Genomic DNA, 227377 nt, shown 5'->3' on the forward strand with positions numbered 1-227377 from the left:
TCTCCGCTGCTTGCGCCGTGACGCTGTCGCGCAGCGCTTCCATCTCGGTCCGCAGAGCGGTCATGGCATCAGGTGTGACGGATTCGGGTGCCGTCCCGGGTGCCGCGCCGGTGAAGGCCGTGGCGCGCAGCGACAGGCCCAGTGCGGCATCCAGCAGCGGTGCGATCGCGGCCGCGGCGGCCGGCCGCATCAGCTGGTTGGCGATCACGAACTGGGGCAGGTTGGCAGTTTCCGCGGGGGACAACCGGTCCCGGCCGTTGCCGGCGCTGCCGGGCAGCATCATGCTTTCGGCCAGCGTGCTGAACTCCAGCGTCTTGCCGGTGCGCGCCAGCGCGGCGCGCAGCAGCCCGGTGGCGCTGGCAATGCGTTCGGGCTCGGCCAGCGCCGGGTTGAGCAGGTCGTTGGCGCGCTGGTAGGCGGCATTGGCCAGCTTGATGTCGGCGTTGTCGTGGTCGTCGTTGTTACCGGCCGCGGCCGCGGCCTCCGGCGCCATCCCCGCGCGCATCGCAAAGAATCCGGGCTGCGCGCCCGCCGTGGTGTCCTGCGGACGGTGTTCGGGCAGGATGCCGCCGATATCGAAGCAGCACAGCGTCTCCAGCAGCTGCCGCAGTTGCTTGCCGAAGGGCAGGATGCCCAGCCAGTATTGCAGCGCCGGGAACGTGGTGGCGAACTTGCGGTGCACGGTCCAGTTGCATACGCGCAGCACGCGGCACGACTGGGCGCTGCAGCCGCCGGCGACATGCAGCGATGCCAGCGGTACCCGCACTTCGCGCGAGGGCGGCGGGCAGGGCGGCAGCAGCGCCGAGCAGAAGCAGGAGAGCAGTGCGTCGAGCCATACGATCATCAGCAGCACCACCGCCAGGTAGATGGCGCCGGCGTTGGCGAGCGTGCCCGCGCCGGGGTAGGGGATGGCATTGAACTGCGCCATCAGGTCGCAGTTGTAGCTGCCGTGACTGGCGAAATAGCGTCGCAGTTGCATGCGCGCCGCGCTGACCCACTGGTACCACGCCTGCGCCTCGGCAGCGGTGGCGGGCACCTTGAGCACGCCGGGCAGCTTGGGCATCTGCGTGACCAATAGCTCGACGCAGCAGCGGAAGCGCTGCATCAGCTCGGCGTCCGGGTTGAAGGCCTGCTTGTTGTTGGCCGCGCCGCCGACGGTGCTGTCAGTGGTGCCAACCGGATCGGGGGCGTTTTCGGCAGGCTTGCGGTAGACCTCGAAGGCAAAGCCCTCGCAGATCACGGTGGGCTCGCACTGCACCGGGGCGCCGCGTGGCTTGGCCAGCGTGGCACCGTTGCAGCCGCACTTCATGCCGCCGCAGGCTCCGCCGCAGCCGCACTTGCCGCCATTGCCGCCGCAGGCGCAGCTATTGGCGGTGCAGTCCGGGGCCGGGCGCAGCGGCTTGACCCCGCGTGCCGGCGCTTCGGCATAGCGGATCGCCAGGATCCACTCCTCCTCGCTGGCGTCGCAGTGCTGAGGCGAAGGATGCTGCATCGGCTCGCACTGCTGCCACCTGTGCTCGGCGTCCTTGCAGCGGCGGATCAGCTCGCACACGTCGACACTGACCGCTTCGCACACCACGATGTCGTCGCCGCAGGGACTGAGCGCATAGCCGCAGCCGACCGCGACACCGTTGCCGCACGGATTGCAGGTGACTTCCAGGCCGTTGACCACGCCCCAGCCGTGCAACTGCCGGTTGTGCAGGCGGTGCTTGCCGCGGATATAGCCGTCGAGCCGGTTGAGGTCGTCAGCGGTGAGCACCTGGCCGGCGAAGAAGCGTGGCCGGCACAGGCATTCCAGCATGCCGCAGGTGCTGCAGACGCAGGGTTCGGGCGGGCAGGCGGTGGGGCTCTGGCCCTGGCGCCTGCGATAGAGGTCGTTCACGGTGTTCATCGCCTGGTGCTCCCTATCCTCGTACTACGGTGAACCAGCTCTCGAAGGTGCCGCCCTCGATGCCGTCGCCACTGACGCGGTCGTCCTGCGGCTGCAGCCACTCCGGCACCTTGCCAGGCTGCGGCGGATTGGGCGGCGAGGGCGGGATCAGCTTGGGGATGTGGTCGGCGTCGAGCGCGCGCAACTGCTTGGTGTCGTGGTGCAGTCCGCGGATAAAGTCGCCGTTGAGCAGCAGCCGCAGCTTGACCGGCTTGCCTTGCAGCGTCTCGAACACCTTGGGCAGGATCTGCTGGCCGATACGCACGGCGGTGGACATGCCATCGGCATCGATGCCCGGATCGAACTGTGCCTGTGCGTCGCAGTCGCGCTCCAGCTGGCCGGGCTCCAGGTCGTCGGGCGACAGCGGCAGGTCGCACCAGCAGCGCAGCGGCAGGTCGGTATCGCCCAGGCGCTCGTCGTGTTGCACCTGCAGGTGGATCGAATCGGCATGCAGGTCGGCCGCTACCACCGGCGCATCGAACGCCACCACCAGGCCGCGCGCGATGGCGTCGAAGGGCACGCGCTCGGCATGCCTCCAGTTGATGTCGCAGATATGGGGCAGGGCCCAGTCCAGGCCGTCGCCGGGGATACCCGGCTCGCCCTGCTGGCCGGGGTCGCCTTTGTCCCCTTTGTCCCCCTTGTCCCCTTTGTCGCCCTTATCGCCTTTATCACCCTTCTCCCCTTGCTCGCCCTGTTGCCCGGGCAGGCCAGGATCGCCCTGTTCGCCCTTGGCGCTGGTGCCGCCGCAGCAATGCTCAAGCAGGCAGCGCACCGCCAGCGCCAGGTCGCTGACGCTGGGTACGGTGGCGCGCCAGGTCAGCATGTCGATGCGGGCGATGTTCGCGGCGGCGTCGGCAAGCGGGTCGGTGGGCGGTTCGGCCGGGTCTTCCAGCTTGCGCTGCGGACGGTATTGCGTGATCGTGGCCAGCGTCACGCAGTCCGGCGACGGGCAGGCGGGGCACGGATGCGGGTCGAGAAAGTCTTCGCAATGGGTGGCTTCGATGGCCGCGATGGCGGCGCCGTCGTCGTAGACCGCCCACAGCCGCGCGCCGGTGAGCGCCAGCGCGTCGCCGCCCGGGCCGATCTCGAGCGCGTTGGACAGCAGCGCCGGCTGGCCCTGCTGCATGCGGCGCAAGTCCACTGCGACGATGCTGCTGTTGCCGGTGGCGGGTTGCATCAGCACGTAGCCGAAGCGGCCGGCGGGTTCGGCCACCAGCGCCACCGGCGGCGCCGGCAGCGCGTCCTGGTGCAGCAGCGTGCCGTCCGGCCTGGATAACGTGATGCGCTGGGCGCCCTGGTCGGTCCAGGCGAGCAGGTCGAGGGCATCGGTCTTTACCGCCGCCAGTGCGCTGACGTTGGTGCCGGACAGGCCGGGCGCAGCCGGTGTCAGCGCTGCCGCTGTCAGGTCCACCGACTGCATGGCGCCGTTGGCCTGCGCCAGATACAGCGTCTTGCCGTCGCTGCCCAACGCCCATGCGGTCGCGGCAAAACCGCTCAGCGTCGCGTCGAGCACGGCCGTCAGCGTGGCGGGCGCGACATCGACGGTAAACAGCAGGCTGTCGCCTCCGCTGACCACCAGCGCTGCCACGCGGTTGGCGCCGATGGTCATCATCCACCCGCGCGTGGCGCCTGCAGTCCCTGCCAGATCGAGGGCCGCGTCTTCCGGGCCGGCAAACGCGCCAGCTGAAGCCGTATCGAGCAGCGCCAGCCGCGCCGGGTCGGCCGCGCTCGCGCCGGCCACCAGTGCCACCAGCTGCGTGCCGTCGCCGTTCCCGGCAATGCCGAAGACCGCGGTGGTGAAGTTGTGCGTGGCGATATAGGCCTGGTTCGACAGCCACAACTGCTGCACGGTGCCACCTCCGCCGGCCAGGTCCGCCGCCAGATAGGCGCGCTGGCTGGCCTCTTGCAGCGCCACCGCGCGCGCGCCGTCCAGCGTGACGCTGGCCTGCCACGTCAGCGTGGGCGGCCGGGGCTGCGCGGGTGGCACCGCGGGCAGTTCCGGATCAACCAGCACGTCGAATTCATAGCTCTCCAGGATGCGGTTGGGCGCGCAGCGGTTATCGTCGCAACCGCATTCGTCGTACAGCACCGGCACTTCCTCGGTGGGGCACTCGCGGTAGCGGATGCACAGCAGCAGCAGATGGTCTTTGCCGTCGGGATCTTCGACCAGTGCGCGCACCGCCGGGAAGCAGGTGATGTCAAGGGTGTCCGCGTCGATCACGAGGATCTCGTTGCCGCAACAGTCGAGCGCCGCGCCCGGCTTCACCACCAGGTAGCGGTCGCGGCAGGCGGGGTTCTGGTGCGCCACCACCTCCAGCCCGCAGATCACGCCGGTGCCATGCAGCCGCGCGTGGTGGCGCCGGAACTTGTCCACCACATAGGCCTGCTCGACATCGAAGTCCGGCACGTCCATCAGCTTGCCGAAGAAGTAGTGGTTGCGCAGCGGGGTCTGCACCTCGCAGCTCAGGCAGGGTTCGTCGCAGCAGCCAGTGGGGGTATGCATTGCGTTGCCCATGGTTGAAACCTCTCGTCGTTCGTCCGCTGTTGTGGCCCACTACGGCAGCCGCTACTGCATGGTGGTGTCCATGCCCACGCGCCGCGTGCCCACGCGCAAGGCGCGCGCGCCGCCGTCGCGGTCGGCGCTGCCCAGCACGGTCGCGCGCCCGAGTTTCATCGCATCCAGCGTGACCGGCGCGGCACGGTAGCCGATCACGGCATCCAGCCCCAGCATGGCCTGCACGCCGATACGGAAGCGCGGCTCCACCGGCACCAGCGTGGCCTGCACATGCGCTGGCACGTCTGCCTTGAGCAGCTGCGCCAGCGCGCGTGCCAGCGCGGGTTCCCGCACGCAGGCCGCGGGCACGAATACCGACAGCTTGTGCGCATAGACATGGAAGGGATCGCGCCACGGGTCCTGCGCGGTCTTGAGCTGGGTCACGCCGATGCGCGCGCTCTCGTCGGGGCTGGCGGCGCCATGCCGGCCAGCATGGGACGCGCCGACGCAGGGCTCGCAGTCATCGGCGCCGGCACCGGCCGGCAGCGGGCAACCCGGCATTGCCGCGGGCGGCGCGCCCGTGCCCAGCCGGCCGCGGTTGACGATGCGCTCGCCCCACAGGCGCGCGTTGTCGGACAGCCGGCCGAACCCCAGGAACAGCCAGCGCCGCAGGAGGTAGTGCTCCAGCAGCAGGCGCGGCGGGCGCCAGCGGAAGCGCGCGGGAATGTCGGTGGCGCACGGCACGCAGGCCGCCGCGTCGGCGGCATAGCCGCACCAGCGCTGCAGGCCAAGGAACAGGTAAAGCGTATGCGTCAGCCCGCGCGGCGTGCCGCGCCAGGCAAACGCGCGCGCCGCATGCTTGATGAATGCACGCTGGCGTGCCAGCGGCAGGGCGGACAGGCCGTTGCCCAGCCCGAGCCAGCCGGCCAGGAAGCCGAGAAAGTCCTGGCGCCCGCCGGCAGGGGCCGAGAGCGGGTCGAACAGCCGCGCCTGCCGGTCGATCTGCTGCTCGATGTCGCGGAACTGGCGGTCGAACAGCGCCAGCCAGCGGTCGGTGAATTCGGCGCTGACCGGCTCGGCCCCGAACATCGCCGGCAGGTAGCGGCGCCAGCTGATACGCGGAAAATCAAGCGCCAGGCACGCCAGCGATGGCGTGCCGCTGCCGTTGCCATCCAGCCGCAGGCGCAGCCACAGGTAGCGGCCGGGCCGGGCCTGCAGCATGTAGTCGATGCCGTCGAAGGCGCTGCTGCCGTCGGGCTCGGGATGCAGTGCCAGCGCGGCCTGCCAGTCGCCGCTTTCGAACAGGCCGGATGGCGGCAGCTCGGTTTCCGCCGTGAGCACGTCGATGGCGAGCCGCGTGTGCGCGGGCAGGCTGGCGCCGAGCACGATGCGGTCCCATACGCATTCCGAGATGCCGCTGTCGAGCGCCTGCGAGTACCAGGTGCCGGTAGCCGGCCAGGCATCGGGCGGATCGTCAGGTGGCGTGTCCAGCAGGTTGCCGGACGGGTCGAACACGCACGGTGCGGCGCACGGCGGGCTGCACAGCGCGGACAGGTCGACCGAGCCATCGGCATGGACCGTCAGCGGCAGTGGCGCGAAGGCGTCGGCGAGGTCGGCCGGGCGCAGTGGCGCATCGAGCCGTCGGCGCGTAGACGGATCGTAGTACACGATGGCCGCGGCCCCATCTCCGGCGACCAGCAGCCTGCCGTCGCAGGTAGCGGCAAGCGCGGCGACGGCACCGAAACCGTGATGCCGCTCCACTACGCAACCTGTCGGGGAGAAGCGCAGCAGCAGGCCATTGATGCGGTCGCCGACCCAGATATCGCCGTTGGGCGCCACCGCCAGCGCAGCCGGTTGCCAGTCATCGAGCCCGCTGCCGGCGTCGCACGGCGGGGTGGACAGCGGCGCGCGCCAGACGCCGCGGGCGGCGCCAGTGGCGGCGTTGAGCACGATCACGCGGCGCCCGGCCGGATCGGCCAGGTAGAGGCGTCCGCAGCTGGCGGCCAGCGCGGCAGGGCCCGAGGGCAGGCGCGGATCCTGCGCGCGCAGGCAGAAGCTGGCAGCGAACACGCAGGCACAGGGGTCAAAGCGCAACAGGCGGCGATTCTTTGCATCGAACAGCAGCAATGCCTGCTGGCAGGGTCCGAGCGAAGCGAGCGCCATGTGCCGCGGCAGCACCAGCCCGCCGAAGCTGCCGCTGGCTTCCAGCAGCGTGCGGCCCGAGCCGGGCAGCGGCAGCAGCGTCAGCGCGCCGCATTCCCCCAGCGGGCCGATGGTGGCAGCGGGGACGGCTGGCGGTTTGCCGGGCAGCACGCGCCAGCCGAGCTGGCCGTTGAGCACCAGGGTCAGGGGATCGTGCGGGGGCCGCGGCACCGGCGGCAGGTAGGCCGCATGAGAGGCCGCATGAGAGGCCGGCCCGGCGTCCGGCAGACGGGCGGGCAGGGTACAGGGCTGGGGCTGGCTCATGCGTCCACCTCTCTGGTCTCGTAGCGCACGCTGAGCGCCAGGGAATCATCGGCCAGCCGCAGCAGGGCGCCGCCGCCGACCGGGACATTGGTGCAGGCCGGGTAGTCGGTGTCGTCGAGGCGGAACAGCAGGTCGTCGACGCTGACCACGCCGGGCAGCAGCAGCCGCTGCACCACGCGCGAATAGTGGATGTCCCCGCCGAACGGCCAGCCGCTGCCGTTGGCGTCAGGCTTGCTGTCCTCCCCGCCGGCCAGCGGATGGAAGTAGCGCCGCAGCGCCAGCAGCGCGGCCTGCCTGACCACGGCCAGGTCGGCATCGCCGGCCACGGTGAGCGTTGCGCAAAGCCTGAGCAGCCGGTAGGTGGGCGCCAGCACATAGAGTTCGGTGGTGGCAAGACGGCGCTGGTCCAGTTGCGCACAGACTTCGCGCAGCAGGCCCTCGGTCGGCTGCGGCGCGGGGTCGTCCAGCGGCCGCTGCGGGTCGCTGGCCTCGGAGACCACCACCACGCTGACCACGCCCGGCACCTCGACGTTGGGGAAGGCGGGATGGAACAGCGGCAGCGCCCGCGCGCGCGCCACGCCGCCGACCCGCCGCGCATGCAGCTCGAAGTCGTCGCGCGTCACGGCGCGCTCATGGCTCTTCAGCGTAGCCGCGGCGCGTTCGCGCGCGGCCTCAAGGGTCTCTTCATCGCCACCGCCGAAGGCCGGGAACAAATTGCCCACACCCTCGGTATCAATGCCCGGCAGGCTGCCGCGCAATGTCGCGATCAGGCCGGCGCCGACATTGCCGTGCGCGCCGCCGCCCACGCGGTAACGCCGCGCGACGATATTGGCGGGCCGGTTCGGGTTGGCTACCGGAATGCGGCCGCCGATGCCGTGGAAACGGATCTCGCCGGTGGTGCGGTTGAGCACGTAGTGCGCATCGTCCGGCCCCGAGGCCAGGAAGTCTGCCACCTCCTGCCATGACTGCAGCCCGTCGCCTTCATCGACTTCCAGCGCCAGGCTGCCGGCCAGCACCGGGTGCTGGGCAAGCTGGAACACCTGGTCGGGCATGCCGGTGCTGCGCCCGACGATCTCCGCATCGACCGACTGCGCGGCGATCGCGGGCACGGTATTGGTACGAACCGCCAGCAGCCGCGGCGGGCGCTGGTAGGCACCGCCGGCCAGACGCGCGCGCAGCCAGTAGCGCGGCGCGGCCACCTTGCCCAGCACCGCGCGTTGCGGGCCGTGGCGCGGCGCGGCGCCGAGCAGCACATGGCCGCTGCGGGTAAAGGCGGCGGTGTCGTCGCGCAGCGTGTCGAGCGGGTACCAGTCCTTGCCGTTCCAGTATTCCCAGGCCAGCGTGGCAGGCGGCGCGGTGGCTAGCGGGCTGTCGACATAAAGCGGTGCGCGTGCGTCGCGCCGGGCAACCCACACCGCCAGGTCGACCGCCACGCTCGGGAAGTCCAGCGCCGAATCGAAGCCCAACATCAATGCGTTGCCCACGCGCACCGCCGGCCCGAAGGCGAGGAAGCCGGCCTGCACTTCGGCATTGGCAGCACTGACGTCGGTGGCCTGCAGGCCCTGGTCGACCTGCACCTTGTCGAGCCTGGCGCTGAGCGCAATCAGTGCCTTCTCTGTCTCGAATACCACTGGCCGCTCTTCGCCCGGCACCTCGGCCGCCACCTGCGTGTGCAGCGGCACCATCAGCGTTGGCTCGGCGTAGGTCGCCTGCACCGGGAAGCTCAGCTCGGCACGCGCCGGGCGCGCCGGCAACAGTTCGATGCCGATCAGCTCCAGGAATTTCAGGTAGTTCAGCTTGGGCACCCGTCCCAGCCGTGCGATCAGCAGGTCGCTCATCCAGGCCATCAGCTGCACCACGGCCATGCCCGGCTCGTTGTCGTTGACGTCGTTCCACTCCGGCGTGTAGCGCGGGATGCGCGCGCGCGCCTCGGCCACCAGCTCCGCGTAGCGCCTGTCGTCGATCACCGGGTATTCGTTCCTGAGCGGCATGATCCTGACCCTACACGTAGGATTCGTTGATATAGAACGGGTACACCAGGTTGGCCAGCGCGTTGTTGGCGCGGATACGGTAGTCGATGCGGATCAGCAGCAGGCTGGGTTGCGCAGGGTCGAAATCGGCCGTCACGGCCAGTACGTCGATGCGCGCTTCCCACATGGCCAGCGCTTCGCGCACCGCGTCCACTGCCTCGGTTCGCGTGGTGGGATCGTTGGGTGCAAACAGCAGGTCGTGGATGGCGCAGCCGAACGCGGGCAGCATCACGCGCTCGCCCAGCCGCGTGCCCAGGATCAGGTAGATCGATTCTTCGATGCGCTGCCCGGCCCGCGCCAGCGCCATCTTGCCGCGCGGCGTGACGGAAAGCGGGAAGGCAAGGCCGGTGCCGAGGAATTCGGGTTTCATCTCAGCCTCCCAGGGCATCGGCCACCAGTTGCAGCGCCTTGGCCAGTTCGTCGAGGGTGCTCACTACGTTCTGCAGGCTCTCGATGTCTTCGGCCGAGCCGATGGCCGGCGTCTTGATGGGGTCCACGCCGGCGATGCCCATGAAGGGCTCGGCCAGCGCCAGCAGCACCAGCACCGGGTCGATCGCCGACATCATGTGCTGGGCCGAGGCATTGGCATTGGCCTGCGCGCATTCCAGCGCCGCCATCAGCTCGCTGTTGCCCTCGGCCTGTGCCGACGAGATCTGCAGTGCCAGGCCGCCCATCACCGCCAGGATGCTCTTGAGCTGGCCGACGATGCACCTGAGCAGCTTGATGATCAGCAGCAGAACGTCGCGCACGAAGGGGATCATCACCGCGGGCGTCGGCACGGCCAGGCAGGGCAGCACCGCCTCGGCCGCCTGCAGGAACTCCGGCACCACCTTGATCAGCGTGGGCGGGTCGGGCGGGCCGAGCGCCTTGACCACGTCGATCAGCGGCTTGATCAGCTTGAGCACCTTGACCAGGCACTCGATGCTCGCCATCACCGGCGCCAGCTGCAGCACCAGCGAGAAGTTCAGCGAGCAGTCGTCCGGAATGCCCTTGGTGATGTCGACGATGCCCTTGAGCGTGCCGCCGGTGGGCAGCTGGATCTGCGCCTTGCCGGGTTTTGGCAACGGGATGCAGATCGGTTTCTGCAGCGCCTTCTGCAGGGATTCGGGCAGCGGTACTTCGATCGGGACGTCCATGCTTGCCTCGCCGTGTCGTGTGCGTCGGATGTGCCGGCTGCTGCGCCAGCCTTCAGATCGGTCCGCCGGTGGGCCGCACCAGCCGGTCGTTGATGGTCACGCTGCCAACCGCGTTGATCGCCAGCGCGCCGCGCGTGTTGATGCTGATATGCGTATTGGTCATCACCACGGTATTGCCGTGCGCGTCCTCAATGATCAGCGCCCCCTTGTTGCCGGCAACCGGCGTCGAGTCGACCATGCGCAGCGCATGCCCGTTGCGTGAGCGGATCATGCGCTGGCGCTCGTCGGGCGACGGCGGGCGCTGCCGCGGGTTCCACAGGAAGCCGATCACGTAGGGGTGGTCCCACATGCCCTGGTCGAAAGCGAGGATCACTTCGTCGTCGACCTCGGGCATGAAGAAGGCGCCGCGGTCGCCGCCGGCCATCGGCGCGGCCACTGGCACCCAGCGCTGCTCAGGGCCTGAGAGCCAGGGGTAGCTGACCTGGATGCGGCCCAGGCGCTCAGGGTCGCGCACGGCGATCACCTTGCCGATGACGATGCCTGCGCTGCGTTCGCTGCGGTTCATGGCGTGCCTCCGGGCGGTAGCTGCAGGCCGGTGTCCGGGTCTTCCCGGCGCGCAGTGAAGCGGGTGACGTAGCCGCTGGCATTGATTGTGTGCGTGGTCTCAGTGACGAAGTACTCGCCCGACAGGCGCGCGCCGATGCCCTGGATGCTGACGTGAGAGCCGGCGCGCAGCCGCGGCAGCCCGACCACGGTGGCCTGGACCTTGACCAGCTCCTGTGCGTGGCCCGTGAGGATGTCGAGCGCGAGTTGCCGCGCCTCGGTGCGGGTCGAAACCGGGCGTGTCACCACGCGTTCCTCGCGCGGGTCGCACTGCCTGACGATTTCCAGCAGGCGCGGGTTGCGTCGCAGGAAGCGCGGGTCTTCCAGGTCAGCGGTTTCCTCGATCGCGCGCTGGCTGGCGCGGTCCCAGCCGCGCACCGTCACCTTCTTGACCTGGTTGGCTGTGGTCAGTGTTGCCTTCAGGTCCACCAGGCCGGCGCCCCAGTCGAGCCGGTAGGGCGTCGGGCCGCCCTTGGTGGATGGGCCGAAGTAAAGCCGGTCGCTGCCGTCGGCCGGGTCTTGCTCGATCGTCACGACGTAGCCACGGATGCGCGCGCGCCGCCACAGGAAGTCAATGTCGTACTCGTTCTTCTGGCCGACGAAGACCAGCTGCGGCTCTTGCTCCGGGTCGGTGCGGATCGGCATCGGGATGCGGCGCGCGTCCTGGCCGCTGTTGCGCCAGTCCGGGTCGGTAAGGCCCTCGAAGCTCCTGGCGATGGCGCTGTCGGTGGTGGCGTGCCAGTTGCCGTCGTAGCGCTTGCGGCGCAGCCGGTGCAGGCGGTTCAGCCCGCGCACCGCCAGCGTATGCGGGCCGCCGGTCGAAAAGGTCGGCTCCATGGTGGTGAAGTTGCCGGTCAGCATCTCCACCAGCTCGCTGCCGTAGCCCATCTTGATGCGGACCACCTTGGAGCAGGGCTCGAACAGCGTCTCCAGCTCATGCAGGGTGGCATCGGCTGCGGTCTTGCTGTCGTCCGAGCCAATGTACTTGTAGCGGCGCCGCGCCGGATCCCAGTTGCCGACGGTCAGTTCGAAGCCGTCGATCTGGTCGATGTTGTCGCGATAGGTGATGTCGACAATGTCCCGCAGCACGCTGTTCTCCGGCCTGGCGCCGTCGACGGTCAGCTCGAAGCGCGGTACGCGGAAACCCCCGATTTCGGCGCGGGCCGATTCGCGTGCGAGGGTCAGGTATTCGTCGGCGTCCACGGCGGCAGCTCGAAATGGTGGCTAGCGGATCGACGGCACGGTCAGCCGCAACCCCGCCGCGAGCCGGCGCGGGTCTTCGATGCCGTTCTCGTCGGCGATGGCGCGCCACTCGCCGGCGCGCTCGTAGTAGTCGCCGGCGACGGCGCTGAGTGTCTCGCCCCGCTGCAGCACATGGGCGTGGCTGCGGTCGGGCGAGCTCGGGTTCTGCTTGCCGAGCTGCTGTTCGATCGGCCGCCACTCGCGCAGCACCAGGTTGACCGTGGCGCGCAGCGGGATGCCCTCGGGGCTGAACAGCGTGAAGCGGCTGCGCACGCTCTCGGCCACGCCGGTGAAGCTGGTGCGCCGCTGGCTGCCGCCCCATGCCTTGCCGACCTCGTTGCCGGGAAACTGGTCGTTCCAGATAAATGTGACGATGGGCGGCGCGTGCAGCGTGGGGATCATCTTGACGAGCTGGTAGTACTTGTCGGTTTCCTTTGTTACTGACTGCGCGCCGATGCCCATGCCCTTGTCGGTGCTGTCGCAGAACAGCTCCAGCGTCAGCTTTTCGGCATTGCCGCGCACGAACTGCTGCAGCGGTGCATCCAGGCCCGGGATGCCGATCTCGGCCATCTGCACCTGCTTGTCGAACTGCAGTTCGGTCGGGTTGAACTGAACCGGATAGGTGATGGTGTTGGCGGGCTTGGGGCCTACCTGCACCCTGAACTTGCCCTTGGCGGGTATGGTCATGGCTTGCTCCGTCAGTCGCCGCTGCGCCCATCGGATCCGGTTTCGCCTTCCATCCAGTCCAGGTAGCCGTTGCGGGTGGAGGTCTCGCTGGCTACCTGGCGCTGGTGGGCCAGCATTTGCTGCACCGCCGGCAGGATCGCGGCAACGATGCTGCGCACGGTCTGCTCGGACAGGCCGCCGGCGCCGTCGACGATGCGCACGCGGCTGACCACGCTTTCGATGATGACGTCGCTCAAAACAGGCTCCCGATGGCTTCGGCGGCCTCGCCGATGGCGCCGGCCAGCGCTGCTGCGCCGCCCAGCTGGTAGAGGCCCTCGTGGGTGATGGTGACGGCTTCGACCGCCACCGCGCTTTGCTGGGCATTGAGCTGCGGCCCGCTGTACTTGGTCGGCAGGCCGCGGCGGAAGCCCCACACCGTGTGCGGCTTGTGGCGGGCGTCGCATAGCGTGATCAGCCCGTCCTTGCGCTTGCCGGCCCCCGCCGTGAAGGCATAGAACCAGTCGAACAGCTCGGTGCTCCTGGTCACGCCGTGGCGCAGCACGATCTCGGTATTGCGGATGCGCTTGGGGAACTTGAGCACGGTGCCGTTGAGCCCGCCTTCCATGTAGTCATCGGTTTCCATCGACATCTCCAGCCCGCTGCATTCGCTGAAGCCGGCCACCGGCGCCGGCATCAGCGGCGACAGTGCAATCCGCGTCACGGCCGAGCCGGTGGACGCGGTGGAGTCATACAGGGTGACCAGGAAATTGAAACCGAGCAGCGGGTCCCGGCGCGTGGCGAGGCTCATGCGAACTCCTTGCGTTCGAACAGCGAAAACACCGGCAGGTTGTCCTGGCGGCCCACGCGCAGCACGATGAATTCGGCCGGCGCCACCGGCGCGATGCCCACCAGTGCGATCAGCTGGCCATGCTCGCGCGCATCGGCACCAGTCGAATCTTCGTCACAGCGCACGAAGAACGATTCCGCCGCGGTGGCGCCGGCAAAGGCGCCACGCTGCCAGAACAGCGTCAGGATGGCGATCAGCGTGGAGGCGACGGCGGCGCGCGTGGGCGCGTCATTGGGCTCGAACACGGCCCAGCGCAGCGCGATGTCGCATGCACGCTTGAGCGCGATCAGCATGCGCACCGTGCTGACATAGCGCCATTCGGGCTCGTCGCTGATGGTGCGCGCGCCCAGCAGCACCGGCGCGCGGCCGAATTCGGCGCGCAGCACGTCGACACCGGCATGGTTGAGCTCGCCGTGCTGGGCATCATTGACCGCGCTGCGCACGTCGGCCACCCCCTGCACGGGCACATTGGCCGGGGCGCGCATCACACCCAGCGTCAGGTCGGTATTGGCGATGGCGCCGGCAACGTGGCCGCAGGCGGGCACCACCCTGACGCCGGCCACGCTGCCGGCAACCGGCGGCGCGGCGCCGTCGTCCTCGGCCACTGCCAGCCATGGCGCGTACAACGCGGCGGCGCGGGCAGGCTGCTGCCCGACCAGCATGCGCCGCCATTCGATCAGCGCGCGGATGCCGCGGCAGCGCCTGGTGGCGCGCTCGAACGGCGCGGACAGCACGGCAAAGCGATCGCCGCGCGCCTCGCAGTCGGCGATCAGCGCCGTCTGCACGCGCAGGATGTCGGCCTCGGCAAAGACCGGCGGCAGTTCGATGGTGGCGAGGGGCTGGTGCATCCAGCGCGGCGGCGCGGGCGACGGACAGGGACTGCAGGGATTGACGCTGTCCGGCGGCAGTGGCTCATAGCGGGGATCCGGCTGCGGGCGGATCAGGATGTCGGGGGCGGCCACCAGGGAGATCTCGTCGATCTCCGCCAGCGCCCGCAGGCCGCGGGCCTTGCGCAGGCGGGCAAAGTCGCTGTCGCGCGGCGAAAACGGCTCGCCGAGGAAGTCGCTTGCCGTGAGCGCGGCGAGTCCATCGGCGCCCTGCGCGAGCGGCAGTCGCCGGACTGGCATTGCCGCCAGCGGCAGCGGCGGCAGCTGCGGGGAAAGCGGGGCGATCTCGACCAGTCCCGGTGGCACGGGCAGGGCACCGGGGTTCACCGGCGGCACACGCAGCAGCTCGGCACCGTTGCGGTAGGGCGGCGCCAGCACGGTGCCGAAGTAGCGCGGGTGTTGCGGCGACGGATGCAGGTCGCGGTATTGCGCGGCGAAGGCGTCGCGCCTCCAGACGTCCAGCGCATACGCGACGCGTTCCACGGCAAGCGGCTGGGCGGGGTCCAGCGCGTTCCAGGCCATCTGGTCGGCGCTGCGCTGGCGTGGGTCTGGATGGACCCAGGAGAGCGTGCCGGCGGCGGCATCGACCTGTACCAGCACGCGATGCGCACTCGCCGCTGGCTGGGCCAGCCGCACCAGTTCGCCCGGCGCGAATCCGGCCACGGCCTCCAGCCGGGCGCCGCTAGCATCGGCGGACAACGCGCGCTGCGTCAGCGGCCGCTCGCGGCGCCAGGCCACGCTGAGTTCGTTGCCCCAGGTGCCGGGCGAGGTGGCCGACAGCCGCCAGCGCGGCACGCCGGCGATATCCGCCAGCAGCACGCAGGCGCTGCGCGCGCCGCCGCCGGGAGCGTCATCGCCATCGCCAAACTGCCGCGCCGCCACACGTACCACCCAGCAGCGCATGCCGCCGTTATCGAAGAAGCCGCGCACCGCCCACGCCAGGTAGGCACTGCCGAATGGCCGCCCGAAATGCGCCTGGAACTGCCGCCACGACTCCACCGCCACCGGCGTGTCGAGCGGGCCGCGTTCGGCCAGTCCGATGAACGCGGCGATGTCGGTGCGCAGCACCACCGGCTCGGTGCCGGCGGCGTCGGTCCGTTCGATGGTGACGGCGGGCATGCCGTGGTGCATGACGGTCTCCGGCTCTCGTTGGCGTGGCGCTCAGGGTGCGGTGCTGATGATCTCGATGGTCAGGCCTTCGTGGTGCAGTTCCATGCTTTCCACGGCCACCTGGTTGCCGGTGGCGGTCAGGCTGGGCCCTTCGATCTTGTTGATCCACGCGTTGACGAAGTTCCAGCTCAGCACGTCGCGGTGCGCCTCGTTCATCAGGATCACGCTGCCGTTGCGGCGCTCGTTGGCACCGTCGGCGATATGGCGGTACCACAGCCACAGCGTGTCATCCTGCACGTAGCCGCGCTTGAACATCAGCGGGGTGTACTTGCGCAGGCCCTGCAGCTTGCGCACGTTGTTGGTCGGATCCTTGCCTTCGCGATAGTCGATCGCATCGCCGTCGGCGGTGAGGCCGCTGACCTCGCTGAACGAGGCTACGACCAGCCCGTCGAGTTCAACGCGGAAATTGAAGACCGGGAAGGGATCGATGCGGATGTCGGTGGCAGCCATGGCTTCGCTCCTCAGCTTTCGGCGTCGGCCGTCCACAGGCCGATGCGGATGATCACGTACTCGGCAGGCTTGACCGGCGCTACCCCGATCACCACGATCAGGCGCCCGTTGTCGATGTCGTCGCGGGTCATGGTGGTGCGGTCGCACTTGACGAAGAAGCCCTGCTCGGGCGTGGTGCCTTCCAGCGCGCCGTTGCGCCACACCGTGGTGAGGAAGTTGGTGATGCTGCGCCGCACGCGCGCCCACAGCTCCTCGGCATTGGGCTCGAACACCACCCACTGCATGCCCCGGTCGATCGAGTCTTCCAGGAAGATCAGCAGGCGGCGCACGTTCAGGTACTTGAACTCATTCTCCGAGGTGATGCAGCGCGCGCCCCACACCCGCAGGCCGCGGTTGTTGGGGCGGAAATCGCGCACCACATTGATATTGACCGGATACGGGTTGAGGATGTCCTGCTCGCCCTTGCTGAAGTAGCGCGTCAGGCCGGTGATGCCGCGCACCACTTCATTGGCCGGCGCCTTGTGCACCCCGCGCTCGTTGTCGACCCGGGCATAGATGCCGAGCATGTGGCCGGACGGGGGAATCGGCACCTGCCGCAGGTTGGCCAGGCTTTGCGGGAACGGGTCGGGAATGGTCAGCCACGGGTGGTAGACCGCGGCATAGCGCGAGTCGTAGCGGCTGCGCAGGTCCTGCACGTCGGCCAGCGTATCGTTGTCGGGCGGTGGGCCGTCGAGCACCACGAAGCGGTAGCGCATGGCCTCGCACTGGTCGATGAGCGCCTGCTGCAGGGCCGCCGTGGTCTGGCCGGGGATCGCGACCAGCGAGATGTTCTGCGGGTTCTTCAGCGCCTGCAGGCCGGTGCGCAGGTCCGGCTCATTGCTGTCGGCGCCGGCGTACATCGGGTCGCCCATCAGCGAGACCGCATCGCTGCCGCCGGACAATGGCAGGCGCGCCGGACGTACCAGGCCGGAGGGCAGCACGTCCAGCAACGCCTCGGGCCCGAGCCGGATCGCGGTGCGGTTGGCCATCACCGGCTCCAGGTCGAGCACGCGGATATAGTGCGACGCCCCTTCGGAGCGGCGGTCCCAGCGCCGCAGCGGATTGCCGGCATCGTCGGTCGGCGATCCTGGCGTGAAGGTGACGCCGATCACGCGCTCGAAATAGCGGCTGTGGCGCGGGTCCATCGACAGCTGGCGGAAGCTTTCCTGGTCCAGCAGGTTGTCGCTGCGCGTGGGCACTGCGGGGTCGGGGCGCTGGCGCAGCAGCACCGTCAGGCTCCATTCGCGCGAGCGCACGCGCGCGTTGAGGCCCGCCATCAGCGCATTGTTGACCGCGTTCATGTGCGCGGCCTGCAGCCCGGGCGGATCGAGCAGCACCAGCCGGCTGGCGCGGTCGAGCGCGCGCGCCTTCAGCAGCGGCGCGCCGGCCACAGGCGAGCCGTCGGGCTCGAGCAGCTCCAGGATGCTGCCGGGCTCGATGCCGGTCAGCGTGGCCAGTTGCAGCGACGAGAACATGCCTGGCCCGGGCGGCGGGTTGGCGGCCAGCACATTGGCATTGGCTGCCAGGCTGCTGGCCTCGTCAGCGGCGGCGATCATCAGGCGGTCGCCCCAGGCGCCGGCGTCCAGCGCCTGCACCACGAACAGTGGATTGCGTTCCACCACCACCGCGCCCGCGGCGTGGCTGAAGCCGAGGCGGTCGTCGAGCTCGAGCTCCAGCGGGCTGGCATTGGCCGCGGCGCCGTCGAGGCGGTGGAAATAGGCGACGCCATCCGAAGTGGTGAAGCGGACCACTTCCGGCAGCACCGCGCCATAGGTCGTGCCATCGCCCACCAGCAACTGTTCGCTGCCGGCGGTGGGCGACAACACCAGGGTGGCCGGCTGGCGCGTGGTGTCGACGGCCACTTCCTGGCGCACGACCTCCACGCCGCTGGCATGGCCCGCGCTCAGCGGATGCGCGAGCTGGACCACGCCGGCGTCGGGCGAGACGCCGCGTTCACCCAGCACGCGCGCGATGGTGACGTATTCCTCGTCCGGCGATACGCCGATGCGCAGCACGTCGCCGGCATCGAGTCCGAGGCGGTTGTCCAGCGCCAGCGTCGCGGCGCCCGCGCCCGCGGCCTGGGTGGCGTGGCGCAGCGCGAAGCTGGCGCTGCTGCCCGCTGCCGGGGCCGCGGGCAGCGGCGCCTGCAGCGCGATCGCGCCCACCGTGGTGTTGACCGCGCTGATGGTGCCGGTATCGGCGCCGATGGTGATGGACATGCCGGGCGCCAGGCCGTCGACATCGTCCAGCGGAATCACGTCGGGGCGCAGCAGGGCCTGCGCGGTATTGGCATTGCCGCCGATCGTGACGGCGGTGCCGGGCGCGGGTGCGGCCGCCAGCGAGGTGGCCAGCACCACGGCGCGCAGATCATGCAGCACGGTGCCGACCAGCGCGGTATCGCCGGCGTTATCGAAGGTCATGCCGGTCTCGACGCCGTTGATGCTGGCAAGCGGCACCACGCGCGCAGTGGGATAGGCCACCACGTTGGCCGCCACGGCGCCCACTTGCACGGCATCGCCGGCAGCCAGCGCCGGGCCAGGCAGCGCAGCGGCGAGGCGCACCAGGCCAAGAGCCGGGTTGACCGCCGCCACCACCTGGCTGTTGGCGCCGAAGGTAAGGCTCATGCCGGCGCTCATGCCGGCCACCGTATCGAGCGGCACCACCACGTTGGTCGGCAGGTCCGCCACCATGCGCGCGTCGTCATCCAGCGTGACCAACTGGCCGACCGTGCCGGCCGGATAGGCGGCGTAGGCAGGCACGTCCAGCGGCAACTGCGCCAGCGTGCCGACGCGCTGCACTTCTTCCTGCGCGCTGCCGACGCCGACCACTACCAGCTTGCCCGCGGTGCTGAAGTTCGGACCAAACAGCAGCAGATCCCCGGCGCTGGCCGCCACCTCCAGGTTGACGTTGGCGCCGGCCGGGATGTCGAGGCCGTCGACCTGCGCGCCGCGCGCGTGCGGCAGCCGCAGCGGCGTTTCCAGCAGCACGCGGGCCTCTGTGGTGCCCAGTCCGACCACTGCGGCGGCGAACACATACTCGGCGCCATCGACCTGCAGAAGCCGGTGCGTCGACGGCAGCAGGCCGGTGATCAGCGCAGCGGTGCCGCTGACCACCAGTTCGGTGGCGCCGGCGCGCGCGTTGTCGCGCAGCGTGAAGGGGCTGAGCGCGGCGGCCACGGTGACAGCGATATCGCGCGTGGGCGCGCCGGCCGCGTGCGAGAAATAGAGCGGCAGCGTCAGCGAGGTATGGCTCGGGGCGGCGCCGAGCGCCTGCACCTGGCGGTAATCGGCCCGGCTGCCGTCGCCCACGCGCACCCAGTCGCCGATGCCGAAGTTGCCGGCATCGAGGACATGGAGCCGTGGCAGGTTGATGGCCGTGCCGGTGTCCTGCAGCGCCGGACGCAGCAGCACGCTGCCGCCCATGGCGGCATTGGCCAGGTCAAGGTGGAACATGTTGCGCCGCGCGCGCTCGGCCTGCGCGGGCAGCACGCGCGTCACGTAGGCGCGCTTGCCGCCGTTGAGGAAGAAGCCCTCGACCGCATGCGGCAGGTAGCTGTGCACGCGCCCACCCGGCCCGGTGAACTCGCCCGGCGGCAGCATGCCGCCGAACAGCCGCTGGAACTCGCCGAAGCTGGTGACCAGCTGCGGCACGTTCAGCGGGCCGCGCTCGGTCACGCCGACCAGGCCGGTGGTGCTGGTGCTGACCCCTTCGATCGGCTTGTTGCTCGCCTGGGTTTCTTCGACATAGACGCCGGGTGCGAGATATTCGGGCATGTTGGTTCCCCTATGCGGTTGCGGGACGGAACAGGAGCGCGGTTTTCATTCACGTCATTCGAAGGCCACCGTCAGGACCTGCTCGGCCAGCCCGTAGTCGGGCTCGATGGTGAGCCGCAGCGGTTGCGGCGGCGCGGGGTGGGTGGCGCGCAGCCGGAACAGGGCCAGCCGCGAGATGCGCGGCAGGCGGAAGTAGCCGTCGGCATCGGCGCTCGCGGCGTAGCGCGCGATCCGCTGGAATTCGGGCGGGCCGACCCCGTCGTCCACCTGCACCAGTGACAGCGCGGCCCACGGCGCGGCAGCGGTCAGGAAAGCGCAGGGATCGCCCGGCTGGGCCGCGCGCGACAGATTGCGCGGGTCGTGCGTAGCAGGGATGCTCGCCGGCACCACCCGTGCCAGCCGCCGGTGCAGGTGCTTGAGCGGATGGTCGAGCTCGATCCATGCGGGCTGATCGGCCGACAGGCTGGTATCGACGGCATGGATGCCGATCACTTCGCCGCGCGCGGCATCGTCGGCATCGATCCGCAGCGGCATGCCTGCGACCAGCGTGCCGCGGTTGTCCAGCCGCAGCCGGCGCGTGCCGGGCGCTGCGGTCAGCAGCAGGCGCTTTGCCTGCGGCAGGTCGTCGACCACGTCGCAGCGCGACAGCGTTGCCGTGGCATGGCTGCCATAGAAGCCGGGCGACAGCGCCACCACGTCGGCCGGCTCCATCACCGCGGCGGGCATCACGTTGGGCGGCGGGTAGGTCGGCCAGAGGCCATCGATCTCGACCGTGGCGCCCGCCAGTGGCAGGTTCTGCGGTGTGCCACGCTGCACCACGCGGCCCTTGAATGCCACCCCCGTGCGGTGCAGGAACACGTCGCCGTGGTCGAGCGCGGCGAAGTTCTCGGGAAAGCCGCCAAACGGCCCGAGCGTGCCGTCGAGGTCGAGCGGCAGGTAGCCGCGCGCGGTCACGTGCATGGGAACCGCCGCGGCGGCCAGCGCGAGCCCGGGGAACAGGCTCTCGGGCCGGCCGGCCAGCCCGATCATGCCGTCGCGCCCGATGCGCGGCGCCACGTGCAGGGCCAGGCGCAGGTCGGGGGTGGCGACGACGTCTGCGGTCACCGGCCCCAGCGAGATCTCGTCCACCAGCCGCGCCTGTACCAGCGCGCGCAGCCGGGCGCCCGGCACCTGCAGCGGGTCGGGGCACAGGTGCCAACTGGCGGCGCCGACATGTTCCGGGCGGCAGTCCATCATGCCGGCTCCTGCAGGCTGGCCGTGCCGTGCTCGGATAGCACCGAGTCCACCGGCGTGACTTGCTCCGCATCGTTGCCCGACGCGATCGGCACGATGCTCATGTCGAACGACACGCACAGCTGGTAAGGCTTGTCGAGCGCGTCCCAGACCCGGGTGATTTCTTCCAGCGACAGCGGCTCGAGCCGCATGAAGAACTCCAGCCCGGAGCCGGCCAGGGTGCCGGCCAGGCGCGCGCCGCTGAGGCTGGCGTCGTCGTGGAAGAGCTGCAGGATCTTGCCAAGGATCAGGTGTTCCAGGTCGGTCGCGTCGTCGCGCTCGTCGGCGACCTGGGGCGTGACCAGGAAATGGAGGCGCAGCGGCAGCGGGCGGCGCTCGAGGCGGTCGGCGGCACTGCGGCGCGGCGGACGGTTGAGCGTGAATTCCTCGCGCTGGACCAGGTAGAGCCACAGCGACAGGCCTTCGCGGTCGCGCTCCTCCAGCTCCTGCGGCGTGTCCAGCGAGACGATCATGGTGCCGATCGCATCCGGCATCGGATCGGCCGGGTCGAAGTAGGGCGAAAGGTCGGGGTCGTCGCGCAGCGCCTGCTCGATATGGCGGCGCAGGCTCTGGCAGGCATCACGTATCGCTGTCTTCATCGCTCAGTGCTCGTTCTGCTGCTCGCTGTCATGGTCCGGGCCGCCGGCGGCGCTGTACAGGAACTCGCCCGAGGGCAGGCGCCGCGCCTGCAGCACGCCGCCGCGCACCAGCGCTTCCAGCGCCCGCAACACCGCCGCGGGGTCGGCCTGAGGCCCTGCCGGCAGCCACCAGCGGGTGATGCCGATACAGGTGTCGGCCGCCCTGGGGTAGCGGCGCACATACCCGGCGACCTGCATCGCAACGGCGGCGGCGCGGGGGTCAAGGCCTGAGACCGAGGTGTCGACCATATCGGAAGCCGTCGCGGGTAGGGCTGGGTGCTGGGTTCAGGGTCTGTTGCGCAACAACCGGGCCAGGGCGGCGAAGCGTTGTGGCAGGCCGCGCCGCGCCGGACAAGGGCAAGGGGATGGGGCGCCACGGTCCCGGCGCCGGAGACGGAAGACGCGCAGAATCAGGGACTTGCGCGTGCGCGCCGGATGGGGGGCGCGGGTCCCGGGGTGCGGCAGCCATGCCCCGGTGCGCCGACGTGGGGAAGGGCGGCCGGCAACGCCGGCCGGATCAGGTGGATGAGGTGGGCCTAGCGCGCCAGCTGCAGCGTCAGGATCCCCGCCAGCACCAGCGCCGTGGCAATCAGCCGCCGCCGGTCAAAGGGCTCGCGCAGCAGGAAGTGCCCGAGCAGCGCGGCAAAGATCACGCTGGATTCACGCAGTGCCGCCAGCTTGGTGACCGGTGCCATCGTCATTGCCCACAGCATCAGGGCATACGACCCGACCCGATTGATGCCGCCGATCCAGGCCCGCTTCCATTCCGTGCGCATCAGCGTGACCAGCGCGGTGCCGCGCCGGCTGAAGGCGTAGGTCGGCATGAAGATGTGCGACATCGCCTGCAGCCAGACGATGTAGGTGAAGACCTCGCCGTAACGCTTGACCGCGGTGCCGTCGATCACGGTGCCGCCCGCCAGGCAGGCCCCGGCCAGCAGCGCAAAGCCGAGCAGGTCGGGCGCTTGCCGGCGCCACCGCACCAGGCTGACCAGCCCGCAGCAGATCAGCGCGATGCCGGCATAGCCGCCTGGCCCCAGCCGCTCGCTGCCGGCCAGCAACAGCAGGATGGCCACCATCATCGGCGCCGAGCCGCGCATCAGCGGATAGGCCTGGCTGAAGTCGCCGCGGTTGTAAGCGGCTACCAGCGACAGCTTGTAGCCGACCTCCAGCGCCACGGTGGCCAGCAGGAAGGGCCACACCTGCGGCGCGGGCAGCGGCACCAGGAACAGAAAGGGCAGGGCGACCAGCAGGCAGAAGGTGTCGATCAGCGCCATCGACGAGAGGCGGTCGCCGCCGATCTTGACGATGGCGTTCCACGACGCATGCATCAGCGCGGACAGCATCACGGCGGCAAAGGCCAAGCCGTGGAAATCTGGGGGGAGCGACATTAAGGGGTGGGTGGTTCTTGTGGTCTGGTCTTCGGACGTATTCGCGAACCCGCTGGTTTGCTCCCCTCTCCCGCTTGCGGGAGAGGGGAGCCTGCTGCGGGCGTTGGAGGAAAATGGCCTACGCCGCCTCGGCCAGAGGCGCCTGCGCCTTGATCCCCATCTCGCGCAGCACCTCGCCGATCGCCGTCACCACGTTGCGCATCTCGTTGTCGTCGATCGCACCAATGCAGCCCACGCGGAAGGTCTCCATCTGCGTCAGCTTGCCCGGATACAGGATGTAGCCGCGCTCGCGCACCTTGGCGTAGAAGGTCTTGAAGTCATAGCGCGCGTCGGCCGGCGCATGGAAGGTGACGATGATCGGCGCCTGCACCGCCGCCGGCAGGAAGGCGCGGAAGCCGAGTGTGGCCATGCCCTGCACCAGCGCGTCGCAGTTCCTGTGGTAGCGCGCGCCGCGCACCGGCTGGCCGCCTTCTTCCAGGAACTGGTCGAGCGCGGTGCGGAAGGCCGCCACCACATGCGTGGGCGGCGTGAAGCGCCACTGCGTGGTCTTCTGCATGTAGACGTACTGGTCGTACAGGTCCAGCGCCAGCGAGTGGCTGTTGCCCTGGCTGGCTTCCAGCACGTCCTTCTTCACCAGCACGAAGCCCATGCCCGGCACGCCCTCGATGCACTTGCCGGTGGCGGCCACCAGCGCATCGAACGGCATGGTGCGGGCGTCGATCTCGATCGCGCCGAACGAGCTCATGGCATCGACGATCAGCCCCTTGCCCAGCCGCTGGCACAGCGCGGCGATGTCCTGCAGCGGGTTGAGTACGCCGGCGCCCGTCTCGCAGTGCACCTGCGCCACGTGCGTGATTGACGGGTCGCGCCGGATGGCGTCTTCAATCAGCGCGGCGGTGGCGGGCTGGTCTTCGGGGATCGGCAGTTCCACGCAGGCGCGGCCCAGCACCTTGCAGATCTTGAGGATGCGCTGGCAATAGGCGCCGTTCTGCGGCACCAGCACCTTGCCGTCGCGCGGCACCACGTTGGCGATGGCGGCTTCCACCGAGAAGGTGCCGCTGCCCTGCATCGGCACGCACACATGGGTGCCTTCGCCGTGGACGATGCGCACGAGGTCGTCGCACAGGCTGCGCGTGATGGTGTTGAAGGCGGCGTCCCACGAACCCCAGTCGCGCAGCATGGCCTGCTTGGTCGCGAGCGAGGTGGTCAGGGGGCCGGGGGTCAGAAGGATCGGGTCGTTGCCGCGAATCATGGTGAGCTCCTGATTGGGAAGGCGTGGAAAAAGGGAAGGTCAGTCGTTGCCCTGGCGCCAGGCCTGGGTCTTGCGATCGAGCACGCGTTGCAGCAGGTAATAGAGCAGGCAGGCGAAGGCCGAGGTCAGCACCACCAGCGTTGCCATTGCAGCCGCGGGGCCGATGTCGCCGGACTCATCCAGGTTGACGATCTCGACCGAGGCCAGCTTGGTGTCGGCGCCGTACAGGAACACCACCGCCGAAACCGTGGTCATCGCATTGATGAAGAGGTAGCGCGAGATCTCCAGGGTGGCGGGCAGGCAGGCCGGCACCGTGACCTTGAAGAAGGTCTTGTAGAACGGCACCTTGAGCGACGCGGACACGGCCTCGAACTCGCTGTCAAGTTGCTTGAGCGCGGTCACGGCGGTCAGGTGGCAGGACGCGTAATAGTGGACGATGGTCACCAGCACCAGGATCCCCAGCGTCTGGTACAGCCCGTGCATCGGGTTGGCCTGCGGCACGAAAAAGAAGATGTAGCCCAGGCCCAGCACCAGCCCCGGCACGCCCATCGGCAGCACCGCCATCAGCCGCACAAAGCTGCGCAGCCAGTCCATGCCGCGGGTCTTCTCCAGCAGGTAGGCGGTGGCAAAGATGAACACCGGGCCGATCAGCGCGGCCAGGCCCGCCATGCGCAGGCTGTTCAGGTAGGAATCGACCACGCCGCCCTCGACCAGCCCCACGCGGTAGTGGTTCAGCGACAGCGAGAAGTTGTACGGCCACAGCTTGACGAAGGACGCATAGACCGCCATGCCCATCACCGCCAGCATCAGCGCGGCCATCAGCCAGCAGAACACCGCCATGGCCAGGTCGTAGCGGGGGCTGCGGCGCGGCACGTAGGGCACCGAGCGCGCCGACATCAGCGCCATCTGGCGGCGCTGCACGCGCGCATCGACATAGTAGGTGACGGCTACCGGCACCAGCAGCATCAGCGACACCACCGCGCCCTGCGAGAAGTCCTGCATGCCGATCACCAGCTTGTAGATGTCGGTGGCCAGCATATGGAAGTTGCCGCCGATCACCTTGGGAATGCCGAAGTCAGAGATCGCATAGGTGAACACCACCATCGCCGCGCTGACCAGGCCGTAGCGCGCGCCCGGCACGGTGATGGTGAAGAACTTGCGCACGGTCGAGGTGCCCAGCGCATCGGCCGCCTCATACAGCCGCGCGTCGGTCAGCGACAGGGCAGTGATCAGGATCATCAGCGCATGCGGGAAGGTGGCGAACACCAGCGAGGCCACGATGCCCAGCGGCCCGTAGATCTGCGTGCTGCCCATCCAGGGCTTGAACAGCCCCTGGTTGCCGAACCAGAAGATGAAGGAGATCGCCGCCAGCAGCGATGGCGCCAGCAGCGGGATCAGCGCGAGGTTGCGCAGCAGGCCCTTGCAGGCGATGCGGCTGCGCGTCAGCGCATAGGCAAAGCTGAACGCCAGCGGCACCGTGATGCAGGTGGCCAGGGCAGAGACCCACAGGCTGTTCCACACCGAGCGCAGCAGCGCGGGCGACTCAAAGTACGCGCGGAAGTGCGCGATGCCGGCCAGGCTGCCGTCGCGGTTCTGGACGCTCTTGGCCAGGATCATCACGATCGGCGCCAACACGAAGCACGCAAGCGCCAGCGCGGCCAGCGCCAGCAGCACATGGGCGAGACGGTCGGTCCAGTGCGCGCGCACGGAAGTGGTGACCAGCGCCGGCGGCGCGGGCTGCGCGCCAGGGTTGGCAGGCCCGGCCGGCGCGCTGGTGGCGGGGGCGGGGACGGTATCGGTGGCCGGCATGGTGGCAGACGTATTGGCCGGCGCCGCAGTGAGGCTCATGCGCATGCGTGACGGAAGATGCGGATACGGTCAGCGGGTATGGCCAGGCGCAGCCGGTCGCCGGTGTGCGGGCGCAGCTCGTGCAGGTCATTGAGGGAGAGGTCGGCATAAAGAGCACCCCCCGGGGCACCCCCCGGCGCGCCTGCGGCGGCGTCGGGCAGGCGCAGCGTCAGCCGCGAGAACGCGCCGAGGAACTCGATCTTGTCCACGGTGGCCTCCAGCACGTTGGGGCCATGCTGTTCGATGCCGCGCACGCATACGTCTTCGGGGCGGAAGAACACCTGCACGTCCTCGTCGGCGCAACAGCCCGGGGGCGCGGCGCAGCGCATGCGCACGCCGCCCAGGTGCAGCTCGCCGTCGCCGCAGACGCGCGCGCCCAGCATATTGGTCTTGCCGACGAAGTCCGCGGCGAACGGCGTGGCCGGGCGCTGGTAGATCTGCGCCGGCGTGCCCACCTGCTCGATCGCGCCCTGGTTCATCACCACGATGCGGTCGGCCATCGACAGCGCCTCTTCCTGGTCGTGCGTGACCAGGATGGTGGTGATGTTCAGCCGCTGCTGCAGCGCACGGATCTCGCTGCGCAGCCGTACCCGCACGCGCGCATCGAGCGCGGACAGCGGCTCATCCAGCAACAGCAGGCCGGGCGAGGTGGCCAGCGCGCGCGCAATCGCCACGCGCTGCTGCTGGCCGCCGGAAAGCTGCGCCGGGTACTGGTTGCCGCGCTCGGGCAGTCCTACCAGCGTCAGCAGCTCAGCCACGCGGGCGCGGCGCTGGTCGCGCGGCATGCGGCGGTTGACCAGGCCGTAGGCCACGTTGTCTGCCACCGTCAGGTTGGGGAACAGCGCATAAGACTGGAACACGATGCCGTAGTCCCGCTCCATCGGCGGCAGCGTGGAGATGTCGCGCCCGCCCTGGTGGATGGTGCCGGCGCTCTGCGATTCCAGCCCGGCGATGATGCGCAGCAGCGTGGTCTTGCCGCAGCCCGACGGGCCCAGGAAGCACAGCAGCTCGCCCTGGCGCACGTCCAGGTCGATGTTGTGGAGTGCCACGAAGGTGCCGCTGCTGCTGCCGAAGCGCTTGTGGATGCCTTTCAGGCTGAGGTAGGTCTCGGCCGTGGATGGGGAGGTCTGCATGGCGTGGGGCCCGGTGTGTTCTGTTGGGGGACCCGGCGTCCTCTGCCCCCGGGGGGGGGCGAGGGCGCCGGTACAGGACGGCGCTCAGGGCTGCTTCTCCGACTTGCTGGCATAGCGCTTCTGCCACTCGGTCAGGACGCGCTCGCGGTTCTTGGCGATATAGCTGAAGTCGTTCTTGACCAGCATCTGCTCGTAGTTGGCCGGAATGGTCTCGACCTTCCTCGCCACGCCTGGATAGGCGACGATGGCCCAGTCCCTGGCGAACAGCTGGTTGGCTTCCTTGCTGGCCAGCCAGTCCATATAGCGCTGCGCGGCCTCCATCTTTTTTGTGCCCTTGACGATGCCGGCGGCCTCGATGTCGTAGCCCAGGCCCTCCTTGGGGAAGATCATCTCGATGGGCGCGCCCGAGGCCAGCGTCTTGTGCGCGCGCAGTTCGAACGAAATGCCGATCGGGAACTCACCCGAGCCGGCCTGCTTGCATGGCTTTGAGCCGGAATGCGTGTATTGCGCGATGTTGTCGTGCAGCGCGTCCATGTACTTCCAGCCATCCTGCTCGCCATAGAGCTGCAGCCAGGCGGTCACGTCCAGGAAGCCGGTGCCGGAAGAGGCCGGGTTGGGCATCACGATGGTGCCCTTGTCGATGGGCTTGGCCAGGTCCTTCCAGGTCTCGGGGCGCGGCAGGTTGCGCTTCTTGGCTTCGATGGTGTTGAAGCAGATGGTGGCGCCCCAGACGTCGAGCCCCACCCAGGACGGCGGCGTGGCCTTGTCGCTGTAGTCGCGCGTCAGTTTCTCGAAGCCCTTGGGCGGATAGGGCGCCAGCATCCCTTCCTGCTTGAGCAGTTCCAGGCTGGACGCCGCCAGCCCGGCGATCACGTCGGCCTGCGGGTTGCCTTTTTCGGCCAGCGCCTTGGCGGTGATGACACCGGTGGAATCGCGCACGTACTTCAGTTCGATATCGGGCGCCACCTTGGCAAAGCCCTCGGCGTACGGCTTGAGGGTCTCGATCTCCCACGCCGTGTAGACGGTGAGGGTGGTCTTCTGGGCCAGCGCCGTACCGGAGGCAGCTAGCGCAAGCAGGGTGGCGGCGGCGCGCAGGGTGGATGTGAAGGACGGTTGCATGGGGACTCCTTCTGGCATTGTAGGTGGAGATATGTGTCGATTTGGTGAATATGTTGCATTGCCACGGGGCGTGCCGCACAACATTGAATCACCGTTAAACCCTTGTGCTACAACACTTTCAAGACATATGCCGGGTTTCTTGCGCTCCGTACGTCACCATCTGCGCCACACCGATGTCTAGATTGTTGACAATATACAAACCGCTTGCTTTAATGGCAACAAGGATTTTCGATATTGCTCAATCCGTCACAAACGGGAGTTTTCATGTCAGGCCAAGCGCCACTGGCGAGCGAAATCACCATCTTGCAGAGCCAATCCCTGGCCACCCTGGTGCAGCGCGAACTGGAACTGCGGATCATGTCGGGCGACCTGCCCCCCGGCGCCAAGCTCAATGAGATCGAGGTGGCAGGGCAGCTCAATGTGTCGCGCGGACCGGTGCGGGAAGCCTTCCGGGCGCTGGAGCAGGCTGGCCTGCTGCGCACCGAGAAGAACCGCGGTGTGTTCGTGCGTGCCATCTCGGTGGAAGAAGCCGATGAGATCTATGAGCTGCGAGCCGTGCTGGATGAGTTCATCGGCCGGCAGCTGGCCGCCCGCATCACGCCCGAGAGCCTGCGCGAACTGCGTGCGCTGGTGGAGTCGCTGGGTGCCGCCAGCCAGGCGCGCGATGTCGATGAATACACGCGGCTGAACCTGGCGTTCCATGACCGCATGGTCGAACTGGCCGGCAACCGCAAGCTGCTGGATACCTACCGGCGCCTGGTCAAGGAGCTGACGCTGTTCCGGCGCGAAGCGCTGTCCGGCAGCCACGCCGCCATGCCCGATTCCATCCGCGAGCACCGCGCTATCGTCTCGGCGATTGCCGCGCGCGACGGCGAACTGGCCGCGCGCCTGATGCGCGAGCACGTCGAGCGCGGCCGCGCCCGCATGCATGCCGCGGTGGACCCGGCCAGCGCCGACAACGGTGCTGCCGCCTGAATCCGACCGAATCCATTGAAGCTACCGACCCCGATCGCGCCTACGCACAGGAACCTCGCCATGCCCGACACCAATGCCCGCACCATTACCGTCAACCAGCGCACCTACCGCTGGATGCAGCAGCCCGTCGTGGTGGTCTGCGTCGACGGCTGCGAGTTCGACTACCTGGAAGCCGCCGCCGCCAGCGGCCGCGCGCCCTACCTGAAGCGGCTGCTGGAAGCCGGCTCCGCCTTCCGCGGCGCCTGCGTGGTGCCGACCTTCACCAACCCCAACAACCTGTCCATCGTCTGCGGCGCGCCGCCCGCGGTGCACGGCATCTGCGGCAACTACTTCTTTGACCGCAGCGCCAACGGCGGGCGCGGCGAGGAAGTGATGATGAACGACCCCAAGTACCTGCGCGCCGGCACCATCCTGGCCGCGTTTGCCGATGCCGGGGCCAGCGTCGCAGTGGTGACCGCCAAGGACAAGCTGCGCCGCCTGCTGGGCCACGGCATGCAGGGCATCTGCTTCTCGTCGGAGAAGGCCGACCAGGCCACGGTGGCAGAGAACGGCATCGACGGCGTGCTCGAGCTGGTCGGCATGCCGGTGCCTGACGTGTACAGCGCGGAGTTGTCGGAGTTCGTCTTCGCCGCCGGCGTGCGCCTGATGCAAACGCGCCGCCCGGACCTGATGTACCTGTCCACCACTGACTATATCCAGCACAAGTTCGCGCCCGGCTCGGACGGCGCCAACGCCTTCTACGCCATGATGGACAAATACCTGGCGCAACTGGACGCGCTCGGCTGCGTGGTCGCGCTGACCGCCGACCACGGCATGAACGCCAAGCACGACGACGCCACCAAGGCGCCCAACGTGATCTACCTGCAGGACCACCTGGACGCATGGCTGGGCCGCGGCGTGGAAGACGGCGGCGCGCGCGTGATCCTGCCGATCACCGATCCCTACGTGGTCCACCACGGCGCGCTCGGATCCTACGCCACCATCTATCTGCCCGACGATGCCGACCCGGCCGCGATCAAGGCCCGGCTGTCCGACCTGCAGGGCGTGGAAAGCGTGCTGACCAACGCCGAGGCCTGCGCGCGCTTCGAACTGCCGCCTGACCGCGTCGGCGACCTGGTGGTGACGAGCGACAAGCATGTGGTGCTGGGCACCAGCCGCAGCCGCCACGACCTGTCCGGGCTGGACGCGCCGCTGCGCTCGCACGGCGGCGTGTCGGAGCAGACCGTGCCGCTGGTATTCAACCGTGCCACGGCCGGCATTCCCGGCAAGGCCCTGCTGCGCAACTTCGACATCTTCGATGTCGCGCTGAACCATCTGCACTGAGTGCATTGGAGCCGTACCGAACTGTATTGACCGGAGGAGACTCATGAACGCCCCCCAATCCCCCGCTGGCGCCGTCAGCCCCCATTTCCGCGCCGAGGCCCTGCGCATCGACGGCCAGAAGATCGTGCGCGAGCGCGTGATCGAAGTGCGCAACCCGTATGACGGCGCGCTGGTGGGCACCGTGCCCAAGGCCACGCTGGACGACGTGCGCCGTGCCTTCGAAGTGGGCCAGGCCTACCGCTCCACGCTGACGCGCTACGAGCGCGCCGCCATCCTGAACCGCGCCGCCGCGCTGCTGCGCGAGCGCACTGAGGAAGCGTCGGACCTGATCACGCTGGAATCCGGCCTGTCCAAGAAGGATTCGCTGTATGAGATCGGCCGCGTCGCCGACGTGCTTGGCTTTGCCGCCACCGAGGCGCTGCGCGACGATGGCCAGTTGTTCTCGTGCGACCTGACCCCCCACGGCAAGAAGCGCCGCGTGATGACCCAGCGCGAGCCGCTGCTGGGCGTGATCTGCGCCATCACGCCGTTCAACCACCCGATGAACCAGGTGGCGCACAAGGTGGCGCCGTCGATCGCCACCAACAACTGCATGGTGCTCAAGCCGTCGGAAAAGGTGCCGTTGTCGGCGTTCTACCTGGCCGACCTGCTGTATGAAGCCGGCCTGCCGCCGCAGATGCTGCAGGTGATCACCGGCGACCCGCGCGAGATCGCCGACGAGCTGATCACGCACCCCGCCGTGGACCTGGTGACCTTTACCGGCGGGGTGGCGATCGGCAAGTACATTGCCAGCAAGGCCGGCTACAAGCGCGTGGTGCTGGAGCTGGGCGGCAACGATCCGCTGATCGTGCTGGACGACGCCGACCTGGACCGCGCCTCGGACCTGGCGGTGCAGGGCTCGTACAAGAACTCCGGCCAGCGCTGCACCGCGGTCAAGCGCATGCTGGTGCACCAAGCCGTGGCCGCGCGCTTTACCGAACTGGTGGTGGAGAAGACCCGCGCGTGGAAATACGGCGACCCGATGGACCGCGGCGTCGACATGGGCACCGTGATCGACGAGCAGGCCGCGCAGCTGTTCGAGGCACGCGTCAATGAGGCAGTGGCGCAGGGTGCGCGGCTGCTGGTGGGCAACCAGCGCAACGGCGCCAGCTATTCGCCCACGGTGCTGGACCGCGTGGACCCGTCGATGACCGTGGTGCGCGAGGAAACCTTCGGGCCGGTTTCGCCGATCATCACCTTCCGCGACGTGGACGATGCCATCCGGATTTCCAACGGCACCGCGTTCGGGCTGTCCTCTGGCGTCTGCACCAACCGTATCGAGGATTTCACGAAGATCGCCAATTCACTGCAGGTGGGCACGGTCAACCTGTGGGAAGTGCCGGGCTACCGTATTGAGCTGACGCCGTTCGGGGGGATCAAGGATTCGGGGCTGGGCTATAAGGAAGGGGTGCAGGAGGCGGCCAAGAGCTTTACCAATTTGAAGACGATTACGCTGCCGTGGGGGTGAAGGACTGAGGACATTGCACCTACCGCCGGTTTGCTCCCCTCTCCCGCTTGCGGGAGAGGGAGCGTGCAAGCGGTTGTTCATGGGGCATGGCGCCTTGGCACGCCAAGGAATGGCTGCGCTAGAATCAGCCCCCATCCCCTGACGCTCCCGGAGTCACCGTGCTCGCCGAACAACGGCAGAAATACATCCTCGACCAGCTGTCCGCCACCGGCGCGCTGGCCATCAGCGAACTGGTGACCGAGCTCGATGTCTCGCGCGAGACCATCCGGCGCGACCTGAACGCGCTGGCGGCACGTGGCCTGCTGGTGCTGACCCACGGCGGCGCGCTGGCCTCGGACCGCACCGAGCCTGATACCCAGACCCGCGCCGCAGTCAATGCCGAAGGCAAGCGCGCCATCGGCGTGCGCGCGGCGGAACTGGTGCGCGACGGCGCTTCGCTGATCCTGGACTACGGCACTACCACCCACGCGGTGGCGCAGGCGCTGCATGGCCACCACAACCTGCTGGTCTACACCAACGACCTTGCCATCGCCCAGCTGCTGGGCCGGCGCAACGGCAACCGGGTGATCGTGCTGGGCGGGGAGCTGCAGGACAACGAAGACGCCACACACGGCTGGGACACCATCGAACAGCTGTCGCGCTACCACACCGACTTTGCCTTTGTCGGCATCGGCGGCGTCACGCCGCGCGGCGAGATCTGCGACTTCTCCCGCGCCGCGGCGGAGCTGCGCAGCCGCATGCTGCTGGCCGCCGACGTGGCCTGCGTGGTCGCCGACCACACCAAGTTCGGCCGCAATACCGGGGTCAACATCAAGCATGGCGAACAGGCTGCCTGGCTGATCACGGACATGGCGCCGGAGCCGGAACTGGCGGCGGCGCTCAAGGAGCGGGGCGCCAGGCTGCTCATCGCCTGAAGGCCGGGAAGCCCACTCGCTGGACCCAACGCTGTCCGCTGATCGAACGGAAAACCCTGTCGCCTGCAATAAAATTGCGGCTTGCACGCCGCTGTCACAGGTGTTTTGACTGTTGCGTGCCCCACGCTGGTGCTAAAGTGCTGCGTTGTCAGACAGGCACGGCCCGCCGTGAATGTGCAGACAACCGGAGGTCACCCACCTTCCATCGGCGCAACGCCAGACGGCACCACAGACCGGCACCAAGCCGGCAAGGCTGCCGGATCCAGCCACTCCAGCACAGCAGAGACATCCGTGAATTCTCCGTCCCTTGACGCATTCCTGGCGGGGGTTGCCCGCCGCGACCCCAATCAACCTGAATTCCTCCAGGCCGTGAAGGAAGTGATGGTGACGCTCTGGCCCTTTGTCGAGCGCAATCCGCGCTACGCCGAGCAGGCCCTGCTTGAGCGGCTGGCGGAGCCCGAGCGCGTGATCCAGTTCCGCGTGGCCTGGACCGACGACCAGAACCGCGTGCAGGTCAACCGCGCCTTCCGCGTGCAGCACAGCTCGGCCATCGGCCCGTTCAAGGGCGGCATGCGCTTCCACCCGACCGTGAACCTGTCGGTGCTGAAGTTCCTGGGCTTTGAGCAGACCTTCAAGAACGCGCTGACCACGCTGCCCATGGGCGGCGGCAAGGGCGGCTCGGATTTTGATCCCAAGGGCAAGTCCGACGGCGAAGTGATGCGCTTCTGCCAGGCGCTGGTGACCGAGCTGTACCGCCACCTGGGCCCGGATACCGACATCCCGGCCGGCGACATCGGCGTGGGCGCGCGCGAAGTCGGCTTCATGGCCGGCATGATGAAAAAGCTGTCGAACCAGTCCGCGTGCGTCTTCACCGGCAAGGGCCTGGCCTACGGCGGCAGCCTGATGCGCCCGGAAGCGACCGGCTACGGCACGGTCTACTTCGCGCAGGAGATGCTGCACCGCCGCGGGCGCGCTTTCGACGGCCTGCGCGTGCTGATCTCCGGCTCGGGCAACGTGGCCCAGTACGCGGCCGAGAAGGCGATCGAGCTGGGCGCCACGGTGCTGACGCTGTCCGATTCCGGCGGCGTGCTGCACTACCCGCAAGGCATGACCACCGAGCAGCTGGCCGAAGTGATGGCCTTCAAGAATGAAGAGCGCGGCCGCCTGTCTGACTTCGCCGCCCGCCACCGCATGACCTTTGAAGCCGGCCGCACCCCGTGGCACGTGCCCGCCGACGTGGCCCTGCCGTGCGCCACCCAGAACGAACTGGACGGCAACGACGCCGAGGCCCTGCTCGGCAATGGCGTGATCTGCGTGGCCGAAGGCGCCAACATGCCGTCGACGCTGGAAGCCGTGGACCGCTTTGTCGATGCGAAGATCCTCTACGCCCCGGGCAAGGCCAGCAATGCCGGCGGCGTTGCCACTTCCGGCCTGGAAATGTCGCAGAACGCCATGCGCCTGTCCTGGCACCATGCCGAGGTCGACGAGAAGCTGCATGCAATCATGAAGGACATCCACCAGAACTGCATCCACCACGGGCAGAAGGCGGATGGCTATATCAACTACGTGGAAGGCGCGAACATCGCCGGCTTCGTCAAGGTGGCCGACGCCATGCTGGCGCAAGGCGTGATCTGACCTGAAGTTCCGGCCGGCGCAATGCCGGCCGTTGCCGGGCGGGTGCAGGCACGCACCCGTCTGGCGCATCTCCCCCGATTCCCCCTCAGGCAGTACCCATCCCGCAGCGCCGGCAGCACCCCCATGCCGTCGCCCGGCGCCACGGCCCGCCGACATCTCCCGATTATTCGCAAATCGCGAACACTGTCCTCGGACTTTGCCCCATAGTCAGTGCACGGCGCCTTGCCTACTATGCCCGCACACCTGGTGAATGCCACTGGTGAATGAATGCAGCAGTAGCAGTTACTAACTTGCAAGCCAGCCTATCCAGGCGCCCCTGACCGGAGATCATCATGACGAACCCCAAGCTCGAAGTCCTGACCCCGCAAAACAGCCAGCTCATCTTTATCGACCACCAGCCGCAGATGGCCTTCGGGGTGCAGTCGATGGACCGCCAGGCCCTGAAGAACAACACCGTTGGCCTGGCCAAGGCGGCGAAGATCTTCAATATCCCGACCACCATCACCACGGTGGAAACGGAGTCGTTCTCGGGCTTTACCTACCCGGAACTGCTGGATGTGTTCCCGGACCACAAGCTGCTGGAACGCACCTCGATGAACTCCTGGGACGACCAGAAGGTGCGCGATGCGCTCAAGGCTAATGGCCGCAAGAAGGTGGTGGTGTCCGGCCTGTGGACCGAGGTCTGCAACAACAGCTTTGCCCTTTGCGCGATGGCCGAGGGCGACTATGAGATCTACATGGTGGCCGATGCCTCCGGCGGCACCTCGAAGGAAGCCCACGACTACGCCATGCAGCGCATGGTCCAGGCCGGCGTGGTGCCGGTCACCTGGCAGCAGGTGCTGCTGGAATGGCAGCGCGACTGGGCCCACCGCGACACGTATGACGCGGTGATGAAACTGGTCAAGGAGCACTCGGGCGCCTACGGTATGGGAGTGGACTACGCCTACACCATGGTCCACAAGGCCGCGCAGCGCACCGCCACGCCGCACGAGGCACTGGCCGCCGTGCCTGCCCGCTGAGCCGGCACCGAACCCGCCGCAAGCTCGCCCGATCCCTTGATTGCATCCAGGAGCCCCATCATGAGCATCATCACGACGCAGGACGGCACGCAGATCTTCTACAAGGACTGGGGCAGTGGCCAGCCCGTGGTCTTCTCCCACGGCTGGCCCCTCAATGCCGACGCGTGGGACGCCCAGATGCTGTTCCTGGTGCAGCAGGGGTTCCGGGTGATCGCCCATGACCGCCGCGGCCATGGCCGCTCGGACAAGCCGGCGCAGGGCAACGACATGGACACCTATGCCGACGACCTGGCCGCGCTGCTGGACGCGCTGGACCTGCACGATGCCACGCTGGTGGGCCATTCCACAGGTGGCGGGGAGGTGGCGCACTACATCGGCCGCCATGGCACCGGCCGTGTCGCCAGGGCCGTGCTGATCGGCGCGGTGCCGCCGATCATGCTCAAGACCGCGGCCAACCCCGGCGGGCTGCCGATCGATGTGTTCGACGGCATCCGCAAGGGCGTGGCCGACAACCGCTCGCAGTTCTACCAGGACCTGGCGACGCCGTTCTTCGGCTTCAACCGTCCCGGCGCCAAGGTCTCGCAAGGCACCATCGATGCCTTCTGGGCGCAGGGCATGGCCGGCGGCATCGTGGGCCAGTTCGCCTGCATCAAGGAGTTCTCGGAAGTGGACTACACCGAGGACCTGAAGAAGTTCGACGTGCCCACGCTGATCCTGCATGGCGACGACGACCAGATCGTGCCCATCGACGCTTCGGCGAAGCGGTCGGTGGAACTGGTCAAGGGCGCGACCCTCAAGGTGTATCCGGGCGCTTCGCACGGCATGTGCGTGGTCAATGCCGACCAGGTCAACGCCGACCTGCTGGCCTTCCTGAAGGCCTGAGCCACGATGTCAGTCACCCGCCGGCAATTCATCGCCTCGGCCGCCGCGCTCGGCGCGGCGCCTCTCTCGGAGACCTTCGCCATGTCGCCTGGCAGCCAACCCAGCCTCATCCTCGTCAACGGCAAGTTCGCCACGCTCGACAAGTCCAGGCCGCAGGCGGACGCCGTTGCGATCCGCGACGGACGCTTCGTCGCCGTCGGCACGCGCCAGGACATCATGAAGCTGGCCGGCGCGCAGACGAAGGTGGTCGACCTGAATGGCCGGCGGGCCATTCCCGGGCTGATCGACAGCCATATGCATATCATCCGCGGCGGCCTGAACTACAACATGGAGCTGCGCTGGGACGGCGTGCGCTCGCTCGCCGACGCCATGCGCATGCTGAAGGACCAGGTCGCCCGCACGCCAGCGCCGCAATGGGTGCGGGTGGTGGGCGGCTTCACCGAGCACCAGTTCGCCGAGAAGCGGCTGCCCACCATCGAGGAACTGAATGCCGTGGCGCCCGACACCCCGGTCTTCATCCTGCACCTGTACGACCGCGCCATGCTGAATGGCGCCGCGCTGCGCGCGGTGGGCTATACGAAGGACACGCCCAACCCGCCGGGCGGCGAGATCGTGCGCGATGCGCGCGGTAATCCCACCGGGCTGCTGCTGGCCAAGCCAAATGCCACCATCCTCTACGCCACCCTGGCCAAGGGCCCCAAGCTGCCGCCCGAATATCAGAAGAACTCGACGCGCCATTTCATGCGCGAGGTCAACCGGCTGGGCGTGACCGGCGTAATCGATGCAGGCGGCGGGTACCAGAACTATCCCGAGGACTACAGCATCATCGAGGCGTTGCACAAGGAAGGACAGCTGACGGTGCGGCTCGCGTACAACTTGTTCACGCAGAAGCCCAAGGAAGAACTGAACGACTTCAAGACCTGGACCGCCAAGGTCAGTCCAGGCCAGGGCGACGATCTCTACCGCCACAACGGCGCCGGCGAGATGCTGGTCTACACCGCGGCCGACTTCGAGGACCCGCGTCGAGCGCCCCGACATGGCGCCGTCGATGGAGGCCGACCTGGAGCCGGTGATCCGCCTGCTCGCGGAAAAGCGCTGGCCGTGGCGGCTGCATGCCACCTACGACCAGACCATCTCTCGTGCGCTGGACGTCTATGAAAAGGTCGCCAAGGACATTCCGTTCGACGGGCTGAACTGGTTCTTCGACCACGCCGAGACCATCTCCGACCGCAATATCGACCGCATTGCCGCGCTCGGCGGCGGCATCGCGGTGCAACACCGGATGGCCTACCAGGGCGAGTACTTTGTCGAGCGCTACGGTGCGCGCGCGGCCGAGGCGACGCCGCCGGTGAAGAAGATGCTGGAGCGGGGCGTCAAGGTCGGAGCCGGCACCGACGCCACGCGCGTGGCCTCTTACAACCCGTGGGTGTCGCTGTACTGGCTGACCACCGGCAAGACCGTGGGCGGCATGTCGATGTACCCGCAGGCCAACCTGCTCGACCGTGAGACCGCGCTGCGGCTGTGGACCGAGGCCAATACCTGGTTCTCGTCCGAAACCGGCAAGAAGGGGCAGATCAAGGCGGGCCAGCTGGCCGACCTGGCGGTGCTGTCCGCGGATTACTTCAGCGTGCCGGGCGACGAGATCCAGGACATCACCTCGGTGCTGACCATCCTGGGCGGCGAGGTGGTCTATGGCGACGGCGACTTCGGCAAGCTGTCGCCCGCCATCCCGCCGGCCATGCCGGACTGGTCGCCGGTGCGCCACGCGGGCGGCTACCAGCCGCGCCCGCAAGCCCAAAAGCTGGCGCTGAACACGGCCTGCGGCTGTGCCAGTTCGTGCGGCGTGCATGGCCATGCGCATGCCAGGGCCTGGACGGCCGGCGTGCCCGCCTCGGACGAGAGTACGTTCTGGGGCGCGCTGGGTTGCTCATGCTGGGCGTTCTGATGCCGCTGCGTTGCCGATACGAGGAAACCCGACCATGACAGCCCATCCCATCCTCCCCGCGGCGGGCACAGCGACCACGCCCGGCGCGCCCCCCGCATGGCTGCGCTGGCTGGCGCTGCTGGCATTGTCCGCGCCCTACCTGCAGGGTGGACTGGTCAAGGCGGCTGGCTTTGGTGCCGCCATCGCCGAGATGCAGCACTTCGGCCTGGCACCGGCCGCACCGCTGGCGGCCGCCGTGATCGTGCTGGAACTGGGCGCGGCCGCACTGATGCTGAGCGGGCGGCTGCGGTGGCTGGGCGCGCTGGCGCTGGCCGTCTTCACCGTGCTGGCAACCTTGGTCGCCAACCGCTTCTGGCAGGCGCCGCCGGATGCCCGCTTCGGGCAGGCCAACGCCTTCTTCGAGCATATCGCGCTGGCCGGCGGCCTTTGCCTGGTGGCCTGGGAAGACCTGCGGCAACGCCGCGCGGCCAGGGGCCAGGCATGAGCCCGGCCGCCAAGCCCGCGCCGATCCCCGGTGCCGCCGCCCCGGCCGGCGGCAGCTTCGCGCCGCTGGCGCACGGCACCTTTGCCGTGCTGTGGGCGGCGACGGTGCTGGGCAATATCGGCAGCTTTATGCGCGATGTGGCCAGCGCCTGGCTGGCGACTGACCTGTCGGGCTCGCCCGCCGCGGTCGCCATGATCCAGGCGGCCGGCACGCTGCCGGTGTTCCTGCTGGCGATTCCCGCCGGCGTGCTGTCTGACATCCTCGACCGGCGCCGTTTCCTGATCGTGATCCAGCTGGGGCTGACAATGGTCAGCGGTTCGCTGATGCTGCTGGCATGGCGGGACGGGCTGACCATCGAGCTGCTGATCGGCCTGGCCTTTCTGGGCGGCATCGGCACGGCGATGATGGGGCCGACCTGGCAGTCGATCGTGCCGGAGCTGGTGCCGGCCAGCGAACTCACCTGAAGCCGCCGAGGTGGCGCACGACCGTGGCCCGGTGATGATCCTGATCGAATACCGCGTGCGCGCGGCCGACCGCGACAGCTTCCTGCACGCCATCCACAAGCTGTCCGAGGAACGGCTGCGCGACGGCGCCTTCAGCTGGGGCGTGATGGAAGACCTCGGCCGACGCCGAGGCCTACACCGAGTGGTTCCTGGTCGAATCCTGGGCCGAGCACCTGCGCCAGCACGAACGCGTGCCGCACGCGGACGCCGACCTGCAGCGCGAGGTCGCGCGCTTCCACACTGGCGAGGGGCCGCCGCGGGTGCGGCACTTGCTGGGCATTGGGCGGCCGCCGGCCACGCCGGGCTGAGGCCGCAAGCGACCTGTCCAGCCAACCACAAGACAACCAATGTCCCCTGGTTTGCTCCGCTTCCGATTGCGCAAGAGGGGCCGGGGAAGAGGGCAGGCGCTGGCTGACCACTACGCCTTGCTTTCCCCGCGCCCCGCGCCCCGCGCAAGCCACGGCCCGCCACCCCAAGGACCCCCATGCACAACCAGCTGTTTATCGATGGCCGCTTCGTCGACGCTCTCGACGGTGACACCCTTGACGTCGTCAATCCGCACGACGGCAGCCTGATCACGCGCGTGGCCGCGGGCGCGCAGCTCGATATTGACCGCGCCGTGGCCGCGGCGCGCCGCGCCTTTCCCGCATGGTCGCGCCTCGCCGCCGGCGAACGGGGCAGGCTGCTGGCGCGGCTGGCCGACGCCATCGAGGCGGACACGGGGCTGGCCGAACTAGAAAGCGCCGACACCGGCCATCCCATCCGCGATGTGCGCGGCCTGGACGTGCCGCGCACCGCGGCGTGTTTCCGCTATTTCGCCGGCATGGCCGACAAGATCGAAGGCACCGTGGTGCCGGTCGAACCCGGTTTTCTCAACTACGTGCAACGGATCCCGGTCGGCGTGGTGGGGCAGATCGTGCCGTGGAACTTTCCGCTGATGTTCGCCGGCTGGAAGCTGGGGCCCGCACTTGCGGCGGGCAACACGGTGGTGCTCAAGCCGTCGGAGCTGACGCCGCTGTCCGCGCTGCGCGTGGCGGCGCTGGCGGCTGACGCCGGTTTCCCGCCGGGCGTGATCAACGTCGTGCCCGGCTTCGGCAATGTGGCCGGGCAGCGGCTGGCCAACCATCCCGACGTCGGCAAGATTGCCTTCACGGGGTCCACCGCCACCGGGCGGCGCATCGTCGAGGCCTCGCGCGGCAACCTCAAGCGCATCCAGCTTGAGCTGGGCGGCAAGGGCGCCAATATCGTCTTTGCCGATGCCGACCTGGATGCCGCGGTGGCGGGCGCGGCCTGGGCCAGCTTCCACAACCAGGGCCAGGCCTGCATCGCCGGCTCGCGCCTGCTGCTGCATGAGGACATCGCGGATGCCTTCCTCGCGCGCTTCGTGGCGCTGGCGCAATCGATCCGCGTGGGTGATCCGGCAGACCCCGCCACCGAGATGGGGCCGCTGACCTCGGCCGCCCATCGCGACCGCGTGCTGGAGTCTGTGGAGATGGCGCGGGCCCAGGGCGGCACCGTGCTGGCCGGCGGCAAGGCGCCTGCCGACCCCCGCCTGCGCCACGGCTTCTATGTCGAGCCCACCGTGGTCGCGGCGCGCCCGCAGGACCGCATCGCCCAGGAAGAGGTCTTCGGCCCGGTCGTCGCGGTGCTGCGCTTTGCCAGCGACGAGCAGGCGCTGGCTATCGCCAACGCCACGCAATACGGGCTGGGCAACGGGCTATGGACGCGCGACCTGGCCCGCGCGCACCGCCTCGCGCGCGATATCCGCGGCGGCATGTGCTGGGTCAACTGCTACAAGCGCGTCCATCCGGGCAGCCCCTTCGGCGGCGTGGGCGAATCCGGCTACGGGCGCGACATGGGGTTCGAGGCGATGCACGGCTACACCGAGCCGCGTTCGGTGTGGATCAACGTGGATGCCGGCATTGCGCAGCACTTTGCGCGCTGAAGCCCGCGCGACATCACGGATCATTTCAGGGAGATGGCAATGAAGCTCTATCTGGTATCACTGGCGGCTGGCATCCTGGTCGGCATCATCTACGCGCTGTTGCAGGTGCGCTCGCCGGCGCCGCCGGTGGTGGCACTGATCGGCTTGCTGGGCATGCTGATCGGCGAGCAAGTGGTGCCGCCGGTCAAGCGCCTGCTGGCGGGCGAGCCGGTCACGGTGGCGTGGTTCCGCGGCGAGTGCGTGCCGAAAATCACGGGCGCACCAGCGGCGCCGACGGCATCACGCCCCGCGGCACAAACCGCGGACGACCAGCCGCAGGCGCACTAGCGCTGCGCTAGCCCAGCGCCAGCGTGCGTTGCCGCGCCAGTACCGCCCAGCGCGCCGCTTCGGATGCGACCAGCGCATTCATCGCATCGCGTCCGCCAGCCACCACTTCGAAGCCGTTGTCATGCAGCCGCTGCGTCACGGCCGGCTCGCGCAGCGACTGGCTGACGGCGGCGGCCAGCTGGTCTAGCTGCGTGGCCGGCGTGCCGGCCGGCGCAATCATGCCGACCCAGGAGTAGGTAACCAGGCCTGGCCAGGTTCCTGCCAGGATGGGCACCGTCGGCAGATGCGGATTGCGCGCCGAGGCGCTTACCGCCAGCGCCCGCAGCTTGCCGGCCTGCAGTTGCGCCAGTACCAGCGGCAGGCTGGCAAACATCGAATCGACATGGCCGCCCAGCAGGTCTTTCAGCGCCGGCGCGCCGCCGCGGAACGGCACATGCAGGCCATGGGTGCCCGCGGCCTGGTGGAACCATTCGGCGGTCAGGTGATTGGAACTGCCGACGCCCACGGATGCATAAGACACTTCGCGCGATTGCCGGCAGGCCCGCACGTAGTCCTGCAGCGTGTGCCAGGGCGAAGCGGCCGGTACCACCAGCGCCATCGGCGCGCGCACCATGTAGGCCACGCCGGTAAGGTCGCGCCCGGCACGGTAAGGCAGGTTCGGGTAGGCCAGCGGCTCGGTTGCATACGAGTCATAGACCAGGCCGATGGTGTGGCCGTCGGCCTTGCTGCGCGCCACGATGCCCGTGCCGATGGTGCCGCCGGCACCGTCGTGGTTCTCGATCACCACGGTGTGGCCGAGCCTTCGCCCAAGGCCGGCATGGACTTCGCGCGCGGTTTTGTCGACCACGCCGCCCGGCGCAAATGGCACGACCAGCACCAGCGGGCCGGTGCTGTGCGCCTGCGCGCCGGCGCGGCCGGCCAGCAGCATGGCGGCGGCGCCGCCCAGCACCAGGCGGCGGCGATGCAATGCACGGATCTGCATGACGGATCTGCCCCTCGTTCGCTATGATTGCCGCCAGGTGCCTTCTGGTCGCGGCTGAAATGGCGCCGCGCACCAACCTCGTGCAGCCAACCGCGGCATGTTGCCGGCCGCTCTCGTCGGCCCGGCGAGCGCCCGATGGTAGCACTGCCACATGTCAACTTCGATCCCCTCGCCCCAGGTTTGCCATGGACCGCTTTCTCAGCATCGAAGCCTTCGTCAGGGTCGCCGATACGCTCAGCTTTGCCGAGGCCGCACGCCAGCTCGGCGTGACCAATTCCGTCGTCAGCAATCGGGTGCAGCAGCTGGAGAAGTACATCAATGCGCCGCTGTTCCATCGCAGCACGCGGCACGTGCGCCTGTCGGAAGTCGGCGAGACCTATTACCGCCAATGCGCCGACGTGGTCGCCAACCTGGCCGACCTGACCGACCAGATGCGCGACCTGCGCGCCACCCCCGCCGGGCGCCTGCGCATCCAGGTGCTGCCCGGCTTTGCCATCGGGCACTTCGCCGATATCCTGGCCGGCTTCAGCGAGCAGTATCCGGATATCGAACTGGATATCGTCGTCAACGACCGTGTGATCGATCCCATTGAAGAAGGCTTCGACGTGGCCTTCCAGATCTTCGCGCCGCAAAACGATTCGCTGATCGCGCGGCGCCTGTTCAAGCTGCGCCGCATCTTCTGCGCGGCCCCTGCATTCATCGAACGCTGGGGCAAGCCGGAGCGGCCATCGGACCTGGTCTGCAGCAAGGTGGCGCTTTACTCCGCCTACCCGACCCGCAACAAGTGGACCTTCTCGCGCGATGCCGAATCGGTCGAGATCGACCTGGCCCCGCGCATGCGCACCAACTCCGTCCACCTGCTGCGCGACTACGCCGTCAGCGGCGCCGCCGTGGTCTGCCTGCCCACGCTGGTCGCCAGCGAAGACCTGCTGGACGGCCGGCTGGTGCCGGTGCTGCACGACTATGCGCTGTCATCGTTCGAGTTCGCCGCGGTGTACCCGGCCACGCAGCGGCAGGCGCTGAAGGTGCGGGTGCTGGTGGATTACCTGGCGGAAAGCCTGCAGGGTGAGCCGCCGTGGGATGTGCCGTTGATGGAAAGGGGGTGGGTGCGGTGAGTCGACCATATTCATTTCCGTCGCTGACAGATGGCTGATGTAGCGCCCGGAAACGGTATCTGCCCGCTCGATTTCTTCAAACGTCAGCGCCTTGGCCCAAGCGCCGCAGCAAAGGCTGGCCAGCACAAGCGTGGCCGCTGTCTTCCTTGCGTAATGCATTGGAGTTCTCCTTGAAGTCGAAGGTGGTTACTGCAAACGGTCCCTTTCGGGCATGGCGCCCAGCTTCACTACCGTTCCGGGCGCTATCTGCGCACCGCCTGGCTTGGCAAGCCTGCGCGAGCATCAGCGCGAGAAGGGGAATGACCTGGCGTTTCATGTCGGGGCGTCTGGAGCATGTCCTGCGAGGAGCGGGGCAGCGCTGAGATGAAATTCGTTCTCTGCTGTCGATGTGCTGCAGGTTAACGACGCCAGCGGGCTGGCGGAGACGGCCGATTCAGCGAAACCATGTAGCCATGGCTGCCTGTTGCAGCGAGATCTCCGAGGGGCGGGGGATTTTTCGCCGGTGCGAGATCGGTGCGCCTGTGGCTATGATTCGGAGATCAATCAGCGCAGCAGCGCGATGGCTACGGCCAGCAGGATGCCTGACATCACACCCAGCAGCACTACCCCTGCCACCGTCACCAGCGCGATGTCCTGCTCGACGCGGCTGTAACCAGAACTGCATCCACCGCGGACAGAAGGCGGGCGGGTATGTCAACTATGTCGAAGGCGCGAACATCGCGGACTTCGTCAAGGTGGCGGATGCCATGCTGGCGCAAGGGGTGATCTGGCGATCTGATCGGGCGGCCGGTGCAATGCCGGCCGGCGTAGTACCCGGTGTCAGGATCTGTCAGCCTGGCTCCTGGCCCTATGGCATATCGCAAACGACAGGCATAGGCTCAGGAACACGCCCGCGAAGGACTCATAGAATGGCACCCGCGGTCTTGTAGGCATCAGGAGGGTGAAGATGCAAAGGTTGATCAGCAAGACGCCGGCGGCTGCCCCGGCCGCCCAGCCATACTGGCGCCGAAGGATCGGTGGAACCAACAAGTACTTCGGCGCCAGGATGCCGAGCACGATGGCTATGTAGCAAAGCATGGCAATGCCGTAGCCGTTGACCTGGAAGTCTGAGAGTGTCAGCGTCCCTACCATCTGCGGCGAACCTCATTCTTGTAGTAGCCCGGATTGTCCTTCTCGATTTTGCTGCAGAGCAGCGCGAACCAGACGCTCATGACGGGGCCGTAGCATGCCTCGCAGAGCGTTGGCACTACCTCGCCTCCAAAGAAACGCGTGAGCACGAGATAGTTCGCGGCAAACACCGCGCACAACGTGATGACCGTCCGAAGATAACGCTCGCCATAGACGAGCGGAAACACCACGAGTCTCGGGACGAAGTAGAAGAAGACAAAGCAGGAATAGATTGCCTTGAGCTTCTCGTAGTCAGTGATGCCATATTCCATTGCCGCCTCTGCGATCGGCCGGCGACAGGTGTCGCCAGCCTTGTCATGGTTCAACGCTTCAGCAAGCGGCCAGTGTCAGTGCGAGGATAGAAATGAGCTGGCGTTTCATGTTGGGGCGTCTGGAGCAAGTCCGGCGAGGTGTGGTGCAGCACGGAAATGGGAATCGTTCGCGTTGATGTGGGTGTGCTGCAGGTTAGCGGCGCCAGTGGGTATGGCGAGACGGCCGGTTCTGCGAGTTGATGCAGCAGTGGCTGCCTGATGCGGCGACATGTCTTCGGACCGCGGAGAATCTTCGCGGTCGGGGCGCCTGTGCACGGGGGGGAGGGGCGCGAGTGGCAGGGCATTGTGCCGGCGGGCGCCGGCCGGCGCTCCAGCCAGGCGGTCAGCTGCGCGGTGCGTCCGGCGATGACCGGTTGCGTGCCGCTTGCGTACAGCTGCGCCCGCAGGTCGCGCATCACGGTGGCGCCGGTCAGGTCACGTGCGCGATGGAGATGGCATCGATCACGACCCAGCGCACCTCGTTCAGCGTGGCCAGGGCCAGGATGCGCCAGCGCAGGAAGTCGGCGTTGAAGAACGTCAGCGGCGATTCGAAGTGGTAGATCAACAGCCCAGGCAAGGGTCGGGCCTCGGGGTAGTGGGCCAGTTCGTAGAAGCCATCGTGGCCTTGCCAGAGGCCCAACTGTTGCTCACCGGGGCGGGTCAGCGGCGCCAGGAAGCGCAGGAGCGCGATGGCTGCGGCCAGCAGGCAGCGCCAGCGGCGACAGCGTGGCGGCGATCATCGCGCAGGTGGTGGCGCAGCAGCTCGGCGGCGCCGGGCATCAGGCGGGTCAGGGTGTTGCGCAGCATGTCGGGGGCGGCCGGGTGCCTGGCGGCGGCTTGCCTGGCACTATGCCGGTGCCGCGCGGGTGGCGCAACGGCCAGGCGGGGGCCGGCTGCGGTGGCGCGCTGGAACGGGCGAGCCCCGTCACCGGAAATGCGGCTACGATAGCGTGGATCCCCAATCGTTCACCCACACAGGAAGCAAGCGATATGCTGGAACTCAGACCGGGCTGCGAGCATTGCAACAAGCCCTTGCCACCCGCATCCACCGAAGCCCGCATCTGCTCGTACGAATGCACCTTCTGCGCGGACTGCGTGGCTACGCTCAGCAATGTCTGCCCGAACTGCGGGGGCGGGTTCGTGCCGCGCCCGGTGCGCCCGGCACGCGACTGGAAGAACGGCAACTGCCTCGGCAACGATCCGGCCAGTACCAAGGTGAAGCACCGGCCGGTGGACCTCGAGGCGCATGCCCGCTTTGCCGGGGCGATCGCCCCGGTCCCGCCTGAGCAGCGTTAGCGCTAGCCTTTGGATTTCGGCTGGAGCAACTCGCCGGCCTCCTTCACATTCTGCTCGGCGCGCTTGCTGATCACCGCAAGCGCTTCGGCCTGCGCCTTCTGCGTGGTCTCGGCCAGCGCGCGCATGTTCTCCAATGCCTGGTGCAGCTGCTGCTGCACGAATTCACTATGCTTGGCCATGGCTTCGGCCGGACTGCCCGCGGTGCTGTACTGCTGGGCGGCCGCCTGCAGCTGCTGCATGGTCTGGGCGAAGATCTCCTGCTGCTTCTTCATCACGGCCTGAATGCCCTCATAGGCCAGCTTGTTGGCCTCGGTCAGGGCCTCGATGTCCTTGCGGCGCGCTTCGATCACTGCGCTCATGTCCACGCCCGGCAGGCGGAACTGTTCCATCATCTTGGTGAAGTCTGCAAAGGGGTTGGGAGGCGTGGCCATACTCGATCTCTCTGAAAGGACTGGCAGGGTGGCCGGCGACGGGGGATGGAGCGCCCTTTGGCCGGGTTCCTGTCCACTATAGCCGCTATCCGCACACTTCTGGCCGTCAATCGAGAAAGACCCTAAAGTTTCCATCCCCCATGCCGTTGGCATCCATAGCCCGCAAGTGCGCCGGCCCGAGCGGCCCGCCCGCGGACGATGAGAGCGAAGAGCGCCGCGCCGACCAGCCGTGCGCGGCGGCACTTCGCCATAACCAGTGCTAATCAGGTAGAAGACATGAAGAATCTAGGCATCGGGGTCCGCCTCGGCATCGGCTTTGGGGTGGTATTGCTGCTTTCTGCGCTCATGACGGTATTCGGCATGATGCGCCTGCAACAGGTGGCTGAGCGCACGCACGCAATGATGCAGCAGCCGCTGACCAAGGAGCGGGTGGTCAGCGACTGGTACCGCCTCATGCACACCAGCGTGCGCCGCACCACGGCGGTGGCGCGCAGCGCCGACCCGTCGCTCGGCGCATTCTTCGCGGCCGAGACCAAGGCGTCGATCGAAGGCATCGCCGCGCTGCGCGACAAGATCCAGCCGATGCTCAGCTCGGCCGAGGAGAAGGCCGCATTCCAGAAGATCCTGAGCGTGCGCGACCCGTACAACAACGGCCGCGACAAGATCACCAGGCTCAAGCAAGAGGGGCTGACCGAAGAGGCCAACCAGGTGCTGGAGAAAGAGTTCGTCCCGGCCGGCGACGCCTACCTGGGCGAGATCCAGAAGCTGCTCGACATCCAGCGTGCCAGCATCGACGCCACCGCGCGCGAGATCAACGGCATCTACGTCAACGCCCGCAACAGCCTGATCGGGCTGGGCATGGTGGTGCTGGCCGTCGGCATCGCGTTCTCGGTATGGCTGACGGTGGGCATCACGCGGCCGCTGCACCGCGCCGTGGCGGTGGCGCGCACCGTGGCGTCGGGCGACCTGACCAGCCGCATCGACGTCGACAGCCGCGATGAAACCGGACAGCTGCTGCAGGCGCTGGCGGACATGAATGCCAATATCCTGCGCATCGTGCGCCAGGTGCGCGCGGGCACGGAGTCGATCGTGTCCGGCACCAGCCAGATCGCGGCTGGCAACACCGACCTGTCGCAGCGCACGGAAGAACAGGCCTCGTCGCTGCAGCAGACCGCGGCCAGCATGGAGGAGCTGACCAGCATCGTGCGCCAGAACGCCGACAACGCGCGCCAGGCCAGCACGCTGGCGGTCAATGCCTCGGACATCGCCGGGAAGGGCGGCGACGCGGCGGGCAAGGTTGCCGAAACCATGGAAGAGATCAACGGCGCGTCGAGGAAGGTGGTCGACATCATCGCCGTGATTGAAGGCATTGCTTTCCAGACCAATATCCTGGCGCTCAATGCCGCGGTGGAAGCGGCGCGTGCCGGCGAGCAGGGCCGCGGCTTCGCCGTGGTCGCGGGCGAGGTGCGCACGCTGGCGCAGCGCAGCGCTTCCGCCGCCAAGGAGATCAAGGCGCTGATCGGCGATTCGGTCGATCGCGTCGAGAAGGGTTCCATGCAGGTGACGCAGGCCGGCCAGACCATGGTGGAGATCGTTGCCGCGGTCAAGCGCGTGACCGACATCATGGGCGAGATCAGCGCGGCCTCGGCCGAGCAGAGCGCCGGCATCGAGCAGGTCAACCAGGCTGTGACGCAGATGGATACCGTGACGCAGCAGAACGCGGCGCTGGTGGAAGAAGCCGCAGCCGCAGCGGGCTCGCTGGAGGAGCAGGCGCAGCGGCTGAAAGAGGCGGTGTCGACGTTCAGGCTGGCGGCGTAAGCGTACCCTGCTTGTTTTCTCCCCTCCCCCTCTGGGAGAGGGGAGCACCCCCATCACGGCGGATTCTCACCGCGCCTTCAAGAACTCCCCCACCTCCAGCAACGCCAGCTCATTGTCGTCCGCCTGGTTCGGCTCGCGGCTGCTGCTGAAGGGCAGGTTGTTGTCGTTACCCACCACGATATGCGTGGCGTCGACCACGTCGACGTTTTCGAGGGTGAAGAAGGGGAACGCCAGCACGCCATCCGTCAACGGCTTGCGCGCAAGCTTGCCCGGATCGGCAATGCGCAGCAGGTCGATATAGCCGATCTTGCGCAGCGGCCCGCCGGCGTTGGCATCGCTCAGTTCGACCTTGTACACGCGCTTGAACTTTGCCACATCGTCAAAGCAGTCCGGGCGCTTCTGCCCGGCCGGGCAGGCCTTGTCCGGCGTGCCTTCGCCATTGTCGCGCTCGATGATGAGGCCGGTGGGGCATCGATCATGTTGAAGTCGCCGATGGCATGGCTGGCGCTTTCCAGCACGTACTTCCAGTGGCGGCCGGTCCAGGCCTGCTGCTTGACATCAAACTCCAGCACGCGCAGGTAGGGCTTGCCGCCTTCGTTCTCGTAGCCCTTGGCGGCGGCGTCCCACAGCGCGCCTTCCAGCAGCGCGTACAGTTTGCTGCCGTCGGGCGAGGACGCCATGCCCTCGAAGCCCTTGGAGCGCCGCACCTGGAACTTCACGCTGCCGTCCGGCGCGCCGGGCGCGGTGACGGCGGGATGGTCGGGCGAGCGCACCACCTTGCCGTCGACCATGGTGTCGAACACGGCCAGCACCTTGCCGTCCATGTCCGCCTTGATCAGGAACGGGCCGAATTCGTCGCCGATCCAGATCGCGCCATCGGCGAACTGGAAGCTTTCCGTATCGAAATCCGATCCCGTCAGGTAGCGCTGCCTGGTGCCCTCGTGGACGATGCGGAACGGCACCTTCTTGTCCAGGTCGTGCAGGAAGATGGTCTTCAGGCGCTGCAGGCGGCCGCTGCCGAAGTCCACCTTGTAGTGGTTCAGGTACAGCATGAAGTCCGGCGAGTTGGCCTTGGCGCCGGCGCCGTTGTCGGTCAGCACCCAGAAACTACCGTCGGCCATGCGCTTGATGCCGGAATGCCCCTGTGCCGGCTGGCCGCGGAACGGCAGCGACACGCCGGTGGGGCGGCCATTGGACTTGCCTTCGACCGTGCCCGGCCTCTCCACGCGCTGCGCGGTGGTGAACTTGCCGCTGACCTGCAGGTCAGCGGGCGCGTCCTTCGGCACGGCAAGCAGGGTCTGGGCCGGCAGCAGCGCGTGGCCGGCCAGCGTGGCGGGGTAGGCAGCAGGGGCCTGCGCCCATGCCTGCGCCGCGCCCAGGCAGGCCAGTACGATGGCCGCCGGGGCCAGCAGCAAATGACGAGACATTGTGGTTTTCCTTGGCGTTGAAGAGACAAAACCCTGCATTGTCGGCGCCAAGTTTGACAGAACTGTGATCCGCGGGGCGCACGGCCCCGGCCATGCTGCGCTGCAGCGTAGGCGTCATGCGGGCCACAGTGCCGGTGCAATCGGAGAGCGATCATGCTGCGCGGGCGGCGCAACGCGGCACCGGCGTCCGGATTTCTGCCGATAGCCGCGCAAAAAGCAGTGGGTTTTCAGGCCCATGAAAGCAAACTGAGGCAAAATTCTATTTTTCGCCTAGTATGCCGCCGCGCTGTGACCCAGCAGGCGGATGTCCCACCACCCGTTCGAGGATCTGAGAGAAGCAATGAGCACCCAGCAACCCACCATCATCTACACGCTGACCGACGAAGCTCCGCTGCTGGCGACCAGTGCGTTCCTCCCGATCATCCAGACCTTCACCAGGCCGGCCGGCATCAACGTGACCACCAGCGACATCTCGGTGGCGGGCCGCATCCTGGGCGAATTCCCCGAATTCCTGACCGAAGCACAGCGCGTGCCGGACAACCTGGCCGAGCTGGGCAAGCTGACGCAGCTGCCGGACACCAACATCATCAAGCTGCCGAACATCAGCGCCTCGGTGCACCAGCTGGTGAGCGCCATCCGTGAACTGCAAGGCAAGGGATACAAGGTGCCGGACTATCCGGAAGACCCGAAGACCGACGAAGAAAAGGCCATCCAGAAGCGCTATTCCAAGTGCCTGGGCAGCGCCGTGAACCCGGTCCTGCGCGAGGGCAACTCCGACCGCCGCGCACCGGCAGCGGTCAAGAACTTCGCGCGCAAGCACCCGCACAGCATGGGCGAGTGGAGCATGGCCTCGCGCACGCACGTGGCGCACATGAAGCATGGCGACTTCTACCACGGCGAAAAGTCCATGACCCTGGACAAGGCGCGTGACGTCAAGATGGAGCTGGTCACCAAGAGCGGCAAGACCATCGTGCTCAAGCCCAAGGTCTCGCTGCTGGACGGCGAAATCATCGACAGCATGTTCATGAGCAAGAAGGCGCTGTGCGACTTCTATGAAGAGCAGTTCGAAGACGCGCGCCAGACCGGCGTGATGCTGTCGCTGCACGTCAAGGCGACCATGATGAAGGTGTCGCACCCGATCGTGTTCGGCCACGCCGTCAAGATTTTCTACAAGGAAGCCTTTGCCAAGCACGGCGCGCTGTTCGATGAACTGGGCGTGAACGTCAACAACGGCCTGGTCAACCTGTACGAAAAGATCGAGGCGCTGCCCAGCTCCAAGCGTGAAGAGATCATCCGCGACCTGCACGCCTGCCACGAGCATCGCCCGGAACTGGCCATGGTGGATTCGGCCAAGGGTATCTCCAACCTGCACGCGCCCAACGACGTGATCGTCGATGCCTCGATGCCGGCCATGATCCGCATCGGCGGCAAGATGTGGGGCGCCGACGGCCGTCCGAAGGACACCAAGGCCGTGATCCCGGAAAGCACCTTCGCGCGCATCTACCAGGAGATCATCAACTTCTGCAAGACCAACGGCAACTTCGATCCGACCACCATGGGCACGGTGCCCAATGTGGGCCTGATGGCGCAGAAGGCCGAAGAGTACGGCTCGCACGACAAGACCTTCGAGATCGCCGAAGACGGCGTGGCCAACATCGTCGACCTGGCCACCGGTGAAGTGCTGCTGGCACAGGACGTCGAGCAGGGCGACATCTGGCGCATGTGCCAGGTCAAGGACGCGCCGATCCGCGACTGGGTCAAGCTGGCCGTCACGCGCGCGCGCAATTCGGGCATGCCGGCGGTGTTCTGGCTGGACCCGTACCGTCCGCACGAAGCCGAGCTGATCAAGAAGGTCGAGGCCTACCTGAAGGACTACGACACCAAGGGCCTGGACATCCAGATCATGTCGCAGGTGCGCGCCATGCGCTACACGCTGGAGCGCGTGATCCGCGGCCTGGACACCATCTCGGTGACCGGCAACATCCTGCGCGACTACCTGACCGACCTGTTCCCGATCATGGAACTGGGCACCAGCGCCAAGATGCTGTCGATCGTGCCGCTGATGGCGGGTGGCGGCATGTATGAGACCGGCGCCGGCGGTTCGGCGCCGAAGCACGTCAAGCAGTTGGTGGAAGAGAACCACCTGCGCTGGGATTCGCTGGGCGAGTTCCTGGCGCTGGCGGTGTCGCTGGAAGACGTCGGCATCAAGACCGGCAATGCGCGCGCCAAGATCCTGGCCAAGACGCTGGACGCGGCCACCGGCAAGCTGCTGGACAACAACAAGAGCCCGTCGCCCAAGACCGGCCAGCTGGACAACCGCGGCAGCCAGTTCTACCTGGCGATGTACTGGGCGCAGGAACTGGCAGGCCAGTCGGACGATGCGGAACTGGCCGCGAAGTTCGCGCCGCTGGCCAAGACGCTGACGGACAACGAGCAGAAGATCGTTGGCGAACTGGCCGCCGTGCAGGGCCAGCCGGTGGATATCGGCGGCTATTACATGCCGGAAGCCGACAAGCTCAGCGCCGCAATGCGCCCGAGCCAGACGCTGAACGCCGCGCTGTCGACCGTGACGGCCTGACCGGGCTGGCCCGCCTGGCGGGCCGGCAGGTGTCGCAACCCCGGGCCTTGGTCCGGGGTTTTTCTTTGCGCCGCAGAACGCGTTATGGCTGCTGCGCTTCCATATGGATGTCCCACCCCTGTTCGGGGCCGCTCTTCTGGTCCCGGTACGTCCAGAGCGCACCGCAGTCCTGGCAGACGAAGCTGCTGATGGTGATGGCAGCGGAACCGGCGGGCTTGATGCGTCGGGTATCGGTGATGCGCAGTGCCGCGTGCCCGGGGGCGCCGCGCACGTGGCGTTCAATGGCCTGGCAGGCAGTGCAGAGTGTCATCCGTGTCTGTTCCGTTCGATCGGCCACTGTAGCATGCCGGCGCCTTCGAGGCCCGAAGTGGACAGGTGCATGCGGCGCATACGGGTTTTCTCCGGGCGCGACGCTCAACCCGCACTTTCCATGTGATTTGTGGCCGATCCGGTGAAGTTCATTGACATGCCGGAGTGGGGCCTGTATAAGGATGAGTGCAGGATCTTTCAAGCAGCAACCTAGAAGTCCAGGTGCTTGCCCATACGGCGCCACTTTTTCTCCTTGTGTCTTCCTTGATCGTCATGCCTTGCCGGCGCTTTTGCCGGTGAGAAAAAAATTATTGAGGAATCCAACATGGAAACCGGTACCGTCAAGTGGTTCAACGATTCGAAGGGTTTTGGCTTCATTACGCCTGATGCAGGCGGCAACGACCTGTTCGCGCACTTCTCCGAAATCCAGGGCAACGGCTTCAAGTCGCTGCAAGAAGGCCAGAAGGTGCGTTACGTCGCTGGCGTCGGCCAAAAGGGCCCGGCCGCGACCAAGATCGAGCCGATCTGAATCGCACAGACCTGAGTTGAGCTGAGCGCCAAGGCGCCAGTCCAATGAAAAAAGCTCCGCCAACGCGGAGCTTTTTTATTTCCGTTGCCGCAATTCCCCGCAACGGTGAAATAAAGCCACTGCTGGCGCGGCAACAAGCGTAGAGTGGGGGCAGGATCACCAAACGGCGGAGGCTGCCATGGATATCTATCCGGCTGCAACTTACAAGGGATACGATCTCTATCCCCTCGTATACAAGCACGCCGCCGAGCGCGTGTGGCCCGAGCCGCGGCCCGACCGTTCCTTCGATGCCGCCGTGGTGATCTGCCTGGAAGGCGAGTCGCCTGAAGGGATGCAGGCGCGCACCTTCCGCCTGGAAGCCGCACCGTGGGATAACGTCGGTGGCGCGCGACGCGGTGCGTTGCGCTATGCCGAGGCCATCATCAATGGCGCGGTGCCGGGGGTGTCGGTAACAACGGCCGGCGCGCCGATGGCGTCCTGAAGGTCCGCGACGGGCCCTGGCGCCGCCGTGCATTCTGCGCCGCTGCCGCCCGCGCGGGGCCATGGCCCATGCCGTGCGCGTGATCCACATGAGTTCAGCAATCCTTCCCATCAGCGCGGCACGATGCCGCATGGAGATGTCGTGAGCGACAGCAGTCCCAGCCGCAGTCCCGGCAACACAGTTCCCGGCAGTACGCCCTTTGCCAGCTACAAGGGTTTCGATCTGTATCCCCTGGTTTATCGCCATCGGCCTGAGCAGGCCTGGCCGCGCATCAAGCCCGACAACAGCTTCCTCGCGTCGATCGTGATTTGCCGCGAGGGCTATCGCCCTGGCAGCGACCATGCGCGCGTATTCCCAATGAGCGAGTCGCGCTGGGAGAACATCGGCTCGGCGCGCCGCGGTGCGCTGCAGTTCGGCGAAGACATCATCAATGGCCTGGTCGCCGGCGAATCCGTGACGTCGATCTAGGAATCCGGTTCCGCAGCGGCCTGGTCACAGGCCAGTTGCGGAGCGGGGAGACAGGCGCGGCGCTATCCGTCAGACTGCAAGGAGTCCGTTCATGGACATGCGTTCGGGATCATCTGGTTTTCTGTGCACGTTGCCCGGTGAGGGCAAAGGCATCACCTATCACGTCGCAGTCTGCTTTATCGATGCGGAGCGTCCCACCGGGGTGCTGTTCACCAGCTTCGTGGGTGTGGGGCGGCGGTCGTTCGGCGTGCTGGCCGAGCCAGGGGCCCTGCAGGGTCAGCTTGCCGCCAGCGGCGAGGCGCTGTGCCGCCTGGCCATCGGCCAGGTGGTGCGCGACCAGCTGCACGACAAGGCGCGCGAGGGCGATGCGGTGCTGGACCTCGCCGCCTCGCCATGGGACGGCGAGCTGAGGCCGGTCGGCGCGGGGCTCAGGACGGCCCGGCCGCATGTGCGCGTGCTTGGCTGAGGCCGCACGCAATCGTCAGGTCAGATCTGGAATACCGGGTTGCCGTGGCGCTCCAGCAGCGCCTCGATCAGCGCCATGTCGGCGATCTCCGGAGTACGGTCTTCCACCGCGCGCGACGGCCCGCAATAGGTCGCCGTCACATGGCGCCTGACGGTCAGCACGCCGGACGCGGGCGGTGCGACTTCAACCGCCTGCCACGGTGCATGCCGGTAACTGCCTGCCTGCCAGCCTTCGGGCGTCAGGTGCACGGCTTCCCATTCTTCGATGACGGACATGATCGGTTCTCCTTGATTGAGGGATGAATCGTTAGCGGGACGGCACGCGCCGGCGCGGCGCATGCCATGACGAGGGGACGCTGGCCTACGACTTGTGCCGGTAGTTGATGCGTCCCTTGGTGAGGTCGTAGGGCGACATCTCCAGCGTGACGCGGTCGCCCGCCAGCACGCGGATGCGGTTCTTCTTCAGCCGCCCGGACGAATACGCCCAGACTTCGAAGCCGTTTTCCAGGATCACGCGGAAACGGTTGTCGGGCAGGACTTCCGAAACCTTGCCGCCAAATTCGACCAGTTCTTCTTTTGCCAAGGAGGCTCCTTGCTGTAGCCGCGCCGCTTGTGCGCGAGCTGTTGTGACGGCCAACTGGACACCAACTGGCCGATGGGATGGGGTTTGCGATGCCTGGCTTACGGCTGGCGCAGGCGCGCCGCGGCGCGTTCGCCGGCACGGCGGGCGGACTGCCTGGCGCGGGCTTCAGAGCGGTGCGTGTCGTGGCGCATTGCCACGTTGGCGACGATGCGTTCGGCGCCATTGCGGTATTCCGCAATCATGTAGGTCGCGAACCAGAGGCCGGGTTCCTGCTGGATGGGATAGACGGAAACGGTGTAAGGGGTAGGGTTGATTCGATTCAATGTGATGCCTGTTCATGGGCGCGGCCGCAGGTGGCGCGGTGCATCGGGTTGCCGATGCTGAGCGTCGCGCGGTGGCGGCCGTTCGCCGTTGCTGTGTGCCAGCGTCGGGCCCGCGCGGCAGCACGGGCGTTGAATCTGGCGTGAAGTGGACCATGCCTGCGCAAGCCGATGCGCCGGGTACAGGGGCGATCGTTGCGGAGCGGACATGCCGCCGGTCGGATAAGGGTGGTGGGCCGTTCGGCCCAAAGACGCATCGGGTGTACGCCCGATATGCCGCCGCTGAATGCTTTTGTGAGATTGTCTTGCGGCTGGCGCACGGACGTCGGGCGTTGCCGATCCGTGCATAGAATATCGAATGATACCACTTCCGGGCCAAACTTGCCTGCGTGACGGGCAGTGCCCCTGGTGCGGCCGCCTTGCGGTGCTCAGCGTTCGCTGATCTGCGCGAAGCGCAGCGACAGGAAGTCGATCAGTTCACGCACCGAAGGCAGCAGACCGCGCCGTGACGGGAACACGGCGTGGATCACGCCGCCCCTGACCGACCAGTCCGGCAGGACTTTCACCAGCCGGCCATCGCGTAGCTCGTCGGTCATCATCATGATCGGCAGCTGCACGATGCCGGCACCGGCCACGGCCGCGGTGCGCAGCATGATCATATCGTCGGTGACCATCCGGGGCTTGTGGTGCAGGTCAGCAGTGGCGCCATCGGGGCCGTACAGCGACCAGGTGTGCGAGGGCCGCGGCGGCCCCAGGTCCAGCGTTGGCAGCGCGTTGAGGTCCGCGGGCGACAGCAGCGGCCCATGGCCTGCCAGCAGCGCCGGGCTGGCCACGAAGCACCAGGCGCGCTCGGCCAGCACGCGCATCACCAGGTCGCTGTCTTCCAGTGGCGGCACGCGCACGCGGATGGCCAGGTCGATCCCCTCCGCCACCACGTCCACACGCCGGTTGGTGGCTTCCAGGTGCACGATGACCTTGGGGTTCGCCGCCATGAAATCCGCAATCATGTCGCCCACGCGCGCGTGCAGCAGCGCCACCGGGCAGCTCATGCGCACCAGGCCGCTGGGTTCGGCGCGGGTTTGCTCGATCGCGCTCTCGGCCGCTTCGGCCTCCACCAGCATGGCCTTACAGTGGGCGTAGTACGTCTGCCCCAGTTCTGTCACGGAGAAGCGCCGCGTCGAGCGCTGGATCAGGCGCACGCCCAGGCGTTCTTCCAGCATGGCCACGCGCCGGCTCAGCTTGGACTTGGGTATGCCGAGCACACGCCCGGCGGGCGCAAAGCCCTGATGGTCGACTACCTGCGCGAAGTAATACAGGTCATTAAGGTCGGGATGCAAGCGGGCGGCTCCTGTCGTCCTGCCAGTAGGACGCTGAGGGCAGATTTTCCATCCTACCGGCGTGATCCGCCAAGTCCTATGCTTCGGCCACACGGTCGGCTTGGCATTGCCCCGAGTCGCCGGTTTCGCCAACTGCATAGGAGAAAGCCAAATGACCACACCCGCGAATTTCAACGGCAAACGTCCGGTACTGGATCCCGCCGATACGGCCATGCTGCTGATCGACCACCAGAGTGGCCTGTTCCAGACCGTTGGCGACATGCCGATGCCTGAGCTGCGCGCCCGTGCGGCCGCGCTGGCCAAGATGGCGACGCTGTGCAAGCTGCCGGTGATCACCACGGCCTCCGTGCCGCAAGGCCCGAACGGCCCGCTGATCCCTGAAATCCACGAAAACGCCCCCCATGCCAAATACGTCGCGCGCAAGGGCGAGATCAACGCCTGGGACAACCCCGACTTCGTCGCCGCGGTGCGTGAGACCGGCAAGAAGACCCTGATCATCGCCGGCACCATCACCAGCGTGTGCATGGCATTCCCGTCGATCAGCGCGGTGGCGGACGGCTACAAGGTGTTCGCGGTGGTGGATGCCTCGGGCACCTATTCCAAGATGGCGCAGGAGATCACCCTGGCGCGCATTGTCCAGGCCGGCGTGGTGCCGATGGATACCGCCGCCGTGGCCTCTGAGCTGCAGCAGAGCTGGAACCGCCCCGACGCGCAGCAATGGGCCGAGGTCTACACGCAGATCTTCCCGGCGTACCGCCTGCTGATCGAAAGCTATCTCAAGGCCCAGGACGTCGAGAAGAACCACGAGGTCCTGGACTCCACCCGCTGACGCCAGGCCGGCAACGGCCTGTACACCCCGGCTGCGGAACCGCGAAGGCCGCGGGTCCGCGCCTTCTGTTCACAGGAGAACGTCATGAGCAAGCCCTACAAGCGCCTGGACAAGAGCCAGGCCGCCGTCCTGATGGTCGATCACCAGGCCGGCCTGCTGTCGCTGGTGCGGGATATCGAGCCCGACAAGTTCAAGAACAACGTGCTGGCACTGGCCGACCTGGCCAAGTACTTCAAGCTGCCAACGGTCCTGACCACCAGCTTCGAGGATGGCCCCAACGGACCGATGGTGCCTGAGCTCAAGGCCATGTTCCCCGACGCGCCGTTCATTCCGCGCCCGGGCCAGATCAACGCCTGGGACAACGAGGATTTCGTGGCCGCGGTGCGTGCCACCGGCAAGAAGCAGCTGCTGATCGCCGGCGTGGTCACCGAGGTGTGCGTGGCTTTCCCGGCGTTGTCGGCGATCGAAGAGGGTTTCGAAGTCTTTGTCGTGACCGATGCCTCGGGCACCTTCAACCAAATCACGCGCGATTCGGCCTGGCAACGGATGTCTGACGCTGGCGCGCAACTGATGACGTGGTTCGGCGTGGCTTGCGAACTGCATCGCGACTGGCGCAACGACATCGAGGGTCTGGGCACGCTGTTCTCGAACCATATTCCGGACTATCGGAATTTGATTACGGCTTATACGACGGTGAAGAGCAGCAAGTAAGCAACGTCCTTTAGCAACCTGTCGGTTGGCTCCCTCTCCCGCTTGCGGGAGAGGGAGCCAGCAAGTGGCAAGCAGAATCCCTCAGGCTTCTTTCACAACCCTTCCTACGGGCGCCGCAGCGACCTCCGCCTGCGCCGATGCCGACCTCCGGTGGTTGATCATCGACACCGCCCCCACCGCAATCACCGCCGGGATTGCCATCGCCATGAAGTTCTGCTGCAACGGCAACGACATGCCCACCAGCACGCCGATCACGATCGGTGCCAGGATGGCGCCGCTGCGTCCCACGCCCGAAGCCCAGCCGATGCCGGTGCCGCGCACCGCCATCGGATAGAACTGGCCCGCATAGGCATAGGTGACGATCTGCGTGCCGATGGTGGAAGCACCTGCCAGGCCCACCACGACGAACAGCGCTGCGCTGGGCATCGGGTAGCCCAGCAGCGTGATCGACACGGCCGCCAGCGTGTACATGCCGATCAGCACGTGCTTGATCGGCAGCCGGTCGGCGAGCCAGCCGCCGCCGATGGCGCCGAGCATCGCGCCGAAGTTCAGCACCAGCACGAAGGTCAGCGCCGAGCCCAGGCTGTAGCCCGCGCCCGCCATCAGCTTGGCCAGCCACGAGCTGAGCGCATACACCATGAACAGGCACATGAAGAACGCCACCCAGAACATCACCGTGCTGAAGCCGCGGCCATCCTGGAACAGGCGCCGGATCGGCGCGCTGCCGGCCTTGTCATCGGCGGGCAGGGTGAGCGAGTCGCCGGCTTGCGGGCGATGCGAGGGCACCAGGCGCGATACCACCGCCTGCAGCGCCGCGGTCTGGCCGGTGCGGACCAGGTAGGGCATCGACTCCGGCAGCGAGCGCAGCACCAGCGGGATCAGCACCGCCGGCACGCCGGCGGCAAGGAACACCGACTGCCAGCCGTAGCTCTCGATCAGCCCCTTGCCCAGCAGCGCCGCCAGCATGCCGCCCACCGAGTAGCCGCTGAACATCAGCGTCACCAGCGTGCCGCGCAGCTTGCGCGGCGCGTACTCGGTCATCTGCGCCACCACGTTGGGCATCACGCCGCCAATGCCCAGGCCCGCCAGGAAGCGCGTGACGCTGAACGTCACCGGGTCGCTGGTAAAGCCCGCCGCCGCGGTGAAGACACTGAACAGCAGGATGCAGATGGCGATGGCGCGCCTGCGGCCGATGCGGTCGGCCACGGTGCCGAGGAAGATCGCGCCGAACATCATGCCGAACAGCGCCGAGCTGACCATGAAGCCGGCGCTGGTTGCGGTCACGCCCATCTCTTTCATGATCGACGGCAGGGCGATGCCGGCCACGGCCAGGTCGTAGCCGTCGAAGATGATGATCAGTGCGCACCAGAACAGGATGAGCGCATGGAAGCGGTTGAAGCGGGCCTCGTCGGCCAGCTTGTGGACATCGATCTGACGCATGGTTTGTCTCCGGTATGGTGGGATGGCGGTAGGTTGCGATGAGGCGGCGTTGCCGCTCATGCCACCGCGACGGCGCGCTCTGCGGCGGCCTTCAGTTCGCGTTCGCGCAGCATGAAGCGCTGGATCTTGCCGGTGGCGGTCTTGGGCAGCGCATCGACGAACTCGATCGCGCGCGGGTACTTGTAGGCCGCCAGCCGCTCCTTGACGAAGGCCTTCAGTTCGCCGTCGCCCAGCTGCGCCCCGGCCTTCAGCACCACGAAGGCCTTGGTCTTGATCAGTCCTTCATGGTCAGGTACGCCGATCACCGCGGCCTCCAGCACCGCAGGGTGCTGCACCAGCGTGGCCTCGACCTCGAACGGCGATACGTAGATGCCGCTGACCTTGAGCATGTCGTCGCTGCGCCCGGCGTAGCTGTAGGTGCCATCCGCGTTGCGCACGTATTTGTCGCCGCTCTTGGTCCAGCCGCCGCGGAAGGTCTCGCGCGACTTCTCGCGGTTGGCCCAGTACATCATCGCGGCGCTGGGTCCCTGGATATAGAGGTCGCCGATCTCGCCGTCGGGCACCGGGCGGCCGTCTTCGTCGCGCAACTCGATGGCGTAGCCCGGCACCGGCCAGCCGGTGGTGCCGTACCGCACCTGGCCGGGACGATTGGACAGGAAGATATGCAGCATCTCGGTGGAGCCGATGCCGTCGATGATCTCGCAGCCGAAATGCGCGGTGAAGCGCTGGCCGATATCGGCGGGCAGCGCCTCGCCGGCGGACGAGCACAGCCGCAGTGCGACCTCGGCGCGCTGCGGCAGCGCCGGCGAGGCGAGCATGCCGGCGTAGCCTGTCGGCGCGCCGAAGAACACTGTTGGCTTGTGTTGCAGCCAGCGGCGGAAGGTGGCCTCGGGCGTGGGCCGCTCGGCCATCAGCACCACCGTGGCGCCGACGCTGAGCGGGAAGCTGAGGCCGTTGCCCAGCCCGTAGGCGAAATACAGCTTGGCCGCCGAGAAGCAGACATCCCGCTCCTGCAGGCCGAGCACCGGGCCGGCGTAGAGCGCCGCGGTCCAGTACGGGTTGCCGTGGCTGTGCACCACGCCCTTGGGCTGGCCGGTCGAGCCGGACGAGTAAAGCCAGAAGCCGGGATCGTCGCAGCTGGTGGCGGCAGGCGCTTGCAGCGGCGCCTGCGCGGCAAGCACCGCATCCAGCGCCGCCATGCCATCGGGCAGCGGCTCATGCGCACGCGATACCAGGACCCGCCCGACTTCATGCCCGGGACGCGCCAGCGCCTCCTGCAGCACGGGCAGCAGCGCGGCCGACACCAGCACCGCCTGCGCGCGGCTGTGCTGCAGCATGTAGCGATAGTCGTCGGCGGTCAGCAGCGTGTTGACGGCCACCGGGACGATGCCGGCGTACATCGCGCCCAGGAAGCAGACTGGCCAGTCGGTGCAGTCGTGCATCAGCAGCAGCACGCGCTCTTCGCGGCGGATGCCGGCGCCGAGCAGCGCGGCGGCCAGGCGCCGCACCTGCTGCGCCAGTTCGCCATAGGTGAGCTGGCCGTCGTCATCGATATAGGCCACCTTGCCGGCGCGTCCGGCATTGCAGCCGAGCAGGTGCTCGGCAAAGTTGAAGGACGTGCCGGGTGGCCGGACGGGTGTCTCTGCGGGCGTGGCGGTCATGGGTGTCTCCCCGTTGCTGGTGTACGGTGTGCCGCGCGCCGCCATGCGGGCGTGGCGGCGCGGTGAAGCGGGTTGGCTTGAACAGTCAGGCGAGCGCGTCGAGCACCGCGGTACTGGCCTGGATGGCGCTGCGCCGGTGATAGAAGTGCAGGGCGCGCAGGCCACCCAGTTCCTCGCCGCCGCCGGCGCGGCCGGGGCCGCCGTGCAGCGATTGCGGCATGACGTTGCCGTGGCCGGTGTGCAGCTGCGCCACGTCGGGCGAGATCACATGCACGCGGCCATGGCTGTCGGCCAGCTCGACGGCGGCGGCGCCGAGCGCGGCCGCGTCGCTGCCATAGAGCGATGCCACCAGCGAGCCCTGGCCACGGCGCACGAGTGCCAGTGCGTGGGCGGTATCCCGATAGGGCAGCAGCGTGGCCACTGGGCCGAACACTTCGGTGTCGTGCACCGCGGCGGCAGCATCCGCATCGGTCACGCCCAGCAGTGTCGGGCCGATGCAGCAGGCCACGGCCGGATCGGCATCCACCAGGTGCTGCGTGGCGTCATGCAGCACCTGTGCATGCTTGCGCAGGTAAGCCAGACCATCTTGCACGGCGTTGAACTGCGCACGGCTGACCAGCGCACCCATGCGCACGGTATCGTTGCGCGGGTTGCCCACGGTCACTTTCGACAGCCGTGCGCCGATGGCCTCGGCGGCCTGGCCATACAGCGCTTCAGGCACGAACACGCGCCGGATCGCGGTGCATTTCTGTCCGGACTTGACCGTCATCTCGCGCACGGCTTCCTTCACCAGCAGGTCGAAGGCGGCGGTATCGGGGCCGTCCTGCGGCAGCAGGACGGCGGAATTGACGCTGTCCGCTTCGATATTCACGCGGACAGAGCGTTGCGCGATGGCGGGATGCGAGCGGATCACCGCGGCCGTATCGGCCGAACCGGTGAACGACACCACGTCAAAGGGCTGCAACGGGTCCAGCAGCCCGGCCGGGCTGCCGCACACCACCGACAGCGCGCCGGCTGGCAGCACCCCGGCCTCGACCACGTCGCGCACCATGCGCTGGGTCAGCCAGGCGGTGGCGGTAGCGGGTTTGACGATCACCGGCACGCCGGCCAGCAATGCCGGTGCCGCCTTCTCCCACAGGCCCCAGCTCGGGAAGTTGAAGGCATTGATGAACAGCGCCACACCGCGCGTGGGCACCAGCACATGCTGCGACTGGAACAACGGGTCCTTGCCCAGTCGGGTGGCCTCGCCATCCGGCAGGTAATGCCGGTCGCCGAGCGTATCGCCCAGCTTTGCGTAAGTGCCCAGCGTGAAGATGCCGCCGTCGATGTCGACCGCGGAGTCGTTCCTGACGGTGCCGCTGTTGGCCGTGGCGATGTCGTAATAGGCATCGCGATTGGCCTGCAGCACCTTGACGATGTCAGCCAGCAGCGCGGCGCGCTTGCGATAGGTCAGCGCGCGCAGGGCAGCGCCGCCCTGTTCGCGGGCAAAGGCGAAGCCGGCAGCGAGGTCCAGTCCGGTGGCATCCACGCGCACCAGTTCGTCGCCCAGCACCGGATCGAACAAGGGCGTGCCGGCACCGCTGCCGGCCTGCCACTTGCCGCCGAGGTAGTTGGAAAGCAATTCAGTCATAGGGGATCTCAGCGCGTGAAGTCGATGCGGCCTTCTGGCAGCAGGTAGAGCACCAGCGCGCGGCCGTTGCTGACGGTGGGGCGGTGGGCGCTGCCCGGCGGGCATACCAGCCAGCCGGCGGGGCGGCCGTCGAACTGCGCCTCGCCCTCGAGCGGCATGATCAGGTCGATCTCGCCATCGGGATGGGTGTGATGCGGGCCGGCAATGTCCTGCATGTCGACCACGTCGACGGAAAAGCCGTGCAGGTCGTCAGCCGGCCTGAAGATGCGGCCGTAGCGGATGCCGCCGCCTTCGCGGTCGCACAGCCAGCCTTCGGCCACGCCGGCCTGGCATGCGTCCTTCAGTTGCTGGTAGGTGGTGCTGCCGGCGCCATGCTCGGCATTGAGCCAGGCATCGAGCGCGGTATCCAGCGGGCGGCCTGCCAGTTGCGCGGTGAGCTGCGCGATCTGGCTGCGGAATTCTGTGGGGGACATGGTGAGGGGCTCCGTCGGATTCGCCAGTTGCTATCACTGGCTTCATGCATTATTGTGCATGTATGAAAAATAGAGCCGCACCGAAATCATGTCAAGCACTATATTGCATGAATCTGGGTTAACCCCGGAAGCCGACCTGCATCATGATTCAGATTCAAGTGTTGCCAACGGCACTGAGAAGAACCCGTTCCTGGTCGCGCTGGGCGAGCGTGTGCGCGAGCTGCGCGCCTGCCGCGGCCTGACCCGAAAGGCCGCCGCGCAGGCGGCCGGCGTGTCGGAGCGGCACCTGGCCAACCTGGAATACGGCAGCGGCAACGCTTCCATCCTGGTGCTGCAGCATATTGCCGAGGCGCTGCAGTGCTCGCTGGCCGGCCTGCTGGGCGACGTCACCACGTCGTCGCCTGAATGGATCCTGTTGCGCGAGCTGCTGGAGCACCGCGACGAAGCCACGCTGCGGCGCGTGCGCATTGCCGTGGGCGAGATGCTCGGCACGGGTGGCGAGAACGCCGGCCAGGCCGCGCGCAGCCCGCGCGTGGCGCTGATCGGGCTGCGCGGCGCCGGCAAGACCACGCTGGGCGGGATGCTGGCCGAAGACCTGGATTTCCCCTTTGTCGAGCTGAGCCGCGAGATTGAGAAGTTTGCCGGCTGCAGCATCTCCGAGATCCAGGGCCTGTATGGCATGAACGCCTACCGCCGCTACGAGCGGCGCGCGCTGGAAGAGGCCATCCAGATCTATCCCGAAGCCGTGATCGCCACGCCCGGCGGCCTGGTATCGGACCCCGCCACCTTCAACCTGTTGCTGGCCCACTGCACTACGGTCTGGCTGCGGGCGGAGCCGGAAGACCATATGGAGCGGGTGCGCGAGCAGGGCGACTTCCGGCCGATGGCGGCCAGCAAGGAGGCCATGGAGGACTTGCGCCATATCCTGGCCGGGCGCGCGGCCTTCTATTCCAAGGCGGAGTTCTCGCTGGACACCAGCGCGCAACCGCTGGAGCCCACGTTTGCCGCGCTGCGCGAACTGGTGCGCCAGGCGTTGCGCATGCCGTTGTGACGGCTGGGGCGCAGTAACGCGGCATCGGGGGCAGTGAGCGGCGCCTCCTGAGAAAACTGCACAATAGTGCTTGCAGAAAATCTGCTTAATGAACTATAGTTCTTATCACCAGATTCCTGTCCATGCACGATAGTGCAGTTTCGCAGAGGAGACACCCGCCGTGACCACCGCCCCCCGCGTCGACTACCAGACCACCCCCGCCCAATACAAACACCTGAAGCTGACGTTCGACGGCCCCGTCGCCACGCTGGCGGTGGACATCGACGAGAACGCCGGCCTGCGCCCCGGCTACAAGCTCAAGCTCAACAGCTATGACCTCGGCGTCGACATCGAACTGAACGACGCGCTCAACCGCGTCCGCTTCGAGCACCCGGAAGTGCGCACCGTGGTCGTCACCAGCGGCAAGGACAAGGTGTTCTGCTCCGGCGCCAATATCTTCATGCTGGGCGTCAGCAGCCATGCGTGGAAGGTCAACTTCTGCAAGTTCACCAACGAGACCCGCAACGGCATCGAGGACTCCTCGGCGCACAGCGGCCTGAAGTTCCTGGCCGCGGTCAATGGCGCCTGCGCCGGCGGCGGCTATGAGCTGGCGCTGGCCTGTGACGAGATCCTGCTGGTGGACGACCGCTCGTCGGCCGTGAGCCTGCCGGAAGTGCCGCTGCTGGGCGTGCTGCCCGGCACTGGCGGCCTGACCCGCGTGACCGACAAGCGCCACGTGCGCCATGACCTGGCCGACATCTTCTGCACCACCACCGAAGGTGTGCGCGGCCAGCGCGCCAAGGACTGGCGCCTGGTCGACGACATCGCCAAGCCGGCCGTGTTCGCCCAGAAGGTGCAGGAGCGCGCGCTGGCGCTGGCCGCGCAGAGCGACCGCCCGGCCGATGCGCGCGGCGTGGCGCTCGAGCCGATCGAGCGCACCATCGAAGCCGATGCGCTGCGCTACACCCATGTGACGATCGAGATCGACCGCGCCGGCCGCACCGCCACCTTTACGGTCAAGGCGCCGACGGGCGCGCAGCCGCAGAACATCGATGAAATCGTGGAAGCCGGCGCTGCCTGGTACCCGCTGCAACTGGCGCGTGAACTGGAAGACGCGATCCTGTCGATGCGCACCAATGAACTGGACATCGGCACCTGGCTGATCAAGACCAGCGGCGATGCCGCCGCGGTGCTGGCCAGCGACGCCACGCTGCTGGCGCACCAGGACCATTGGCTGGTGCGCGAGACCATCGGCCTGCTGCGCCGCACGCTGAGTCGCCTGGACGTGTCTTCGCGCAGCCTGTTCGCGCTGATCGAGCCGCAATCGTGCTTTGCCGGCACCTTCCTGGAACTGGCGCTGGCCTGTGACCGCAGCTACCACCTGGCACTGCCGGACGACGAGGACCGCGCACCGAAGATCACGGTGGCGGAAGTCAACTTCGGCCTCTACCCGATGGCCACCGGCCAGAGCCGCCTGGGCCGCCGTTTCTATGACGAACAGCCCGCGCTGGACGCGGTGCGCGCCAGGGCCGGCCAGCCGCTCGATGCCGATGCGGCCTATGCGCTGGGCCTGGTCACCGCCAACCCCGACGACATCGACTGGACCGACGAAGTGCGCATCGCGCTGGAAGAGCGCGTGGCGATGTCGCCCGATGCGCTGACCGGCATGGAAGCCAACCTGCGCTTCAACGGCCAGGAAAACATGTTCACCCGCATCTTTGGCCGCCTGACCGCGTGGCAGAACTGGATCTTCCAGCGCCCCAACGCCGTGGGTGAAAAGGGTGCGCTCAAGGTCTACGGCAAGGGCGACAAGGCCGCCTTCGACTGGAACCGCGTCTGATCCAGCCTTACACGACAACCGAATCGTCCCCTGAAGGAGACCACCATGTCCGGCATCAACTACAGCGACAAGATCCCCAACAACGTCAACCTGAGCGAAGACCGCACCCTGCAGCGCGCGCTCGAGCAATGGCAGCCCAACTACCTGAGCTGGTGGAACGACATGGGCCCGGAAGGCTCGCACCAGCATGACATCTACCTGCGCACTGCGATCAGCGTCGATCCGCAGGGCTGGGCCCACTTCGGCCACGTCAAGATGCCGGACTACCGCTGGGGCATCTTCCTGAACCCGGCCGAGGCCAACCGCAAGATCCATTTCGGCGACCACAAGGGTGAGGACGCGTGGCAGGACGTGCCCGGCGAATACCGCGCCAACCTGCGCCGCATCATCGTGACGCAGGGCGATACCGAGCCGGCGTCGGTTGAGCAGCAGCGCCACCTGGGCCTGACCGCGCCCAGCATGTACGACCTGCGCAACCTGTTCCAGGTGAACGTGGAAGAGGGCCGCCACCTGTGGGCCATGGTCTACCTGCTGCACAAGTACTTCGGCCGCGACGGCCGCGAGGAGGGCGAGGCCCTGCTGGAGCGCCGCAGCGGCCAGCAGGACAACCCCCGCATCCTGCAGGCGTTCAACGAGCAGACGCCTGACTGGCTGTCGTTCTTCATGTTCACCTACTTCACCGACCGCGACGGCAAGTTCCAGCTGTGCGCGCTGGCCGAATCCTCCTTCGACCCGCTGGCGCGCACCACCAAGTTCATGCTGACCGAGGAAGCGCACCACATGTTCGTGGGCGAGTCCGGCGTGTCGCGCGTGATCCAGCGTACCTGCCAGGTGATGAACGAACTCAAGACCGACGATCCGGCAAAGCTGCGCGCGGCCGGCGTGATCGACCTGCCGACGCTGCAGCGCTACCTGAACTTCCACTACAGCGTGACGATCGACCTGTTTGGCGCCGATGAGTCCAGCAACGCTGCCACCTTCTACAGCACCGGCCTGAAGGGCCGCTACGAAGAAGGCAAGCGCATGGACGACCACGTGCTCAAGGGCCAGACCTACCGCATCCTGCAGGCGCAGAACGGCCAGCTGACCGAGAAGGAAGTGCCGCTGCTGAACGCGCTCAATGAAGTGCTGCGCGACGACTACATCAAGGACAGCATGGCCGGCATCGAACGTTGGAACAAGGTCATCGACAAGGCCGGCATCCCGTTCCGCCTGAAGGTGCCGCACAAGGCCTTCCACCGCAATATCGGCGCGCTGGCCGGGGTCAAGGTATCGCCGGACGGCCGCGTGATCTCCGACGCCGAATGGCGCGACTTCCGCGACCAGTGGCTGCCCAGCGAAGGCGACCGCGCCTTTGTCGCCAGCCTGATGGGCCGCGTGGTCGAGCCGGGCAAGTTCGCCAACTGGATCGCGCCGCCGGTGATGGGCATCAACCGCCAGCCGGTGGACTTCGAGTACGTGCGCTTCAACTAAGCCACGGACCTGTCAACCACTCCCTGTTTGCTCCCCTCTCCCGCGTGCGGGAGAGGGGCCGGGGGAGAGGGCAGGCGCCACGACAAGGCGCCGCCGCCGTCAACGACCCTCACCCCGGGCGCCCCTCATCCTGTGGAGACCGCCATGGACATGGCAGAAATTCAAATCATCAAGCAGCACCTGATCGATCCCGAGATCTGCATCCGCTGCAACACCTGCGAAGCCACCTGCCCGGTGGGCGCGATCACGCACGACGCGCGCAACTATGTAGTCGATGCCGACCAGTGCAACTTGTGCATGGCCTGCATTTCCCCGTGCCCGACGGGCTCGATCGACAACTGGCGCGCCATGCCGAAGCTGCGCGCCTACAGCATCGAAGAGCAACTCACCTGGGACACGCTGCCGGAAGAACTGACGCCCGAGCAACTGGCCGACCTGGCGCCCGGTGCCGAGATGCAGACCGCCGCGCCGGAGATTCCCGCCGCGTCGCCGCTGGCCGGCACCGGCGAGGACGCCGTCAACAGCGCCCGCTACGGCGCCACCGTGCCGCCGTGGTCCGCTGCGCATGCCTACACCAACCTGTACGGCGCCAAGTCCGCCAACAAGACCATCACCGCCACCGTGACCGGCAACGTGCGCGTGACCGAAGTCGGGCGTGAGTACGACACCCACCACATCGTGCTGGACTTTGGCGCGACGCCGTTTCCGGTGCTGGAAGGCCAGTCCATCGGCATCGTCCCGCCGGGCACCGACGCCGGCGGCCGCCCGCACCATGCGCGCCAGTATTCAATTGCCAGCCCGCGCAACGGCGAGCGCCCCGGCTACAACAACCTGTCGCTGACGATCAAGCGCGTGCTGCAGGACCATGACGGCAGCCCGGTGCGCGGCGTGGCATCCAACTACATGTGCGACCTGAAGGTCGGCGACAAGGTCGAAGTGATCGGACCGTTCGGCGCCAGCTTCCTGATGCCCAACCACCCGCGCTCCAACATCGTGATGATCTGCACAGGCACCGGCAGCGCACCGATGCGCGCCATGACCGAATGGCGCCGGCGCCTGCGCAAGGCCGGCAAGTTCGACGGCGGCAAGCTGATGCTGTTCTTCGGCGCGCGCACCCGCGAAGAGCTGCCTTACTTTGGCCCGTTGCAGAACCTGCCCAAGGATTTTATCGACATCAACCTGGCGTTTTCGCGCACGGCGGGGCAGCCGAAACGCTACGTGCAGGACCTGATGCGCGAACGCGCCGCCGATCTGGCCGCACTGCTGGCGAGCCCCGACACGCACTTCTATGTTTGCGGGCTCAAGAGCATGGAAGAGGGCGTGGTGCTGGCGCTGCGCGACGTTGCGCAGCAGGCGGGGTTGCAGTGGGAGACGCTGGCCGAGGGGCTCAAGCGCGATGGGCGGCTGCACCTGGAGACGTATTGAACTTGCTACGCCCAGGCTCACTGCCGGGTTGTTGCTCCCCTCTCCCGCACGCGGGAGAGGGGAGCACACCGGCGGCATTGCGTGCACACATCCTCGGCGCTATACCCTCAATCCGTATCCACCTGCGCCTTGTGCTTCGACGCCATCTTGTCCTGCTGCGCCGGCGGCACGTTGTCGTAGTGGCTGAACTGGATGGTGTAGCTGCCGTGGCCGCCCGTGATGCTGTTCAGCCGTGACTGGTAGTCGTTGAGCTCGGACAGCGGCACCTGGCCGGCGACGATCACGGCGTTGCCGGCCGCGGTGCGCGTGCCATGGACCTGGCCGCGCTTGGTGGAGAGGTCGCCGATGATGTCGCCCATGGCGGTGCCCGGCGCCGTCACCTCGATGTCGACGATCGGTTCCAGCACGCTGGGCCTGGCCTTGAGTACCGCGTCGATGAAGGCCTTGCGCCCGGCGGTCGCGAACGCGACTTCCTTGGAATCGACCGGATGGCTCTTGCCGTCGAACACAGTCACGCGCACGTCCTGCATCGGGAAGCCCGCCAGCGGGCCGCTGTCCAGCACCTGGCGGATGCCCTTTTCCACGGCGGGAATGAACTGGCCCGGAATCGCGCCGCCCTTGACCGCATCGACAAAGTCGAAGCCCTCGCCGCGCGACAGCGGCTCCACGCGCAGCATCACTTCGCCGAACTGCCCGGCGCCGCCGGTCTGCTTCTTGTGCCGGTGATGGCCCTCGGCCTTGCCGCCGATGGTCTCGCGATAGGCGATCTTGGGCGGGCGCGTCACCACCTCCAGCTTGTACTGCTCGGTCAGCCGCTCCAGCGCGCAGCGCAGGTGGAATTCGCCCAGGCCGAACACCACGGTCTCATTGGTGCCAACCGGATGCTCGACGCGCAGGCACGGGTCCTCGGCGCTGAGCTTGTGCAGCACCTCGGCCAGGCGCTGCTCGTTGCCGCGCCGCGCCGGCTCGATCGCCAGCCCGTAGATGGGGGTCGGGAACTCCAGCGGCGTCAGGTGGATATTGCCGTCCTCAGTGGCGTCGTGCAGCACGGCATCGAAGCCGAGTTCGTCCACCTTGGCCACCGCGCAGATATCGCCCGGGCCGGCGCGCGGGATCTCCTGAGTCTCCTTGCCCTGCAGCCGCAGCAGGTGCGCCACCTTGAACGGCTGGCGCCCGTCGCCGATATAGAGCTGGCTGTCGCGCGTGACCGTGCCCTGGTGGATGCGGAACACCGCCAGCTTGCCGACATAGGGATCGATCACCACCTTGAAGACATGGGCCAGCACGTGCTTGTCAGGCACGGGAACGGCCCGCACCGCCTTGCGGTGTTCGCCGCCTTCACCGCCACCTTCGCGTGTCTCGCGATAGAACAGGGGCGGATTGCCTTCAGTCGGGTTGGGCAGCAGTTGCACGAATACGTCGAGCAGCTCGGCGACGCCGGCGCCGGTGGCGGCCGAGGTAAAGCAGATCGGCACCAGGTGGCCCTCGCGCAGCGCGCGCTCGAATGGCGCGTGCAGCTGCTCCGGCGTGATCGCCTCGCCCTGCTCCAGGTACAGCTCCATCAGTTCGGGATCGATCTCGATCACCTGGTCGATCAGCGCATCGTGCGCGGCGGGCACAGATAAAAAATCCGACTCGCCGGCCGGATTGAAGAAGCAGTCCACCACCTGGCTGCCGTTGCCGGCCGGCAGGTTGATCGGCAGGCATTCCTTGCCAAAGGCCTCCTGGATATCCGCAAGCAGCGCGGGCAGGTCGACCTTGTCGCCGTCGATGCCGTTGACGATGATCATCCGGCACAGCTGGCGCGCCTGCGCCCACGCCATCGCGCGTCGCGTGGTCATCTCGATGCCGGTCTGGGCATTGATGACGATGGCGGCGGTTTCCACTGCCGCCAGCGCACTGATGGCCAGGCCGGAGAAGTCGGGGTAACCGGGGGTGTCAAGCAGGTAGACGCGGGTGTCGCGGTAGTGCAGGTGGGCGGCGGCGGTGGTGAGCGAGCGTTTGTACTTGCGCTCGAGCGGGTCGCTGTCGCACACCGTGGAACCGCGCTCGATGCTGCCGGGCGTGTGCAGCGCACCGCCCTTGTACAGCAGTGCCTCGACCAGCGAGGTCTTGCCGCTCCCTGCATGCCCAAGCAGGGCAACGGTGCGGATGGCATCGGGACTATCGTGCATGTTGGCTCTCGGTTCGTCCGGCAATGACTCTCAGGGCATTATTGGCGAAATTTCGCGGAAGCGACATATGTGCGTGCCCGGCACCGTGCCATGCCGGACATGGAATAGCTGCCAAGTGGCGCGACCGGCGCTCGACCGGCCTTGTCTGGGCGCCGCGCGGCTTGCCTGCGCTGCAGCAAGCCGCATGCTGGTGCGCTGCAGCAAACTCAGCGGCGCACGTCGTCGTGGTCGGTCGACACCGCCAGCGCCTGCCATGCGGCCAGTTCGCTTTCCACCCGGCGGTTCTTCTCGGTGATGCGGTGGACCGTGTCCGAGCCCAGCGGCAGGCGCACCGGCGGGTTGTCGCTGTCCGCCAGGGCCAGCAGCGCTGCCGCCAGCTTGGCCGGGTCGCCGGGCTGCTGGTGGTTCGCCGAAGCCATGTGCTCACGCATTGCACCGACCGTATCGGCATACGCGGCGATCTCCGTGCGCACGCGCACCAGCGAGCTGGCGTCGAGGAAGTCGGTGCGGAAGAAGCCCGGCTCGACCACGGTGGCACGGATGCCCAGCGGCGACAGTTCGGCATCGAGCGCTTCGGTCAGGCCCTCCACCGCGAACTTGGTCGCGCCATAGACGCCCCAGCCGGGATACGCGGCGTAGCCACCGATCGACGAGATGTTGAGGATGCGGCCGCTGCGCTGCCGGCGCATCTGCGGCAGCACGGCACGCGTCACGGTCAGCACGCCGAACACGTTGGTGGCGAACTGCTGCTCGACCTCGCGCGCGGAGGCTTCTTCGACCGCGCCCAGCAGGCCGTAGCCGGCGTTGTTGACCAGCACGTCGATGCGGCCGAAGCGGGCCACGGCGGCCTTGGAGGCGGCGATGGCCTGTGCTTCGTCGGTAACGTCCAGCGTTACGCCCAACAGGTTGTCGTGTCCGCCCAGTGCGGCGGTGATCGTCTCCGGGCGCCGCGCGGTGGCGACGACCCGATCGCCACGCGCCAGCGCGGCACGGGTCAGTTCCAGCCCGAAGCCGCGCGAAGCGCCGGTGATAAACCAGACCTTGCTGGTGGCGTTGATGGTGGTGTTGGCGGACATGGTGAATCTCCTTTAGCTGTCGCCGGCGGGCTGCGCGACAAACGATATTTCCGGCCGTTTCGCTTGAGAAAAAGTCAAGCGTATGGGCGAAATGGGGCGTCTGGAAAGGCGCTTATACGCGGGAGTCAGCCGTTCAGGACACGCTCAGGGCACGATCCCGACCAGGCGCGACAGCGACTGCTCCGCGCCCCGAGCCGCCTCCGCCACGAAGTCGATGAAGCGCCGGACCCGCACCGGCATCTGGCTGCGATGCGGGTAGTACCTGTACATGCCGACATTGCTGCTGCTGTAGCCCGGCAGGATCGCCTTCAGTCGCCCGCTCACGAGGTCGGCGTGGATCATGTAGGCGGGCAGCTGGCCGATGCCCATGCCGGCGCGCACCGCTTCGACCTCGGCTTCCACGTCATTGAAGCTCGCTACGGCAGGCACCTCCTGGTAGACCAGGGCGCCGTCCACCTGCAGTTCCCATGGCACCATGCGCCCGGTGGCGGGGCGGCGGAAGCCCGTGCACTGGTGCTGCGGCAAGTCGTCGATGATGGCCGGCTCGCCGTGCCGCGCCAGGTAATCCGGCGCCGCGCAGATGACCAGCGGCAGGTCGCACAGCCGCCGCGCCACCAGGTTCTGGCCGGGGCTGGTGCCGACGCGGAAGCCGACGTCGATCCTGGCTTCGACCAGGTCGGTGAAGAGATCGCTCAGCACCACATCGAAGGTGATGCCGGGATATTGTTCGCGAAAGCCGCGCACCAGCGGGACCAGCACGCGGCTGCCAAGCGACGGCGGCGCGGTCAGGCGGATCATGCCGTCGTCGTCGCTCCTGCTGCCGCGGACCTGCTCGAGCGCTTCGTCGAGCTGGCGCATGCCGGGGGCGGCCAGTTCGAACAGGCGTGTGCCTTCTTCGGTCAGACTGAGCTTGCGGGTGGTCCGGTGCAGCAGCCGCACGCCGAGATGGTCCTCCAGCGTGCGCACCGCCTTGCTGGCGGCCTGCGGGGTAACGCCGGCCTCCATCGCGGCGCGGTGGAAGCTGCCGGCGCGCACCACGCCGAGGAAGAGGGTGAGGACACGGGCTTTGTCCATGACTGGCAACTGATGGTGAAGAGTCCGGCCATCATAGTGCGGATTCGGAAACAGCCGGCGGCCGTGGGCACCACGGACCTCGTGCCTGTGAACTACTGACAGAGCGGATGGAGAGTGGCAGAGGCTGCTACTTCAGCTCGCAATGCATGCAAAGCCCTGGCGGTATGCCTGCAATTTTGAGCGTATGCGATGCACGGACTTCAGCGGGAAGCGTCTCCGCGGAGCACAGCTCGAAGCCATAGCGGGCAAAATGGCTCGGGCAATTGCCGGTCGCCAGTACGGCGCGACGCACGCCTTGCGCGCGTGCGCGCATCAATACCGCAGAGACCAGGTGAGTTGCCACCCCCAACTGGCGAAACTCGGGAAGCACGGCCACAGACCGGATGACGATGAGATCGTCGTATCGTTCGGCGCCGGCGCATCCAACCACGCGGCCTTCCAGCTCCGCGACATGGAAAGCGTCCAGATGCGCTTCGATTTCGTGCTCGTCCAAACCGCATTGTGCGAGGACCTTCGAAACAGCCGGCAGATCTTGCGTGCCCGCAGAACGAATGCGTAGATCTTTGATCATGATGAAGCCTGTCGGCGGCGGTCCCTGACGCGTGGGCGGATTCGGGGTGTTCAGGTGTTGGGGGGAGAAAAGTACCTTATCCATCCCCGGCAGCCTGGGTTTTCGTATGAAAAACCCTAGGGTTTCGGGTAAGCCCTGTAAAGAAATACATTGAAAAATTGCGTCGAAGCGGCGGATACCTGCCGACGCCGCGGTTGCAGGCGGCGTCGGCGGCATGCTTCTCACCCGCCGGACTAGTGCCCGATCAGGCTCGATGCGGATCGGCAGCTCCCGCACGTGCTTGCCGGTCCGCTGGCTGATGCATTGCCGCAAATCGCGCAGGCTCCCATGTCGCGCGTTTGTAATTAAGTCCCTGACTTTCCTTGTAATCCGTGGATTCGCAACGCCCGCAGCGGAGGCTGAAGCGCGCAAGGGCCGCTGGTGCGCAGCCCGAGGCCCCCGCGCCTACGGCACGAATGTTGCGGGAGGTCCTGGCAGCGATGGGCATATCGCTGGCCCGGGAGGTGACCGGGTCGACCATCCACCCGCCACAAGGCGTCCGTCGGGTTTGCGACCGCGCCGGGACCTTTCGACCAAGGAGAGTTGTCATGAATATCGTCTGGCTTGTTGGGGCCGTAGTCATCATTCTCGCGGTACTCAGCTTCTTCGGCTTGCGCTAGTCCGCGTCGCGCGCAGCGTGCCGGCACGGGGCTTGGTGCCCCGGCGTCCCAGTGCACGCGCGTACCGGTGGAGCCTTACGACGGCGCCGTTGTTGCATTGCGGCGTGGCTGCGCCACGCCCGCCGCCCTGTTTCCTGTTCCCCTCCGCAGCCCAATTTCATCTGTTCCGACGACGAGCTTTTTCGCCTGCCATGCCAACAATGTCCGGCCAAGACAGCGACAAACCACATCGGAGGAGACAGACATGAGCAAGCATCCGTTCGACCTGACCGGCAAGGCGGCATTGGTGACCGGCGGCAATGGCGGTATTGGCCTGGGCATTGCCGAAGGGCTGGCCGCGGCCGGCGCCGATATCGCGATCTGGGGCACCAATGCCGACAAGATCGCCGCCGCCGCGGACCGGCTGGCCCGGCATGGACGCAAGGTGCACGCGGAACTCTGCGACGTGGGCGACGAGCACGCGGTCGATGCCGCGATGGCGCGCACGGTGGCGGCGCTCGGCCGCATCGATGGCTGCTTTGCCAACGCCGGCGTCGGCAGCGGCAACAAGGGGCCGTTCGACCAGATGGCGACCGAGGCCTGGCGCCGGACCCTGCGCGTGAACCTGGACGGCGCCTTCTTCACGCTGCGCGCGGCGGTGCGCCAGATGCTGGTGCAGGGCGAGGGCGGCGTGCTGTGCAGCACGGCCTCGGTGGCGGCGATCGAAGGGGCGCCGCGCTCGGAACACTACGCCGCCACCAAGGGCGGCGTGATCTCGATGATGCGCGGGCTCGCCGTCGAGTACGCGCGCAAGGGCATCCGCGCCCATTCGATCCTGCCGGGCTGGATCAAGACCGAGATGACCAGCGTGGCGCAGGCCAATGACGCCTTCCAGGAGATGGTGCACAAGCGCGTGCCGATGCGCCGCTGGGGCGAAGGCAGCGACTTCGCCGGGATCGCGGTGTACCTGATGAGCCCGGCATCGGCCTACCACACCGGCGATACCTTCGTCATCGACGGCGGCTATACCCTGTTCTGAGGCGCCGGGCTTGCCGGCCAGACCTTGCCGCCGCCAACGACATAGGCGCGTTCATCGGCTTGCGGCCGCACCGTGGCATGGCCGGTGAAGGCGCCGAAGGCGGGCAGGATGGCGCCGCGCGGCCCGAACAGGAAGCACGGCAGGCGCAGGCTGTCGGCGCCGCTGCCGCGCAGGCGGCAGGCCGGATGCAGGTGGCCCGCCAGCACATAGCCCAGCGGCGACGCGCCGGGCATATGGCAGAGCGCGAACGGGCCCGCCACGGCGGGCTCGTCCTGCACGTCGATGTCGAGCGACGCGGGCGGGTCGCCGGCGCGCGCGTCGTGGTTGCCGCGCACCAGCGTGCAGCGCAACTGCGGCGGCAGGTCATGGCGCCAGTCATACAACGCCCGCAGCACCGACGGCGTGCGCGCGGCGCGCGCGTGCAGGAAGTCGCCCAGGAACACCAGTTCATCGACCGGCAGCTGCCGCACCAGCCGGGTCAGCAGCGCCAGGTTGTCGCCGGTGGTGCCGTGCGGCACCGGCTGCCCCAGCGCGCGGAAGGCCGCGGCCTTGCCGAAATGCACATCCGCCACCATCAGCATGCCGGCCGCCGGCCACCACAGCGCATGTTCGGGCAGCAGCCACACGGTTTCGCCTGCTGCCGACACGGCAAGCGCGCCGCCGTCCTGCAAGGTGCGGGCATCGACGTTCATAGCAGCGGCAACGGCCTGGACGGCTTGCGCTGGCGCCGCGGCCGGCGCGCGGTGCGGGCGGACGGGCCGGCATGGTCGGCCATGCCAAAGCGCGCGGCCTCGGCCACTGCCTCGGCCGGCATGCCGGCGGCTTCGCCAGGTTCAGGGCCGGCAGCCAGTTCCAGGTCGGCCAGCATCCGTGCGATGCGGTCGGCCAGTTTTTCGGTGCTGAGCTTCTCGCGCAGGAACTCCACCACCAGCGGGAACGACAGCGGCGTGGGCCGCTTCAGCGCGTGCAGGTCGAGCTTCAGCGCTGCCAGCCGCTCCAGCGTCGCGGCAAGCCGGTGCGCGTCCAGCTCCTGCATCAGGACTTCGCGTTCGGCCTGGCCCAGCAGCAGGTTGCCGGGATCATGCTTGCGGAAGACCTCGTAGAACAGGCTCGAAGACGCCTGCAACTGGCGCGCGCTCTTGGGCGCGCCAGGGTAGCCCTGGAAGATCAGCCCGGCCACGCGCGCAATCTCGCGAAAGCGCCGCAACGACAGCTCGCCTGCGTTCAGGCTGCCCAGCACGTCGGCGGCCAGGTCGCGCCGGCGCTCGTCGGCCAGCACCTGCGGCAGCCAGCGGGCCCAGTCCACCGGCGCCGACGCCAGCAGTTCCAGCCCGTAGTCGTTGACCGCGACCGAGAACGTGGCGGGCACCTGCTGCCCCAGCCGCCATGCCAGCAGGCTGCCCAGTCCCAGATGGACGGAACGGCCGGCGAACGGGTAGAGGAACAGGTGCCAGCCCTCGCGCGAGTGCAGCGATTCGGCCAGCAGCGTGCTGCGCGTAGGCAGTGCCGACCAACTCGCCTGCAGGTCCACCAGCGGCTGGATCAGCGGCAGCTCGGGCGTGGAGCGCGGATCCAGCTGCCCGGCCGCGGCGGCGGCGAGGGTGTCGATCACGGCTTCGGCCAGTTCGGTCGACATCGGCATCTTGCCGCCATTCCAGCGCGGCACCACCGGGCGCCTGCCGGTGGCGCGGCGCACGTAGGCAGTCATCTCCTGCACCCGCACCAGCTCCAGCAAGCGGCCGCCGAAGAGGAAGCAGTCGCCCGGTGCCAGCCGCGCGATAAAGCCTTCTTCCACCGTGCCCAGCGAGGCGCCGCCCGTGCCGGCGCGGCTCCAGTAGCGCACCTGCATGGTGGCATCGCTGACGATGGTGCCCACGCTCATGCGGTGGCGCCGCGCCAGCCCTGCGTCCGGCACGCGCCAGACGCCTTCGTCGTCGGGCACGGCGCGGCGGAAGTCCGGGTAGGCCGACAACGTGGCGCCACCCTGGCGCACGAAGTCCAGGCACCACTGCCATTCCTCGTCGGTCAGGCCGCGATAGGCCCAGGCGGAGCGCACTTCCGCCAGCAACGCTTCAGGCCGGAAGCCCCCGCCCAGCGCCACCGTCACCAGGTGCTGCACCAGCACGTCGAGCGGCTTGTCGGGCGACTCGCGCGCCTCGATCCGGCCGGCCCGCACCGCGTGGCGCGCCGCCACAGCCTCGACCAGTTCGAGGCTGTGCGTGGGCACCACCGTCACGCGCGAGGCGCGCCCCGGCGCATGGCCGGAACGGCCGGCGCGCTGCAGCAGGCGCGCCACGCCCTTGGGCGAGCCCACCTGCAGCACGCGCTCCACCGGCAGGAAGTCCACGCCCAGGTCCAGGCTGGAGGTGCACACCACGGCGCGCAAGGCACCGTTCTTCAGGTTCAGCTCGACCCATTCGCGCACTGCGCGGTCGAGCGAGCCGTGGTGCAGGGCGATCTCGCCGGCCCACTCCGGCCGCGCGTCGAGCAGCGCCTGGTACCACAGCTCGGCTTGCGAACGCGTATTGAGAAACACCAGCGTGGTGCTGCTGTGCGCCAGTTCTTCCACCACATGCGGCAGCATCGACAGCCCCAGGTGGCCGGCAAACGGGAAGCGGCTGACGTTGTCGGGCAGCAGCGTGTCGATCACCAGTTTCTTGGGGGTATGGCCATGCACCAGCACGCGCCGCTCGCCGGGCACGCCGCTCAGCAGCACGTCGGCCGCGTGCGGCAGGTTGCCCAGCGTGGCCGACAGGCCCCACACCATCAGCGCGGGCTGCCATTGCCGCAGCCGAGCCAGCGCCAGCTGCACCTGCACGCCGCGCTTGTTGCCGAGCAGCTCGTGCCATTCGTCGACCACCACCATGCGCACGCGCCGCAGGCTCTCGTGCGCGTCGGCGCGCGTGAGCATCAGCGTCAGGCTTTCTGGCGTGGTCACCAGTGCGGTCGGGAAGCGCCGCTGCTGCGCGGCGCGCTCGGCACTGCCGGTGTCGCCGGTGCGCAGCGCGACGGTCCAGTCGACATCAAGCTCGGCCAGCGGCGCCTGCAGCGCGCGCGTGGTGTCGGCCGCCAGCGCGCGCATCGGCGTGAGCCACAGCACAGACAGCGGCGGCGCGGGTTTGTCGTGCGCTGGCGCCGCGCGCGGCGTGGCGAACGCCATCAGCGCGCCGAGCCATGCCGCATAGGTCTTGCCGGTGCCGGTGGTGGCATGGAGCAGTCCGCTCTGGCCGCGCGCGATCGCGGTCCAGACTTCGCGCTGGAAAGCGAAGGGCTCCCAGCCGCGCGCGTCGAACAGCGCCTGCATGCCCTGGGCGACGGTCAGCGGTTGCGCGGCTGGTGTGGCGGGGTCGATGGAAGGCGCCGCCGGCTGGCGCGCGCTGCGGGGCGGGTTCATGCCGCATCCTCCCGCGGCGCGCCGGCAGCCGGCAGCATCGCTTCGAGCGTGGCCAGCGTGTCGGCCTCTTCGATCGGCTTGTCGGTACGCCAGCGCAGCATGCGCGGAAACCGTACCGCGATGCCGCTCTTGTGGCGCCCGCTGCGGGCAATGCCTTCGAAGCCCAGTTCGAAGACCTGCGTGGGCTCGACGCTGCGCACCGGCCCGAATTTCTCCACCGTGGTGCGGCGGATGATGGCGTCGACCGCGCGCATCTCGGCGTCGGTCAGGCCGGAATAGGCCTTGGCGAAGGGCACCAGCGCGCGGCCGGGCGTGCCCGCCGGGGCGTTCCAGACGGCGAAGGTGAAATCGGTATAGAGGCTGGCGCGGCGCCCATGGCCGCGCTGCGCATAGACCAGCACCGCATCGGCCGAATACGGGTCGATCTTCCACTTCCACCAGACCCCGACATCCTTGGTGCGGCCGGTGCCATACGCCGCGCTGGCTGCCTTCAGCATGAAGCCTTCGACACCCAGATCGCGCGAGGCATCGCGCAGGCGGGCATAGTGTTCCCAGTCGTCGGCCTCTACCAGCGGGCTCAGTTCCAGCGCGGGGTGGACGTGATCGGCCACCACCCGTTCCAGCCGCGCGCGGCGCTCGGCTTGCGGCCGGGTCCGCCAGTCTTCGCCTTGCCATTCGAGCAGGTCGTACGCCATCAGGATCGCCGGTGCCTCGCGCAGCAGCTTCGCGCCCAGCGTCTTGCGGCCGATGCGCTGCTGCAGCAGCGCGAACGGCTGCACGCGGCCCTGCTGCCAGATCACGATCTCGCCATCGAGCACGGTGCCATCCGGCAGCGGCGCGGCGGCCTGCTGCAGTTCCGGGAAGCGTTCCGTAATCAGTTCCTCGCCGCGCGACCACAGCCAGGTCTGGCCGCCGCGCCGCACCAGTTGCGCGCGGATGCCGTCCCACTTCCACTCGACCAGCCACGCGCCGGGCGCGCCCAGCACGGCGTCGAACTGCTCGACGGGTGCCTGCAGCGGGTGGGCCAGGAAGAATGGATACGGCTGGCCGCTGGCGCGCAGCGCGCGGTCGTCTTCGTCCTCGGGGGCCAGCAGGGCCAGGAAGCGCGCCGGGTCGGGCCGGGCCGACAGATCGGTGTAGCCGACCATGCGCTCGGCCACGCGCTTGGGATCGATGGTGGCCACCTCGCCCAGCGCGCGGGTCACCAGCAGCCGCGACACGCCCACGCGGAAAGCGCCGGTGATCAGCTTGAACAGCACCAGCCGGCCGTGCGCATCCAGCGGACGCCACAGGGCGTCGAGCCGCGGCAGCAGCGTTTCCGGCGGCAGCCCGCGCAGCGGCAGCAGGCGCTGCTCGACCCATTCGGCCAGGCCGGCGTGGTCGGCATCCTGTGGTTCCGGCAACAGCAGCGCGATGGTTTCGGCGAGATCGCCGACAGCCTGGTAGCTCTCTTCGAACAGCCAGTCGGGCAGATCCGCGGCCTGGCGCGCTAGGTCGCGCAGCAGCGACACCGGCACGATCTGGCGCGGCTTGCCGCCGGCCAGGAAATAGACCGCCCACGCGGCATCCTCGGGCGGCGCGGCGCGCAGGTAGTCGACCAGCGCGGCGAGCCGGGCCTTGGTGGAGGTGGTGCCGTCGAGCGCGGCGTAGAGGTCGGCGAAGGCCTTCATGTCGCGCCCTGTTTCTCGCCCGCGTCGGCGGACGCCGGCGCGTCCGGGCGCGCGGCTTCGTCGTCGTCGCCGTATTCGGTGTCGAAGGCCTGCGCCTGCCAGCCGCGCTCGCCGAGGTAGCGCACCATCACCGGCACGTTGCCGTGGGTCACGATGACGCGGCCGGCACCGGTGGCACCGATGGCGGCGAGCAGCCCGGGCCAGTCGGCATGGTCGGACAACGCAAAGCCACGGTCGACGCCGCGGCGCCGGCGCGTGCCGCGCAGCTGCATCCAGCCGCTGGCGAAGGCATCCGAGGCATCGCCGAAACGGCGCAGCCACGGCGAGCGCTGTGCCGACGGCGGCGCCACCACCAGCGCCTGGCGTAGCAGCGGGCTGCGCGGCGGCAATTCGGAGACCAGCGCTGTCGGCGGCAGCGCCACGCCGGCCTCGGCATAGGCCGCGTTGAGCTGCGTCAGCGCGCCATGCACGATCACCGGGCCGGGCATGCCATCGGCGCCGGCATGCCGCAGCAGGCCGTGCAGGATGCGCTGCGCCTTGCCGAAGGTATAGGCGTAGACGATGCTGGCGCGCCCGGCCCTGGCGTTGGCCTGCCACCAGTCGAAGATCTCGGCCATCAGCGCAGCCTGTGGCGGCCAGCGGTAGATCGGCAGGCCGAACGTGCTTTCGGTGATGAAGGTGTCGCAGCGCACCGGCTCGAACGCGTCGCAGGTGCCGTCGGCTTCGAGCTTGTAGTCGCCGGATGCAACCCAAACCTGCCCGCCATATTCCAGACGCACCTGGGCGGAGCCCAGCACATGCCCGGCCGGATGCAGGCTCAGCGTGACGCCGTGGTGGGTGATGCGTTCGCCGTAAGGCAGGGTGTCGAGGTGGATGCCGGGTAGCCGCGCCAGCAACACCCCGCGGCCAGGCTCGGCGCACAGATAGTGCGCGTGTCCGAAATGGGCGTGGTCGGAATGGGCATGGGTGATGACGGCGCGCTCGACCGGGCGCCACGGATCGATGTAGAAGTCGCCGGGCGGGCAATAGAGGCCTTCCGGCCGGGCGACGACCAGGTCGCCGGGGCGGGCGGATTCCGATGGTAGCTGCCGGATCGAGTCCAAGCGTGCCTCCTGATGCACTGCGGCCGGAGCGTGGCCGCGATGCTCCCGCGGAGGGAGACCTGGGCATCATACTGCGGCGTTGCGCAGGGCATGGAGGCGGTGAGGGCTGGTTCCAGTGTCGGTGGAATCCGACAAAAAAGGCAGACGGCGCAGCCGCCTGCCGCAGGCCTTACAGCACGTCATCCTTCAGGTGATACCAGTGGTACAGCACCCGCTGCCCCAGCCGCCGGAATGGCGCGAACATCTGCGATTCCACCATCTCGCGCACGTTCGGGAACGGCAGCGGCGAGCCGAAGATTGGCAGTTCCGGCAGCGCCGACGACTTGCCGGCGATCAGCGCAGCCAGGCGCTTGCCGGCCTGGGCTGAGTACATCACGCCGTTGCCGCCGTAGCCCATGGCGTAGTAGATCGACTGGGCCGGATCCGGCTGGGTGATGCGCGGCATCATGTCGTGGCTGACATCGACCCAGCCCCACCACGAGTAATCGACCTGGATCCCCTGCAGCGCAGGGAACTTGCGGTACATGTCGCCGATCAGCTTCTGCTTGTACTGCTCCTGCGGCGCGTCGTTGCCGGTGATGGCGCTGCGGCTCCCGATCTGCAGGCGGCCGTCGGGCATCAGGCGGTAGTAATGCCGCAGGATGCGCGTGTCGGTGATGACCTGCGTGGTGCGGAAGTTGCACGCGGCCAGTTCGTCCGCGGTGAGCGGGCGCGTGACGATGGAGTTCGACAGGATCGGGAACAGGCGGTTCTTGAGTTGGCGGTGCAGCGTCTGCGAGGTATAGCCGCCGGTGGCCACGCCCACGGCGCGGGCGCGCACGATGCCGCCGGGGGTGCGCAGGTAGTGCACGCCGTTGCGGGTTTCCCAGCCAGTCACCGGGCTGGACGGATGCACCTTGGCGCCCAGCTCGCGCGCGCGGCGCAGGTAGCCGAAGGCGAGCTTGCCGGCGTGGATGCCGATACCTTCGGGCTCATGCATGGCACCCGCGGCTTCCTTGTCGTCGACATACTCGCGCCGCACGGTGTCGGCATCCATGATTCGTGCGTCGTACTTGAAGACTTCGCGCAGGACTTTGGCTTCTTTTTCCAGCGCCGGCATCACCTTGGCGCGGTGCGCGATATACAGGTGGCCGCCAGGCTGCGGATCGCAATTGATATTCTGGATCAGGCCTTTGAAGGTCTCCATGCCGTCGCAGATTTCTTCATGCAGGCGCAGCGCGGTATCCAGGCCATAGCGCTGGATCCACTGCGAGCGCTTGAGCCGCCCGGACGCGCATTGCGCCTGGCCGCCGTTGCGCGTGCTGCAGCCCCAGCTGACACGGTTGGCTTCGAGCACGGTGGCCTTGATGCCATATTCCTGCGCCAGGAAGATGGCGCAGGTCAGGCCGGTGAAGCCCGAGCCGATGATGGCCACATCCACGTCGATGTCATGCGTGATCGGGCCGTCGTCGGCGGGCGGCTCGCCTGCGGTGCCGATCCAGTAGGTCGGGGCGTATTCGCGGCCATGGCCGGGCGTGGGGGTGTGCAGCGGGTCGTAGGCGGGGTCGTACGGCCGGGTGGGCGCGGTCGACTGCTCGCCGGCCAGGAGGCTGCTGCGGGGGACTACGGCTTGCATGGCGCGTCTCCTCGCTCAGGCTGCGGGTGCTACGACCGGCGGGCGGTCCTTGCGGTACGCGTTCTTCACCGCGATCTTGCCGTCGCGGAAGGTGAACACGTCCACCATACGCGCCTCGATGCGTGCGCCGTCGGCACGGGTGCCGCGGAAGGTGGATTCGCTCACGCCGCGGTCGCCCACGACAAAGTGGTCGCCATCGACCCACTGTGCGTCGGGGAAGGTCTGCCAGGCCAGCTGGAAGCCTTCGCGCACCGCCTCGCGGCCGATGAAGCTGCGGCCCAGCAGGTCGGGACCGGCGACGCCGTGGAAGGCACAGTCATCGGCCATGAAGCGCATCAGGGCTTCGATGTCGTGGCGGTTCCAGGCGTCGTTGAAGGCCTGCAGCAGTTCGATGCCGGCGGCGGTGGGTTGGTGCTGGGACATGGCTTGGTCTCCTGAGTGTTGTCTGCCGGCACCGTCAGCAGGTCCGGCCATGACTCGAGAATAGGGAAGCCGCGCGCGGCGCTGTAGCGCCAGTTCCGGACAATCGCTTGGGCCAGCGGCGGGAGACACCGCCGCGGGCCGGCTCAAGCCGCGGGACGGACCCGGGAAGGGGCCACGGCAATGGTCGTGGCGCCGCCGGCAGTGGCTTGCAGCTCACGCGCCACGCCCGCCAGCACGCGGATGCCGGGCTCGATGCGGTCCAGCGAGATCGACGAATAGCCCAGCCGGAAGCCGTTGCGCGGCGCGGGCTCGGCCATGAAGAAGACACTGCCGGGTTCGATCAGCACGCCCTGCAGCTCGGCCAGCCGCGCCAGCGCATCGGCATCGAGCCATGGTGGCCCCTCGATCCAGCATGAGGCGCCGCCGGCGATCGGCACCGCGCGGAAGTCAGGCATATGCGTGGCCAGCGCCGCCAGCACCGCTTCGGCGCGCTCGCGGTGCGCGGCCGCCAGCCGGCGCAGGTGCGCGTCATAGTGGCCCAGCGACAGGAACAGCGAGAACGCGCGCTGGATATACGCCGACGGATGCCGCAGCATCAGCCGCCGCGCGCCGCGCAGCTCGGCGATCAGTGCCGCCGGCCCGACGATATAGCCAATGCGCAGCCCCGGCGCCAGGCTCTTGGACAGGCTGCCGACATAGATCACGCGGTTGCTGCGGTCCAGGCTCTTGAGCGTGGGCGTGGGGTCGCCTTCGAAGCGGCTTTCGCTTTCGTAGTCGTCCTCGATCAGCACGAAGTCCGCTTCCTCTGCCTGGCGCAGCAGGGCCTGGCGGCGCGCCAGCGGCATGGTGACGGTGGTGGGGCACTGGTGGCCCGGGGTCACGTAGACGTAGTCGCAGGCGCGTTGCGCGTCAGACAGGGTCAGGCCGTCGCCGTCGACCGGCAGCGGCACCAGGTGGGAGGTGTGCGAGCCAAAGATATTGCGTGCGTCCGGATAGCCGGGGTCTTCGATGCCCACCGGCGTGTCGGGGCTGACCAGCAGGTCGGCCAGCAGGTAAAGCGCCTGCTGTGCGCCCACGGTCACCACGATCTCGTCGGCCCCGGCCCACACGCCGCGGCGCGGCAGCACGCGGGTGCGGATCTGCTGCACCAGTGATTCATCGTCGCGCAGGATCATGTCCTGGGCCCAGTCGTGGATGTCGAGCACGCTGAGCGCCTTCAGGCAGCATTCGCGCCAGTCCGCGGTGGGGAACAGCACCGGATCGTACTGGCCGTAGATGAAGGGGTAGGGGTAGTCGCGCCAGTTGGCGCGCTTGACGATATTGCGTTGCTGCGTGGGGCGGAACACAAAACGCCGCTCCCAGTTCGGCTCGCCCGAGCGGGCGGGCACCGGCTCGCCGCGCAGCGACGCCACGCCGCTCACGCGTGTGCCCAGGATCTCCGGGTTGACGAAGTAGCCGCTGCGCTCGCGCGCCACCAGATAGCCTTCATCGACCAGCTGCTGGTAGGCCAGCACCACCGTATTGCGCGCCACGCGCAGCTGCGCCGACAGCTCGCGGCTGCTGGGCAGCGGCTCGCCCTGCGGCAACTGCTCGTCAAGGATGGCCGAGACCAGCATCTGGCGGATCTTGCCCTGCAGGCTCAGGCCCGAGTGGGCATGCTGCTGGAACAGCTGGGACCAGAGGGTGGTGGGAGACTTCAGGCTCATAGGGCAGGGGCGTTGCCTTAATGGCGAAGCGCGCCAGCATACCGCGCCGGCGCGCCACGTCAGTCATGGTCAGTCATCAATACTCGTGCAGGTCCGGGCGCGGCATCTCTGCCAGCGGCACTACCGGATCCACGCTGCCTCGAAACAGTTGCCGCGCGGCGTAGGCCACCAGCAGGACGCCCAGGCTCACCACACCCAGCGCAAGCGGCGTGCGCTGGTCGGGGATGAAGGCCATCGCCACCACGATGCCGATCATGCCGGCGATCGCCAGGTAGGTGAGGTACGGGTAGCACCACATGCGCACGCGCAACTGGCCTGGCGCTTCGCGCTCCAGGCGGGAACGCAGGCGCAGCTGCGAGATCGCGATCAGGATGTAGACGAAGATCGCCACCGTGCCGTACGAGTTCACCAGGAAGGCAAACACCGTATCCGGCGAGACATAGGACATCACCACCGCACCGTAGCCGAACAGGGTCGCCACCAGGATGGCGCGCACCGGCACGCCGTTGCGGCTCACGCGGGCCAGCGACTTGGGTGCGTCGCCACGGCGGGTCAGCGCGAACAGCATGCGCGACGAGGCATACAGGCCCGAGTTGAGCGCCGACAGCACCGCGGTCAGCACGATTGCGTTCATGATCTGCGCAGCGGCCGGCACGCCCATCACGTTCAGCGCGCTGACGTACGGCGTGGCGATGCTGGAGGAGTTCCACGGCACCAGGCAGACGACCAGCAGGATCGAGCCCACATAGAACAACAGCACGCGCGTGATTACCGAGCTGGTGGCCTTGGCCACGGCCTTCTGCGGCTCGGAGGTCTCGGCGGCGGCAATGGTGACGATCTCGGCCCCGAAGTAGAAGCCTGTGGCGGCCACCGCGCCGGTCAGCACCGGCACGATGCCGTGCGGCATGAAGCCGCCGTTGACGGTCAGGTTGGCCACCTGCATGCCATGGGCGCCGGGGGCCAGGCCCAATACGTAGACGCCGGCGACGAACAGGAACACCATGATCGCGGCCACCTTGATCGACGCGAACCAGAACTCGAACTCACCGAAGGACTTGACCGACACCAGGTTGGTCAGCGTCAGCATCACCAGCAGCACCAGGCTGATGATCCAGTTGGGCACGTCTGGCAGCCAGTAGCGCACCAGGTCGGCGCCGGCCACGGCTTCCAGGGCCACCACGATGACCCAGAAATACCAGTACATCCAGCCGGTCAGGAAACCGGCCAGGTTGCCCACTGCCGGGCGGTCGCGCCAGGCTTCGCGTGCATACTCATAGAAACCGCCGGTGCCGGGCATGGCGCAGGCCATCTCGCCCAGCATGCGCATCACCAGCACCACCAGCAGGCCGGTGATCAGGAAGGAAAGGACCGCGGCGGGGCCGGCGGACTTGATGACGACGCCGCTGCCGACGAAGAGGCCTGCGCCGATCACGCCGCCGAGCGCGATCATGGTCATGTGGCGTTGCTTCAGGCCGTGGGATAGCCCGTTGCCGGACTCTGGTTGTTGGATCATGTTGTGTCTCCTGTGCTGCGCTTGCTGTCGGTACTGCGTTGCAGCCAGTACAGCGTTTAAGGCAGGTGCCACGGCTTCTCTTGGTATAGATGGCAGGGCAGTAATTGCCAGCCTGGGGCCGTGGTCGGTCAGTATTTGCAATCCCGGGGGAGGGATGGCCTATCCGTACATGTCGACTTGTCTCCGGTGATCGCTTAAAAAATGGAACTAGAAGTTCCGAAAAATTGTTCTTTCACTGGAATGTAGGCCGTTCGCAGGCGAAGGTCAACCAGAAGTTTCGATAATTGATATGATTTGACTCTGAAAATGAAACTTACCTATGATGGAGCCAGGCATGAACGATATGCGCCTCGCCAAAAGTGACGCCAAGCCGGATGGAGACACGCCGGCACTGCGTTTGTTCGGCCTGCTCGAAGTCATCGCGGAGAAGGACCAGTCCTTCAACCTGCAGGCGCTGGTGGAAGAAACGGGACTGCCCAAGCCCACGCTGCACCGCATGCTGCAGCAGCTCGAGGCCGCGGGCCTGATCCAGCGCAACGGCGACGGGCGGCAATACGGCACCGGCCTGCGGCTGCGCCGGCTGGCGGAGAACCTGTTGCTCAACAGCACCTCGCACGGTGCGCGCCACATGGTGCTGCGCCGGCTGGTGGAAGAGGTGGGCGAGAGCTGCAACCTGACCGCGTTCTCCGGCGGCGAGGTGCTGTACCTGGATCGCGTGGAGACGGCGGCGCCGCTGCGTTTCTACCTGCACCCGGGCTCGCGCGTGCCGGCGCACTGCTCGGCCACGGGCAAGCTGTTCCTGGCGCAGCTGGCGCCGGCGCAGCGCCAGCGGCTGCTGGCCAATGTGGAGCTGGAACGCTACACGCAGAACACGCTGACTGACCACGGGCAGCTGGAAGCCGAACTGGAGCGCGTGAAGCGCGACGGCTACGCGATGGACGATGAAGAGTTCCTGCCGGGGCTGGTCTGCATCGGCGTGCTGGTGCCGGCAGTGGACGGTGGCAAGTCCAACCTGGGGCTGGCGCTGCAGGCCCCGGTGATGCGCGTGACGCGCGACAAGGTGCTGCAATTGCTGCCCGCGCTGCAGCGTGCGGCAGGCGTGCTGGCGGCGATCGAGGCCGACAGCGCCGGCAACTGGCAGGGCGGCGCGGAAGAGGACGAATAGCGCGCACGGCGTCACGCGGACTGCTCCGCTTGCCGCAGTGCCGATGGCATGGCGACAAGCAACAAGGAGCATGAGGTGACGCAAGACCAGTTTGGCAAGCCGGACCGGATGATTCCGGTGCGCAGCGTGTTCGGCATTGATTCCGGCCTGATGGTGCCGGCCTTCAGCGAGCGCGACGACCACGTGCCGGAGATCGATCCGGCCTACCGCTTCCAGCCCGAGGTCACGCTGGCCATCCTGTCCGGCTTCATGCGCGACCGGCGCGTGATGGTGCAGGGCCTGCACGGCAGCGGCAAGTCGACCCATATCGAGCAAGTCGCCGCGCGGCTGAACTGGCCCTGCGTGCGCGTCAACCTGGACGGGCATATCAGCCGGCTGGACCTGGTCGGCAAGGATGCCATCGTGGTGCGCGACGGGCGCCAGGTCACCGAATTCCAGGAAGGCATCGTGCCGTGGGCGCTGCAGCGCCCGGTGGCGCTGATCTTCGACGAATACGACGCGGGCCGCCCCGATGTGATGTTCGTGATCCAGCGAATCCTGGAGCGCGACGGCAAGTTCACGCTGCTGGACCAGAACCGCGTGATCCGCCCGCATCCTTCCTTCCGCCTGTTTGCCACATCGAATACCGTGGGGCTGGGCAACGTCAACGGCCTCTATCACGGCACCCAGCTGCTCAACCACGCGCAGATCGACCGCTGGAACGTGGTAGCCACGCTGGACTACCTGCCGCATGAAGAGGAGGCCCGCATCGTGCTGGCGCGCGTGCCGGAACTGGACAACGACACCGGGCGCGCGCTGGTCGATGCGATGGTGGCGCTGGCCGGGCTCACGCGCCGCGGGTTTGCCGCCGGCGATGTGTCGGCGCTGATGTCGCCGCGCACGGTGATCAGCTGGGCCGAGAACTGCCAGATCTTCCGCGACCCCGCGCTCGCGTTCCGGCTGACTTTCCTGAACAAATGCGACGAAGCCGAGCGGCCGGTGGTGGCCGAGTACTACCAGCGCTGCTTCGGCCACCTGCCGGGTGAAGCCGCCGGCGTGAGCGCCGAGTCGGAGCCTGCGCGATGAGCGCGGCCACGGTCGCGCAGCAGTTGCGCCGGCGGCAGCGGCAGGATGCGCTGTCCGGCGCCGCGGTGCGCGCGATCACCGGCGATGCGGCGCTGCATTTCCGCGACGGCCAGCTCTGGCGCGCGATGCGCCCGGTGCCGCAGCACGCGCCGCACTTGCGCACGGACCTGGAAACCGACACGGCTACCTGCCTGCGCGGTGCGGCCGATGGTGCCGCCCTGCGCCAGGCGCATTCCGATGCCGCGCTGCATCGGCAGCTGTGCCCGGCAGATCCGGTCGAGCGCCTGGTCTTCGAGCTGCTGGAGCAGCTGCGTTGCGAGACCCGCCTGCCGCGCGGCATGGCCGGCGTGGCGGCCAACCTGCGCCACCGCTTCATGGCGTGGTCGCGGGCCTTCCATCGTTCCGGGCTGACCGAGGGGCACCTCGGCATCCTGCTCTATACCATGGCGCAGGTGTCGTGGTCGCGCCTGACGGGGGAGCCGGTGCTGGAAGAGACCGAAGACCTGATCGAAGCCACGCGCGCCGCCATCGTGCCGGTGCTGGGCACCGCGCTGGCCGGCCTGCGCGCGCAACGCCACGGCCAGGCCGCCTACGCCGCGCACGCACTGGCGCTGGCCCGCGCGGTGGCGCAGATGATCCGTACCGAAGCTCCGCTTGCCGGCGAAGACGACGACAACGCGGCCTCGGCAGCGCGCGCCGGGTTTGCGCTGTGGCTGGATTTCGACGAACCGCCGGCGGAAGAATTTGCGCTGGCCGACAGCGGCCACAGCCGCGTGCTGGCCGACGCCACCGACGGCTACCGCGTCTTCACCACCCGCTACGACCGCGAAGTGCGCGCCGCCACGCTGGTGCGCCGCGCCTTGCTGGACGAGTACCGCACGCGGCTCGACGCACGCATCGCGCGCGCGGGCGTGAACATCGCCCGGCTGGCGCGCCGGCTGCGCGCTGCGCTGTCGCAGCCGCGCGTGGACGGCTGGTCCTTCGGCGAGGAAAGCGGCCGCATCGACGGCCGCCGCCTGGCGCAGCTGGTCAGCTCGCCTGCCGAGCGCCGGCTTTTCCGCCAGGAAGCGCACAAGGCCCATGCCGACTGCGTGGTCGGCTTCCTGGTCGATTGCTCCGGCTCGATGAAGGCGCAGGCAGAGCCGCTCACGCTGCTGATCGACCTGCTTACCCGCGCGCTCGACCAGGCCGGCGTGGCCACCGAGGTGCTCGGCTTCACCACCAACACCTGGAATGGCGGCCGCGCCCGCGCCGACTGGCTCGCGCGCGGCCGCCCGCAGCACCCCGGCCGCCTCAACGAGACCTGCCACATGGTGTTCAAGGACGCGCAGCGCAGCTGGCGGCGCGCGCGCACCGACCTCACCGCCTTGCTCAAGGCCGACCTGTTCCGCGAAGGCGTGGACGGCGAGGCGGTGGACTGGGCCTGCGCGCGCCTGCACGCCAGCGGCAAGGCGCGCCGCATCCTGGTGGTGGTGTCGGACGGCAGCCCCATGGATACCGCGACCGGGCAGGCCAATGATGCGTGCTACCTGGACAACCACCTGAAAGCGGTGGTGGCGCGGCATGAGGCGCTGCGGGATGTGGAAGTGCTGGGGCTGGGAGTCGGGCTGGACCTGAGCCCCTACTACCGGCATACGTTGGCGCTGGACCTGTCGCAGCCGGTGGATATGGCGATGCTGGATGAGTTGGCGGGGCTGGTAGGGGCAAGGCGGCGCTAAAGGTACGGTTTCAGCTTCTCGCTTGTACGCGTTCCGCGTACAACGTCTGAAATTCGTACGGAATGGTCCGTTGATATGCCTCCACGAACGCAGGCGTTTCGGGCGGAGTTCTTGCCGCTAACTGGATTGGAGCCGTAGGTCCAATGCTCTGAGCAGCCGCTGCAGCCATCTCCGGCGGCCCCTCGCCCTCGCAATCACACCCGCACAGCTTCCCTTGGCTGCCACGACACCGCGATATCCCCATCGATAAAAGTCTGACAGGCCAGCCGGAACCCGGCGGCAAGCTCCGCCTCCGCCAGCAGCTTCTTTTCCTTCGGCTTGATCGCGTCGGTGTGTTCGTGGCCCTTTTCAATGCGGCATTTGCAGGTGCCGCACAGGCCGCCGCCGCACTTGAAGGGGATGCCGCCCTGCTCGCGCAGCGACACGCGCAGCAGGTTGCTGTTGGGCGGTGCGCTGACCGTCTTGCCGTGGTTGGTAAGAAAGGTGATCTGGATCATGGCGATGAATGCGTTGCGGAATGCGTCAGGTGCCAGCGTGGGGGCCGGGACGTCAGGATCGCCCGCCCACGGCGAGCGGCGTGGGCACCAGGGCGATGTCCATGCTGCCGAAGCTGGCCAGCTTGCGTAGCGCGGCGCGGGCGGCCTCCAGCGTGGCGTACTTGTCGAGGAACTTGGTCGACACCAGGTTGACGATGCCAGGCGGCGTTTCTTCCAGCACCCGCACCTTGGTGTCGGCGGCCAGTTCGGCGATGACAAAGCGCGCGGTGCGCTTGCCGTAGAAGACATAGTCGTACGCCTCGACCGCAGTCATGCCCGCGGTCGGCTCGGTGCGGAACTGGCCCGGGCGGCTGGTGAGAAGGACGAACATGTCAGGCGTCCACGCTGACCGTGGCCAGGCTGGCGCCAGCTGGTGTCGTGTCTGGCAGATCGTCCTGCGCCAGCTCGATGTCGTGCTCGATCCAGAGCTGGCAGGCAAGGCGGTAGCCCTGTTCGAGCCGGTCGCCGAGTTGCTTCTTTTCCTTCCAGTTGGGCGGCGGCAGGTGCTCGGCGCCCGCGAGCACGCGGCAGGCGCACTTGGAGCACTTGCCCATGCCGCACTCATAGCGCAGGTTGGGGTAGGGAAACTGGCGGATGCCTGCGCGGACCACCAGGTTGCTTTGGGGTTTGACCTCGTCGATAAAGGTCTGGCCGTGCTTGTGGAAAGTGATCTTTGGCATGGTGCAGTCCGCGGAAGTTGGGGATATCGGATGGGCGTGGCGGCGCTGGCAGCCGCTTACGACCACAACACCATGGCGGCCACGGTGGAGCAGGCCAGCCCGATCAGCACCGGGATCAGCAGCGCGCGCACCGCGTCCAGCACCGGCACCCGGGCGAAGCCGGCCACCGCGATCAGCGACGACCACGCCACCAGCGTGCCGCCGCCGGTCCAGACCGCGCCCATCTGGCCCACTGCCGCCAGCGTGGCAGGGTCGAAGCCCACCACCGGGCCGAGCGCGCCGGCCAGCGTGCCGGTCAGCGGCAGGCCCGCGAAACCGGAGCCGTCGATGCCGGTGATCATGCCGACGATCAGCACCCCGAAGGCGACCAGTACGTGGTTGTCCGGGATCATGTGCTGGTATGCCTGGATCAGCTCGAACAGCAGGCTGGGCGCCTTGCCCGGCGGCAGGCCGAGGATCTGCGCGGCGGTTTCGCCAGCGCCGACGAAGAAGAAGCCAGCGATCGGCAGCACCGAGCCCATCGCCTTGAAGGCGAAGACGAAGCCGTCGGTGATGTGCTCCGGGCATACGTCGAGCATGCGGCGCGGGCCTTCGGCGGCCAGGGTCGCCAGTATCATCAGCAGCGCCGCGACGCCGCCGACCAGCGCGGCCGCGTCGCCGCCCTTGAGGTCCTGTACGCCTGTGCCCAGCTTGGGCAGCACCATGACGGCGACCACCGTGAGAAAGGCGACTGGCGTCACGATCGCAAAGCATTTCGACCACTTCACCCGGCGCCGCGCCACCATCGACAGGCTCGCCTCGATGTTGCTGTCGGTGGCCAGCGGCTCGGCATGGGCGGTGCCCTTGGCGATCTCGGCCTTGTCAAAGGTGCCGCCGTCCACCGGCTCGGCGGCGCCGCCGGCGCGTGCCTGCCAGCGGTCGAGCAGGGTGCCGCAGGCCGGCACGATATGTTTGCGCATCGACAGGTAGGCCAGGCACAGCGCAATGGTGCCCGTGATGATCGACAGCGCCAGCGCGCGGTCGGCCACCACGGCAGCGCTCACTGCCGCACCGGCCGCCTTGGCGCTGATGCCCGGCGCCACCCCGATCACGTAGTCCGACGACAGCGCCATGCCCTGGCCGGCGATGGCGATCGCCATCGCGCCCGCCAGCGGCGGCAGCCCCGCGGCGATGGCGGCCGGCAGCAGGATGGCCGACACCAGCGGCACGGCCGGCGTCGGCCAGAAGAACAGCGAGATGACGTAGGTGATGCCCGCCAGGATGAAGAAGGCCGAATGGCCGTTCTTCATCACCATGCGGAAGGGCTCCACCATGCGGATGTCAGAGCGCAGCGTCTTGAGCGCGTTCAGCAATGCGGTCATGAACGCGATCACGAGAAAGATATTGAACAGTTCCTTGGCGGCTACCAGGCTCGCGGAAAACACCCCGGCCAGCGCCGTGACCGGGCTGCCGGTGAGCGCGAACACAACCAGGGCAGTGCCGACGATGGACGGTACGACAACATTGGCGCGCAGGATCATCGTCAGCACGATGACCGCTACCCCTGACAGATAGATCCAGTGCGCGGCACCGATCACGACTTGTTGTGACATGAAGACTCCCTGGGGGCAGAGGGGTGGTGGGGGCGGGTTCGCGGTGAGTCCGGAAGCCGTTTCGGTATACTATATTCCGATATGAAGTCGCGCCAAGCAGTTTCTTATCCGGGGTTACGCGAATACCAGTTCGGTGCAAGTTGACTGGAAGTCGCCCAATTGTTGGGATTACGGGTTCTCTGGCTGGCCTCTCGGTGGTGCATGAGTTTACGGCAGTTTTGCCTGGCTTCGCCACTATGTGTAGACTGTATACCATTTGGCGGGGACTAAGCTGAAGCCAGCAGGCATTATGAGCATGAGGCGTGCCTGGAATGCCGGAATCGTCCGCCTGGCTCGCATCTTCCGTCCGCCCTTGTCACACGCTGTCTCTTCCCGCCGCCATGACCGTTGCCCCGCCCGCCGCGTTGTTCTCACTGCTTCCCGCCGGACTTTCCATACCGGCTTACCTGTGGATGGGGGCGCTCGTCTTCGCGGGCGCGTGCCTGCAAGGCGTGGGCGGGATCGGTTTCGCGATGCTGTCGGCGCCGCTGGGCGCCATCTTCTTCCCCGATCTCGTGCCGGGACCGCTGCTGGCGATGGGCTGCTGCCTGTCGCTGATGGGCGCGGTGCGCGAACGCGAGGCGATCGCCTGGCCCATCGCCGGCTTCGCCCTCATCGGGCGGGCGGTCGGCGGGGCGGTGGCGGTGCTGACCATGGCATGGCTGGCACCGGGCCCGCTCGCGGTGCTGTTCTCGCTCTCGGTCCTGGCCGCGGTGGCGTTGAGCCTGCTCGGCTGGCGCCTGCTGCCGTCGTCGCGCAACGTTGCCATTGCCGGCACGCTGTCCGGGTTCATGGGAACGATCACCTCGGCCGGTGCGCCGCCGTTCGCGCTGGTGATGCAGCACATGGCGCCCGCGCCGATGCGCGCGACGATGGGCTGCATCCTGTCCGGCGGCGCGGTGCTGTCGCTGGCCATGCTGACCGTGGCCGGGCGCTTCAGCTGGCAGCAACTGATGCTGGCGGCAGCGCTGATGCCTTTCGTGCTGGCCGGCTTCGCACTGTCGAACCGGCTGCGCGGGCACGTCTCGCCCGGCGCTGTGCGCCGCCTGCTGCTCGGCCTGTGTGCGGCGGGTGCGCTCGGCGTGCTCGGCCGCGCGGCCATATCGTAGCGATTCCTGTGGCGGCTGGCCAATCCCCCTGTGGCCGGCCGTCTCCCTTCCTGAAGGTCCCCAGCCTTACCCAACTAGCGGAGCTCCCATGCAGCACATCACAGACGCGATGATCGACGCCCACGTCAGCCCGGAAGATGCCCGGCAAGTCATGGAGGCAGCCTTTTCCAGCTTTGGGCGCGGTGACGCCGCAATGCAGGAGCGCATCCGCACCGAGGCGGGCGGCGTCAAGCTGTCTACGCTGGGCGCGGTCATCCCGCAGCAGGGCGTGGCGGGGGCCAAGGTCTACACGACCATCAATGGCCAGTTCTCCTTTGTCATCCTGATCTTCTCGGCAGAGGATGGCCGTCCGCTCGCTTCATTCGATGCCGGTGCCATCACGCGGCTGCGCACGGCCGCCTGCACCACGCTCGCCGCGCAGCGGCTGGCGCGGCCAGGTGCGCGCACACTGGCGCTGTTCGGCGCGGGCACGCAGGGCGCGCAGCACGCCCGCCAGCTCAGCGCCACGCTTGGGCTGGAGCGCATCCTGGTGTCCGATCCGCACGCCGATGCCGGCATGTCCGCGCGGCTGTCGGCGCAATGCGGCATCCCGGTTGCGCTGGCCGAGCCGGATGCCGCCGTGGCCCAGGCCGACATCGTCGTCACGGCTTCGCGCGCCACCACGCCGCTGTTCAGCGGGGCGTCGATCCGCCCTGGCGCCTTCGTTGCCGCCATTGGTTCCAGCCTGCCGCACACGCGCGAACTGGACGACACCGCGCTGCGCCGTGCCGCCGCTGTGGTGGTCGAGTGGCGCCCGCAATCCACCCGCGAGGCTGGCGACATCGTGCTGGCCGATCCACGGGCCCTCCCGGCAGGGAAGATCGTCGAACTGGGCGAGGTCGTGCTCGGGAAGGTGTCGCCGCGGCAGCGGGACGACGACATCGTCATCTACAAGTCGGTCGGCGTCGGGCTGGAAGACGTTGCGCTGGCGGGCTTCGCGTGGTCGCGCATGGCCGGCGAGGCGGGGCGTCGCGCGGCCTGAGTGCCATCACCCGGCCTCGATCTGGGTAAACCCCTATGTGATCAGTCAACGAAGTCCTTGTCGCCGGTAGCTGAGTGTATATAGTATACATTCATGCAGGGGCCGCCCGATTCGCGACGCGGCCCCCGGCATTCACCGAATCGCCCCACATCGCCAACAGGAGCCTCCGTCATGGCCGAACTGATGAACCGCGAAGCATTCCGTGCCGCCCTCGAAGAAGCTATCAAGGGCAAGAGCGCCAACAAGGCGCCGTTCAGCGTGGCCTGGGCCAGCGGCAAGCTGACCCGTGCCCACCTCGCACGCTGGGCCGAAAATCACTATCACTACGTCGGCCCGTTCGCGGATTACCTGGGCTACATCTACGCCCGCACGCCGGACCGGTACACCGAAGCCAAGGACTTCCTGCTCGCCAATATGTACGAGGAGGAGATCGGCGGCGACCGCCATACCGACCTGCTGATCCGCTTCGCCGAAGCCTGCGGCACCACCCGCGAGCGCGTGACCGACCCCGACAACATGTCTCCCACCACCCGTGGCCTGCAGAGCTGGTGCTATGCCGTGGCCATGCGTGAAGACCCGATCGTGGCCGTGGCCGGCCTGGTGGTCGGGCTGGAGTCACAGGTGCCGTCGATCTACCGCAAGCAGACCCCGACGCTGCGCGACAAGTACCAGTTCACCGATGAGGAGGTCGAGTTCTTCGACCTGCATATCGTCTCGGACGAGATCCACGGCGAGCGCGGCTACCAGATCGTGCTGGAGCACGCCAATACCCCGGAGTTGCAGCAGCGCTGCCTGAAGATCTGCGAGATCGGCGCCCAGATGCGGCTGCTGTATACGACGGCGCTCTATCACGACTACGTCGAGAAGGAGCTGCCCCTGCCCGAACTCGATATGGCCGCCTGACCGGCGCCGCGCAAACGGATCGACAATGAACGTTTTCCTGAACCATATCGACGGCGAATGGACGGCCTGCCAGTCGGGCCGCACCTTCGACAACGTCAACCCGGCTGACACTGCCGATATCGTGGGCCGCTTCCAGGCATCGTCCGCGGTGGATGCGCAGGCGGCCGTCGCCGCCGCGGCGGCTGCGTTTGCCGGCTGGAAGAAGACCCCGGTCGGCAAGCGCGCCGCCATCCTCAACCGCGCCGCCGACCAGCTTGAGGCCAATGCCGACAGCATCGCCGCCGAACTGACCCGCGAGGAAGGCAAGGCGCTGGCGCTGGCGCGCGACGAAGTCCTGCGTTCTGCTCAGACGCTGCGCTTCTATGCCGTGGAAGGGCAGACCTTTACCGGCGAGGTGTTCCCGAACGACGACCCGGACCAGCTCGTCTACAGCCAGCGCGAGCCGCTGGGCGTGGTGACGGTGATCGCGCCGTGGAATTTCCCGGTGTCGATCCCGGCCCGCAAGATCGCGCCGGCGCTGGTGACCGGCAACACCGTGGTGTTCAAGCCGTCGTCCGAGGCGCCGCTGTCGGGCTACCGGCTGGCCGAGGCGCTGGTCAAGGCCGGCCTGCCCAAGGGCGTGCTGAACTTCATCACCGGCAGCGCGGCGGAGATTGGCGCGGCCATCACCGAGGCCGCGGCCGTGCGGGCGATCTCGTTCACCGGCTCGTCGCGCGCCGGCGAGCAGATCCATCGTGCGGCGCCGCTGACCACGCGTACGCAGATGAAACTGGGCGGCAAGAACCCGCTGATCGTGATGGAAGATGCCGATCTTGACCGCGCCGTCGACCTGACCATCAAGGGCGGCTTCTCGCTTTCCGGGCAGGCATGCACCGGCACCAGCCGCGTGCTGGTGGCCGAATCCGTCAAGGCCGCGTACACCGCGCGGCTGCTGGCGAAGGTGGCGACGCTCAAGGTCGGCAACGGCATGACGGCGGGCATGGACCTGGGGCCGCTGGCCTCGCACAAGCAACTGGAAACGGTGCTGCGCTACATCGACATCGGCAAGTCCGAGGCGACGCTGCTGTGCGGCGGCGCGCGCCTGGCCGGCGGCGATTTCGACAAGGGCTACTACGTGGCGCCGACGGTGTTCACGGACGTGACCCGGCAGATGCGGATCGCGCGTGAGGAAATCTTCGGACCCGTGATTGCCATCCTGGGCTTCTCTGACTATGCCGATGCCATCGCCAAGGCCAACGACACGGAGTACGGCCTGGCTGCGGCTATCGTCACCAGCAACCCGCGCTACATCCACCACTTCGCCACGGACATCGAGGCGGGCACGGTCAAGATCAACCGCACCACCACCGGCAACCTGGTCAACGCGCCGTTCGGCGGGGTGAAGCGCTCGAGCACGTCGACCTTCCGCGAGTCGGGCCGTACCGGGCTGGAGTTCTATACGCAGGTCAAGACGGTCTACCGCGGCGCCTGAGCCCGGCCGTTGCAAGGAGCCATACACATGAAGAAAGCCATCAAGCTGGAACTGCGCGAGGCGCGCCATATGATTGCGGCGGCGATCCGGCGCTCGGAGGAAATCGGCGTGCTGGAGTCGATCTGCGTGGTTGACGAGGGCGGCTACCCGCTCGCGCTGGAGCGCATGGACGGTGCCCGCATCACCGGGCCGCAGATCGCATGGAACAAGGCGTTCACTGCCGCCGGGCACAAGCGCTCCACCCATCTGTTCACCACGCCGCCCAACGGGCCGGCGTTGCCGGGCAACGAGGCCTTCGGCATCCAATGGAGCTTCGAAGGCAAGTTCGCCGCGTTCGTGGGCGGCTTCCCGATCGTAGTCAACGACGAGGTAATCGGCGGCATTGGCCTGTCGGGCGGCAACGGCGAGCAGGATACCCAGGCCGGGGTGGCCGCGCTGCAGGCGCTGGCCGAACTGCTGGGGCCGCAGGAGCTGAAGGTGCTGGTGCAGGCCGATATCAAGAAGTAAGGAAAGCGGGCGCCAGCCGCCCGCCACCATGTCGAACATACGCGGAGCTTCCATGTCGTACCGCATCCAGATCGCCGAAACGCAGCAAGTCTTTTTCGTTGACCGCGGCGAGACCCTGCTGCAGGCCGCCGGGCGCGCCAGCATCGCCTTGCCGCACGACTGCCAGCTGGGCGGCTGCGGCACTTGCCGCATCCGCCTGCTCGACGGACAGGTGCGGTATGAGGAAGAACCGTTCGGCCTGGCACCGGACGAGGCCGCCGCCGGCTATGCGCTGGCCTGCCAGGCGCAGCCATTGGGCGACCTGGTTATCAGCACGGCGCGCGAGGACGAGGCCTGCGCCGCACCCGCGCGTTATCAGGCACTGGTGCAGGCCGTGCGCCCGTTGTCGGCAGACGTATTGCATATCGAACTGGAGGTGCCGGACGCGGGTGCGCTCGACTATCGCCCGGGCCAGTACCTGAAGCTGCTGAGCCGGGACGGACGCGCGCGCAGCTTCTCGATGGCCTCGGTGCCGCGCGGCGGACGGGTCGACCTGCACGTGCGGCGCATCCCGGGCGGCGCCTTCACCGACGGCATCCTGCCGCAAATGAAAGCGGGCGACGCGATTGACGTCGAACTGCCGCTCGGCTCCTTCTTCTACCGCGCCAGGGATTACCGGCCGCTGCTGATGGTGGCCACCGGCACCGGCCTGGCGCCGATCAAGGCGATCCTCGAATCGTTGATGGACGATCCCGACTGCCCGCCGGTGTCGCTCTACTGGGGCATGCGCCAGCCGGAAGACCTGTACCTGCACGCCGATATCCCCGCCTGGGGCGAACGGCTGTACGACTTCCGGTACGTGCCGGTGTTGTCCCGCGCCGGCGCCGCGTGGCAGGGCCGGCGCGGCTACGTTCACGACGCGGCGCTGGCTGACGCGGGTGATCTGAGCGAGCACGCTGTCTATTTGTGCGGCTCACCCAACATGATCCGCGATGCGCGCGCTGCCTTCCTCGAGCGCGGGGCTAGTCCGGCGCACATTTACGCAGACAGCTTCACCTTCCAGCAGGATGGATAAGACATGAAAGTATACCGGCGGGAGCGTGGTATACAATGACGGCGAGACCGTCCGCCATCGTTTTTGCCAACCCATGTCCATCACTCCGTCCCCTGCCGCGCCCGCCGAGCCGCTGAGCCTCGGCGCCAGCCACTCGCCGCTGTTCGCCCTTGTCACCGACAAGGTGCGCGAAGGCATCCTGAACGGCAAGTACGCCCCCGGCGAGCGGCTGGTGGAAAACAAGCTTTCGGCGGAACTGGGCGTGTCGCGCATCCCGGTGCGCGAGGCGCTGCGCGCGCTGGCCAGCGAAGGACTGGTGCTGATCGAGCCGCGCCGCGGCGCCTCGGTGGCCAGCCTGTCGCCGGTTATCGCGCGCGAGATGGTGGAGGTGCGCGCGACCCTGGAAGGGCTCAACGCCAAGCTCGCCGCGCAGCGCCGCGACCCGGCGCTGGTTGCGGAACTCGAGACCGTGCTGCGCCAGGGCATGGATGCTGCGGCGCAGGGCCGCGCGGATGAGCTGCTCGCCCTCAATACCCGCTTCCATGAGGTGCTCGGCACCATTGCCGCCAACAGCGTGCTGCAGGAAATGATGCGTTCGCTGCGCGAGCGCACCGCGGTGCTGTTCGGACCGGCCAACGTGGTGCGCGCCCGCCAGAACTGGGATGAGCACGCCCAGATCCTGCAGGCGGTCATCGCCGGGGATGCCGACCTTGCCGCCTTGCTGGCCGCCCGCCATGTCTACAGTGCCGCCAAGGCAGCGGACCTGCCGGTGGACGGGCAGGGCAGGGCGGAGGCGGCCTGAGGGCGTCAGGCCTCCGGTCTTTTCCTCCCCCGTCTTCAGCCTTTCGTTGCATGCCCGGCAATTGGGCATTCCATGCGCTGCTATGGCGCACTGCACCAATTTAGGTATACTGTAGGCATTCCAGATCAATAGGGATTTACCATGCAGTCGCCTGAGCAACGCTATCTTTCGCAACCGGTCGGCCAGCAACTGTTGCACCACCTTGCCGCGCGCGATGCGGTTCGCCATACCACGCCGCTGGTGCCGCTGCGCGTGCGCGATATCGGCCGCTTCTTCCTGGCCCTCGGCGGCCGCACCCCGCGCCGTGGCCATTGCTGAGCCGTCCTGACTGACCGGCGGCGCCATCACGCCGCCGCGCCCGCCTGGCCATCCTGCCGGCCGACGCTTCCCTCCCTCCCTCCCTCCCTCCCTCCCTCCCTTTCTTCCCTGGACCGCTGCCTGCTCCAGCACGCCAGTGCGTGCCATTTTATCTTGCGCTCCGATTAAGACGGAATATAGTATACCAACGCATTCGCAATATCTCCCGAAGCCTGTCCTATGCACCCCCACCGCGCCGCTGCCCGCGCGGATAACGACAAGGAGTCGATGTGAACCTGTCCGACCGGACCACCGGCGCTTTTCCGCCGTCATGGGAGGTGGCACAGCGGCTCACTGCCGGCGAAGTCTCCGCGGTGGAACTGGTGGATGCCTGCGAGGCCGCCTGGCGCGACTGGCACGGCATCATCAATGCGCTGGTGCTGTGCGATTTCGATGCCGCCCGCGCCGCGGCGCTGGCAAGCGACCGGCGCCGCCGGGCCGGGCAAGCGCGCGGCGTGCTCGACGGCGTGCCGTTCTCGGTGAAGGAATCGTTCGACGTCGCCGGCTGGCCAACCACCTGTGGCAATCCGGCCATGCACGGCCGCGTGGCCCAGCGCGACGCCGTGGTGGTGCAGCGCCTGCGCGATGCCGGCGCCATCCTGCTCGGCAAGACCAACGTCCCGCTCGGCCTGCGCGACTGGCAGAGCTATAACGCCATCTACGGCACCACCCGCAATCCGCACGATCCGTCGCGCACGCCCGGCGGTTCGTCCGGCGGCAGCGCAGCGGCGGTGTGTGCCGGCCTGTCGTATTTCGATGTGGGCTCCGATATCGGCTCCTCGCTGCGCAATCCGGCCCACTATTGCGGCGTCTTCTCACTCAAGCCGAGCCATGGCCTGGTGCCGCTGGCAGGACATGGCGCCGGCCCGGCCCGCTTCGGCGAACAGGACATCAATGTCGCCGGCCCGCTGGCACGCAGCGCGCGCGACCTTGAGCCGGTGCTGCGCGCCATCGCCGGCCCGCACGGCGACGAGGCACTGCCCTACCGCCTGGACTTGCCAGACTGCCCGCACCGCCGCTTGGCCGATTTCCGCATCGCCGTATTGCCCACCCATGCGCAGGCCGAAGCCGACCGCGAGGTCGCCGCGCAGATCGAACAGCTCGGCCACTGGCTGGCCGGGCAGGGCGCGCGCGTGGACTGGCACGTGCGGCCTGACTTCGATGCCGCCGAACTGTGGCACGTCTACGTGACGCTGCTGCGCGCGACCACCGCGGTGCACATGGACGACGCCGCCTATGCCGATGCGCTGGCCCGCAGCGCCACCGCCGCGGCGCACGACCATGGCTACGCCACCCTCCAGTACACCGGCGCGACACTGAGCCATCGCGACTGGCTGCGGCTGCAGGTTGCCCGCGAACGCTTCGCCGAAGCCTGGCGCCACTTCTTCCGCGCCCATGACGTGTTGCTTTGCCCCGCCGCGGCCACCACCGCCTTCGCGCTGAACGAGGCCGGCGAGCCCTGGCAACGCAGCATCACCGTCAACGGCCGCGCGCAGCCGATGACCACGCAATTGTTCTGGGCCGGCCATTCCGGTCTGTGCGGGCTGCCTTCGGCGGTCGCGCCGATCGGGCCAGGCATCAGCGGCCTGCCGGTCGGCGTGCAGATCGTTGCCGGCCGCTACCGGGATCTCACCGCGCTGCGCTTTGCCAGCCTGCTGGAACACGCGGGCTACGCGTTCCGGCCGCCGCCGCGGCCATCTGTCATGCCGGCTGACCACAACAGCTAAGCCACCACACCATACACACCACAGGGGAGGGAATCATGTTTGACTGGTTCCGTGATTTGTCGCGCATGGAGCGCAAGGGGTTTTATGGCGCGTTCCTGGGGCATGCGGTCGACGTGTTCGACTTCATGATTTATTCCTTCCTCATCTCCACGCTGCTCGGGCAGTGGGGCATGAGCAAGTCGACGGCGGGCGCCATCGTCACGTGGACGCTGGTGTCGTCGCTGGTGGGCGCGATCGGGGCCGGCATCCTGGCTGACCGCTACGGGCGCGTGCGGGTGCTGCGCTGGACCATCGTGGTGTTCGCGGGGGCCTGCTTCCTGTGCGGGCTGGCGCAGTCGCCGGAGCAGTTGATGGTGTTCCGCATGATCCAGGGCCTGGGGTTTGGCGGGGAGTCTTCGCTGTGCATGGTGCTGGTGACGGAGATGATCCGCAACCCGGCGCACCGCGGCAAATACTCGGGCTTTACCGCCAGCAGCTATTCGTTCGGCTGGGGCGCAGCGGCCATCGTGTATGCGATCGCCTTCAGCGTGCTGCCGGCGGAGACGGCATGGCGGGTCTGCTTCTTCCTCGGCATCCTGCCGGCGCTGGTGGTGGTCTACCTGCGCCGCAACCTGGAAGAGCCGGAAATTTTCCTGAAGAGCCGGGCGGCCGGCCGGCAGGAAACGGCGCTGGCAGGCCTCGGACGGCTGTTCCGCGGGCCGCTGCTATCCAAGACCCTGCTGTGCAGCCTGCTTTCCGGCGGCATGCTGGGCGCGTACTACGCCATCGCCACGTGGCTGCCGACCTTTCTCAAGATCGAGCGAGGCCTGTCGGTGTTCGGCACCAGTTCTTACCTGGCGGTGACCATCGTCGGCTCACTGATCGGCTACGTGGCGGGCGCCTATGCCACGGACCGCTGGGGGCGGCGGCTGACGTACATCGTATTTGCGGCGGGGGCATTCGTTGCGGCGCTGGTCTATATGGTGATGCCGGTGTCGAATACGTCAATGCTGTTCCTGGGATTTCCGCTGGGCATCCTGATGCAGGGCGTGTTCTCGGGCATCGGGGCGACGATCTCGGAGTCCTTTCCCAACGATATCCGGGCGACCGGGTATGGCGTGTCATACAACGCCGGGCGGGTGATCGGGTCGCTGTTTCCGCTTTCGGTGGGATGGCTCAGTTCAGGCCACACATCGCTGCCGGGTGCCATCGCCATCGTGGCGGGGGTTGGCTATGTGATGGTGGTGGTTGCCGCGGTGCTGTTGCCCGAGACGACGGGCATGGATCTTGGGCAGGCGGGTGATGGCGGGGACAGAGAAGAGGCCGCGCCGATCGCCCGGCCGGCGGGGACGGTCGCCTGAGGCCGGTCCCGGTACTAAGGGCGCGCTGGGCGCCCTTTTTTAGAACACCCACGCCGAAAGCGCCGGCAGCATCAGGCTGACCCCGATCCCGATCAACACCCCGAACGCCACCCTGCGCGTGGTGGTCGGTGAGAACGGCGGCGGAAAGCGACGGCCCAGCAGCGTTGCAATCACCACCACCGGCACCCCGACCGCGGCCTGCAGCCAGATCGCGGCATCCAGTTGTCCTTGCCAGGCCGAGAACAGCGTGCGCACCGTCGAGGTCACGGTAAAGACCAGGATCAGCGCGCAGCGGATTTCCACCGGCTTCATCGGCTGCCGGTAGAACTGGAAGATCAGCGGCGGCCCGGATACGCCGAACATGCCGCTCAGCAACCCGCCAAAGACCCCGCTCATGAAAAAGCTGCCGTCTCCGGAGCGGCGCGACAGCGGCTCGGGCCTGAACGCCGAGCTCAGGCCGCCATACAGGATCACGGCGCCAAGCAGCAATTGCAGCAGCGTGGCGGCCGAGGAACTCAGGTACTCCAGCACCACCACGCCGACCAGCACCGACGGCAGGATGCCGATGGCGGCGGCACCAACGGCGCGCCAGTCGATATGCTGGAACTTGCCGGGCAGCGCGCAGGCGCTGTTGGCCAGCGTGACAAGGCTGACCACCGCGGCCACGGTGGCCACGGGCGCCAGCCCGAGCCCGCTGGTGGCGCCCATCACGATCATGCCAAGGCCAAAGCCGGTCACCGTCTGGAAATAGGTGCCGGCGCCGAGCAGGGCCTGCAGGCCCAGCAGCGGCAACAACAGTTCTGCTTTCATGCCGCCGCCTGCTCGCCCTTGGTGGCCTGTTCCGCGGTGGCTTGCGCCTGGACCACGGTGACGGCGATGACATGGAACACATCGTCGGCGCTGCAGCCGCGCGACAGGTCGTTGGCGGGCTTGTTCAGCCCCTGCAGCATCGGCCCGATGGCCTTGGCGCCACCGACCCGCTCGGCCAGCTTGTAGCCGATATTGCCGGCTTCGAGGCTGGGGAACACCAGCACGTTGGCGTGGCCGTTCACCTGTGAATGCGCGACCTTGCGCGCGGCGATCTCGGCGACGATAGCGGCATCGAGCTGCACGTCGCCATCGATGGCCAGGCCCGGCCGTTGCGCGCGCACGCGCTCGGTGGCGGCCACGACCTTGTCCACGGCCGCATGGTGGGCGCTGCCGCTGGTCGAGAACGACAGCATGGCCACGCGTGGCTCTTCCATCAGCAACGTGCGTGCGCTGTCGGCCGCGGCCATGGCGATATCGGCAAGCGCATCGGCATCCGGATCCACCACCAGCCCGCAGTCGGAGAAGATCAGCCCGCCCTTGAGCGTGTGGAAAGGCTCGCACAGCATCATCAGGAAGAAGCTAGACACCAGCCGGAAGCCGGGTGCCAGCCCGATCAGCTGGATTGCGTTGCGCACCACGTCGGCGGTGGTATGGGCGGCGCCCGCCACCGAGCCGTCGGCGTGGCCGAGGCGCACCATCAGATTGGCGAAGCACAGGGGATCGAGCACGGCGCGCCTGGCTTCATCGAGCGTCATGCCCTTCTTCTGGCGCAGCGCAAAGAGTTGCTGCGCGAACGAGGGCGTGAGCGCCGAGGTGGCCGGGTCGACCAGCGTCATGCCGTCCAGCCCGATGCCGTGGATGGCTGCGGCGGCGTTGATCTGGCGCGTGTTGCCGACCAGCACGAGGTGGGCGATGCCTTCCTGCGTGGCGCGTTGCGCGGCCTGCAGGATGCGCGGGTCTTCGGCCTCGCACAGCACGATGCGGCGGGGGGCGGCGCGGGCGCGGTCGATGATGCGGAGGATGGCTTTCATGGCGGGATGGGCTGTGTAAAAACGAAAAAAAGGGCCAGCGACTTGCGCTATGCCCTTGGGGTTCTCCCCTCTCCCGCAAGCGGGAGAAGGGGCACACCACCAGCTAGCGAGATGCACTAGCGGGATGCAATGCGCCGGTCAGACGTAGTCCTTGTACTTGTCCAGGTAACGCACCGGCTTGGCCAGGGCATCGCGGCGGAACGGGTCGCCCAGTTCACGCGTGCACATGATCTCGATGATCGTGGTCTTGCCGTGGTTCATCTGCAGGTCGATGGCGCGCTTCAGTGCCGGGCCGACATCTTCCAGCCGATCGACCACGATGCCTTCCGCACCCATCGCCTTGGCGATGTCGGCAAAGCTCTGGTTGTCCAGCTCGCCCGCCACAAAGCGGCGGTTGTAGAAGTCCACCTGGTTCTTCTTTTCCGCGCCCCACTGGCGGTTGTGGAACACCACCGCGGTCACCGGGATGTTGTGGCGCACGCAAGTCATGGTTTCCATCAGGCTCATGCCCCAGGCGCCGTCACCGGCGTACGACACGGCCGGGCGGTGCGGTGCCGCGACCTTGGCGCCGATGATGGTCGGGAAGGCGTAGCCGCAGTTGCCCCAGCTCATCGCCGCGAAGAAGCTGCGCGGCTTCTCGAAGCGCAGGTAGCTGTTGGCCACCGAGTTGATGTTGCCGATGTCGGTGGACACCATCACATCTTCCGGCATGGCCTTTTCCAGCTCGCGCAGCACCTGGCGCGGATGCAGGTAGTGGCCGCCGGTGGGCGTGCGCTCCTGCTTCTGCTCTTCGATCATGTCCAGGCTGTACCGGTCGCGCTCATGGGTCCAGTCGTCCAGCTCCTTCTCCCACGCGGCCTTTTCGTTGGCGATTTCCGTGGCGCGGCCGTCGCGGGTGGCGTCGCAGGCCAGGGTGCGGCCAGCCAGGCGCTGCGTCAGCGCGATGGCGGCGGCCTTGGCGTCGCCGCAGATGCCCACCGAGATCTTCTTCACCAGGCCCAGCATCTTGTGGTCGGCGTCGATCTGGATGATCTTGGCGTTCTTCGGCCAGTAGTCCATGCCGTGCTGCGGCAGCGTGCCGAACGGCCCCAGGCGCGAGCCCAGCGCGATCACCACGTCGGCGCGCGAGATCAGCTTCATCGCCGCCTTCGAGCCCTGGTAGCCCAGCGGGCCGCACCACAGCGGGTGGCTGGCGGGGAACGAGTCGTTGTGCAGGTAGCTGTTGACCACCGGCGCGCCCAGGCGCTCGGCCAGAGCCTTGCACTCTTCGATCGCATCGGCCATCACCACGCCGCCGCCCGAGATGATCACCGGGAACTTGGCGTTGGCCAGCAGCTCGGCCGCTTCATTCAGGCTCTGCTCGCCGCCGGGGCCGCGGTCGAGGCGGCGCGGCTGCGGGATTTCGACATTGACCTTGCCGTAGAAGTGGTCACGCGGGATGTTCAGCTGGGTCGGGCCCATTTCCGCGGTGGCGCGGTCGAAGCAGCGGGCGGTGAACTCGGCCATGCGCGCCGGGTTGGTGACGTGGCCCTGGTACTTGGTGAACTCCTGGAACATCGGCAGCTGGTTGGCTTCCTGGAAGCCGCCCAGGCCAATGCCCATGGTGCCGGCCTCGGGCGTGACGATCACCACCGGGCTGTGGGCCCAGTAGGCAGCGGCGATCGAGGTCACGCAGTTGGAGATGCCGGGGCCGTTCTGGCCGATCACCACCCCATGGCGGCCCGACACGCGGGCGTAGCCGTCGGCCATGTGGCCGGCGCCTTGCTCGTGCACCACCGGGATCAGGCGGATTCCCGCCGGCGCGAAGATGTCCATCGCATCCATGAAGGCCGAGCCCATGATGCCGAACATGTCGGTCACGCCATTGGCGGCCAGCGTTTCGACAAAGGCTTCGGACGGGGTCATGGTCTGCGGTCCGGCCGGGACCTGGCTCTCCTTCGCGGCAGCCGAGCCACCGGAAACGGCGGGATTCGAGGTGGTATCGAGGTCGCGCATGGCGTTGTCTCCTGATGAGGGTCTTATAAAGTGGAGCTAAACGTTCCGGAAACTTGTTTGCTGGGGGAAATGTAGGCGGAAGATCTGGGTTGGTCAACAAGAGTTTTGTTTTTCGGAATGAAAAACATGAAAAATTGAGATAAGTTACGTGCAAAGAGATTTAGACGTAACTTATTGCTCGCCGAGATTGGCGAAAAATGAGAGACCGGGAATGAGCGGGCGGCGCAGCGCCGGTGGACAACCGGCGCTGGAAAGAGGGGAGGGAGTGGGTGCCGCGCGGTGCGCGGCGTTACGGCAAGCGGAAGGGATTCAGCGCGTCGACAGCGCCTCAAGCACCGGAAGGTTGCCCTCGCCGAAGCCGAGGTGGCCGTCGCGCTGGACGATCTCGAAGAAGAACTCGCCCGCCTCGCGCTTCAGGAAGGCCTGCTGGAAGCGCTCGCGCGTGCGGTCGCCGTGCGCGCTGCCGTCGACCAGGATGCCGTAGCGCCCCAGCGCGGCCAGGTCCAGGCCATGGCCGGGCACGCGAGCGTCCACGGAGTCGTAGTAGGCCGCGGGTGGCTGCACAAACTGCACGCCATGGCCCGTCAGCGCCGCGGCACTGGCCAGGATGTCGTCGCTGGCCAGCGCAATATGCTGGATGCCTTCGCCGTGCTGGTCCGACAGGTAGTGACGCATCTGGTCGTGGCGCGGCGTGCCTTTCTCATACAGCGGGATGCGGATGCGCCCGCAAGGCGACACCAGCGCGCGCGCCTCGCCGCCCACCCGCAACTCGCGGAAACCCAGCACCTTGCGGTAGAACTCCAGCCATTCCTGGAGATGGCCTGGCTCGACGGCCTGGGTCAGGTGGTCGACGCGGACGAGGCCGGCGTCGGGCGGGTTGCCGGCTTGCGGCAGCGGGCGGAAATCGACGTCGTAGATCGAGATATCGCCGACGTCGCCAGGCCGGCCTTCCTTGCCGCGCCAGCGGTCGATGAAATACAGGATGGATTGCCCGATACCCTGGATGGCTGGGATGTTGAGCTCCATCGGCCCCACCGTGCCGCCTTCAAATGGCCATGCGCCCGCTTCCAGCGCGCGGGTAAAGGCGGCCGCGGCATCGTTGACGCGGATGCCGATGGCGCAGATCGACAGGCCGTACCTGCCGGCATAGCGCGTGGCGAATGAATCCGGTTCGGCGTCGACGATAAAGTTCATCTCGCCCTGCCGGTACAGCTTTACCGCCTTGTGGCGGTGGCGGGCGATGGCGGCAAAGCCAAGGCGTTCCAGCGTCCGGCCCAGCGCGGCCGGGTCGGGCGAGGCAAATTCGATGAACTCATAGCCCTGGATGCCGAGCGGATTGTCCCAGGGCTGGAAATCGTCCGCGCGCGGGGATAGGACTTCTGCGGCGCTCATTGTCGTGGCTCCTGAAAGGTTGGCTGAGTGCGATGCCGGGCCTTGCGGCGACGACCGATCATAGCAATCCGACCACGCCGGGCCGCGTCCGGGCGGCAATTGGCGCTCCCCGTAGAAACCCGCAGTGCGTACTATGATCGCGCATATGCGTTCATTAATCGCGCAATATGGCGAAAAAGACAGTTGGCTGAGGGGCGGCGGGGCACTAATCTCCGGTCAACGACGCGCCCCCGTCCTCCGCCAGGTCCTTCAGCAAGGTCCACCTGCCGGCTCCGGAGCGCGATTCCCCGGACTCAGGCACATCATGATCAACGGCAAGACCACGCTTATCCCGCATCTCGGCTATCCCACGGAGTCGTTCAAGGCGCCGATGATCTACAACCCCTGGTTCGACCGGCAGGGCATCGACGCCGCGGTGGTGCCGATGGGTGTGAAGCCGGACGACTATGCTGACGTGTTCGGCGCGCTGTTCCGCCTGACCAATATCCGCGGTGCGCTGGTGACCATGCCGCACAAGGTTGCCACGGTTGAACTGGTGGATGAACTTACGCCGGCCGCCCGCATCGCCGGCGCCTGCAACGCCGTGCTGCGCCGCGACGACGGCGCCCTGGTCGGCGGCCAGTTCGATGGCGAAGGCTTCGTGCGCGGCATCATGCGCAAGGGCTGCCGGCTGGAGGGCGCGCGCGCCATCGTCTCCGGCAGCGGCGGGGTGGGCAGCGCGATCGCCGCGTCGCTGGCGGCTGCGGGCGTGGCGGAGCTGGCGCTGTTCGACGCCCGTGAGGCGGCCGCGCGCGCGCTGGCGCAGCGCCTGGCCGCGCACTACCCGGCGCTGCGCGTCAGCACCGGCTCGGCCGATCCGCATGGCTTCGACGTGGTGGTCAATGCCACGCCGCTGGGGATGCATCCCGGCGACCCGTTGCCGTTCGACGTGGCGCGCATCGCCCCCGGCGCCATGGTGGGCGAGGTGGTGATGAAACAGGAATACACGCCCTTGCTGCAGGCCGCCCTGGCCCGCGGCTGCAAGGTGCAGGTGGGCACCGACATGCTGTTCGAGATGATCCCCGCCTACCTGGAGTTCTTCGGCTACGGCACGGCCACGCCCGACGCGCTGCGCGAGGTGGCGCAGATCCGGTATTGACGCATCGTGGGGCCGGGACCAGGGTTCCGGCCCGAAGCCGAGCGCACCCCGCCACATAAAGGCGCGCCGGCAAGCATTTCCTATCCATTGGTGGAGACAGACAATATGACAATGACTCACAAGGAGCTGCCGGCGGCTGCTGCATTCGGCAACTCGATCGGCGACAAGGTGCGCGCCGCCTTTGCCTTCGGCAAGGTGCGCTGGGGCATGCTGGCGCTGGTGTTCTTCGCGACCACGCTGAACTACGTCGACCGCGCCGCGCTGGGCGTGCTGCAGCCGGTGCTGGCCAAGGCCATGGCCTGGACCGCGCAGGACTACGCCAATATCAACTTCTGGTTCCAGGTGGGCTATGCCATCGGCTTTGCGCTGCAGGGCCGGTTTATCGACATGGTCGGCGTCAAGCGCGCCTTCGCGCTGGCGGTGCTGCTGTGGAGCATTGCCAGCGGCGCGCACGCGCTTGCGGCCTCGGCGGCCGGCTTCATGATCTGCCGTTTCTTCCTGGGCCTGTCGGAAGCGGCCAACTACCCGGCGTGCGTCAAGACTACGCGGATCTGGTTTCCGGCCAGCGAGCGCGCCATTGCCACCGGCATCTTCAATGCCGGCACTAATGTCGGGGCGATGCTCACGCCGATCATGCTGCCGCTGATCCTGCAGGCGTGGGGCTGGCAGGCCGCGTTCATCGCGATTGCCTCGCTGGGCGCGGTCTGGCTCGCGTTCTGGTGCACGCGCTACCACAACCCGGAACAGCACCCGAGCGTCAGCGCCGCGGAACTGGACCACATCACGCGTGATGTCGAACCGGCGCCGCATCGCATCCGCTACGCGCAGATCCTGCGCATGCGCGGCACCTGGGCCTTCGCACTGGCGTACGCCATCACCGCGCCGGTGTTCTGGTTCTACCTGTACTGGCTGCCGCCGTTCCTGAACCAGCAGTACCAGCTCGGCATCAGCGTCACGCAGATGGGCCTGCCGCTGATCGTGATCTACCTGGCGGCCGATGTGGGCAGCGTTGGCGGCGGTGCGCTGTCGTCGTGGCTGATCAGCCGCGGCATGCCGGCGGTGCGGGCGCGCCTGCTGTCGATGCTGATCTTTGCCGCGTGCATTACCTCGGTGGTGATGGCCGCCGGCGCCAGCAGCCTGTGGATGGCCGTGGCCGCGATCTCCGTGGCGATCGGCGCGCACCAGGCCTGGACCGCCAATATCTGGAGCATGGTGATGGACTACACGCCCAAGCACGTGGTCAGCTCGGTGTTCGGCTTCGGCGGGATGATCGGCGCCATCGGCGGCATGTTCATGACGCAGCTGGTCGGCTACGTGCTCACGTCGACGCACAACAACTATGCGGTGCTGTTCACGATGATCCCGTGCGCCTACTTTATCGCGCTCACGTGGCTGTTCTTCCTCGCCCCGCGCAAGGTGCCTGACGCCGCCTGACGGCAATCCCCGCTGGCAGTCATCACGCAGCAATACGACAACAAAGACAGAGACAAGACTCCGATGCAAAAACGACTGATTGCGCTGCTCGCGCTTGGCGCGGGCAGCCTGCCCGCTGTCGCCCAGACTTCCGGTGGGGTCACGCCCGTCACGCTTTATGGCCTGCTGGATACCACCATCCGCTACAGCACCCATGAAGACGCGGCCGGCCACGGCCGCACGCAGATGACCGACGGCGTGCTGACCGGCAGCCGCTGGGGGCTGCGCGGCACCGAGGATATCGGCGGCGGCAACAAGGCCTGGTTCATCCTGGAATCGGGCTTCGCGCCCGACACCGGCACCAGCCAGCAGGGCGGGCGGCTGTTCGGGCGCACCGCGGTGGTCGGGCTGGAAGGCGGCTACGGCAAGCTCGCGCTCGGCCGCCAGTACACGCTGGCGCATGAGGTGCTCTCGTCGTATGAGGCCATGGCCTTTGCCAACAATTCCATCGTCGGCTACCAGGGCGGCAATTACACCGGGCTGCGCTACGACAACACCGTCAAGTACATCAAGAGCTTCAACGGCCTGCAGGTAGCGGCGGCCTACACCTTCGGCGAGGTGCCGGGCAGTATCAAGAGTGGCTCGGCCGCGGCCGGATCGCTGGTGTACAGCTCGGGGCCGCTGGAGATCGGCGCGGTCTACCAGCAGACGCAGAACGTCACTTCGGCCTACTTCGGCGCGGTGCCCGCGGCGCAGGCCAGCAAGCAGACCGTGTGGGGGCTGGGCGGGACGTGGAAGGCGGCGCGGGCGCAGTACTACCTCGGCTATACCAACAACCGGCTGGATGTGGCGGACTATCGCAACAACGTAGGCTATGTCGGCACGCGCTTCAGCCTGACGGATGCGCTGGCGTTCATCGGCACTGTCCAGTACGACTGGCTGCGGCACGCGGGGCAGGGCGGCAAGCGGCTGACCACCGCGGGCATGCTGGACTACAACTTCAGCAAGCGCACCGATGTGTATATGGAAGTGGATTACACCCATCTGCAGGGACAGTGGATTGCATTGAACAGCGGGGCAGGGTTTGTGAGCAGCGGGAATACGTACGGGAACAAGACGCGGCTTGGGGTGATGGCAGGGGTCAGGCATAAGTTCTGACGCTCACCGTCCTCCGAGCCGCTGGTTTGCTCCCTCTCCCGCAAGCGGGAGAGGGAGCAAACCGGCAGCGAGCAACGGCTGCCGGCGGGCATTCAAGCCGGACTTGATTCCGCTGTTGTCCCCGTCACCTGCGCCAGCGCCGCAATCGCCAGTCCATACCCGTTCACCCCCAACCCCGCCATCACCGCCACCGCGACCGGCGAAATCCACGACTTGTGCCGGAACGCTTCGCGCGCATGCACGTTGGAGATGTGGTACTCCACCACCGGCACCGCCGCCCCCTTGATCGCGTCATGCAGCGCGATCGACGTATGCGTGAGCGCCCCCGCGTTCAGCACCACCCCGACCATTTCCCCTTGCGCGCACAGCCGTCCCGCTTCGTGGATCCAGTCGATCAGCTGGCCTTCATGGTTGGTCTGCCGGCATTGCGCCTCCAGCCCTAGCCGCTGCGCGGCTTCCTGGCAGATGCGTTCCACATCCGCCAGCGTTTCACTGCCATAGACGGCTGGCTCGCGGGTGCCGAGCAGGTTCAGGTTGGGCCCGTTGAGCACCAGTACTGTCTTCATCATGTCTCCTGGAATCGGCCGCAGCGCTGGCGCGGCCATCGCCAATAGCCTATCGTTAGTCCCTTCATCCAATCATCGACCGCCATGGAAACTCAGAATGCGCTCACGGCGAACAATGACCCGTTCCTGCGGGACCTGCGGCTGTTCTGCACGGTAGCGCGGCGCGCCAGCTTTATCGCCGCCGCCAACGAGACGGGGATCTCGCCGGCCCATGTGAGCAAGCGCATCGCCATGCTCGAAGCCATGCTCGGTGCCAAGCTGTTCCACCGCACCACGCGCCGCGTCAGCGTGACCGCCGAAGGTGAGAGCGCCTTTGCCTGGGCGCAGAAAATCCTGGAAGACGTCGACGGCATGCTCGAGGCCGTGGGCGCCACCGGCGGCGAACCGCGCGGGCTGCTGCGCATCGCCACCAGCGTGCGGCTCGGGCGCCGGCATGTGGCGCCGGTGCTGTCGCTGCTGCGGCAGCAGCATCCGGGGCTGGAGGTCTGGCTGGAGCTGCTCGACCGCCGCGTCGACCTGATCGGCGAGAGCTTCGACCTCGACATCCGCGTGGGCGAGGTCGAGGAACCGCACCTGATCGCCAGCAAGATCACCACGGGCAGCCGCGTGCTTTGCGCCGCGCCCGCCTACCTGGCGCGGCGCGGCATGCCGGCGCACCCGGCCGAGTTGCCCCGGCACGACTGCCTGCTGCTGCGCGAACGCGACCAGGCCTTCGGCGTATGGCGCCTGCAGGGGCCGGGCGGCTGGGAGACGGTAAAAGTGACCGGGCCGATGGCATCGAACCACAGCGACGTGACCTACCAGTGGGCACTGGAAGGCTTCGGCATCATCATGGCCTCGGTCTGGGACGTGGCCGCCAGCGTGCGCGCGGGCGAACTGGTGCGCGTGCTGCCAGACTGGCAGCTGCCGGCCGATATCTGGGCCGTGACCAGCGCGCGGGCGTCGGCGTCAGGCCGGATGCGCGTGTGCCTCGAGTTCCTGAAGGCGCAGTTGTCGCAAGGGCCGCGCGCGCTGGCGACGACCCTGGACCAGGCAGACCCTAAAGCACCCGCATGATCAGCAGCGCGGTGTCCTGCAGCACCTGCAGTACGCGGTCCAGCGCCTGCTGCGGGGTTTCCTCGCCGATCGGCATGTTCACTGACAGCGCGGCGATCACTTTGCCGTGGCGGTCGCGCAGTGGCACCGCAACGCCGCGCACGCCGGTCTGCAACTGCTGCTCCAGCATCGCGTAGCCCTGCGCGCCGGCCTTGCGGATCTCTTCCAGCAGCCGGTCGTGCTGCAGGATGGTGTAGGGCGTGTACGGCGCCAGCACGCAGGTCTCCAGCCATGCCTTCACCTGGTCTTGCGGGCGCGAGGCGAGCATCATCACGCCGGCCGAGCCTAGCGGCGCCGGCACGCGCGCGCCCAGCACAAAGCCGGTGCTCATCACGCGGCTGGTGCCGGTGCGGGCGATAAACACCAGCTCCCAGCCGTCGAGCACGCTCAGATAGGCGGCCTCGCCAAGCTGCGCGGTGATCTGCTGCAGGAAGGGCTGCACCGTGCGCGGCAGCCGCGCCGAATCGAAATACGACCAGCCCACCTTGAGCACGCGCGGTGTCAGGCTGAACAGCGTGCCGTCGCTGGTGGTGTAGCCCAGGTGCTCCAGCGTGAGCAGGTAGCGGCGCGCGGCGGTGCGCGTCAGGCCGGTCCGCTCGGCCGCCTGCGTGGGCGTCAGGCGCGGATGGTCGTGGTCGAAAGCCTCCAGGATGGCCAGGCCTTTCTCCAGCCCCGCGATCCAGTCGCGTCGGTTCAGCGTTTCCTTTTCCATGGTTAACCCTGTTTTCGCGCGAATCGTGATCGTAAAGGAGCGATTGTCGCACGCCTATGCGCGAATTGTGGTTGTTGTGCGCACGCCTGGCTCATACCCTTGGCTCATCGCAGCCAGTTTGTTTCTTGCCATGACCGCAGCGCCCAAGCCCTTGCCCAAATCCATCGCCACCGTCTCGCTCTCCGGCACCCTGCCGGAAAAGCTGGAAGCCGCCGCCGCGGCCGGGTTCGACGGCGTGGAGATCTTCGAGAACGACCTGCTGCATTTCGACGGCACGCCGGCGGCCGTGCGCCGCATGGCCGCGGACCTGGGCCTGCAGGTCTTCCTCTACCAGCCGCTGCGCGACTTTGAAGCCATGCCCGGCGACCAGCTTGCGCGCAACCTGGCGCGCGCCGAACGCAAGTTCGACGTGATGGAGCAACTCGGGGCGGAGATGGTGCTGGTGTGCAGCAATGTCCAGGACGCCGCCATCGACGATCCGGCCCGCGCCGCCGCCGACCTGCGCCGCATGGCCGAGGCCGCGGCGCGGCGTGGCCTGCGCGTGGGCTACGAGGCGCTTGCATGGGGGCGCCATACGCGCCGCTGGCAGCAGGCGTGGGAAATCGTGCGGCAAGCCGATCACGCGGCACTGGGGCTGGTGCTGGACAGCTTCCACACGCTGTCGCTGGGCGATTCGCTGCAGGGCCTCGATGCCGTGTCGGCGGACAAGATCTTCTTCGTGCAGCTGGCCGATGCGCCGCGCCTGTCGATGGACGTGCTGTCGTGGAGCCGCCACTACCGCAACTTCCCCGGCCAGGGCGACCTGCCGGTGACGGATTTCGCGCGCGCCGTGCTGCAGGCGGGCTATGCCGGGCCGCTGTCGCTGGAAGTCTTCAACGATGACTTCCGCGCCGCGCCGGCACGCCAGACCGCGCAGGACGGGCTGCGCTCGCTGATCTGGCTGGAGTCCGAGGCGGGCGGCACGCCGCTGCCCGAGCCGCCGGTACTGGGCGGCGTCGATTTCATCGAGTTCGCCGTCGACTACGTGGCCGGCCGCGAACTGGCGCAACGGCTGGCTTCGCTGGGCTTTGCCCATGCCGGCCGCCATCGCTCCAAGGCGGTGGACCTGTACCGCCAGGGCGGTATCAACCTGATCCTGAATGCCGAGCAGGACAGCGCCGCCGCCGGGCATTTCCAGCTACACGGCCCGTCGGTATGCGCGATCGGGCTGCGCGTGGACGACGCCCGGCGCGCGATGGCCCGCGCCAGTGCGCTGCTGTGCAAGGCGTGGCATGAGCCGGTGGGGCCGGACGAGCGGGTGATTCCCGCGCTGCGCTCGCCCGACGGCATGCTGTTCCACCTGGTTGATGACCGTGACGCCGACCGCAGCATCTACGAGAGCGACTTCGTGCTCGATGCGCCGGCACCCGCCAGCCATCACGGCGCGGGTCTCGCCGCTATCGACCACCTGGCCCAGGCGCTGCCCGCGAACCGGCTCGATACCTTCGTGCTGTTCTACCGCTCGGTGTTCGGCATGGAGCCGGAAGCCATGCACGAGATCGCCGATCCCTATGGCCTGGTGAAAAGCCGTGCCATGGTCAGCCCCGGGCAGCACGTGCGCATCCCGCTCAATGTGTCGGAGAGCGGCCGCACGGCCACCGGGCGCTTCGTCGCGGCCTACTCGGGTGCGGGCGTGCATCACATCGCTTTGCGCTCGGACCATATCGAGCAGACGCTGGAGACCATCGACCGCGCCCGCGCCACGATGCTGCACGTGCCCGACAACTACTACGACGACGTGGCCGCGCGGCTGGCGCTGGACGATGCGCTGCTAGCGCGCTTGCAGCGGCTCGGCCTGCTCTATGACCGGGACGCGGGCGGTGATTTCCTGCATGCGTATACCGCGCCGTTCCAGGGCCGCTTCTTCTTCGAGCTGGTGCAGCGCGCCGGCTATCTGGGCTACGGTGCGGCGAACGCGGCGGTGCGGATGGCGGCGCAGGCGCAGTTGCACTACTAAGCCGCGCCGACCGCGCGGCCTGGCAGCTGTCGTTCCCGCGCCGCCGCCACGGTGCCAGCCAAACCGCTGGCCGCGATCAGCGCCACGCCGAGCACGGACCATGTGTCGGGCAGGTAGGCGAACGCCAGCCAGCCGCCCAGCATGGCAAAGGCGATCTGCAGGTAGAGGTAGGGTGTCAGCAGGCTGACCGGGGCGCGGGCGTACGCCAGCACCAGGAACAGGTGGCCGGCGGTGCCGGCCAGTGCCATGCCCGCGAGCAGGCCCCAGTGCCCCAGCGTGAGTCGCGACGTCCAGGCAAACGGCAGCGCCGCCGACAACAGCAGCGTGGCCACGCAACCGGTATAGAAGTGCGTGGTGCCGGCGCCGTCGGCGCGCGTCAGCACGCTGGTCAGCAACTGGTAGCCGGCATTGCACAGCACGGTCGCCAGCGGCAGCAGCAGCGCGGGCTGCAGGCCGGCGTCGGGGCGGATCACTACCAGCGCGCCGGCAAAACCGGCGAGAAGGCACAGCCAGCGCACTGCCGACACGCGTTCGCCGAGCACGGTGGCGGCGGCCAGCGCCATGGCCAGCGGGGTCAGGCTGACGACGGCGGTGAATTCGCCTACCGGCAGCACCTGCAGGCTGTAGAACGCGCACGCGCTGGACATCAGCATCAACACCGCCCGCGCGCCCTGCAGCAGCGGCCGGCGCGTACGCAGCAGGGCGCGGCCGCGGGCCGGCAGCAGCACGGCGCCGGTCAGCGCCGCCTGCACCAGGTAGCGCAGCCACAGCGCCATCACCATCGGCACGGCCAGTCCGGCGATCTTGGTCTGCGTGTCGAGCGCGGCGAAGCACGCCACCGCGGCAACCATCAGCGTGATGCCCTGCAGGGGCCGCGCACTTCCCACGGCGCTCACGCCGCCATCCTTATCCGCGCCATGTCATGGTTCCAGAAGTGTTTTCGTCATGATGCGCAGGTTAGTTCAGGCGCGGGGGCGATAGCGGCGATGGCAGGAAAGTCAGAATTCGCTGCCGGCGAATAATCGGGGCGGATCAGCGTGCCGTCCTGTCGCCGGCGGCATCAATGGATAAAGCCGCCCTTGACGAAGCGCACCGGCTCGGCATCCATGCGCAGCAGCAGCGCCGTCAGGCCATCGCCTGCCTTCGGCATGGCACGCGCCGTGCCGGCAGCGGGCGCTGACACGCACACGAGGTCGGCATCGGACCATTGGCTGCCAGGCATGCCACGCGCGCGCAGCCATCCCGCACGGTCCGAGAGCAGCTGCGTGCCCGCCAGCTTTGCGGGCGGCAGGCCGGCAATCGCTGCCACCGCCTGCCATGCTTTTGCCGAAGCAGCCGTGCAGCCGGCGCGAAAGCGCGGCACCCGCGCGGGTGGGCGCCCGTCGGGCGTGACCAGCACGGTCAGGAAGCGGGGATCCTCGAACGGCAACGATGCCGTTCCGTCCACCGCGACCAGCCGCACGCGCTGGTCGCCGCGCCATTGCGACAGCGCCAGCGGCGCGGCATTGGCGCAGCGGATGGCCATCTCTGGCAGCCGCAACGGTACCGGCCAGTTGCCCTCGGCACCGCCGCCGGCCGACATCGCTTTCATGTAGTCGATCACGGCCCAGGCCTCACGGTGGCTAAGCGCATCGCCGAAAGCCGGCATGGTGGGCTGGCCGTAACGGTCGCGCATGCCGGCCAGCACATGCCAGAACAGCTCGCCATCGGCGCGGCGCGCCAGCAGCGGGCTGGCCAGCGTTGGCGGCCAGTTGGCCAGGCTTGCCGCCAACGGACCTTCTCCGCGGCCATCGACACCATGGCAGCCAGCGCAGTGTTGCGCATAGACGCGGGCGCCGAGCGCGATGGCATCGACGGAGAAGCGGGTAGGGCTGGCGTGGAAGCTGGTCGGCACCGCAGGCCCGAGCAGCAGCGATGCGCTGGGCCACGGCGCCGCCGCCAGGGCCAGCGCACCGGCGCCCAGCAGCACGCCGCGATGGCGCCGCCATGCCAGTGCGACGGCGACGGCCACCACGGCAACGGCAACGGCGCACAGGCTCAGGCCGACCTGGCGCGCGAGGCCCAGGTCGATCAGCAGGGTTTCGCCCGCCACGCGCCATGCCCACGGCCACGCCGGCTGGCCGTGGCTGTCGCCGGTCAGGCCAAGGGCATGCCATAGCGACAGCAAGCCAAGCTGGAGTTTCTCGATCAGGACCAGCAGTGCATTGAGCCATGCCTGCGGAGGCGGCCCGCTCATCTGGCGGCCCGCGAGGTGAAGCGCAACGCCATTACCAGCTCGCGTCCAGCCCCAGGTGGCGCAGCGCTTCGTGCCGCAGCCCGGTCAGCCGCGGATCGCCGCGATGGCGCGGGTAGGGCAGGTCGACCCGGATCTGCGCCGTGATGCGCGCCGGACGCTGACTGAAGATGATCACGCGCTGCGCCAGGAACAGCGCTTCTTCCACGTCGTGCGTGACCAGCAGCGCGGAGAAGCGCGAACGTTGCCACAGATCGACCAGGTCGCTCTGCATCGCCAGCCGCGTCAATGAGTCCAGCTTGCCCAGCGGCTCGTCCAGCACCAGCAGGCGCGGATCATTGACCAGCGCGCGCGCCAGCGCCACGCGCTGCGCCATGCCGCCGGAGAGCTGGTGCGGGAAGGCGCGGGCGAAGGTTTCCAGGCCGACGCGGCGCAGCGCCTCATCCACGCGGTGGCGCTCCTGCGCCAGGATGCCGCGTGCCTGCAGGCCGAGTGCGACGTTGTCCCAGACGCGGCGCCAGGGATACAGCGTGGGATCCTGGAACACGACGATGCGTGAAGGGTCGGGCTCGGTGATGGGCGTGCCGTCCTGCAGGATGTCGCCGGAGGAGGGTTGGTCGAGGCCGGCGACCAGGCGCAGCAGCGTGGACTTGCCGCAGCCGCTGGGACCGAGCAGGGCGACGAATTCGCCGGGGGCGACGTTGAGGTCGACGTCGTCGAGGACTTGCAGTTGGTCATCGGCGGAACCGAACCGGTGGCTGACTTTCCGGATGTCGATACGTGCGCCCGTCAGAACTCCGGACGTAGCGCCTGCCGCCGCGTTAACTCCCCTCTCCCGCTCGCGGGAGAGGGGAGCCTTCCGCGGGCGGCCGCTGGATCGCCAGGCATTCAACCGCTCAACAACACTCACCATTTCACCGTCCCCTTTTGCCACGACAGCACGCGATCGCGCGCAACAAACAACAGCGTGATCACGCCCGAGAACAGCAGCGCCATCACGATCAGCGCCGCATACATATTGACGTACGAAGCCCAGCCCTGCGCCCACGTCAGGTACCAGCCCAGGCCCGACTTCACGCCCATCATCTCCGCCGTCACCAGCACCGAGAACGAAGCGCCCAGCCCCATGAACAGGCCGACGAATACCTGCGGCAGCGCCGCCGGGATCGCCACGCGCAGCACCAGGAACCAGCCCGAGGCGCCCAGGGTGCGCGCGACGTCGTAGTAGCTCTTGTTGACGCCGGCCACGCCTGACCATGTCAGCACCGCGACCGGGAAGGCAGTGGCCAGCGCGATCAGGAACACCGCGGCGGAATAGCTCGACGGGAAGAAGTAGAAGGTCAGCGGCAGCAGCGCGGTTGACGGCAGCGGGCCCAGCACGCGCAGCACCGGATGCACCCAGTAGCCGATGCGGCGCGACCAGCCGATCGACACACCCACCAGGAAGCCGGCCAGTCCGCCATAGGCCACGCCCAGCCCGAGCAGCCTGATCGTGTTCAGCACGCTGTCGCCCAGGCGCCGCCAGTCGTCGGCATAGACTTCGATCAGCGCCTGCGGCGGCGCGAAGAAGGGCGTGGGCAGGATGGCGGTCTTGGCGGTCAGGATTTCCCACGCGGCCAGGGCCACGGGCAGCGCCACCAGCCACGGGCCGGCGGCGCGCAGCGCGGCCAGCGCGCGTTGCGCCGCCCGGACCCGCTGGCCGGCCAGCGCAACCAGTGCCAGCAACGCGGCGCCGGCCAGCGCCGCAATGCCCAGTTCCGTCGTAAAGGCCCAGTCGCTGAAGCCCACCGCCTGGTTGGGCCACAGCCACGTCAGCGCGCCGAACGCGGCCCACGCCAGCGCGGCGAGGATGCCGGTGGCCCAGGCCGGGCCGGACGCGCGCGCGCTCGCGCTGCCATGCGGCACGGTTGCGGCGGCTGGCTTGCGCGCTGGCCCGGCGTCGAATGCAGGTTGGCTTGTCGTCATGGCATCACCCCAGCACATTGGCGTAGACGTGCTGCGCCAGGCGTTTGGCATCGGTGGTCTTTTTCAGCACGCCGATGCGGCGGAAATCATCGGCGTAGAAGGCAATTTCGTCGCGCAGGTCGGCGCCGGTCGGGTGGTGGGTATAGGTCAGCGTGGCGTAGAGCTTGCGCAGGTCTTCCGGGTTGATCTTGGGCGAATACTTGGCAAAGACCCTGGCGGCCTCGTTGGGGTTCTCATTGACGTAGCCGGTGGCCTGCACGATGGCGCGCGCCAGCGACGTGGCAGCGGGGCGGTCGTTGCGCACCAGCTCGCCGCGGGCGCCGACCACGCAGCAGACCTTGCGGGCGTACTCGCCGGTGAGGTTGGTGGCCAGTTCCACGTAGGCGCCGTTGGTGCGCTTTTCCAGCAGGTAGAGGTTGGGGTCGCCGTCGGCAATCGCCTGGATCTCGCCCTTGTCCACCGCCACGCCCAGCAGGTCGGCCGGGTACTGGCGCCAGGTGATGTCCCGGTCCGGGTCGATGCCGTTCTTGGCCAGCAGGATGGTGAAGAAGTGCTTGCCCGGCGCCGCCAGGTCGCTGACGCCTACGGTCTTTCCCTTCAGCTGCTGCAGGCTGGTGACTCCCGCCGCTTTCGATCCCACCAGCCGCACGCAGCCGCCGTGCGAGCTGCCGATGATCTTGACGTCGAAGCCCGCTTCCAGCGGCTTGAGCCAACGGTGGATCATGCCGACCGCCGCATCGGCCTTGCCGGTGGCGATCGATTCCAGCAACTGGTCGGTCGAGCCGCTGTAGTTGATCAGGTCGACCTGCAAGCCGTTCTTCTCGAAGAAGCCCTTCTCCTGCGCCACCACGATCGGCGTCAGGCAGAAGGAGTTCTGGTTCCACGCGAAGGTCAGCTTGCGCGGCGCCGACCAGGCCTGGCGGCCCAGGATCAGCGACGGCGCGGCGATGGCCGCGGCGCCGGCCAGCCGCAGCACGCTGCGTCGGCGCGGGTCGGCATCATGGTTGTTGTCCTGGCTCATGGTGAAACTCCCCGTCTTCGTTGTGTGGTGTGGTGTGGTGTGGTGAGGCCGTCAGGCGGCCTTGCGCTGCGCCTGCTGCGCGGCGTCGTGCTGCGCCACCAGCTCGCGCACGCGCGGGATCAGCTCGCGGCCATAATCGATAGCGTCTTCCAGCGGATCGAAGCCGCGGATCAGGAAGGTGGTGACGCCCAGTTCGTAGTACGCCAGCAGGGCCTGCGCCACTTGCTCCGGCGTGCCGACCAGGCCGGTGGAGTTGGAGCGCCCGCCGGTCTCGCGCGCGATCGCGGTCCACAGGCGCTGGTCGACCCGGTCGCCCTTGTCGGCCGCCGCGAGCAGGCGCCGAGCGCCTTCGCTCTGCTGCGGGCCACCGCGGCTGTAGCCGGCCTGCACGCGCAGGGCGCGGGTGCGCTCCAGGATGCTGTCGGCGCGGGCCCAGGCTTTTTCTTCGGTCTCGGCCAGCACCGGGCGGAACGACACCGAGAAACGCACCGTGCGCCCGTGCTGCGCGGCTTCGGCACGCACGCGGGCGGTCAGCTCGCGCACCTGATCGAGCGACTCGCCCCACAGCGCGTAGACGTCGGCATGCTTGCCGGCCACGGCCAGCGCGGCTTCCGAGGCGCCGCCGAAGTAGATCGGCACATGCGGCTGCTGCGCGGGCTTGACCTCGGAGAAGCCCTGCGTAAAGCGGTAGAACTGGCCTTCGTGGTCGAACGGCGCGGGCTCGGTCCAGATGCGGCGCAGGATGTGCAGGTACTCGTCGGTGCGCGCATAGCGCTGGTCATGGCCGAGGAAATCGCCGTCGCGCTGCTGCTCGCTGTCCGAGCCGCCGGAGATGAAGTGCACCCCGAGGCGGCCGCCGCTGAACTGGTCGAGCGTGGCGATCTGGCGCGCGGCCAGCGTCGGCGCGGTAAAGCCGGGGCGGTGCGCCAGCATGAAGTGGATGCGCCGGGTCACGCTGGCCGCGTAGGCGATCGTCAGCGTGGCCGACGGCCCGGTGGAATGGTGCGGCACCAGGATGCGGTCGAAGCCGGCCTGCTCATGGGCCTGGGCAAAGGCACGCACATAGTCGCGATCAATCACCGGGCCTGACGGAGGATGGATCTCGGACTGCTTCTGGCTCTGGATCATGCCGATGAAATTGACGCTCACGTGCGTTCTCCTGGGTTCGGTGAGGGCGGCAGCGCCGCCCGGATGGTGTTGGGCTGAGGCAGAAAGTACGACAGGCGCGCGCGCTCGCTAACGAATAAAAACGACGGTCCATATTCAATAAGCGTCGTTTTCGTAATGCGGTGTCGGCGCTACTCTGCGGCATTCGGTGCGAGCCGCGTGCCGGCAGCGCGCCTCGTCGTCATCCTTCCCGGAGTGTTCTTCCATGTCTTTGACGTCTACCCTGCGCCGGCTGCCCAGCAGCGAAGCGCGCCTTGGCGAGGTGCTGGCCGGGCTGTCCGCGCGCTTTGCCTCCAGTGCCGGCGCGCACGATGCCGCTGCCAGCTTTGCGCACGACAACTTGGCGCAGCTGCATGCCAATGGCCTGATTGCGCAGGTGGTGCCGCGCGCGCAGGGCGGCGGCGGAGCTGGCCTGGCGCAGGCGCGCCGCATCGTGGCCGCGGTGGCGGGCGGCGACGCCGCGACCGCGCTGGTGCTGACCATGACCTACCTGCAGCACCGCGCGATCGCCCGCGCCGATTCGCGCTGGCCGCAGACCGTGCGCGACCAGGTCTTTGCCAGTGCGGTGCAGGACGGTGCGCTGATCAATGCGCTGCGGGTGGAACCGGAACTGGGATCGCCGGCACGCGGCGGCCTGCCGGCCACGGTGGCCGCGCGCGTGGCCGACGGCTGGCGCATCAGCGGCCGCAAGCTGTACAGCACCGGCATTCCGGCGCTGCGCTGGCTGGCCGTATGGGCGCGCACCGATGAGCCTCAGCCGCGCGTGGGCGTGTTCCTGGTGCCCGGACCGGCGGCCGGCATCGCGGGCGTGCGCATCGTCGAAAACTGGAACCACCTTGGCCTGCGCGCTTCAGGCAGCCATGAGACCGTGCTCGACAACGTCTGGATCCCGCCTGACCACGCAGTCGATATCCGCCCGCCGTCAGCATGGGCGCCGGCCGGTGCCAGCCAGGCCGACATCGACGCCAATGCAGACCAGCAGGCCTGGATGATCGTGCTGCTGGGCAGCCTCTATGACGCGGTGGCACGCGCTGCCGCCGCATGGATCGGCGATTTCGTTCGCGAGCGCGCCCCCGCCAGCCTGGGCGCGCCGCTGGCCACGCTGCCGCGCGTGCAGGAAGCCATCGGCGAAATCGCGGCGCTGCTGCGGACCAACCAGGTGCTGCTCGATGATGCCGCCGCGCGCACTGGCGCGGGCGAGCCACCCGCGCCGGCCGACAGCGGACTGCTCAAGTACACCGTGACCAGCAATGCCATCCGTGCGGTGGAGCTGGCGCTGCAGCTGTCAGGCAACCACGGGTTGAGCCGCAACAACCCGCTCGAGCGCCACTACCGCGACGTGCTGTGCAGCCGCATCCATACCCCGCAGAACGATTCCATCCTGGTCGCCGCCGGGCGTGCGCAGCTTGGCCTGTAAGCGCGGGCCCGCCTGGCCGTGCTATGTTTGCGGCAGCACCGCCCCGCAGAGGGCCGCAGCGCAGGCGCCCGGCGCGCCGGCAAACCAGAACGAGACACTCCGGAGTCAGTCCCATGGGCAGCACCCCCACCCCCAACATGCTCGCGCCGCTGCGCGACTTCATTACCGGCCTGGCCGCGTTGCTGGACCAGCACCCGGACGAGCCGTGCATCCTGCGCGAAGGCGGGGCGCTGCTGGCAAAGCTGGTCGCGCGCGACGACTGGCTGCCCGATGCCTGGGCCCAGCCGCATCCCGAGTACTACCAGCAGCACCTGCTGCATTGCGATTCCGCCGAACGCTTCTCGGTCGTCAGCTTTGTCTGGGGGCCGGGCCAGCGCACGCCGATCCACGACCACACCGTATGGGGCCTGATCGGCATGCTGCGCGGCGCGGAAGACTCGCAGCCGTTCGCGCTCGACGCAGGCGGGCGGCCTGTGCCGCATGGCGACGCCGTGCGCTTGCTGCCCGGTCAGGTCGAGGCCGTATCGCCCACGGTCGGCGATATCCACCTTGTCAACAACGTGCATGACGACCGCGTCTCGGTCAGCATCCATGTGTATGGCGCCAATATCGGCGCGGTGCGCCGTTCGGTCTATGCCGGAGACGGCACGCGCAAGCCCTTTGTCTCCGGCTATTCCAACCAGACCCTGCCCAACCTGTGGGACCGTTCCCGCGAAGTTGCCCAGTCATGACCACGATTACTGCTACCCAGGCCGCACCGGCCTTTCCAACGTATTCGCGCGACGCGGTGCGCGAGGCGCTGCTCAACCGCGACGAGATCGCTTTGATCGATGTGCGCGAGGAAGATCCCTTCGCGCAGGAACACCCGCTGTGGGCCGCCAATTTCCCGCTGTCCAGGCTTGAGATCGACGCGTGGGCGCGCATCCCGCGCCGCGACACCCTGATCGTCGTCTACGGCGAATACGCCGGCACTGACCTGGCGCCGCGCGCCGCGGCCGTACTGCGCGAGCTGGGCTATACGCGCGTGCATCTGCTGGAAGGCGGACTGCGCGCCTGGACCGACGGCGGCGGCGAGGTGTTCCGCGACGTCAACGTGCCGAGCAAGTCGTTCGGCGAGGTCGTGGAAGCCAGGCGCCACACGCCGTCGCTGGCGGCCGAGGAAGTGCAGGCATTGATCGACACCAAGGCCGATGTGGTGATCGTCGATGCGCGCCGCTTCGATGAATACCAGACCATGAGCATTCCCACCGCCACCAGCGTGCCAGGCGCAGAACTGGTGCTGCGCGTGCGCGAGCTGGCGCCTGATCCGCGCACGCGTGTGATCGTCAACTGCGCCGGGCGCACGCGCAGCATCATCGGCACGCAGTCGCTGGTCAACGCGGGCATTCCCAACCCGGTGGCGGCGCTGCGCAACGGCACCATCGGCTGGACCCTGGCCGGCCAGCAGCTGGACCACGGTGCCAGCCGCCGCGCCCCCACCGCGGTCAGCGACGCCAACCGCGATAGTGCCCGCCATGGCGCGCGCGCGATCGCCGACCGGGCCGGCGTGCGCCGCATTGCCCTGGCCCAGATCGAAACGCTGCAGCAGCCCGGCCGCACCGTGTACCGCTTCGATGTCCGCACGCCCGAGGAATTCGCCGACGGCCACCTGCCGGGCTTTGTCAACGCGCCAGGCGGCCAGCTGGTGCAGGAGACCGACCATTGCGCTCCGGTGCGCGGTGCGCGCATCGTGCTGGCGGATGATGACGACGTGCGCGCCAGCATGACCGGCTCATGGCTGGCGCAGATGGGTTGGGATATCTGGGTGGTGGAACCGGTGGCCGCGGCGGAGCGCAGTGAAACCGGCGCGGTCAGCGCACCGGTGCCGGCGTCAGCGCCGGTACCGACCATCTCTGCAGCCGAACTGGCCACGTGGCTTGACGCAGGCGATGGCAGCACCGCCGTCCTCGACTTCACCACCAGCGCCAACTACGTCAAGCGCCATATTCCCGGCGCTTGCTTCGTCATTCGCGCCCAGCTGGCCGACGCGCTGGCACGCATCGCGCAGCCCAGGCGTTACGTGCTCACCTGCGGTTCAAGCCTGCTGGCGCGCTTTGCCGCCGCCGACCTGCGGCGCCTGACCGATGCGCAAGTGTTGGTGCTGGAAGGCGGCACCCAGGCGTGGATTGCCGCGGGACTGCCGCTGGAAAGCGGGGAGACGCACCTGGCCTCGGAACGCACTGACCGCTACCGCCGGCCGTATGAGGGCACCGACAACCCGCGCGAGGCGATGCAGGGCTACCTGGACTGGGAGTTCGGCCTGATCGCGCAACTGGAACGCGACGGGACGCATGGGTTCAGGGTGGTGTAGGGCCGCTGCATGATATGCACTGACGCTGCTTATCATGCAGCGAGGCCGGGCGACAGGCAGGGGCAAGACCGGAAGGCCTAGAGGCGGAGCAGCAGACGCATGGCCTCTTCCACCTTGCGAAGGTGATTGGCCGCCAACGTGGCCACCGGCCGGCCGCCCATGAACCGGCGATTGGACACCGCACGGACCTGGTCGATGAGCAGGTCCGTCTCATAGGCCAGGCCAGGCAGCTTTCCCAGCGCGACCCGCAACGGAAAACAATCCTCGCGCTCGATCTGTGATGTTCCGGGCACAATGATCGTGGTCGGATGGCCGGCGTCATTGAGCAAATCCGTCTGGATGACCAGCGCCGGCCGGTTGCGCTTGGCCGGCTCTTTCCGATGCGTCTGGGGATTGAGGTCGACCTCCCAGATCTGCCCGCGCTTCAGTTCAGTCAAGCCCGTCTCCGGCCGATGCGTCCATGTCTTCACTGGCGGCCAGGTGCTTTGCCGAAAGCTTCCGGGAAAGCATGGCGATACGGGAGGCCATTTCCCGTTCGTTCTTCTCGCGCACGGCATCGCGGATGTAGTCGGAAGTTTTTTGTCCCGATGCCTTTGCCAGCGCGCGAGTCTGATCGGCCAGTTCTTCGCCGGCGCGGAAGGACAAGGTCGTTCCTTGCATGAATGGCTCCGTACTTGCGTAATACGGAAGTATAGCGCTCATTTGTACCTCATTTTTGTATTACAAAACCGCCAACGGATGGACGCACAGACTGGCTCACAGGGGTTTTGGGAACAGGGACTGAGCCTAGACTGGGGAGCGGATTGGCTGAAATTGGATAAGTCTGAAAGCCCTTGCAGGCGCCCGATCTCTCTACAGCAAGGGAACGAACGTAACGATTCCCTGTCAATCGTAATCGTTCAGTTACAATGCTGTCCTGCAGCATTCCACCGGCCAACCCCGACAGCGGGCTGGCCGGCAATGCCGCCAATGCCCCCGATCCAATGCGACTGTTGTTCCTGCTGCTGACTGCCATGTGCCTGTCGCTGCTCTCCTTCGGAGCAGTGGCGGACGCGCGCGGCGTTGCAGGCGCAGGCCAGCGTTGACCTGGTAGACCTGGCGGCGGGGCAGCCTGTTGACGATCTGGGCCGGATCATCGTGCCCGGCGACGACGGCCTGCATGACGACGATATCTGCGACGACCCGCCCCCCGGGTATTGCAATATCTGGTCGGCGGATCTGCTCGATCCCCTCGACCTGCTCGACGAGATCGAGGAATCCAGCGCTCTGATTGCCTTGCCACCAGTGAAGCTGCTGCTGCCCTCCGGCGACGTCGCCCAGCATCCGCCTGGCCGCGCCGAGCCGCCGCCTTCGGGCTTCTTCCGGCCCCCCATTTCCCGCGCCTGAGCTTTTCCTGCGCCCGCACCGCACGCGCTGCCGCATGCCGCCGCCGTGCCGCGGGCCGCGCCTTCTTGCCTGATTTCGCCAGCCTGCCTGCTGCCTGACCGCGCGGGCAAGCCGCTGCCGTTGTGCGTCCTGCCGTGATCGCGTCCAAGTGACCGCTCGCCCCGGGGCGAGCGACAGCATGGCGACAGGCAGCCGTATTGCTTGCTTTCCCGACTCATGACAACAACCAAGCTGACCCTGATCGCGTCGCTTTCGCTGATCGCGCTCGCCGCCGCCCCGGCCCATGCCGATCTGCGAGGCGGGGTGTCCCCGACGCCAACGGACGCGGCCGGTGCCGCGCCAGCCGCCCCCGCGCCCCTGACCAAACCTGCTGCCGCACCCATGCCGGGCTCTGCCATCCTGGCGGCCGCGGCGGTTGCGAAGCCCGCATCCGCCGCATCGGCTGGCGCCCAGGCGGGACCCGCCTACTCGCTGCCCCAACTGCTCGACCTGGCCCAGTCCACCAACAAGGGCGTGGCCGCCGCCGAGGCCGGTGTCGATGCCGCCAGCGCGGCCATCAGCAGCGCACGTGCCTATCCCAACCCGCAGGTGGAGGTGATGTACGGCCGCTTGTCCGGCAAGCAGCCGGGCGTGACCAGCGGCAATGCGCCCAGCTACGCCGTGGTGCAGAAGCTGGACTACCCGCACCAGCGCAGCTTGCGCGAGGCCATGGCGACCCGCGGGCTGGAGTCGTCGCAGGCCATGCGGCAAGGCTTCCGGGCCGACCTGGCCGCCCGCGTGAAGACCGCCTACTACGAGGTGCTGCGCCGTGAGAGCGAGCTGCATGCCGCCGAGGAAGATCTGGCGATGATGCGCCAGATCCATTCGCGGGCGCGGCTGCGCGTGGAGGTGGGCGAGGCGCCGCGCTATGAACTGATCAAGGCCGAGACCGAACTGCTGGCCTCGCAGAAGAGCCAGCAGACCGCCGGGCTGCGCGTCAACCAGGCCAAGGCCGCGCTGCGCCAGCAGGTGGGCGGTGCCATGCCGGGCCAGTATGCGCTGGCCGGCGCCCTGGGCCAGTCGCCCGACGTGCCGCCGCTGCCGGTGCTGCGCGACACCATGACCGCCGGCAATGCCGAGCTGGTCCAGCGCCGCATGGAGCTGGAGCGCGCACAGCTGGGCGTGAACTATCAGAAGTCGCTGCGCTGGCCCGAGGTGGCGGTGCGCGCCAGCACCGACCGCCAGCCTGACAACAACGTCTCGCAGATCGGCCTGGTCCTGACCATCCCGCTGTGGGACCGCCGCAGCGGCCCGGTGGGCGAGGCCACGGCGCATGCCACGCAGGCGCGCAGCGCCCTGGAAGCGCGTGAGTTCGAGCTGATGCAGGAGCTGGAAGCCGCCTACCGCCAGTACGAGATCAACCAGGCGCAGGTGACGGCGCTTGAGTCTGGCATCGTGCGCGAGGCCGAGTCGGCGCTGGGCGTGGCCGAGTCCGCCTACCGCTTCGGCGAGCGCGGCATCCTGGACTACCTCGATGCCCAGCGCGTGCTGCGCGGCGCGCGCAATGAGCTGATTGCCGCCCAGTACGACCTGCAGGTGGCCGCCATCCAGATCGAAAAGCTTATGTCGACCGCCCCGGGCGCTACCGCGGCGCCGGGCCTGCAGCCGACTTCCACCATCGAACAGAAATAATCATGCGTCCCAAATTCCTGCTTTCGCTGACGGCCGCTGCCGTCCTGACGTTCAGCCTGGCGGCCTGCTCCGACAAACCTCAACCCGTTGCCGAGGCGCCCAAGCTGCCGCCGGGCGTGATCCAGCCAGAGGGCAACCTGCAGAAGGGGCTGAAGGTGGCGCCGGTGGCCACCTCCCCGTTCAGCGAGATGCTGCGCGTGGCCGGCCGCGTCGACTTCGACGAGCAACGCGTGGCGCGCATCGGCGCCAGCGTGACCGGCCGCGTGACCGACCTTTATGCCACCCTGGGCCAGGAAGTGAAGGCTGGCCAGGTGCTGGCGCGCCTGCACAGCAGCGAGCTGGGCGCGGCGCAGATGGCCTTCCTGAAGAGCGAGGCCCAGACCGAGCTGCAGGGCCGCAACGCCGAGCGTGCGCGCCAGCTGTTTGCCGCCGACGTGATCGGCCGCGGCGAGCTGCAGCGCCGCGAGAGCGAACTGGCGATTGCCTCGGCCGAGATGCGCGCCTACCGCGACCAGCTGCGCGTGCTGGGCATGTCGCAGGGTTCCATTTCCGAGCTGGCCAGGAGCGGCAGCATCAACTCGCATTCGCCGGTGTTTTCCAGCATCAGCGGTACCGTGGTCGAGCGCAACGTGGCGCAAGGACAGGTGGTGCAGCCGGCCGATGCGCTCTATACGGTGGCAGACCTGTCGCGCGTATGGGTGGTGGCCGAAGTGCCGGAGCAGCAGGCCGCCCAGGTGGCCGAAGGGCAAAGCGTTGACATCGAGGTGCCTTCGCTTGGCAACGGTGCGGGCAGCAAGAGCATTACCGGCAAGCTGATCTACGTCGGCCGCACGGTCAACCCGCAGTCGCGCACGGTGCTGGTCCGTACCGAGCTGGAGAACCGCGAAGGCCGCCTGAAGCCTGCCATGCTGGCCAGCATGCTGATCGCCGGCAAGCCGGTCGACCAGCTGGTGATCCCGGCGGCTTCGGTGGTGCGCGACGGTAATGACGAGCTGGTCTACGTCGAGATGCCGGGCAACAAGTACCGCCTCACCAAGGTCAGGCTGGGCGCCGAGAGCGACGGCATGCGCGTGGTGCAGAACGGTGTGAAGGCCGGCGACCGCATCGTGGTCGATGGCGCCTTCCATCTCGACAACGAGCGCAAGCGCCTCGAGCAAGGGTAACCGGCCATGATGAAATCCCTAGTCGAAGCCGCCATCAAGCAGCGGCTGGTGGTGTGCGTGATTGCCGTGGTGCTGTTCTTCTTCGGCTTGCGCGCTGCCACCAGGCTGTCGGTGGATGCTTTCCCCGATGTGACCAACGTGCAGGTGCAGATCGCCACCGAAGCCGCGGGCCGCTCGCCCGAGGAAGTCGAGCGTTTTGTCACCGTGCCGGTGGAAATGGCCATGACCGGCCTGCCCGGCCTGGAAGAGATGCGCTCGCTGAACAAGGCGGGCCTGTCGCTGATCACGCTGGTGTTTACCGACGCCACTGACGTGTACTTTGCGCGCCAGCTGGTGATGGAGCGCCTGATCGAAGTGGGCGGGCGCATGCCGGAAGGCGTGTCGCCGGTGCTGGGCCCGGTTTCCACCGGCCTGGGCGAGGTCTACCAGTACACGCTGGACCGTGCCGACGACGGCAACCGCGAACTGACGCAGGAAGAGCTGGCCGAGCGGCGCATCGCCCAGGACTGGGTGGTGCGCCCGCTGCTGCGTTCGATCCCGGGCGTGGCCGAGATCAACTCGCAGGGCGGCTACGTGCGGCAATACCAGGCGCTGGTCAACCCGGAACGCATGCGCCACTACCAGATCTCGACCCAGCAGGTCTATGAGGCCCTGGCGCGCAACAACGCCAACTCAGGCGGCGGCGTGCTGCCGCACTATGCCGAGCAGTACCTGATCCGCGGCGTGGGCCTGGCCCGCGGCGTGGATGACCTGGGCAGCATCGTGCTCAAGGAGATCAACGGCACGCCGGTGTACCTGCGCGACGTGGCCAACGTCACCATCGGGCATGAGGTGCGGCAGGGGGCGCTGGTCAAGAACGGCCAGACCGAGGCGGTCGGCGGCATCGTCATGATGATGCGCGGCGGCAATGCCAAGGAGGTGGTCAGCCGCGTGAAGGCACGCGTGGCCGAAATCAACGAGCGCGGCATGCTGCCGGGCAAGCTGCAGATCGTGCCCTACTACGATCGCAGCGAACTGGTCGACTCCGCACTGTGGACCGTGACCAAGGTGCTGCTGGAAGGCGTGGTGCTGGTGGTGATCGTGCTGTTCCTGTTCCTGGGCGACGTGCGCTCGTCGGTGATCGTGCTGGCCACGCTGGTATTGACGCCCTTGCTGACCTTCATGGTGATGAACGAGGTGGGCCTGTCGGCCAACCTGATGTCGCTGGGGGGGCTGGCCATTGCCATCGGCCTGATGGTCGACGGCTCGGTGGTGGTGGTCGAGAACGCGTTCGAGCGGCTCGGCCACAAGGAGCCGGGCCTCACCAAGACCGAGATCCTGGTCAAGGCCGTGCAGGAAGTGGCCACGCCGGTGATCGTGGGCGTGGGCATCATCATCCTGGTGTTCCTGCCGCTGATGACGCTGTCGGGCATGGAAGGCAAGATGTTCGCGCCGCTGGCGTTCACCATCTCGATCGCGCTGGCGATCTCGCTGTTCCTGTCGCTGACGCTGTCGCCGGTGCTGTCGTCGTACCTGCTCAAGGGCGGCGCCGAGCACGACACGCATGTGATCGCTTTCATGAAGCGCCACTACCTGCGCCTGCTGCACTGGGCGCTGGGCAACAGCCGCAAGACGGTGATCTGCGCGGTGGCGGCTTTCGTCGCCACGCTGGCGATTGTGCCGCTGCTGGGCACCTCGTTCATTCCGGAGATGAAGGAAGGCTCGATCGTGCCCGCGATCGACCGCGTGCCCAACATCTCGCTGGAAGAGTCGATCAAGCTGGAGAAGGAAGCCAACAAGCTGGTGCTGAGCGTGCCGGGCGTGAAGTCGGTGGTGTCCGGCGTGGGCCGCGGCGAAAGCCCGGCCGACCCGCAGGGCCAGAACGAATCTACCCCGATCGCCAGCCTGAAGGACCGCGGCGAGTGGCCCGACGGCTGGACCCAGGACGATATCGCCAACGCCATCCGCGACAAGCTCAAGGCCATTCCCGGCGTGCAGATCGTGATGGCACAGCCGATCTCGGACCGCGTCGACGAAATGGTCAGCGGCGTGCGTTCGGACGTGGCGGTGAAGGTGTTCGGCGATGACCTGGACAAGCTGCGCGAACTGGCGGGCGAGATCGCCCGCGTGGCCGGCGGCATCCAGGGCTCGCAGGACATCCGCATCGAGCGCGTGTCAGGGCAGCAGTACCTGTCGATCGAGATCGACCGCCAGGCGATTGCGCGCTACGGGCTGAACGTGTCCGACATCCATGACGTGATCGAGATTGCCATCGGCGGCAAGCGTGCCACGGACATCTTCGAAGGCGAGCGCCGCTTTGCCGCGGCGGTGCGCCTGCCGGAGGAGTTCCGCAACAACGAGCAGGCCATCCGCCAGCTGCTGGTGTCCACGCCCAACGGCACCCAGGTGCCGCTGCAGAGCGTGGCAAAGATCGAGGTCAACGACGGCCCGGCCCAGATCAGCCGCGAAATGGCCAAGCGCCGCGTGGTGGTGATGATCAACGTGAAGGACCGCGACCTCGGCGGCTTCGTGGCCGAGCTGCAGCAGGCCACCGGCGCCAAGGTGAAGCTGCCTGAAGGCTACTACCTGGAGTGGGGTGGCCAGTTCCAGAACATGGAACGCGCCATGGGCCACCTGAAGATCATCGTGCCGGTGACCATCGCCGCGATCTTCTTCCTGCTGTTCCTGCTGTTCAACTCGCTGCGCTTTGCCACGCTGATCATCACCGTGCTGCCGTTTGCCTCCATCGGCGGCATCATCGGGCTGTTCGTCACTGGCGAATACCTGTCGGTGCCGGCCTCGGTGGGCTTTATCGCGCTGTGGGGCATGGCGGTGCTGAACGGGGTGGTGCTGGTGTCATATATCCGCACGCTGCGCGACTCGGGTTTGTCGCTCGATGAAGCGGTGGTGCAGGGCGCGACCCAGCGTTTCCGCCCGGTGATGATGACCGCGACCATTGCGATGCTGGGCCTGGTGCCGTTCCTGTTCTCGACGGGGCCGGGTTCGGAGGTGCAGCGTCCGCTGGCGGTGGTGGTGATCGGCGGGCTGATTACGTCGACGCTGCTGACGCTGGTGATGGTGCCTACGCTGTATCGCTGGTTCGATGATCGCAAGCCGGATCCGACCAGGGACGTGCCGGTGTAAGGCAGCGGCTACCTTCGTATCCTGCTGGTTTGCTCCCCTCTCCCGCTTGCGGGAGAGGGAGCACGCAAGCGGTCAGTCAGAAGCCTGCGCGCTTGCCAGCCGCTTCACCAAAGACAAACGCCCCATCAAAGCATGAACTGCACCCCAAAAGTTGATGTCCAACTTCTTGGGGTCAGTTCAAGCATGGGGCGTTTTTTCATGTGAGCAGGCGCCTGGTTCAATAACCGTAATACGGCTGCTGCTGTTCGTAATACCCCGACGGCTGCGGACCGCAAGGCACGTAGGCACGGTCGTAGTCGCGGTAGCAATAGCCTGGCGGCGCTGCCGGCGGTGCGTATGAGACCGGAGCCGGCGCGTATGTCACCGGAGCCGGGGCGTAGGTGACAGGGGGCGGTGCCGCCATGACCGGCGCCGAGGCCAGGGCCGCGCCAAAGGCCAGGCCAACCAGCGCGCCGACCGCCAGCACGGCTCCGGCATTCGAGCCGCCGCCGTGGTAGTGGCGGCCGCGCGCCGACGCCGGGCCGGCTGCCACCAGCGCCACGCTCAGGGCAACCGCTGAAACGATTCGGGTGGAGGGGCGCATATCGGACTCCTTCTGATGCAGCCTGTGTGCATTCATGATGCACGCAAAGCGCCCCTCAAGGTGTTTCGGCGCGGCCGGCGACTTGTTAGGGTTGTAACGGCTGCTTTAATGCCGGTGCCCCGTCAGCCGGTGGCCAGCGCGCGCTCTGGCTCCTGCCCGAATGGCGGCATGTTTTCCAGCCGCAGCGATTGCGGCACCGACAGCGAGATGTCCGCGGCGCGCAGGCGCTTGAGGATCTCGAACAACAGGTCGCTGCGCGTGGTGGCGGCGATGCGCGGGCTGCCGACATAGCCCGTCACCGACAGCGTGATGCCGTTGGGCGCCAGCTGGCTGAACATGACTGAGGGGGCCGGCACGTCGAGGATGGTCTCGTTCTCGCGGTAGACGTCCAGCAGCAGGTCGCGCAGCTGTTCGGGGTCGGTATTCAGGGGGAAGGTGAGCTGCAGCGACGCCACCCCCTGGGTGCTGTTGCTCATCGTCACGTTGCGCAGGTTCTGCGAGATCAGCTGCGAGTTGGGCACGATCACGGTGGAGCGGTCGCCCAGCTGGATCTCGGTGGCGCGCACGTTGATGCGGCGGATGTCGCCCTCAACGCCGGCAATGCTGACCATGTCGCCCACCTTGACCGGCCGCTCGGTCAGCAGGATCAGGCCCGAGACGAAGTTCTTCACGATCTCCTGCAGGCCGAAGCCGATGCCCACCGACAGCGCGCTGACGATCCACGCCAGGTTGTCCCAGCGCACGCCCAGCAGCGACAGCGTCAGCAATACCAGCAGCACGTAGCCGACATTGCTGAACAGCGTGACCAGCGAGGCGCGCAGCCCCGGCTCCACGCACAGCTTGGGCAGCAGCTCTGCATCGAGCCAGCGCCGCACCGAGCGCAGCAGCCAGATGCCCACGCCGAGCGCGACCAGCGCGTTCAGGATGCGCTCCGGCATGATGTTCAGGCTGCGCAGCTTTTCGCCGCCGAGCACGGTCAGCAGGCTGTTGAGCAGGTCCGCGGGCGTGGTGCCGAAGCCACCCGTCAGCAGGGCAAGCACCGCCAGCAGCAACAGCAGGCTGGCGCCGATGCCGGACAGGATGGTGGAAGTCTGCTCCAGGCGAGCGTCTTCGATGCCGAACAGCTGCTTGATCACGCGGCCGCTGGCGTAGTGGGTCGAGAACACGCTTTCGCACAGGTCGCGCGTGACCTGGGTCAGCAGGTACAGGCTGCACAGCACGATGTCGAACCAGACCAGTTCATAGGTCAGGAAGCGCGCAAAGCTGATATAGCCGGCCAGCAGCGCCACCATCGACACGATCACGATCAGGGTCACGCCGGCGTGGATCATGCCCGCCAGGGTCGCGCGCGCCTCCGGGCGCTCGCCCGCCGCGGCCAGCACGTTGCGCACGCGGTTGGCGCGCAGCAGCGCAGCGCCGATGGTCAGCACCACCACCAGCGAGACCAGCCCGCGGCCCAGCAGCGTGACCTGCACGCTGGTATCGGCAATGCGGTTCAGTTGCTCAAGGGTGCCGGCCAGCAGCAACAGGCCGGCCAGCACGGCGGGGAACGGCTTCATCGCCAGCGCGACCGGATCGGCCAGCGCCGGCAGGCGCCAGGAGGGATGGCGCGTGCACAGCAGCGCGCGCCCCAGGCCCGCGATCAGCGCGCTGGTCAGCGTCAGCTTGAGCAGCTGGCCGTACAGCTCGATCAGGTCCGGCGGAAGTTCATAGCTGCGCGTAAAGGCGTTGTAGACGAGCTGTACCGCCAGCCCGGTGGTGCACACGGTGGCCAGCGTGGTGGCCAGCGCCAGGGCGCTGCGGCGCAGGCGCGTCGCCGGCAGCTGGTTCAGGCAGAACCACGCCAGTGCCCGTTCGGCCAGGCGCCGGCCCATGGTCCATACGGCCAGGGCCAGCAGCAGCAAGGCGATGGTGGCGGTGCGCTGTGACGGCTGCCAGGCCAGTTGCGCCATCGGCACCACCTGGTCGGTAAAGGTGGCCAGGCGCGCCTGGTCTTCCTGCGTCGGGCTGGCCAGCGGCTTCCAGAACTGCGGATTCAGTATGCTCTCGGAGCGCAGCGCGAGCTGGTCCTTGATCTGGCTGCGCTGCAGCCGCGCCAGCTGGCCGCTCAGGTTGGCGATGTTCGCCTTGCTCTCGCCCGCCTGCTTGAGCTGTGCATCAAGCTGGGCACGGCGCGCATTCAGTTCGGCGCGCTGCCTGACCACCGCCGGCGCTTCCTTGGTGGTGCCGTCCGCCGGCGGCGGCCCCAGCACGTCCAGCTGCGCCTGCAGCTGCGCACGCTGCGGCGTCAGCGCCGAAGACAGCTTGCCGACGTCGGCATCGAGCTTCTGCAGCGTTTCTTCGAGTTCATGCAGCCTGGTGTTGCCATCCGGATCGGAGGCCTGCTGCTTGATGCGGTCCTGCTCGGTCTGCAGGCGCTTGAGTTCGGCGGCGGCCTCGCCGTGGGTGATGGCGGGCGCCTGCTGGGCGCCGGCCTCGGATGCCGCTTCGGAGGCTGGGGCGGCTAGTGCGGCGGGCAGCGTGGCCGGCATCAGGTGGCATAGCGCAGCGAGCGCAAGGCCCAGTGCGAGCCGTGAAACTTTGCTCATGGCGCAATCTCGTCGGATGGTGACGGCTTGCGGCGGCTCCGGCATCGGCAGGGGCATCGCGCTGGCACGCGTCGGATGCGGCGGCGACGGGATGCGGGAACGGCCGGGACACCGGCAATGAACACGGGAAGGGATGACCGCTCGCTGGCGCTCCCTTCGGCGAAGTCTGGTCAGGGCACGAAGCGCGGCGGGCTGCCTGGCAGGCCGGTGTGCGTGACACGGGACGTGCTGACCGATGGCGGCGGGACCAAGGGGAAAACGAAAAACGGCCTTGCCGCGGTTCGCAGGATTATACGAAAGCGAATGCGCCACCCGACGCCGTGGTGCGTCGGATAATGCACTGGCTGACATTTTGATACGGATACGCGCGCGCGGGCGCGCGGTGCAGGGCCGGGCGCCAGCCGGCGCGGCCTGCCGGAATCGCATTACCATCACGGTTTTCAGGCCGCGGGCGGCCTATCGTCATCACCAGGAGAAGGCATGGCTGTTCCGTCAGGCACGGAAAAGGCGCAGCTCGGCGGCGAGGCCGGGCAGATTGAAATGTTGGTCGACCGTCCTGCCGGCGCGCCGCGCGGCATCGCCGTGGTCGCGCATCCGCATCCGCTGCTGGGCGGCTCGGCCACGCACAAGGTGCCGCACCAGCTGGCCAAGGCGCTGGTGGCACGCGGCTTCCTGACTGTGCGGCCGAATTTCCGCGGGGTCGAGGGGTCCGCGGGCAAGCATGACCAGGGCAGCGGCGAGGCGCAGGACATGCTCGCCGTCGTCGCCCATCTGCGCGGGGCCCATCCCGGCTTGCCGCTGGCACTGGCCGGCTTTTCCTTTGGTGCGTTCGTCATGGCCCATGTCGCCGCCACGCTGGCGGCGCAGTCCGTGCCGATCCGTCACCTGGTGCTTGCCGGCACGCCTTACGGCACCGTCAAGGCGCATCGCAGCTACGACACGCCGGCCGTGCCCGCCGATTGCCTGGTGGTCCACGGTGAGCGTGACGAGCGCGCGGAACTCGGCGCGCTGTTCGACTGGGCGCGCCCGCAGGGGCTGCCCGTAGTGGTGGTGCCGGGGGCGGACCACTTCTTTACCGGCAAGCTGCCGCTGCTGGTCCGTATCGTCGGCGGGTACCTGGATCGTCCCGATGCCGGGGCGGCCGCCTGACGGCTTAGGGCCCAGGCCTCAGGCATTCGGCACCGCCGGCACGCCAGCGATCGGGTCGGGATGGATCTGCATCAGCGCGGCGCGCTTGTCCAGCAAGTGCTGGCGCAGGATGGCCGCCAGCCGCTTGCCGTCGCGGGCTTCCAGCGCGCGGATCATCTCCTCGTGATCGTGCACGGCGCGGTCCCATTTGGCGGTCTGGTGGTTGGAGCGGAAACGCATTGCCTTGAGCCGCCGGTTGAGCGTCAGGTAGGTCTGCTGCAGCGTCTGGTTGCGCGCGGCCTCGGCAATGCGGTCGTGGATCTCCTGGTTGCGGGCGTAGTAGCCGGGCAGGTCGTTCTGCGCGCGGCAGGCCAGCATGGCGTAGTGCAGCGCCTTGATCTGCGCCAGCTCCGGCGGCGTGATGCGCTCGCACGCCAGCTCCCCGGCAAAGGCCTCCAGGCCGCTCATCAGCTCGAAGGCTTCCCAGGCCTCGGCCTCGCTCATCCGTGACACGCTCGCGCCGCGGTTGGGCGAGATCTCGATCAGCCCCTCGGCGGCCAGCACCTTCAGCGCCTCGCGCAGCGGCGTGCGCGAGATGCCCAGCGTTTCACACAGCTCGCGCTCATTGAGCTTCATGCCCGGCGGCAGCACCCCCTCGACGATAAAGTTGCGCAGGTGGTCGACCACGGTGTCGTGCAGCCGCTGGCGCACGACCCTGGGCAGGAGCGGGGCGGCGGCCGCACCGGTGCCGTCCGGAGTTTGCATGCAATGTCCCTGTCATTGGCGTTGCGCCATTCTAAGACATTGCCGACCGGCCTAGCGCGCCGGACCGCGCAGCGGCATGCCGTTTTCGCGCCGCGCCTGGGAGCCTTCGCCCCGCCCGATCAGCGCCACCGACAACGCCGACACAAGCCCCGCAAAGGCCACGTAGGCGCAGATCTGCCAGGGCTTGCCGCCGCCCGACCTGAGCAGTGCCGTGGCGATGATGGGCGTGATGCCGGACGCGAAGATCCCCGAGAACTGGTAGACGAACGAGATCCCGGTGTATCGCACCCTGGCATCGAACAGCTCGCAGAACAGCGCCGCTTCCGGGCCGTAGACCGCGGCGTAGAGGATGCCGAACGGCACCACGATGGACAGCCACAGCAGCATGGTGTTGCCGCCGCTGTTCAGCATCAGCCAGAACGCCGGGAAGGCGGACAGGGCCGTGATCAGCGAGCCCCAGAAATACACGCGGGTGCGGCCGATGCGGTCGGACAGGTGGCCGAAGAACGGAATGAAGAAGCACATCGCAATCGCCGCCGCCATCACGCCGACCAGCGCTTCAGTCCGGCTGATATGGATGGTCTGGGTCAGGTAGGTGATCGAGAACACGCCGAAGATGTTGAAGAAGACCCCGTCGATATAGCGCGCGCCCATGCCCTTGAGGATATTGCCCGGGTAGCGCCGCATCATGTCGACAAAGGGGATCTGCGTCTCGGCATTGCGCTGCTTGATCACGGCGAATTCAGGCGTCTCCTTGACGTTGAGGCGGATATACATGCCCACGAACACCATCCCCGCTGAGATCAGGAAGGCCACGCGCCAGCCCCAGGCCAGGAACTGCGCGTCGGTCAGGGTCAGCGACAGCAGCGCCACCACGCCGGACGCCAGGCACAGTCCGATCGCCAGCCCGATCTGCGGCAGCGACGCATAGAAGCCCCTTTTGCCCGGCGGTGCGTACTCATAGGCCATCAGCACCGCACCGCCCCATTCGCCGCCCAGGCCGATGCCCTGCAGCACGCGCAACAGCAGCAACAGGATCGGCGCCAGGATGCCGATGCTGTCGTAGGTTGGCACCAGCCCGATCAGGAAGGTGGACACGCCCATGATCATCAGTGTGATCACCAGCATGCTCTTGCGGCCGACCTTGTCGCCAAAGTGCCCGAAGATCACGCCGCCCAGCGGCCGCGTGACAAAGCCCACCGCAAAGGTGGTGTAGGCCAGCATGGTGGCTACCAGCGGGTCATTGCCGGGGAAGTACAGCTTGTTGAAGACCAGGCCGGCGACCACGCCGTACAGGAAGAAGTCATACCACTCGATGGTGGCGCCGATCACGGACGCCAGCGCGACCTTGCGGATCGCCTGTTCGTTGGGGCTTGTCATGCTTGTCTCCTCTGGTGTTGGTCGGCGTCCTCTGGAAGGATGGTTATGGACGCCGGATGCACTGCGGGGTTTGGCCTTGTTATGGATGCCTGGCCTTGCTTGTTCGCAACGAGGCTTGGCGCGAGCCGCTCAGGCGGCTGCTGCCATCGGGCACGCTGCATCGACGGGATGCATTTCCCGCCGTGCGTCTTCGCGGATGAAGTCGGCCGCGCGTTCGGCCATCATCACCACCGGCACGTTGGTGTTGCCCGAGACCAGCGTGGGCATCACCGAGCAGTCCACCACGCGCAGCCCGCCCACGCCATGCACGCGCAGGCGCGCATCGACCACTGCCAGCGGATCAGCGGCGGGACCCATTTTCGCGGTGCCCGACGGATGGAAGATGGTGGCGCCGTACTCGCGGCAGAAGTGCAGGATCTCGTCGTCGCTGCGCACCTCGTCGCCCGGCCGGAACTCGCGTTTCATCAGGCCGCGCATCGGTTCGGTCTGCGCCACGCGCCGGGCGTAGCGCACCGCTGCCACGGTGCAGCGCCGGTCCAGCTCGGCCGACAGGTAGTTGGGCTGCATCGACGGCGGCTCATATGGGTCGGTCGAGCGGATCCGCACCGTGCCGCGCGACTCGGGCCGCAGCTGGCATACCGAATAGGTGCAGCCGGAGAAGGGATGCACCATGCCGCCCGCCATGTCGGCGGACAGGGTCGAGAAATGGAACTGCGTGTCCGGCGTGGCGTTTTCCTGCGGCAGGGCGCGGCAGAACATCGCGCCCTGGTTGATGCCGATCGCCAGCGGCCCCTTGCGCATCAGCAGCCATTCCAGGCCCATGCGCGCCTTGCCCGTCAGCGAGCGCAGCTGGTCGTTGGTGGTGATCGGCTTTGCCACCTCGTAGATCAGCCGCACCTGCAGATGGTCCTGCAGGTTCTCGCCCACGCCCGGCAGGGCACGCACCACCGGTACGCCCAGGTCCTGCAGCAACGGCGCCGGGCCGATGCCCGACAGCTGCAGCAACTGCGGCGACTGCAGCGCGCCGGCGCACAGGATCACCTCGCGCCGCGCGCGCAGGATATAGGGCTGGCCATGCCGGGTGTAGCGCACGCCCACGGCACGCTTGCCTTCGAACAGGATCCCGGTGGTGTGGGCATCGGTCTCGACGCGCAGGTTCGCGCGCCCGCGCGCCGGACGCAGGTAGGCCACCGCGGTGGAGCAGCGCCAGCCGTTGCGGGTGGTGAGCTGGTAGTAGCCCACGCCCTCCTGGTCGCCACCATTGAAGTCGGTCTTGCGCGGCAGGCCCAGGGCCTGGCCGGCGCCGATGAAGGCATCGACCAGCGGATGCTGCCGGTCGATCGAGGTCGCGTTCAGCGGGCCGTCGGTGCCGCGCGTGGGGCCGGCGCCAAGGTCGTTGTTCTCGAGCTTGCGGAAGTAGGGCAGGCAGTTGTCCCAGCCCCAGCCCGGATTGCCCAGCGTTTCCCAGTGGTCATAGTCCTCGCGCTGGCCGCGTACGTAGATCAGGCCGTTGATGGCGCTGCTGCCGCCCAGCGTGCGGCCGCGCGGCCAGTAGATGCGGCGATTGAGCATGTTGGGATCGGGATCTGTATAGAAGCCCCAGTTCACTTCCTTGTGGAACATGGTCTTGCCATAGCCGATCGGGATATGGATCCACGGGTAGCGGTCGGGCGGGCCGGCCTCCAGCAGGCAGACCGAATACCGGCCGTCTTCGCTGAGCCGGTTGGCCAGCACGCAACCGGCCGAGCCGGCGCCTACCACGATGTAGTCAACGGTTTGCGACATCGTCGCTGTCTCCTTTTCTGGCCGGCAGGCGCGTAACCACCCGGCTTGGGCCTATAATTTGAAACGTTCTGTTCCGGATTTTATTTTTCCGGGCCGGAATGGAAAGCTCAATCGCGAGGAGACGCCGGTTGTGAAACAGAACGTGCAATTCCCGTTTCAGAATCGCACTGCAGCAGAAGACGGGGCGGTGGAGGACGATGCGCGCAGCCTGCGCGTGCTGATGGTGCTGTCCAGCCTGGCCAGGGCGCAGCACCCGCAGACGCTTTCCCAGCTTTCGCAGCGGCTGCATGTGCCCAAGGCGACGCTGATGCGCCTGCTGGCCGCCCTGGAGCGCACCGGCTTCGTGGTCCGCATGCCCGCCGAGCGCGGCTACGTGCCCGGCCCGGGCGCCGCGGCCTTGTCACTGCAGACCCTCAGGAGCCCGCCGATGCTGCGCGAGTGCCGCGCCATCCTGGCCAGGCTGGTGGCGAGCCTGGGCGAGACCTGCAACCTCACCGCGCTCGACGGCGACCGGGTCCTCTATGTGGAGCGCGTCGAGACACACGAGCCACTGCGCCTGCAGCTGTCGCCCGGCATCCACGTGCCGCTGCACTGCACCGCCAGCGGCAAGCTGTTCCTGTCAGCGATGAACCGGCTGGAACGCCAGCAGATGCTCAGGCGCCTGGACCTGGCCCCACACACGCCGCGCACGCTGTCCGATGTGCCGGGACTCAATACCGAGCTGGACCGGCTGGGCGCGCGCGGCATCGGCGTGGACCATGAGGAATTCGTGCGCGGCATGTGCGCGGTGGCAGTGCCGGTGCGCGAGCCGGAGGGGGAGGGTTCAGGCCGGGTGGTGGCTGCGATTGCCTGTCATGCGCCGACGGCGCGGGCATCGCTGGAGGCGCTGCTGCAGGCGGTGCCGACGCTGCAGGGGGCGGCAAGGGAGATGGCGGCGGTGCTGTGCGGGCACTGAGCCGGGGCCGTAAGGCGGGCCTCGGGCTTTACGGCCAGCGGGAGGGCGAGTATCGCTTGCTACCTACCGCAAAAGCCGGCCAACCCGCTCGCGCAACATCGGCAGCACCTCGCCATCAAACCAGGGATGCAGCTTGAACCACGGCTGGTTGCGCGGTGACGGATGCGGCAACGGCACGAAGTCGGGCGCGTAGTCCTTCCATGCCCTGACGGTCTCGGTCAGCGTCGGCTTGCGGCGCGCCCCGAGGAAATGGCGCTGCGCGTACTGGCCGACCAGCAAGGTCAGCTCGAGCGATGGCAGTTCCGCCAGCAGCCGGTCGAGCCACAGTGGCGCGCATTCGCGGCGCGGCGGGTTGTCGCCGCTCTTGCCGCGTCCGGGATAGCAGAACCCCATCGGGATGATCGCGAACTGCGATTCGTCGAGGAAGGTGGCGGCATCGACCCCAAGCCACTGCCGCAGGCGGTCGCCGCTTGCGTCGTTCCAGGGAATGCCGGTTTCGTGCACGCGTATCCCCGGGGCTTGTCCGACGATCAGGATGCGTGCATCGGCCCCGGCGCGCACGACCGGGCGCGGGCCGAGCGGCAGGTGGGGCGCACAGGCGCGGCAGGCGCGCACTTCAGTCAGGAGTGCCTGGAGGGAAGAACGCTGGGCGGGAACTGGCTTGGTCATCCCTGTCCTTGGCATCGCTCATGCCGTCTGAAAACTCATCCGCTTCGCCTGCGAGATCGACATGGCCGCCACCTGCACATGCGGGGCCAGCTTGGCCTGCGCGGTTTCCAGCGTCCAGCGCGTGGAAGGGACGGAGATGTTGATGGCCCCGACCGGCAGGCCGCGGTGGTCGGTGATTGCGGCTGCGACGGAGATGTCGCCGACCACGGTCTGGTTGATAGCCACGGCATAGCCGCGTTCACCGGCCTCGCGGATCGCCGTCATCAGCTTGTCGGGGTCGGTTTCGGTGAACGGCGTGATGGGGTTCAGTGCGGTCGCCCGCACCACCTCCAGGCGCTGCGCTTCGGGCAGCTTCGACAGGATCGCAATCCCGGACGCGGTGTACACGGCCGGGAGCCGGTATCCGACCCCGAAATCGACGTTGATCAGGTGCTGCCCGGGGAAGCGGGCCAGGAACACGATCTCGTGCCCGTCGAGTTCCTGCAGGTTGGCGGTTTCTCCCAGCGTGCGGCTGATATCGAGCAGGTAGGGCGATGCGCGCTCGACCAGGTCGTTGGAGCGCAGGTAGTTGTACGACAGGCCCAGTGCCTTGGACGCAAGCCCGTACATCGCCGAATCGGGCAGGCGCCGGATGTAGCCCAGCTGTTCCAGGGTGTGCACCAGCCGCTGCGTTGCGCTGCGGTCGAGATCGGCCGCCCGCGCGATCTCCGCCATCGACATCAGGCGGCGGTCCGGGCCGTGGAAGGCTTCCAGCACCTGGAAGGCCTTTTCCACCGAACCGACGAACAGGGACGAACGCTCGCGCCTTGTGCGCAGCCCGTTGCCTTCATTACCTGAATCCACACAACCTCCTGCTCGTCCTTGCCATTGTCTTCACGATTTACAGTGCGGCCAGCCGCGCGGCATGGCCGTCCGAGAGCGCGGCGGTGTCCAGCTTCGCTGCCTCCGGAATGCCGAGCAGCCGCAGCGTGGTCTCGAATTCTCCACGCAAGATGGCCAGGACTTCCGCCACGCCGCGGGGACCGCGCGCCGCCAGTCCGTACAGCGGTGCGCGCCCCGCCAGCACGCCGCGGGCGCCCATTGCCAGCGCCTTGGCGATGTCGGCGCCACGCCGCACGCCGCCATCGACGAATACATGCATCTTGCCCGCCGCCGCGACGATGGCGGGCAGCATCTCGAGCGCGCTGGGCGCGCCTTCCAGCTGGCGGCCGCCGTGGTTGCTGACCACGATGCCATCCAGGCCCTGGCGGGCGGCGATTTCCGCGTCGGCCGGCGTAAGGATACCCTTGATGATGACGGGCCCGTGCCAGTGCTGGCGCAGCCAGGCGATGTCGTCCCAGCACAGCGACATGTCCATCTGCCGGCTCAACCCTGCCGCCTGCGTCTTCAGGTCGTTGGCCAGCCCGCTGCTGCGGGCCAGGTTGACCAGCTGCGGCGAGCCGCCCTGGCGCAGCATGCGCAGGCACCAGCGCGGATGCGCCGCCAGGTCGGCCAGCAGCCGCAGCGTCCACGGCACCGGCATGCGAAAGCCATTGCGGATGTCATGGTCGCGCTTGCCGTGCACCATGGTGTCGACGGTCAGCATCAGGGTGCTGAAGCCGCCGGCGCGTGCGCGCGCCATCATGTTCTCGGCGATGGAGCGGTCGCGCTGCACGTAGAGCTGCAGCCACAAGTCGCCGTCGGTGGCGGCGCGCACGTCCTCGATCAGCGAGGTCGATGCGGTCGACATCACGAAGGGCAGGCCCTCTGCGTGGGCGGCCCGTGCCAGCGCCTCTTCGGCCTTCGGCCAGTACAGTCCGTTCAGCCCCGTGGGGCCTACCAGCAACGGCAGGCTGTACTTGCGGCCGAAGATCTCCATGCCGGGATCGATCTCCGTGACATCGCGCAGCACGCGCGGCCGGAACAGCAGTGCCTGGTATGCGGCCAGGTTGCGTGCCAGCGTGCGCCCGTCCTCCGCGCCGCCCTCGAGGTAGTCGAAGGCGAAGCGCGACAGCCGGCGCCGCGCCAGTTCCCGATAGTCCTTGATGGCCGGCAGCATGATCGTCGGCGCCTCAGGCGAGGGCGGCCTCGGCTTGCAGCCGCTGCGTCAGTTCGGCACGCAACTGTGCCTGCAGCCCGGGCGCCGGCGCTACCAGCGGTGCCAGCACCTTTGGCGCGGTCACGCCCACCAGGTCGAGCACGGCTTTCAGCGGCCCCGGATTGGTTTCGGAGAAGGCCAGGTCCAGCAACGGAATCAGCTCGCGGTGCAGGCGTACCGCTTGCGCGGTCTTGCCGGCCACGCCGAGTTCATAGATGGCACGCCAGGTGCGCGGCAGCACGGAGGCGGTCACGACCACGCCACCCCTGGCACCCGCCGCCATGTGCAGCGGGAACAGGCTGTCCTCGCCGCTGAACACGCTGAAGCTGTCGTCGGCACCCGCCACCACCTTGAGGAAGTGGTACATGTCGGTGTTGCAGGCTTTCATGCCGATGATGTTTTCGTGACGCGACAACTCGTGCAGCACCTCGGGCGCGATCGCGATCCGCGTGCGGTAGGGGATCTCGTAGATCATGACCGGCACCGGCGAGGCGTCGGCATAGCGCAGGAAATAGTCGCGGATGCCTTGCTGGGTCGGCGAGGTGTAATAGGGCGTCAGCACCATCAAGGCAGAGGCGCCAACGCCGGCAAAGGCCTTGCCTGCATCCAGCGCATCGTGGAAGCCCGGGTCGAGCACGCCGGGAATGACCGGAACCTGGCCAGCCGCTGCTTCGACGCAAAGGGCCGCCATGCGGACCCGCTCTTCGCGCGCCAGGGCACCGTATTCGCCGGTGCCGCCCAGCGGCACCACGCCGGCAACGCCATGGCCCAGCAGGTAGGCCATCAGCTTGCGCGTGGCGTCCTGGTCGATCCGGTCGTCGGCCGTCACGGGGGTCGGGATGGCGGGGAAGATGCCGCGCAGGTCGGCGGCGGTAAGCTTGTTGTTCATGGATATGGGTCTCAGCGCCCGGCGCTCTTGCGGCGCAAGCGCTCCGCGCAGGTGATCAGGATGGTAACGAAGACGAACAGGCAGGTAGACACCGCGGCAATCACCGGTGAAAGCTGCAGCGTCACCTCGTCCCAGAACTGTTTGGGCAGCGTAGCGCTCAGTCCGCCAGAGGCAAACAGGGCGATCGTCAGCTCATCGAACGAGGTGGCGAAGGCGAACAGGAAGGAAGAGAACAGCCCGGCGGCGAGGATCGGCAGCGTCACGTAGCGCAGCGTCTGCCAGGGCCTGGCGCCCAGGCTTTGCGCCGCCAGGTCGAGCCGCGTGTCGTAGTTGCGCAGCACCGCCATCATCGTCATGACGACGTAGGGCACGGCAACCACTGTGTGGCCGATCATCAGGCCCAGCGAGGTGCCGACCAGCCCGACCCTGGCGAAGAAGTAGAACATCCCCACCGCGATGATCATGCGCGGGATGATGATCGGCGACAGCACGAACGCCAGCAGCAGCGACTTGCCCCGCATCTGCGTGCGCGCCAGCAGGAAGGCCACCGGCGTGCCGACCAGCAGCGCCAGCACCGCGGCGCCAAGGCCTACCAGCAGCGAGCGCAGCCCGGCCTGCATCCACAGCGGCGACGCCAGCATGTCCTGGTAGTGCTGCAGCGTGAAGCCGCGCGGCGGCCAGTTCAGGCCCGACTTGTCGGCGAACGACAGCGGGATCATCAGCAGCGCCGGTACGCTCAGGAACAGCAGCACCAGCAGCACGATCGTGCGCAGCGGCAGCGAGTCGCCCGGCTGCCATTCGCCCCGTTCGCGCCGGCCGCGCGGCACCAGTGCCAGCAGCTTGTCGCTGATCGTTCCCAGTGCGCCAAGCACGCTGTCGCCGAGCCGATGCAGCACGCCATCGTGCGCGGCCGCGGAGCGGGTGCGTTGCTCCGCTGCGCCAGCCATCGACGAGAGGCCGAGCACCTTGTCATACAGGGCGAACACCGCCAGCACGACCAGCAGCAGCAACACCGAGATCGAGCCGGCGAAGCCCCAGTTCATGGTCTGCTGCACCTGGTCGATGATCAGCTGGGCCACCATGATCTCTTTGCGTCCGCCCAGCAGCGCGGGCACGATAAAGAAGCCGACGGCGGTGACGAACACCATGATGGCGCCGGCCGCCACGCCCGGCATCGAGAGCGGGAAGTAGACGCGCCAGAACGCCGTGCCAGGCCGTGCCCCAAGCGTCAGTGCCGCGCGCGGCAGGTTGCGGTCGATATTCTCCATCACCGACAGCATGGTCAGCACCGCCAGCGGCATCAGCGCGTGCACCATCGCCACCAGCACCGCCCCGAGGCTGTACAGCAGATTGGACGGCGCATCCTGGATGCCCGCGGCGGTCAGCAGCTGGTTGACCACGCCGTTGCGGCCCAGCATCACGATCCAGGCAAAGGCACGCACCAGGAAGCTGGTCCAGAACGACAGCAGCACCCAGAACAGCCACTTTGCCTTTTTGTCCTTCGACAGCGACGAAATCAGGTAGGCCACCGGATACCCGGCAACCACGGAAAGCAGCGTGGTCCAGAGCGAGATCTTCAGCGTGATCAGCATCACGTCGACGTAGACCGACGACGCAAACAGCTGGCGGTACTTGGCCAGCGTGAAGGCACCGTCGCTGTAGACGCTCAGCAGCAGGAGCTGGCCGACCGGGTAGGCCAGCAGCACCACGAACAGGAGCACCAGCGGCGCGGCCAGCAAGGCGGGCCGCAGCCAGGGCCGGGGTCGGCGTTGCAGGGCGGCGGCGGTCATAGGGAATCCGGGACGGCGACAGCGTCGCTGCGCTGCCAGGTGAGCGTGACTTGCTGCCCGACCGCATGCCGGGAAGCGCCCATCGAGGTGGGGTAAGACAGCACCACCGGGGCCTGGCCGGCGGCGTCGGATTCCACGTACAGCTTGGTCAGGCTGCCGGTGATCATGCTGTCCAGCACTTTGCCGCTGACCGCATTGGCAGCGGTGACGCCGTTGGCCATGGCGATGTTCTGCGGCCGCACCATGACCCGCACCTTGCCCCCGGCAGCCACCGGCGCATTCGTGACCGCATGGGCGACGGCGCCGCCCTGTGCCAGGGCCACCTCCACGTGGTCGCCGCGCACTTGCGTGACCGTGCCCTCGAACAGGTTCGATTCGCCCAGGAAGTCGGCCACGAACAGCGTGCGCGGGCGGAAGTACAGGTCCGACGGCGTGCCCAGCTGCTCGATCTTGCCGCCGTTCATCAGGCAGATGCGGTCGGACATCGTCATCGCCTCTTCCTGATCGTGCGTGACGTAGACGATGGTCGTGCCCAGCTCGCGGTGGATGCGCTTGATTTCCAGCTGCATGTGGTCGCGCAGCTTCTTGTCCAGGGCACCCAGCGGTTCATCCATCAGGATGATCGACGGCTTGTAGACCAGGCAACGGGCCAGCGCGATGCGCTGCTGCTGGCCGCCGGAGAGTTCCTTCGGGAAGCGCGCCGCGACGTGGGGCAGGCGGACCATTTCCAGTGCTTCCAGTGCCTGGCGCCTGGCCGTGGCCGCGTCGACCCGGCGCATCTTCAGCGGGAAGGCGATGTTCTCCGCAATCGTCATGTGCGGGAACAGCGCGTAGTTCTGGAACACCATGCCGATATCGCGCTCGTAGGGGGCGCCATAGGTCACGTCCTTGCCGTTGATCAGCAGCTGGCCGCCGTCCGGCACGGCCAGGCCGGCGATCAGGCTGAGCAGCGTGGTCTTGCCCGAGCCCGAAGGGCCCAGGAGGGTAAGGAATTCCCCCTCGGCCACTTCAAGGTCGGTCGGTGCCAGCGCGACGAAGTCGCCATAACGCTTGGTCAGCCCGGAAATCTTGAGTTTGAAATTCGGCATCGTGTCGTTGCTTGTCGTGTCTGGTGAAGCGGTTCAGATCACTTGAGGATCCAGCCGTTGAACTTCTCCATCACCGCGGCCTGGTTGTCGAGCCAGTACCTGGCGTTGATCTGCACGCCCGACTTGATGTTGTCGGGGTGGGTCGGGCAGTTCTTCGCGACGTCGGGCTTGATGTACTTGAAGGCATCCGGCTGGGTCACGCCCGCCGGGAAGTACTCCACCAGCGAGGCCATGCGCTTGGGGTCGGACGCAAACCTGATGAATTCGCGGCAGGCTTGCGCATTCGGCGTGCCGGCCAGGATGGACCAGTTGTCCACGCCCCACAGGTTCTGGTTCCAGACGATGCCGACCTGGGCACCGGCGGCGGCCGCGCTCTGCGCGCGCGACACCCAGGTGGCCACCATGTCGACCTCGCCGGACTTGAGCATCTGCTCCACCTGGGCGCCGGAGTTCCACCACACGTCCACGTTCGCCTTGATCTTCTCCAGGTTCGCGATGGCCCGGTCGACATTGAGCGGATACAGCGACGAGGTCTGCGTGCCGGCGGCCATCAGCGACTCTTCCAGCGTGTCGAACGGGTGCTTGCGCAGGGCGCGGCGGCCGGGGAAGTCCTTGACGTTCCAGAAGTCGGCCCACGAGGACGGCGCCTTGCGGCCCTTGAAGGCGTCGGTGCGATAGGCCAGGACCGTGGTGTAGACGTTGGTGCCAACGCCGTAGGGCGACATGAAATGCGCCGGAATGGTCTTGACGGTGGCGTCGCCCTCCAGGCCGTGCTGCTCCAGGTAGACCTTGCCGCCCTGCGTCAGCAGCAGGATGGCCGGCTGGCTGATCTTGGCCATGTCCCAGGTGTAGTTCCTGGTCTCGACCATGCTGCGGATCTGCGCCACCGGTTCGGCGTTGGCCTGCACGCCCACGACCTCGATGCCGGTCTTCTCGGTGAACGGCTTGTAGTACACCGCGCTGTAGGCCTTGGTGTAGATGCCGCCGTCGTCGCGCACCACGATGCGCTTGGACTGCGCGCGCGCATATTGCAGCACGGCGGGCGCGGCCAGGGTCCCAAGGCCGGCAGCGGCGACCTTGAGGGCACGCCGGCGAGAAGAGTTGATGGGGCTGTGGTCGTTCATGCGAGCTCCTTGATTGCCGTTATTGCTGGGAAGGTGGGGACGGCAGCAGCCGGCCGGGGTTGAACAGGTCGCGAGGGTCGAGCATGCGCTTGATGCCGTGCATCATGGCGATCTCGACCGCCGGCTTGAACTGCGCCATTTCCTCGGTCAGGACCTGGCCAATGCCATGTTCCGCGCTGAAGGTGCCGCCCAGCTCATAAGCCACCTGGTCGATGGCGTGCTTGATGCGGGCGGCCACGGCATCGCGCCCTGGCAGTGCTTCCCACTGCGGGAAAGGCACCAGCGGGATGAAATGGACATTGCCATCGCCCAGGTGGGCCACGACGATGATCGGCAAATCCGGCAGGACCGCATGCGCTGCCGCGGTGGCGCGCTCAATGAATTGCGGCACCGCCGAGACCGGCACGGCGCAATCGGTGTTCAGGCCCAGGCCCGCCTTCTTGTTGCCCTCGGAGACGCTATGCCGCACCTGCCACATGGCCTCGCGCTGCGCGCCGCTGGCGGCCACTACGGCATCGTCGAGCAGGCCTTCGGCCACGCCTTGCTCCAGCACTTCCTGCAGCACCTCATCGAGCAGCTCGCGCCGGCCGGTGTCGGCAAGTTCCACCAGCACGTGCCAGGGATGGCTGGCAGGCAAGGGCGCACGGCGGCCGGGCACGTGATCGAGCACGATCCGCAATTGCACGTCGTTGAGCATTTCAAACGCGGACAGGGTGGCGCCGCAGCGCTGCTGAAAGCGTCCCAGCATCTCCAGCGCCGCCTGCGGCGTGCGCACCGCCAGCCACGCCATGGCGTGCGCGGTGGGCAGCGGGTGCAGCTTGAGCGTGGCGGCGGTAATCACGCCCAGCGTGCCTTCGGAGCCGATGAACAGGTGCTTGAGATCGAGGCCGGTGTTGTTCTTGCGCAAGCGGTACAGGCCGTTCCAGACCTGGCCGTCAGGGAGGACCACTTCAAGGCCGAGCACGTTGTCGCGGGTGTTGCCGTAGCGCAGCACGCCGGTGCCGCCCGCATTGGTGGCGATGTTGCCGCCGATCTGGCAGGAGCCCTCGGCGCCCAGGCTCACCGGGTAGAGACGTCCCTGTTCCGCCGCCGCCTGCTGGATGGCGGCCAGCACGCAGCCTGCCTCGGCTTCCATCGAGTTGTTGGCCGCATCGATCGCGCGGATGCGCCGCATGCGTGCCAGGCTGATGACGATGGGCGGCGTGCCGTCCGGGGCCGGTACGGCGCCGCCGCACAAGCTGGTATTGCCGCCTTGGGGCAGCACGGGCACGTTGGCCTGGGCCGCGGCCCGCACCACCGCGGCGACTTGCGCGGTGGAGGCCGGCAGCACCACGCACAGCGCCGGACCCGTGTAGCGGCCGCGCCAGTCCTCGATGTAGGCGGCAACGTCCGCGGCTTCGGTGAGAACCGCATCGTGTCCCAACAAGTCTTTCAGCTTCAATACAAGTGACATCGCGTTGTGCCCTCGTGCTCGACTGAAGCCATACTATTCGATTGTCATAAGCATAGATATAGGTGAAATCCACATACTAGTAATCGCAATTCAATTAATTAGTCAGGCGAGAGCCAGCACACTGCTGGCCTGATACCAGGAATTTCCTTGCGCGGAGGCCTTCCGTGACAGCGCCCCCGCGGTGTGCCGTCCTACAATCTGATCCTGTCCTGACAATGAGGATCACCATGTTCACTGCCTGTCCCACAGAAAGAAGCCGTGTCATTGCCGATCGCGTCGAGCGTTTTGTCCGCGACGTGGTGGTGCCCTATGAGCGCGATGTGCGCTGCGAAGCCCATGGCCCGACGGCAGGGCTGGTCGCTGAGCTTCGCGACAAGGCGCGCGCGGCCGGCGTCATGACGCCACATATCCTGGCCGACGGGTCTCACCTGACCCAGCTCGAAACTGCGGCCGTGCTCAAGCGCTCGGGCTTGTCGCCCCTCGGGCCGGTCGCGGTCAACACCATGGCCCCGGACGAGGGGAATATGTTCCTGCTGGGCAAGGTCGCCACGGACGCACAGCAGCAACGCTTCCTTGCGCCGCTGGTCAGCGGCGAGGCCCGCTCCGCGTTCTTCATGACCGAGCCAGCGGAAGAGGGCGGGGCCGGTTCCGATCCGGCGATGCTCCAGACCACAGCGGTCAGGGACGGCGGCGATTGGGTGATCCGCGGGCGCAAGAAGTTCATCACCGGAGCGGAAGGTGCCCGGGTCGGCATCCTGATGGCGCGTACCGGCGACGGTGAGCGCGCGCAGGCCACCATGTTCCTGGTCGACCTGCCGCATCCGGCGATCCGCATCGAGCGCCTGCTCGATACCATCGACAGTTCCATGCCGGGCGGCCATGCACAGGTCCTGATCGACGGCCTGCGCGTGCCGCAGGACCAGGTGCTGGGCGAGGTGGACGAGGGCTTTCGTTATGCGCAGGTTCGCTTGTCGCCGGCGCGGTTGTCGCATTGCATGCGCTGGTTCGGGGGTGTGGCACGTGCCGATGAGATCGCGCGCGCCTACGCCACCACGCGCAAGGCTTTCGGCAAGCTGCTGATCGACCACGAGGGCGTGGGTTTCATGCTGGCCGAGAACCTGATCGACCTGCAACAGGCCGCACTGATGATCGACTGGTGCGCCGGGGTGCTCGACGGCGGCTCCCTGGGCACGGCGGAGAGTTCGATGGCCAAGGTGGCCGTGTCCGATGCATTGTTCCGCGTGGCTGACCGCTGCGTGCAGATTCTCGGCGGCATGGGCGTGTCGCGCGACACCATCGTCGAACAGGTCTTCCGTGAAGTGCGTGCGTTTCGCATCTACGATGGCCCGACCGAAGTCCACAAGTGGTCGCTGGCAAAGAAGATCAAGCGCGATACCCTGGAAGCATCGCATCATGGCTGAGCGCCGCCCTGGCGCGGGGCTTGCCTGAGCGGGCCCGCCAGTTGCCATCGCGCCCATCCCCGATCCAGCGCGCACTGGCCGTGCTGCGCGCGCTGTCCGATCCGGAAGTGCGCCGCATGAGCGACGTGGCGCGCGCCACCGGGCTTGATCCGGCCACGGCCTCGCGCATGCTCGGGCTGCTGGTGCAGGAGGGCTTCGCCACGCGCGACCAGGCGCGCCGCTACGGCATCGGGCCCGAGATCTTCCAGCTGGCAGACGTGGCGCAGCGGCGCGTGGACTTGCGCAAGCTGGCGCGTCCGGCGCTGGAACGGCTGGTGGAGGCGTTCGAGGATACCGCCGTGCTGACCGAGGCCAGCCGTGGCGAGGCGGTGTGCACCGACCTGGAACCCGGTACGTATGCGATACGGGCGAACTACGTGACGGTCGGCACGCGTCGGCCGCTCGGCGTGGGCGCCGGCAGCCTGGCGGTGCTGGCATGGCTGCCCGCGCCCGAGCGCGCGCGCCGGCTGCAGCAGACCACGCGCAAGCTTGGCAAGCACCCGCGGCTCGATGCCGCATGCATTGCCGCGGAAATCGAGGCAGCCCGCGAGCGCGGGCATGTGCTGTTTCTCGATTGGGTGGTCGATGGCATGGGCGGCATCGCTGTGCCGATTCTCGACTATGAGGGCAGGCCGATCGGTGCCTTGAGCGTGGCGGCGATGAGTGCGCGCATCCGCTCGCGCGAGGCCGCGCTGTCGCGCAAGCTCAAGGAAGAGGCGCGGCGGATCACCAGCGCCTGGACGCGCACCGTGATACCGCCGCGGGCCGACGCGTCTACGGACGGCCGGCGTGCCAGGGGGCGCCAGCCCGGCGGCAGCTGACGCGCATCCCGGCGAGCCTATGCCGCCGGCCCGCGCAGCAGGCCTGCCAACGCGTCAGGTATCTCCACTTCGAAACGCAGCACGGCACTGGCCAGCGCCTTGCCGTAGTTGTCGATCGCGAGGCTGCGCGACACACCGCCGCCAAGCGCGCCCTCCGCGACGAAATTGAGCACCTGCAGCCCATCCACTTCATGGCGCGTGACCGCGCCCGTGATCAGCGTGCCGTACAGCGCCTTGAACGCGGGTGCGGTCAGCTGTGCCTTGATATGCGGGTAGAACTCCGGCGCGTAGGCGATGACCGCCGTGTTCGAAGTATTGCCCTTGTCGCCGGAGCGGCTGTGTGCGAGACGTCGCAGTGGTACACGCATGGCGAATCCTCAGAGATAGTGGACCTGGGAGGTGATCAATGCGCGCGGCACCAGCGCCGACCAGACGCCGATGATCTCGCGCGTGCGGTCCTGGTGCGGCACGCGCTTGCCGGTGGAAGCCAGGCCGCAGACCGCCATGCTGTCGATCTCGCGGCCGACCTTGGCGGCTTCCTCGCGCGTGCGGGTGCGCGCGGCGACGCGGACCGCGATCTCGTTGGGCTCGCACGCAGGTTCGGGCGAGGCCGCGCCGTGCACGGCGTTGACACCCAGGAAGTCGATGCGCACCTCATCCGCCTGCAACCTTGCCATGGCAAAGCGCGCTTCGAGGATGCGTTTGGCCAGCCTGGCCTTTTCCAGGCAACCCGGCCCCGCGTAGAAGAACATGTCTTCTCCGATATGCCCTTCGGTGCAGCCCAGCGACACCTTGAGCGTGTCGGTGCGCGGCTGCCCGCTCACGCCGCTGATGCGCACGCGGTCCGGCCCCACCTGTTCGAGCATCGCAGTGGAGAAGTCGACCACCACGTCCGGCGTGATGTAGCGGCGCGGGTCGTGGACTTCATAGAACATCTGCTCCTTGACCGTCTGCAGGTCGATGCGCCCGCCGCTGCCATCCACCTTGCCGATCACGGCGCTGCCGTCGGCCTCCACCTCGGCGATCGGGAAGGCCAGGTTCCATGGTTCCGGCACATCCTTGTAGCCGGGGTCGCCGAAATATCCCCCTGTCACCTGCGCGCCGCACTCGAGCAAATGGCCGATGGCGCTGCCGCGCGCAAGCCGCGTCACGTCGTCCGGAGACCAGCCGAAATGATGGATCATGGGCGCGAGGAACAGCGACGGGTCGGCCACGCGCCCGGTGATCACGATCTGCGCGCCGGCACGCAATGCGGCGACGATCGGCTCGGCGCCTTCGTACGGCTCGGCGCTGATCAGCGTTTCACGCAGCGAGCAAACCGGTGCGCCGCTTTCCAGCAGGGTGAGATCCAGCTCGCAGATGCTCCCGGTCAGGTCCGTGGTGGTGACCGCGGCGATCCTGACGCCGGGCAGGCCCAGTTCCTCGCAGAGTTCGGCCACGCGCCTGGCCGCGCCCAGCGGATGAATCCAGCCCTGGTTGCTGATGATGCGCGTGCCGTTGGCGATGCAGGGGGGCAGCACTGCGCGCATGCGCTCGTCGAGATAGGTGTCGTAGCCGGCGAAGCCGGCATCGCGCCGCTTGCGCACCTGCGCGGCCGATACCGTGGCCTCGGCCATGGTCTCGAAGCACAGGTAGTCGAGCTTGCCCAGGCGCGCCGAACGCTCTGCGGGCTCCACGCGGTCGCCCCACCAGCCCGATCCCGAGCCGATACGAAGGGTGTTGGTCTTGGTCATGGTTGTCTTGTGTCAGGGGTTGGCGCTGCCCAGCCGTGTCATTGCGCCTTGATGCCGGCGGTCTGGATCACGCGCGACCATTTTTCCGTATCGCTCCTGATCTGCGCCGCGAATGCTGCGGAGCCTTCGCCGCCCGGCTCGGCGCCAAGCTGTTCGATGCGCTTGCGCACGTCCGGCGTGGCCAGCACCTTGTCCACCGCCTGCTGGAGCTGGCGCACACGCTCTGGCGGCGTGCCGGCCGGCGCGAGCAGCCCGAACCAGGAATTCACTTCATAGCCCGGCAGCCCCGACTCGCGCACGGTCGGCACGGAGGGCAGCACCGAGGCCCGCCTGGCACTGGTGACCGCCAGCGCCGTCACTTTGCCAGCCTGGATCTGTGCGAGCGCGGACGGCAGGTTGTCGAACATCAGGTTGACCTGGCCCGCGAGCAGGTCCGTCATGGCGGGGGCGGCCCCTTTGTACGGCACGTGCTGCATGCTGACGCCCGCCATCATGTTCAGCAACTCGCCTGACAGGTGGGGCGACCCGCCGGTGCTGGTGGAGGCGTAGTTGATCTTGCCCGGCTCGCGCCTGGCCAGCGTCACCAGTTCGCCCACCGACCTGGCGTTCAGCGTGCTGTTGACAAGCAGCACGTTGGGGGAATTGGCGACCAGCGTCACGGGCACGAAGTCCCGGGTGCTGTCGTACGGCATGCGCGGATAAATGAACTGGTTGGTCACCTGCGTGCCCAGCGTGCCCATCAGCAGCGTATAGCCGTCAGCCGCACTGCGCGCCACCACCTCCGCGCCGATGTTGCCGCCCGCGCCCGGACGGTTGTCGACCACGATCTGCTGGCCCAGCGCCTCGCCAGCCTTCTGCGCAACCAGGCGCGCCAGGATGTCAGTGGTGCCGCCGGGCGTGAAGGGCACCACCAGCCGGATCGGACGCGAAGGAAATACCTCTGCCGCGCAGGCCGGTGCGGTCCAGGCGCACAAGGCGGGCAGGGTGGCGAGCGCCGCGACTATGGCACGCCGCGGGCGGGAATGACGCTGCATCGGGTTGTCTCCTGGGCGCGAGGCGGTGCGCGCGCATCTGGTTTCGTTGAGGGAAACTCTGTGTGGGAGATCTTAGGGAGCGGAGGGAAACAGCGTCAAACGAATGCCGTATATTTTCATTGGGTGAAAATTTCAGGCAATTTCAAGCGGACCAGTGTCGTGGGGCGCGTGGATAGGGAGAGGCTGAGCATGAAGCTGCTGCTGGTGGGAGCGACCGGACTGGTCGGAGGCCATGTCCTGGAACAGGCGCTTGCCGACCCGGACGTACATAGCGTAGTGGCGCCGGGCCGGCGCGCGCTGCCCGCGCACCCGAAGCTGCTGGCGCCGGTGGTGGACTTCGACCGGCTGGCGGAAGATGCGCCATGGTGGCAGGCGGATGCCGTCATCTGCGCGCTCGGCACCACGATGCGGGCTGCCGGCTCCGAGCAGACATTCCGGCGCGTGGACCATGACTATCCACTCGCCGTTGCGCGCCTGGCCAGGCAACATGGCACGCCAGCCTACGTGCTGAATTCCGCGATCGGCGCGGACGCGGCCTCACGCTTTTTCTACAACCGGGTGAAGGGCGAACTGGAGCGCGACCTGGCGGGGCTTGGCTTTCCATCGCTGACCTGCGTCCGCCCGGGATTGATCGGCGGGCAGCGCGCTGAGTTCCGCTTCGGGGAACGCGCCATGGTGACCGCGCTGACAGTGCTCGGGCCGGTATTGCCTCGTCGCTGGCGCCTTAATCCGGCGCAGCAGATTGCCAGGGCCATGGTGGCGTGTGCGAAGGGCGCGGCGCTCGGCATCCACGTCGTGACATCGGACCGCCTGACCTGAAGCGGGCGTTGCACGGCGCCGCAGCTGGTCACCGGTGTGACCGGCGCCAGGGGCAGGAACAGTCCGGCAGGAAGCTTGGCGATGATCGCGGCGGACAATGCGGTGATGAAGGCACTGGTGGCCAAGACCGACCTCCGGAAGTGAGGCAGCGCGTCCGCATCGATCCGGAGCCAAGGGCGGCAGGGGGGCTCAAGACAGGCGAGCGATCTCCTCAAGCAGCGCCGCTTCCATTGCCTCGATCGGCGCGCGTGCGCAGCCGGTGTAGAACTCGACCTGGGCGCAGGCCTGGTGCAGCATCATGCGCGTGCCGTCGATGGTACGGCAGCCCAGCGCGGCGGCATCCCGGATCAGCTTGCTCCTGACCGGGATGAAGGCAGCGTCCATGACGATCAGGTGTGCGGCGAGCTGTCCGGGGACCGGGTTGACATCGGGAGCGCGAAAGCCGGCGGCGGTCGCGTTGGCGAGCATGTCGAAGTCCGCCGCGCGGAAGTCCGTCAGCCCGCCGCCAAAGCGCAGGCCAAGCGAGCCGGCCAGTTCTTCGCCACGCGCCGCGGTGCGGTTGAACACGGTCACGCTGGCGCCGGCCTCGCGCAGGCCATAGGCCATCGCCCGCGCCGCGCCGCCCGCGCCCAGCAGCGCAATGCGCTTGCCGGCCACTTCCGTCACCTCCCCGAACGCCCGCACGGCGCCGATGCAATCGGTGTTGTAGCCGGTCAGCACGCCATCGATATTGTTGATGGTGTTGACCGCGCCGATGGCGCGGGCGGTCCTGTCGAGATGGTCGAGATGCGGGATCACCGCCTGCTTGTGCGGCATCGAGACATTCATGCCACGCACGCCGAGCGCGCGGATCGATTGCACGGCGCCGGGCACGTCCTGCACCCCGAAGCACACAAAGGTGTAGTCGATCCCGAGCGCCCGATAGGCGGCATTGTGGATGCGCACATTGAAGGTGATGGGCTCGCCCATGATCGAGCCGCACAGCGTGGGAATGGAACCGGGCATTGCGGGTTGTCCTTGCGGGGGAGTCAGGCGGCTGCCTGGGCGGCAAAGGCCGCCAGGTCGAAGCGCGCAGCCGGCTGCCGCCCGGCGAGCGCGTCCAGCAGGTTGCGCGTGGCGAGTTCGGCCATGGCACGCCGGGTCTCATGCGTGGCCGAGCCGATATGGGGCAGGGCTGTCACCTTGGGATGGCTGCGCAGCGGCGAATCCTGAGGCAGGGGCTCGGTGGCGAAGACGTCCAGCCCGGCGGCGCGCAGGTGTCCGCTCTCGAGCGCCGCGAGCAGCGCGTCTTCCTGCACGATCTGGCCGCGCGCGCCATTGACAAAGATGGCGCCCGGCTTCATCAGCGCGAACTCGCGCAGGCCCATCAGGCCGCGCGTGCTGTCGGTCAGGGGCAGCGTCACGGCGACGATATCGGCGCGCAGCAAGGCATCGTCGAGATCCGTGCGGGTGGTGCGTCCCGCCAGGTCGGGCGGTGCCGCTGCGGTCTCGTTGACGTAGAGCACCTCCATGCCGAAGCCGAGCGCGGCGCGTCGCGCCACGGCCTGGCCGATGCGCCCGAAGCCCAGGATCGCCAGGGTCTTGCCGTGCACGTCCCAGCCGAACAGGCCCTCTCCGATGTTGGCGGTCCAGCGGCCTTCGCGCACATGGGCCGCCAGCTCGACCAGGCGGCGGCTGGTGGCCATGATGAGCGCGAAGATGGTGTCGGCGGTGGTCTCGGTGAGTACGCCGGGCGTGTGGCACAGGGTGATGCCACGCCGGTGCAGGCAGGGGAGGTCGTAGTTGTCGACGCCCACCGAAATACTCGAGATCACCTCCAACTGGCCCGCTTCGGCCAGTTCCGCCGCGCCCAGCTTCACGCTGGAGCCGATCAGGCCGTGGGCTTTCGACAGTGCGGCGCGGAAGGCAGGCCGTTGTGCCGGCTGGCGCGGGTCGGCCACGATCACGTCATGTTCCGACGCGATCCTGGCGAGCAGGTCCTCAGGAATCGGGCGGAACACCAGTACATTCTTGCGCATGGCAAATCCTTGCTGTGGCTTCACAAACTGGCGGCCGCCAGCTGGGCATGGGTCGGCAGGCCTTCAGTATCGCCCCGCACCTGCACCGCCCGCGCGCCGATCCATGCGCCGCGGCGGACGGCGTCGCTCACCGGCCGGCCCTCCAGCAGCGCGCTGATCACGCCCACGGCAAAGCCATCGCCGGCGCCAACGGTGTCGACGACACGCTCGACGCTGAATGCCTCGACATGGCCGGTGCCGCTTTCGCCATCGAAATAGGCGCCGTCGGCACCAAGCTTCACCACCACCAGCCTGGCGCCGCGGGCTCGGTAGAAGGCGGCAATGCGTTCCGGCTCGGCATGGCCGGTGAGGAAGCGGCCCTCTTCGATGCCGGGCAGCACCCAGTCGCACTGCCGCGCGAGGTCGTTCAGCGTCTCCCGCATCAACTCGGGCGTGGCCCACAGCGTGGGCCGCAGGTTGGGATCGAACGAGATCGTGCGGCCGGCAGTGCGCATGGTGGCGATGGCCTGGCGCGTGGCGGCCTGGGTGCCTGCGGCCAGCGCGGGGAACACGCCGGTGACGTGCAGGTGCCGCGAGCGCCGCAGCCACTGGTCGTCCAGGTGTTCCGGGTGCATGCGGCTCGCCGCCGAGCCGCGGCGGTGGTATTCGACGGGCGGATCGCTGCCGTCATCGACCCGGCCCTTGAACTGGAAACCGGTGCGCTCGCCGGGCTCGCACACCACCTGGCTGCAATCCACGCCTTCGCGCTGCATTTCACCGAGCAGGTAGCGCGCCATCGAGTCGTCGCCCAGCCGGCTGGCCCATCCGACCTTCAGGCCCAGGCGCGACAGGCCGATGGCCACGTTGGTCTCGGCACCGGCGGTGCGCTTGTGGAAGGTCTGCGCGCCTTCGAGCGGCCCGGCTTCGCCGGCGACCAGCATCAGCATCGCCTCGCCCAGGGTGACCACGTCAAGATCGGTGCTCATGCGGGGACCTCCACCGAACGCAGCAGTTCGACATGCCGGCGCGTGACCTGCACCAGGTCGTCGCCTTGCAGCGGAAATTCGATCGCACGCGCAACCTGCGTGGGCAGGCGGCGCAAGATGCTGCGCCATGGCGCCGCCGACTGGTCAAGCGGCACCGCGATCCATTTGGCGGGCGTGCGCTGCACGCCTTTGCAGTGCACGTAGCCGACGTTGGCGCCGAGGATCTGCGCGGCGTCGAGCGGGTCTTCGCCGGTCCAGTGCCAGTTGCCCATGTCGAAGGTCATCGGCACGGTCTTGCCGAGCGCCCTGGTACGCGCGAAGAAATCGCGCAGCGGCGGCACGGTGCCGGCTTGGGGAGTCTGGTCGTTTTCCACGACGAGTTCGATGCCGTCGTGCCGCAGCCACGGGAGCAGTGCTTCCAGCGCCGTGCCTTCCCGATAGCCGCCAAGCGACATCTTGACCCGGGTCGCATTGAGCGCCAGCGCGGTCGTGAAGGCACGGTCGAGCGCGGCGGCGTCGAGGGTGCCGGCATCATTCCACAGGCCTTCCGGGCTGGACCAGATCACGCTCAGTCCATGCTGCCCGGCGGCCTCGCGCTGTTCAATGACTTCATCCTTGTGCCCGCGCTGGAGTTCGCCGCGGAACTCGACGCCGTCCGCGCCTGCGGCCGCGGCAATCCGTGCCAGCGCAGCCTGTCCGTCGCGCAGGGCGAGGTCGGCGCCATAGGCCGTCAGCGAGATCAGCACCGGCGGGCGCAAAGAACCATCTGCTTGCCACTGGCTCATTTCAGTGCTCCCGCGCTGAGGAATTGCTGCAGCTCCGGCGTCCGCGGCTGCGCGAACAGCGCCTTCGACGGCCCTGCCTCATGCACCTTGCCCTGGTGCATGAAGATGGTGGTATGCGCCATGCGGCGCGCGAACTCCATCTCATGCGTGACCAGCACCATGGTCATGCCGGAGGCGGCCAGGCTTTCCATGACCCGAAGCACTTCCGCCGTCAGCTCGGGGTCGAGCGCGGAGGTGACCTCGTCGAACAGCATCACCTTGGGCTCCATCGCCAGCGAACGGGCGATGGCCACGCGCTGCTGCTGGCCGCCCGAGAGCTGCTCGGGGTAGCAGTCCTTCTTGTCCAGCAGGCCGACCTGGGTCAGTACCTGGTCGACGATGCCGCCGATCTTGCTTGCGGCCAGCTTCTTGACGATGGATGGCGCCAGCGCGATGTTCTGGCCCACGGTCAGGTGCGGAAACAGGTTGTAGCTCTGGAACACCATGCCCACGTCGCGGCGCAGGTCGAGCAAGCGCTTGCGGTCGTGATCCAGCTTGTGCCCGGCGACGGTGATATTGCCGGCGTTGATCGTCTCCAGGCCATTCAGGCAGCGCAGCATGGTGCTTTTGCCGGAGCCGCTGCGGCCGATGATGGCGACCACTTGGCCCGGATCGATCGCAAACGAAACGCCCTTCAGGACTTCGACGGAGCCATACGATTTGTGCACGCCTTGTGCTTCAACGATTGACATGGAGCCTCCTTTCCATGCGCCGGGCCGCCGCCGACAGCGGGAAGCAGAGCGCGAAGTAGATAAGCGCGACGACGACGAAGACCGCGAAGGGCTGGAAGGTCGCGTTGTTGATCAGTTGGCCGGCGCGGGTCAGTTCGATGACGCCGATGATGGAAGTGATCGAGGTATTCTTGACCAGCTGGACCGAGAACCCCACCGTGGGCGGCAAGGCCAGCCTGACGGCCTGCGGCAGCACCACAAAGCGCAGTTGCTGCCAGCGGGTGAGGGCGAGCGCTTCGCTGGCTTCCCACTGCCCCTGGGGCACGGCCTCGATGCAGCCGCGCCAGATCTCGCCAAGATAGGCACTGGCGTAGATCGACATCGCCAGCATGGCGGCGACCATCGGCGACAGCTTGAGCCCGAGCACGGAGAGTCCGTAGTAGCTCAGGAACAGCACGATCAGCACCGGTGTCCCTTGCACGACCTGGATATAGAGCGTGCTGGCAAGGCGCAGCAGCGGGCTTCTGGAGGTACGCGCCAGCGCCACCAGGAAACCGGCGAACGTGCCGCCGACGAAGGCGAGCAAGGTTACCCACAGTGTCCAGCGTGCCGCCAGCAGCAGGATTTCAAGATGATTCCAGGAGAACTCGGTGATCATTTCGCGCTCCCTGCAACCGCGGCCGTGAGTTCCGTTTGCGCCGGCGGCACGAGCCGGGCCGTGCGGGCCAGCTTTCGAGCGCGCGCCACCACGCGGCGCCGCTTGAATACCAGATTGCCGATCAGGGCGAACATGGCGCGCAGCAGCAGTGCCAGGCCGATATAGATGAACATGACGAGGATGTAGCTCTCGAAGGTGCGGAAGGTCTGCGAATCGACCTGGCTGGCGACCGCCGTCAGCTCTTCCACCGAGATCGTCGACACCACGCTCGAGGTCAGCATCATCAGCGTGAACTGGCTGGTCAGGGCCGGATAGACCTTCTCGAAGGCCGGCACCAGCGCGACGTGGCGGATCAGTTGCCAGCGTGTCATGCCCAGCGCGGCGGCGGCTTCAAGCTGCGAACGGTGCACCGCCTGCAGGCCCGCCCGGATGATTTCCGTCGAGTAGGCGCCGAGATTGACGGTCATCGCAATCACAGCGGCGGTGACGGCATCGATCTGCAGGCCCACGGTCGGCAAGCCGAAGAAGATGATGAAGAGCTGGATCAGGAAGGGCGTGTTGCGGATGGCTTCGACGTATGCCCTGGTGGCGCGCTGTAGCCAGGGCCCGCCAAAAGCGGCGGCAATCGCGCCGGCGGTGCCGACCACGGTGCCAAGCAGGATCGAGCCGAAGCTGAGCGCCAGCGTCATCGCCGCGCCTTCCGCGAAGCGGTCCAGCTGCGACAGCACCGGCGTCCATTCGAATTGGTAGTGCATGCGGGTCTCCTGGCACGCCGGCTGGCGCCGGCGCGCAACCTCAGTCGGCCTGGTTCAGAACGCTTGCAGCGCGGGCAGCGCCTTGCCGGTCCACTTCTGCGCTATGGCGTCGAGTTCGCCATTGAGCTTGACGTAGGCGATGGTGGTGTTGAGCCACTGGCGCAGTTCGAAGGCGTCGCGGCGCACGGCCATCGAATTCGGCTGCACCGAGAACGCGAACTTGGCGTCGAACTTGCCGGCGCCGCGTGCCTTCATGATCTCGTTGCCGGTGGTGTTGGGCAGGGCAATGGCCTCGACCTGATTGCTGATCAGCGCCTGCGCGCAGGTGGCATCGTCCTCGAAGCGGACGATATTCATGCCGGGCACGGCGAGCCGGGTCAGCGCGGAGTCCTGCGTGGTGCCGCGCGTCACGCCCACCTTCTTCTTGCCGAGTTCCGTCAGCCTGGCGTACCTGGCAGCGGTGGGCGCAAAGATGGTCAGCTCGAACGCGCTATATGGCGCGCTGAACATGATGGCCCGCGCCCGCTCTGGCGTCGGCGCCAGCGTCGCGACCAGGAAATCGACCTTGCCGGCCTCCAGCGCCGGAATCCGGCTGGGCGAGGTGAGCGGAACGATATCGACCGGCAGGCCCAGGTACTTGCCCAGCAGGTTGGCCACGTCGACGTCATAGCCGGCGGGTTTGCCGGTGGCGTCGGTGGTGCCGAAGGGCGGGGCACCGGTCACCACGCCAATGGTGACCTTGCCCTTCTTGACGATCTCGGCGACGGTCTGCGCCTGGGCGGTGAAAGCGGCGCTGGCCAGGACCAGCAGAGTCAGCACGGGCGCGGCTACGCGGCGCAACAAGGGTTGGACGTTCATCAATGTCTCCTGCACGTATATGGGTGTGTCGCTGGCGTCGCAGCGTTCGGCAAGCACCGTCTTGAAACCGGTTTCAGGATTATAGGAAACCGGTTTCAGAGATCCAGCAGTGGAAACCCTTACGGGCAAGAAGCGAGTTTGGGCGGATGCGGAAGCCGGAACGTCATGCACCCGCTGGCCGTGCGAAGCGGGTGCAGCCGTGGATCAGGCGGGCACGGCGGACGCCGGTGGGGAAGGGCTCGGCAGTCAGGCTCGGCGGGTGGATCCGCGCGTGACCAGGGTGCCGGGCAACAGCACCCGGCGCGGCGGCAGTTGCGTGCCTTGCAGGCGCTCGATCAGGCAGTTGGTGGCGACGCGCCCGATATCGTCGGTGGGCTGGGAAATGGCGCTGAGGCCAGGACCAACCAATGCAGCCCATTCCGGATCATCGAAACCGATCAGGCCCAGGTCGGCGCCAAGTTGCCACCCCAGTCTGGCGGCTGACGCGGCCACGCGCAGCGAGATCACGGCGTTGGCCGCCAGCACGGCAACGGGTGCCTGTCCGGCGCCACGGCGCAGGGCGCGGAGCGCTTCATCCAGGGCATCGTCATCACCCCTCTGGGCTTCAAAAACGGTCCCGTCAACCGTGTCCGCGTGTTCGGCGACAAAGGCCTGGAACGCGCGCGCCCGCTCGTTGCGCGAGCTGATAGCCTTGATCGGCTCGCTGATGAACAGCAGGTGCCGATAGCCGGCTTCGACCAGGTGGCCGGCGGCTTCCTGCACGGCTGTCAGGTTGTCCAGGGCCACCAGGTCGACTTCGGCATCGCCGACTTTGCGGTCGACCAGTACCACGGGCTTGCCCAACTGCGCCGCATCGGCCAGGGCGCCGGCATCGTGGCCCAGCGTGTGCAGGATAAAGCCCTCGACCCGGTAGGCCGACAGCGAGCGAATGGCCTCGCGCTCAAGCTGCTCGTCATTGCCGAGGTTGAACAGCATCACCATATAGCCGGCGTCGCGACAGGCCTTCTCAACGCCGCGCAGCACGGCCACCGAGAACGAATTAGAGACATCCGCGACCACCAGCCCGATCAGGCGCGACTTGCCGCGCTTGAGCCCCTGCGCCATCGGGCTGGGGCTATAGCCGAGCGCGCGGATGGCCGCGGCCACGCGCGCCTCTACGTCCGCGGACAACTGCTCGCCGCCGCGGTTCAGGTAGCGCGACACGGTTGCCTTGGAGACGCCCGCATAGTCGGCAACGTCCTGGATGGTGAGTTTCTCTGCGGGTTTCAGGTCGGACACAGGTCGGGTAACAGGGCGCGGCATAGCGTTCGGGTCTTGATGAAACCAGTTTCACGATTATGCCTCGGGCATGTCGGGATTTGCCAGCTTCCGAGTCTCTATGCGCGCAAACGTTAGAACGTCGCATGGGACGCGACTGCGCCGGACAGATGGTGCGTTTTGGTTCCGGAAGATGACCTGCCCAGTTGCATCAGGGCAGGTCACAGCGTGCGTCAGACCAGCTTGGTTTCGACGTGGATGCTGCCGTGCAGGGCCTTCGAGTACGGGCAGGTCCGGTGCGCGGTATCCACCAGTGCCTGGGCCACTTCAGGTTCGATGCCGGGGATGTGGACATTGAGCCGGGCCTGCAGCAAATAGGCCTCGCCAGCGCTGCCCAGATCAACTTCGGCGTCGACCGAAAGCTCGGCCGGCAGCTTCACTTTCATCTTGCCGGCGGCCAGCCCGATCGCGCCAATAAAGCACGCCGACCATCCCGCTGCGAGCAATTGCTCCGGGTTCGTGCCCGGGCCTTTGGTGCCCGGCGAGGACAGTTGAAGGTTCAGCCGGCCGTCATCGCTATGGGCTTGGCCGTCGCGTCCGCCTGAGGTGATGTGGACTTTGCCGGTGTACAGCACTTTTTCGATACGGGTCATGATGCGTTCCTTGGTCATTCAGAGAGTTGGGGTTCAGGCGTAGGCGCCGTCAAGATAGGGGTCGACACTGCGCGCCGGGTCCGCCGAAACGCCGGTGCGGTCCAGGCCGGACAGGGTGCGCGCGCCGTCGTAGTACGGATCCACGTTGCGCGCACCGTCCGTGAACGGGTCGATGGCACGCGCGCCGTCGCTGTATGGGCTGCGTGCCTCTTGCACGGAGCGGGCACCGTCGGTGAACGGGTCTCGCGCGCCCGCCTGGGACAGTGCGGCGGCCTGCGCACCGGCAGCGGCGGCAACCAGGGCGATGGCGAAGACAAAACGCTTGGCGATGTTGTGGGTAGTCATGATCGTCTTCCTTAAAGGTCTGGGTTCGGTATTGCGCGGCAGGGACTGGCTTCGTTGAGGTTCGCCGCCGGGCCACGGAATGCATTTAAGGCGATCGATGTATCTGGCCCGTAGCGCGTGAGGGGTGTCTCTGTCGGAACACGTATCGTTGCGGCTGCGTGATACAGACGGGTACAAACTCATGCGCGAAAGGATGGGGAGCCGCATCGGCAGGGACTCGGACAGGCCTATGCGCCACATTCTGCGCCTCTGCATGCACCTAGGGTTTCTCCTGAAATTCCTCCGTACCCCCTTGTTTTGATTGTGATTCTGGTTGAACGGAAGCCGTTGCAAGTCGTGGCGGTGACCAACTTCGACCTTGACCATCCGTCGGAACCGCCGATAATGCAAACGTTTGCAAAGGAGATAAAACATGGAAACTTCCAGCGAGCGGCAGGCGCCACAAGGCGAGCGTCTGGCGCTGATCGAGGACGAACACTCGGTGACAGGCGTGGTCCAGGCGGCCATGGCCAATACCACCAATCCCCGCCTGCGTTTCGTCATGGATTCGCTGGTGCGGCACCTCCACGGGTTCCTGTCCGAGGTGCGGCTGTCCGACGAGGAATTCGAGCTGGCCCTGGGGTATATCGCCAGTCTCGGCCATGCGACCAATGCCAAACACAACGAGGTTGTCCTGGCTGCCGACGTGCTGGGGCTGTCGACGCTGGTGACCGCCATGAACAACAGCACCAGGGACGGGCGCACGCCCGGCGCCCTGCTCGGCCCGTTCTATCGCGCCAACGCGCCGCGTTATGACTGCGGTGACTGCGTCGTGCAGGACGACGCGCCGGGCTTGCCGTTGCTGGTCAGCGGCACCGTGCGCGCGACCGATGGCACGCCGCTGCCTGGCGCGCTGGTCGAGATCTGGCAGGCGTCGCCGGTGGGGCTGTATGACAACCAGGATCCGACGCAGCCCGACCGCAACCTGCGCGGCTGCTTCCATACCGATGAAAGCGGTGGCTATCACTTTCGCACGGTGCGGCCTGCCGGCTATCCGGTGCCGACCCACGGCCCGGTAGGCACATTACTGGCCGCGCAGCAGCGCCATCCGTACCGGCCGGCGCATATCCATTTCATCGTCGCGGCGCCGGGCTACCGGACGCTCGTCACCCAGGTGTTTGCCGACACGCCGGACAAGCTGGAATCCGATGTCACGTTCGGCGTGCATCGGCAACTGGTTGGCGATCTCCGGCTGCATCACCAAGGCCCCAGCCCGTGGGGCGATGTGCCGGCGCCGTTCTACACGCTGGCGTTCGATTTCACGCTGGAGCCTGGCGAGCAGACCTTCCCGAAGCCGCCGATCGACTGACGGCCGGATCGACTTCCCCTGACCCATTCCCACACTGAAACCATGAGTGCTACTTCTCTTTCCGGCAAGGTCGCCGTGATCCTTGGCGGCACCGGCGCGATCGGCTTTGCCGCCGGTGAAACGCTGGCGCGCCTTGGCGCAAGCGTCGTGCTGACCGGGCGCGACGCCGACAAGGCGGCCAGTGCCGCGGCGGCCTTGCCGGCCGGCAACCATCTTGCCGCCGTGGCCGAGATTGCCGACAGCGCCTCGCTGCGCGCGCTGGCCGACGAGGTCAGCCACCACTACGGCCGCGTCGATATCCTGGTGAACACCGCAGGCTTTACGCGGGCGATTCCGCACGCCGACCTCGACGCCCTGGACGATGCGCTGATCGATGAACTGTTTGCCGTCAACTGGCGCGGGCAGTTTGCTGCGATCCGTGCGTTCGCGCCGCACCTGCGCGCCAATGGCGACGGGCTGGTGGTCAATGTCGGGTCCATCGCCGGCCGTACGGGGCAGGGCAGCAACGTTGCGTACTGCGCTGCCAAGGCCGGGCTCGATATCATGGCGATGTCGCTCGGGCGTGCGCTGGCGCCGCATATCCGCGTGCTGAACGTTTCACCGGGCGTGGTTGATACCGCCTTCGTGCCGGGACGCGACAGCGGTTTCAACGAGCGCGCCGCCAAGGCGACGCCGCTCAAGCGCGTCGGCCAGGCACAGGACGTGGCCGATGCGATCGCGGCCTGCGCGACCTCACTGCGCTTTGCCACTGGCACCACCATCGTCGTGGACGGCGGCCGCCAGCTTGGATAGGCCAGGCCCTCCATGTCTGCCCAATCGCATTTCCATCACTGACCTTCGCTCATGCACGCACGTAAGACCATCATCACCTGCGCGGTGACCGGCAATATCGTCACCCCGGAGCAGCACCCCGGCTTGCCGGTCACGCCGGCCCAGATTGCCGACGCCGCGCTGGAAGCCGCCGAGGCCGGCGCAGCCGCCGCCCACATCCACGTGCGCGACCCTGAAACGGGGCGGCCGTCGATGTCGCTCGACTACTACGCCGATGTCATCGACCGCATCCGCAAACGCAACCGCTCGCTGATCATCAACCTCACCACCGGACCCGGTGGCCGCTTCGTGCCGAGCGAGGATGAGCCGCGGGTGGCCGCGCCGGGCACCACGCTGCTGCATCCCGCCAAGCGCGTCGAACACATCGCGGCGCTGCGCCCGGACGTCTGCTCGCTCGACCTGAACACCATGAACTCCGGCGGCGACGTGGTCATCAACACGCCCGCCAACGTGCGCAAGATGGCCGGCGTGATCCGCGCGGCCGGCGTCATGCCCGAGCTGGAGATCTTCGATTCCGGCGACCTCAACATGGCGCTCGACTTCATCCGTGAAGGCGTGCTGGACGGCCCCGGCCTGTGGACCTTCGTGCTGGGCGTGAAGTACGGCTTTGCGCCCACGCCGGAAACCATCTTCTACGCGCGCAACATGCTGCCCGCCGGCGCCCACTGGTCGGCATTCGGCATCGGCCGCGCGGAGTTCCCGATCGTGGCCCAGGCATGGCTCGCAGGCGGACACGTGCGCGTCGGCATGGAAGACAACATCTATCTGGAGAAGGGCGTGCTGGCGCCAGGCAACGCGGCGCTGGTCGCCAAGGCGCGCGACATCGTCAGGTCGCTCGGCGGCGAGATTGCCTCGTCCGCCGAGGCCCGGCGCACGCTTGGCCTGCGCGAGGCCTGATCCCGGCCATACAGAACTAAACATTTCAGGAAGGAATTACCATGAACACCATTCGAGTCAGCGAGAAAGCCGCCAATATCGATGTCCTGCAACTGGAGCTGCTCGGCGTGCCGCGCCCGCAAGCGGCGCAGGGGCAGGTCATCATCGAAGTGGCCAGCGCCGGCGTGAACCCGAGCGACGTGAAGGCAACGCTTGGCCTGATGCCGCATGCGGTCTGGCCGCGCACGCCAGGCCGCGACTATGCAGGCCTGGTGGTCGATGGTCCCTCCGAACTGCTGGGCCAGCAGGTCTGGGGCAGCGGCGGCGAGCTCGGCATCCGCCGCGATGGCACGCATGGCAAGTATCTGCGCATCCAGGCCAGCGCCGTGCGCGCCAAGCCGGCGTCGGTGTCGCTGCTGGAAGCCGGCGCCGTGGGGGTGCCGTTCATCACCGCCTATGAAGGGCTGCGCCGCGCGGGCATGCCGCAGGCTGGCAGCACCGTGCTGGTGTGTGGCGGCAACGGCAAGGTGGGACAGGCAACGATCCAGATTGCCACTGCGCTCGGCGCGCGCGTTTTTGCCGTGGAGCGCACTGCGCAAGCCTATCGCGGCCATGCCAGCGGCGACGTGCGCATGATCGATGCCAGCGGGGAATCCATCGCCGCGGTGGTGCGCGAAGAGACCGACGGGCACGGTGCGGACATCGTCTACAACACGGTGGGGAGCCCCTACTTCGAACAGGCCAACCAGGCCATGGCGATCGGCGCGGCGCAGATCTTCATCTCGACCATCGAGAAGCCGGTGCCGTTCGACATCTTCGCTTTCTATCGTGGCCAGCACACCTATGTGGGCGTCGACACCCTTGCGCTGGACAGCAACGCCTGCGCGGGCATCCTTGACCAGCTCGCACCGATGTTTGCCTCGGGTGCGCTGCGGCCGTTTCCGGTGCTCTCCGACTACACCTATTCGCTTTCCAACGCCAAGGAGGCCTACCGGGCAGTCCTGCAGGGCGCAACCGAACGCGTGGTGCTCAAGCCATGAACACGACCCGGTTCGCACAGGCGCCGGCCTACTTCCCGGCCAACCACGAAGGCATGCATTGCCTGCGGCTGCAAGGACATGAAGCGGGGCCGTCCGAAGCCTTGTGGATGGCGGTCTCGGTGCTGCTGCCGGGCGGCCATACGTCGATGGATGCCGCGCCGGTGGAAAAGCACTACGTGGTGCTGGAAGGTGAAGTCTGCATCGCCACGCCCGACGAGCGCGTGACGCTGGGCCAGTTCGATTCCGTGCGCCTGGCGCCGGGTGAGGCGCGGCAGGTGTCGAACCCGGGCAATCGGCCGGCGCTGCTGCTGCTGGCGATGCCGTATCCGAAGGACTGATATTTTCGGGGCGAACTGCAAACGATTGCATGGCAGCGGAGCAGACGGCCCGCCCACAACAACCACGACAAACCAGGGGAGACAAAGCAAATGAAATCCATCAGAAGGCGTAGCCATCTGCTCATGCTGGCCATGGCCGCAGCCTGTGGCGGCGAGGCCTGCGCGCAGTCAGCCGTGACCCTGTACGGGCGCATCAATACGGCACTGGAGTATTCCTATGCCAACACAGCCACCGACGGCACCCGCCTTGGCGGCGTGGGGCGCCTGACCAACAACCGCTCGGTCTTCGGCATGCGCGGCGAAGAAGGCCTGGGCGGCAGCCTGAAAGCCATCTGGCAGATCGAAAGCAATTTCTCGCTCGATACCGGCCAGGGCCAGGTGGCCGGGCGCAATACGCGGGTGGGGCTGCAGGGAGATGCCGGCACGCTGTTCCTGGGGCACTGGCAGACCCCATACACCGAATCGACGCTGGCCTACGACCCATACTATCCGACCACTGCCGGCTATATGGCGCTGATCGGCAACGGCTCCACGTCCAGTTCCGACAACGTCCAGGACACCAGCTCGTTCGACCGCCGGCAGAAGAACATCATCGTCTACAAGACGCCGTCGTTCGCCGGCTTCAGCGGCGCCGCGGCGTGGGGCGTGAACGAGGAGAAGACCACCGTACCGCGCAATCCCGGCTTGTATTCGTTCTCGGCGGCCTACGACAACGGCCCGCTCAACGTGGCGCTGGCCTATGAAGTCCACCAGCACTACCAGACCGCCGGCCGCAACGATGACGCGATGAAGGCGGGGGTCTCGTACAAGTTCCCGACCACCACCGTGGCGCTGCTCTATGAACGGCTCCACTACCGCACCGCGACCGGCGACCTGACCCGCAACGGGTACTACGCCTCGCTGGTGCAGAAGCTCGGGCCGGGCAGCGTGCGCGTCGGCTTTGGCCTTGCCAGCAATGGCGCGGGCAATGCGACCGAGACGGTGGGCTTCTTCCGCAGCGGCGCGGAAACGGGTGCCACGCAGGTCACGGTCGGCTACGACTATCCGCTGTCCAAGCGCACCGCGCTGTATGCGTACTACAGCCGCATCAACAACAAGCGCAATGCGATCTACGACTTTGCCATCAATGAACTGGGCGTGAGCGCGGGTTCAGACCCGCAGACGGTCGCGCTCGGCATGCGGCACTTCTTCTGAGGCAGGGCGGCACGCCCGGCATGGGCGCGCCGCATTCAACGGTGATGCGCGGTGGCCCGCGCTCGCTTCTGAAGTGAGGAGACACAGAATGATTCGATCCATCCAAGGCACCGTGCTGGCGCTGGCGTCATCGCTCATGCTGGCGGCAGCACCCGCCGCCCACGCGCAACCGCAATATCCCAGCAAGCCGATCCGGCTGGTGGTGCCGTTCTCGGCGGGCAGCGCCACCGATATCCTGGCGCGCATCATCGGCAGCAAGATGGGCGAGGGCGGCACCTACCAGGTGATCGTCGACAACCGCCCCGGCGCCGGCGGCACCCTGGGCGCCACCGGCGTGGCCAAGGCGGCGCCGGACGGCTACACGCTGATCCTGGTGTCGGTCGGGCATGCCATCAACGCCACGCTGTATCCCAGGCTCTCGTATGACACGGTGAAGGACTTCGCACCGGTCTCGCTGGTGGCCACGGTCCCCAACGTGCTGGTGGTCAATGCCGCCAGCAAGTACAAGTCGGTGCGGGACGTCGTCAACGCCGCCAGGGCGACGCCGGGTGAGCTGAATTTCGACTCGGCAGGTTCCGGCAGCTCCACCCACCTGAGCGGTGAGATGTTCAAGATGCAGGCCGGCATCGACATCGTCCATATCCCGTACAAGGGCACGGGCGAAGCGCTGACCGACGTCATGGCTGGCCGGGGCGACATGATGTTTGCGCCCAGCGTATCGGCCATGCCGTTCGTCAGGCAGGGCAAGCTGCGGGCGCTGGCGGTCACCACGGCCAGACGCGCCAGTGCGCTGCCGGAGATTCCCACGGTGGCGGAGTCCGGCTTCCCCGGCTACGCGTTCGACTCCTGGTTCGGCGTGCTGGCGCCCGCCGGCACCCCGAAGGAAATCGTCGATGCGCTCAATGCCGAGATCGGCAAGGCATTGGCCGCGCCGGATGTGCGCGAGCGCCTGGCCGCCCAGGGCGCGGAGTCAAAGCGCTCGTCGCCGCAGGAGTTTGCTGCCTATATCCAGGCGGAGATCGGCAAGCTGGCGCCGGTGGTCAGGCAATCCGGCGTGAAAGCGGGGCAGTAGCGGTAGTCCGCAGGCGTGCGGCGACGGCGTGGGGCTGGCTTAGAATGGCGTATTCCGACTCTCCCCGGGCTGCCGCCCCGCCAACTGCCGTCATGCCCGAGCGCAAGCGCCTCACCCTGAAAGACCTGGCTGCCGAGATCGACGTGCATTACTCGACCGTCTCGCGAGTGATGAACCCGGCCACGCGGCACCTGGTGGCTGAGGACGTGGCGGCCCGCATCCTGGAGCTTGCCGAGGCCCGCGGCTTCCGCCCCAACCGCATCGCGGCGGGGTTGCGCACCCAGCGTTCGGGACTGGTGGGCGTGGTGCTGCCCGATATCTCCAACCCGGTGTTTCCGCCCATCCTGGCCGGGATTGAATCCGTGCTGGCGCAGCAAGGCTACGTGCCGATCGTGGTCAATGCCGGTACCGACAAAAGCCGGCAGCGTTTTGTCATCGACCAGATGATCGGCCGGCAAGTCGAAGGACTGGTGCTCGCCACCGCGGAACGGGACGATCCGATACTCGCCTACTGCCTCAAGCAGCATATCCCCGTGGTCACGGTCAACCGAGGCGAAGACACGGGCCGGGTGTCCTGCGTGGTGAGCGACAACCTGCTGGCCATGCGGCAGACGGTTGACCACCTGGTCGGCCTGGGCCATCGCCGCATCGGGCATATTGCCGGGCCAGCCACGCTGTCGACCGGCTTCCTGCGTCGCGAGGGCTTCCTTCAGGCGGTAAAGCGCCACCGCCTGCGCCGCGGCGAATGGCAAGTCATGGAAGCCGCCAGCTATTCGCGTGAAGCCGGCCGGCTCGCTTGCGAGCAGCTCTTCGCGGCATTCCCGCAGATGACCGCCATCGCCGCCGGCAATGACCTGGTGGCGATGGGCTGCTACGACTTCCTGCGCGAGCGCGGCATGCGTTGTCCCGAGGACGTCTCGGTCGTGGGCCACAACGACATGCCGTTTGCCGACGCCCTGACGCCGCCGCTGACCACCGTGCGCATTGCCGTCCACGAAATGGGCGAGGAGGCCGCCCGGCTCCTGCTCAGGAAGATCGACAAGCCAGCCTCCGATGCCGTCACCGTGCAACTGACGCCGCAACTGATCGTGCGGGGTTCCACGGCTGCGCCGCGCGCAGCGCAATAGCCGAGGCCCATGCCGGCTGTCAGGCATGGGCGCCGTCCGGGTAGGGATCGGCTGCGCGCGCCGGGCCGGATCAGCGGAGGCGGCTGCTGGCGCAGGTGGCAAGGAGGAGGCGCGCGGCGGCCGGAGCGATTTCCGGATACCGCGCGCCCGGGGGAAGGTGGTGCTGAGGCCGCGCGCGTCCGCGAGCCGTCAGTTACCGGGCAACGCCGTACCGGGCAGCGGGCTGGTCACGCGAAAGATTGGGGCCGAGCGCGGCGCGTGCTGCCTCGAACGCGTTCCAGTCGGCCACGTCGGGCAACGACGGCACGGTCATCACCTCGCCCTGGTCCAGCCCTGCCAGGGCCGCGTCGACCAGGTCGTCGCCGCCCATGACCATCGATTGCGGCAGGTTCTCGACCGGCTGGCCGGCGGTGTCCCAGAACTCGGTGCGGGTGGCCCCCGGCAGGACTGCCTGGATGCGCACGCCCTTGCCGGCAAGCTCATGCTGCAGTGACTGGGTAAAGGCCAGCACAAACGCCTTGGAGCCGCCGTAGACACCGTTCAGGACCTCGGGCGCGACCGCCACGACCGAGGCGATATTGATGATCGTGCCCTCGCCGCGCGCGACGAAGGCCGGGGCGGCGGCGTAGGTGAGCCGTGTCAGGGCCGTGACGTTGAGCTCGATCATTGCCTGCATGGTGTCGACATCCGATTCCAGCAGCGGTGCAGCGCCGCCGAAGCCGGCGTTGTTGACCAGTGTGGTGATGCTTGCATCCGTGCGCAGGATCTCTTCGATGCGTCGTACCTCGGCGGCCTGGCCAAGGTCCGCGGTCACGATCTCGACCGAGCGGCCGGTATCGTCGGTAATGCGGCGGGCCAGTGCTTCCAGCCGCGTGCGGTTGCGCGCCACCAGGATCAGGTCGTGGCCCCTGCGCGCCAGGCGCTCCGCATAGATGGCGCCAATGCCGGAAGAAGCACCGGTGATGAGGGCGGTGCCGGGATGGTTGTGCATGGTCATGTCAAAGCTCCGGATTCAGTGAGGGAGAGAGTATTCGTGGCGGTCGGCCCGGATCGGCCGGCTGCGTGAAACCAAGATTAGGAGCACAATGGCGATGACACCAATGTCATAGATGCCACCTTTTCTGCCATCGAAGGCAAGATTTTTATTGCTGCCCTCAGGAGACCGACATGCATCACGTGGCCCTTGCCCTGTATCCCGGATTCCAGGTGCTGAACCTAGCGGTCTCGACGGTGCTGGAGTTCGCCAATCGCTCACTTGGAGAGCCGCTGTACCAGGTCCACCTGCTGTCCGAGCATGGCGGACCCGTGTTGAGTTCCGGTGGCTTTTTCGTCAGCACGGAGCCGTTCGGCAGGCGCCGCTTCGATACCGTGCTGGTGGTGGGAGACAACGACGTGCTGCCCACGGCGCCCGCGCTGGTGAAGTTCCTGCAACGTGCGGCGCGGACTTCGCGGCGCATCGGCGCCACCTGCACCGGCGCCTTCAACCTGGCGGAGGCCGGGGTACTGGATGGCCGCCGCGCCACCACGCACTGGTACTACGCCGAGCAGTTGCGGCGGCGCTTTCCGAACGTCGGCGTGGAAGAGGACCGCATCTTCATCATCGATGGCCCGGTCTGGACCTCGGCCGGGATGTCGGCCTGCATCGACCTGGCGCTGGCGCTGGTGGAGAAAGACGCCGGTGGGGCGGTTGCGCGCGATGTGGCGAAGTCACTGGTCGTGTATCACCGGCGCGCCGGCGGGCAGTCGCAATTCTCGGCATTGCTGGACCTGGAGCCCCGCTCGGACCGCATTCGTGCCGCGCTGGATTTCGCGCGGCAGAACCTGCAACAGGAGCTTTCGGTGGAACAACTGGCGGATGCGGCGCACCTGAGCCCGCGGCAGTTCGCGCGCGCATTTCGTGACGAGACCGGGCAGACCCCCGCCAAGGCCGTGGAGCACCTGCGCGTGGAGGCGGCCAGGCTGATGATGGAAAGCGGGCGCCATGCCATCGATGTGGTCGCGCGGGATACCGGCTTCGGTGACCGCGAGCGCATGCGGCGTGCGTTCCTGCGGGCGTTCGGCCAACCGCCGCAGGCGATCCGGCGCATGGCGCGCGGCGACGAATTGCAGACTGCGTAGGGGCGGCCGAGCTGATACAGACGCATGCAAGCCATGCCGGGCATGCGACTTGTTACTCCAGGTACCAATTCCTGTTCCGCGCCATGCCTTTCTCCCAGGCCGGCGAGCACATAGAGTTGGTCGCGTGACCCCCACCTGACTGGAGCCAGTATGTCTGTGCAAGAACGACTCGCAGCGCGCGGCCTGGTGCTGCCGCAGCCCCCGCAGCCCCTCGGCAGCTATACCGCGGTCAGCCAGGCCGGCGATCTGCTGTTCATCTCCGGGCAGTTGCCCTTGCAGGATGGCAAGGTGGTCTGGCAAGGCCAGGTCGGCAAGGACCTGGATGTCGGGCAGGGCAAGCGTGCCGCCGAGCTGGCGGCGCTCAACGTGCTGGCGCAGATCCATGCCTATCTGGGTGGCTTCGAGCGCCTGGACCACATCGTCCGCGTCGACGGGCACATCGCCAGCGCGCCCGGCTGGTTCGGGCAGCCCGCGGTGCTCGACGGTGCCTCGGACCTGTTTGGCGAGGTGCTGGCAGAGAAGGCCGGCCACGCGCGAACCATTTCCTCGCACTTCCAGCAGCCGGCGAATGCGGCCGTGATCCTCGTGGTCATTGCCCAGATCCGGCCTGCATAAGCAGCGCGGCGTGTGCCGTTACGCTGAGAATTTCTCGACCAGGAAGTCGACGAACGCCCGTACCCGGCGCGAGACGTGGCGCGCGGACGGGTATAGCAGCACAAAGGGGCGCGTACTGCCGCCGTAGTCCTTCAGCACCTCCACCAGCGTGCCGTCGCGCAGGTCCTGTTCCACGACGAAGCGGTAGGTCTGGAACAGGCCCGCGCCGGCGCGCACCAGCGTGGCCCCGCCCAGGATGTCTTCTGACGCCGCATACGCGCCGGCGGTCACGATATCCGTGTCCTCGCCGTTGACCTGGAACGTCCATGGGATCCGCCGGCCGCTGCTAGGGCGCTCGAACTGGATGCACTCATGCCTGAGCAGGTCTTCCAATGACTGCGGCGTGCCGGCACGCCGCAGATAGCCAGGCGTTGCCACCACCACCAGCTCAGCGTCTTCCAGCTTGCGCGCGATCAGGTTCGAATCATCCGGCGCACGCCCGCGCACCGACAGGTCATAGGTGTCATCGGCGAAGTCCACATTGCGGTTGCTGATGTGCACTTCGATCTCGACTTCGGGGTAGCGCTCGCGGAATGCCGGCAGCACTGGCAGCACGCGATAGTGCGCGTAGGGGGTCGGCAGGCTGATCCGCAGGCGCCCCGCAGGGGCAGCCTGCTGGCCGCTGATCTGGCGCTCCGCGTCCACCAGCTGCGCCAGTGCGCCGCGGCTCTGCTCGAAATACACCCGTCCTTCGTCGGTCAGGCGGATCTGCCGCGTGGTCCGCACGAAGAGCCGCACCCCCAGGCGCTCTTCCAGCCTTTGCACAGTGCGGCTGACTGCGGGCGGTGTCACGCCCGCGGCCACTGCCGCCGCGGTGAAGCTACCCAGCTCGGCGGCCAGGCAGAACAGCTCGATGCTGCCAAGCTGAAGGTCATCGAATTGCCGTTTCATTTCTTTGCTTGCGACTGCAGGCCGCACCGGGTCAAGCGATGTATCCATCATATGTGCGCCACTGGCAGATGTCGATGTCCGGGCCGTGGGCGGCGCCGAAGTGACCGCAAGGCGGCGTGTGCCATGGGCGCCGGAGGATTCGTCCCCTCTATTTGTGCTTGTGGCGCAAGACTGTTTGTGCCGCCGAGGTCTTCGAATGCGAAAGGGAATTGCCTAGATTGGAACCCATCGGAGCCGCCGGCCCGACCGGCAAGCAAGCCGATTCCATCTACATCGAGGTTCAAGAAAATGAGCGCAGCACAGAAAGTCGTTGTCATCACGGGCGCATCGCAAGGCATTGGCGCTGAACTGGTCAAGGCGTTCCGGGAACGTGGCCATCGCGTTGTCGCCACCGCGCGCACCATCAAGCCGTCGGACGACCAGGACATCCTGGCAGTCGCCGGCGATATTGCCGATCCGTCCACGGCGCGCCGCGTCATCGCCGAGGCCGTGGCAAGGTTCGGGCGCATCGACACCCTGGTCAACAACGCCGGCATCTTCATCGCCAAGCCGTTCACCAGCTATACCGACGAGGACTACGCGGCCGCCACCGGCATTAACCTGACGGGCTTCTTCCATATCACGCAGCTGGCCATCGCCGAAATGGAGAAGCACCGCAGCGGCCACGTGGTCAGCATCACGACCAGCCTGGTCGACCATGCGATCAGCGGGGTGCCGTCGGTGCTGGCCTCGCTGACCAAGGGGGGGCTGAACGCCGCGACCAAGTCGCTGGCCATCGAGTACGCCAAGACCGGCATCCGCGCGAATGCTGTCTCGCCCGGCATCATCAAGTCGCCGATGCATCCGCCCGAAACCCATGCGGGGCTGAGCGCGCTGCACCCCGTGGGTCATATGGGCGAGATGCGCGATATCGTCGATGCTGTCCTGTATCTCGACAGCGCACCGTTTGTCACCGGCGAGATCCTGCATGTAGACGGCGGCCAGAGCGCAGGGCATTGAGCGGACGCACCCGCGGCGCGATGGGGGAATACCCGTCGCGCCGTATTGCGTTAATCTTTCGGTGCCCGGCGCCGCGCCTGGCGGTTTTCAATCAATATGCCAAGGTGACACCGATGGACGCACACACCGACCACATCCTGATCGTGGATGACGACCGCGAAATCCGTGAACTGGTCTCCACCTATCTCACCAAGAACGGCTTGCGCGTTACCGTGGCGCCGGACGGGCGGCACATGCGCTCGTTCCTGGACGTCAACAACGTCGACCTGATCGTGCTGGATGTGATGATGCCGGGCGACGATGGCCTGGTGCTGTGCCGTGAACTGCGGGCGGGCAAGCACAAGGCCACCCCGGTGCTGATGCTGACCGCGCGCAGCGACGAGACCGACCGCATCGTCGGCCTGGAAATGGGCGCCGACGACTATCTTGCCAAGCCTTTCGCCGCACGCGAGCTGCTGGCCCGCATCAAGGCGGTGCTGCGGCGGACCCGGATGCTTCCGCCCAACCTGCAGATCACCGAGGCCGGGCAGCTGCTTGCTTTTGGCGACTGGCAGCTGGACACCACCGCCCGCCACCTGATTGACCAGGATGGCGTCATCGTCGCGCTGAGCGGCGCGGAATACCGCCTGCTGCGCGTCTTTGTCGACCATCCGCAGCGCGTGCTTAACCGCGACCAGCTGCTCAGCCTCACGCAGGGCCGCGAAGCGGAAATGTTCGAACGCTCGATCGACCTGCTGGTCAGCCGCTTGCGCCAGCACCTCAAGGACGATGCGCGCGAGCCCCGCTACATCAAGACCGTGCGCAGCGAGGGCTATGTCTTCTCGACGCCCGTGGAGATCCGGGAGGCACGCCAGTGAGTCTCCGTGCCTTGCCCTGGCCCCGTACGATGGGCTCGCGGCTGTTCCTGATCCTGCTGGCGGGACTGATCATCGCGCATCTGCTGTCGTTCGGCGTGCTGTTTTCAGAGCGCTACCTCACCGCCCGCACGGTCATGCTTGGCACGCTGGAAACGGACGTTTCCACGTCGATCGCAATCCTGGACCGCGTACCCGCTCAAGAGCGCCCGCAGTGGCTGAGATATGTGAATCGCGGCAACTATCAATACATCCTGGGGCCAGGCCTGCCCGGCGTGCCGGAGATGAGCACGCAGGCCAAGGAAGTCGCCGACCGGATCATGGAGGCGAGCGGTGGCCGGTTTCCGGTCAAGGTCGAGTCGATCCCCGGCCAGGGCAAGCGCATGCAGGCACACCTGACGCTCAGCGATGGCAGCCCGCTGACGATCGACGTGCACCCGAAGCCGGCGCCGGTTGCCCGATGGCTGCCCTATGTGCTGGTGATCCAGTTGGTGCTTCTGATCCTGTGTTGCTGGCTCGCGGTGCGGCTGTCGATTCGTCCCCTGGTGGCGTTGGCCAACGCCGCCGACGCGCTCGACCCGAATGCCAGCACCCAGCCGCTGGGCGAGACCGGGCCCACCGAACTGGTACGTGCCGCGCGCGCATTCAATGCCATGCGCGAGCGCATTGCCCGCTTTGTCGAGGAGCGAGTGCAGATCCTGGCCGCGATCTCCCACGATCTGCAGACGCCGATCACGCGGATGAAGCTGCGCGCCGAAATGACGGAAGACTCTGAAGACAAGCGCAAGCTGGTGCAAGACCTCACCGAGATCGAGACGCTGGTGAAGGAGGGGCTGGCCTATGCGCGCGCCATGCATGGCGATGGCGAGACGCCGTCGCGGATCGACATCGGGTCGTTCGTCGATAGCCTGGTCTACGACTACCAGGACACCGGCAAGGCCGTCACCATCCTGCAGCGTGCCGGCGGCACCCTCGAGACGCGCCCGCACGCCTTGCGCCGCATCCTGACCAACCTGACCGACAACGCCCTCAAGTTCGGCGGGGCGGCGGAGCTGAACGTGCACCGCGAGGACGGCGGTGCGGTGATCATCAGCGTGCTGGACCGCGGGCCCGGCATCCCGGCAGAGCAGCTCGAGTCCGTGCTGCAGCCGTTTGTCCGGCTTGAGGCATCGCGCAACCGGGAGACCGGCGGCACCGGCCTGGGCCTGGCGATTGCTCACCAGCTTGCGCTGGCGATCGGCGGCTCACTGACGCTGCGCAATCGCGAGGGCGGTGGCCTGGAGGCGCGGCTCAGGGTGGGTTGAGCCGCCACCCGCTCGTTACCAGCCACCCCCCAGCGCACGGAACGTTGCCACCGCCGCGCGGGCATTGTCGGCGCGCACACGTGCCTGCTGGTCGCGCGCCGCCAGCAGCAGGCGGTCCTCCTCCAGCACTTCGAACAGGCTGACCGCGCCGCCCTTGTAGGCGTCTTCGGCGGCGCCGCGCGCGCGCGCGTGGGCAGCCACTTCCACGGTCAGCTCCTTGCCCTGCAACTCCAGCTGGGTCAGCGTAATGATCGCGTTTTCCACGTCCTCGGTGGCGCGCAGCATGGCCTTGCGGTAGGTGGCCAGGGCTTCGGCGTTGGCGCCCCTGGCCTGCGCCACTTCGGCATCCACCCGGCCGAAGTCGAACAGCCGCCAGCGCAGTCCCGCGATCGCGGCGGGCTGGAAGGCGGATGCGGTGAACAGCTTGCCGGCGGAGAGGCTCTCGAAGCCGAGCAGCGCTGACAACGACAGCTTCGGGTAGTACTCGGCAGTGGCCACGCCGATGCGGGCACTGGATGCCGCCAGCCGGCGCACCGCGGCAATCACGTCCGGGCGGCGTTGCAGCAGGTTGGCCGGACCTTGTGCCGAGGCGATCTGCGGCACGGCGGTGCGCTCGGTCGGCGTGAGGAGCTCAGCGGCATAGGTGCCCGGATGCGCGCCCATCAGTACGTCAAGCCGGTTCAGTTGTGTCTCCAGCTCGATCTGCAGGGGCGGGATGGTCACGCGAGTCTGTGCCAGCTGTGCTTCCGCCTGGGCCCGTTCCCGCTCGGCGCCGATGCCATCGGCCAGCCGCAGCTGCACCAGTTCGAGCAGTTTTGCATTGGTCCGCACCTGCTGTTGCGCGATGGCGATGCGCTGCTGCGCGCCGCGCACGCGGAAGTAGGCATCGGCCGCTTCGGCGGCTACCAGCACGCGCACGCCCATGTGCTCGGCTTCCGCGGCCTGGGCCTCCGCGCTGGCGACCTCGGCGCCGCGCCGCAGGCCACCGGCCACGTCGATCTCCCAGCTGGCCCCCACCCCCGCGTTGTACAGCGTCTTGTTGCGGTCAAAGCCCGGCGCGTTCTTGCCGAGGCTGCCCAAAGGCCCTTCCAGCGACTGGCGCTGCCTGGCCACGCTGCCGGACAACGATGCCTGCGGCAGCAGTTCGGCGCCGGCATGGCTGGCCGCGGCGCGGGCCTGGTCGACCCGCGCAATCGCCGCCGCCAGGTCCAGGTTCTGCTCCAGCGCGCGCCGGATGACGCGCGTCAGCGCGCGATCGTCAAAGCCCAGCCACCAGCTGTCCAGTGACGGCGCCGGCTGGGCCGCGTCCCGGGCGTCCAGCGCCGCTGCGTGCGGATAGGCCGCAGGCATGTCCGAGGCCGGCATGTGGTAGTCGGGGCCAGCCGCGCAGGCAGCCAGGCTGGCCCCGACGCCAGCCGCGAGCAGGGTGGGGAGGAGGCGGGCGAACCCAGCGCGGGTACGCCGGCGCGGGGGATGGGATGGACTCTGCGGCATGACGGAAACCTTTCAGAAGCAACGAATGCAGCACAAGCAAAAAAACTAACTTGCATGATGATAGTGACTACTCTAGACTAACTTTCAAATTGACTGCGCGCGCTCAAGGACCGGAACTTCGCGCTTGGCTGCTTCTTCTCCTTTGTCACCGGCATCGGCATCTTTGCCACCATCTACCTGACCCCGCTGTTCCTGGGGCGCGTGCGCGGCTTCAGCGCACTGGATATCGGGCTAGCGGTGTTTTCCACCGGTGTGTTCCAGATGGCGTCGATCCCGCTCTATGCCTTCCTGGCCAATCGGGTCGACCTGCGCTGGCTGATGATGATCGGCCTGGGGCTGTTCGCGGTGTCGATGTGGTACTTCGCGCCCATCACGCACGACTGGGGCGCGGCGCAGCTGCTGCTGCCGCAGGCGTTGCGCGGCATGGCCCAGCAGTTCGCGGTGGCGCCCACGGTGACACTGACCCTGGGCAGCCTGCCGCCGGCGCGGCTCAAGCTTGCGTCCGGGCTGTTCAACCTGATGCGCAACCTGGGCGGGGCCATCGGCATCGCGGCCTGTGCAACCGTGCTCAACAACCGCGGCAATATGCACTTCCTGCGCGAGGCAGAGCACCTGAACATCCGCAATGAAGCCATGGGCAACCTGTTGCAAGGGTTCAGCGACCAGTTCGTCGCGGCCGGGCACGATGCCCTCGATGCGCAGACCGCGGCCCTCAGGCAATTGTGGGGACTGGCCTGGCGCGAGGCGCAGACCCAGACCTTTGGCGACATCTTCCTGCTGATCCTGGTGTGCTTCGCGATCGCCACCGCCATGGTGCCGCTGATGCGCAAGGTTGGAGCGCCGAAGGGTCCGTCGGCAGACGCGCATTGATGAAGGAACGACCGTGAAAATCAGTCTGTGCAAGCGGCTCCTGTCTGTCGCGCTGATCGCGGGGAGCGCCTCGGTGGCGTATGCGGGGGAGCGCCCGCGCGACAACGGTGTAGCGTGCGCTCGTGCAGCGAATGCGTATTGCAATCTTCCAGATGCGGGTAGCAGGCCAATGCCTCAAGTCGTGCTGCTGGGAGAGTCCGATTGACTGGCGTGCGAGTCCTTCAGCCGGGCTGCTTTGTATTCTCGTATGTCGCAATCGCGGATCAATACACAGCGATACAAATCCCCTGAAATCCGACACATGCCGCTTGCCATGCCCTCCTAGACTCATGCTCACATTGATCACGCCAACAGGAGAGGAAGATGTCGAAGACAGTCAATTTACCCCGTCGAGGCTTTCTGAGTGCAGCGGCAGCGACGCTGGCCACCGCGCCGTTCGGGCTGCCGCAGGCCGCCCGCGCGCAAACCGGTGTGTCGAAGGCGCCGGCGCTGCCCTTGACCACGCCGGGCACCCATGCCAGCTTCGCGCCGATCAAGCAGGTCAACGCCGGCGTGCTCAATATCGGCTACGCCGAGGCCGGCCCCGCCACCGGGCCCGTTGCGCTGCTGCTGCACGGCTGGCCCTATGACATCCACAGCTTTGTCGACGTGGCCCCCCTGCTGGCGGCCCGCGGCTATCGGGTGATCATTCCCCACCTGCGTGGGTTTGGCTCGACGGCCTTCCTGTCAGCCGACACCATGCGCAACGGCCAGCCCGCAGCGATCGCCGCCGACATGATCGCGCTGATGGACGCGCTGAATATCCGCAACGCCGTAGTGGCCGGCTTTGACTGGGGCGCGCGTACCGCGGACATCATGGCGGCGATCTGGCCGGACCGCTGCAGGGGGCTGGTCTCGGTAAGCGGCTACCTGATCGGCAACCAGGCAGCCGGCAAGCAGCCGCTACCGCCTGAGGCCGAGCTCCAGTGGTGGTACCAGTTCTATTTCTCCACCGATCGGGGCCGCGCCGGCTACCAGAAGTACACGCACCAGTTTGCCAGGCTGATCTGGAAACTGGCATCGCCGCAATGGAAGTTCGATGATGCGACGTTCAATCGCAGCGCCGCCGCCTTCGACAATCCCGACCACGTCGAAATCACCATTCACAACTACCGCTGGCGGCAGGGGTTGGCGACCGGTGAGGACAGGTTCGATGACATCGAGAAGCGGCTCGCCACGGCGCCCGCCATCGGCGTGCCCACCATCACCATGGAAGGCGATGCCAACGGCGCGCCGCACCCTGAGCCCAGCGCCTATGCCAGCAAGTTCACGGGCCGGTACGAGCACCGGGAATTGACGGGCGGGATCGGCCACAACCCGCCGCAGGAAGCGCCCACCGCGTTTGCCCAGGCGGTGCTCGATGTTGACAGGCGCTGACGGGTGAGGGGCGCAATGCGCAGATTGCTGATACTGGCTGCCATGACGTTATCGGCGCTGGCATCGGAGCTGGGCGGCGCAGGCCATCGGTGCGCATGGTCGGGCATGCCCCGGACCATGCGCGCCAGTTCTTCTCGCTTCTCGGGGCGGAATACAGCCCAAGCGAAAAACGAACTTGCATGATGATAGTGACTACTCTAGACTAACTTTCAAATCGATAGCAAGTAGGTTTTTCGAGGAACCCAGTCATGCAGAGGAAGCCACTTGGTGAAACCCCGTGTCCGATCGCACGCACCGCGGCCCGCGTTGCCGACAGCTGGAGCGTATTGATCCTGCGCGAAGCCTTTTACGGCGTGACCCGGTTCGATGAGTTCCAGCAAAACCTGGATATCGCGCCCAATATGCTCACGCGTCGCCTGAACTCGCTTGTCGAACAAGGCATGCTGGAGCGTCGCCAGTACTGCGATCGGCCACCGCGCTCCGAGTACATCCTGACCGAGCGCGGGCGCGATTTCCGCCAGGTGCTGCTGGCGATGCTGGCTTGGGGCAACAAGCATCTCGCGCCCGAAGGCGAAAGCGTGCAACTGGCCAACCGGCGCACCGGCGTGCGCGTGGAGCCTGTGCTGGTCGACGCCGCCAACGGACGCCCGGTCACCGATGCTGACTATCACCTTGCGCCCGGCCCCGCCGCCAGCGACCGCGTGCGCCAGCGGCTGTCCCGCTCGGCAGAAGCCTGAGCCGGAATTCCCGCGCAGCCAATTCTTATTGCAACCTTCAGAAACCGGCCGCCGCGCGTATACCGCATGGCGCCTCAGTTGAAGTGCGTGCGGCCAATGGAAAGATCGGCGCCAAACCATCTGGAGGAACAAGCATGAACATTCAATACATTGAGGATCTCGCGGCGGGCCAAAAATATGGTTCGGGGCGGCTGACTGTCGAGCCTGAAAGGATCAAGACCTTTGCGGCCGAGTTCGACCCGCAGCCTTTCCATCTCGATGAAGCCGCTGCCCGCGACACGCTCTTTCGTGGACTGGCTGCGAGCGGTTGGCATACCGCTGCGCTGACGATGCGCCTGCTGGTCGACAGCGAATTCCGGCCCGCAGGCGGCATCGTCGGCGCGGGCTTCGAGGAGCTGCGTTGGCCAAAACCGGTTCGCCCTGGCGATGCGCTGCATATCGAGAGCGAGATACTGGAAGTGCGGATTTCGAAATCGCGCCCCGACCAGGGCATCGTGAAGGTGCGTACCACAACCGTCAACCAGGCCGATGAGCCCGTGCAGGTTTTCACCGTCAACCTGATCGTCCAGCGGCGCCCCGCAGCCGCCGCGCAGACAGAGGGGTCGTGAGGATTCCTGTACCCCGTGCCGGGGCCATGGGTGGCTACTCCTTCCATTTCTTATTCGCGGCAATGAATTCGGCGCGTCGGCGCCTACGCGTAGCTGGCAGGGCAGCGTCCTACCACCTAAAGTAGCTTGTGGCTTTGCGGTACCAGGCAAGGAGAATCGTGATGGCTCAAGGATTCGACGCGATCATCATCGGCACTGGGCAAGCCGGCCCCGCCCTCGCTGCGCGGCTGGCTGGCGCGGGCATGAAACTGGCCGTTATCGAGCGCGCGCGTTTTGGCGGCACCTGCGTGAACACCGGCTGCATTCCCACCAAAACCCTCATCGCGAGCGCGTACGCAGCCCAACTGGCGCGGCGGGCTGCCGAGTACGGTGTGACCATCGGCGGGCCGGTCGCCGTCGACATGAAGCAAGTGAAGGCACGCAAGGACGAGATCTCCGGCCGTTCCAGCAATGGTGTGGAACAGTGGATGCGCAGCCTGGAGAACGGCACGGTCTATCAGGGGCACGCCCGTTTTGAAAGCGCGCATAGTGTGCGGATCAACGGCGAACTGCTGGAAGCCGACCGGATTTTCGTGAACGTCGGCGGCCGGGCCCTGGTTCCGCCCATGCCAGGGCTGGACCAGGTACCGTACCTCACCAACTCGAGCATGATGGAGGTGGATTTCCTGCCGGAGCACCTGATCATCGTTGGCGGCAGCTACATTGGCCTCGAGTTTGGCCAGATGTACCGGCGTTTTGGGGCCAGGGTGACCGTTGTCGAAAAAGGCCCGCGCCTGATACAGCGCGAAGACGAGGATGTGTCGCAGGCAGTGCGGGAGATCCTGGAAGGCGAGGGGATTGAAATCCGGCTCAATGCCAACTGCCTGAGCGCGCGCAGGGAAGGCGATCACATTGCGGTCGGGCTGGATTGTTCGGATGGCGCGCGCGACGTCCACGGCTCGCACCTGCTGCTGGCGGTTGGGCGCGTTCCCAACACCGAGGACCTGGGGCTGGACCAGGCCGGGGTCGAGACCGACGCTCGCGGTTATATCCAGGTAGACGAACAGTTGCGCACCAACGTCCCTGGCATCTGGGCGCTAGGCGATTGCAATGGCCGCGGGGCGTTCACGCATACGTCATACAACGACTATGAGATCGTCGCTGCCAACCTCCTCGACAACGATCCCCGCCAACTGACGGACCGCATCGCGGCCTATGCCATGTTCATCGACCCTCCGCTCGGCCGCGCCGGCATGACGGAAGCAGAAGCCCGGCAATCCGGACGCAGGCTGCTGGTCGGCTCTCGCCCCATGAGCCGCGTCGGGCGGGCCGTGGAGAAGGGCGAGAGCCAGGGCTTCATGAAAGTCGTGGTCGACGCCGATACCCACATGATCCTCGGTGCCGCGATCCTCGGCGTGACCGGCGACGAGGTGATTCACTCGCTGCTCGATATTATGTATGCCAAAGCACCCTATGCCACCATCAGCCGCGCGATGCACATCCATCCCACGGTGTCCGAGCTGATACCGACGCTGCTGCAGGAGCTGCGGGTGCAGGCCTAGTTACTGCCTCCTTCAGAGCAGTTTGCACGCCTCGTCGAATTCCAGGCGGGGGCTGCGCGGAAACAGCTTGGCAGGGTCGCCATAGCCCAGGTTGCACAGGAAGTTCGATTTCACGTGGCTGTCCGGGAAATATTCGAGCTGGAAGGCATTGTCCTTAGGGTCCGCGGGAAAGAATTCGTGATCGACCTTGGCATTGTCGAAGCCGGACATCGGCCCGCAGTCGAGCCCCAGCGAGCGGGCGGCAATGATGAAGTACGCGCCCTGAAGGGAACTGTTTCGCCTCGCGGTAGCCAGTGCAAGCTCGGGGGTTTCGGCGAACCACGAGCGTGCGTCCGCATGCGGAAACAGCTTGGGCAGAAGTTCGTAGAACTTGATGTCATAGGCGATGATGGCTGTGACCGGTGCGGCCATGGTTTTCTCTACATTGCCCGGCGCCAGCGCGGGCAGCAGGCGCTGCTTGGCCTCAGGGGTACGCAGGAACAGAATGCGCGCGGGAGAGCTGTTGGCGCTGGTCGGCGCCCATTTCATCAAGTCATAGAGCTGCCGCAGGGTTTCGTCGTTCACAGGCTGGTTCAGCCATGCGCTGTGCGTGCGAGCCTCGCGAAAGAGCAGATCCATGCCTTCTTCACTCAAGCGCTTGTTCATGGTTATCTCCTGAAACGAAATGGGACCACGCGGCTGCCCGGCCGGGGGCCGCTTCTGTCTAGCATAGGCAGCGCCGCTCGCCGCCGCGCCGCCGGCTTTCGCATGGATCCGCCGGGCTTGTCCGTGCCATCAGCATGTGCCAGCACGGGCAGGGGCTCAGGTATCCGAAAAGCCGCTTTGGCACGCCGGGGGAAACGCGCAGTGATCCGGTCGGAGTGACGATTGCCGGCCCTGGTGCTCGGGGCGATACTGGTGAACACTTGGCGCACCTGTGCCACGAAAAATGGGGGAACAATGGGCGAGAAGACAAGGGCTCGTACAAGCACATACGCCGCGCGCGAGTCCTCCCTGCACCAGCTACCCATCCGGGTGGTGCGCGGCCGTCGCGCGCCTGTCATTGTGAAACCACTCGTCTGCGCTTGCCTGCCTGGCTTCCTCAAGCTGGCCGGGCGCGCGACGCATCGGTTCACGTAGCAAATGGCAGGAGTCATCACCATGGAAACCTCAACCCCCGGCGGAAATCCCTTGCAGGATCTTTCCGCCAACCTGGCAGCCATTGCCGAGCGCGTCGGCCAGAGTGTCGTCGCGGTGCACGGACGGCATCGCTTTCCCTCCAGTGGAGTCATCTGGCAACCCGGCGTGGTGGTCACGGCCGCGCATACGCTCAGGCAGGAAGACGGCATTGAAGTCACCCTGGCCGATGGCCGTACCGTGGCGGCCGTCCTGGCGGGACGGGACCCTGGCACCGACCTGGCCGTACTGAGGCTCGATGGCGTGGAGTTGAACCCGGTCGAGACGGGTGATGCGCGCGCCCTCAAAGCGGGCCATCTGGTGCTCGCGGTGGCGCGAGTGGACCGGCTCGGCACCAGCGCGGATTTCGGCGTTGTCGGCACTGCCGGCGGTCCATGGCGTACCTGGCGAGGCGGGCAGTTCGACGCCTTCGTGCGGCTTGACGGCGGCCTGCGCCCCGGTTTCTCCGGAGCGGCCCTGGCGGATATGCAGGGGCGGGTCATGGGCCTGTGCACATCGGCGCTCGCGCCTGGCGCTGGCATCCTGATACCGGCAGCGACAGTGGCACGCGTGAGCGGCGAACTGCTGAGCAAAGGACGTGTCTCGCACGGCTACCTCGGCGTGGGCACGCAGCCGGTGAACCTGTCGGACACATGGGTGACGAAGCTGAATCTGGCGTCCGGGCGCGGGCTGCTGGTGGTATCGCTTGCGGCGGGCGGGCCCGCGGAGCAAGCCGGGGTGCTGATCGGGGATGTGCTGGTCGAACTGGATGGCAAGCCATGCCAAGACATGGACGACGTCCATGCCGCGCTGGGCGGCGACCGTGTCGGGCAGTTGCTGAAGATCGGGCTGATCCGGGGTGGCGAACGCAGCGAATGCTCGGTCACGGTGGGCGAACGCCAGCAACGGAAGTCGTGCGGCTGAGATTCATGCCAGCCGCATGCCGGATGCCAGGATGACACCGATGAGCCCGGTCAGGGTTGCCGTGGTCGCCGCCTCGCCGCAGGCGCGGGCAAGCCTGCAGGTGCTTGTCGAGGCGGCGCCGGCGCTGGATTTCGCAGGCAGCGCGGCCGACACCGCAGGGATTGCCGACCGCTTTGCCGGCGACGTGCCGGATGTGGTCGTGATCGAACTTGAGCCGCAGGCCGGTGACCTGCCGGTGCCAGAGGCGGGCCGCGATCCCGCAGCGCCGGCGCTGGTCCTGCTCACCGACGAGGCGGACAGCGAAGGGATCCATGAGGCGCTGGGCGCCAGCGCCACGGCACTGCTGCCGCGCGGCGCGACGCCCGGCGAAATCATCGCCGCGATCGAAGCTGTGGCCGCGGGACTTTGCGTGCTGTCCCCGGAGATCCTCGCCAGGCTGCTGGCGCAGCGCAGGGCACCTCGCCAGACGGCATCCGCGGCTCTGACCGAAACGCTCACCCCACGCGAGCTTGAAGTGCTGGCCATGCTCGCCGAAGGGCTTGGCAACAAGGAAATCGCGCGCCAACTCGACATATCGGATAACACGGTGAAGTTCCACCTCTCCGCCATTTTCGGCAAGCTCGGCGCAAGCAGCCGCACGGAGGCTGTATTGCAGGGCATGCGGCACGGCCTCATCATGGTGTAGGAGGCTCAGCCCGGAGTCACATCACCAGCGCGCATCAGAGGAACGGCGAAATGTTCGCCATCGCGCGCGTCACGTAGGCCTCCTTCTCGCCCACTGGCGCCACATAGTCAATCGCGCTGCGTGCAGCCTCGACGCCTTCCAGACGGGCGATGAACCAGGCGGCCAGGTACTGCGACGCCAGGCACCCGCCGGCGGTTGCAACGTTTCCCTTGGCGACAAACGGCTGATCGAGCACGGCCACGCCGGCCTCCACTACCCATGGCTTGGTGGTCAGGTCCGTACAGGCCGGAACGTCGTTCACCAAGCCCAGTTTGGCGAGTATGAGCGTGCCCGAGCATTGCGCGCCCAACAACTGGCGCGTCGGGTCGAGGCGGAGTTGCGACATCAGCGCGGCATCGGCGACGACGTCCCGGGTTCGTATCCCACTACCCACCAGCACAGCGTCCGCGTTGCATGCGTCCTCCAGCGATGCTTGCGCCTCCATCACCACACCATTCAGCGAACGCACCCTGGGCGCCGGACTGGCGATTGAAACCCGCCAGCCGGGCCGCCTGACCCGGTTGAGGATGGCGAGCGCGATCAGCGAGTCGAGTTCGTTGAAACCTTCGAAGGTCAGGATGGCGATGTGCATGGGGGCCTCGTGGCAGTGGAGACGTTGGGTTGCGCCATCGTAGAGCCGAGAGTCAGTACATTCAAATAATTGTTATAGATACGCTCAGGCTGCGTCCTGCGGGTCCGCAAACGTCGCCATTCGCAGGATCGCTTCCCTGAGCTCCGACCTGAGTTGCGCCACCAGCTCCGCGGCCGGCAGGGACCTGGCCAACGGCGCTGCCTGCCCGGCCCACTGCGCTGCGTACTCCGCGCTCCCCGCGGCCTTGGCCGCGGCGTGAAGCGCCTTTCCCGCGTCATAGGCGATCGGGTAATCCGGAACCGGAGGTGCGTCGGCGGCGATGCCGAGTGCCGTGAGCCGGTTGGTGAAGCCCCTGGCCGCGCGGCCCGATATGGCGCGGGTGAGCGTGGTCGGGCGCGGTTGGGGCGCGGTCAGCGCCGCGCGATAGGCGGCATCCGCGGATGACTCCGGGCAGGCGACGAATGCCGTGCCAAGCTGGGCGGCTTCCGCCCCGAGAGCCAGCACCGCGGCAATGCCTGCCCCGTCCATGATGCCGCCCGAGGCAATCACCGGAAGTTTCGTGCCCAGCACCAGAAGACGCACCAGGGCCAGCGTGCCAAGGCCTTCGTCGTATCCGTCGGTGTCGAAGACGCCGCGGTGTCCGCCAGCTTCAATGCCTTGCGCGACGATGGCGTCCACGCCGGCGGCCTCTATCTGGCGGGCCTCATGCAGGGACGTTGCACTGGCCAGCAGCACAATGCCGGCCCCGCGCAGCGCGTCGATCTTCTCTTGGTCGGGAAGGCCAAAATGGAAGCTCACAACCGCTGGCTTTTCTTCCAGCAGCATCTGGAACATGGCGTCGTCGGCCACGAAACTCTTGTAGATCTCGCGCAAGCTCGCGGGTGTGGTCCCGCCGTGCTCGGCAAACTGGGCGGCAAGGTAGCTGAGCCAGGCCTGCTCGCGCGCCGCATCGGCTTTGGCGGGGGCGTGGCAGAACAGGTTGACGTTGAATGGCTTGCCAGTCAGCGCTCGTGTCTCGCGGATTATCTTTCGCGCGGCTTGCGCGTCCATTGCCCCAACGCCAAGCGAGCCCAGCCCGCCGGCCTCTGACACGGCGGCAGCCATGGCCGCTGTGCTGACACCGGCCATGGGCGCCTGGACGATGGGCGTGGAAATGCCCAGGATCGAACGAAGGTTGCGGCGGTGGCTGGAAGGCCTGGAAGTGTCCATGAGAGTCTCTTTCTCTTTGAAGTGCAGGATTCCGCTCGGGAAATGATCGAAGGCGAGGCTGTATCGCAGGGTATCGAGCATGCCATGAAATCTGGCGGCGTGAGATGTTGCTGCGGCTTCGCAAAACATTGTTCATCGCGCGACGCATGCGGACCTGTCGGTACGGGACAAGGTGACTTACCGCACGCGCCCGGCATTGCGCGCTTGGGATACCCGGCAACTATCGACTAGCTTGAAAGCCTTGGGGCCGCTTCGATGGGGCACATGATGAAGAGGATCACAGGGCGCCTGGCCACGATCGTTTCCGTGGGCGTAGCAGCGGGCCTTTTCGCCGCAAGCGGCGCGTGGGCTTCTGACATCGTCTGCAAACCAACTGCGCGCGAATCCCCTGTCCGCTGCAACAACCCGGATGGCTCCGGGGTGAGATGCAACCTTGCGACAGGCGAGGCCGGCCCGCAGGCGCGCCAGCGGCACCTGATCTGCGATACCCCCAGGCTGTCAGAGCGCTACGAGCGCATCTACGCGGAGCAGCAGAGGATGCTGCGCAAGGGCAGGATCCTGGACTCGGACATCGCCGCGTGGCGCGGCCGGCGCGATGCCTGCGACTCGGTACGCTGCCTGGAAAGCATGTTTGCCAAATTCTGGCGGGAGCGGGATTCGATGCGAATCACGCCGGGCCGGTCCGACGCCGCGAATCAAGCGGCAACGGCCAGGTCGACCCCGGCCAGCCAGGAGGCGGCACCGTCGCCTGCGGCGGCTTCTGCACCGGCCTCGCAGACCTCAACGCAGCCCTCAACGCAGCCCTCAACGCAGCCCTCAACGCAGCCCTCAACGCAGCCCTCAACGCAGACCCCTGCGCCGACGCAGCGCGTGCAAGAAGAGCCGCCGCCGGCGGAGCCGCCTGCCATCTCGGCCGGACCGGAGCCCGTCGAAACAACACGGCCGACGGCTCCCGCTGCCCAAGCGCTGCCTGTCTGGCAAGGCACAACTCTTCCCGTTGCCGAGAACAAGAACGGCAGCCCGGCCAGGCCCTATCCGCCAGCCCTTGCCGTGGAGAGCCTGCTTTCCGGACTTGCCGTGATGGGCGCGGGTTTCCTGTGGACGCGCCGTGCCGCGCGCGCACAGGATCGGACGCGTTTCGCCATCCCGGCCGCGGTGGTGGTGGTCTATGGCTTGCTGCTTGTGAATGCGCTGCTGCTGCCGTTTACGCTTGCCGTGAAGTGAGGACCCTATCGCCTTGCCGACAATGCATAGCTCCGCATCTTGAGCAGGCAGTGGCCATCGGGGCCCGGCGCGCAGCAGCTACGCATGGATACGCTCAGCGCCGGCGTTCAACGCCCCTTGAAAATCGGGTGCCGGGCGCAAACCGACAGCACGATGCGCTCGGACTGCGCCAGGTAGTCGTTGAGGGCTGCGGCACACTCTGCGAGCTTGCCCGACTCGAACAACTGCAGGATGTGCTGGTTCATCTCGACATATGGGCCATGCAGGAATTCCGGATCCTGCAGCATGCCGAAAGCCAGGCGCAGCTCGGCGAGCAGGTGGGAGAACATCACGTTCAGCCGCTCGCTGTCGGCCAGTTCCACGATGGCCATATGGAACTCCATATTGGCGGTGCCCGCGCCTTGCCAGTCGCCGCTGTCGCGGCAGCGCAGTCCCATTTCCACCGCTTCGCGCAGGTGCTTCCTGGCCGGATGGCTGGGGTAGGCCTGGGCGATGGCCTGGCACTCGATCATGCGGCGCACGCGGTAGATGTCGATGATGGCCGCGATGCTGGGAATCGCCACGGATACCCCGCGGTTGGGTTCGTGCTTGAGCAGGCCTTCCTTGGTCAGCACGCGAAAGGTCTCGCGCAAGGTATTGCGCGAGATCTGCAGGCTCTCGCTAAGCGCGGCTTCCGACAAGCGCTGCCCGGGCGCGAATTCGCCATGCACGATGCGCTGGCGAATCTGCTCCGTGACCCGCTCGGCCAGATTTCTTACGTCAGTACTGGATGTCATGTTGGCTTCGGGGCGACAGGTTCCGGCATGCCCCGTGCGGGATGTTATCTCACTTTGTTGAACAATAGGCACAAGATTGGTGCGAAGTATGCCCTGCAAACGGGACTTAGGTGTATACCACGATCGAACAACAAGCCATATTGTTCAACAATAAGTCATGGTGGTTGAGTCATACGTGCATATAAATGAACATGGCATGTGTTTTGCTAAACAGCGGTTGGGGTGCGGGGCCGCTGAATAGCGGTCTTGCTCGCTACCGGAACTTCGTCGTGAAGACAGCGCGACGAGCCTTGTCCACGCTTTGTCCTTATCCATAGTGAGCGCAACCATGTGGCTTAAAGAAACAAACCAGACGGAGCGCAAGACGCTCTTTGCCGCCTTCGTCGGCTATGGGGTCGATGCCTTCGACTACATGATCTACACCTTCATGATCCCCACCTTCATCCTGGTGTGGGGCATGACCAAGGCGGAGGCGGGCTATATCGCGACGGGCGCGCTCATCAGCTCGGCCATCGGCGGCTGGCTGGCCGGCATCCTGGCCGACAAATATGGTCGCGTGCGGATCCTGCAGCTGACTGTGCTCTGGTTCAGTTTCTTTACGTTCCTGAGCGGCTTCACCCAGTCCCCCGAGCAACTGTTCCTGACCCGCATGCTGCAAGGCCTGGGCTTTGGCGGTGAATGGTCGGTCGGTTCCTTGCTGATCGCCGAGATGATCCGGGCCCGCCACCGCGGCAAGGCGGTCGGACTGGTGCAAAGCAGCTGGGCCATCGGCTGGGGCCTGTCGGCGATCGCATTCTGGGCGGTCTATGCCGTGTTCGAGCAGCAATACGCATGGCGCGTGCTGTTCTGGGCCGGCGTGCTGCCGGCGATCTTTATCCTGTATATCCGCCGCAATATCTCCGAGCCCGAGGTGTATCAGGAAACCAGGGCCAAGCTGGCCCGCACCGGCCAAAGCAATAACTTCATGCTGATCTTCAAGCCCGGCGTGCTGCGCGTGACGGTGCTGGCAAGCCTGCTGGCGACCGGTATGCAAGGTGCCTACTATTCGGTGACGACCTGGCTGCCCACCTACCTCAAGATGGAGCGCAATCTCTCCGTGCTCAACACCAGCGGTTACCTGATGGTGTTGATCGCCGGGTCCTTCGCCGGCTACCTGACCAGCGCCTGGCTATCCGACCACCTGGGGCGCCGGCGCTGCTTTATGCTGTTTGCGGTGAGCGCGGCCTTCCTCGTGATCTGCTATACGCAGTTGCCGATCACCGACGCTGCCATGCTGGTGCTGGGTTTCCCGCTGGGTTTCTTCCTGTCCGGCATCTTCTCGGGGATGGGGGCATACCTGACGGAGCTGTACCCGAGCCATATCCGCGGCTCCGGCCAGGGCTTCTGCTACAACTTTGGCCGTGCCGTCGGTTCGGTATTCCCGGCCATGATCGGGCATATGAGCGCATCGATGTCGCTGGGTGTTGCCATCGGCTATCTCGCCGCCGGCGCCTATGGGCTGGTCGTCATCGCCTGCCTGCTGTTGCCGGAAACGCAAGGGCGCGAACTGCTCGCCGAAGCCGGGGCCGAGGCCGAGGCTGCGCATTGATCACCGCCAACACGGCCAGAGCTCCGCGCACGGCAGACCTGACACTATGCAAATCCACCTCCTGGGGCGCGACGGCGTAAAGATTCGCGCGTTCGCCTGATCCACGACACTGGAGCAACACTCATGCAAGATTCCGCACTGGAACGCGCCCGCATCGCCGCCGTGAACGCCGCGCGCGAAGCGCGCGCAAGCTACCGTGCCGGCACGGTACAGCCTACCGCCGGCATTGCACCGGGGATGACGCAAGCCAACATGATCGCGTTGCCGCGCGACTGGGCCTGGGACTTCCTGCTGTACGCGCAACGCAATCCCAAGGCCTGTCCCGTGCTCGACGTGATCGAAGCGGGTGCACAGCAGACCGTGCTGGCGGAAGGGGCGGATATCCGCACCGACATCCCGCTGTATCGCGTGTGGCGCAATGGCGAGCTGGTGGAGGAGGTGGCGGATGCCACGCCCCTGTGGACTGAGCACCCGGATCTGGTCACCTTCCTGATCGGCTGCAGCTTCACCTTCGAGACGCCGCTGCAAGAGGCAGGCATCGAGGTGCGGCATATCGCCGACGGTTCCAACGTGCCGATGTACCGCACCAACCGCCAGTGTCGACCGGCGGGCCGCCTGCATGGCGAGATGGTCGTGTCCATGCGGCCCATCCCTGCGCATCGGGTTGCCGATGCGGTTTCCATCAGCGGACGCTTCCCGTCGGTGCACGGCTCGCCCGTCCATGTCGGCGATCCGGCCGCGCTGGGCATTGCCGACCTCGCCAGGCCTGACTTTGGTGACGCCGTGCGTATCGAGCCAGGCGAGATCCCGGTGTTCTGGGCTTGCGGCGTCACGCCCCAGGCGGCCGTGATGGCGTCAGGCGTGCCGTTCGCCGTGACGCATGCGCCGGGCCACATGTTCATTACCGACGTGCCAGACAGCACGTATCACGTCTAGGACCTCCGGGTCATTGCGGAGCTCGTTTTGCGTTTTCTGCCCGTCACTTCGAATGCACTGCTGGTGGAACTGGCCGACCTGGACCAGACGCTGGCCTTGCTGGCCTCGCTGCAGCGCGATCCCCTACCCGGCGTGGCGGAGCTCGTGCCCGCCGCGCGCACCATCCTCGTTCACTTCCGCCCAGTGGCCACCAGCGCCGCCGCGCTGGTACGGGCCATCGCCGCGCGCGACCTGTCGCAGCGCGTCGGGCGCAGCAACATCCTGGTCGAGATTCCGGTGCGCTATGACGGCGAGGACCTGGCCGAGGTGGCCCAGCTGCTTGGCATCACGCCCGCGGAAGTGGTGCGCCGCCACACCGGCAGCGAATACACCGTTGCCTTTACCGGCTTTGCGCCAGGCTTTGCCTATCTCAGCGGCGGCCATCCCAGCTTCGACGTGCCGCGCCGCAGTACGCCGCGCACGCGTATTCCCGCCGGTGCCGTGGGCCTGGCGGGCACCTTCAGCGGCGTGTACCCGCAGGCCAGCCCGGGCGGCTGGCAGATCATCGGGGTCACCCCCGTGGCCATGTGGGACCTGAATCGCGAACAGCCTGCGCTGCTGCTGCCCGGCTATCGTGTGCGGTTCATCGACATCGCCACGCTCGATGGCGTGCTCGATGCGGGCAGCGCCATCGCCGCTGGCGCCCCGGCGCGCCAGCCGTTGCCGACGGACAAGGCGCCTGCTGCCGCGGCGCTGAAGGTGAAGGCCACCGGGCTGCAGACGGTGTTCCAGGACCTGGGCCGGCACGGCCAGGCGGGGCAGGGCGTCTCGGCCTCGGGTGCGATGGACCAGGCCGCCCTCAAGATGGCCAACCGCCTGGTCGGCAACCGCAGCGACTGCGCGGCGCTCGAGACCGTGGGCGGCGGCCTGCAACTGCAGAGCGTGGGCGAAACCGTGCTGGCTGTCACCGGCGCCGATGCGGCGCTGACGGTGCGCACTGCCGATGGCCGCCTATGGAGCGTCCCGAACCACCAGGCCGTGGCGCTGGCCGATGGCGACACGCTAAGCATCGGTCAGCCTCTTGCCGGCGCCCGGAGCTATGTGGCTGCACGCGGCGGGTTTGCCGTCGCGCCGGTCCTGGGCAGTTGTGCTACCGACACACTGGCCAAGGTCGGCCCCGCGCCGCTGGCCGTGGGCGATGTGCTGGACCTGCTGGCGGCACCGGCCGGCGCCGTCGTGGGCCCCCCCGGGTTGCCTGCCGCCGACCTGCCCACGGTGGCGCAGGACGTCGTGCTGGATGTGGTGCTCGGTCCCCGCACCGACTGGTTCACTGCCGAGTCCGTGGCGCGCCTTGCTGCGCAGCGCTGGCAAGTCACCCCACAATCCAACCGCGTGGGCCTGCGCCTGGCCGGCGAGGTGCCGCTGGAGCGCGCCATCACCGGCGAGCTGCCCAGCGAGGGCACCGCCCTGGGTGCGTTGCAGGTGCCGCCAAGCGGCCAACCCGTGCTGTTCCTGGCCGACCACCCGCTGACCGGCGGCTACCCCGTGATCGGGGCCGTGGCTCCTTACCACCTGGACCGCGCCGGACAGATTCCGGTTGGCGCCTGGCTGCGCTTCAACCCGGTCGGCGCCTTCGAAGAACTTCAACCGTCAGAACTGCAACCGTCGGCGCAGCGACCGTCTGCCGCCTGAGCGCACAAGCCCCAACCGAGATTTGCGATGAAGAAAGTCCTGATTGCCAACCGTGGCGAGATTGCCGTCCGCATCATCCGCGCCTGTGCCGACTACGGCGTCGGGTCGGTGGCCGTGTATGCCAATGCTGATATCGACGCGCTGCACGCGCGGCTGGCCGACGAGGCTTATGGCCTGGATGGCGACCGTCCGGCTGACACCTACCTGAACATTCCCAAGCTGCTCGATATCGCCCGACGCAGCGGGGCAGATGCCGTGCATCCGGGCTACGGCTTCCTGTCGGAAAGTGAAGCCTTTGCCAAGGCAGTGATCGATGCCGGCCTGGTCTGGATTGGCCCGTCTCCCGCCACGATTGCCCGGCTGGGCGATAAGGTGGAAGCGCGCAAGATCGCCTTGCAGGTTGGTGCCCCGCTGGTCGCCGGCACGCCCGACCCGGTCGTGGACGCCAGCGAGGTACTGGCCTTTGCCGAGCAGAACGGCCTGCCGATTATCATCAAGGCAGCCTTCGGCGGCGGCGGCCGCGGCATGAAGATCGCATGGCGCATGGATGAGGTTGAAGAGCTGTACGCCTCCGCCGTGCGCGAAGCTGTCACTGCCTTTGGGCGCGGCGAATGCTTCGTTGAGCAGTTCCTCGACAAGCCTCGCCATATCGAAGCGCAGGTACTGGCCGACCAGCATGGCAATGTCGTGGTGCTGGGCACGCGCGACTGCTCGCTGCAGCGCCGCAACCAGAAGCTGGTCGAAGAAGCCCCCGCGCCGTTCCTGACCGACGCGCAGCGCACGCGTATCCACGCCGCCGCCCGCGACATCTGCGCGGCGGCCAACTACACCAGTGCCGGCACCGTGGAATTCCTGCTCAGCGCCAGCGGCGCGATCTCCTTCCTGGAGGTCAACACCCGCCTGCAGGTGGAGCACCCCGTGACCGAGCAGACCACCGGCGTGGACCTGGTGGTCGAGCAATTGCGGGTGGCGGATGGCTTGCCGCTCTCCATTACCGAAACCCCGGCGCCGTTGGGCCATTCGATCGAGTTCCGCATCAACGCCGAGGACGTGGGCCGCGGCTTTCTGCCCACGCCCGGGCCGGTGCAAACCTTCGAGGCTCCGTCGGGCCCCGGGGTGCGCGTGGACTCGGGCGTGCAGTCGGGCTCGGTGGTCCCCGGCACATTCGACTCGCTGATGGCCAAGCTCATCGTGACCGGTGCCACGCGCGAACAGGCGCTGGCGCGCGCACGCCGTGCGCTGCGCGAGTTCCGTATCGAGGGTGTGGCGTCGGTGCTGCCGTTCCACCGTGCGGTGATCGACCACGCAGATTTCCTCGGCGCGGATGGCTTCAGGGTCCACACGCGCTGGATCGAGTCGGACTTCGCCGAACCGCTGGCGGCGGCCACCCGTGCCGAGCCCCAGCACGATGCCAGCCTGCTGCGCACCGCCATCGAGATCGACGGCCGGCGCATGGTGCTGGGCCTGCCGGCGCAGCTGCTGCGCGGCCTCGCCGACGCGCCCGGGCAAGGCAGCGCCGCGGCGCTGGCCCAGGCCGCCGCTACCGACCCGGCGGACCTGCCGTCCCCGATCGCCGGCACCGTGCAGACCTGGAAGGTCGCAGTGGGTGACGAGGTCAAGGAAGGCGATTTGATCGCCGTGATGGAAGCAATGAAGATGGAGATGCAAGTCCATGCGCATCGCGGCGGCCGCGTAACGTGGCAGGCGGCCGCAGGCACTTTCCTGACGGCGGGGACGCGGCTGGTTAACATTGTGTGAATTCACTAAGCATGCCGGCCAAAGGGTAGGGCGTGCCGCTCAGCTCAGCGCAAGCCCCGCGTGCGCCAGCAACTGGCGAAACACCGCCAGGCGTGTATCGCCTGTCTCCGCCAGCCGGTGGCAGACATGGAGGTGTTCAGGCATATCGCTGTGTCCGCGCAGCGCATCCTTGCACTCCCGCTCGGAGATCTCCAGGTGGACGCCCGCGAGCACCGCGCGGCCCTTGCCAACCCGTGAACTGACGATGGCGGGCGGCGTGCCATCGATATCCGCATAGACGGCCAGGACCTGCGTGTCAGCGCCGGGGGCGTCGCCGAAGTCAAAGCGGCAGCCGCCATGGTAGTGGGTGTATAGCGACATCGGGACATCGGTCAGCCTGTCCGTGGTCCGCAGTTTCACCGCGGCCGTGGTACGCGGCGTGCCGTCATACAGCATGCCATCAGTAAGTTCTGGCAGCGAGCCCACTGCCACCGCGTCGACAAAGCACAGTTCGCGCGGGCCGCAGATTGCGCCCCTGGTGCCGGCGTGAAACGCCATTTCCCGACATGCGTAGTAAGCGCCTGCGCAAATCCCGAGGTAGACGCCGCCCTGCTCGACGAAATGCCGGATGCGCACGTTCGGCGCACCGTTCAGCATTGCACAGTAGGGAAGGTCGGCGCCCCCCGGCATGACAAACAGCACCGCACCATCGAACAGCGTGGTGTCGTGCCGGATCTCGTCTGCCATCACCGCTCGGATCTCGTAGGTGCTGGCATGGAGCTGGTGCCCGATGGTCCGCATCAGGCACGCGGTCCAGTCGGAAGCGCCGGCGTCGACATAGGTCAGGATCTGGGGCCTTGGCATACCGGCATCCGTTTTTGCATTACGAACGTGAACTCACGGGACGGCTCCGGTACCTCTCCCGGAGAGGAGGTTGGGTGACAGGTGCTCTTGTTGTGTGTCGACAAGGCACCGTTGCCCTGAATGGATTCAAGCATAACGCTGCCGGCCGGCAAGATTTCGGTGACATCGCCAACATGGGAAATTTGGAGAATCGTGACCGGATTTCAAGCAATTCCCGTCCAGAACCTCGTGGAAATGAGGCTACCGAAGCACTTGTTTCGTGGGGATACAAGCAATGGACAACTAAAGCCCGTTGTAAACCCAACAGGATCCTATCTCGGCGGCGTATCTTTACGGCCGGTCAGGAACCAAGTATGCAGTGCGCCAATTCCCTTAGCCTCGATTGTCCCCCGCTCCTCGAACAAATAGAGTTCGTCAAGAAGACGCCTGGTTGCGCCTGTCACCTGGATCCGCCCGGCGACACCGTGCGATTCCATTCGGCTGGCCGTATTGACCGCGGCCCCCCATAAGTCGTATATGAACTTGCGCTTGCCGATGACCCCGGCGACCACTGGCCCACTATTGATGCCAACGCGCATTTGCAGGTTGTAGCCGCTGCGCTGGTTGACGTGGATGAGGGCGTCTACCATGCCCAACGCCATCTCCGCTGCTCGTACTGCGTGATCCGCGGCGGGTTCGGGGAGCCCCGCGGCGGCCATATAGGCATCGCCAATGGTCTTGATTTTTTCGAGGCCGCAATAGTCCGCAATGATGTCAAACTCGCAAAAGATTTCATTGAGGACAGCAACCAACTGCTCGGGGCTCATGTCAGCCGAAAACCGGGTGAAGGCGACGATGTCCGCGAATAGAACTGATACTTCAGAGAAGCTGTCAGCGATAATCTCGGGAATACTGTTGGCGACCAGATCAGGGCGCGTCTTCAGCTTCTCGGCGATGGGGTAGGGAAGCAAATTGAGCAGCAGCCGCTCTGATAATTTCTGCTCTGTCATGAGCTTATCGTAGAGGCTCTGGAGTTCGTCGCGCTGCCTCCGAATCAACTCCCAGCTGGCTTGCAGTTCCTCGTTCTTTTGGGCGAGCGCTGCTTCTGCGTGCTTCTTCTCCGTGATATTGCGGCCTTCAGGGAGCAGAAACACAACGGTGCCATTCGAATCCCGAATGGGCAAGAGCGAAAAATCGACAATGATTGTCTCTTCGCCCCTCGCTTGACCGTAGACTTCGAAGTCACCTCGGACGAACTCGCCCTGGCTTGCGCGCCGGATTAGCGCTTGCAGCAAGGCCTGGCTCTCCTGCGAGATGACCCACCAGCGTGCCTCCCAGAATGGCTTTCCCCGAATATCGTCCATCCGGATGCCGATCCCTTCGAGCGCTGCGCGGTTAATCTCGAGCATCTTGCCGTCGACATCCAGAAGGCCGACAAACTGGTACATCGCATCCAGCATGATGCGTGCGAGCTTGTCCCTTTGGGTATCGAAATCGTCACTCGCGGAGAGCGTTACATCGCGCACCCGGAACTCTGCGGAGTTAGAGAACAGCTGGCGACTGATGATAGCCATGCTTCACCTCTTTCGCCCCTCGGGCTGGCTGTGGAACCAGCCTGCCGGCTGATCCCGGCAGCATACAGGGCTGCCTCCCATTGGAGCATACCCCGGCTTTGCGGGTCCGCTCCCGCGGACCCGTCGTCGTTAGAACGCTGTAACCACCTTGAACCAGAATTTGTCGCCGGCAAACCGGTTCTCGGCATACGCTTCATGCTGCCATTGGGCGACGAAGCTGGTGCCCTTGGCATTCGTATAGGAGACACTCGGGCCAATGGCGAGCACTTCACCACGTCGGCCCCGGCTCCACACGCCGGGCACCTCCGGTACCACGGTGCCATTGAACTTGTCGTCCGTGACTTGCTTCAGATAATAGCCGCTCAAGCCGACAGTCCACGGGCCGATATGCTTGCCAAAGGCATAGTCCACGTGCAGTTCCTGCCCTGACTGATAATTTCCAGTCATGCCGCCAAAGTTCGCGTCCTTGTTCTTGCCCTTGATGTTGTACATGACCTTGGCGGAGACTTCCCAGCCGCCCTGGCCCAGCCAGGTGAATGCGGCGACCGGCTCGAAGGCCCAGTAGTTCGCGCCGATGCTGGTCCTGGGATCGTTCTGGTCGTATCGTCCCGTTGGCAGGTAGATGTCCAGGCCAGTCGTGACATGCCAGTTGTCACCATGCCAGCCGAGGACAATCGGGTCGATCGAGATGTCACCCAGGCCGGTGGCGCTGCGGCGGCCGCCCAACTGGGGGAGATTCATCGATTGATAGACCAGCGGGACGATTGCCTGCATGCCCCAGCTTGCGCCAAGGATCGTGAAGTCCGTTACCTTGACGAGACGCACGGCGTCAAACCAGGCATCCACCTTGGCGGGATTCCCTCCAATGCTGGCGTTGTCGCCGTTGCCGTCCTTGAGTTTGCCGCCGTAGTAGCCGGTGTAATTGAGAAAGTATGTGCCGGGAGGGGGCAATGCTCCCGACATCCAGCTTTCGGCGCCATTTGGATACTGGTCTGCACCTTCCTTGGCGAAGGCTTGGTTGCCGACTAGCGCAAGCAAACCGGCCAGCATGGCCGCGATGGCTCGTTTCTTCAATTCGTTCTCCTCCTTTTGTGGTTATGGGCGAGCGGATGGAATGTCAGCCGGGAATCAAGGCAAGGACGCGTAGCGGACTGCCAGAGCCATCCTTGATCTTCAGCGGGGCAGCGACAATCAGTGCGCCCTGCGGAGGAAGCTGGTCGAGATGGGTCAGGCATTGCAGACCGTAGCGGTTGTTGCCGTGCATCAGGTAATGGCACGGGAACGGAAACTCCCAGCCATAGGATTGGCCCGCGTCGGTACCAATTGCCTCGACGCCGAATCCATGGACATCGCGCTCTTCGATCATCCACTGGACGACTCCCTGGTCGGGGCCGGGGGTGTGCATGCCATCATCGCGCGCATTCAGGTACGCCTCGGGACTAGTGCGCCGGGACCAGTCGGTACGCATCAGGACCCAGGAGCGGGGCGGGATGCGTCCATGCCGGGCTTCCCATGCCTTGACGGCGTCGACAGTGAGCAGGAAGTCCGGGTCTTCGGCGGCCTCGCTGGAGCAGTCGATGACGCAGGCGTTGGCGAAAAATTTCTCAGCGGGGATGGTGTCGGTCGTATTGTCCGGCAGATCCTTGCCGGATACCCAATGGACGGGCGCGTCGAAATGGGTGCCGGTATGCTCGCCGCAGGAAAAGTTATTCCAGTACCAGTTCGGGCCCCGCTCGTCATAGCGGGAGATGGTCTCTTGCCGGAAGGGCCAGGTCTGGCCCATCTCGGGCGGGAGCGAGATGGTCGGAAACTCGGGACTCAGAGTTTGGGTCAGGTCGACCACGCGGATGCGGCCAGCCAGAAGGTCTGCTGCAAACTGGGCGAGGCTGTTGCTCATGGTTGTCTCCTTTCAGATCTTTTCACTTTCAGTTTGATTTCGCCCGCTTCCGTGCGAGCGCATTGGCGACGTGGTAACCAGATGTGCCGCCAAGACCGGGCCCTGGATGCGTAGAGGCGCCGATATGGTGGAGATGCTTGACCGGCGTTGCGTGATCCTTGACCCCTGGAAGTGGCCGCCAGAACATGAACTGGTCAATACTGCATTCGCCGGAATAGGGGTCGCCGCCGACGAGATTGATGTTCATCGCTTCGAGGTCCGCCGGGGACAGGACAGTCCGCCCGACGATGCTCGCCTTCAGGTTTGGAACCTGGCGCGCAATGCGCTCGATGATCCGGTCCGCGTAGCGTTCTCTGATTTCCGGCGTCCAGCGGCCGTCCGCGGGGGCGGGAATTTCTCCCAAGGCATCGCCTTTGATACTTCGCGGGCATTCGGGGACCTGGATCCAGAGTATCCAGCCACCAGCCGGGCTCCTCGACGGGTCAACCGCACAAGGCTGGGCAACGCAAACCGTACCTTCGGCTGGAAGCAGCCCGCGCTCTGCTTCGCTGACTGCCCTGGAGACGCCGTCCAGACCAGAGGTAAGGTGCAGGTAGATGACGTCCCGCAGATGCTCTTGGGGCCAGTCCGGCGGGGCTGACAACGACAAGTGAATCTGCATATTGCCCTTTCCATAGCGGTACTCTGCGGCCTGTTGCCGCAGACCAGCCGGAACGTGTTCAGGGGCCAGCAGCTTGCCGTAGAGCTGCCCAGGGGTGACATTGCAGATAATTTCCTTGCCCGTGAATACGCGCTTGTCCCGTGTCCTTACGCCCCGCGCCGCGCCGCCGAGGACCAAGATATCCTCGACATCGGCATTGACATGGAGCGCACCGCCCCGGCTTTCGATGATCCGGCGAAATGCATCGACCGTCCGGGCATTGCCGCCTTGGACGATTGGCAGTCCCACGGCCTCCAGGCTGAACGCGACCACTTTGCCCATTAGCGCAGACATGGCGCTCTCCGGGCCAAGGCCGGTATGCAATACCCAAGGTGCCAGCAGCGCCCGGACCAGGTCGGATTTGACGCGGGTCTCCAGCCAATTCCGGCAACTCATCAGCGCGGGGGAGAAGAAGGCAACAGTGTCATGCACGCCTTGCTTCCACAGGCGGCCAGCCACCGTCCTTGCCACACCCGCGCTCCAAAGCTCGTTGCCGAGCAGCGAGAACACCAGTCCGGCATTCCGCTCGACCTCCTGCATGGCGGCCATATAGGCATCGCCGTCGCCGCTTGCCAGCGCATTGAATGCGCTGACATTGCGCTCGCGGGAGGTGGCTAAGATCAGCGAACGATTGTCGGGTAGTAATACGCCCGTGGGCGTGTCGTTATTGCGGTAGCTGAGCCCCGCCTGATGGAGATCGTCCTTCAGCTCCGCGTAGCCGGGCGAGGTGACAAACAGTGGGTGTGCGGTGGACAACGTGTCGTGCAGGTAACCCGGTGCGTTCAGGGACTCGGTGCGAATGCATCCGCCCAGCGTGCTGTTGCGTTCCAGCACGCAGACGCGTTTGCCACGCCGGGCGAGGACGGCAGCGCAGACAAGCGAATTGATACCACTGCCGACAATGACGGCGTCATAGGTACTCATGGATTATCCCGGGGGCAAGGATACGAAGGGGGCAATGCGTTTGGCCGCGGCGTTGGCCTGCATTTGTCCTGAACGCTCGGCCGCGTGCGGCATCTAGGTCGCTGCGCTGTACTCGCTGCGGATCAGCTCTGCAAGGTCGGTGAGCGCATTGGCAGCGCGGGCATACCCGCCCTTATAGAAGAGCAGGGATTCACGGTCCGATGTGTCGAAATGATGGACTTCGCCAATGAAAATAATGTGGTCGCCCCCATCGAACTGCTGCGCATTGCGGCATTGAAAGACCGCCGCGCACCCTGGCAGAACAGGCGAGCCTTCGATGCCATCCGTGCATGAGATACCAACGAACTTGCCGTCCGCGCCGCGCGCGAAGCGGTTCGAGACATCTTCCTGGTTGGAAGCCAGGACGTGAATAACGAAACTACCGGTCTTCTGGAATGCCTCAAGGCTGTAGGACTTCTTTGCGAGGCTCCACAGCACCAGACGCGGCTCCAGCGATACCGAGCTGAAGCTATTGACAGTCACGCCCCATGGTTCGCCATCGGCGGTGCGGGTTGTGACGATGGCTACGCCAGTAGCAAAGCGGCCGAGGGCATTCCGAAACTCGCGAGCGTCGGTCATGGTTGTCTCCTGTGGCCTGCCGCGCCGATGACGGGGCAAGCAGGCAATTTGTTCTAGTGAGGCTGTGATGTCTTCAGGCGGCCCGGGTCTGGGACTCTTGCGCGATCCAGGCGTCGGTGGCTTCCTCGTCGAACCAGTAGCTGCCGTAGTCACGCGGATCGTTGAAGCCGTTGGCGATGCGGTGGGCAATACGCGGCGCGTGCTGCGCTGTGGCCAGGAGCTTGACGATGTGGTCCGGCGGCGGGAACAGCAAAGAGTTTGTCCAGCGGATCACCGGCTCTGCGTAGCCCTCATAAAGGCCGTCGAAGGTTAACTGCATCCATGCCTTGTCGAAGGGCTTGTCACCCTGGCGCAGGATGGCGTCGAAATAGTGCAGGGCGCCTTTGGTGGCGTTATTCGAGCCTTGGCCGGTGATCGGATCGTTGACCATGACGGCGTCGCCCAGGCCCATCACAACCCGGCCGGAGGGCAGCGTAAGGGTGGGGTTACGCACGGTCGGCGTGACACGTCCGCTCAGGACGCCGTTCGCATCGGTGAGTTGGACATTGGCGCACCGCTCGATTTCCCAAGGGAGGTAATCGCGTAGGATACCCAGGCAGACGTCCAGGTGCTGGTCGGCTGATTTGACATCAGCCCAACGGTCCATCGGGCCGCCGGGAATGGCTTCGAATACCATGATGTCACAGGCTTGCGTTTCGTTGCTGCCCTTGGTGGTCAGGGCCGGGAAGACGAAATACTCGCCGACACCGGGAATCAGGTTGAAATTGACGCATTCAAACGGGCCGCTGCGCTCCATCCCCGTCACGTAGGCAAGTGCCAGCTGGCGCTGCGGATGGCGAACGGGAGAGCGCGCATCATTGCGGGTCAACAGGTTGACGATCTCGCCCTTGCCGCCTGCCAACAGGACCAGGTCATGGCTTTCGGCCAATGCTTCAAGCTGGGGAATCTCGACGTTCTCGATGCGGAGATTGCCGCCGCGGGTCTCAAATTCCGCCATCCATCCGGGCATCTTGACACGCTGATCCACCGACTGCGCAGAGGCATTCAGGCGAGCGCGCCAATGGATGGCCATCTCGCCCTTGCCATCGGGCGTCGGGATGGTCAGGCCAATACCATTGACGTTGGGGCACTGCGATTCCCATTGATTCATCCCGAAATTGCGCTCGATCTGAAGGGCCTGGTCGAAGATGCATTGGGATGACATCACCTTACCGTTCCAGACTTCCTCCGCGGTGCGGTTGGTCACCAGCGTGACCTCGTAGCCTTGCTGGAGCAAGGCGCATCCGAGCAACAGGCCGGCCTGGCCTGCGCCGACAATGGCAATCTTGCGGGGCGTGATCTTGGCAATGGAATGGGTTGTCATGTGTCTCTCCAGTGGGGTGTCTTCTATGTGTCCGGCGCAGGGGGCGGAATCGGCTGGGTTGCCGGCGCCGCGATTCATCGGGCGGTATTACGCCATGAGGCGTTGGATGGCTGCCTGCCGACCTTCCGGGCCCAATGCGCCATAGCCCCCGTCACACGCGTAGTCGGTGCCGGTGACGAACGCAGCTGCATCGGACAAGAGAAAGAGGACAACTTGCGCAACTTCCTCAGGCTTGCCGAGGCGTCCGAGCGGGTGGAAGTCGGCGGCAACAGTGTCGGCCTTGGCCTTGTCGCCGCCGCTGAGCGTGCTGATGACCGACGACCACGTCCATCCCGGCGAGACCGAGTTCACGCGAATGTTGTCAGGGGCCAGGTCAAGCGCCGCACTGCGCGTGAACTGCTGCATCGCGGCCTTGGTAATCGGGTACAGCCAGCGCCCCGCCTGCGCCACGCCGGCCGAGATCGAGGCAAAGTTGACGACGGCTCCGCCGCCGCGCTTTTTCATCTCTGGCACGCATGCCTTGAGCATCATCGCCGCGCCGACGACATTGACGTTGTAGGAATCCAGCCACTGCTCGCGGGTGGAATCGGCGCCGTTGTCCACATAGGTGCAGGCGCAGTTGATGAGCAAATCGATGCCACGAAACGCATCGACGGTTTGGGCGATACAGGTAGCGATGTCGGCATCGCTGGTCACGTCCACGGCAACATAGCGGCAACGCGCCGGATGGCGTTCCGCGATCTGGCGACCACCTTGTTGGTCGATGTCGACGACAACGACGTTCGCGCCTGCCGAGATCAGGGCCGACACCACCGCCTCGCCAATCATCGTTGCGCCACCGGTCACGATGGCCGTCTTGCCTTCAATGCCTTGCATGTCTGTCTCCGCTTATTGTCTTGGCTTGCACGTAGCCATGTGGGAGGTAGTTTGGTTTAGCAATGACGACGCTGCTATCCAGAATCCGCCGGCAAATATCCGGATTGCGAGCCTTTGCTGGTAGCAGGAAATTGGGGCGGTGATGCGGGCAGAATGAGCAGCCTTGCGGTGCGGCTCGGCCTGAAGGGTGTCGGTGCTGCGCAGCTTTATTGTTGTATCAACGACTGAAAGGATGCCAAAGGGCGACTGGTCCAGAGCGAGGCTAAGGGAGCCCGAGGGCCCTCAACGCCCGGTATCGCTGAAATGGCGTTCCCTTGCGTCGCCACGCAACGTTGCTGAGGGGGAAACGCCGAAGCGCTTCTTGTAGTAGGCCGCAAACCGGCCGAGATGCGTAAACCCAAACCGATATGCAATATCCGTGATGGAGGCATGCTCGGCTCCCGCAGCGGCGATAAGCGCTTGTCGCACGCTGTCCAGCCTGACGTCGCGCAGGTACCCAACCGGCGTTGTATTGAGGTGGCGCCGGAAGCCTTCCTCCAGCGCCCGGACACTGACGCACGCGATTTTTGCCAGATCTGCGACGGTCAGCGGTGTATCTGCATTCGCGCGAACATAGTCGATTACCCGCTGCATATGACGCGGCCTGGCAGGTTCGGCGCTGCGTGCAAGGAGATGGGTATAGGTGTGCGGCTGAAGCAGCAGCAGAGTCCGCAAGAGATAATCCTCCATCGACGCCACCGCCGCGGGGAATTGGAGCCAGTGGGTACCGTGCTGATCGATATTCCTTGCAAGGTCGAGTACAGCTTGTGTCCAGGGGCTGGAAAGACCTGCGTGTTGGGGCAGCGACGGATCGAACGCAAGAGGACCGTCTGGGTCGCACCCTGTCAACAAGGCGAAGCGGTGCTCCATGGCCGCCTTCTTTATCCAGAGCAACACCTGCGCACAGTCCTGGTGCCAGTGCATTCGAGTTGGTGTGTCCGGGCTGAGCAAGCTGGCTGTTTTGACGTCAGAAACTACGCTCTGCGCGCCGCACTGGATGTCTGCGTGGCCTGCGACAGGAATCTGAGCCAGGTAAAAGTTGCCTAGCCGGCCAGGATCGATCTGGACATCCGCGCCATAGGCAAGGAAATTGATGGCAGTGTCATGCAGCTTTACCAGGTTGTGCTGCACGTGCAAATGCTGCGCTGCGCCAACAACACGCAGTTCATGCGGGCAAAACACAGCTGCAATCTTGCCCTGCGTCTCCTCAACGTCTTGCGAGCGGAACAAAGGATACTGAGCGAGCAGACCCCGTAACGCGTCCTTCTCGGCACTTGGTACGGGCGGCATTTCCGGTGAAGGTTGAGGGGCGGTCTGCATCGTCTCATTCCTGGAGGATTGCAGCGCGTCAGGCTCGCATGCGCCGCGAGATGCCTGCGCAATCCACTTATTTTGTACCTAAAGTTCCTGCTAGTAGCAAGAGAGCGGCCGTGTGCGCGGAGTGCTTGCCGAAGCCGAAGTGTCCCGCCGTGGTATGTTCTGTTTCCGCCCGGCCAACGAGGCCGTCCAACTGACCACCGTACCGCATGAACTCCCGCAGCGATACCGCCGAAGACGACTTTGTCGATAACTACACTCCAGGCCTGCTGGCCCAAGCCAGCCAACTTATCTCGGGAGAATTCCACGCGATCGTTCAGGCCAACGGTTTCACCATCTCAGACTGGCGCGTCCTGGCAACACTGTCGGGCGGCAAGTCAATCAGCATCGGGGAACTGGCGCAGATCTCGGTAACCAAGCAGCCCACTGTGACACGGCTGCTCGATCGCATGGAAGCGCAGGGCTACGTGAAGCGCATTCCGCATGAGACCGACCGGCGCATCACGCTGGTGCGCATCACGCCGCGCGGCCAGAAGCTGACCTCTAACTTGATTGCACAGGCCCTCCTCCATGAGGCCGAGGTACTGGCACCGCTCGGCAAGAAGAAGGCCGACGAATTGCGCGCCACGCTGAAGTTGCTAATCCAGCTGCATCGCTCTGCCAACTGAAGTCAGCCCGGGACTCAGCCCGGTCGGCGCATTTGGAACAACGTCGACTTGCTGATTTCATAGTAGTCGGCCGGGCCGCCACCGCGCAGAATGGGGCGGGCGGCGGCAGTGTCATAGACGCCGTCCTGCAGGAAGGCCTGGTCAATATGCACGCCAACGACCTCGCCAAGTACCATCCACGTCTCGAGCAGGGCGCCGTCCGCCTTGGCCAGCTGCATGATTTTGGTCGCGCGGCATTCAAATGACACTGGGCTTTCCGCTACGCGAGCTGCCGACACCAGGCGCGATGGCCTTGGCGTCAGGCCCGCCAGGTCGTATTCGTCGACTTCGGGAGCAACGCCGGTGCTGGTGAGGTTCATGCGTTCGGCCAGTGGGCGCGTCACCAGGTTCCACACGAACTCGCCGGTGGCCTCCACATTGCGCACGGTGTCCTTGTAACCGACGCTGGAGAATGCCACCACAGGGGGCGTGTAGTTAAAGACGTTAAAGAATGCGTAGGGGGCGAGATTGGCGCGGCCCGCCGTATCCACCGTGGAAATCCAGCCAATTGGACGTGGGCCGACGATTGCGGCAAGCGGGTCATGCCGCAATCCGTGGCCGCGCGTGGGCTCGTAGAAGTGAATATTGTCCATGTTCGTGTGCGCAGCGTCGTCCCTGCCCGGGCAGGAACGACGAAAGCGATGGAATGCGCTGAGTACTTGCCGCTCAGCAGTTCGCCGCAACCGGCGACCTCGGTGCGAAGGTTCAGTTTGCGCAGCATCTGCCAGGTGGTAGCCACCGCGGCCGACACGGTGGGGATACCCGACTCGTCCTGGACCTTCTGGATCGACGGCAGAGACTGCATCTGCACGCAGGCGGAGAGCACGATGGCATCTACGCCGGTGGTGTCGATGCGCTTGTAGATTTCCAGCAAATTGGCCGGATCCTGCGCCGCTACCTGCAAATTGTCGGGAATTTCCAGCGCGCAATAATCCTTTACTTCCACGCCTTCGCTCTCGATGTACTCGACGACCATCTTGGTGAGCGGTTTCATATAAGGACAGACCACCGAGACGCGCTTCGCCTTCATCGCGTGCAGGCCGTCCACCAGCGCGCCGGCGCTGGTCACCACCGGTGCGGGATTGCCATTGTCCACGGTACGCTGCGTCAGGCGTGCCTCGGAGACACGGTGATAACCCTTGCCCATGCTCATGATGGCGACCAGGCAGGCGTAGCCCAGCACATCCACGCGCGCGTCGGACAGCTCGATCGCGCAACGGTCGCTGTCACGGTCCATCGCCTCCAGCTCTTCTTTCACCACCTTCTTCATGCGCATGCGGCTGGAGTGGAAGGTGAAGCGCTCGGCGAAGTCCTTTTCCCGCTCGCGGAGCATGGCGGGAATCTCCGTCTCCATGGTGGTGTTGGAGGACGGCACGATTTGCCCGACGCGCAGCGGCTTTTGGGAGGTCAACAGGAAAGACATTTACTTGCTCTCGGAAAGGTCGAATGCATTGAGTTCAGCCTGTTCGGCATTCAGGTCAAAAGCCTGCGTGGTGCCGTCCATGAACTGGGCAGGCTGCAGCGGGCGGCGGTCCACGCGCAGGTCGAAAATGTCGAAGCGGTTGTAATGGCCGGTGATGTCGTGCATCTGGCGCGGCTGAATGCAGCGCGATAAGTCGATATCGCCATACACGATGCCTTCTTCGTCAATCAACGGCTCCCCGATTACGCGGCCGTCCGGGCCCAGGATGCCGGAGAAGGCGCTGTTACGGCGCGACAGCAACTCCCGCGCCTTGGGGTTCAGCGGGCTCATGGCGTCGATGATCTCTTCCGAGACGGTCGAGCACGACACCGCGGTGAATACCTTGCCTTCGAAGCAGTGAGCCGCGGCGCGAACCTTGATGGCGTCGGCCATGTCGTAGTCGGCCGGCGCAACCGGTAGCGCGATATAGCTGGCTACGTGCATCAGCTCACCCTGCGACAGCAGCGCAAAGCGCGCCAGCGTGTTGGTGTTCTCGCCGCAGGCCAAGGAGCCGAGCGGGCCGACGCTGGTCTGGTGCACCCGCAGCGCCGATGCATCGCCATTGGCCCAGGTCAGCTTTTCGGCCCAGGTAGGCACCAGCTTGCGGTGCCTGCCCAGAATGCGGCCTTCGTCGCTGATGGTCACCAGGGTATTGAAGATCGTGCCGATGCCGGTGCGGCTGCGCTCGTTGACGCCGACAACCACGTTGATGTGGTTGGCCTGGGCCGTCTGCGCGATCTTGCGGATCTCAGGACCGGGGATCTCGATGGAAGCCTTGACCAGCTTCTCGAACCAGGGGCTGGCGTCGACCGGGTTGGTCAGCCAGCTCCAGTATGGGTAGCCGGCCACGAAGACCTCGGGGAACGCGACCAGGCTGGCGCCGTTGTCGGCGGCTTCCCGGATCAAGCGGCAGACCTTGTCGACCGTGGCGTCGGCATCGAGGAAAACCGGCGCGGCCTGCACGGCCGCGGCCTTGAACTTGGGCAGGTTGAGCATTTGTGTCTCGCTAGCAGCGTTGTCCCCGCTTGCGCGGGAACAACGGGGGTTTAGACTGCCACCACCGGGTGGCGCAGCTCACCGATGCCTTCCACCGTGGCCACCACGGTGTCGCCGGGCCACAGCCACTCCTGCGGGGTGCGGCCAGCGCCCACGCCATCCGGTGTGCCGGTGGCGATGATGTCGCCGGGTTCCAGCGCCATGCCCTTGCTGATGTCCGCGATCAGCGCGGGCACCTTGAACAGCATGTGGCGGGTGTTGGAGCTCTGCTTGGTCACGCCGTTGACAGTCAGCGACAGGTCCAGCGTGTGCGGGTCGGGGATCTCATCCGCGGTGACGATGACCGGTCCGAACGGGGCGTAGGTGTCCTGGCCCTTGGAATAGATCCACTGGCCGGCGCGGCGGCAGTCGCGCGCCGAGATGTCGATCATCACGCTGTAGCCGAACACGTAGTTGAGGGCATCGGCTTCCTTCACGCCCTTGCCGCGCGTGCCGATGACGACGGCCAGTTCGACCTCCCAGTCCATCTGCTCGGTGATTTCCTTGTTGTGCTCGATGGCGTCGCCCGGACCGATTACGGTGGTGGGCGGCTTGGAGAAGATCACCGGCTCCTTCGGCAGCTCCTTTGAGGTGTCCAGGCTACGGCTGGACTCGGCCACGTGCTCGACGTAGTTCAGGCCGATGCCCCAGATGTTCTTGCGCGGACGCGGAATCGGCGCCAGCAGCTTCACGTTGGAGGCCGGCACGGCCACACCGAATGGCAGCTTGCCGCGATATTCGTTCAGCAGCGCGTTGGTCGAGCGGACTGCCTCTGGACCCAGGTCAATGAACTCGAGCATGGTCGAGGGGATGCTCACGCCAACGGCAGCGCCAAAGCGGGCGAGGTCGACGACGTTGCCGTCGACAATGGCACCCAGGCGGGCGGCGGCAGCAACTTCAGCGCGATAGGTTACGAGACGCATTTTCGAAAACTCCGAGAAAGGCCGCATACGATGCGGCGGTAAAGCCTGGAAAACAGGTATTGATGACGTTCAAAGCACGACCTGGTGCCCGCCGTTCTCCGCCAGCGCCTGCTCGCGGTACAGACCCAGCGACTGCATCACCGGCAGGTCGTTGAAGCAGAACAGCACGGCGTCATCGCTGGCCGACGCGTTGGCGTGCTCGTGGAAGGCCCACGACGGCACGCAGAAGATGTCGCGCTCGGTCCAGTCAAAGCGCTGGCCGTTGATGACGGAGTAGCCGCTTCCCTTGGCCACCTGGTAGATGAAGCTCCCGGTGTGGCGGTGGGCCTTGGTGGCTTCGCCCGGCCGCAGGAGCTGCATGCTGGCGCCAATGGTGGGCATCACCGGGCCGCCGGTAACCGGGTTGATGTAGTGCATCAGGACCCCGTCGAACGGGCTGCCTTCAGTGACCTTGCTGTGGCGTACCAGCGCCTCGTAGGTCGGCGCCCATTCGTACTTGAACAGCGGCGAGTACGGTTTGCTCCAGTTGCCATCGTGCGGGCGCAGTCCCTTGCCGCCCCAGATTGCCGGCATATCATCGATGGCGTGGGTGACGGCCTGCTGCAGGTCCGGGTGCACTGCATAGAAGCCGGCTTCCAATGCGTTGACCAGCGGGATGTCGAGGCCATCCTGCCAGATGCAGGTCGTTCCCTCCGCAGAGACGCCGTGTTCATGCCAGGTGCCGTTGGGCGTCAGCACGAAGTCGTTGGCGTTCAGCGTCATCTTGTGGCCGTCGACGATGGTGTAGGCACCGCTGCCTTCCATGATGAAGCGCAGTGCCGACGACGAATGGGCGTGGGCAGAGGCGGCTTCGCCGGGATGCATTACCTGCAGGCCAGAATAAAGCCAGCCGACTGCAGCAGACACGTCCTGCCGGCCAGGATTGTTCAGGTAGACCACGCGGCGGCCAGCCTTCTCCGGCGTAACCAGGTCGACGGAGCGCAGAACGTGCTCGCGCAGGTCGCGGAAGCGCCACAGCACCGGCACCGATTCCGACTTAGGTTGCCACGGTTCGATCTTGTTGGCCACCGTCCAGAGCGCGCCGGTCTTGAGCGCCGCGAGCTCCTTGTAGTAGGCGACCAGCTCGGGCGTATCTTCCACGTCGGCGCGGCCGGCTACGCTTTCGCGGTAGGTGTCATACGAGGTATTCGACATTGTCATCCTCTCCTTTGTGTATTCATCCTCCCCCGCGAAGGGGGAGGGTAGGGACACTGCTCAAACGCCAGCCACCGCACGGCGGAGGTTGCGCTCCAGCTGGTCCTTCGCGAGCAGATATTGCTTCGGCCATTCGACACTGCGGTAGCCGAGCTTCGCGGTCTCGTGCAGCAGCCACGCCGGATCGGCCAGGTGCGGGCGGGAGATGGCGCACAGGTCTGCCCGGCCCGAGGCGATGATCCCGTTGACCTGGTCGGCTTCGGTGATGGCCCCAACGGCGATCGTGGGCACGCCTGCCTCGTTGCGCACGCGGTCGGCGAAGGGCGTCTGGAACATGCGGCCGTACACCGGTTTCTGGTCGGGGCTCACTTCCCCCGACGAGCAGTCGATGACGTCGGCGCCGGCATCCTTGAGCAGGCGCGCGATTTCCACGGCGTCGTCAGCACTGTTACCCCCTTCGACCCAGTCTGTGGCAGAAATGCGCACGGACAGAGGCTTTTCCTGCGGCCATGCTGACCGCACCGCGCGCAGCACTTCGAGAGGGAAGGCCATGCGGTGTTCGAGCGTGCCGCCGTATTCGTCGGTGCGTCGGTTGGTCACCGGTGAGATAAAGCTCGACAGCAAGTAGCCGTGACCGGCTTGCAGCTCCAGCCAGTCGAAGCCCGCCGTTGCCGCGCGCCGTGTGGCGGCAACGAAGTCATCGCGCACGCGGTCCATCTCCTCGCGGGTCAGGGCCCGTGGCGTCTGCGAAATGCCCGGCAGATAGGGCAGCGCCGATGCCGAGACCAGCGGCCAGTTTCCTTCGGCGAGCGGGTGATCTGCCTGTTCCCAGCCGAGCTGGGTCGAGCCGCGACGGCCGGCGTGGCCGATCTGCACGCCGATGCGCGCGCTGGTGTGCTCATGAACGAAGCCGACGATGCCGGCGAATGCCGCCGCCTGCTGGTCGTTCCACAGGCCCGGGCAACCCTGTGTGATGCGGCCCTCCGGCGACACCGCCGTCATTTCCACCATCACCAGCCCGGCACCGCCCAGTGCGCGGCTGCCAAGGTGCACCATGTGGAAATTGCCCGGCACGCCCATCTGGCACGAGTACATGGCGGTGGGCGACACCACCACGCGGTTCTTCAGCGCCACGCCGCGGACGGTGTAAGGCGTCAGGGCCGGCGGCACATCGGCGGCTTCGGCGCCGGCGCGCCCGGCCAGCCAGGCTTCATAGCCTTCCAGCCAGGCCCGGTCGCGCACGCGCAGATTCTCGTGCGAGATGCGCTGTGAGCGGGTCAGAAGCGAATAGGCGAACTGCTCCGGCTCGAGGTTCTCGTAGCGCTTGACGTTCTCGAACCATTCTGTGGAGTTGCGCGCGGCGTTCTGGATCTTCAGCACTTCGACCGAGCGCACGGCCTCGTACTGCTGCAAGGCTTCTTCCAGCGCACCATCAACGCGCTTGATTGTGCGGGCCAGTTCGATGGCATCCTCCAGCGCCAGCTTGGTGCCAGAGCCGATCGAGAAGTGCGCGGTGTGCGCCGCATCGCCCATCAGCACCACCGGGATCTTCTTTTCAACGCCATTGTCGTCGGCCAATGCGTTCCAGTGCACCCACTTGTCGCAGATCACGCGCGGGAACTGGATCCAGATCGCCGAGCCGCGCAGGTGCGAGGCGTTGCTGATCAGCGGGTTGCCGTCCAGGTAGGGGGCGAACAGCTTCTCGCAGTAGGCGATGCCCTCTTCCTGGCTCATCTGGTCAAGGCCTGCGGCCTTCCAGGTGTCTTCCGGAGTTTCGACAATGAAAGTCGAGGTACCGTCCTCGAAGCGGTAGGCGTGAGCCTGAAACCAGCCGTGCTCGGTCGGCACGAAGATAAAGTTGAAGGCGTCGAACACCTTCTTCGTGCCCAGCCAGACAAAGCGGCACTTGCGGGTGTCGATGTCGGGGCGGAACGTGTCCGCATAGCGCTTGCGCACCACGCTGTTCAGGCCGTCCGAAGCCAGCACAAGGTCGGCATTGTATTTGAGCGCGATAGCCTGGTCGTCCTCGACGTTGGTTTCGAACACCAGTTCCACGCCAACTTCCTCGCAACGCGCCTGAAGGATGTTGAGCAGGCGCTTGCGGCCGATGCCAATAAAGCCATGGCCACCGCTGCGCACAGCCTGATCCTTGAAATGGACTTCGACGTCATCCCAACGGTTGAAGGCATCACCGATGGTTTCGGCTGACACCGGGTCGGCATCTCGCAGGTTCTCCAGGGTAGCGTCGGAGAACACCACGCCCCACCCGAAGGTGTCGTAGGGGCGATTGCGCTCCACCACCACGACTTTGTTGGCGGGATCCTGCAGTTTCATCAACAGGCCGAAATACAAGCCGGCGGGGCCACCGCCAATACACACAATATTCATGGCTGCTTCCAATCAGGTTATTACCGGAGCCTTCGACACCCGCGCCGCGGGTACGGCGGCATCACACCGTGGTTTCGGGATAAGACCGACCTGCCGGGGCGGAAGTCGCTGCGCTCCGGTGGTCCGAGTCGTTGGATGCCCCTTTCTCTGGGCAGGCAGGGGCAGGCCCGCGTTCCATTGCGGCGCGCAGGTCATCGGGCACCGGGATTGCCAGGTGCGTGTCCAGCGAGGTCATCACGATGGTCTGGGTCGCCGCCATGCGCACCTCGCCGCCTGCACCCGTGCACCGCCAGGCCAGCGTGATTGACTTGCCGCCGACGCGCACGACCTCCAGCTCCAGCCAGACCTGGTCGCCAAAGCGGCTGATTGCATTGAAGTCCACCTCCAGGTGCACGGTCGGCATGCCCATTCGGCGTGCGCCGATGACCCCGTGGTAGCCGTCCGGCATCAGGGTGTCGACCCATCGTTCTATGAGATCGTTGAACAGCACGAAGTACTGCGGGTAGAAGACGATGCCGGCCGGATCGCATTCGGAAAAATGGATCTTGTGCTGGCGCTTGAAGATATGGGCGGGGCTCATGGTCTGCAGTTTCTCGCTATGGGTGGGGCCGGGAACAGTCAAGCCAGTGCGTGACGCGCCAGCGCTTCCTTCAGCTTCTTGCCGTGCTCGTCGGCCAGCGCGGCTTCGCGCAGCTCGCGCAGCGTTGCCGGGGCCAGGCGTGCACCTGCCCGCTCCACGGCGCCCATCAGGGTCTGATAGTTGGTCAAGCCGCGCACGTGGGTGTCGCTGTAGCCTTTCACCAAACGCTGGCACTGCACCACTTCCAAAGCCAGCGCCGGGTTAAGGCGCGCGGCGCCTAGCACCTGGGTCAGCCACCCTTCGATGCGCTCGGTTTCCAGCGCAAAGCGCAGCGTGCTACGGCGGATGCAGCGCAGCCGGGCTACCGCCCACAACGTCAGGTAGCCGCGCAGCGAACTGGTGGTGACAACCCGTCCCGCGGCGGTGAAGCGGCGCACCAGCCGGTGCACGAAATGTGGCTTCATCAGCCAGCGGCCGAGTCCGGCTGGCAGCGTCTCGCAGATCTCTTCCAGGCGCGGGTGCATGAACTCGTTGATCGCCAGCAACTGTTTTTCATTGACTCGCACCTCGCCCCGCACGCGCGCGAAACGCGAGTCACGGGTCTTCAGGTCGGCAACGCGAATGGTGTCCTCGTATGACATCCACAGGGCCAGATGGCGCGCCGTTTCGCGCAGTAGCGCGAGATCGTCCTTGCCGACGGCCTTGCGCACGGCCGCCAGACGATCCAGGTAGAGGGCGGCGTAGGCGCTGTCCTGATAGTCGATCAGGCGGCGCACGCCTTCCACCACGACGTAGTGGACTTCCGCCGGTTGCTCTTTGCGCGCACGTTGCAGTAGCTGTGAAACCTTGGCGTCCTGTGGTTTGGGTTCGGGCAGGCGCATCTCAGTGTCGGCGCCTGGTGCATCGCCGGATTCGGCTTTGGCAAATGCCGCGCCGAAGGCACGCAAGCTGGGCTTGACGCCAACGCCACCACGCTCGATCGTGGCTTCAAATTGCGCCCTGCTGAACGGCAGCACACCGGTGCCCGCGAGGGCGCCGAACAGCACGGCACTGATAACACTGCCGCTCGCTTCAGCTGCCTGGGCCATGTCGAAACGAACGAACCGCTTAGCGGCTTTTCCGGCGTGGGCGATCAGCTCGTCGCTGTCGACGCGTCCGTCGCCCATCGCGGACTTCTCGGCGATGGAGTAGACGCGGTGCGTGGACGAAACCAGCGTGGTGCGGTCCGGCGTCACCAGCCCGCGCTGCACCGCGCGGCCGGCTTCCATCAGTTCCGAGGCGAGGACGACGTCGACGTCGCCGGGAGTGGGCATCAGTGCCAGCCCGGCTGGCGGCCAGCCCGCTCAGCCACGTCGCGCGGAAACAGTTCGACGTAGTAGATCGTGGCCCCGGTACGCTGGGCGACGCCGGGCACTGAAGTGGTCTGTGCGATATAGCCGTTGTGCTCGCCCAGATCCACGATCCAGTCGGCCAGCACGCCGCCGCCTTCGCCACCCATGGCGAGGATGGCAACTTTGATCGGCTTGGCGCCGAGGTTGTTGGGTGCGTTCACGATGGAACCTCTCGAGACTTTATGTTCAGAATGCAAGGCGGGCGCGGCGCGCTGCATCGCGGCGCTGCAGGAAACCGATCACGGCGTCGCGCAGGCGCTGGCGCAGCTTGTCCATACGGGTTGGGTTGGTGACGATCTGGGCGCGATAGAAGGACGGGCACAGCACCGCGGCGTGCGAGACCTCGCCGCACAGCCCGCACCCTACGCAACTGTCCAGCACCGAGGCCACGGGGTCGGTGCGCAGCGGGTCAGGGTTCGGCTTGATCGTCAGTGACGGGCAACCGGACAGCCGAATACACGAGTGGTCGCCCGTGCAGGTGTCCGAATCGACGCCAAAGCGCTCGCGTACCACGCGCTCGCCATCGGCGATCGCCTTGCGCATCCTGGGCTTCTCGCGGCGTTGCTTGTTCAGCATGCATTCGCTCTGTGCGATCAGCACCTTGGGTCCCTTGGCGCCGGTGGTCAGCGCTTCCTTGAGCGCGGCCTTCATGCCCTTCAGGTCATAGGTGCGGCGGATAGTGCGTACCCATTTGACGCCGACGCCACGCACGGCATCCTCGATGGCATGGCCGGTGCTGCGCGTATCGTTGTGCGCGGTGGAGGAGAGGATGTCCTGCCCGCCGGTGGCTGACGTATAGCTGTTGTCGACGACGATGGTCAGGTTGTCGCTCTTGTTGAATACCGCATTGGCGATGCCACTGGTCAGGCCGTTGTGCCAGAAGCCACCGTCGCCCATCACCGAGATGGCGCGCTTTCCTGCGGGCGCGTTCAGCGCCGCGGCGCTTGCGCCGCCCAGCCCGTAGCCCATGGTGGTGTTGCCCAGGTTGAACGGCGGCAGGATCGAGAACAGGTGGCAGCCGATGTCGGCACTAACGTGATGCTCGCCGATTTCGCGTTCGACCAGCTTCATCGCGGTAAAGATGGGGCGCTCCGGGCAGCCAGTGCAGAAGCCCGGCGGACGCGCATGCACGCTCTCGTCCACCAGCTTCTGAGGCTCCAGAACTTCCGCGGCCACGGCATCGACGGTGGTCACGGGGGCCTGAACAACCGGAATCACTTTGCGGACCGGCTTAGGCTCCGGCTGCGGTTCGATCTTCCCGTACTTTTCAAGGAAGGTACGGAGCCCCTTGAGGAGCGTGGCGGTGTTGTACTCGCCGGCCAGCGGCAGCAGGTCCTTGCCGTGCAGCGTGGCTGTGGTGCCAGCCACGCGCAGGATATTGGCTGCGTTCTGTTCGATGAAGTTTGGCTGGCCTTCCTCGAGCACCAGCACCGCGCGTTTGCCGGCGCAGAAGCGCTCCCACTCGGAATCGATCAGCGGGTAGGCAACGTTCATCACGTAAAGCGGGATCCTGGACTCGCCGAATACATCGGCAAGACCAAGTTGCTCCAGCGCGCGGATCAGCGTGTTGTAGCTGCCGCCCTGCACGGCGATGCCGATATCCTCCATTTCGCCCGGGAAGAATTCGTTGAGCTGTCGCTCTTCGACGAACTTCACGGCAGCCGGCCAGCGCTGCTTGATCTTCTCGTGCTCGTGAACGAAGCTCGCGGGCGGCAGCACGATGCGGCTGAGGTCGCGCGTGGGATTCTCAAGCGCATCCTGGATCGAGAAGCGACTACGGCGGTTGTCGGACGCGACGAACTGGCCATGCACGTGACAGGAGCGGACGCGCAGCTGCAGCATCACCGGCGTGTTGGACGCTTCTGACAAGTCGAAGCCATCCTTTACCGCCTGAACGATGCATGGCAGGCTGGGACGCGGATCGAGCAGCCACATCTGCGACTTCATGGCGAAGGCGTGGCTGCGCTCCTGCATGATGGAGGAACCTTCTCCATAGTCCTCGCCAACGATGATCAACGCACCGCCGGTGACGCCGCCCGAAGCGAGATTCGCGAGCGCGTCAGAGGCCACGTTGGTGCCGACGGTGGCCTTGAATGTCACCGCGCCGCGCAGGGGGTAGTTGACCGAGGCAGCCAGGGATGCGGCCGCAGTCGCTTCGCTCGCACTGTTTTCGAACCTGATGCCGTTCTCGGCCAGGATGTCTTGCGCATCAGCCAGGACGTCCATCAGGTGCGAGATCGGCGAGCCCTGGTAGCCGGCCACATACGCTACGCCGGATTCCAGCAGAGCCTTGGTAACCGCGAGGATGCCCTCGCCGCTGAAAACCTCGCCCGAACCCAGGCGCAACTTCTTGACTTCTTCGACAAATGAACGCTCAGCCATGGTTTTCCTTCCTGATGCAAACGTTGGGACCTGTAACGCGCAACACATGCCCCTTTGAGATGAGTATAGTTTAGGTATAAACATTTCCAAAATCATATTTATGGTCGGAGTGACGGAACAGGTGTAAGGACTTACCCGAACCTCCGATTTGCTTGAGGGGATAGCGCGGCGCATGCGCCGCAGAAAGCCGTCGTTGCGTGCCTCGATAGAAGGCTTGAAGCTAGGTCAAACCAACTTATAGGACTGGGGTTGACAGCGGGATGACCACGCGGAGCTTGGAAAGCGCCCGTATGTTGCCGTCGCCAGGCGAAGCCGACCCGAAGGTATTCGGTCCGCGCGTACCCCGTCCGAGCGTATCTGATTCAACTACGCCGTAAAGCGTGGCGGATGATTGGGCTCGCGCAAGAGAGGGTAGCGCTACGGCGATAGCCGCCCTGAATGCTGCGATGTTTCGCAGATGACTCATGACTTGTTGGGAAAACTCTGAGGAGGGAGATTGCCGCGGACTTAATGAACGGCTTTCCATTTCTTATGCGTTCGCTTCCTGGCTATCGCGTGTGGCGATGGCTTGTTGACCCGCTCGCGGCAGCAGCGCTACCGCCAGCGCTGCTGCCAGGCCAGCGAGAGAGAACGTAATAAAGTTCCACTCGAATCTCAGCCCCGAGCCGGCCACGTACCCCCCGACCAGCGGTCCGCTCATGGCACCGAAGCGTGCGAAGCTCAAAGCCCATCCTGTCGCGGCAGCTCGTGCGTGTGCCGGATAATGGCCTGCGAGATATCCAGTCAGGATAAGCGATGCTGAAACGCTGCCGACGCCTGCCAACGCGACGAGAAGGTAATTGACGATGACTGAATTGCGGAACATCAATGCACCGATCGCGACAGAACCAATCAGGTAAAAAAAGGCAACGGTACCTCGTGCGCCCATCTTGTCCGCTGCACCGCCAAGGAAAAGCCCGCCCACCGCGGAAGCAATGCTGAACACAACCAGGAAGGAAAGACTAGATCCGAGATCGTAGCCATTCTTTCTCATGATGGTGGGCAGCCAAGTATTGAGGCCGTAGACAAGCAGCAATCCGAAGAAGAGCGCCACCCAGAAACACGCGGTCGCACGTAGCTGTTCGCGCGAGAAGATGCTCGACATCACATCGCGCCATGTGGCACGCGCGACAGCCTGAGCGGGGCGGGCCCCTTGTTGCAGCTGGCCTGTGCCGGTGCGAGCGGCCAGCGCTTGGGCTTCCGTGTTGCGGCCCTGCCCCACGAGATACTCCATCGATTCAGGCAGCAGCCATGCCATGAGCGGAATTGCCACAAGCGGCACGGCGCCCAAGCCAATAACGCCGCGCCAGCCGAGAGCGGGCAGCAGCCACATGGCGATGAGTGCAGCGCAAAGGATCCCTACTGAATATCCGGAGTACATCAGCCCGTAGTTGAAACTACGGCGATGCGGTGGTGAATACTCGATGGTCAGCGCGGCGGCCACTGGGATTACGCCGCCTAGGCCGAGCCCCCCGATAAATCGTAGGACTCCGAAGAGTGTGGGCGTTGGCGCCCAAGCAGCGCCCAGCATTGTTAGAGAGAACACCGACACGCATAGCAAAAGCATTCGGCGGCGACCCATCATCTCGCTCAACGTGCCAATCAGAAAGGCCCCGAAGAACATGCCGACCAGTGCGTAACTGCTAAGTGCGCCTAGCTCTAGCGGAGTGAGATTCCAGCTACGGTCTTCCGCAAGTGAGGGAAGTATGGCCCCCATGACACCGACGTCATAGCCTTCAAAAAGGATTGCGAGGAAGCATACGAGAAGTACGGTATAGGTCGCACTAGGATTGGGGCGCCAAGGTTGCGTGCTGGTGGCAGGGGTCATGATTTGTCCTCCTTTTGGGATGGCGGATGGGGTGCTGGAGAGACCGCCCGGATGTCGTCTCAGCGCAATCCACGTTGCGCGAACTTTGTAGTTCGTATAGTTTATGTGTAAACATATGATTATGGAAATAGTTTTTGGGGGTTCGAGCTTGGGCAGGGTCCCAAGTGCTTGCCCGCGCGGGGTCCCGTATCCTTTCGTGCATCACGGAGTGATCTGAGGGGCGGATGGCGGTTCAGGATTTCGGCGGCAAGGTGCTGGACCGGCCCATCGAGGTGTTGGGTGCCGACTATCAGAACAAGGTCGTCACGACGTTCCCCTGACTATGGCTGCGGGATGGCGCCCTGCGGTCCGACCATGCTGGGATCGGGCGATCCAGGGCCCCTCTCCCAGGCGGGAGAGGGGAGACCTGATGTCCTTACGCCCCGGCCGATTCCTTGGTGCCCATCCCCAACTCACAATCCACGCGCTGG

At 66.9% G+C, this 227377-nt stretch carries 198 protein-coding genes and 6 pseudogenes (2 of these 204 running past the window's edge); 84 read left to right on the forward strand and 120 right to left on the reverse strand.

The features are described 5' to 3' along the window. The 22 genes from A3A5_RS0101525 to A3A5_RS0101630 all read right to left on the reverse strand — a co-directional run. Positions 1-1891, reverse strand: partial view of a hypothetical protein gene (locus tag A3A5_RS0101525; RefSeq protein ID WP_018308903.1) — the 5' portion only. Its footprint begins 74 nt before the window's first position; only the first 1891 of its 1965 coding nucleotides appear in the window; it begins with the start codon at positions 1889-1891; the stop codon falls past the left edge of the window. A 13-nt stretch (positions 1892-1904) separates the two neighbouring features. Then, positions 1905-4433: a hypothetical protein gene (locus tag A3A5_RS42970; RefSeq protein WP_157637117.1), complete on the reverse strand. Its 2529-nt coding sequence runs from the start codon at positions 4431-4433 to the stop codon at positions 1905-1907. A 63-nt stretch (positions 4434-4496) separates the two neighbouring features. Then, on the reverse strand, positions 4497-6890 hold the full coding sequence (locus A3A5_RS0101535; RefSeq protein ID WP_018308904.1) for a hypothetical protein: 2394 nt from the start codon (positions 6888-6890) through the stop codon (positions 4497-4499). Continuing rightward, positions 6887-8881: a putative baseplate assembly protein gene (locus A3A5_RS0101540; RefSeq protein WP_018308905.1), complete on the reverse strand. Its 1995-nt coding sequence runs from the start codon at positions 8879-8881 to the stop codon at positions 6887-6889. Before A3A5_RS0101540 ends, A3A5_RS0101535 begins: the two co-directional genes overlap by 4 nt. Before the next feature lie 10 nt (positions 8882-8891). After that, on the reverse strand, positions 8892-9290 hold the full coding sequence (locus A3A5_RS0101545; protein WP_026200345.1) for a GPW/gp25 family protein: 399 nt from the start codon (positions 9288-9290) through the stop codon (positions 8892-8894). Position 9291: 1 nt separating this feature from the next. Next, a complete protein-coding gene (locus A3A5_RS0101550; RefSeq protein ID WP_018308907.1) occupies positions 9292-10056 on the reverse strand; it encodes a hypothetical protein in 765 nt (254 codons plus the stop codon). 52 nt (positions 10057-10108) lie between these two features. Further along, on the reverse strand, positions 10109-10621 hold the full coding sequence (locus tag A3A5_RS37520; RefSeq protein ID WP_018308908.1) for a phage baseplate assembly protein V: 513 nt from the start codon (positions 10619-10621) through the stop codon (positions 10109-10111). Continuing rightward, entirely contained in the window at positions 10618-11862 is a 1245-nt protein-coding gene (locus A3A5_RS0101560; protein ID WP_018308909.1) for a phage late control D family protein, read from the reverse strand. The genes A3A5_RS37520 and A3A5_RS0101560 overlap by 4 nt, the downstream gene beginning before the upstream one ends. Before the next feature lie 21 nt (positions 11863-11883). Beyond that, a complete protein-coding gene (locus A3A5_RS0101565; protein ID WP_018308910.1) occupies positions 11884-12588 on the reverse strand; it encodes a LysM peptidoglycan-binding domain-containing protein in 705 nt (234 codons plus the stop codon). An 11-nt stretch (positions 12589-12599) separates the two neighbouring features. Then, positions 12600-12824, reverse strand: a complete 225-nt coding sequence (locus A3A5_RS0101570; protein ID WP_018308911.1) for a hypothetical protein — start codon at positions 12822-12824, stop codon at positions 12600-12602. After that, positions 12821-13375 carry a phage tail protein gene (locus A3A5_RS0101575; protein ID WP_018308912.1) on the reverse strand — a complete coding sequence of 185 codons (555 nt, stop codon included), beginning with the start codon at positions 13373-13375 and terminating at the stop codon, positions 12821-12823. Before A3A5_RS0101575 ends, A3A5_RS0101570 begins: the two co-directional genes overlap by 4 nt. Next, complete coding sequence (locus tag A3A5_RS0101580) at positions 13372-15432, reverse strand: phage tail sheath C-terminal domain-containing protein (RefSeq protein ID WP_018308913.1); 2061 nt, start codon at positions 15430-15432, stop codon at positions 13372-13374. Before A3A5_RS0101580 ends, A3A5_RS0101575 begins: the two co-directional genes overlap by 4 nt. Before the next feature lie 30 nt (positions 15433-15462). After that, entirely contained in the window at positions 15463-15921 is a 459-nt protein-coding gene (locus tag A3A5_RS0101585; RefSeq protein ID WP_018308914.1) for a phage tail protein, read from the reverse strand. 11 nt (positions 15922-15932) lie between these two features. Further along, positions 15933-19733 carry a phage tail sheath C-terminal domain-containing protein gene (locus A3A5_RS40150; RefSeq protein WP_018308915.1) on the reverse strand — a complete coding sequence of 1267 codons (3801 nt, stop codon included), beginning with the start codon at positions 19731-19733 and terminating at the stop codon, positions 15933-15935. A gap of 54 nt (positions 19734-19787) precedes the next feature. Beyond that, a complete protein-coding gene (locus A3A5_RS0101595) occupies positions 19788-20969 on the reverse strand; it encodes a hypothetical protein (protein ID WP_018308916.1) in 1182 nt (393 codons plus the stop codon). Further along, a complete protein-coding gene (locus tag A3A5_RS0101600; protein WP_018308917.1) occupies positions 20966-21604 on the reverse strand; it encodes a DUF4255 domain-containing protein in 639 nt (212 codons plus the stop codon). Before A3A5_RS0101600 ends, A3A5_RS0101595 begins: the two co-directional genes overlap by 4 nt. Positions 21605-21607: 3 nt before the next feature. Beyond that, a complete protein-coding gene (locus A3A5_RS40155) occupies positions 21608-21892 on the reverse strand; it encodes a hypothetical protein (protein ID WP_018308918.1) in 285 nt (94 codons plus the stop codon). A gap of 287 nt (positions 21893-22179) precedes the next feature. Next, positions 22180-23031 (reverse strand): EamA family transporter, encoded by an 852-nt coding sequence (locus A3A5_RS0101610; RefSeq protein ID WP_018308919.1) that lies wholly within the window; start codon positions 23029-23031, stop codon positions 22180-22182. Positions 23032-23149: 118 nt separating this feature from the next. Beyond that, complete coding sequence (locus A3A5_RS0101615; protein ID WP_018308920.1) at positions 23150-24283, reverse strand: 2-aminoethylphosphonate--pyruvate transaminase; 1134 nt, start codon at positions 24281-24283, stop codon at positions 23150-23152. 39 nt (positions 24284-24322) lie between these two features. Further along, positions 24323-26137, reverse strand: a complete 1815-nt coding sequence (locus tag A3A5_RS0101620; RefSeq protein ID WP_018308921.1) for a putative 2-aminoethylphosphonate ABC transporter permease subunit — start codon at positions 26135-26137, stop codon at positions 24323-24325. Beyond that, positions 26128-27264 carry a putative 2-aminoethylphosphonate ABC transporter ATP-binding protein gene (locus tag A3A5_RS0101625; RefSeq protein ID WP_018308922.1) on the reverse strand — a complete coding sequence of 379 codons (1137 nt, stop codon included), beginning with the start codon at positions 27262-27264 and terminating at the stop codon, positions 26128-26130. Before A3A5_RS0101625 ends, A3A5_RS0101620 begins: the two co-directional genes overlap by 10 nt. 84 nt (positions 27265-27348) lie before the next feature. After that, on the reverse strand, positions 27349-28383 hold the full coding sequence (locus A3A5_RS0101630; RefSeq protein WP_018308923.1) for a putative 2-aminoethylphosphonate ABC transporter substrate-binding protein: 1035 nt from the start codon (positions 28381-28383) through the stop codon (positions 27349-27351). 264 nt (positions 28384-28647) lie between these two features. On the opposite strand from A3A5_RS0101630, the gene A3A5_RS0101635 reads away from it, so the two are divergent. The 12 genes and pseudogenes from A3A5_RS0101635 (at position 28648) to A3A5_RS0101695 (ending at position 41842) form a co-directional block, all read left to right on the forward strand. After that, complete coding sequence (locus A3A5_RS0101635; RefSeq protein WP_018308924.1) at positions 28648-29358, forward strand: phosphonate utilization associated transcriptional regulator; 711 nt, start codon at positions 28648-28650, stop codon at positions 29356-29358. 60 nt (positions 29359-29418) lie between these two features. Further along, complete coding sequence (gene phnA / locus A3A5_RS0101640) at positions 29419-30681, forward strand: phosphonoacetate hydrolase (RefSeq protein WP_018308925.1); 1263 nt, start codon at positions 29419-29421, stop codon at positions 30679-30681. Between the two features lie 43 nt (positions 30682-30724). Next, on the forward strand, positions 30725-32188 hold the full coding sequence (phnY, locus tag A3A5_RS0101645; RefSeq protein ID WP_018308926.1) for a phosphonoacetaldehyde dehydrogenase: 1464 nt from the start codon (positions 30725-30727) through the stop codon (positions 32186-32188). Between the two features lie 158 nt (positions 32189-32346). After that, positions 32347-33102, forward strand: a complete 756-nt coding sequence (locus tag A3A5_RS0101650; RefSeq protein ID WP_018308927.1) for a DeoR/GlpR family DNA-binding transcription regulator — start codon at positions 32347-32349, stop codon at positions 33100-33102. A 291-nt stretch (positions 33103-33393) separates the two neighbouring features. Further along, positions 33394-34737, forward strand: a complete 1344-nt coding sequence (gene gdhA / locus A3A5_RS0101655) for an NADP-specific glutamate dehydrogenase (protein ID WP_026200347.1) — start codon at positions 33394-33396, stop codon at positions 34735-34737. A 332-nt stretch (positions 34738-35069) separates the two neighbouring features. Then, entirely contained in the window at positions 35070-35756 is a 687-nt protein-coding gene (locus A3A5_RS0101660; protein ID WP_010812814.1) for a hydrolase, read from the forward strand. Positions 35757-35816: 60 nt separating this feature from the next. After that, positions 35817-36638: an alpha/beta fold hydrolase gene (locus A3A5_RS0101665; protein ID WP_018308929.1), complete on the forward strand. Its 822-nt coding sequence runs from the start codon at positions 35817-35819 to the stop codon at positions 36636-36638. 6 nt (positions 36639-36644) lie between these two features. After that, a pseudogene (locus tag A3A5_RS37535) lies at positions 36645-38583 on the forward strand (amidohydrolase). Between the two features lie 34 nt (positions 38584-38617). Beyond that, on the forward strand, positions 38618-39067 hold the full coding sequence (locus A3A5_RS0101675) for a DoxX family protein (protein ID WP_018308930.1): 450 nt from the start codon (positions 38618-38620) through the stop codon (positions 39065-39067). Then, a pseudogene (locus tag A3A5_RS40695) lies at positions 39064-39878 on the forward strand (MFS transporter). Before A3A5_RS0101675 ends, A3A5_RS40695 begins: the two are co-directional and overlap by 4 nt. 176 nt (positions 39879-40054) lie before the next feature. Next, the gene (locus tag A3A5_RS0101690; RefSeq protein WP_018308931.1) at positions 40055-41515 is read left to right on the forward strand and encodes an aldehyde dehydrogenase family protein; all 1461 of its coding nucleotides are present in this window, start codon (positions 40055-40057) and stop codon (positions 41513-41515) included. A 39-nt stretch (positions 41516-41554) separates the two neighbouring features. Continuing rightward, positions 41555-41842, forward strand: a complete 288-nt coding sequence (locus tag A3A5_RS0101695; protein ID WP_018308932.1) for a XapX domain-containing protein — start codon at positions 41555-41557, stop codon at positions 41840-41842. Between the two features lie 7 nt (positions 41843-41849). Here A3A5_RS0101695 and A3A5_RS0101700 read toward each other — a convergent pair whose 3' ends face one another. Further along, positions 41850-42824 carry a tripartite tricarboxylate transporter substrate-binding protein gene (locus A3A5_RS0101700; RefSeq protein ID WP_018308933.1) on the reverse strand — a complete coding sequence of 325 codons (975 nt, stop codon included), beginning with the start codon at positions 42822-42824 and terminating at the stop codon, positions 41850-41852. Positions 42825-43009: 185 nt separating this feature from the next. On the opposite strand from A3A5_RS0101700, the gene A3A5_RS0101705 reads away from it, so the two are divergent. After that, positions 43010-43939, forward strand: coding sequence for a LysR family transcriptional regulator (locus A3A5_RS0101705; protein WP_018308934.1), 930 nt, complete (start codon positions 43010-43012; stop codon positions 43937-43939). 1124 nt (positions 43940-45063) lie between these two features. On the opposite strand, the gene A3A5_RS0101715 is transcribed toward A3A5_RS0101705, so the two are convergent. Then, positions 45064-45432, reverse strand: a complete 369-nt coding sequence (locus tag A3A5_RS0101715) for a hypothetical protein (RefSeq protein WP_232431242.1) — start codon at positions 45430-45432, stop codon at positions 45064-45066. Between the two features lie 415 nt (positions 45433-45847). Then, complete coding sequence (locus tag A3A5_RS0101720) at positions 45848-46057, reverse strand: STAS domain-containing protein (RefSeq protein ID WP_018308937.1); 210 nt, start codon at positions 46055-46057, stop codon at positions 45848-45850. Positions 46058-46407: 350 nt separating this feature from the next. Between A3A5_RS0101720 and A3A5_RS0101730 the strand changes: the two genes are divergently transcribed. Continuing rightward, on the forward strand, positions 46408-46713 hold the full coding sequence (locus A3A5_RS0101730) for a DUF1272 domain-containing protein (RefSeq protein ID WP_018308939.1): 306 nt from the start codon (positions 46408-46410) through the stop codon (positions 46711-46713). Positions 46714-46715: 2 nt separating this feature from the next. Here the strand turns inward: A3A5_RS0101730 and A3A5_RS0101735 are convergent, their stop codons facing one another. Beyond that, the gene (locus A3A5_RS0101735) at positions 46716-47144 is read right to left on the reverse strand and encodes a phasin family protein (protein ID WP_018308940.1); all 429 of its coding nucleotides are present in this window, start codon (positions 47142-47144) and stop codon (positions 46716-46718) included. A gap of 276 nt (positions 47145-47420) precedes the next feature. Here A3A5_RS0101735 and A3A5_RS0101740 point away from each other — a divergent pair, with 276 nt between their 5' ends. Beyond that, positions 47421-48962, forward strand: a complete 1542-nt coding sequence (locus tag A3A5_RS0101740) for a methyl-accepting chemotaxis protein (protein ID WP_018308941.1) — start codon at positions 47421-47423, stop codon at positions 48960-48962. Positions 48963-49028: 66 nt separating this feature from the next. Here the strand turns inward: A3A5_RS0101740 and A3A5_RS37540 are convergent. After that, a pseudogene (locus tag A3A5_RS37540) lies at positions 49029-50389 on the reverse strand (esterase-like activity of phytase family protein). Positions 50390-50729: 340 nt separating this feature from the next. On the opposite strand from A3A5_RS37540, the gene A3A5_RS0101750 reads away from it, so the two are divergent. Further along, on the forward strand, positions 50730-52967 hold the full coding sequence (locus tag A3A5_RS0101750) for an NADP-dependent isocitrate dehydrogenase (RefSeq protein WP_018308942.1): 2238 nt from the start codon (positions 50730-50732) through the stop codon (positions 52965-52967). Between the two features lie 82 nt (positions 52968-53049). On the opposite strand, the gene A3A5_RS0101755 is transcribed toward A3A5_RS0101750, so the two are convergent. Next, positions 53050-53277: a hypothetical protein gene (locus A3A5_RS0101755; protein ID WP_018308943.1), complete on the reverse strand. Its 228-nt coding sequence runs from the start codon at positions 53275-53277 to the stop codon at positions 53050-53052. 324 nt (positions 53278-53601) lie between these two features. Between A3A5_RS0101755 and A3A5_RS0101760 the strand changes: the two genes are divergently transcribed. The 4 genes from A3A5_RS0101760 to A3A5_RS0101775 all read left to right on the forward strand — a co-directional run bounded on the left by A3A5_RS0101760 (position 53602) and on the right by A3A5_RS0101775 (position 55220). After that, positions 53602-53805, forward strand: coding sequence for a cold-shock protein (locus A3A5_RS0101760; RefSeq protein WP_010812830.1), 204 nt, complete (start codon positions 53602-53604; stop codon positions 53803-53805). Between the two features lie 178 nt (positions 53806-53983). Next, on the forward strand, positions 53984-54286 hold the full coding sequence (locus A3A5_RS0101765; RefSeq protein ID WP_018308944.1) for a hypothetical protein: 303 nt from the start codon (positions 53984-53986) through the stop codon (positions 54284-54286). Between the two features lie 141 nt (positions 54287-54427). Next, positions 54428-54754 carry a hypothetical protein gene (locus tag A3A5_RS0101770; RefSeq protein WP_018308945.1) on the forward strand — a complete coding sequence of 109 codons (327 nt, stop codon included), beginning with the start codon at positions 54428-54430 and terminating at the stop codon, positions 54752-54754. Between the two features lie 91 nt (positions 54755-54845). After that, positions 54846-55220, forward strand: coding sequence for a hypothetical protein (locus tag A3A5_RS0101775; RefSeq protein ID WP_018308946.1), 375 nt, complete (start codon positions 54846-54848; stop codon positions 55218-55220). A 20-nt stretch (positions 55221-55240) separates the two neighbouring features. On the opposite strand, the gene A3A5_RS0101780 is transcribed toward A3A5_RS0101775, so the two are convergent. The 4 genes from A3A5_RS0101780 to A3A5_RS0101795 all read right to left on the reverse strand — a co-directional run bounded on the left by A3A5_RS0101780 (position 55241) and on the right by A3A5_RS0101795 (position 57459). Beyond that, entirely contained in the window at positions 55241-55495 is a 255-nt protein-coding gene (locus A3A5_RS0101780; protein ID WP_018308947.1) for a hypothetical protein, read from the reverse strand. Between the two features lie 85 nt (positions 55496-55580). Further along, positions 55581-55802, reverse strand: a complete 222-nt coding sequence (infA, locus tag A3A5_RS0101785) for a translation initiation factor IF-1 (protein ID WP_008646230.1) — start codon at positions 55800-55802, stop codon at positions 55581-55583. Between the two features lie 98 nt (positions 55803-55900). After that, positions 55901-56125: a hypothetical protein gene (locus A3A5_RS0101790; protein WP_026200349.1), complete on the reverse strand. Its 225-nt coding sequence runs from the start codon at positions 56123-56125 to the stop codon at positions 55901-55903. Positions 56126-56550: 425 nt separating this feature from the next. Next, positions 56551-57459, reverse strand: coding sequence for a LysR family transcriptional regulator (locus tag A3A5_RS0101795; RefSeq protein WP_018308949.1), 909 nt, complete (start codon positions 57457-57459; stop codon positions 56551-56553). Between the two features lie 151 nt (positions 57460-57610). Between A3A5_RS0101795 and A3A5_RS0101800 the strand changes: the two genes are divergently transcribed. Then, the gene (locus tag A3A5_RS0101800; RefSeq protein WP_018308950.1) at positions 57611-58288 is read left to right on the forward strand and encodes an isochorismatase family protein; all 678 of its coding nucleotides are present in this window, start codon (positions 57611-57613) and stop codon (positions 58286-58288) included. An 84-nt stretch (positions 58289-58372) separates the two neighbouring features. Then, complete coding sequence (gene ycaC, locus A3A5_RS0101805) at positions 58373-58999, forward strand: isochorismate family cysteine hydrolase YcaC (protein ID WP_018308951.1); 627 nt, start codon at positions 58373-58375, stop codon at positions 58997-58999. Between the two features lie 81 nt (positions 59000-59080). On the opposite strand, the gene A3A5_RS0101810 is transcribed toward ycaC, so the two are convergent. The 4 genes from A3A5_RS0101810 to A3A5_RS0101825 all read right to left on the reverse strand — a co-directional run bounded on the left by A3A5_RS0101810 (position 59081) and on the right by A3A5_RS0101825 (position 64203). Beyond that, complete coding sequence (locus A3A5_RS0101810; protein WP_018308952.1) at positions 59081-60439, reverse strand: MFS transporter; 1359 nt, start codon at positions 60437-60439, stop codon at positions 59081-59083. Between the two features lie 56 nt (positions 60440-60495). Beyond that, positions 60496-62100 carry a benzoate-CoA ligase family protein gene (locus A3A5_RS0101815; RefSeq protein WP_018308953.1) on the reverse strand — a complete coding sequence of 535 codons (1605 nt, stop codon included), beginning with the start codon at positions 62098-62100 and terminating at the stop codon, positions 60496-60498. Positions 62101-62185: 85 nt separating this feature from the next. Beyond that, positions 62186-63730, reverse strand: coding sequence for a 3,4-dehydroadipyl-CoA semialdehyde dehydrogenase (locus tag A3A5_RS0101820; RefSeq protein ID WP_018308954.1), 1545 nt, complete (start codon positions 63728-63730; stop codon positions 62186-62188). An 8-nt stretch (positions 63731-63738) separates the two neighbouring features. Continuing rightward, positions 63739-64203, reverse strand: a complete 465-nt coding sequence (locus tag A3A5_RS0101825; RefSeq protein WP_018308955.1) for a DUF4863 family protein — start codon at positions 64201-64203, stop codon at positions 63739-63741. 88 nt (positions 64204-64291) lie between these two features. Here A3A5_RS0101825 and A3A5_RS0101830 point away from each other — a divergent pair, with 88 nt between their 5' ends. The 4 genes from A3A5_RS0101830 (at position 64292) to boxA (ending at position 69971) form a co-directional block, all read left to right on the forward strand. Next, positions 64292-65254: a helix-turn-helix transcriptional regulator gene (locus A3A5_RS0101830; RefSeq protein ID WP_026200350.1), complete on the forward strand. Its 963-nt coding sequence runs from the start codon at positions 64292-64294 to the stop codon at positions 65252-65254. Positions 65255-65414: 160 nt separating this feature from the next. After that, entirely contained in the window at positions 65415-67073 is a 1659-nt protein-coding gene (gene boxC, locus A3A5_RS0101835; protein WP_018308957.1) for a 2,3-epoxybenzoyl-CoA dihydrolase, read from the forward strand. A gap of 45 nt (positions 67074-67118) precedes the next feature. Further along, positions 67119-68546: a benzoyl-CoA 2,3-epoxidase subunit BoxB gene (gene boxB / locus A3A5_RS0101840; RefSeq protein WP_018308958.1), complete on the forward strand. Its 1428-nt coding sequence runs from the start codon at positions 67119-67121 to the stop codon at positions 68544-68546. 144 nt (positions 68547-68690) lie between these two features. Beyond that, a complete protein-coding gene (gene boxA / locus A3A5_RS0101845; RefSeq protein WP_018308959.1) occupies positions 68691-69971 on the forward strand; it encodes a benzoyl-CoA 2,3-epoxidase subunit BoxA in 1281 nt (426 codons plus the stop codon). A gap of 107 nt (positions 69972-70078) precedes the next feature. Here the strand turns inward: boxA and fusA are convergent, their stop codons facing one another. From fusA to A3A5_RS40705, 4 genes are all read right to left on the reverse strand, one after another. Continuing rightward, entirely contained in the window at positions 70079-72145 is a 2067-nt protein-coding gene (fusA, locus tag A3A5_RS0101850; protein ID WP_018308960.1) for an elongation factor G, read from the reverse strand. 206 nt (positions 72146-72351) lie between these two features. Beyond that, positions 72352-73221 carry an oxidoreductase gene (locus A3A5_RS0101855; protein ID WP_018308961.1) on the reverse strand — a complete coding sequence of 290 codons (870 nt, stop codon included), beginning with the start codon at positions 73219-73221 and terminating at the stop codon, positions 72352-72354. A gap of 144 nt (positions 73222-73365) precedes the next feature. Continuing rightward, positions 73366-74295: a LysR family transcriptional regulator gene (locus A3A5_RS0101860; protein ID WP_018308962.1), complete on the reverse strand. Its 930-nt coding sequence runs from the start codon at positions 74293-74295 to the stop codon at positions 73366-73368. Between the two features lie 127 nt (positions 74296-74422). Further along, the gene (locus A3A5_RS40705) at positions 74423-75082 is read right to left on the reverse strand and encodes a GNAT family N-acetyltransferase (protein ID WP_232431243.1); all 660 of its coding nucleotides are present in this window, start codon (positions 75080-75082) and stop codon (positions 74423-74425) included. A gap of 687 nt (positions 75083-75769) precedes the next feature. Between A3A5_RS40705 and A3A5_RS0101875 the strand changes: the two genes are divergently transcribed. Next, a complete protein-coding gene (locus A3A5_RS0101875) occupies positions 75770-76543 on the forward strand; it encodes an SDR family NAD(P)-dependent oxidoreductase (protein WP_018308965.1) in 774 nt (257 codons plus the stop codon). Here the strand turns inward: A3A5_RS0101875 and pdeM are convergent. The 8 genes from pdeM to A3A5_RS0101915 all read right to left on the reverse strand — a co-directional run bounded on the left by pdeM (position 76528) and on the right by A3A5_RS0101915 (position 87967). Further along, positions 76528-77235, reverse strand: coding sequence for a ligase-associated DNA damage response endonuclease PdeM (pdeM, locus tag A3A5_RS0101880; protein ID WP_018308966.1), 708 nt, complete (start codon positions 77233-77235; stop codon positions 76528-76530). The two genes, A3A5_RS0101875 and pdeM, sit on opposite strands and share 16 nt — an antisense overlap. Next, entirely contained in the window at positions 77232-79937 is a 2706-nt protein-coding gene (locus tag A3A5_RS0101885) for a ligase-associated DNA damage response DEXH box helicase (RefSeq protein ID WP_018308967.1), read from the reverse strand. The genes pdeM and A3A5_RS0101885 overlap by 4 nt, the downstream gene beginning before the upstream one ends. Next, entirely contained in the window at positions 79934-81607 is a 1674-nt protein-coding gene (locus A3A5_RS0101890) for an ATP-dependent DNA ligase (protein ID WP_018308968.1), read from the reverse strand. The genes A3A5_RS0101885 and A3A5_RS0101890 overlap by 4 nt, the downstream gene beginning before the upstream one ends. Continuing rightward, entirely contained in the window at positions 81604-82710 is a 1107-nt protein-coding gene (locus A3A5_RS0101895) for a ligase-associated DNA damage response exonuclease (protein WP_018308969.1), read from the reverse strand. The genes A3A5_RS0101890 and A3A5_RS0101895 overlap by 4 nt, the downstream gene beginning before the upstream one ends. A gap of 169 nt (positions 82711-82879) precedes the next feature. Continuing rightward, on the reverse strand, positions 82880-84325 hold the full coding sequence (locus tag A3A5_RS0101900) for an FAD-binding oxidoreductase (protein WP_018308970.1): 1446 nt from the start codon (positions 84323-84325) through the stop codon (positions 82880-82882). Between the two features lie 15 nt (positions 84326-84340). Continuing rightward, complete coding sequence (locus A3A5_RS0101905) at positions 84341-84748, reverse strand: nuclear transport factor 2 family protein (protein WP_018308971.1); 408 nt, start codon at positions 84746-84748, stop codon at positions 84341-84343. 143 nt (positions 84749-84891) lie between these two features. After that, on the reverse strand, positions 84892-86454 hold the full coding sequence (locus A3A5_RS0101910) for a PLP-dependent aminotransferase family protein (RefSeq protein ID WP_018308972.1): 1563 nt from the start codon (positions 86452-86454) through the stop codon (positions 84892-84894). A gap of 76 nt (positions 86455-86530) precedes the next feature. Continuing rightward, a complete protein-coding gene (locus A3A5_RS0101915; protein WP_018308973.1) occupies positions 86531-87967 on the reverse strand; it encodes an amino acid permease in 1437 nt (478 codons plus the stop codon). Positions 87968-88301: 334 nt separating this feature from the next. Here A3A5_RS0101915 and A3A5_RS0101920 point away from each other — a divergent pair, with 334 nt between their 5' ends. Genes A3A5_RS0101920 through A3A5_RS0101930 form a run of 3 tightly spaced genes read left to right on the forward strand, consistent with a single transcriptional unit; the run spans position 88302 to position 91915 of the window. Beyond that, positions 88302-89132 carry an IclR family transcriptional regulator gene (locus A3A5_RS0101920; protein WP_026200352.1) on the forward strand — a complete coding sequence of 277 codons (831 nt, stop codon included), beginning with the start codon at positions 88302-88304 and terminating at the stop codon, positions 89130-89132. Positions 89133-89180: 48 nt separating this feature from the next. Beyond that, entirely contained in the window at positions 89181-90197 is a 1017-nt protein-coding gene (locus A3A5_RS0101925; protein WP_018308975.1) for an AAA family ATPase, read from the forward strand. Next, entirely contained in the window at positions 90194-91915 is a 1722-nt protein-coding gene (locus A3A5_RS0101930; RefSeq protein WP_018308976.1) for a cobaltochelatase, read from the forward strand. The genes A3A5_RS0101925 and A3A5_RS0101930 overlap by 4 nt, the downstream gene beginning before the upstream one ends. Before the next feature lie 194 nt (positions 91916-92109). Here A3A5_RS0101930 and A3A5_RS0101935 read toward each other — a convergent pair whose 3' ends face one another. From A3A5_RS0101935 to A3A5_RS0101950, 4 genes are read right to left on the reverse strand one after another with little or no spacing between them, the layout of a single operon-like run. Then, on the reverse strand, positions 92110-92412 hold the full coding sequence (locus A3A5_RS0101935; protein ID WP_018308977.1) for a 2Fe-2S iron-sulfur cluster-binding protein: 303 nt from the start codon (positions 92410-92412) through the stop codon (positions 92110-92112). Positions 92413-92464: 52 nt separating this feature from the next. Next, positions 92465-92782, reverse strand: a complete 318-nt coding sequence (locus A3A5_RS0101940) for a hypothetical protein (protein WP_018308978.1) — start codon at positions 92780-92782, stop codon at positions 92465-92467. A gap of 1 nt (position 92783) precedes the next feature. Beyond that, complete coding sequence (locus tag A3A5_RS0101945) at positions 92784-93131, reverse strand: 2Fe-2S iron-sulfur cluster-binding protein (RefSeq protein WP_018308979.1); 348 nt, start codon at positions 93129-93131, stop codon at positions 92784-92786. Between the two features lie 56 nt (positions 93132-93187). After that, positions 93188-94723, reverse strand: a complete 1536-nt coding sequence (locus A3A5_RS0101950; protein WP_018308980.1) for a hypothetical protein — start codon at positions 94721-94723, stop codon at positions 93188-93190. A gap of 452 nt (positions 94724-95175) precedes the next feature. Between A3A5_RS0101950 and A3A5_RS0101955 the strand changes: the two genes are divergently transcribed. The 10 genes from A3A5_RS0101955 to A3A5_RS0102000 all read left to right on the forward strand — a co-directional run bounded on the left by A3A5_RS0101955 (position 95176) and on the right by A3A5_RS0102000 (position 105032). Beyond that, positions 95176-95871 carry a sulfite exporter TauE/SafE family protein gene (locus tag A3A5_RS0101955; protein WP_018308981.1) on the forward strand — a complete coding sequence of 232 codons (696 nt, stop codon included), beginning with the start codon at positions 95176-95178 and terminating at the stop codon, positions 95869-95871. 88 nt (positions 95872-95959) lie between these two features. Then, entirely contained in the window at positions 95960-96892 is a 933-nt protein-coding gene (locus A3A5_RS0101960; RefSeq protein WP_018308982.1) for an ornithine cyclodeaminase family protein, read from the forward strand. A 171-nt stretch (positions 96893-97063) separates the two neighbouring features. Next, the gene (locus A3A5_RS0101965) at positions 97064-97795 is read left to right on the forward strand and encodes a TenA family transcriptional regulator (protein WP_018308983.1); all 732 of its coding nucleotides are present in this window, start codon (positions 97064-97066) and stop codon (positions 97793-97795) included. A gap of 25 nt (positions 97796-97820) precedes the next feature. Then, positions 97821-99266, forward strand: coding sequence for an aldehyde dehydrogenase family protein (locus tag A3A5_RS0101970; protein WP_018308984.1), 1446 nt, complete (start codon positions 97821-97823; stop codon positions 99264-99266). A 27-nt stretch (positions 99267-99293) separates the two neighbouring features. Continuing rightward, positions 99294-99773: a heme-binding protein gene (locus A3A5_RS0101975; RefSeq protein WP_018308985.1), complete on the forward strand. Its 480-nt coding sequence runs from the start codon at positions 99294-99296 to the stop codon at positions 99771-99773. Positions 99774-99825: 52 nt separating this feature from the next. Further along, a complete protein-coding gene (locus A3A5_RS0101980; protein WP_018308986.1) occupies positions 99826-100827 on the forward strand; it encodes a 2Fe-2S iron-sulfur cluster-binding protein in 1002 nt (333 codons plus the stop codon). Between the two features lie 73 nt (positions 100828-100900). Beyond that, positions 100901-101608, forward strand: coding sequence for a GntR family transcriptional regulator (locus A3A5_RS0101985; protein WP_018308987.1), 708 nt, complete (start codon positions 100901-100903; stop codon positions 101606-101608). Between the two features lie 141 nt (positions 101609-101749). Then, positions 101750-101926 carry a hypothetical protein gene (locus tag A3A5_RS43945; protein WP_026200354.1) on the forward strand — a complete coding sequence of 59 codons (177 nt, stop codon included), beginning with the start codon at positions 101750-101752 and terminating at the stop codon, positions 101924-101926. A gap of 269 nt (positions 101927-102195) precedes the next feature. After that, positions 102196-103692 (forward strand): amidase, encoded by a 1497-nt coding sequence (locus A3A5_RS0101995; RefSeq protein WP_018308988.1) that lies wholly within the window; start codon positions 102196-102198, stop codon positions 103690-103692. A gap of 35 nt (positions 103693-103727) precedes the next feature. Further along, positions 103728-105032: an MFS transporter gene (locus A3A5_RS0102000; RefSeq protein ID WP_018308989.1), complete on the forward strand. Its 1305-nt coding sequence runs from the start codon at positions 103728-103730 to the stop codon at positions 105030-105032. Positions 105033-105071: 39 nt separating this feature from the next. Here the strand turns inward: A3A5_RS0102000 and A3A5_RS0102005 are convergent, their stop codons facing one another. The 4 genes from A3A5_RS0102005 to A3A5_RS0102020 form a co-directional block, all read right to left on the reverse strand. Next, positions 105072-105842, reverse strand: coding sequence for a sulfite exporter TauE/SafE family protein (locus A3A5_RS0102005; protein WP_018308990.1), 771 nt, complete (start codon positions 105840-105842; stop codon positions 105072-105074). Further along, positions 105839-106873 carry a phosphate acetyltransferase gene (gene pta, locus A3A5_RS0102010; RefSeq protein ID WP_018308991.1) on the reverse strand — a complete coding sequence of 345 codons (1035 nt, stop codon included), beginning with the start codon at positions 106871-106873 and terminating at the stop codon, positions 105839-105841. The genes A3A5_RS0102005 and pta overlap by 4 nt, the downstream gene beginning before the upstream one ends. A gap of 138 nt (positions 106874-107011) precedes the next feature. Then, positions 107012-108778, reverse strand: a complete 1767-nt coding sequence (gene xsc, locus A3A5_RS0102015; protein WP_035811738.1) for a sulfoacetaldehyde acetyltransferase — start codon at positions 108776-108778, stop codon at positions 107012-107014. 399 nt (positions 108779-109177) lie between these two features. Continuing rightward, the gene (locus tag A3A5_RS0102020) at positions 109178-110260 is read right to left on the reverse strand and encodes a 4-hydroxyphenylpyruvate dioxygenase family protein (RefSeq protein ID WP_018308993.1); all 1083 of its coding nucleotides are present in this window, start codon (positions 110258-110260) and stop codon (positions 109178-109180) included. 304 nt (positions 110261-110564) lie between these two features. Between A3A5_RS0102020 and A3A5_RS0102025 the strand changes: the two genes are divergently transcribed. From A3A5_RS0102025 to A3A5_RS0102035, 3 genes are all read left to right on the forward strand, one after another. After that, positions 110565-111398: a shikimate dehydrogenase gene (locus A3A5_RS0102025; RefSeq protein ID WP_018308994.1), complete on the forward strand. Its 834-nt coding sequence runs from the start codon at positions 110565-110567 to the stop codon at positions 111396-111398. 105 nt (positions 111399-111503) lie between these two features. Then, on the forward strand, positions 111504-112832 hold the full coding sequence (locus A3A5_RS0102030; RefSeq protein ID WP_026200355.1) for an MFS transporter: 1329 nt from the start codon (positions 111504-111506) through the stop codon (positions 112830-112832). A 63-nt stretch (positions 112833-112895) separates the two neighbouring features. Then, the gene (locus A3A5_RS0102035; RefSeq protein WP_018308996.1) at positions 112896-113969 is read left to right on the forward strand and encodes a porin; all 1074 of its coding nucleotides are present in this window, start codon (positions 112896-112898) and stop codon (positions 113967-113969) included. A 92-nt stretch (positions 113970-114061) separates the two neighbouring features. On the opposite strand, the gene aroQ is transcribed toward A3A5_RS0102035, so the two are convergent. Then, complete coding sequence (gene aroQ / locus A3A5_RS0102040; protein ID WP_018308997.1) at positions 114062-114535, reverse strand: type II 3-dehydroquinate dehydratase; 474 nt, start codon at positions 114533-114535, stop codon at positions 114062-114064. Positions 114536-114619: 84 nt separating this feature from the next. On the opposite strand from aroQ, the gene A3A5_RS0102045 reads away from it, so the two are divergent. Then, entirely contained in the window at positions 114620-115591 is a 972-nt protein-coding gene (locus A3A5_RS0102045; protein ID WP_018308998.1) for a LysR family transcriptional regulator, read from the forward strand. Here the strand turns inward: A3A5_RS0102045 and A3A5_RS0102050 are convergent. Continuing rightward, complete coding sequence (locus A3A5_RS0102050) at positions 115575-116342, reverse strand: IclR family transcriptional regulator C-terminal domain-containing protein (RefSeq protein ID WP_018308999.1); 768 nt, start codon at positions 116340-116342, stop codon at positions 115575-115577. The two genes, A3A5_RS0102045 and A3A5_RS0102050, sit on opposite strands and share 17 nt — an antisense overlap. 130 nt (positions 116343-116472) lie before the next feature. Between A3A5_RS0102050 and A3A5_RS0102055 the strand changes: the two genes are divergently transcribed. Next, positions 116473-118338 (forward strand): bifunctional sugar phosphate isomerase/epimerase/4-hydroxyphenylpyruvate dioxygenase family protein, encoded by a 1866-nt coding sequence (locus A3A5_RS0102055; protein ID WP_018309000.1) that lies wholly within the window; start codon positions 116473-116475, stop codon positions 118336-118338. Here the strand turns inward: A3A5_RS0102055 and A3A5_RS0102060 are convergent. The 6 genes from A3A5_RS0102060 to A3A5_RS0102085 form a co-directional block, all read right to left on the reverse strand. Further along, positions 118335-119234 (reverse strand): EamA family transporter, encoded by a 900-nt coding sequence (locus A3A5_RS0102060; RefSeq protein ID WP_018309001.1) that lies wholly within the window; start codon positions 119232-119234, stop codon positions 118335-118337. The genes A3A5_RS0102055 and A3A5_RS0102060 overlap by 4 nt on opposite strands. A gap of 164 nt (positions 119235-119398) precedes the next feature. Beyond that, positions 119399-120574, reverse strand: coding sequence for a cytochrome c (locus A3A5_RS0102065; protein WP_018309002.1), 1176 nt, complete (start codon positions 120572-120574; stop codon positions 119399-119401). A gap of 31 nt (positions 120575-120605) precedes the next feature. Continuing rightward, positions 120606-121484 carry an ABC transporter ATP-binding protein gene (locus tag A3A5_RS0102070; protein ID WP_026200356.1) on the reverse strand — a complete coding sequence of 293 codons (879 nt, stop codon included), beginning with the start codon at positions 121482-121484 and terminating at the stop codon, positions 120606-120608. Beyond that, a complete protein-coding gene (locus tag A3A5_RS0102075; protein WP_018309004.1) occupies positions 121478-122536 on the reverse strand; it encodes an ABC transporter permease in 1059 nt (352 codons plus the stop codon). The genes A3A5_RS0102070 and A3A5_RS0102075 overlap by 7 nt, the downstream gene beginning before the upstream one ends. 4 nt (positions 122537-122540) lie before the next feature. Continuing rightward, positions 122541-123557 carry an ABC transporter substrate-binding protein gene (locus tag A3A5_RS0102080; RefSeq protein WP_018309005.1) on the reverse strand — a complete coding sequence of 339 codons (1017 nt, stop codon included), beginning with the start codon at positions 123555-123557 and terminating at the stop codon, positions 122541-122543. 51 nt (positions 123558-123608) lie between these two features. Continuing rightward, entirely contained in the window at positions 123609-124706 is a 1098-nt protein-coding gene (locus tag A3A5_RS0102085) for an LLM class flavin-dependent oxidoreductase (RefSeq protein WP_018309006.1), read from the reverse strand. 223 nt (positions 124707-124929) lie between these two features. Between A3A5_RS0102085 and A3A5_RS0102090 the strand changes: the two genes are divergently transcribed. The 3 genes from A3A5_RS0102090 (at position 124930) to A3A5_RS0102100 (ending at position 128491) form a co-directional block, all read left to right on the forward strand. Next, positions 124930-126141, forward strand: a complete 1212-nt coding sequence (locus A3A5_RS0102090; protein ID WP_018309007.1) for an acyl-CoA dehydrogenase family protein — start codon at positions 124930-124932, stop codon at positions 126139-126141. A gap of 113 nt (positions 126142-126254) precedes the next feature. After that, a complete protein-coding gene (locus A3A5_RS0102095; RefSeq protein ID WP_018309008.1) occupies positions 126255-126872 on the forward strand; it encodes a cysteine dioxygenase in 618 nt (205 codons plus the stop codon). Continuing rightward, complete coding sequence (locus A3A5_RS0102100) at positions 126869-128491, forward strand: rhodanese-related sulfurtransferase (protein WP_018309009.1); 1623 nt, start codon at positions 126869-126871, stop codon at positions 128489-128491. Before A3A5_RS0102095 ends, A3A5_RS0102100 begins: the two co-directional genes overlap by 4 nt. Positions 128492-128568: 77 nt before the next feature. On the opposite strand, the gene A3A5_RS0102105 is transcribed toward A3A5_RS0102100, so the two are convergent. Together A3A5_RS0102105 and A3A5_RS0102110 are read right to left on the reverse strand one after the other, a co-directional pair. Continuing rightward, complete coding sequence (locus A3A5_RS0102105; RefSeq protein WP_018309010.1) at positions 128569-128928, reverse strand: type II toxin-antitoxin system PemK/MazF family toxin; 360 nt, start codon at positions 128926-128928, stop codon at positions 128569-128571. Beyond that, positions 128921-129151, reverse strand: a complete 231-nt coding sequence (locus A3A5_RS0102110) for an antitoxin (protein WP_026200357.1) — start codon at positions 129149-129151, stop codon at positions 128921-128923. The genes A3A5_RS0102105 and A3A5_RS0102110 overlap by 8 nt, the downstream gene beginning before the upstream one ends. A gap of 248 nt (positions 129152-129399) precedes the next feature. On the opposite strand from A3A5_RS0102110, the gene A3A5_RS44350 reads away from it, so the two are divergent. The 5 genes from A3A5_RS44350 (at position 129400) to A3A5_RS0102130 (ending at position 135834) form a co-directional block, all read left to right on the forward strand. Continuing rightward, positions 129400-129576 carry a hypothetical protein gene (locus A3A5_RS44350; RefSeq protein WP_232431244.1) on the forward strand — a complete coding sequence of 59 codons (177 nt, stop codon included), beginning with the start codon at positions 129400-129402 and terminating at the stop codon, positions 129574-129576. Further along, positions 129554-129877, forward strand: a complete 324-nt coding sequence (locus A3A5_RS37545; protein ID WP_232431245.1) for a cobalt-zinc-cadmium resistance protein — start codon at positions 129554-129556, stop codon at positions 129875-129877. Before A3A5_RS44350 ends, A3A5_RS37545 begins: the two co-directional genes overlap by 23 nt. Before the next feature lie 216 nt (positions 129878-130093). Then, a complete protein-coding gene (locus A3A5_RS0102120) occupies positions 130094-131548 on the forward strand; it encodes a TolC family protein (RefSeq protein WP_018309012.1) in 1455 nt (484 codons plus the stop codon). A gap of 2 nt (positions 131549-131550) precedes the next feature. Beyond that, positions 131551-132711 carry an efflux RND transporter periplasmic adaptor subunit gene (locus tag A3A5_RS0102125; RefSeq protein ID WP_018309013.1) on the forward strand — a complete coding sequence of 387 codons (1161 nt, stop codon included), beginning with the start codon at positions 131551-131553 and terminating at the stop codon, positions 132709-132711. A 6-nt stretch (positions 132712-132717) separates the two neighbouring features. After that, positions 132718-135834: an efflux RND transporter permease subunit gene (locus A3A5_RS0102130; protein ID WP_018309014.1), complete on the forward strand. Its 3117-nt coding sequence runs from the start codon at positions 132718-132720 to the stop codon at positions 135832-135834. A 217-nt stretch (positions 135835-136051) separates the two neighbouring features. Here the strand turns inward: A3A5_RS0102130 and A3A5_RS0102135 are convergent, their stop codons facing one another. Both A3A5_RS0102135 and A3A5_RS0102140 read right to left on the reverse strand, forming a co-directional pair. Then, positions 136052-136417 carry a hypothetical protein gene (locus A3A5_RS0102135; RefSeq protein ID WP_018309015.1) on the reverse strand — a complete coding sequence of 122 codons (366 nt, stop codon included), beginning with the start codon at positions 136415-136417 and terminating at the stop codon, positions 136052-136054. Positions 136418-136539: 122 nt separating this feature from the next. Further along, entirely contained in the window at positions 136540-139005 is a 2466-nt protein-coding gene (locus A3A5_RS0102140) for a DUF3772 domain-containing protein (RefSeq protein ID WP_035811674.1), read from the reverse strand. A gap of 480 nt (positions 139006-139485) precedes the next feature. Between A3A5_RS0102140 and A3A5_RS0102145 the strand changes: the two genes are divergently transcribed. Beyond that, on the forward strand, positions 139486-140154 hold the full coding sequence (locus tag A3A5_RS0102145; RefSeq protein WP_018309017.1) for an alpha/beta hydrolase: 669 nt from the start codon (positions 139486-139488) through the stop codon (positions 140152-140154). An 18-nt stretch (positions 140155-140172) separates the two neighbouring features. On the opposite strand, the gene A3A5_RS0102150 is transcribed toward A3A5_RS0102145, so the two are convergent. From A3A5_RS0102150 to A3A5_RS0102160, 3 genes are all read right to left on the reverse strand, one after another. After that, positions 140173-140898, reverse strand: a complete 726-nt coding sequence (locus tag A3A5_RS0102150) for a GntR family transcriptional regulator (RefSeq protein ID WP_018309018.1) — start codon at positions 140896-140898, stop codon at positions 140173-140175. A 51-nt stretch (positions 140899-140949) separates the two neighbouring features. Beyond that, on the reverse strand, positions 140950-142278 hold the full coding sequence (locus tag A3A5_RS0102155; protein WP_018309019.1) for an MFS transporter: 1329 nt from the start codon (positions 142276-142278) through the stop codon (positions 140950-140952). A 129-nt stretch (positions 142279-142407) separates the two neighbouring features. Next, the gene (locus A3A5_RS0102160; protein ID WP_018309020.1) at positions 142408-144063 is read right to left on the reverse strand and encodes a GMC family oxidoreductase; all 1656 of its coding nucleotides are present in this window, start codon (positions 144061-144063) and stop codon (positions 142408-142410) included. Between the two features lie 130 nt (positions 144064-144193). Between A3A5_RS0102160 and A3A5_RS0102165 the strand changes: the two genes are divergently transcribed. Next, positions 144194-145018 (forward strand): IclR family transcriptional regulator, encoded by an 825-nt coding sequence (locus A3A5_RS0102165; RefSeq protein WP_018309021.1) that lies wholly within the window; start codon positions 144194-144196, stop codon positions 145016-145018. A gap of 63 nt (positions 145019-145081) precedes the next feature. Here A3A5_RS0102165 and A3A5_RS0102170 read toward each other — a convergent pair whose 3' ends face one another. The 8 genes from A3A5_RS0102170 to A3A5_RS0102205 are packed head-to-tail and all read right to left on the reverse strand — an operon-like array spanning position 145082 to position 154108. Next, entirely contained in the window at positions 145082-145687 is a 606-nt protein-coding gene (locus A3A5_RS0102170) for a uracil-DNA glycosylase family protein (RefSeq protein WP_018309022.1), read from the reverse strand. 18 nt (positions 145688-145705) lie between these two features. Beyond that, positions 145706-146530 carry an IclR family transcriptional regulator gene (locus A3A5_RS0102175; RefSeq protein WP_018309023.1) on the reverse strand — a complete coding sequence of 275 codons (825 nt, stop codon included), beginning with the start codon at positions 146528-146530 and terminating at the stop codon, positions 145706-145708. A gap of 37 nt (positions 146531-146567) precedes the next feature. Continuing rightward, on the reverse strand, positions 146568-147725 hold the full coding sequence (locus A3A5_RS0102180) for an alpha-hydroxy acid oxidase (RefSeq protein WP_018309024.1): 1158 nt from the start codon (positions 147723-147725) through the stop codon (positions 146568-146570). A 13-nt stretch (positions 147726-147738) separates the two neighbouring features. Beyond that, on the reverse strand, positions 147739-148653 hold the full coding sequence (dapA, locus tag A3A5_RS0102185) for a 4-hydroxy-tetrahydrodipicolinate synthase (protein ID WP_018309025.1): 915 nt from the start codon (positions 148651-148653) through the stop codon (positions 147739-147741). Between the two features lie 11 nt (positions 148654-148664). Beyond that, positions 148665-150443, reverse strand: coding sequence for an ABC transporter permease subunit (locus tag A3A5_RS0102190; protein ID WP_018309026.1), 1779 nt, complete (start codon positions 150441-150443; stop codon positions 148665-148667). Next, the gene (locus A3A5_RS0102195) at positions 150440-151531 is read right to left on the reverse strand and encodes an ABC transporter ATP-binding protein (RefSeq protein WP_018309027.1); all 1092 of its coding nucleotides are present in this window, start codon (positions 151529-151531) and stop codon (positions 150440-150442) included. The genes A3A5_RS0102190 and A3A5_RS0102195 overlap by 4 nt, the downstream gene beginning before the upstream one ends. Before the next feature lie 38 nt (positions 151532-151569). Continuing rightward, positions 151570-152655: an ABC transporter substrate-binding protein gene (locus A3A5_RS0102200; RefSeq protein WP_018309028.1), complete on the reverse strand. Its 1086-nt coding sequence runs from the start codon at positions 152653-152655 to the stop codon at positions 151570-151572. 19 nt (positions 152656-152674) lie between these two features. After that, positions 152675-154108, reverse strand: a complete 1434-nt coding sequence (locus A3A5_RS0102205; protein ID WP_026200360.1) for an FAD-binding oxidoreductase — start codon at positions 154106-154108, stop codon at positions 152675-152677. A gap of 227 nt (positions 154109-154335) precedes the next feature. Between A3A5_RS0102205 and A3A5_RS0102210 the strand changes: the two genes are divergently transcribed. Together A3A5_RS0102210 and A3A5_RS0102215 are read left to right on the forward strand one after the other, a co-directional pair. Beyond that, complete coding sequence (locus tag A3A5_RS0102210; protein WP_018309030.1) at positions 154336-155529, forward strand: acyl-CoA dehydrogenase family protein; 1194 nt, start codon at positions 154336-154338, stop codon at positions 155527-155529. Positions 155530-155570: 41 nt separating this feature from the next. Next, entirely contained in the window at positions 155571-156389 is an 819-nt protein-coding gene (locus tag A3A5_RS0102215; protein ID WP_018309031.1) for an IclR family transcriptional regulator, read from the forward strand. Positions 156390-156406: 17 nt separating this feature from the next. On the opposite strand, the gene A3A5_RS0102220 is transcribed toward A3A5_RS0102215, so the two are convergent. From A3A5_RS0102220 to A3A5_RS0102230, 3 genes are read right to left on the reverse strand one after another with little or no spacing between them, the layout of a single operon-like run. Beyond that, entirely contained in the window at positions 156407-156757 is a 351-nt protein-coding gene (locus A3A5_RS0102220) for a hypothetical protein (RefSeq protein ID WP_018309032.1), read from the reverse strand. Between the two features lie 9 nt (positions 156758-156766). Beyond that, positions 156767-158122 carry an acyclic terpene utilization AtuA family protein gene (locus A3A5_RS0102225; RefSeq protein WP_018309033.1) on the reverse strand — a complete coding sequence of 452 codons (1356 nt, stop codon included), beginning with the start codon at positions 158120-158122 and terminating at the stop codon, positions 156767-156769. Between the two features lie 38 nt (positions 158123-158160). Then, entirely contained in the window at positions 158161-159156 is a 996-nt protein-coding gene (locus tag A3A5_RS0102230) for a tripartite tricarboxylate transporter substrate binding protein (RefSeq protein WP_018309034.1), read from the reverse strand. 189 nt (positions 159157-159345) lie between these two features. On the opposite strand from A3A5_RS0102230, the gene A3A5_RS0102235 reads away from it, so the two are divergent. Then, complete coding sequence (locus A3A5_RS0102235) at positions 159346-159975, forward strand: NAD(P)H-binding protein (RefSeq protein ID WP_018309035.1); 630 nt, start codon at positions 159346-159348, stop codon at positions 159973-159975. Between the two features lie 189 nt (positions 159976-160164). Here A3A5_RS0102235 and A3A5_RS0102240 read toward each other — a convergent pair whose 3' ends face one another. From A3A5_RS0102240 to A3A5_RS0102290, 11 genes are all read right to left on the reverse strand, one after another. After that, positions 160165-160980 carry a shikimate dehydrogenase gene (locus tag A3A5_RS0102240; RefSeq protein ID WP_018309036.1) on the reverse strand — a complete coding sequence of 272 codons (816 nt, stop codon included), beginning with the start codon at positions 160978-160980 and terminating at the stop codon, positions 160165-160167. Positions 160981-161003: 23 nt separating this feature from the next. Continuing rightward, positions 161004-161993 carry a D-glycerate dehydrogenase gene (locus tag A3A5_RS0102245; protein WP_018309037.1) on the reverse strand — a complete coding sequence of 330 codons (990 nt, stop codon included), beginning with the start codon at positions 161991-161993 and terminating at the stop codon, positions 161004-161006. A gap of 20 nt (positions 161994-162013) precedes the next feature. Further along, positions 162014-162958, reverse strand: a complete 945-nt coding sequence (locus A3A5_RS0102250) for a sugar kinase (RefSeq protein ID WP_018309038.1) — start codon at positions 162956-162958, stop codon at positions 162014-162016. Further along, positions 162955-163743: a sugar phosphate isomerase/epimerase gene (locus tag A3A5_RS0102255; RefSeq protein ID WP_051108471.1), complete on the reverse strand. Its 789-nt coding sequence runs from the start codon at positions 163741-163743 to the stop codon at positions 162955-162957. Before A3A5_RS0102255 ends, A3A5_RS0102250 begins: the two co-directional genes overlap by 4 nt. Continuing rightward, a complete protein-coding gene (locus tag A3A5_RS0102260) occupies positions 163740-164474 on the reverse strand; it encodes an amino acid ABC transporter ATP-binding protein (protein WP_018309040.1) in 735 nt (244 codons plus the stop codon). The genes A3A5_RS0102255 and A3A5_RS0102260 overlap by 4 nt, the downstream gene beginning before the upstream one ends. Then, positions 164461-165111: an amino acid ABC transporter permease gene (locus tag A3A5_RS0102265; protein ID WP_018309041.1), complete on the reverse strand. Its 651-nt coding sequence runs from the start codon at positions 165109-165111 to the stop codon at positions 164461-164463. Before A3A5_RS0102265 ends, A3A5_RS0102260 begins: the two co-directional genes overlap by 14 nt. Beyond that, complete coding sequence (locus tag A3A5_RS0102270; RefSeq protein WP_018309042.1) at positions 165108-165866, reverse strand: amino acid ABC transporter permease; 759 nt, start codon at positions 165864-165866, stop codon at positions 165108-165110. The genes A3A5_RS0102265 and A3A5_RS0102270 overlap by 4 nt, the downstream gene beginning before the upstream one ends. A 54-nt stretch (positions 165867-165920) precedes the next feature. Then, a complete protein-coding gene (locus A3A5_RS0102275) occupies positions 165921-166724 on the reverse strand; it encodes a transporter substrate-binding domain-containing protein (protein ID WP_018309043.1) in 804 nt (267 codons plus the stop codon). A gap of 246 nt (positions 166725-166970) precedes the next feature. Further along, complete coding sequence (locus tag A3A5_RS0102280; protein ID WP_081623794.1) at positions 166971-168026, reverse strand: LacI family DNA-binding transcriptional regulator; 1056 nt, start codon at positions 168024-168026, stop codon at positions 166971-166973. A gap of 188 nt (positions 168027-168214) precedes the next feature. Continuing rightward, positions 168215-168634 carry an organic hydroperoxide resistance protein gene (locus A3A5_RS0102285; RefSeq protein ID WP_026200362.1) on the reverse strand — a complete coding sequence of 140 codons (420 nt, stop codon included), beginning with the start codon at positions 168632-168634 and terminating at the stop codon, positions 168215-168217. A 33-nt stretch (positions 168635-168667) separates the two neighbouring features. Next, positions 168668-168979: a hypothetical protein gene (locus A3A5_RS0102290; RefSeq protein WP_018309046.1), complete on the reverse strand. Its 312-nt coding sequence runs from the start codon at positions 168977-168979 to the stop codon at positions 168668-168670. Positions 168980-169391: 412 nt separating this feature from the next. On the opposite strand from A3A5_RS0102290, the gene A3A5_RS0102300 reads away from it, so the two are divergent. The 8 genes from A3A5_RS0102300 to A3A5_RS0102335 all read left to right on the forward strand — a co-directional run bounded on the left by A3A5_RS0102300 (position 169392) and on the right by A3A5_RS0102335 (position 176805). After that, positions 169392-170327 carry a dioxygenase gene (locus A3A5_RS0102300; RefSeq protein WP_018309048.1) on the forward strand — a complete coding sequence of 312 codons (936 nt, stop codon included), beginning with the start codon at positions 169392-169394 and terminating at the stop codon, positions 170325-170327. A 42-nt stretch (positions 170328-170369) separates the two neighbouring features. Continuing rightward, positions 170370-171119 carry an SDR family NAD(P)-dependent oxidoreductase gene (locus A3A5_RS0102305; RefSeq protein WP_026200363.1) on the forward strand — a complete coding sequence of 250 codons (750 nt, stop codon included), beginning with the start codon at positions 170370-170372 and terminating at the stop codon, positions 171117-171119. 51 nt (positions 171120-171170) lie between these two features. Continuing rightward, positions 171171-172055 (forward strand): 3-keto-5-aminohexanoate cleavage protein, encoded by an 885-nt coding sequence (locus tag A3A5_RS0102310; protein ID WP_018309050.1) that lies wholly within the window; start codon positions 171171-171173, stop codon positions 172053-172055. Positions 172056-172096: 41 nt separating this feature from the next. Continuing rightward, positions 172097-173074 carry a zinc-binding alcohol dehydrogenase family protein gene (locus A3A5_RS0102315; protein WP_018309051.1) on the forward strand — a complete coding sequence of 326 codons (978 nt, stop codon included), beginning with the start codon at positions 172097-172099 and terminating at the stop codon, positions 173072-173074. Beyond that, complete coding sequence (locus A3A5_RS0102320; RefSeq protein WP_018309052.1) at positions 173071-173412, forward strand: cupin domain-containing protein; 342 nt, start codon at positions 173071-173073, stop codon at positions 173410-173412. Before A3A5_RS0102315 ends, A3A5_RS0102320 begins: the two co-directional genes overlap by 4 nt. Before the next feature lie 90 nt (positions 173413-173502). Beyond that, the gene (locus A3A5_RS0102325) at positions 173503-174606 is read left to right on the forward strand and encodes a porin (RefSeq protein ID WP_026200364.1); all 1104 of its coding nucleotides are present in this window, start codon (positions 173503-173505) and stop codon (positions 174604-174606) included. Positions 174607-174694: 88 nt separating this feature from the next. Beyond that, positions 174695-175678 (forward strand): tripartite tricarboxylate transporter substrate binding protein, encoded by a 984-nt coding sequence (locus A3A5_RS0102330; RefSeq protein ID WP_018309054.1) that lies wholly within the window; start codon positions 174695-174697, stop codon positions 175676-175678. 92 nt (positions 175679-175770) lie between these two features. Continuing rightward, on the forward strand, positions 175771-176805 hold the full coding sequence (locus tag A3A5_RS0102335) for a LacI family DNA-binding transcriptional regulator (RefSeq protein WP_018309055.1): 1035 nt from the start codon (positions 175771-175773) through the stop codon (positions 176803-176805). 193 nt (positions 176806-176998) lie between these two features. Here A3A5_RS0102335 and A3A5_RS0102340 read toward each other — a convergent pair whose 3' ends face one another. Next, on the reverse strand, positions 176999-177802 hold the full coding sequence (locus tag A3A5_RS0102340; RefSeq protein WP_018309056.1) for an SDR family oxidoreductase: 804 nt from the start codon (positions 177800-177802) through the stop codon (positions 176999-177001). A 170-nt stretch (positions 177803-177972) separates the two neighbouring features. Between A3A5_RS0102340 and A3A5_RS0102345 the strand changes: the two genes are divergently transcribed. Both A3A5_RS0102345 and A3A5_RS0102350 read left to right on the forward strand, forming a co-directional pair. Beyond that, positions 177973-178923, forward strand: a complete 951-nt coding sequence (locus A3A5_RS0102345) for a GlxA family transcriptional regulator (protein ID WP_018309057.1) — start codon at positions 177973-177975, stop codon at positions 178921-178923. A gap of 150 nt (positions 178924-179073) precedes the next feature. After that, a complete protein-coding gene (locus tag A3A5_RS0102350) occupies positions 179074-179538 on the forward strand; it encodes a RidA family protein (RefSeq protein WP_018309058.1) in 465 nt (154 codons plus the stop codon). Between the two features lie 18 nt (positions 179539-179556). Here the strand turns inward: A3A5_RS0102350 and A3A5_RS0102355 are convergent, their stop codons facing one another. Continuing rightward, on the reverse strand, positions 179557-180468 hold the full coding sequence (locus tag A3A5_RS0102355; RefSeq protein WP_018309059.1) for a LysR family transcriptional regulator: 912 nt from the start codon (positions 180466-180468) through the stop codon (positions 179557-179559). A 288-nt stretch (positions 180469-180756) separates the two neighbouring features. On the opposite strand from A3A5_RS0102355, the gene A3A5_RS0102360 reads away from it, so the two are divergent. From A3A5_RS0102360 to A3A5_RS0102370, 3 genes are all read left to right on the forward strand, one after another. Next, positions 180757-181467 carry an SDR family NAD(P)-dependent oxidoreductase gene (locus A3A5_RS0102360; RefSeq protein ID WP_018309060.1) on the forward strand — a complete coding sequence of 237 codons (711 nt, stop codon included), beginning with the start codon at positions 180757-180759 and terminating at the stop codon, positions 181465-181467. A 113-nt stretch (positions 181468-181580) separates the two neighbouring features. After that, positions 181581-182324 (forward strand): response regulator, encoded by a 744-nt coding sequence (locus tag A3A5_RS0102365; protein WP_018309061.1) that lies wholly within the window; start codon positions 181581-181583, stop codon positions 182322-182324. 29 nt (positions 182325-182353) lie between these two features. Continuing rightward, complete coding sequence (locus tag A3A5_RS0102370) at positions 182354-183625, forward strand: ATP-binding protein (RefSeq protein ID WP_018309062.1); 1272 nt, start codon at positions 182354-182356, stop codon at positions 183623-183625. A gap of 15 nt (positions 183626-183640) precedes the next feature. On the opposite strand, the gene A3A5_RS0102375 is transcribed toward A3A5_RS0102370, so the two are convergent. Then, complete coding sequence (locus A3A5_RS0102375; RefSeq protein ID WP_026200367.1) at positions 183641-185119, reverse strand: efflux transporter outer membrane subunit; 1479 nt, start codon at positions 185117-185119, stop codon at positions 183641-183643. A 93-nt stretch (positions 185120-185212) separates the two neighbouring features. On the opposite strand from A3A5_RS0102375, the pseudogene A3A5_RS37550 reads away from it, so the two are divergent. The 5 genes and pseudogenes from A3A5_RS37550 to A3A5_RS0102400 all read left to right on the forward strand — a co-directional run. Then, a pseudogene (locus A3A5_RS37550) lies at positions 185213-185989 on the forward strand (MFS transporter); the annotation flags it as partial. A 363-nt stretch (positions 185990-186352) separates the two neighbouring features. Beyond that, complete coding sequence (locus tag A3A5_RS0102385) at positions 186353-187405, forward strand: alpha/beta fold hydrolase (protein WP_018309065.1); 1053 nt, start codon at positions 186353-186355, stop codon at positions 187403-187405. 248 nt (positions 187406-187653) lie between these two features. Next, entirely contained in the window at positions 187654-188142 is a 489-nt protein-coding gene (locus A3A5_RS0102390; protein WP_026200368.1) for a helix-turn-helix domain-containing protein, read from the forward strand. A 134-nt stretch (positions 188143-188276) separates the two neighbouring features. Beyond that, positions 188277-188750 (forward strand): MaoC family dehydratase, encoded by a 474-nt coding sequence (locus A3A5_RS0102395; protein ID WP_018309067.1) that lies wholly within the window; start codon positions 188277-188279, stop codon positions 188748-188750. A 161-nt stretch (positions 188751-188911) separates the two neighbouring features. Then, complete coding sequence (locus A3A5_RS0102400) at positions 188912-190291, forward strand: FAD-containing oxidoreductase (RefSeq protein ID WP_018309068.1); 1380 nt, start codon at positions 188912-188914, stop codon at positions 190289-190291. A gap of 12 nt (positions 190292-190303) precedes the next feature. Here A3A5_RS0102400 and A3A5_RS0102405 read toward each other — a convergent pair whose 3' ends face one another. Next, positions 190304-190936 carry a malonic semialdehyde reductase gene (locus tag A3A5_RS0102405; protein WP_018309069.1) on the reverse strand — a complete coding sequence of 211 codons (633 nt, stop codon included), beginning with the start codon at positions 190934-190936 and terminating at the stop codon, positions 190304-190306. A gap of 495 nt (positions 190937-191431) precedes the next feature. On the opposite strand from A3A5_RS0102405, the gene A3A5_RS0102410 reads away from it, so the two are divergent. Further along, positions 191432-192370: a S1C family serine protease gene (locus tag A3A5_RS0102410; RefSeq protein WP_051108472.1), complete on the forward strand. Its 939-nt coding sequence runs from the start codon at positions 191432-191434 to the stop codon at positions 192368-192370. A 40-nt stretch (positions 192371-192410) separates the two neighbouring features. Further along, positions 192411-193055: a response regulator transcription factor gene (locus A3A5_RS0102415; RefSeq protein WP_018309071.1), complete on the forward strand. Its 645-nt coding sequence runs from the start codon at positions 192411-192413 to the stop codon at positions 193053-193055. Between the two features lie 34 nt (positions 193056-193089). On the opposite strand, the gene A3A5_RS0102420 is transcribed toward A3A5_RS0102415, so the two are convergent. Both A3A5_RS0102420 and A3A5_RS0102425 read right to left on the reverse strand, forming a co-directional pair. Next, the gene (locus A3A5_RS0102420) at positions 193090-193686 is read right to left on the reverse strand and encodes a DJ-1/PfpI family protein (protein ID WP_018309072.1); all 597 of its coding nucleotides are present in this window, start codon (positions 193684-193686) and stop codon (positions 193090-193092) included. Positions 193687-193770: 84 nt separating this feature from the next. Beyond that, positions 193771-194895, reverse strand: coding sequence for a nitronate monooxygenase family protein (locus tag A3A5_RS0102425; RefSeq protein ID WP_026200369.1), 1125 nt, complete (start codon positions 194893-194895; stop codon positions 193771-193773). A gap of 255 nt (positions 194896-195150) precedes the next feature. Between A3A5_RS0102425 and A3A5_RS0102430 the strand changes: the two genes are divergently transcribed. Continuing rightward, positions 195151-196119, forward strand: a complete 969-nt coding sequence (locus A3A5_RS0102430) for a GntR family transcriptional regulator (protein WP_232431248.1) — start codon at positions 195151-195153, stop codon at positions 196117-196119. A gap of 107 nt (positions 196120-196226) precedes the next feature. Here the strand turns inward: A3A5_RS0102430 and A3A5_RS0102435 are convergent, their stop codons facing one another. After that, positions 196227-196895 (reverse strand): GntR family transcriptional regulator, encoded by a 669-nt coding sequence (locus A3A5_RS0102435; protein ID WP_026200371.1) that lies wholly within the window; start codon positions 196893-196895, stop codon positions 196227-196229. 328 nt (positions 196896-197223) lie between these two features. On the opposite strand from A3A5_RS0102435, the gene A3A5_RS0102440 reads away from it, so the two are divergent. The 4 genes from A3A5_RS0102440 (at position 197224) to A3A5_RS0102455 (ending at position 202848) form a co-directional block, all read left to right on the forward strand. Continuing rightward, positions 197224-198483 (forward strand): MFS transporter, encoded by a 1260-nt coding sequence (locus tag A3A5_RS0102440; RefSeq protein WP_018309076.1) that lies wholly within the window; start codon positions 197224-197226, stop codon positions 198481-198483. 123 nt (positions 198484-198606) lie between these two features. Continuing rightward, on the forward strand, positions 198607-199419 hold the full coding sequence (locus A3A5_RS0102445; RefSeq protein WP_018309077.1) for a putative hydro-lyase: 813 nt from the start codon (positions 198607-198609) through the stop codon (positions 199417-199419). A gap of 27 nt (positions 199420-199446) precedes the next feature. Beyond that, entirely contained in the window at positions 199447-201090 is a 1644-nt protein-coding gene (locus A3A5_RS0102450; protein WP_018309078.1) for a 5-oxoprolinase/urea amidolyase family protein, read from the forward strand. A gap of 27 nt (positions 201091-201117) precedes the next feature. Beyond that, positions 201118-202848 (forward strand): biotin carboxylase N-terminal domain-containing protein, encoded by a 1731-nt coding sequence (locus A3A5_RS0102455; RefSeq protein WP_018309079.1) that lies wholly within the window; start codon positions 201118-201120, stop codon positions 202846-202848. A gap of 39 nt (positions 202849-202887) precedes the next feature. Here the strand turns inward: A3A5_RS0102455 and A3A5_RS0102460 are convergent, their stop codons facing one another. The 9 genes from A3A5_RS0102460 to A3A5_RS0102500 all read right to left on the reverse strand — a co-directional run bounded on the left by A3A5_RS0102460 (position 202888) and on the right by A3A5_RS0102500 (position 212981). After that, positions 202888-203691 (reverse strand): BPL-N domain-containing protein, encoded by an 804-nt coding sequence (locus tag A3A5_RS0102460; RefSeq protein WP_018309080.1) that lies wholly within the window; start codon positions 203689-203691, stop codon positions 202888-202890. A 311-nt stretch (positions 203692-204002) separates the two neighbouring features. Beyond that, positions 204003-205244: an adenylate/guanylate cyclase domain-containing protein gene (locus A3A5_RS0102465; protein ID WP_018309081.1), complete on the reverse strand. Its 1242-nt coding sequence runs from the start codon at positions 205242-205244 to the stop codon at positions 204003-204005. Positions 205245-205373: 129 nt separating this feature from the next. After that, positions 205374-206318 (reverse strand): transporter, encoded by a 945-nt coding sequence (locus tag A3A5_RS0102470; RefSeq protein WP_026200372.1) that lies wholly within the window; start codon positions 206316-206318, stop codon positions 205374-205376. A gap of 43 nt (positions 206319-206361) precedes the next feature. Then, the gene (locus A3A5_RS0102475; RefSeq protein WP_018309083.1) at positions 206362-207141 is read right to left on the reverse strand and encodes a cyclase family protein; all 780 of its coding nucleotides are present in this window, start codon (positions 207139-207141) and stop codon (positions 206362-206364) included. Between the two features lie 28 nt (positions 207142-207169). Then, a complete protein-coding gene (locus A3A5_RS0102480; RefSeq protein WP_018309084.1) occupies positions 207170-208765 on the reverse strand; it encodes an NAD(P)/FAD-dependent oxidoreductase in 1596 nt (531 codons plus the stop codon). Between the two features lie 93 nt (positions 208766-208858). Further along, positions 208859-209383 carry a flavin reductase family protein gene (locus A3A5_RS0102485; RefSeq protein WP_018309085.1) on the reverse strand — a complete coding sequence of 175 codons (525 nt, stop codon included), beginning with the start codon at positions 209381-209383 and terminating at the stop codon, positions 208859-208861. A 73-nt stretch (positions 209384-209456) separates the two neighbouring features. Continuing rightward, complete coding sequence (locus tag A3A5_RS0102490) at positions 209457-210746, reverse strand: styrene monooxygenase/indole monooxygenase family protein (protein WP_018309086.1); 1290 nt, start codon at positions 210744-210746, stop codon at positions 209457-209459. 87 nt (positions 210747-210833) lie between these two features. Further along, the gene (locus tag A3A5_RS0102495; protein WP_018309087.1) at positions 210834-211622 is read right to left on the reverse strand and encodes an SDR family oxidoreductase; all 789 of its coding nucleotides are present in this window, start codon (positions 211620-211622) and stop codon (positions 210834-210836) included. A gap of 282 nt (positions 211623-211904) precedes the next feature. Next, a complete protein-coding gene (locus tag A3A5_RS0102500; protein ID WP_026200373.1) occupies positions 211905-212981 on the reverse strand; it encodes an AraC family transcriptional regulator in 1077 nt (358 codons plus the stop codon). Positions 212982-213187: 206 nt separating this feature from the next. Between A3A5_RS0102500 and A3A5_RS0102505 the strand changes: the two genes are divergently transcribed. Further along, positions 213188-213646 (forward strand): MarR family winged helix-turn-helix transcriptional regulator, encoded by a 459-nt coding sequence (locus tag A3A5_RS0102505; protein ID WP_018309089.1) that lies wholly within the window; start codon positions 213188-213190, stop codon positions 213644-213646. Positions 213647-213660: 14 nt separating this feature from the next. On the opposite strand, the gene A3A5_RS0102510 is transcribed toward A3A5_RS0102505, so the two are convergent. The 11 genes and pseudogenes from A3A5_RS0102510 to A3A5_RS0102565 all read right to left on the reverse strand — a co-directional run. Then, the gene (locus A3A5_RS0102510; protein WP_026200374.1) at positions 213661-214278 is read right to left on the reverse strand and encodes a flavin reductase family protein; all 618 of its coding nucleotides are present in this window, start codon (positions 214276-214278) and stop codon (positions 213661-213663) included. A gap of 62 nt (positions 214279-214340) precedes the next feature. Next, a pseudogene (locus A3A5_RS37555) lies at positions 214341-215096 on the reverse strand (Asp/Glu racemase); the annotation flags it as partial. 12 nt (positions 215097-215108) lie between these two features. Beyond that, positions 215109-216143 (reverse strand): carbon-nitrogen hydrolase family protein, encoded by a 1035-nt coding sequence (locus tag A3A5_RS0102520; protein ID WP_018309092.1) that lies wholly within the window; start codon positions 216141-216143, stop codon positions 215109-215111. Positions 216144-216193: 50 nt separating this feature from the next. Further along, the gene (locus A3A5_RS0102525; protein ID WP_018309093.1) at positions 216194-217105 is read right to left on the reverse strand and encodes a fumarylacetoacetate hydrolase family protein; all 912 of its coding nucleotides are present in this window, start codon (positions 217103-217105) and stop codon (positions 216194-216196) included. 69 nt (positions 217106-217174) lie between these two features. Next, positions 217175-218299, reverse strand: coding sequence for a cupin domain-containing protein (locus tag A3A5_RS0102530; RefSeq protein ID WP_018309094.1), 1125 nt, complete (start codon positions 218297-218299; stop codon positions 217175-217177). A 60-nt stretch (positions 218300-218359) separates the two neighbouring features. Further along, positions 218360-220687: a bifunctional salicylyl-CoA 5-hydroxylase/oxidoreductase gene (locus tag A3A5_RS0102535; RefSeq protein ID WP_018309095.1), complete on the reverse strand. Its 2328-nt coding sequence runs from the start codon at positions 220685-220687 to the stop codon at positions 218360-218362. A gap of 61 nt (positions 220688-220748) precedes the next feature. Continuing rightward, positions 220749-221267 (reverse strand): thioesterase family protein, encoded by a 519-nt coding sequence (locus A3A5_RS37560; protein WP_018309096.1) that lies wholly within the window; start codon positions 221265-221267, stop codon positions 220749-220751. 38 nt (positions 221268-221305) lie between these two features. After that, positions 221306-222765, reverse strand: a pseudogene (locus tag A3A5_RS37565) (indolepyruvate oxidoreductase subunit beta family protein). A 79-nt stretch (positions 222766-222844) separates the two neighbouring features. Then, on the reverse strand, positions 222845-225040 hold the full coding sequence (locus A3A5_RS0102550; RefSeq protein ID WP_018309097.1) for an indolepyruvate ferredoxin oxidoreductase subunit alpha: 2196 nt from the start codon (positions 225038-225040) through the stop codon (positions 222845-222847). A 529-nt stretch (positions 225041-225569) separates the two neighbouring features. Beyond that, positions 225570-226907, reverse strand: a complete 1338-nt coding sequence (locus A3A5_RS0102555; RefSeq protein ID WP_018309098.1) for an MFS transporter — start codon at positions 226905-226907, stop codon at positions 225570-225572. Between the two features lie 415 nt (positions 226908-227322). Further along, positions 227323-227377 carry the final stretch of a cation acetate symporter gene (locus tag A3A5_RS0102565; RefSeq protein ID WP_026200375.1) on the reverse strand. 1589 nt of this gene lie beyond the right edge of the window, so only the last 55 of its 1644 coding nucleotides appear in the window; the start codon falls outside the window, past its right edge — the gene reads right to left on this strand; its stop codon occupies positions 227323-227325.

Origin of the sequence: Cupriavidus sp. UYPR2.512 (assembly GCF_000379565.1) — a bacterium.
Taxonomy (GTDB): Bacteria; Pseudomonadota; Gammaproteobacteria; order Burkholderiales; family Burkholderiaceae; genus Cupriavidus.

Excerpts from the sequence above, each read along its gene's own strand:
- A3A5_RS0102255 (WP_051108471.1), bottom strand. The coding sequence starts at position 163,743 with ATGAGCCAGTGGCAAGCAGATGGTTCTTTGCGCCCGCCGGTGCTGATC.
- A3A5_RS0101615 (WP_018308920.1), bottom strand. The coding sequence starts at position 24,283 with ATGATTCGCGGCAACGACCCGATCCTTCTGACCCCCGGCCCCCTGACC.
- A3A5_RS0102190 (WP_018309026.1), bottom strand. The coding sequence starts at position 150,443 with ATGACCGCCGCCGCCCTGCAACGCCGACCCCGGCCCTGGCTGCGGCCC.
- A3A5_RS0101810 (WP_018308952.1), bottom strand. The coding sequence starts at position 60,439 with ATGCGTCAGATCGATGTCCACAAGCTGGCCGACGAGGCCCGCTTCAAC.
- A3A5_RS0102205 (WP_026200360.1), bottom strand. The coding sequence starts at position 154,108 with ATGTCACTTGTATTGAAGCTGAAAGACTTGTTGGGACACGATGCGGTT.
- A3A5_RS0102240 (WP_018309036.1), bottom strand. The coding sequence starts at position 160,980 with ATGCCCGGTTCCATTCCCACGCTGTGCGGCTCGATCATGGGCGAGCCC.
- A3A5_RS0101625 (WP_018308922.1), bottom strand. The coding sequence starts at position 27,264 with ATGCAGACCTCCCCATCCACGGCCGAGACCTACCTCAGCCTGAAAGGC.
- A3A5_RS0101610 (WP_018308919.1), bottom strand. The coding sequence starts at position 23,031 with ATGTCGCTCCCCCCAGATTTCCACGGCTTGGCCTTTGCCGCCGTGATG.
- A3A5_RS0102305 (WP_026200363.1), top strand. The coding sequence starts at position 170,370 with ATGAGTGCTACTTCTCTTTCCGGCAAGGTCGCCGTGATCCTTGGCGGC.
- A3A5_RS0102310 (WP_018309050.1), top strand. The coding sequence starts at position 171,171 with ATGCACGCACGTAAGACCATCATCACCTGCGCGGTGACCGGCAATATC.
- A3A5_RS0101915 (WP_018308973.1), bottom strand. The coding sequence starts at position 87,967 with ATGATCCAACAACCAGAGTCCGGCAACGGGCTATCCCACGGCCTGAAG.
- A3A5_RS0101920 (WP_026200352.1), top strand. The coding sequence starts at position 88,302 with ATGAACGATATGCGCCTCGCCAAAAGTGACGCCAAGCCGGATGGAGAC.
- A3A5_RS0101970 (WP_018308984.1), top strand. The coding sequence starts at position 97,821 with ATGAACGTTTTCCTGAACCATATCGACGGCGAATGGACGGCCTGCCAG.
- A3A5_RS0102505 (WP_018309089.1), top strand. The coding sequence starts at position 213,188 with ATGAACTCCCGCAGCGATACCGCCGAAGACGACTTTGTCGATAACTAC.
- A3A5_RS0102500 (WP_026200373.1), bottom strand. The coding sequence starts at position 212,981 with ATGCAGACCGCCCCTCAACCTTCACCGGAAATGCCGCCCGTACCAAGT.
- phnA (WP_018308925.1), top strand. The coding sequence starts at position 29,419 with ATGCCCGACACCAATGCCCGCACCATTACCGTCAACCAGCGCACCTAC.
- A3A5_RS0101885 (WP_018308967.1), bottom strand. The coding sequence starts at position 79,937 with ATGAACCCGCCCCGCAGCGCGCGCCAGCCGGCGGCGCCTTCCATCGAC.
- A3A5_RS0102030 (WP_026200355.1), top strand. The coding sequence starts at position 111,504 with ATGACAATGACTCACAAGGAGCTGCCGGCGGCTGCTGCATTCGGCAAC.
- A3A5_RS0101730 (WP_018308939.1), top strand. The coding sequence starts at position 46,408 with ATGCTGGAACTCAGACCGGGCTGCGAGCATTGCAACAAGCCCTTGCCA.
- pta (WP_018308991.1), bottom strand. The coding sequence starts at position 106,873 with ATGAAAGCCATCCTCCGCATCATCGACCGCGCCCGCGCCGCCCCCCGC.
- A3A5_RS0101940 (WP_018308978.1), bottom strand. The coding sequence starts at position 92,782 with ATGTTCGTCCTTCTCACCAGCCGCCCGGGCCAGTTCCGCACCGAGCCG.
- A3A5_RS0102210 (WP_018309030.1), top strand. The coding sequence starts at position 154,336 with ATGTTCACTGCCTGTCCCACAGAAAGAAGCCGTGTCATTGCCGATCGC.
- A3A5_RS0101955 (WP_018308981.1), top strand. The coding sequence starts at position 95,176 with ATGGGGGCGCTCGTCTTCGCGGGCGCGTGCCTGCAAGGCGTGGGCGGG.
- A3A5_RS0102050 (WP_018308999.1), bottom strand. The coding sequence starts at position 116,342 with ATGGAAAAGGAAACGCTGAACCGACGCGACTGGATCGCGGGGCTGGAG.
- A3A5_RS0102395 (WP_018309067.1), top strand. The coding sequence starts at position 188,277 with ATGAACATTCAATACATTGAGGATCTCGCGGCGGGCCAAAAATATGGT.
- A3A5_RS0101545 (WP_026200345.1), bottom strand. The coding sequence starts at position 9,290 with ATGAAACCCGAATTCCTCGGCACCGGCCTTGCCTTCCCGCTTTCCGTC.
- A3A5_RS0102280 (WP_081623794.1), bottom strand. The coding sequence starts at position 168,026 with ATGCCGCGCCCTGTTACCCGACCTGTGTCCGACCTGAAACCCGCAGAG.
- dapA (WP_018309025.1), bottom strand. The coding sequence starts at position 148,653 with ATGAACAACAAGCTTACCGCCGCCGACCTGCGCGGCATCTTCCCCGCC.
- A3A5_RS0101780 (WP_018308947.1), bottom strand. The coding sequence starts at position 55,495 with ATGTCCGTCATCGAAGAATGGGAAGCCGTGCACCTGACGCCCGAAGGC.
- A3A5_RS0102420 (WP_018309072.1), bottom strand. The coding sequence starts at position 193,686 with ATGCACATCGCCATCCTGACCTTCGAAGGTTTCAACGAACTCGACTCG.
- A3A5_RS0102400 (WP_018309068.1), top strand. The coding sequence starts at position 188,912 with ATGGCTCAAGGATTCGACGCGATCATCATCGGCACTGGGCAAGCCGGC.
- A3A5_RS0101660 (WP_010812814.1), top strand. The coding sequence starts at position 35,070 with ATGACGAACCCCAAGCTCGAAGTCCTGACCCCGCAAAACAGCCAGCTC.
- A3A5_RS0102520 (WP_018309092.1), bottom strand. The coding sequence starts at position 216,143 with ATGCTCAACCTGCCCAAGTTCAAGGCCGCGGCCGTGCAGGCCGCGCCG.
- fusA (WP_018308960.1), bottom strand. The coding sequence starts at position 72,145 with ATGCACGATAGTCCCGATGCCATCCGCACCGTTGCCCTGCTTGGGCAT.
- A3A5_RS0101935 (WP_018308977.1), bottom strand. The coding sequence starts at position 92,412 with ATGATCCAGATCACCTTTCTTACCAACCACGGCAAGACGGTCAGCGCA.
- A3A5_RS0102100 (WP_018309009.1), top strand. The coding sequence starts at position 126,869 with ATGACCACGATTACTGCTACCCAGGCCGCACCGGCCTTTCCAACGTAT.
- A3A5_RS0101820 (WP_018308954.1), bottom strand. The coding sequence starts at position 63,730 with ATGACTGAATTGCTTTCCAACTACCTCGGCGGCAAGTGGCAGGCCGGC.
- A3A5_RS0102405 (WP_018309069.1), bottom strand. The coding sequence starts at position 190,936 with ATGAACAAGCGCTTGAGTGAAGAAGGCATGGATCTGCTCTTTCGCGAG.
- A3A5_RS0101580 (WP_018308913.1), bottom strand. The coding sequence starts at position 15,432 with ATGCACCACGGCATGCCCGCCGTCACCATCGAACGGACCGACGCCGCC.
- A3A5_RS0101910 (WP_018308972.1), bottom strand. The coding sequence starts at position 86,454 with ATGAGCCTGAAGTCTCCCACCACCCTCTGGTCCCAGCTGTTCCAGCAG.
- A3A5_RS0102265 (WP_018309041.1), bottom strand. The coding sequence starts at position 165,111 with ATGATCACCGAGTTCTCCTGGAATCATCTTGAAATCCTGCTGCTGGCG.
- A3A5_RS0102120 (WP_018309012.1), top strand. The coding sequence starts at position 130,094 with ATGACAACAACCAAGCTGACCCTGATCGCGTCGCTTTCGCTGATCGCG.
- A3A5_RS0102465 (WP_018309081.1), bottom strand. The coding sequence starts at position 205,244 with ATGGCTATCATCAGTCGCCAGCTGTTCTCTAACTCCGCAGAGTTCCGG.
- A3A5_RS0101755 (WP_018308943.1), bottom strand. The coding sequence starts at position 53,277 with ATGACACTCTGCACTGCCTGCCAGGCCATTGAACGCCACGTGCGCGGC.
- A3A5_RS0101740 (WP_018308941.1), top strand. The coding sequence starts at position 47,421 with ATGAAGAATCTAGGCATCGGGGTCCGCCTCGGCATCGGCTTTGGGGTG.
- A3A5_RS0101735 (WP_018308940.1), bottom strand. The coding sequence starts at position 47,144 with ATGGCCACGCCTCCCAACCCCTTTGCAGACTTCACCAAGATGATGGAA.
- A3A5_RS0101665 (WP_018308929.1), top strand. The coding sequence starts at position 35,817 with ATGAGCATCATCACGACGCAGGACGGCACGCAGATCTTCTACAAGGAC.
- A3A5_RS0102005 (WP_018308990.1), bottom strand. The coding sequence starts at position 105,842 with ATGAAAGCAGAACTGTTGTTGCCGCTGCTGGGCCTGCAGGCCCTGCTC.
- A3A5_RS42970 (WP_157637117.1), bottom strand. The coding sequence starts at position 4,433 with ATGCATACCCCCACTGGCTGCTGCGACGAACCCTGCCTGAGCTGCGAG.
- A3A5_RS0102530 (WP_018309094.1), bottom strand. The coding sequence starts at position 218,299 with ATGTCGAATACCTCGTATGACACCTACCGCGAAAGCGTAGCCGGCCGC.
- A3A5_RS0101830 (WP_026200350.1), top strand. The coding sequence starts at position 64,292 with ATGTCAAGCACTATATTGCATGAATCTGGGTTAACCCCGGAAGCCGAC.
- A3A5_RS0101695 (WP_018308932.1), top strand. The coding sequence starts at position 41,555 with ATGAAGCTCTATCTGGTATCACTGGCGGCTGGCATCCTGGTCGGCATC.
- A3A5_RS0102475 (WP_018309083.1), bottom strand. The coding sequence starts at position 207,141 with ATGAGCAACAGCCTCGCCCAGTTTGCAGCAGACCTTCTGGCTGGCCGC.
- A3A5_RS0101585 (WP_018308914.1), bottom strand. The coding sequence starts at position 15,921 with ATGGCTGCCACCGACATCCGCATCGATCCCTTCCCGGTCTTCAATTTC.
- A3A5_RS40150 (WP_018308915.1), bottom strand. The coding sequence starts at position 19,733 with ATGCCCGAATATCTCGCACCCGGCGTCTATGTCGAAGAAACCCAGGCG.
- A3A5_RS0101905 (WP_018308971.1), bottom strand. The coding sequence starts at position 84,748 with ATGTCCCAGCACCAACCCACCGCCGCCGGCATCGAACTGCTGCAGGCC.
- phnY (WP_018308926.1), top strand. The coding sequence starts at position 30,725 with ATGAACGCCCCCCAATCCCCCGCTGGCGCCGTCAGCCCCCATTTCCGC.
- boxA (WP_018308959.1), top strand. The coding sequence starts at position 68,691 with ATGGACATGGCAGAAATTCAAATCATCAAGCAGCACCTGATCGATCCC.
- A3A5_RS0102365 (WP_018309061.1), top strand. The coding sequence starts at position 181,581 with ATGGACGCACACACCGACCACATCCTGATCGTGGATGACGACCGCGAA.
- A3A5_RS0101965 (WP_018308983.1), top strand. The coding sequence starts at position 97,064 with ATGGCCGAACTGATGAACCGCGAAGCATTCCGTGCCGCCCTCGAAGAA.
- A3A5_RS0101860 (WP_018308962.1), bottom strand. The coding sequence starts at position 74,295 with ATGGACAAAGCCCGTGTCCTCACCCTCTTCCTCGGCGTGGTGCGCGCC.
- A3A5_RS0102445 (WP_018309077.1), top strand. The coding sequence starts at position 198,607 with ATGCAAGATTCCGCACTGGAACGCGCCCGCATCGCCGCCGTGAACGCC.
- A3A5_RS0102385 (WP_018309065.1), top strand. The coding sequence starts at position 186,353 with ATGTCGAAGACAGTCAATTTACCCCGTCGAGGCTTTCTGAGTGCAGCG.
- A3A5_RS0102090 (WP_018309007.1), top strand. The coding sequence starts at position 124,930 with ATGTCTTTGACGTCTACCCTGCGCCGGCTGCCCAGCAGCGAAGCGCGC.
- A3A5_RS0101575 (WP_018308912.1), bottom strand. The coding sequence starts at position 13,375 with ATGAGCCTCGCCACGCGCCGGGACCCGCTGCTCGGTTTCAATTTCCTG.
- A3A5_RS0102480 (WP_018309084.1), bottom strand. The coding sequence starts at position 208,765 with ATGAGTACCTATGACGCCGTCATTGTCGGCAGTGGTATCAATTCGCTT.
- A3A5_RS0102415 (WP_018309071.1), top strand. The coding sequence starts at position 192,411 with ATGAGCCCGGTCAGGGTTGCCGTGGTCGCCGCCTCGCCGCAGGCGCGG.
- A3A5_RS0102020 (WP_018308993.1), bottom strand. The coding sequence starts at position 110,260 with ATGAGCGCCGCAGAAGTCCTATCCCCGCGCGCGGACGATTTCCAGCCC.
- A3A5_RS0101600 (WP_018308917.1), bottom strand. The coding sequence starts at position 21,604 with ATGAAGACAGCGATACGTGATGCCTGCCAGAGCCTGCGCCGCCATATC.
- A3A5_RS0102490 (WP_018309086.1), bottom strand. The coding sequence starts at position 210,746 with ATGACAACCCATTCCATTGCCAAGATCACGCCCCGCAAGATTGCCATT.
- A3A5_RS0102155 (WP_018309019.1), bottom strand. The coding sequence starts at position 142,278 with ATGACAAGCCCCAACGAACAGGCGATCCGCAAGGTCGCGCTGGCGTCC.
- pdeM (WP_018308966.1), bottom strand. The coding sequence starts at position 77,235 with ATGAACGTCGATGCCCGCACCTTGCAGGACGGCGGCGCGCTTGCCGTG.
- A3A5_RS0102170 (WP_018309022.1), bottom strand. The coding sequence starts at position 145,687 with ATGACCAAGCCAGTTCCCGCCCAGCGTTCTTCCCTCCAGGCACTCCTG.
- A3A5_RS0101750 (WP_018308942.1), top strand. The coding sequence starts at position 50,730 with ATGAGCACCCAGCAACCCACCATCATCTACACGCTGACCGACGAAGCT.
- A3A5_RS0102300 (WP_018309048.1), top strand. The coding sequence starts at position 169,392 with ATGGAAACTTCCAGCGAGCGGCAGGCGCCACAAGGCGAGCGTCTGGCG.
- A3A5_RS43945 (WP_026200354.1), top strand. The coding sequence starts at position 101,750 with ATGCAGTCGCCTGAGCAACGCTATCTTTCGCAACCGGTCGGCCAGCAA.
- A3A5_RS0101550 (WP_018308907.1), bottom strand. The coding sequence starts at position 10,056 with ATGGACGTCCCGATCGAAGTACCGCTGCCCGAATCCCTGCAGAAGGCG.
- A3A5_RS0102070 (WP_026200356.1), bottom strand. The coding sequence starts at position 121,484 with ATGGTGAGTGTTGTTGAGCGGTTGAATGCCTGGCGATCCAGCGGCCGC.
- A3A5_RS37520 (WP_018308908.1), bottom strand. The coding sequence starts at position 10,621 with ATGAACCGCAGCGAACGCAGCGCAGGCATCGTCATCGGCAAGGTGATC.
- A3A5_RS0102375 (WP_026200367.1), bottom strand. The coding sequence starts at position 185,119 with ATGCCGCAGAGTCCATCCCATCCCCCGCGCCGGCGTACCCGCGCTGGG.
- A3A5_RS0102360 (WP_018309060.1), top strand. The coding sequence starts at position 180,757 with ATGAGCGCAGCACAGAAAGTCGTTGTCATCACGGGCGCATCGCAAGGC.
- A3A5_RS0102355 (WP_018309059.1), bottom strand. The coding sequence starts at position 180,468 with ATGAAACGGCAATTCGATGACCTTCAGCTTGGCAGCATCGAGCTGTTC.
- A3A5_RS0102535 (WP_018309095.1), bottom strand. The coding sequence starts at position 220,687 with ATGAATATTGTGTGTATTGGCGGTGGCCCCGCCGGCTTGTATTTCGGC.
- A3A5_RS0102340 (WP_018309056.1), bottom strand. The coding sequence starts at position 177,802 with ATGACCATGCACAACCATCCCGGCACCGCCCTCATCACCGGTGCTTCT.
- A3A5_RS0101950 (WP_018308980.1), bottom strand. The coding sequence starts at position 94,723 with ATGTCACAACAAGTCGTGATCGGTGCCGCGCACTGGATCTATCTGTCA.
- A3A5_RS0101925 (WP_018308975.1), top strand. The coding sequence starts at position 89,181 with ATGGCGACAAGCAACAAGGAGCATGAGGTGACGCAAGACCAGTTTGGC.
- A3A5_RS0101760 (WP_010812830.1), top strand. The coding sequence starts at position 53,602 with ATGGAAACCGGTACCGTCAAGTGGTTCAACGATTCGAAGGGTTTTGGC.
- A3A5_RS0102410 (WP_051108472.1), top strand. The coding sequence starts at position 191,432 with ATGGAAACCTCAACCCCCGGCGGAAATCCCTTGCAGGATCTTTCCGCC.
- A3A5_RS0102275 (WP_018309043.1), bottom strand. The coding sequence starts at position 166,724 with ATGAACGTCCAACCCTTGTTGCGCCGCGTAGCCGCGCCCGTGCTGACT.
- A3A5_RS0101980 (WP_018308986.1), top strand. The coding sequence starts at position 99,826 with ATGTCGTACCGCATCCAGATCGCCGAAACGCAGCAAGTCTTTTTCGTT.
- A3A5_RS0101540 (WP_018308905.1), bottom strand. The coding sequence starts at position 8,881 with ATGCCGCTCAGGAACGAATACCCGGTGATCGACGACAGGCGCTACGCG.
- A3A5_RS0101595 (WP_018308916.1), bottom strand. The coding sequence starts at position 20,969 with ATGATGGACTGCCGCCCGGAACATGTCGGCGCCGCCAGTTGGCACCTG.
- A3A5_RS0102135 (WP_018309015.1), bottom strand. The coding sequence starts at position 136,417 with ATGCGCCCCTCCACCCGAATCGTTTCAGCGGTTGCCCTGAGCGTGGCG.
- A3A5_RS0102045 (WP_018308998.1), top strand. The coding sequence starts at position 114,620 with ATGGAAACTCAGAATGCGCTCACGGCGAACAATGACCCGTTCCTGCGG.
- A3A5_RS0101855 (WP_018308961.1), bottom strand. The coding sequence starts at position 73,221 with ATGTCCGCCAACACCACCATCAACGCCACCAGCAAGGTCTGGTTTATC.
- A3A5_RS0102225 (WP_018309033.1), bottom strand. The coding sequence starts at position 158,122 with ATGACCAAGACCAACACCCTTCGTATCGGCTCGGGATCGGGCTGGTGG.
- A3A5_RS0102125 (WP_018309013.1), top strand. The coding sequence starts at position 131,551 with ATGCGTCCCAAATTCCTGCTTTCGCTGACGGCCGCTGCCGTCCTGACG.
- A3A5_RS0102075 (WP_018309004.1), bottom strand. The coding sequence starts at position 122,536 with ATGACGACAAGCCAACCTGCATTCGACGCCGGGCCAGCGCGCAAGCCA.
- A3A5_RS0101945 (WP_018308979.1), bottom strand. The coding sequence starts at position 93,131 with ATGCCAAAGATCACTTTCCACAAGCACGGCCAGACCTTTATCGACGAG.
- A3A5_RS0102035 (WP_018308996.1), top strand. The coding sequence starts at position 112,896 with ATGCAAAAACGACTGATTGCGCTGCTCGCGCTTGGCGCGGGCAGCCTG.
- A3A5_RS0101890 (WP_018308968.1), bottom strand. The coding sequence starts at position 81,607 with ATGAAGGCCTTCGCCGACCTCTACGCCGCGCTCGACGGCACCACCTCC.
- A3A5_RS0102440 (WP_018309076.1), top strand. The coding sequence starts at position 197,224 with ATGTGGCTTAAAGAAACAAACCAGACGGAGCGCAAGACGCTCTTTGCC.
- aroQ (WP_018308997.1), bottom strand. The coding sequence starts at position 114,535 with ATGAAGACAGTACTGGTGCTCAACGGGCCCAACCTGAACCTGCTCGGC.
- A3A5_RS0102065 (WP_018309002.1), bottom strand. The coding sequence starts at position 120,574 with ATGAGCGGGCCGCCTCCGCAGGCATGGCTCAATGCACTGCTGGTCCTG.
- A3A5_RS0102555 (WP_018309098.1), bottom strand. The coding sequence starts at position 226,907 with ATGACCCCTGCCACCAGCACGCAACCTTGGCGCCCCAATCCTAGTGCG.
- A3A5_RS0101675 (WP_018308930.1), top strand. The coding sequence starts at position 38,618 with ATGACAGCCCATCCCATCCTCCCCGCGGCGGGCACAGCGACCACGCCC.
- A3A5_RS0102315 (WP_018309051.1), top strand. The coding sequence starts at position 172,097 with ATGAACACCATTCGAGTCAGCGAGAAAGCCGCCAATATCGATGTCCTG.
- A3A5_RS0101775 (WP_018308946.1), top strand. The coding sequence starts at position 54,846 with ATGGACATGCGTTCGGGATCATCTGGTTTTCTGTGCACGTTGCCCGGT.
- A3A5_RS0101690 (WP_018308931.1), top strand. The coding sequence starts at position 40,055 with ATGCACAACCAGCTGTTTATCGATGGCCGCTTCGTCGACGCTCTCGAC.
- A3A5_RS0102345 (WP_018309057.1), top strand. The coding sequence starts at position 177,973 with ATGCATCACGTGGCCCTTGCCCTGTATCCCGGATTCCAGGTGCTGAAC.
- A3A5_RS0101800 (WP_018308950.1), top strand. The coding sequence starts at position 57,611 with ATGACCACACCCGCGAATTTCAACGGCAAACGTCCGGTACTGGATCCC.
- A3A5_RS0101960 (WP_018308982.1), top strand. The coding sequence starts at position 95,960 with ATGCAGCACATCACAGACGCGATGATCGACGCCCACGTCAGCCCGGAA.
- A3A5_RS0101565 (WP_018308910.1), bottom strand. The coding sequence starts at position 12,588 with ATGACCATACCCGCCAAGGGCAAGTTCAGGGTGCAGGTAGGCCCCAAG.
- A3A5_RS0101825 (WP_018308955.1), bottom strand. The coding sequence starts at position 64,203 with ATGTCCCCCACAGAATTCCGCAGCCAGATCGCGCAGCTCACCGCGCAA.
- A3A5_RS0101620 (WP_018308921.1), bottom strand. The coding sequence starts at position 26,137 with ATGCGCATGAGCCTCACTGCGGCGCCGGCCAATACGTCTGCCACCATG.
- A3A5_RS0102430 (WP_232431248.1), top strand. The coding sequence starts at position 195,151 with ATGGGGCACATGATGAAGAGGATCACAGGGCGCCTGGCCACGATCGTT.
- A3A5_RS0102145 (WP_018309017.1), top strand. The coding sequence starts at position 139,486 with ATGGCTGTTCCGTCAGGCACGGAAAAGGCGCAGCTCGGCGGCGAGGCC.
- A3A5_RS0102150 (WP_018309018.1), bottom strand. The coding sequence starts at position 140,898 with ATGCAAACTCCGGACGGCACCGGTGCGGCCGCCGCCCCGCTCCTGCCC.
- A3A5_RS0102270 (WP_018309042.1), bottom strand. The coding sequence starts at position 165,866 with ATGCACTACCAATTCGAATGGACGCCGGTGCTGTCGCAGCTGGACCGC.
- A3A5_RS0102455 (WP_018309079.1), top strand. The coding sequence starts at position 201,118 with ATGAAGAAAGTCCTGATTGCCAACCGTGGCGAGATTGCCGTCCGCATC.
- xsc (WP_035811738.1), bottom strand. The coding sequence starts at position 108,778 with ATGACCCCGTCCGAAGCCTTTGTCGAAACGCTGGCCGCCAATGGCGTG.
- A3A5_RS0102325 (WP_026200364.1), top strand. The coding sequence starts at position 173,503 with ATGAAATCCATCAGAAGGCGTAGCCATCTGCTCATGCTGGCCATGGCC.
- A3A5_RS0102495 (WP_018309087.1), bottom strand. The coding sequence starts at position 211,622 with ATGCAAGGCATTGAAGGCAAGACGGCCATCGTGACCGGTGGCGCAACG.
- A3A5_RS0102220 (WP_018309032.1), bottom strand. The coding sequence starts at position 156,757 with ATGCGTGTACCACTGCGACGTCTCGCACACAGCCGCTCCGGCGACAAG.
- A3A5_RS0102080 (WP_018309005.1), bottom strand. The coding sequence starts at position 123,557 with ATGAGCCAGGACAACAACCATGATGCCGACCCGCGCCGACGCAGCGTG.
- A3A5_RS0102130 (WP_018309014.1), top strand. The coding sequence starts at position 132,718 with ATGATGAAATCCCTAGTCGAAGCCGCCATCAAGCAGCGGCTGGTGGTG.
- A3A5_RS0102285 (WP_026200362.1), bottom strand. The coding sequence starts at position 168,634 with ATGACCCGTATCGAAAAAGTGCTGTACACCGGCAAAGTCCACATCACC.
- A3A5_RS0102350 (WP_018309058.1), top strand. The coding sequence starts at position 179,074 with ATGTCTGTGCAAGAACGACTCGCAGCGCGCGGCCTGGTGCTGCCGCAG.
- A3A5_RS0102390 (WP_026200368.1), top strand. The coding sequence starts at position 187,654 with ATGCAGAGGAAGCCACTTGGTGAAACCCCGTGTCCGATCGCACGCACC.
- A3A5_RS0101535 (WP_018308904.1), bottom strand. The coding sequence starts at position 6,890 with ATGAGCCAGCCCCAGCCCTGTACCCTGCCCGCCCGTCTGCCGGACGCC.
- A3A5_RS0102510 (WP_026200374.1), bottom strand. The coding sequence starts at position 214,278 with ATGGACAATATTCACTTCTACGAGCCCACGCGCGGCCACGGATTGCGG.
- A3A5_RS44350 (WP_232431244.1), top strand. The coding sequence starts at position 129,400 with ATGCTGTCCTGCAGCATTCCACCGGCCAACCCCGACAGCGGGCTGGCC.
- A3A5_RS0102095 (WP_018309008.1), top strand. The coding sequence starts at position 126,255 with ATGGGCAGCACCCCCACCCCCAACATGCTCGCGCCGCTGCGCGACTTC.
- A3A5_RS0102460 (WP_018309080.1), bottom strand. The coding sequence starts at position 203,691 with ATGCCAAGGCCCCAGATCCTGACCTATGTCGACGCCGGCGCTTCCGAC.
- A3A5_RS0102025 (WP_018308994.1), top strand. The coding sequence starts at position 110,565 with ATGATCAACGGCAAGACCACGCTTATCCCGCATCTCGGCTATCCCACG.
- A3A5_RS0101765 (WP_018308944.1), top strand. The coding sequence starts at position 53,984 with ATGGATATCTATCCGGCTGCAACTTACAAGGGATACGATCTCTATCCC.
- A3A5_RS40155 (WP_018308918.1), bottom strand. The coding sequence starts at position 21,892 with ATGGTCGACACCTCGGTCTCAGGCCTTGACCCCCGCGCCGCCGCCGTT.
- A3A5_RS0101975 (WP_018308985.1), top strand. The coding sequence starts at position 99,294 with ATGAAGAAAGCCATCAAGCTGGAACTGCGCGAGGCGCGCCATATGATT.
- A3A5_RS0102160 (WP_018309020.1), bottom strand. The coding sequence starts at position 144,063 with ATGTCGCAAACCGTTGACTACATCGTGGTAGGCGCCGGCTCGGCCGGT.
- A3A5_RS37560 (WP_018309096.1), bottom strand. The coding sequence starts at position 221,267 with ATGAGCCCCGCCCATATCTTCAAGCGCCAGCACAAGATCCATTTTTCC.
- A3A5_RS0102525 (WP_018309093.1), bottom strand. The coding sequence starts at position 217,105 with ATGCGTCTCGTAACCTATCGCGCTGAAGTTGCTGCCGCCGCCCGCCTG.
- A3A5_RS0101635 (WP_018308924.1), top strand. The coding sequence starts at position 28,648 with ATGTCAGGCCAAGCGCCACTGGCGAGCGAAATCACCATCTTGCAGAGC.
- A3A5_RS0102180 (WP_018309024.1), bottom strand. The coding sequence starts at position 147,725 with ATGCTGCCGGCCATCAAGGACTATCGGGAACTGGCGCGGCGCCGGCTG.
- A3A5_RS0101875 (WP_018308965.1), top strand. The coding sequence starts at position 75,770 with ATGAGCAAGCATCCGTTCGACCTGACCGGCAAGGCGGCATTGGTGACC.
- A3A5_RS0102110 (WP_026200357.1), bottom strand. The coding sequence starts at position 129,151 with ATGCAAGGAACGACCTTGTCCTTCCGCGCCGGCGAAGAACTGGCCGAT.
- A3A5_RS0102485 (WP_018309085.1), bottom strand. The coding sequence starts at position 209,383 with ATGACCGACGCTCGCGAGTTTCGGAATGCCCTCGGCCGCTTTGCTACT.
- A3A5_RS0102230 (WP_018309034.1), bottom strand. The coding sequence starts at position 159,156 with ATGCAGCGTCATTCCCGCCCGCGGCGTGCCATAGTCGCGGCGCTCGCC.
- A3A5_RS0102140 (WP_035811674.1), bottom strand. The coding sequence starts at position 139,005 with ATGAGCAAAGTTTCACGGCTCGCACTGGGCCTTGCGCTCGCTGCGCTA.
- A3A5_RS0102335 (WP_018309055.1), top strand. The coding sequence starts at position 175,771 with ATGCCCGAGCGCAAGCGCCTCACCCTGAAAGACCTGGCTGCCGAGATC.
- A3A5_RS0102260 (WP_018309040.1), bottom strand. The coding sequence starts at position 164,474 with ATGTCAATCGTTGAAGCACAAGGCGTGCACAAATCGTATGGCTCCGTC.
- A3A5_RS0102370 (WP_018309062.1), top strand. The coding sequence starts at position 182,354 with ATGGGCTCGCGGCTGTTCCTGATCCTGCTGGCGGGACTGATCATCGCG.
- A3A5_RS0102235 (WP_018309035.1), top strand. The coding sequence starts at position 159,346 with ATGAAGCTGCTGCTGGTGGGAGCGACCGGACTGGTCGGAGGCCATGTC.
- A3A5_RS0102245 (WP_018309037.1), bottom strand. The coding sequence starts at position 161,993 with ATGCGCAAGAATGTACTGGTGTTCCGCCCGATTCCTGAGGACCTGCTC.
- boxB (WP_018308958.1), top strand. The coding sequence starts at position 67,119 with ATGTCCGGCATCAACTACAGCGACAAGATCCCCAACAACGTCAACCTG.
- A3A5_RS0101900 (WP_018308970.1), bottom strand. The coding sequence starts at position 84,325 with ATGCAAGCCGTAGTCCCCCGCAGCAGCCTCCTGGCCGGCGAGCAGTCG.
- A3A5_RS0102200 (WP_018309028.1), bottom strand. The coding sequence starts at position 152,655 with ATGAACGACCACAGCCCCATCAACTCTTCTCGCCGGCGTGCCCTCAAG.
- A3A5_RS0102250 (WP_018309038.1), bottom strand. The coding sequence starts at position 162,958 with ATGAGCACCGATCTTGACGTGGTCACCCTGGGCGAGGCGATGCTGATG.
- A3A5_RS0102195 (WP_018309027.1), bottom strand. The coding sequence starts at position 151,531 with ATGCCGAATTTCAAACTCAAGATTTCCGGGCTGACCAAGCGTTATGGC.
- A3A5_RS0102435 (WP_026200371.1), bottom strand. The coding sequence starts at position 196,895 with ATGACATCCAGTACTGACGTAAGAAATCTGGCCGAGCGGGTCACGGAG.
- A3A5_RS0101930 (WP_018308976.1), top strand. The coding sequence starts at position 90,194 with ATGAGCGCGGCCACGGTCGCGCAGCAGTTGCGCCGGCGGCAGCGGCAG.
- A3A5_RS0102550 (WP_018309097.1), bottom strand. The coding sequence starts at position 225,040 with ATGGCTGAGCGTTCATTTGTCGAAGAAGTCAAGAAGTTGCGCCTGGGT.
- A3A5_RS0102330 (WP_018309054.1), top strand. The coding sequence starts at position 174,695 with ATGATTCGATCCATCCAAGGCACCGTGCTGGCGCTGGCGTCATCGCTC.
- A3A5_RS0102055 (WP_018309000.1), top strand. The coding sequence starts at position 116,473 with ATGACCGCAGCGCCCAAGCCCTTGCCCAAATCCATCGCCACCGTCTCG.
- A3A5_RS0101705 (WP_018308934.1), top strand. The coding sequence starts at position 43,010 with ATGGACCGCTTTCTCAGCATCGAAGCCTTCGTCAGGGTCGCCGATACG.
- A3A5_RS0102000 (WP_018308989.1), top strand. The coding sequence starts at position 103,728 with ATGTTTGACTGGTTCCGTGATTTGTCGCGCATGGAGCGCAAGGGGTTT.
- ycaC (WP_018308951.1), top strand. The coding sequence starts at position 58,373 with ATGAGCAAGCCCTACAAGCGCCTGGACAAGAGCCAGGCCGCCGTCCTG.
- A3A5_RS0102320 (WP_018309052.1), top strand. The coding sequence starts at position 173,071 with ATGAACACGACCCGGTTCGCACAGGCGCCGGCCTACTTCCCGGCCAAC.
- A3A5_RS0101985 (WP_018308987.1), top strand. The coding sequence starts at position 100,901 with ATGTCCATCACTCCGTCCCCTGCCGCGCCCGCCGAGCCGCTGAGCCTC.
- A3A5_RS0101700 (WP_018308933.1), bottom strand. The coding sequence starts at position 42,824 with ATGCAGATCCGTGCATTGCATCGCCGCCGCCTGGTGCTGGGCGGCGCC.
- A3A5_RS0102290 (WP_018309046.1), bottom strand. The coding sequence starts at position 168,979 with ATGACTACCCACAACATCGCCAAGCGTTTTGTCTTCGCCATCGCCCTG.
- A3A5_RS0101815 (WP_018308953.1), bottom strand. The coding sequence starts at position 62,100 with ATGACCGCCACGCCCGCAGAGACACCCGTCCGGCCACCCGGCACGTCC.
- A3A5_RS0102425 (WP_026200369.1), bottom strand. The coding sequence starts at position 194,895 with ATGGACACTTCCAGGCCTTCCAGCCACCGCCGCAACCTTCGTTCGATC.
- A3A5_RS0101630 (WP_018308923.1), bottom strand. The coding sequence starts at position 28,383 with ATGCAACCGTCCTTCACATCCACCCTGCGCGCCGCCGCCACCCTGCTT.
- A3A5_RS40705 (WP_232431243.1), bottom strand. The coding sequence starts at position 75,082 with ATGCCGCCGACGCCGCCTGCAACCGCGGCGTCGGCAGGTATCCGCCGC.